Source organism: Fusibacter sp. JL298sf-3, from assembly GCF_053842995.1.
Map to the genome: position 1 here is coordinate 3,512,072 of NZ_CM132608.1, position 230,686 is coordinate 3,742,757.

Annotated in this window: 212 protein-coding genes, 1 tRNA gene, 7 pseudogenes and 2 other annotated features (2 of these 222 cut by a window edge); of the genes and pseudogenes, 182 read left to right on the forward strand and 38 right to left on the reverse strand. The window is 44.7% G+C overall.

All coding sequences use genetic code 11. From position 1 onward, the window contains the following. Together ACR6HW_RS16700 and ACR6HW_RS16705 are read left to right on the forward strand one after the other, a co-directional pair. On the forward strand, positions 1 to 75 hold the final stretch of the coding sequence (locus ACR6HW_RS16700; RefSeq protein WP_455728816.1) for a SoxR reducing system RseC family protein. The gene continues 348 nt to the left of window position 1, outside the view; only the last 75 of its 423 coding nucleotides appear in the window; its start codon lies off the left edge, out of view; its stop codon occupies positions 73 to 75. A gap of 136 nt (positions 76 to 211) precedes the next feature. Then, positions 212 to 2,101 carry a heavy metal translocating P-type ATPase gene (locus ACR6HW_RS16705; RefSeq protein ID WP_455728817.1) on the forward strand — a complete coding sequence of 630 codons (1,890 nt, stop codon included), beginning with the start codon at positions 212 to 214 and terminating at the stop codon, positions 2,099 to 2,101. Between the two features lie 169 nt (positions 2,102 to 2,270). Here ACR6HW_RS16705 and ACR6HW_RS16710 read toward each other — a convergent pair whose 3' ends face one another. Beyond that, positions 2,271 to 3,590: an IS1380 family transposase gene (locus tag ACR6HW_RS16710; protein WP_455727928.1), complete on the reverse strand. Its 1,320-nt coding sequence runs from the start codon at positions 3,588 to 3,590 to the stop codon at positions 2,271 to 2,273. A gap of 159 nt (positions 3,591 to 3,749) precedes the next feature. On the opposite strand from ACR6HW_RS16710, the gene ACR6HW_RS16715 reads away from it, so the two are divergent. The 15 genes from ACR6HW_RS16715 to ACR6HW_RS16785 all read left to right on the forward strand — a co-directional run bounded on the left by ACR6HW_RS16715 (position 3,750) and on the right by ACR6HW_RS16785 (position 15,839). Next, positions 3,750 to 4,349 (forward strand): HAD-IC family P-type ATPase, encoded by a 600-nt coding sequence (locus tag ACR6HW_RS16715; protein WP_455728818.1) that lies wholly within the window; start codon positions 3,750 to 3,752, stop codon positions 4,347 to 4,349. A gap of 161 nt (positions 4,350 to 4,510) precedes the next feature. Then, the gene (locus tag ACR6HW_RS16720) at positions 4,511 to 6,196 is read left to right on the forward strand and encodes a methyl-accepting chemotaxis protein (protein ID WP_455728819.1); all 1,686 of its coding nucleotides are present in this window, start codon (positions 4,511 to 4,513) and stop codon (positions 6,194 to 6,196) included. A 25-nt stretch (positions 6,197 to 6,221) separates the two neighbouring features. Further along, on the forward strand, positions 6,222 to 7,364 hold the full coding sequence (locus tag ACR6HW_RS16725; RefSeq protein WP_455728820.1) for an HD-GYP domain-containing protein: 1,143 nt from the start codon (positions 6,222 to 6,224) through the stop codon (positions 7,362 to 7,364). A 228-nt stretch (positions 7,365 to 7,592) separates the two neighbouring features. Continuing rightward, the gene (gene lgt, locus ACR6HW_RS16730) at positions 7,593 to 8,456 is read left to right on the forward strand and encodes a prolipoprotein diacylglyceryl transferase (protein ID WP_455728821.1); all 864 of its coding nucleotides are present in this window, start codon (positions 7,593 to 7,595) and stop codon (positions 8,454 to 8,456) included. Between the two features lie 18 nt (positions 8,457 to 8,474). After that, entirely contained in the window at positions 8,475 to 8,738 is a 264-nt protein-coding gene (locus ACR6HW_RS16735; protein ID WP_455728822.1) for a hypothetical protein, read from the forward strand. Positions 8,739 to 8,741: 3 nt separating this feature from the next. Continuing rightward, positions 8,742 to 9,854, forward strand: coding sequence for a hypothetical protein (locus ACR6HW_RS16740; RefSeq protein ID WP_455728823.1), 1,113 nt, complete (start codon positions 8,742 to 8,744; stop codon positions 9,852 to 9,854). A gap of 9 nt (positions 9,855 to 9,863) precedes the next feature. Further along, on the forward strand, positions 9,864 to 10,253 hold the full coding sequence (locus ACR6HW_RS16745; protein WP_455728824.1) for a NusG domain II-containing protein: 390 nt from the start codon (positions 9,864 to 9,866) through the stop codon (positions 10,251 to 10,253). 206 nt (positions 10,254 to 10,459) lie between these two features. Beyond that, on the forward strand, positions 10,460 to 10,639 hold the full coding sequence (locus tag ACR6HW_RS16750) for an SHOCT domain-containing protein (RefSeq protein ID WP_455728825.1): 180 nt from the start codon (positions 10,460 to 10,462) through the stop codon (positions 10,637 to 10,639). A 29-nt stretch (positions 10,640 to 10,668) separates the two neighbouring features. Next, a complete protein-coding gene (locus tag ACR6HW_RS16755) occupies positions 10,669 to 10,911 on the forward strand; it encodes an SHOCT domain-containing protein (RefSeq protein WP_079590588.1) in 243 nt (80 codons plus the stop codon). Between the two features lie 6 nt (positions 10,912 to 10,917). Beyond that, positions 10,918 to 11,697, forward strand: a complete 780-nt coding sequence (locus tag ACR6HW_RS16760; RefSeq protein WP_455728826.1) for a hypothetical protein — start codon at positions 10,918 to 10,920, stop codon at positions 11,695 to 11,697. A gap of 35 nt (positions 11,698 to 11,732) precedes the next feature. Further along, a complete protein-coding gene (locus ACR6HW_RS16765; protein ID WP_455728827.1) occupies positions 11,733 to 12,416 on the forward strand; it encodes a response regulator transcription factor in 684 nt (227 codons plus the stop codon). Continuing rightward, positions 12,416 to 13,801 (forward strand): sensor histidine kinase, encoded by a 1,386-nt coding sequence (locus tag ACR6HW_RS16770; protein ID WP_455728828.1) that lies wholly within the window; start codon positions 12,416 to 12,418, stop codon positions 13,799 to 13,801. Before ACR6HW_RS16765 ends, ACR6HW_RS16770 begins: the two co-directional genes overlap by 1 nt. Further along, complete coding sequence (locus tag ACR6HW_RS16775; protein ID WP_455728829.1) at positions 13,791 to 14,369, forward strand: Fe-S-containing protein; 579 nt, start codon at positions 13,791 to 13,793, stop codon at positions 14,367 to 14,369. Before ACR6HW_RS16770 ends, ACR6HW_RS16775 begins: the two co-directional genes overlap by 11 nt. Further along, positions 14,369 to 15,643 carry an urease accessory protein UreH domain-containing protein gene (locus tag ACR6HW_RS16780; RefSeq protein ID WP_455728830.1) on the forward strand — a complete coding sequence of 425 codons (1,275 nt, stop codon included), beginning with the start codon at positions 14,369 to 14,371 and terminating at the stop codon, positions 15,641 to 15,643. Before ACR6HW_RS16775 ends, ACR6HW_RS16780 begins: the two co-directional genes overlap by 1 nt. Before the next feature lie 49 nt (positions 15,644 to 15,692). Beyond that, positions 15,693 to 15,839 (forward strand): LDCC motif putative metal-binding protein, encoded by a 147-nt coding sequence (locus ACR6HW_RS16785; RefSeq protein WP_455728831.1) that lies wholly within the window; start codon positions 15,693 to 15,695, stop codon positions 15,837 to 15,839. Between the two features lie 52 nt (positions 15,840 to 15,891). Here the strand turns inward: ACR6HW_RS16785 and ACR6HW_RS16790 are convergent, their stop codons facing one another. Together ACR6HW_RS16790 and ACR6HW_RS16795 are read right to left on the reverse strand one after the other, a co-directional pair. Beyond that, the gene (locus ACR6HW_RS16790; RefSeq protein ID WP_455728832.1) at positions 15,892 to 16,398 is read right to left on the reverse strand and encodes an ImmA/IrrE family metallo-endopeptidase; all 507 of its coding nucleotides are present in this window, start codon (positions 16,396 to 16,398) and stop codon (positions 15,892 to 15,894) included. Between the two features lie 39 nt (positions 16,399 to 16,437). Then, positions 16,438 to 16,845: a helix-turn-helix transcriptional regulator gene (locus tag ACR6HW_RS16795; protein WP_242951059.1), complete on the reverse strand. Its 408-nt coding sequence runs from the start codon at positions 16,843 to 16,845 to the stop codon at positions 16,438 to 16,440. Between the two features lie 181 nt (positions 16,846 to 17,026). Between ACR6HW_RS16795 and ACR6HW_RS16800 the strand changes: the two genes are divergently transcribed. From ACR6HW_RS16800 to ACR6HW_RS16820, 5 genes are all read left to right on the forward strand, one after another. Beyond that, the gene (locus ACR6HW_RS16800; protein WP_455728833.1) at positions 17,027 to 17,557 is read left to right on the forward strand and encodes a hypothetical protein; all 531 of its coding nucleotides are present in this window, start codon (positions 17,027 to 17,029) and stop codon (positions 17,555 to 17,557) included. Positions 17,558 to 17,861: 304 nt separating this feature from the next. Further along, the gene (locus ACR6HW_RS16805; RefSeq protein ID WP_455728834.1) at positions 17,862 to 18,299 is read left to right on the forward strand and encodes a sigma-70 RNA polymerase sigma factor region 4 domain-containing protein; all 438 of its coding nucleotides are present in this window, start codon (positions 17,862 to 17,864) and stop codon (positions 18,297 to 18,299) included. 507 nt (positions 18,300 to 18,806) lie between these two features. Next, the gene (locus ACR6HW_RS16810) at positions 18,807 to 21,062 is read left to right on the forward strand and encodes an ATP-dependent DNA helicase (protein ID WP_455728835.1); all 2,256 of its coding nucleotides are present in this window, start codon (positions 18,807 to 18,809) and stop codon (positions 21,060 to 21,062) included. Between the two features lie 24 nt (positions 21,063 to 21,086). Further along, on the forward strand, positions 21,087 to 21,230 hold the full coding sequence (locus ACR6HW_RS16815) for a hypothetical protein (protein WP_455728836.1): 144 nt from the start codon (positions 21,087 to 21,089) through the stop codon (positions 21,228 to 21,230). 191 nt (positions 21,231 to 21,421) lie between these two features. Then, complete coding sequence (locus ACR6HW_RS16820; RefSeq protein ID WP_455728837.1) at positions 21,422 to 23,182, forward strand: recombinase family protein; 1,761 nt, start codon at positions 21,422 to 21,424, stop codon at positions 23,180 to 23,182. Here the strand turns inward: ACR6HW_RS16820 and ACR6HW_RS16825 are convergent. Then, complete coding sequence (locus tag ACR6HW_RS16825) at positions 23,179 to 23,424, reverse strand: DUF4368 domain-containing protein (protein ID WP_455728838.1); 246 nt, start codon at positions 23,422 to 23,424, stop codon at positions 23,179 to 23,181. The genes ACR6HW_RS16820 and ACR6HW_RS16825 overlap by 4 nt on opposite strands. 118 nt (positions 23,425 to 23,542) lie before the next feature. Here ACR6HW_RS16825 and ACR6HW_RS16830 point away from each other — a divergent pair. From ACR6HW_RS16830 to ACR6HW_RS16860, 7 genes are all read left to right on the forward strand, one after another. Further along, a protein-coding gene (locus ACR6HW_RS16830; RefSeq protein WP_459251967.1) for an IS3 family transposase occupies positions 23,543 to 24,674 on the forward strand; the annotation gives its coding sequence in 2 pieces (ribosomal slippage) (positions 23,543 to 23,814 and positions 23,813 to 24,674; 1,134 coding nt in all). A gap of 151 nt (positions 24,675 to 24,825) precedes the next feature. Further along, the gene (locus ACR6HW_RS16835; RefSeq protein WP_455728840.1) at positions 24,826 to 26,649 is read left to right on the forward strand and encodes a hypothetical protein; all 1,824 of its coding nucleotides are present in this window, start codon (positions 24,826 to 24,828) and stop codon (positions 26,647 to 26,649) included. 115 nt (positions 26,650 to 26,764) lie between these two features. Beyond that, entirely contained in the window at positions 26,765 to 27,019 is a 255-nt protein-coding gene (locus ACR6HW_RS16840; RefSeq protein WP_455728841.1) for a hypothetical protein, read from the forward strand. A 464-nt stretch (positions 27,020 to 27,483) separates the two neighbouring features. Further along, positions 27,484 to 28,467, forward strand: a complete 984-nt coding sequence (locus ACR6HW_RS16845; RefSeq protein ID WP_455728842.1) for a prenyltransferase/squalene oxidase repeat-containing protein — start codon at positions 27,484 to 27,486, stop codon at positions 28,465 to 28,467. A 260-nt stretch (positions 28,468 to 28,727) separates the two neighbouring features. Continuing rightward, the gene (locus ACR6HW_RS16850) at positions 28,728 to 28,901 is read left to right on the forward strand and encodes a hypothetical protein (RefSeq protein ID WP_455728843.1); all 174 of its coding nucleotides are present in this window, start codon (positions 28,728 to 28,730) and stop codon (positions 28,899 to 28,901) included. After that, the gene (locus ACR6HW_RS16855) at positions 28,898 to 29,182 is read left to right on the forward strand and encodes a hypothetical protein (protein ID WP_455728844.1); all 285 of its coding nucleotides are present in this window, start codon (positions 28,898 to 28,900) and stop codon (positions 29,180 to 29,182) included. The genes ACR6HW_RS16850 and ACR6HW_RS16855 overlap by 4 nt, the downstream gene beginning before the upstream one ends. A gap of 66 nt (positions 29,183 to 29,248) precedes the next feature. Further along, positions 29,249 to 29,875: a hypothetical protein gene (locus ACR6HW_RS16860; protein ID WP_455728845.1), complete on the forward strand. Its 627-nt coding sequence runs from the start codon at positions 29,249 to 29,251 to the stop codon at positions 29,873 to 29,875. A gap of 57 nt (positions 29,876 to 29,932) precedes the next feature. On the opposite strand, the gene ACR6HW_RS16865 is transcribed toward ACR6HW_RS16860, so the two are convergent. From ACR6HW_RS16865 to ACR6HW_RS16875, 3 genes and pseudogenes are all read right to left on the reverse strand, one after another. Next, on the reverse strand, positions 29,933 to 30,964 hold the full coding sequence (locus ACR6HW_RS16865) for a recombinase family protein (protein ID WP_459251968.1): 1,032 nt from the start codon (positions 30,962 to 30,964) through the stop codon (positions 29,933 to 29,935). A 141-nt stretch (positions 30,965 to 31,105) separates the two neighbouring features. Further along, positions 31,106 to 31,831, reverse strand: a pseudogene (locus ACR6HW_RS16870) (IS3 family transposase); the annotation flags it as partial. 75 nt (positions 31,832 to 31,906) lie between these two features. Beyond that, positions 31,907 to 32,101, reverse strand: a pseudogene (locus tag ACR6HW_RS16875) (integrase core domain-containing protein); the annotation flags it as partial. A gap of 389 nt (positions 32,102 to 32,490) precedes the next feature. Between ACR6HW_RS16875 and ACR6HW_RS16880 the strand changes: the two are divergent. The 5 genes from ACR6HW_RS16880 (at position 32,491) to ACR6HW_RS16900 (ending at position 42,608) form a co-directional block, all read left to right on the forward strand. Next, positions 32,491 to 33,102, forward strand: coding sequence for a helix-turn-helix domain-containing protein (locus ACR6HW_RS16880; protein ID WP_455728846.1), 612 nt, complete (start codon positions 32,491 to 32,493; stop codon positions 33,100 to 33,102). Positions 33,103 to 33,372: 270 nt separating this feature from the next. Further along, positions 33,373 to 34,269 (forward strand): hypothetical protein, encoded by an 897-nt coding sequence (locus tag ACR6HW_RS16885; protein WP_455728847.1) that lies wholly within the window; start codon positions 33,373 to 33,375, stop codon positions 34,267 to 34,269. An 837-nt stretch (positions 34,270 to 35,106) separates the two neighbouring features. Then, positions 35,107 to 36,426 (forward strand): MFS transporter, encoded by a 1,320-nt coding sequence (locus tag ACR6HW_RS16890; protein ID WP_455728848.1) that lies wholly within the window; start codon positions 35,107 to 35,109, stop codon positions 36,424 to 36,426. A 500-nt stretch (positions 36,427 to 36,926) separates the two neighbouring features. Next, positions 36,927 to 38,129, forward strand: coding sequence for an MFS transporter (locus ACR6HW_RS16895; protein WP_455728849.1), 1,203 nt, complete (start codon positions 36,927 to 36,929; stop codon positions 38,127 to 38,129). A gap of 486 nt (positions 38,130 to 38,615) precedes the next feature. Continuing rightward, a complete protein-coding gene (locus tag ACR6HW_RS16900) occupies positions 38,616 to 42,608 on the forward strand; it encodes a Calx-beta domain-containing protein (RefSeq protein WP_455728850.1) in 3,993 nt (1,330 codons plus the stop codon). 99 nt (positions 42,609 to 42,707) lie between these two features. On the opposite strand, the gene ACR6HW_RS16905 is transcribed toward ACR6HW_RS16900, so the two are convergent. Both ACR6HW_RS16905 and ACR6HW_RS16910 read right to left on the reverse strand, forming a co-directional pair. Beyond that, complete coding sequence (locus tag ACR6HW_RS16905; protein ID WP_455728851.1) at positions 42,708 to 43,229, reverse strand: hypothetical protein; 522 nt, start codon at positions 43,227 to 43,229, stop codon at positions 42,708 to 42,710. Between the two features lie 59 nt (positions 43,230 to 43,288). Beyond that, on the reverse strand, positions 43,289 to 44,455 hold the full coding sequence (locus ACR6HW_RS16910) for a hypothetical protein (protein WP_455728852.1): 1,167 nt from the start codon (positions 44,453 to 44,455) through the stop codon (positions 43,289 to 43,291). Positions 44,456 to 44,884: 429 nt separating this feature from the next. On the opposite strand from ACR6HW_RS16910, the gene ACR6HW_RS16915 reads away from it, so the two are divergent. Next, positions 44,885 to 45,874: a helix-turn-helix domain-containing protein gene (locus tag ACR6HW_RS16915; RefSeq protein WP_455728853.1), complete on the forward strand. Its 990-nt coding sequence runs from the start codon at positions 44,885 to 44,887 to the stop codon at positions 45,872 to 45,874. A gap of 69 nt (positions 45,875 to 45,943) precedes the next feature. On the opposite strand, the gene ACR6HW_RS16920 is transcribed toward ACR6HW_RS16915, so the two are convergent. Continuing rightward, positions 45,944 to 46,435, reverse strand: coding sequence for a hypothetical protein (locus ACR6HW_RS16920; protein ID WP_455728854.1), 492 nt, complete (start codon positions 46,433 to 46,435; stop codon positions 45,944 to 45,946). A 265-nt stretch (positions 46,436 to 46,700) separates the two neighbouring features. Here ACR6HW_RS16920 and ACR6HW_RS16925 point away from each other — a divergent pair, with 265 nt between their 5' ends. The 4 genes from ACR6HW_RS16925 (at position 46,701) to ACR6HW_RS16940 (ending at position 51,811) form a co-directional block, all read left to right on the forward strand. Continuing rightward, a complete protein-coding gene (locus ACR6HW_RS16925; protein WP_455728855.1) occupies positions 46,701 to 47,351 on the forward strand; it encodes a hypothetical protein in 651 nt (216 codons plus the stop codon). Positions 47,352 to 47,468: 117 nt separating this feature from the next. After that, positions 47,469 to 47,969 (forward strand): hypothetical protein, encoded by a 501-nt coding sequence (locus tag ACR6HW_RS16930; protein WP_455728856.1) that lies wholly within the window; start codon positions 47,469 to 47,471, stop codon positions 47,967 to 47,969. A 615-nt stretch (positions 47,970 to 48,584) separates the two neighbouring features. Then, positions 48,585 to 49,838 (forward strand): argininosuccinate synthase, encoded by a 1,254-nt coding sequence (locus tag ACR6HW_RS16935; RefSeq protein WP_455728857.1) that lies wholly within the window; start codon positions 48,585 to 48,587, stop codon positions 49,836 to 49,838. A gap of 365 nt (positions 49,839 to 50,203) precedes the next feature. Then, positions 50,204 to 51,811 carry an amidohydrolase gene (locus tag ACR6HW_RS16940; protein ID WP_455728858.1) on the forward strand — a complete coding sequence of 536 codons (1,608 nt, stop codon included), beginning with the start codon at positions 50,204 to 50,206 and terminating at the stop codon, positions 51,809 to 51,811. A gap of 91 nt (positions 51,812 to 51,902) precedes the next feature. Here the strand turns inward: ACR6HW_RS16940 and ACR6HW_RS16945 are convergent, their stop codons facing one another. After that, positions 51,903 to 52,835 (reverse strand): AraC family transcriptional regulator, encoded by a 933-nt coding sequence (locus tag ACR6HW_RS16945; protein ID WP_455728859.1) that lies wholly within the window; start codon positions 52,833 to 52,835, stop codon positions 51,903 to 51,905. A gap of 129 nt (positions 52,836 to 52,964) precedes the next feature. Between ACR6HW_RS16945 and ACR6HW_RS16950 the strand changes: the two genes are divergently transcribed. The 8 genes from ACR6HW_RS16950 to ACR6HW_RS16985 all read left to right on the forward strand — a co-directional run bounded on the left by ACR6HW_RS16950 (position 52,965) and on the right by ACR6HW_RS16985 (position 64,471). After that, on the forward strand, positions 52,965 to 53,153 hold the full coding sequence (locus ACR6HW_RS16950) for a hypothetical protein (RefSeq protein WP_455728860.1): 189 nt from the start codon (positions 52,965 to 52,967) through the stop codon (positions 53,151 to 53,153). A 264-nt stretch (positions 53,154 to 53,417) separates the two neighbouring features. Then, a complete protein-coding gene (locus ACR6HW_RS16955) occupies positions 53,418 to 53,960 on the forward strand; it encodes a GNAT family N-acetyltransferase (protein WP_455728861.1) in 543 nt (180 codons plus the stop codon). A gap of 219 nt (positions 53,961 to 54,179) precedes the next feature. Beyond that, a complete protein-coding gene (locus tag ACR6HW_RS16960; RefSeq protein ID WP_455728862.1) occupies positions 54,180 to 54,593 on the forward strand; it encodes a hypothetical protein in 414 nt (137 codons plus the stop codon). Next, on the forward strand, positions 54,562 to 55,794 hold the full coding sequence (locus ACR6HW_RS16965; RefSeq protein WP_455728863.1) for an ABC transporter ATP-binding protein: 1,233 nt from the start codon (positions 54,562 to 54,564) through the stop codon (positions 55,792 to 55,794). Before ACR6HW_RS16960 ends, ACR6HW_RS16965 begins: the two co-directional genes overlap by 32 nt. Continuing rightward, complete coding sequence (locus tag ACR6HW_RS16970) at positions 55,784 to 57,565, forward strand: ABC transporter ATP-binding protein (protein WP_455728864.1); 1,782 nt, start codon at positions 55,784 to 55,786, stop codon at positions 57,563 to 57,565. Before ACR6HW_RS16965 ends, ACR6HW_RS16970 begins: the two co-directional genes overlap by 11 nt. 219 nt (positions 57,566 to 57,784) lie before the next feature. Then, entirely contained in the window at positions 57,785 to 60,892 is a 3,108-nt protein-coding gene (locus ACR6HW_RS16975; RefSeq protein WP_455728865.1) for an EAL domain-containing protein, read from the forward strand. Next, on the forward strand, positions 60,876 to 63,980 hold the full coding sequence (locus ACR6HW_RS16980) for an EAL domain-containing protein (RefSeq protein ID WP_455728866.1): 3,105 nt from the start codon (positions 60,876 to 60,878) through the stop codon (positions 63,978 to 63,980). Before ACR6HW_RS16975 ends, ACR6HW_RS16980 begins: the two co-directional genes overlap by 17 nt. Positions 63,981 to 64,126: 146 nt before the next feature. Further along, positions 64,127 to 64,471, forward strand: a complete 345-nt coding sequence (locus ACR6HW_RS16985; protein WP_455728867.1) for a zinc ribbon domain-containing protein YjdM — start codon at positions 64,127 to 64,129, stop codon at positions 64,469 to 64,471. 90 nt (positions 64,472 to 64,561) lie between these two features. Here ACR6HW_RS16985 and ACR6HW_RS16990 read toward each other — a convergent pair whose 3' ends face one another. Further along, positions 64,562 to 65,053 carry a DUF308 domain-containing protein gene (locus ACR6HW_RS16990; RefSeq protein ID WP_455728868.1) on the reverse strand — a complete coding sequence of 164 codons (492 nt, stop codon included), beginning with the start codon at positions 65,051 to 65,053 and terminating at the stop codon, positions 64,562 to 64,564. 557 nt (positions 65,054 to 65,610) lie between these two features. After that, positions 65,611 to 65,836, forward strand: a binding site (T-box leader). 60 nt (positions 65,837 to 65,896) lie between these two features. Between ACR6HW_RS16990 and thrS the strand changes: the two genes are divergently transcribed. Next, a complete protein-coding gene (gene thrS, locus ACR6HW_RS16995) occupies positions 65,897 to 67,822 on the forward strand; it encodes a threonine--tRNA ligase (RefSeq protein ID WP_455728869.1) in 1,926 nt (641 codons plus the stop codon). Positions 67,823 to 67,880: 58 nt separating this feature from the next. Here thrS and ACR6HW_RS17000 read toward each other — a convergent pair whose 3' ends face one another. Beyond that, positions 67,881 to 69,533, reverse strand: coding sequence for a hypothetical protein (locus ACR6HW_RS17000; protein WP_455728870.1), 1,653 nt, complete (start codon positions 69,531 to 69,533; stop codon positions 67,881 to 67,883). Between the two features lie 158 nt (positions 69,534 to 69,691). On the opposite strand from ACR6HW_RS17000, the gene ACR6HW_RS17005 reads away from it, so the two are divergent. From ACR6HW_RS17005 to ACR6HW_RS17020, 4 genes are all read left to right on the forward strand, one after another. Then, positions 69,692 to 70,075 carry a hypothetical protein gene (locus tag ACR6HW_RS17005; RefSeq protein WP_455728871.1) on the forward strand — a complete coding sequence of 128 codons (384 nt, stop codon included), beginning with the start codon at positions 69,692 to 69,694 and terminating at the stop codon, positions 70,073 to 70,075. 267 nt (positions 70,076 to 70,342) lie between these two features. Further along, entirely contained in the window at positions 70,343 to 71,752 is a 1,410-nt protein-coding gene (locus tag ACR6HW_RS17010; RefSeq protein WP_455728872.1) for an HsdM family class I SAM-dependent methyltransferase, read from the forward strand. After that, entirely contained in the window at positions 71,724 to 72,500 is a 777-nt protein-coding gene (locus ACR6HW_RS17015) for a DNA methyltransferase (protein ID WP_455728873.1), read from the forward strand. The genes ACR6HW_RS17010 and ACR6HW_RS17015 overlap by 29 nt, the downstream gene beginning before the upstream one ends. Positions 72,501 to 72,514: 14 nt before the next feature. Then, entirely contained in the window at positions 72,515 to 72,868 is a 354-nt protein-coding gene (locus ACR6HW_RS17020; RefSeq protein WP_455728874.1) for a hypothetical protein, read from the forward strand. A gap of 288 nt (positions 72,869 to 73,156) precedes the next feature. Here ACR6HW_RS17020 and ACR6HW_RS17025 read toward each other — a convergent pair whose 3' ends face one another. Continuing rightward, positions 73,157 to 74,461, reverse strand: a complete 1,305-nt coding sequence (locus ACR6HW_RS17025; RefSeq protein WP_455728875.1) for an IS110 family RNA-guided transposase — start codon at positions 74,459 to 74,461, stop codon at positions 73,157 to 73,159. A gap of 380 nt (positions 74,462 to 74,841) precedes the next feature. Between ACR6HW_RS17025 and ACR6HW_RS17030 the strand changes: the two genes are divergently transcribed. The 9 genes and pseudogenes from ACR6HW_RS17030 to ACR6HW_RS17070 all read left to right on the forward strand — a co-directional run. Beyond that, the gene (locus ACR6HW_RS17030) at positions 74,842 to 75,216 is read left to right on the forward strand and encodes a hypothetical protein (protein ID WP_455728876.1); all 375 of its coding nucleotides are present in this window, start codon (positions 74,842 to 74,844) and stop codon (positions 75,214 to 75,216) included. Positions 75,217 to 75,392: 176 nt separating this feature from the next. Then, the gene (locus ACR6HW_RS17035; RefSeq protein WP_455728877.1) at positions 75,393 to 75,875 is read left to right on the forward strand and encodes a hypothetical protein; all 483 of its coding nucleotides are present in this window, start codon (positions 75,393 to 75,395) and stop codon (positions 75,873 to 75,875) included. Between the two features lie 11 nt (positions 75,876 to 75,886). Then, entirely contained in the window at positions 75,887 to 76,777 is an 891-nt protein-coding gene (locus ACR6HW_RS17040; RefSeq protein ID WP_455728878.1) for a hypothetical protein, read from the forward strand. After that, complete coding sequence (locus ACR6HW_RS17045) at positions 76,767 to 77,264, forward strand: hypothetical protein (protein WP_455728879.1); 498 nt, start codon at positions 76,767 to 76,769, stop codon at positions 77,262 to 77,264. The genes ACR6HW_RS17040 and ACR6HW_RS17045 overlap by 11 nt, the downstream gene beginning before the upstream one ends. Positions 77,265 to 77,395: 131 nt before the next feature. Next, positions 77,396 to 77,761 (forward strand): hypothetical protein, encoded by a 366-nt coding sequence (locus tag ACR6HW_RS17050; RefSeq protein WP_455728880.1) that lies wholly within the window; start codon positions 77,396 to 77,398, stop codon positions 77,759 to 77,761. A 369-nt stretch (positions 77,762 to 78,130) separates the two neighbouring features. Then, the gene (locus ACR6HW_RS17055) at positions 78,131 to 79,408 is read left to right on the forward strand and encodes an IS630 family transposase (RefSeq protein WP_455728881.1); all 1,278 of its coding nucleotides are present in this window, start codon (positions 78,131 to 78,133) and stop codon (positions 79,406 to 79,408) included. 28 nt (positions 79,409 to 79,436) lie between these two features. Next, positions 79,437 to 79,664 carry a helix-turn-helix domain-containing protein gene (locus ACR6HW_RS17060; protein WP_455728882.1) on the forward strand — a complete coding sequence of 76 codons (228 nt, stop codon included), beginning with the start codon at positions 79,437 to 79,439 and terminating at the stop codon, positions 79,662 to 79,664. A 105-nt stretch (positions 79,665 to 79,769) separates the two neighbouring features. Further along, positions 79,770 to 81,197, forward strand: a complete 1,428-nt coding sequence (locus ACR6HW_RS17065) for an IS110 family RNA-guided transposase (protein WP_455728883.1) — start codon at positions 79,770 to 79,772, stop codon at positions 81,195 to 81,197. Positions 81,198 to 81,736: 539 nt separating this feature from the next. Beyond that, positions 81,737 to 82,403 (forward strand): annotated as a pseudogene (locus ACR6HW_RS17070) (IS630 family transposase); the annotation flags it as partial. A 360-nt stretch (positions 82,404 to 82,763) separates the two neighbouring features. On the opposite strand, the gene tnpC reads toward ACR6HW_RS17070, so the two are convergent. The 5 genes and pseudogenes from tnpC to ACR6HW_RS17095 form a co-directional block, all read right to left on the reverse strand. Next, on the reverse strand, positions 82,764 to 84,359 hold the full coding sequence (tnpC, locus tag ACR6HW_RS17075; protein ID WP_455728884.1) for an IS66 family transposase: 1,596 nt from the start codon (positions 84,357 to 84,359) through the stop codon (positions 82,764 to 82,766). Positions 84,360 to 84,592: 233 nt separating this feature from the next. Further along, positions 84,593 to 85,270 (reverse strand): annotated as a pseudogene (locus tag ACR6HW_RS17080) (IS1380 family transposase); the annotation flags it as partial. 62 nt (positions 85,271 to 85,332) lie between these two features. Continuing rightward, complete coding sequence (locus tag ACR6HW_RS17085; RefSeq protein WP_455730910.1) at positions 85,333 to 85,557, reverse strand: integrase core domain-containing protein; 225 nt, start codon at positions 85,555 to 85,557, stop codon at positions 85,333 to 85,335. 48 nt (positions 85,558 to 85,605) lie between these two features. Further along, entirely contained in the window at positions 85,606 to 86,238 is a 633-nt protein-coding gene (locus tag ACR6HW_RS17090) for an IS3 family transposase (protein WP_455730911.1), read from the reverse strand. Beyond that, positions 86,205 to 86,501, reverse strand: coding sequence for a transposase (locus ACR6HW_RS17095; protein ID WP_455728791.1), 297 nt, complete (start codon positions 86,499 to 86,501; stop codon positions 86,205 to 86,207). The genes ACR6HW_RS17090 and ACR6HW_RS17095 overlap by 34 nt, the downstream gene beginning before the upstream one ends. A 102-nt stretch (positions 86,502 to 86,603) precedes the next feature. Between ACR6HW_RS17095 and ACR6HW_RS17100 the strand changes: the two genes are divergently transcribed. The 10 genes from ACR6HW_RS17100 (at position 86,604) to ACR6HW_RS17145 (ending at position 96,761) form a co-directional block, all read left to right on the forward strand. Continuing rightward, positions 86,604 to 86,822: a hypothetical protein gene (locus ACR6HW_RS17100; protein WP_455728885.1), complete on the forward strand. Its 219-nt coding sequence runs from the start codon at positions 86,604 to 86,606 to the stop codon at positions 86,820 to 86,822. Between the two features lie 50 nt (positions 86,823 to 86,872). Then, positions 86,873 to 86,986, forward strand: a tRNA-OTHER gene (locus ACR6HW_RS17105). Positions 86,987 to 87,008: 22 nt separating this feature from the next. Next, complete coding sequence (locus ACR6HW_RS17110; protein WP_455728886.1) at positions 87,009 to 88,343, forward strand: DUF2828 family protein; 1,335 nt, start codon at positions 87,009 to 87,011, stop codon at positions 88,341 to 88,343. 224 nt (positions 88,344 to 88,567) lie between these two features. Continuing rightward, positions 88,568 to 89,800, forward strand: coding sequence for a hypothetical protein (locus tag ACR6HW_RS17115; RefSeq protein ID WP_455728887.1), 1,233 nt, complete (start codon positions 88,568 to 88,570; stop codon positions 89,798 to 89,800). A gap of 21 nt (positions 89,801 to 89,821) precedes the next feature. After that, positions 89,822 to 90,556, forward strand: coding sequence for a hypothetical protein (locus ACR6HW_RS17120; protein ID WP_455728888.1), 735 nt, complete (start codon positions 89,822 to 89,824; stop codon positions 90,554 to 90,556). 12 nt (positions 90,557 to 90,568) lie between these two features. Then, the gene (locus tag ACR6HW_RS17125) at positions 90,569 to 92,872 is read left to right on the forward strand and encodes an RCC1 domain-containing protein (RefSeq protein WP_455728889.1); all 2,304 of its coding nucleotides are present in this window, start codon (positions 90,569 to 90,571) and stop codon (positions 92,870 to 92,872) included. Positions 92,873 to 92,906: 34 nt separating this feature from the next. Continuing rightward, positions 92,907 to 94,010 carry a hypothetical protein gene (locus tag ACR6HW_RS17130; RefSeq protein WP_455728890.1) on the forward strand — a complete coding sequence of 368 codons (1,104 nt, stop codon included), beginning with the start codon at positions 92,907 to 92,909 and terminating at the stop codon, positions 94,008 to 94,010. A gap of 2 nt (positions 94,011 to 94,012) precedes the next feature. Beyond that, entirely contained in the window at positions 94,013 to 94,651 is a 639-nt protein-coding gene (locus ACR6HW_RS17135; protein ID WP_455728891.1) for a response regulator, read from the forward strand. Continuing rightward, complete coding sequence (locus ACR6HW_RS17140; RefSeq protein WP_455728892.1) at positions 94,648 to 96,363, forward strand: sensor histidine kinase; 1,716 nt, start codon at positions 94,648 to 94,650, stop codon at positions 96,361 to 96,363. The genes ACR6HW_RS17135 and ACR6HW_RS17140 overlap by 4 nt, the downstream gene beginning before the upstream one ends. A gap of 101 nt (positions 96,364 to 96,464) precedes the next feature. Then, positions 96,465 to 96,761, forward strand: a complete 297-nt coding sequence (locus ACR6HW_RS17145) for a hypothetical protein (protein ID WP_455728893.1) — start codon at positions 96,465 to 96,467, stop codon at positions 96,759 to 96,761. Between the two features lie 52 nt (positions 96,762 to 96,813). On the opposite strand, the gene ACR6HW_RS17150 is transcribed toward ACR6HW_RS17145, so the two are convergent. After that, positions 96,814 to 97,344 (reverse strand): hypothetical protein, encoded by a 531-nt coding sequence (locus ACR6HW_RS17150; RefSeq protein WP_455728894.1) that lies wholly within the window; start codon positions 97,342 to 97,344, stop codon positions 96,814 to 96,816. Between the two features lie 285 nt (positions 97,345 to 97,629). After that, complete coding sequence (locus ACR6HW_RS17155; RefSeq protein ID WP_455728895.1) at positions 97,630 to 98,217, reverse strand: flavodoxin family protein; 588 nt, start codon at positions 98,215 to 98,217, stop codon at positions 97,630 to 97,632. 90 nt (positions 98,218 to 98,307) lie between these two features. Here ACR6HW_RS17155 and ACR6HW_RS17160 point away from each other — a divergent pair, with 90 nt between their 5' ends. Both ACR6HW_RS17160 and ACR6HW_RS17165 read left to right on the forward strand, forming a co-directional pair. Beyond that, the gene (locus ACR6HW_RS17160; RefSeq protein WP_455728896.1) at positions 98,308 to 99,120 is read left to right on the forward strand and encodes a MerR family transcriptional regulator; all 813 of its coding nucleotides are present in this window, start codon (positions 98,308 to 98,310) and stop codon (positions 99,118 to 99,120) included. Positions 99,121 to 99,132: 12 nt separating this feature from the next. Continuing rightward, positions 99,133 to 100,356, forward strand: a complete 1,224-nt coding sequence (locus ACR6HW_RS17165; protein WP_455728897.1) for a winged helix-turn-helix domain-containing protein — start codon at positions 99,133 to 99,135, stop codon at positions 100,354 to 100,356. A 56-nt stretch (positions 100,357 to 100,412) separates the two neighbouring features. Here the strand turns inward: ACR6HW_RS17165 and ACR6HW_RS17170 are convergent, their stop codons facing one another. Beyond that, the gene (locus ACR6HW_RS17170) at positions 100,413 to 100,838 is read right to left on the reverse strand and encodes a DUF1801 domain-containing protein (RefSeq protein WP_455728898.1); all 426 of its coding nucleotides are present in this window, start codon (positions 100,836 to 100,838) and stop codon (positions 100,413 to 100,415) included. A gap of 156 nt (positions 100,839 to 100,994) precedes the next feature. On the opposite strand from ACR6HW_RS17170, the gene ACR6HW_RS17175 reads away from it, so the two are divergent. The 18 genes from ACR6HW_RS17175 (at position 100,995) to ACR6HW_RS17260 (ending at position 117,501) form a co-directional block, all read left to right on the forward strand. Then, entirely contained in the window at positions 100,995 to 101,432 is a 438-nt protein-coding gene (locus tag ACR6HW_RS17175; RefSeq protein WP_455728899.1) for a VOC family protein, read from the forward strand. Positions 101,433 to 101,661: 229 nt separating this feature from the next. Beyond that, on the forward strand, positions 101,662 to 103,263 hold the full coding sequence (locus ACR6HW_RS17180) for an ABC transporter substrate-binding protein (protein WP_455728900.1): 1,602 nt from the start codon (positions 101,662 to 101,664) through the stop codon (positions 103,261 to 103,263). Between the two features lie 22 nt (positions 103,264 to 103,285). Then, on the forward strand, positions 103,286 to 104,266 hold the full coding sequence (locus tag ACR6HW_RS17185) for an ABC transporter permease (RefSeq protein WP_455728901.1): 981 nt from the start codon (positions 103,286 to 103,288) through the stop codon (positions 104,264 to 104,266). Further along, entirely contained in the window at positions 104,250 to 105,071 is an 822-nt protein-coding gene (locus ACR6HW_RS17190; protein ID WP_455728902.1) for an ABC transporter permease, read from the forward strand. Before ACR6HW_RS17185 ends, ACR6HW_RS17190 begins: the two co-directional genes overlap by 17 nt. A 12-nt stretch (positions 105,072 to 105,083) precedes the next feature. Beyond that, the gene (locus ACR6HW_RS17195; RefSeq protein ID WP_455728903.1) at positions 105,084 to 106,010 is read left to right on the forward strand and encodes an ATP-binding cassette domain-containing protein; all 927 of its coding nucleotides are present in this window, start codon (positions 105,084 to 105,086) and stop codon (positions 106,008 to 106,010) included. Continuing rightward, complete coding sequence (locus ACR6HW_RS17200) at positions 105,997 to 106,593, forward strand: ABC transporter ATP-binding protein (RefSeq protein ID WP_455728904.1); 597 nt, start codon at positions 105,997 to 105,999, stop codon at positions 106,591 to 106,593. Before ACR6HW_RS17195 ends, ACR6HW_RS17200 begins: the two co-directional genes overlap by 14 nt. 207 nt (positions 106,594 to 106,800) lie before the next feature. After that, entirely contained in the window at positions 106,801 to 107,100 is a 300-nt protein-coding gene (locus tag ACR6HW_RS17205) for a metal-sensing transcriptional repressor (RefSeq protein ID WP_455728905.1), read from the forward strand. Positions 107,101 to 107,327: 227 nt separating this feature from the next. Next, the gene (locus tag ACR6HW_RS17210) at positions 107,328 to 108,800 is read left to right on the forward strand and encodes a S41 family peptidase (protein ID WP_455728906.1); all 1,473 of its coding nucleotides are present in this window, start codon (positions 107,328 to 107,330) and stop codon (positions 108,798 to 108,800) included. Between the two features lie 294 nt (positions 108,801 to 109,094). After that, positions 109,095 to 110,561, forward strand: a complete 1,467-nt coding sequence (locus ACR6HW_RS17215; RefSeq protein WP_455728907.1) for a S41 family peptidase — start codon at positions 109,095 to 109,097, stop codon at positions 110,559 to 110,561. Between the two features lie 143 nt (positions 110,562 to 110,704). Next, a complete protein-coding gene (locus ACR6HW_RS17220; protein ID WP_455728908.1) occupies positions 110,705 to 111,664 on the forward strand; it encodes an ATP-binding cassette domain-containing protein in 960 nt (319 codons plus the stop codon). Between the two features lie 5 nt (positions 111,665 to 111,669). Beyond that, the gene (locus tag ACR6HW_RS17225; RefSeq protein ID WP_455728909.1) at positions 111,670 to 112,443 is read left to right on the forward strand and encodes an ABC transporter permease; all 774 of its coding nucleotides are present in this window, start codon (positions 111,670 to 111,672) and stop codon (positions 112,441 to 112,443) included. Next, entirely contained in the window at positions 112,433 to 113,212 is a 780-nt protein-coding gene (locus ACR6HW_RS17230) for an ABC transporter permease (protein ID WP_455728910.1), read from the forward strand. Before ACR6HW_RS17225 ends, ACR6HW_RS17230 begins: the two co-directional genes overlap by 11 nt. Before the next feature lie 23 nt (positions 113,213 to 113,235). Next, the gene (locus ACR6HW_RS17235) at positions 113,236 to 114,219 is read left to right on the forward strand and encodes a phosphotransferase (RefSeq protein WP_455728911.1); all 984 of its coding nucleotides are present in this window, start codon (positions 113,236 to 113,238) and stop codon (positions 114,217 to 114,219) included. 47 nt (positions 114,220 to 114,266) lie between these two features. After that, positions 114,267 to 114,458 (forward strand): hypothetical protein, encoded by a 192-nt coding sequence (locus ACR6HW_RS17240; RefSeq protein ID WP_455728912.1) that lies wholly within the window; start codon positions 114,267 to 114,269, stop codon positions 114,456 to 114,458. Positions 114,459 to 114,730: 272 nt separating this feature from the next. Continuing rightward, complete coding sequence (locus ACR6HW_RS17245; RefSeq protein ID WP_455728913.1) at positions 114,731 to 115,729, forward strand: amidohydrolase family protein; 999 nt, start codon at positions 114,731 to 114,733, stop codon at positions 115,727 to 115,729. A gap of 13 nt (positions 115,730 to 115,742) precedes the next feature. Next, positions 115,743 to 116,141, forward strand: a complete 399-nt coding sequence (locus ACR6HW_RS17250; protein ID WP_455728914.1) for a hypothetical protein — start codon at positions 115,743 to 115,745, stop codon at positions 116,139 to 116,141. 263 nt (positions 116,142 to 116,404) lie between these two features. After that, the gene (locus ACR6HW_RS17255; RefSeq protein ID WP_455728915.1) at positions 116,405 to 117,235 is read left to right on the forward strand and encodes a hypothetical protein; all 831 of its coding nucleotides are present in this window, start codon (positions 116,405 to 116,407) and stop codon (positions 117,233 to 117,235) included. After that, positions 117,235 to 117,501 carry a hypothetical protein gene (locus ACR6HW_RS17260; protein WP_455728916.1) on the forward strand — a complete coding sequence of 89 codons (267 nt, stop codon included), beginning with the start codon at positions 117,235 to 117,237 and terminating at the stop codon, positions 117,499 to 117,501. Before ACR6HW_RS17255 ends, ACR6HW_RS17260 begins: the two co-directional genes overlap by 1 nt. 239 nt (positions 117,502 to 117,740) lie before the next feature. Here ACR6HW_RS17260 and ACR6HW_RS17265 read toward each other — a convergent pair whose 3' ends face one another. Beyond that, positions 117,741 to 118,154 (reverse strand): hypothetical protein, encoded by a 414-nt coding sequence (locus ACR6HW_RS17265; RefSeq protein WP_455728917.1) that lies wholly within the window; start codon positions 118,152 to 118,154, stop codon positions 117,741 to 117,743. 273 nt (positions 118,155 to 118,427) lie between these two features. Here ACR6HW_RS17265 and ACR6HW_RS17270 point away from each other — a divergent pair, with 273 nt between their 5' ends. From ACR6HW_RS17270 to ACR6HW_RS17290, 5 genes are all read left to right on the forward strand, one after another. After that, positions 118,428 to 119,639, forward strand: coding sequence for an aldo/keto reductase (locus ACR6HW_RS17270; protein ID WP_455728918.1), 1,212 nt, complete (start codon positions 118,428 to 118,430; stop codon positions 119,637 to 119,639). 40 nt (positions 119,640 to 119,679) lie between these two features. Further along, on the forward strand, positions 119,680 to 120,246 hold the full coding sequence (locus tag ACR6HW_RS17275) for a D-glycero-alpha-D-manno-heptose-1,7-bisphosphate 7-phosphatase (protein WP_455728919.1): 567 nt from the start codon (positions 119,680 to 119,682) through the stop codon (positions 120,244 to 120,246). Continuing rightward, on the forward strand, positions 120,243 to 121,103 hold the full coding sequence (locus ACR6HW_RS17280; RefSeq protein ID WP_455728920.1) for a helix-turn-helix domain-containing protein: 861 nt from the start codon (positions 120,243 to 120,245) through the stop codon (positions 121,101 to 121,103). The genes ACR6HW_RS17275 and ACR6HW_RS17280 overlap by 4 nt, the downstream gene beginning before the upstream one ends. Before the next feature lie 60 nt (positions 121,104 to 121,163). Then, positions 121,164 to 122,162 (forward strand): C45 family autoproteolytic acyltransferase/hydolase, encoded by a 999-nt coding sequence (locus tag ACR6HW_RS17285; RefSeq protein ID WP_455728921.1) that lies wholly within the window; start codon positions 121,164 to 121,166, stop codon positions 122,160 to 122,162. 64 nt (positions 122,163 to 122,226) lie between these two features. Next, on the forward strand, positions 122,227 to 122,592 hold the full coding sequence (locus ACR6HW_RS17290) for an RNA polymerase sigma factor (protein WP_455728922.1): 366 nt from the start codon (positions 122,227 to 122,229) through the stop codon (positions 122,590 to 122,592). Here ACR6HW_RS17290 and ACR6HW_RS17295 read toward each other — a convergent pair. Further along, positions 122,546 to 122,761 (reverse strand): helix-turn-helix domain-containing protein, encoded by a 216-nt coding sequence (locus ACR6HW_RS17295; protein WP_455728923.1) that lies wholly within the window; start codon positions 122,759 to 122,761, stop codon positions 122,546 to 122,548. The two genes, ACR6HW_RS17290 and ACR6HW_RS17295, sit on opposite strands and share 47 nt — an antisense overlap. 119 nt (positions 122,762 to 122,880) lie before the next feature. Here ACR6HW_RS17295 and ACR6HW_RS17300 point away from each other — a divergent pair, with 119 nt between their 5' ends. Beyond that, positions 122,881 to 123,597 (forward strand): hypothetical protein, encoded by a 717-nt coding sequence (locus tag ACR6HW_RS17300; RefSeq protein WP_455728924.1) that lies wholly within the window; start codon positions 122,881 to 122,883, stop codon positions 123,595 to 123,597. An 8-nt stretch (positions 123,598 to 123,605) separates the two neighbouring features. After that, on the forward strand, positions 123,606 to 123,728 hold the full coding sequence (locus ACR6HW_RS17305; protein WP_455728925.1) for a hypothetical protein: 123 nt from the start codon (positions 123,606 to 123,608) through the stop codon (positions 123,726 to 123,728). A gap of 167 nt (positions 123,729 to 123,895) precedes the next feature. Here ACR6HW_RS17305 and ACR6HW_RS17310 read toward each other — a convergent pair whose 3' ends face one another. Then, positions 123,896 to 125,221, reverse strand: coding sequence for an aminotransferase-like domain-containing protein (locus ACR6HW_RS17310; protein WP_455728926.1), 1,326 nt, complete (start codon positions 125,219 to 125,221; stop codon positions 123,896 to 123,898). A 105-nt stretch (positions 125,222 to 125,326) separates the two neighbouring features. Between ACR6HW_RS17310 and ACR6HW_RS17315 the strand changes: the two genes are divergently transcribed. The 4 genes from ACR6HW_RS17315 (at position 125,327) to ACR6HW_RS17330 (ending at position 129,549) form a co-directional block, all read left to right on the forward strand. Beyond that, the gene (locus ACR6HW_RS17315) at positions 125,327 to 126,229 is read left to right on the forward strand and encodes a DMT family transporter (RefSeq protein WP_455728927.1); all 903 of its coding nucleotides are present in this window, start codon (positions 125,327 to 125,329) and stop codon (positions 126,227 to 126,229) included. Between the two features lie 110 nt (positions 126,230 to 126,339). Further along, positions 126,340 to 127,410, forward strand: coding sequence for a hypothetical protein (locus ACR6HW_RS17320; protein ID WP_455728928.1), 1,071 nt, complete (start codon positions 126,340 to 126,342; stop codon positions 127,408 to 127,410). 202 nt (positions 127,411 to 127,612) lie between these two features. Then, positions 127,613 to 128,272: a YkgJ family cysteine cluster protein gene (locus ACR6HW_RS17325; RefSeq protein WP_455728929.1), complete on the forward strand. Its 660-nt coding sequence runs from the start codon at positions 127,613 to 127,615 to the stop codon at positions 128,270 to 128,272. 650 nt (positions 128,273 to 128,922) lie between these two features. After that, positions 128,923 to 129,549, forward strand: coding sequence for a type 1 glutamine amidotransferase family protein (locus ACR6HW_RS17330; protein WP_455728930.1), 627 nt, complete (start codon positions 128,923 to 128,925; stop codon positions 129,547 to 129,549). Positions 129,550 to 129,811: 262 nt separating this feature from the next. Here the strand turns inward: ACR6HW_RS17330 and ACR6HW_RS17335 are convergent, their stop codons facing one another. Then, the gene (locus ACR6HW_RS17335) at positions 129,812 to 130,246 is read right to left on the reverse strand and encodes an SRPBCC family protein (protein ID WP_455728931.1); all 435 of its coding nucleotides are present in this window, start codon (positions 130,244 to 130,246) and stop codon (positions 129,812 to 129,814) included. Between the two features lie 186 nt (positions 130,247 to 130,432). Here ACR6HW_RS17335 and ACR6HW_RS17340 point away from each other — a divergent pair. Further along, positions 130,433 to 130,808 (forward strand): annotated as a pseudogene (locus tag ACR6HW_RS17340) (class I SAM-dependent methyltransferase); the annotation flags it as partial. Between the two features lie 85 nt (positions 130,809 to 130,893). Here ACR6HW_RS17340 and ACR6HW_RS17345 read toward each other — a convergent pair. Both ACR6HW_RS17345 and ACR6HW_RS17350 read right to left on the reverse strand, forming a co-directional pair. Then, positions 130,894 to 131,535 carry a class I SAM-dependent methyltransferase gene (locus ACR6HW_RS17345; protein WP_455728932.1) on the reverse strand — a complete coding sequence of 214 codons (642 nt, stop codon included), beginning with the start codon at positions 131,533 to 131,535 and terminating at the stop codon, positions 130,894 to 130,896. 124 nt (positions 131,536 to 131,659) lie between these two features. After that, entirely contained in the window at positions 131,660 to 131,920 is a 261-nt protein-coding gene (locus ACR6HW_RS17350) for a hypothetical protein (RefSeq protein WP_455728933.1), read from the reverse strand. Between the two features lie 92 nt (positions 131,921 to 132,012). Here ACR6HW_RS17350 and ACR6HW_RS17355 point away from each other — a divergent pair, with 92 nt between their 5' ends. The 9 genes from ACR6HW_RS17355 to ACR6HW_RS17395 all read left to right on the forward strand — a co-directional run bounded on the left by ACR6HW_RS17355 (position 132,013) and on the right by ACR6HW_RS17395 (position 140,327). After that, entirely contained in the window at positions 132,013 to 132,597 is a 585-nt protein-coding gene (locus tag ACR6HW_RS17355; protein ID WP_455728934.1) for a DNA-3-methyladenine glycosylase, read from the forward strand. Between the two features lie 388 nt (positions 132,598 to 132,985). Then, positions 132,986 to 133,669: an AlkZ-related protein gene (locus tag ACR6HW_RS17360; protein WP_455728935.1), complete on the forward strand. Its 684-nt coding sequence runs from the start codon at positions 132,986 to 132,988 to the stop codon at positions 133,667 to 133,669. An 18-nt stretch (positions 133,670 to 133,687) separates the two neighbouring features. Next, positions 133,688 to 134,251 carry a nitroreductase family protein gene (locus tag ACR6HW_RS17365; RefSeq protein WP_455728936.1) on the forward strand — a complete coding sequence of 188 codons (564 nt, stop codon included), beginning with the start codon at positions 133,688 to 133,690 and terminating at the stop codon, positions 134,249 to 134,251. 138 nt (positions 134,252 to 134,389) lie between these two features. Continuing rightward, entirely contained in the window at positions 134,390 to 136,216 is a 1,827-nt protein-coding gene (gene ftsH / locus ACR6HW_RS17370) for an ATP-dependent zinc metalloprotease FtsH (RefSeq protein ID WP_455728937.1), read from the forward strand. Between the two features lie 72 nt (positions 136,217 to 136,288). Next, complete coding sequence (locus tag ACR6HW_RS17375) at positions 136,289 to 136,705, forward strand: HutP family protein (RefSeq protein WP_455728938.1); 417 nt, start codon at positions 136,289 to 136,291, stop codon at positions 136,703 to 136,705. Positions 136,706 to 136,988: 283 nt separating this feature from the next. Further along, positions 136,989 to 137,960, forward strand: coding sequence for an ABC transporter substrate-binding protein (locus tag ACR6HW_RS17380; RefSeq protein WP_455728939.1), 972 nt, complete (start codon positions 136,989 to 136,991; stop codon positions 137,958 to 137,960). After that, positions 137,953 to 138,831, forward strand: a complete 879-nt coding sequence (locus tag ACR6HW_RS17385) for an ABC transporter permease (RefSeq protein ID WP_455728940.1) — start codon at positions 137,953 to 137,955, stop codon at positions 138,829 to 138,831. Before ACR6HW_RS17380 ends, ACR6HW_RS17385 begins: the two co-directional genes overlap by 8 nt. Next, a complete protein-coding gene (locus ACR6HW_RS17390) occupies positions 138,797 to 139,603 on the forward strand; it encodes an ABC transporter ATP-binding protein (RefSeq protein WP_455728941.1) in 807 nt (268 codons plus the stop codon). Before ACR6HW_RS17385 ends, ACR6HW_RS17390 begins: the two co-directional genes overlap by 35 nt. 214 nt (positions 139,604 to 139,817) lie before the next feature. After that, positions 139,818 to 140,327, forward strand: coding sequence for a hypothetical protein (locus ACR6HW_RS17395; protein WP_455728942.1), 510 nt, complete (start codon positions 139,818 to 139,820; stop codon positions 140,325 to 140,327). A gap of 247 nt (positions 140,328 to 140,574) precedes the next feature. On the opposite strand, the gene ACR6HW_RS17400 is transcribed toward ACR6HW_RS17395, so the two are convergent. Beyond that, a complete protein-coding gene (locus ACR6HW_RS17400; protein WP_455728943.1) occupies positions 140,575 to 140,739 on the reverse strand; it encodes a transposase in 165 nt (54 codons plus the stop codon). A 755-nt stretch (positions 140,740 to 141,494) separates the two neighbouring features. Between ACR6HW_RS17400 and ACR6HW_RS17405 the strand changes: the two genes are divergently transcribed. Both ACR6HW_RS17405 and ACR6HW_RS17410 read left to right on the forward strand, forming a co-directional pair. Next, on the forward strand, positions 141,495 to 141,989 hold the full coding sequence (locus ACR6HW_RS17405) for a hypothetical protein (protein WP_455728944.1): 495 nt from the start codon (positions 141,495 to 141,497) through the stop codon (positions 141,987 to 141,989). Positions 141,990 to 142,368: 379 nt separating this feature from the next. Then, a complete protein-coding gene (locus ACR6HW_RS17410) occupies positions 142,369 to 142,878 on the forward strand; it encodes a hypothetical protein (RefSeq protein ID WP_455728945.1) in 510 nt (169 codons plus the stop codon). 43 nt (positions 142,879 to 142,921) lie between these two features. Here ACR6HW_RS17410 and ACR6HW_RS17415 read toward each other — a convergent pair. Further along, positions 142,922 to 143,080, reverse strand: a pseudogene (locus ACR6HW_RS17415) (IS3 family transposase); the annotation flags it as partial. A 350-nt stretch (positions 143,081 to 143,430) separates the two neighbouring features. On the opposite strand from ACR6HW_RS17415, the gene ACR6HW_RS17420 reads away from it, so the two are divergent. Further along, positions 143,431 to 144,102 (forward strand): hypothetical protein, encoded by a 672-nt coding sequence (locus ACR6HW_RS17420; RefSeq protein WP_455728946.1) that lies wholly within the window; start codon positions 143,431 to 143,433, stop codon positions 144,100 to 144,102. Positions 144,103 to 144,162: 60 nt separating this feature from the next. Here ACR6HW_RS17420 and ACR6HW_RS17425 read toward each other — a convergent pair whose 3' ends face one another. Further along, positions 144,163 to 147,597 carry a pyruvate carboxylase gene (locus tag ACR6HW_RS17425; protein WP_455728947.1) on the reverse strand — a complete coding sequence of 1,145 codons (3,435 nt, stop codon included), beginning with the start codon at positions 147,595 to 147,597 and terminating at the stop codon, positions 144,163 to 144,165. A 146-nt stretch (positions 147,598 to 147,743) separates the two neighbouring features. On the opposite strand from ACR6HW_RS17425, the gene ACR6HW_RS17430 reads away from it, so the two are divergent. The 8 genes from ACR6HW_RS17430 (at position 147,744) to ACR6HW_RS17465 (ending at position 156,901) form a co-directional block, all read left to right on the forward strand. Then, positions 147,744 to 149,039 carry a Na+/H+ antiporter family protein gene (locus ACR6HW_RS17430; protein ID WP_455728948.1) on the forward strand — a complete coding sequence of 432 codons (1,296 nt, stop codon included), beginning with the start codon at positions 147,744 to 147,746 and terminating at the stop codon, positions 149,037 to 149,039. A 334-nt stretch (positions 149,040 to 149,373) separates the two neighbouring features. Further along, on the forward strand, positions 149,374 to 150,330 hold the full coding sequence (locus ACR6HW_RS17435; protein ID WP_455728949.1) for an ABC transporter permease: 957 nt from the start codon (positions 149,374 to 149,376) through the stop codon (positions 150,328 to 150,330). Continuing rightward, the gene (locus tag ACR6HW_RS17440) at positions 150,320 to 151,117 is read left to right on the forward strand and encodes an ABC transporter permease (RefSeq protein ID WP_455728950.1); all 798 of its coding nucleotides are present in this window, start codon (positions 150,320 to 150,322) and stop codon (positions 151,115 to 151,117) included. The genes ACR6HW_RS17435 and ACR6HW_RS17440 overlap by 11 nt, the downstream gene beginning before the upstream one ends. Continuing rightward, positions 151,111 to 151,899, forward strand: a complete 789-nt coding sequence (locus tag ACR6HW_RS17445) for an ATP-binding cassette domain-containing protein (RefSeq protein ID WP_455728951.1) — start codon at positions 151,111 to 151,113, stop codon at positions 151,897 to 151,899. Before ACR6HW_RS17440 ends, ACR6HW_RS17445 begins: the two co-directional genes overlap by 7 nt. Next, positions 151,887 to 152,627 carry an ATP-binding cassette domain-containing protein gene (locus ACR6HW_RS17450; RefSeq protein ID WP_455728952.1) on the forward strand — a complete coding sequence of 247 codons (741 nt, stop codon included), beginning with the start codon at positions 151,887 to 151,889 and terminating at the stop codon, positions 152,625 to 152,627. Before ACR6HW_RS17445 ends, ACR6HW_RS17450 begins: the two co-directional genes overlap by 13 nt. Next, a complete protein-coding gene (locus tag ACR6HW_RS17455; protein WP_455728953.1) occupies positions 152,605 to 154,224 on the forward strand; it encodes an ABC transporter substrate-binding protein in 1,620 nt (539 codons plus the stop codon). The genes ACR6HW_RS17450 and ACR6HW_RS17455 overlap by 23 nt, the downstream gene beginning before the upstream one ends. Positions 154,225 to 154,305: 81 nt before the next feature. Beyond that, positions 154,306 to 155,916, forward strand: a complete 1,611-nt coding sequence (locus ACR6HW_RS17460; protein ID WP_455728954.1) for an ABC transporter substrate-binding protein — start codon at positions 154,306 to 154,308, stop codon at positions 155,914 to 155,916. Between the two features lie 22 nt (positions 155,917 to 155,938). Continuing rightward, positions 155,939 to 156,901 (forward strand): helix-turn-helix domain-containing protein, encoded by a 963-nt coding sequence (locus ACR6HW_RS17465; RefSeq protein ID WP_455728955.1) that lies wholly within the window; start codon positions 155,939 to 155,941, stop codon positions 156,899 to 156,901. Between the two features lie 91 nt (positions 156,902 to 156,992). On the opposite strand, the gene ACR6HW_RS17470 is transcribed toward ACR6HW_RS17465, so the two are convergent. Continuing rightward, the gene (locus ACR6HW_RS17470) at positions 156,993 to 157,376 is read right to left on the reverse strand and encodes a metal-dependent transcriptional regulator (RefSeq protein WP_455728956.1); all 384 of its coding nucleotides are present in this window, start codon (positions 157,374 to 157,376) and stop codon (positions 156,993 to 156,995) included. 286 nt (positions 157,377 to 157,662) lie between these two features. On the opposite strand from ACR6HW_RS17470, the gene ACR6HW_RS17475 reads away from it, so the two are divergent. The 23 genes from ACR6HW_RS17475 to ACR6HW_RS17585 all read left to right on the forward strand — a co-directional run bounded on the left by ACR6HW_RS17475 (position 157,663) and on the right by ACR6HW_RS17585 (position 192,067). Next, positions 157,663 to 159,033: a salicylate synthase gene (locus ACR6HW_RS17475; RefSeq protein WP_455728957.1), complete on the forward strand. Its 1,371-nt coding sequence runs from the start codon at positions 157,663 to 157,665 to the stop codon at positions 159,031 to 159,033. 18 nt (positions 159,034 to 159,051) lie between these two features. Beyond that, entirely contained in the window at positions 159,052 to 160,047 is a 996-nt protein-coding gene (gene aroF / locus ACR6HW_RS17480) for a 3-deoxy-7-phosphoheptulonate synthase (RefSeq protein ID WP_455728958.1), read from the forward strand. A 60-nt stretch (positions 160,048 to 160,107) separates the two neighbouring features. Continuing rightward, positions 160,108 to 160,848, forward strand: a complete 741-nt coding sequence (locus ACR6HW_RS17485) for a thioesterase II family protein (RefSeq protein WP_455728959.1) — start codon at positions 160,108 to 160,110, stop codon at positions 160,846 to 160,848. Continuing rightward, positions 160,841 to 161,542: a 4'-phosphopantetheinyl transferase family protein gene (locus tag ACR6HW_RS17490; RefSeq protein ID WP_455728960.1), complete on the forward strand. Its 702-nt coding sequence runs from the start codon at positions 160,841 to 160,843 to the stop codon at positions 161,540 to 161,542. Before ACR6HW_RS17485 ends, ACR6HW_RS17490 begins: the two co-directional genes overlap by 8 nt. Continuing rightward, positions 161,526 to 163,127 carry a (2,3-dihydroxybenzoyl)adenylate synthase gene (locus ACR6HW_RS17495; RefSeq protein WP_455728961.1) on the forward strand — a complete coding sequence of 534 codons (1,602 nt, stop codon included), beginning with the start codon at positions 161,526 to 161,528 and terminating at the stop codon, positions 163,125 to 163,127. Before ACR6HW_RS17490 ends, ACR6HW_RS17495 begins: the two co-directional genes overlap by 17 nt. Next, positions 163,102 to 170,382 (forward strand): amino acid adenylation domain-containing protein, encoded by a 7,281-nt coding sequence (locus ACR6HW_RS17500; protein WP_455728962.1) that lies wholly within the window; start codon positions 163,102 to 163,104, stop codon positions 170,380 to 170,382. Before ACR6HW_RS17495 ends, ACR6HW_RS17500 begins: the two co-directional genes overlap by 26 nt. 23 nt (positions 170,383 to 170,405) lie before the next feature. Continuing rightward, positions 170,406 to 172,532 (forward strand): Gfo/Idh/MocA family oxidoreductase, encoded by a 2,127-nt coding sequence (locus tag ACR6HW_RS17505; protein ID WP_455728963.1) that lies wholly within the window; start codon positions 170,406 to 170,408, stop codon positions 172,530 to 172,532. Further along, positions 172,525 to 173,256 carry a VOC family protein gene (locus ACR6HW_RS17510; RefSeq protein ID WP_455728964.1) on the forward strand — a complete coding sequence of 244 codons (732 nt, stop codon included), beginning with the start codon at positions 172,525 to 172,527 and terminating at the stop codon, positions 173,254 to 173,256. Before ACR6HW_RS17505 ends, ACR6HW_RS17510 begins: the two co-directional genes overlap by 8 nt. Further along, positions 173,253 to 177,443 (forward strand): non-ribosomal peptide synthetase, encoded by a 4,191-nt coding sequence (locus ACR6HW_RS17515; protein ID WP_455728965.1) that lies wholly within the window; start codon positions 173,253 to 173,255, stop codon positions 177,441 to 177,443. The genes ACR6HW_RS17510 and ACR6HW_RS17515 overlap by 4 nt, the downstream gene beginning before the upstream one ends. 13 nt (positions 177,444 to 177,456) lie before the next feature. Further along, positions 177,457 to 178,503, forward strand: a complete 1,047-nt coding sequence (locus ACR6HW_RS17520) for a saccharopine dehydrogenase NADP-binding domain-containing protein (RefSeq protein ID WP_455728966.1) — start codon at positions 177,457 to 177,459, stop codon at positions 178,501 to 178,503. A 36-nt stretch (positions 178,504 to 178,539) separates the two neighbouring features. Next, positions 178,540 to 179,472: a helix-turn-helix domain-containing protein gene (locus ACR6HW_RS17525; protein ID WP_455728967.1), complete on the forward strand. Its 933-nt coding sequence runs from the start codon at positions 178,540 to 178,542 to the stop codon at positions 179,470 to 179,472. Positions 179,473 to 179,514: 42 nt separating this feature from the next. Next, entirely contained in the window at positions 179,515 to 181,239 is a 1,725-nt protein-coding gene (locus tag ACR6HW_RS17530; RefSeq protein ID WP_455728968.1) for an ABC transporter ATP-binding protein, read from the forward strand. A 1-nt stretch (position 181,240) separates the two neighbouring features. Further along, positions 181,241 to 182,983, forward strand: coding sequence for an ABC transporter ATP-binding protein (locus tag ACR6HW_RS17535; protein ID WP_455728969.1), 1,743 nt, complete (start codon positions 181,241 to 181,243; stop codon positions 182,981 to 182,983). 171 nt (positions 182,984 to 183,154) lie between these two features. Next, entirely contained in the window at positions 183,155 to 183,658 is a 504-nt protein-coding gene (locus ACR6HW_RS17540; protein WP_455728970.1) for a hypothetical protein, read from the forward strand. A 651-nt stretch (positions 183,659 to 184,309) separates the two neighbouring features. Next, positions 184,310 to 185,266: a hypothetical protein gene (locus tag ACR6HW_RS17545; RefSeq protein ID WP_455728971.1), complete on the forward strand. Its 957-nt coding sequence runs from the start codon at positions 184,310 to 184,312 to the stop codon at positions 185,264 to 185,266. Positions 185,267 to 185,283: 17 nt separating this feature from the next. Then, complete coding sequence (locus ACR6HW_RS17550; RefSeq protein ID WP_455728972.1) at positions 185,284 to 185,454, forward strand: hypothetical protein; 171 nt, start codon at positions 185,284 to 185,286, stop codon at positions 185,452 to 185,454. 158 nt (positions 185,455 to 185,612) lie between these two features. Further along, a complete protein-coding gene (locus ACR6HW_RS17555; RefSeq protein WP_455728973.1) occupies positions 185,613 to 186,122 on the forward strand; it encodes a hypothetical protein in 510 nt (169 codons plus the stop codon). A 61-nt stretch (positions 186,123 to 186,183) separates the two neighbouring features. Then, the gene (locus tag ACR6HW_RS17560) at positions 186,184 to 186,912 is read left to right on the forward strand and encodes a nitroreductase family protein (RefSeq protein ID WP_455728974.1); all 729 of its coding nucleotides are present in this window, start codon (positions 186,184 to 186,186) and stop codon (positions 186,910 to 186,912) included. 18 nt (positions 186,913 to 186,930) lie between these two features. Beyond that, positions 186,931 to 187,293: a MerR family transcriptional regulator gene (locus ACR6HW_RS17565; RefSeq protein ID WP_455728975.1), complete on the forward strand. Its 363-nt coding sequence runs from the start codon at positions 186,931 to 186,933 to the stop codon at positions 187,291 to 187,293. Positions 187,294 to 187,368: 75 nt separating this feature from the next. Continuing rightward, positions 187,369 to 188,088: an SDR family oxidoreductase gene (locus ACR6HW_RS17570; RefSeq protein ID WP_455728976.1), complete on the forward strand. Its 720-nt coding sequence runs from the start codon at positions 187,369 to 187,371 to the stop codon at positions 188,086 to 188,088. Positions 188,089 to 189,098: 1,010 nt separating this feature from the next. Next, positions 189,099 to 190,598, forward strand: coding sequence for a M81 family metallopeptidase (locus ACR6HW_RS17575; RefSeq protein ID WP_455728977.1), 1,500 nt, complete (start codon positions 189,099 to 189,101; stop codon positions 190,596 to 190,598). 10 nt (positions 190,599 to 190,608) lie between these two features. After that, the gene (locus ACR6HW_RS17580) at positions 190,609 to 191,352 is read left to right on the forward strand and encodes a copper homeostasis protein CutC (protein ID WP_455728978.1); all 744 of its coding nucleotides are present in this window, start codon (positions 190,609 to 190,611) and stop codon (positions 191,350 to 191,352) included. Positions 191,353 to 191,569: 217 nt separating this feature from the next. Next, on the forward strand, positions 191,570 to 192,067 hold the full coding sequence (locus ACR6HW_RS17585) for a hypothetical protein (protein WP_455728979.1): 498 nt from the start codon (positions 191,570 to 191,572) through the stop codon (positions 192,065 to 192,067). A 351-nt stretch (positions 192,068 to 192,418) separates the two neighbouring features. On the opposite strand, the gene ACR6HW_RS17590 is transcribed toward ACR6HW_RS17585, so the two are convergent. From ACR6HW_RS17590 to ACR6HW_RS17600, 3 genes are read right to left on the reverse strand one after another with little or no spacing between them, the layout of a single operon-like run. Continuing rightward, on the reverse strand, positions 192,419 to 193,075 hold the full coding sequence (locus ACR6HW_RS17590) for an ABC transporter ATP-binding protein (protein ID WP_455728980.1): 657 nt from the start codon (positions 193,073 to 193,075) through the stop codon (positions 192,419 to 192,421). After that, entirely contained in the window at positions 193,072 to 194,322 is a 1,251-nt protein-coding gene (locus ACR6HW_RS17595) for a hypothetical protein (protein ID WP_455728981.1), read from the reverse strand. The genes ACR6HW_RS17590 and ACR6HW_RS17595 overlap by 4 nt, the downstream gene beginning before the upstream one ends. Next, positions 194,309 to 195,271 carry an ABC transporter permease gene (locus tag ACR6HW_RS17600; RefSeq protein ID WP_455728982.1) on the reverse strand — a complete coding sequence of 321 codons (963 nt, stop codon included), beginning with the start codon at positions 195,269 to 195,271 and terminating at the stop codon, positions 194,309 to 194,311. The genes ACR6HW_RS17595 and ACR6HW_RS17600 overlap by 14 nt, the downstream gene beginning before the upstream one ends. Before the next feature lie 1,322 nt (positions 195,272 to 196,593). Here ACR6HW_RS17600 and ACR6HW_RS17605 point away from each other — a divergent pair. After that, complete coding sequence (locus tag ACR6HW_RS17605; protein ID WP_455728983.1) at positions 196,594 to 197,913, forward strand: IS1380 family transposase; 1,320 nt, start codon at positions 196,594 to 196,596, stop codon at positions 197,911 to 197,913. A gap of 158 nt (positions 197,914 to 198,071) precedes the next feature. On the opposite strand, the gene ACR6HW_RS17610 is transcribed toward ACR6HW_RS17605, so the two are convergent. Next, positions 198,072 to 198,377, reverse strand: a complete 306-nt coding sequence (locus tag ACR6HW_RS17610) for a site-specific integrase (RefSeq protein WP_455728984.1) — start codon at positions 198,375 to 198,377, stop codon at positions 198,072 to 198,074. Between the two features lie 327 nt (positions 198,378 to 198,704). Between ACR6HW_RS17610 and ACR6HW_RS17615 the strand changes: the two genes are divergently transcribed. The 13 genes and pseudogenes from ACR6HW_RS17615 to ACR6HW_RS17675 all read left to right on the forward strand — a co-directional run bounded on the left by ACR6HW_RS17615 (position 198,705) and on the right by ACR6HW_RS17675 (position 206,796). Then, the gene (locus ACR6HW_RS17615) at positions 198,705 to 199,319 is read left to right on the forward strand and encodes a DUF488 domain-containing protein (RefSeq protein ID WP_455728985.1); all 615 of its coding nucleotides are present in this window, start codon (positions 198,705 to 198,707) and stop codon (positions 199,317 to 199,319) included. 13 nt (positions 199,320 to 199,332) lie between these two features. Continuing rightward, positions 199,333 to 199,776 carry a DUF488 domain-containing protein gene (locus ACR6HW_RS17620; RefSeq protein ID WP_455728986.1) on the forward strand — a complete coding sequence of 148 codons (444 nt, stop codon included), beginning with the start codon at positions 199,333 to 199,335 and terminating at the stop codon, positions 199,774 to 199,776. Between the two features lie 22 nt (positions 199,777 to 199,798). Then, a complete protein-coding gene (locus ACR6HW_RS17625) occupies positions 199,799 to 200,473 on the forward strand; it encodes a dual OB domain-containing protein (protein ID WP_455728987.1) in 675 nt (224 codons plus the stop codon). Between the two features lie 285 nt (positions 200,474 to 200,758). Further along, positions 200,759 to 200,956 (forward strand): helix-turn-helix domain-containing protein, encoded by a 198-nt coding sequence (locus ACR6HW_RS17630; RefSeq protein WP_455728988.1) that lies wholly within the window; start codon positions 200,759 to 200,761, stop codon positions 200,954 to 200,956. Between the two features lie 76 nt (positions 200,957 to 201,032). Further along, on the forward strand, positions 201,033 to 201,359 hold the full coding sequence (locus ACR6HW_RS17635) for a tyrosine-type recombinase/integrase (protein WP_455728989.1): 327 nt from the start codon (positions 201,033 to 201,035) through the stop codon (positions 201,357 to 201,359). A 20-nt stretch (positions 201,360 to 201,379) separates the two neighbouring features. Then, the gene (locus ACR6HW_RS17640) at positions 201,380 to 201,934 is read left to right on the forward strand and encodes a helix-turn-helix domain-containing protein (protein WP_455728033.1); all 555 of its coding nucleotides are present in this window, start codon (positions 201,380 to 201,382) and stop codon (positions 201,932 to 201,934) included. After that, the gene (locus ACR6HW_RS17645) at positions 201,904 to 202,560 is read left to right on the forward strand and encodes an IS630 family transposase (RefSeq protein WP_455728032.1); all 657 of its coding nucleotides are present in this window, start codon (positions 201,904 to 201,906) and stop codon (positions 202,558 to 202,560) included. Before ACR6HW_RS17640 ends, ACR6HW_RS17645 begins: the two co-directional genes overlap by 31 nt. A 32-nt stretch (positions 202,561 to 202,592) precedes the next feature. Next, positions 202,593 to 202,817 (forward strand): annotated as a pseudogene (locus ACR6HW_RS17650) (phage integrase SAM-like domain-containing protein); the annotation flags it as partial. 60 nt (positions 202,818 to 202,877) lie between these two features. Next, complete coding sequence (locus tag ACR6HW_RS17655) at positions 202,878 to 204,113, forward strand: IS256 family transposase (protein WP_455728990.1); 1,236 nt, start codon at positions 202,878 to 202,880, stop codon at positions 204,111 to 204,113. A 270-nt stretch (positions 204,114 to 204,383) separates the two neighbouring features. Further along, entirely contained in the window at positions 204,384 to 204,857 is a 474-nt protein-coding gene (locus ACR6HW_RS17660) for a GNAT family N-acetyltransferase (protein WP_455728991.1), read from the forward strand. Between the two features lie 322 nt (positions 204,858 to 205,179). After that, positions 205,180 to 205,494, forward strand: a complete 315-nt coding sequence (gene tnpA, locus ACR6HW_RS17665; protein ID WP_455728992.1) for an IS66 family insertion sequence element accessory protein TnpA — start codon at positions 205,180 to 205,182, stop codon at positions 205,492 to 205,494. Positions 205,495 to 205,647: 153 nt separating this feature from the next. Then, positions 205,648 to 206,184 (forward strand): zinc metalloprotease, encoded by a 537-nt coding sequence (locus tag ACR6HW_RS17670; RefSeq protein ID WP_455728993.1) that lies wholly within the window; start codon positions 205,648 to 205,650, stop codon positions 206,182 to 206,184. Positions 206,185 to 206,205: 21 nt separating this feature from the next. Beyond that, positions 206,206 to 206,796 (forward strand): hypothetical protein, encoded by a 591-nt coding sequence (locus ACR6HW_RS17675; RefSeq protein WP_455728994.1) that lies wholly within the window; start codon positions 206,206 to 206,208, stop codon positions 206,794 to 206,796. Positions 206,797 to 207,058: 262 nt separating this feature from the next. Here the strand turns inward: ACR6HW_RS17675 and trpB are convergent, their stop codons facing one another. Beyond that, entirely contained in the window at positions 207,059 to 208,237 is a 1,179-nt protein-coding gene (gene trpB / locus ACR6HW_RS17680; RefSeq protein ID WP_455728995.1) for a tryptophan synthase subunit beta, read from the reverse strand. Between the two features lie 167 nt (positions 208,238 to 208,404). Next, positions 208,405 to 208,630: a binding site (T-box leader), on the reverse strand. 404 nt (positions 208,631 to 209,034) lie between these two features. On the opposite strand from trpB, the gene ACR6HW_RS17685 reads away from it, so the two are divergent. Genes ACR6HW_RS17685 through ACR6HW_RS17695 form a run of 3 tightly spaced genes read left to right on the forward strand, consistent with a single transcriptional unit; the run spans position 209,035 to position 210,516 of the window. After that, positions 209,035 to 210,090: a Fic family protein gene (locus ACR6HW_RS17685; RefSeq protein WP_455728996.1), complete on the forward strand. Its 1,056-nt coding sequence runs from the start codon at positions 209,035 to 209,037 to the stop codon at positions 210,088 to 210,090. Between the two features lie 46 nt (positions 210,091 to 210,136). Then, complete coding sequence (locus ACR6HW_RS17690; protein WP_455728997.1) at positions 210,137 to 210,304, forward strand: hypothetical protein; 168 nt, start codon at positions 210,137 to 210,139, stop codon at positions 210,302 to 210,304. A gap of 35 nt (positions 210,305 to 210,339) precedes the next feature. Next, positions 210,340 to 210,516: a putative immunity protein gene (locus ACR6HW_RS17695; protein ID WP_455728998.1), complete on the forward strand. Its 177-nt coding sequence runs from the start codon at positions 210,340 to 210,342 to the stop codon at positions 210,514 to 210,516. Between the two features lie 199 nt (positions 210,517 to 210,715). Here the strand turns inward: ACR6HW_RS17695 and ychF are convergent, their stop codons facing one another. Beyond that, positions 210,716 to 211,807 carry a redox-regulated ATPase YchF gene (ychF, locus tag ACR6HW_RS17700; RefSeq protein ID WP_455728999.1) on the reverse strand — a complete coding sequence of 364 codons (1,092 nt, stop codon included), beginning with the start codon at positions 211,805 to 211,807 and terminating at the stop codon, positions 210,716 to 210,718. 144 nt (positions 211,808 to 211,951) lie between these two features. On the opposite strand from ychF, the gene yfmF reads away from it, so the two are divergent. The 19 genes from yfmF to ACR6HW_RS17795 all read left to right on the forward strand — a co-directional run. Further along, complete coding sequence (gene yfmF / locus ACR6HW_RS17705; protein ID WP_455729000.1) at positions 211,952 to 213,226, forward strand: EF-P 5-aminopentanol modification-associated protein YfmF; 1,275 nt, start codon at positions 211,952 to 211,954, stop codon at positions 213,224 to 213,226. Beyond that, a complete protein-coding gene (gene yfmH, locus ACR6HW_RS17710; RefSeq protein ID WP_455729001.1) occupies positions 213,227 to 214,513 on the forward strand; it encodes an EF-P 5-aminopentanol modification-associated protein YfmH in 1,287 nt (428 codons plus the stop codon). Position 214,514: 1 nt separating this feature from the next. Next, positions 214,515 to 215,264, forward strand: coding sequence for a prolipoprotein diacylglyceryl transferase (gene lgt / locus ACR6HW_RS17715; RefSeq protein WP_455729002.1), 750 nt, complete (start codon positions 214,515 to 214,517; stop codon positions 215,262 to 215,264). A 272-nt stretch (positions 215,265 to 215,536) separates the two neighbouring features. Then, positions 215,537 to 215,974, forward strand: a complete 438-nt coding sequence (gene mraZ, locus ACR6HW_RS17720; RefSeq protein WP_455729003.1) for a division/cell wall cluster transcriptional repressor MraZ — start codon at positions 215,537 to 215,539, stop codon at positions 215,972 to 215,974. An 11-nt stretch (positions 215,975 to 215,985) separates the two neighbouring features. Continuing rightward, complete coding sequence (rsmH, locus tag ACR6HW_RS17725; protein WP_455729004.1) at positions 215,986 to 216,918, forward strand: 16S rRNA (cytosine(1402)-N(4))-methyltransferase RsmH; 933 nt, start codon at positions 215,986 to 215,988, stop codon at positions 216,916 to 216,918. A 15-nt stretch (positions 216,919 to 216,933) separates the two neighbouring features. Beyond that, the gene (locus ACR6HW_RS17730) at positions 216,934 to 217,455 is read left to right on the forward strand and encodes a cell division protein FtsL (protein ID WP_455729005.1); all 522 of its coding nucleotides are present in this window, start codon (positions 216,934 to 216,936) and stop codon (positions 217,453 to 217,455) included. Between the two features lie 115 nt (positions 217,456 to 217,570). Further along, a complete protein-coding gene (locus ACR6HW_RS17735; protein WP_455729006.1) occupies positions 217,571 to 219,517 on the forward strand; it encodes a penicillin-binding transpeptidase domain-containing protein in 1,947 nt (648 codons plus the stop codon). 12 nt (positions 219,518 to 219,529) lie between these two features. Further along, positions 219,530 to 220,477, forward strand: coding sequence for a phospho-N-acetylmuramoyl-pentapeptide-transferase (gene mraY / locus ACR6HW_RS17740; protein ID WP_455729007.1), 948 nt, complete (start codon positions 219,530 to 219,532; stop codon positions 220,475 to 220,477). Positions 220,478 to 220,486: 9 nt separating this feature from the next. Then, positions 220,487 to 221,842 (forward strand): UDP-N-acetylmuramoyl-L-alanine--D-glutamate ligase, encoded by a 1,356-nt coding sequence (gene murD / locus ACR6HW_RS17745; RefSeq protein ID WP_455729008.1) that lies wholly within the window; start codon positions 220,487 to 220,489, stop codon positions 221,840 to 221,842. 2 nt (positions 221,843 to 221,844) lie between these two features. Next, positions 221,845 to 222,945, forward strand: a complete 1,101-nt coding sequence (gene ftsW / locus ACR6HW_RS17750) for a putative lipid II flippase FtsW (protein WP_455729009.1) — start codon at positions 221,845 to 221,847, stop codon at positions 222,943 to 222,945. Between the two features lies 1 nt (position 222,946). Continuing rightward, a complete protein-coding gene (gene murG, locus ACR6HW_RS17755; protein WP_455729010.1) occupies positions 222,947 to 224,062 on the forward strand; it encodes an undecaprenyldiphospho-muramoylpentapeptide beta-N-acetylglucosaminyltransferase in 1,116 nt (371 codons plus the stop codon). 12 nt (positions 224,063 to 224,074) lie between these two features. Beyond that, entirely contained in the window at positions 224,075 to 224,794 is a 720-nt protein-coding gene (locus ACR6HW_RS17760) for a cell division protein FtsQ/DivIB (protein ID WP_455729011.1), read from the forward strand. 2 nt (positions 224,795 to 224,796) lie between these two features. Then, positions 224,797 to 225,510, forward strand: a complete 714-nt coding sequence (locus ACR6HW_RS17765; RefSeq protein ID WP_455729012.1) for a DUF881 domain-containing protein — start codon at positions 224,797 to 224,799, stop codon at positions 225,508 to 225,510. 10 nt (positions 225,511 to 225,520) lie between these two features. Then, on the forward strand, positions 225,521 to 226,207 hold the full coding sequence (locus tag ACR6HW_RS17770; RefSeq protein WP_455729013.1) for a DUF881 domain-containing protein: 687 nt from the start codon (positions 225,521 to 225,523) through the stop codon (positions 226,205 to 226,207). Between the two features lie 15 nt (positions 226,208 to 226,222). Beyond that, the gene (locus tag ACR6HW_RS17775) at positions 226,223 to 226,612 is read left to right on the forward strand and encodes a small basic family protein (RefSeq protein ID WP_455729014.1); all 390 of its coding nucleotides are present in this window, start codon (positions 226,223 to 226,225) and stop codon (positions 226,610 to 226,612) included. Between the two features lie 174 nt (positions 226,613 to 226,786). After that, a complete protein-coding gene (ftsZ, locus tag ACR6HW_RS17780) occupies positions 226,787 to 227,875 on the forward strand; it encodes a cell division protein FtsZ (protein WP_455729015.1) in 1,089 nt (362 codons plus the stop codon). A 121-nt stretch (positions 227,876 to 227,996) separates the two neighbouring features. Then, positions 227,997 to 228,464 (forward strand): transcriptional regulator NrdR, encoded by a 468-nt coding sequence (gene nrdR / locus ACR6HW_RS17785; protein ID WP_455729016.1) that lies wholly within the window; start codon positions 227,997 to 227,999, stop codon positions 228,462 to 228,464. A 53-nt stretch (positions 228,465 to 228,517) separates the two neighbouring features. Continuing rightward, the gene (pgeF, locus tag ACR6HW_RS17790; RefSeq protein WP_455729017.1) at positions 228,518 to 229,354 is read left to right on the forward strand and encodes a peptidoglycan editing factor PgeF; all 837 of its coding nucleotides are present in this window, start codon (positions 228,518 to 228,520) and stop codon (positions 229,352 to 229,354) included. Between the two features lie 72 nt (positions 229,355 to 229,426). After that, positions 229,427 to 230,686 carry the 5' portion of a DUF512 domain-containing protein gene (locus ACR6HW_RS17795; protein ID WP_455729018.1) on the forward strand. 51 nt of this gene lie beyond the right edge of the window, so 1,260 of the gene's 1,311 nt are visible here — the first part of the coding sequence; it begins with the start codon at positions 229,427 to 229,429; its stop codon lies beyond the right edge, outside the window.

A 230,686-nucleotide genomic window follows, 5' to 3' on the forward strand; every position in this document is an offset into this window, starting at 1 on the left:
GTTTTTATAAGATTTTATGACCGTAAACGTCGCGAGGGAAAAGAACTGATATTTACCATGAAACGAAAAGTTTGAGTTTCTTTATATTAGAAAAAGTTAATGATACAATAGGAATATATAGAAGGGCAGAGTGGATTCTCATAGAGTTTTATCAGAAATGACATAGAAACGGTAAGAGAAATAGAAATAGTAGAATTAACGGAGGTGCGGTATGTATCAATGTCCAATGAAATGTGAAAAGAACAAGCTCTATCCTGACCCGGGTAAGTGCCCTGTTTGCGGTATGAACTTAATTCAGGTTGGGACTCAGGATAGTTCTGAACATCACCATGAAGAACATAAACATGAACACCACCACGAAGCACATAAACACGAACAACATCATACAACGCATGAACATCAACCAGAATCACATGAGCATTCACATCACCATCCTCATGCGGCTTGTGTTTGTGGAGAAGATGACTGTAGTGGTTCTTGTGTCACCAATTGTCAGTGTACTTTTTATGAAGCAGAGCTTGAAAAACCGACGTTTATTCCGCATTCTAAGGGACAAAAAGCTTATATCTGTCCAATGAGATGTGAAGGTGAAAAAACCTATGATCATCCTGGTGACTGCCCAATTTGTGGTATGCATATGACAGAAGTAATAAGCTTTGACAGTGCCGGGGACAAAGGTGATGATGAAGGCCTAAAAGCTTATAAAGAAATGAGAACAAGATTTATTTGGTCTACGGTGTTATCGTTACCGATACTTATTCTTGCTATGGGTGAAATGGTGCCAGGATTAAGTCAGATTATTTCAAATCTCTTTGATCGAAAGATAAATTTACTGATTCAGATGTTTTTGTCTATTCCGGTTGTCTTTTTCACCTCAGCATTTATCTATAAAAAGTGTTTTCTTAGTATTAAGAATAAGAATCCTAACATGTTCACGCTGATTGGAATCGGAACAGGAGCTGCTTGGTTATTCAGTGCGGTATCGACACTATTGCCAGGAATTTTTCCGGAATCGATTTTGGATATGCATGGATATCCGCCGGTATATTATGAAACAGCAACCGTCGTTTTGACTTTGGTTATATTAGGACAGATGCTGGAACTTTTAGCGCATTCTAAAACTAATTCTGCGATAAAGGAATTGCTGAACCTTGTGCCTGCTACGGCAATAGTTATCCGTGACGGTCAAGAAATCGAACTCTCTTTGGATGAAGTGGAAAAGGGTGATCTATTAAGGGTTAAACCAGGAGGAAAGATTCCGGTAGACGGTATCTTAAAAGAGGGAACAGGTACAGTAGATGAATCTATGATCTCAGGAGAACCGATTCCGTTAGACAAGATGGTTGGAGACAGGGTCATCGGTGGAACCATCAACAATAATGGTAGCTTTGTAATGGAAGCCGAAAGCATTGGCAGTGATACAGTATTAGCTAGAATTATAACGATGGTGAATGACGCTTCAAGATCAAAAGCACCGATTCAGAAAGTGGTTGATCAAATTGCTGTATACTTCGTCCCGGCTGTTCTTATTATTGCAGTACTCACATTGATTGTGTGGGGGACGATTTTCGATGATTGGAAACTTGGTATTGTCAATTCAATTGCTGTTTTGATTATTGCCTGTCCTTGTGCACTTGGTCTGGCTACACCGGTATCAATTATGGTGGGTTCAGGAAAAGGTGCCAAGCTTGGTGTTTTAATAAAGAATGCTAAAGCCATTGAGCAGATGAGAAAAGTCGATACAGTTCTCGTTGATAAAACAGGTACGTTGACCCTTGGCAAACCTAGTTTTCAAAAAAGTATGGGATTTGGGGATTATTTAGATGATGAGATTCTGAAGATTGCAGCTTCCTTAGACAGTAAAAGTGAACATCCGTTAGCCGCTGCTATTGTTAATGAAGCCAAAAATAAAAAGATAGAATTATATCAAACAGAGAATTTCCAATCCATATCCGGTAAGGGTGTTGTAGCCGATTTTGAAGGGCGTACATTCGGTATTGGAAATGATAAATTATTGGATTTCTTGAAGGTCAATGAACGGAACCATGAAGAAGAAGTCAAAAAACTTCAATTAACCGGTCAGACTGTTATGTATGCCTGAATTATTCATGAACCCATGATATCACCAAAAATCGAGCGGATTTAAGTTTTTGCGCTTCATAATGCTTATCATAGAAGACGTCTTCCTGTTTATCACCTAAAAATGGGCAGACTTATCCTGTGGACAATACTTTTCTCGATTTTCAGATTTCAAAGTTCATCAGTTACGTTTATTCCAACTGTGGAAGTCGACGGATGTTCTCAAGAATTTCATAGAACTCATTCTTGTATGGACAACTGCTACACAGTTTGAAATGAATATATCTTGCTGCTTTAACAACCTTTGATGCGATTTTGAGCAGCTTCAATCGAATGGTATCTATCAACATTTTCTTCATGCTTTTAGGTAATACCAATCGTTTAAAGTAATTAAATAGGTTGTATGCTAGGACATGGAGCAGTAGATGATTCGCATTAACGACTTTGTCCTTACTTGGCGTTGATGCAAAGTTGAAGCCACTTTTACCTTCTTTGATGAAGTTTTCCATGGTGCCTCGATGTCGATAGAACTTAATTAGTTCTTCAGGACTGAGATCCATGTTGGTCACAATAAAGGCATACTGATTGGTTAGCTGATTGTACGGTTTCTCGACCTTGACGATAACCCGTCTAGGATAGTCCCATTTACCGGCTTGGTACAAGAACTCATCATAACGGACCACATAATCAATCATGTTATCCTTTGTAGCTTCGGTTATTTCATCATCCAAATGTTTTGCGTGAGCATACAGTATTTTGTTTGCTTTCAAACGTATGGCATAGGATACACCATTGCTTTCACACTGTTTGTACAAGTCTGGTGTTGCAAAACCACTGTCTCCACGGAGGAACAGATGGACATCAGGGTACTTCGTAAAGTATTCATCTAATAAAGGTTGCATGAATTCGCAGACGCCTGTAGAACTATAGGCGGTACCATCTCGAAGCTCTGCTTTGAGAAGATCTCCAGTGAGTCCGTCATAGCAGAGTAAGGGGTGATATCCATGAGCTTGATAGTGGTAATTAAAGCCTTCGCCTTCCTGCTTGCCGTACGTGTTAAGTAGGGTTGAATCAAGATCAAGCAGAACTTGTTCTGGCATTTTAGTCCTGTAGGCCGATGATCTCATATGACGGATGATATCTTCAAACTGTTTGACTGTATCTCCATCCATACGGTTCCAGAACCTCGACAGTGTGGGTTGTGAGGCAAGAGCCTGTTTACCCAGAATACTTTTAAAGACAGGTTCATTGGTCAGTTCGTCTGCATCATTGTCATTAAAGTATCCAGCAAGGATTTGATAAATTAGCTGGGATAGATTTTGATGGTCTTTGTGTTTACGGAAGCTATCATTTTTGTCCGTTACAAACTGGCTGATGTGTTTATTGAAGCCAAACTTATGGGCGAATTCTTTTATGAGAAGCAGCCCCGAATCGGAGGATAAATCGCCTCCATTGAAATTTATTTTGATTTTACTATTGCTTTCGAGCTGAAGTGAACTTACACTAGACATGAAGAGTTTCTCCTTTGTTAGTTTGTGAGTGTGGTAACTTCATTTTAACAAAGTTGGAGCTCTTCTTCTATTTATTTAGGTTTCACTTGATAAGTGAAAAGCAAAAGTAGTCTAAAACACAGTAACTATGCGGTTTTGGGGAGTGTTTCGTGAACCGTCATGAATAATTCAGGGTATGTTATCGAATCAGATAAATTAATTGGTATTATAAGTGTTGGTGATCCTATTAAGGAGTCTACACCTAGAGCTATCAAAATACTGCATGATTTGGATGTGAAAATCATCATGTTAACAGGTGATAACGAAAATACAGCATCGGCTGTGGCTTCAGAGTTGGCTATCGATGACTATAAGGCATCCTGTTTGCCGGAAGATAAATTTGAAAAAGTAAAAGAACTTCAGAGAAAAGGAAGTTTTGTAGCTATGGCGGGTGACGGTATCAATGATTCTCCGGCAATCGCACAGGCACAAGTGGGGATTGCAATGGGTACCGGTACGGATATAGCTATGGAGAGTGCAGATATAACCTTGGTAAAAGGTGATTTAATAGGTATTGCCAGGGCTAAAGAGCTTAGTTTGCTGGTTATGAAGAATATAAAACAAAATCTGTTTTTTGCCTTTGTCTATAATGTCATCGGAATTCCGATTGCCGCTTTTGGGCTTTTGAATCCTGTTTTTGCTGGATTGGCAATGACATTCAGCTCTGTATCTGTCCTTTCTAATGCATTGAGAATTAGAAACCAAAAGATAGATATGTAATTGAAAATTATTTGATAAGCGTATAAATGGAAGCATCGGATTCTGTTGATACGTTTATTATTGGATATGATTTTTATTAGATTTGGACCTGCTAGTGCTAAAGTCTTACTTTTGACATATTTTTATAGTATTATATGATTAGTTTATTAAAGAGGAGCGGAATGATGACAGTAAAAGCAAAATTATATTTAGGGTATTTCAGCTTTGTAGTTATAATAGTTATTCTTGGTGTTTTTGGCTTAGTCAAGATGAATGAAATGAATCAGAATATGCAGACCATGTATGAGGTTGATGTTAAAGCAATCGATTATATAAAGTCAGCTCAATACAATTTTGCATTGGTTCAAAGAGCGGAGAAGAATATATTATTATCAAAAACAGAAGAAGAAAAGCAAGAACATTATATGCATTTTGAAAAACGATATAATGAAGATATTTACGGCAATCTAAGTACATTTGAGTCCATAAGCAATACGGATTTAAGTATGCTGATTCAAGAAATCAAGGAATTCCAAGAACTGCAAGCTCAAGCTATTGAAGAAAGCATAGCAGGAGATCAGAGTAAAGCGGTTGAACAATCATTAGGTATTATGGAACAAGCGGATTTAATTAATACGGAATTTGTAAATTTAGTGGATCAACAGATGGATGAAGTTGAACATCACTATAACATCAGTCTTTCAGAATATGAAACGACGAAAAAAATGGTCTTTATTGCCGTTTTATTAAGTGTATTGCTGAGTGTCCTTATTGGTTATATGATATCAAGATATATTAATAGGCAGCTGAACAAGGCATTGAATTTTTCGAATAATTTAGCACAGGGGATATTTAATAATCCGGTTACAGGTGGTAAAGCAGATGAATTTGGACATCTCTTCAGCAGCTTGAATAAAACATTAACAACGCTAATAGATATGATATCAGGAACAAAAAATATCTCATCAGATTTAGACCAAGATAGCGAACAATTGAATGCTATTGTTATCGAAATGAAGGAAACTTTGAATAGTATTAATGATGAAGTCAACGAACTTGTCAAACTAAATCAAGTGGTCGAGGATAAAGCGGAAAGCTCAAATGGTCGTATTGAAGTTATGTTGGAAGAAACGGCCTTGATTTCAGGAAATACAGAAGAAGCAAAAGCAACAGCAGGTATTTTGAAGAATAAATCAGAAGATTTAGATACAAGTCTTGCCATTGTAAGTGACAAGAATCAATATGTCAGCCATTCAATCAATGATGTTGTTGTATCAGTAGATGCTTTGAAACATGTAGCGGACAGTATTGGAAACATAACAACCATGATTAGAGGTATATCGAAGCAAACATCTTTATTGGCTTTGAATGCTAATATTGAAGCGGCTAGAGCAGGTGAAAGCGGTCGAGGATTTGCAGTAGTTGCTAATGAAATCAAGGACCTTGCAGAAGAATCTTCTGGTGCTACGGATGAAATAGACACTATGGTACGGGAAGTGCAAACAAATATCGAAAAGGTTGTTAGCAGAATTCAAGAAACCAATGATGAGATCAATAGCTCTCATAGTCAATTTGCAGATATGATGAATATCAGCAAAGAGTTGGCTGGTGAGGTGGATAAGGTTGTTGGAAACATCCTGTCAGTTAATGAACGAATTGAAGATTTTGTCAAATCCTCAAAGGAAATTGGCGTCAACTCAGAAGAAATTCTGAAGGCAGTTAAATCAAATCATCAGACGACAACAGAAATTCATATGGCCATAGAAAATCAGATGAATACCTTTGAGCATGTCGTTGATACATCAAACCAGCTCAAGAATAAATCAGTCATGCTGACGGAAAGTGTAGAGAAATTTGTTATAGAGTAAACCCAGTATATAGGAGAGCGCATAATTGATAAAAAATTACAGGAAAATCAGTATTGTAGCTTATTTGAATATTCTAATTATAGTTATACTTGAACTGCTTCATGGCAGGCTTATGGAGATTTCAGACTCATTGCTGTTCTTCGTATTGATGGTATACGCTGTGTTGAATGGATGGTATGTCCAGAGAGTTTTATTAAAGCAAAAGCGGTATGAAGTTGATTTGGCAGCTGAAAGAAATTTTTCAAACAATATATTAGAGACAACAATGACCGGTATTGTTGTTATATCAGATGAAATAGAATCAATAGAATACATCAATGAAGCAGCCCGTTCTATTTTTGCTTTGGACAAGGATCAAAAGGTGATACTAAAGAAGGTTTTCGGAGAAAATTATGATAGTATAAAAAAATTGTTAAGCACTCAGAAAGAAGGAAAGATACAAAGGAAGTTAAGCCTTGAATTACAAGGAAAGGATTTTATCAAGCATCTAGATATTGAATGTGTTGATTTTAAACATTCAAATAGTGAACGAAAATTCATGCTTAGTATCGAAGATGTAACAGAGTCTTATGAATTGAATGATAGGATTGAAAAACAATATCTTAATATGTTTAGAAGTTTTGTTAAGTTCATTGATGCCAAAGACACATACACTGGACTCCATTCTTCTAGTGTTACAGATTATGTGCAACGAATATTAGAGCAACTTGAAATAAGTGATGAAGAGAAACAAGATATTATAGTCGCAGCTAATCTGCATGATATAGGGAAAATTGGCGTGCCAGAATATATCTTAAACAAGCCGGGAAAGCTGACCGATGAAGAATTCCTTTTAATGAAAGACCATTCGACCATTGGAGAATCTCTTCTCAATGAGATAGAAGGATATGAGCATATATCAAATTTTATCCGTCATCATCATGAAAAATATAATGGAACCGGCTATCCGGATGGCCTAAAAGGGGAAGAAATTCCGCTTGGAAGTCGGATTATTGCAGTTGCTGACGCTTTTGATGCGATAACAACGGATAGAGTGTATCAAAGGAAGCGAACCGTCGAAGAAGCCCTTTCTATAATGACCGCAGTAAGTGGTAAACAATTTGATCCTTTCTTGGTGAAGGTGTTTATTGAGTCAATCATTCAAGACAATGCATTAGAAGCAGGTTAAACAAATTTCTTTTAAGAAATCAGAAAAACAGATATTAAGTCAAAAGAGCAGATAATGATGAATTATCTGCTTTTTTGGTTGGCTCAACTTTTTAATTTTACTATTAATTATCATGGACAACCATGACACTTTTATGATAAAGTACCTCTTTTTTCATGGTCATAATTCTGTCACAGTTGATTTGTAAAATTCATGTAAGTTATAAAAAATAAAAAGTGAGGTTAATGAATGAAGATATTATTTTCAGTGGGTCCTTTGAATATACATTTTTTTGGTCTTATGATTGCAATTGGTGTAATTGTTGCTATGACAATTATCATGTATGAAGCCAAACAGAAAGGTATGGATCAGGATAAAGTCAGTAATATTGTTATCTGGGGGATTTTAGGTATTTTTGTCGGTGCGCGTATAGGTTACGTCCTGTTTTACGATCTGCCTTACTACCTCGAAAATCCAATAAGAATCCTTATGATTGCAAATGGAGGTCTCTCTGTTCATGGAGGGATTGTCGGGGGCCTGGTTACAATGGGAATCATTACGGCAAAAAGTAATCGCTATACTTTTAGAGAGTTAGCGGATTTGTTTGCACCACCAATCATTCTGGCACAAGCTATCAGTAGAGTTGGTTGTGACGTTTATGGGAAGGTAATGGAGACTAGTAGATTTTGGACGCTGGAAGTAGGGTCTAGAGGGGTACATCCGGTTCAAATGTATGAGTTCCTTTTGAATTATGCATTTTTTGCCCTTCTCTGGATACTTAGAAAAGACCGCCGTCTAAAAGGAAAAATTTTTGGAATTTACCTGATGGGCTTTGCAGTTATAAGAAGTACTGTGGAATTGTTTAGAAATAATCCGGAAGTGTTTGCAGGAATTAGTGTTTCTCATCTGCTCAGCCTGTTTATATTTATTGTGGGCTTAATTTATCTTATTACAGCCAAGAATGACAAAGCAATGGTTGATATAAAGCAAGATGATATGGAAAGAGGTAACCATGACTATACTTTCAAGTCAATTGTCGGAACGCTCATTGCAGTTTTAGCTCTTATGGGCGCATCTGTTGTTGTTTTCTATTATGTACAATTGAATTTCTGATATAAAACAAGGAGAAGCATGAATAAAAAAGAAGAAAATGATGTTTATCAAATCGTAGAAGTTAATACGATGAATGGAAGTGAAGAAATAAATGATGAATCGGCACCACACAATCTTGGAGGCCATATGAAATGGATGATAGCATTGCATGTGTTACCTATTCTTATATTGGTTATTTTAAATTATTTACAAATTGAAGTCGGTAGAATCGGTCAATTTCTGATTTTTATGATTATGATACTCTCTCATATACCAATGATGTTTAGTCATAAAAAACAATAAATTTTGATTAAAGGAGAACTTGAAACAATGATAAATATAAACAAGAACAGGCCTAAGAATTTTAGACATTTTAATCCGTTTCTTGCAGGAGTGTTGGGAATTGCAGGTATGCTTCTATTTTATGTGACTGTCCTTAGCTTTTTTGAATCATTAAAATATGCTTATTCCCAAATGCTTGATCTGTGGTATTATATGGTGCCCTTGATTCTTGGTTTTGGAATACAGGTTGGATTGCATCAGTATATAAAGAACTGTACACAAGGTATGGAAAAAATGGTTAGAGGCAAAACGTTGGCAAGTGGTGCTGCCTCAGCAGGGTCTATGGTGATGTGCTGTGTGCATCATCTGGCAGAGATCTTAACGTTAGTTGGTCTGACAGCCTTTACCGGTTATCTGATTCAATATCAGAAGCAATTCCTTTTAATCAGTTTAGCAGTGAATATATTTTTTCTATTCAGGATTCTAGCAGTTATTACCAAACATAGATTATATAAGGACGGCAGTTTTTTTAGTCAGATGAAGCATTGGTCATTTGGGAGAATTTATTCTGTCTTATGGATAGTAGTTATTGCATTTACTATGATTCAAACTATGCCGGAGATATTGGCGAATAATACTGAGACCCCAACTGAAATACAAGAAGTCTCAGAAGAAAATGTGGATGACCAGGGACCGACAGTGGTCACAGATGAAAATGAAGAAATATCAGGAAATACGACCCAAGAGAGCTCAGAGCAGACTGAACACGATATTGAGATTACTTCGGATAGAAAAGTTGGTTTTGAGCAGGATGGTGTCACATATGATATCACATTCCTCCCGGAAATAAGCACAGAAGACGAATGGATATTCCAGGTTGCTCTTAATACACATTATGTGGACTTGGATCAATTGAATCTGGCGGAGTATCTTACTTTTATCGGTGCAATCACTTTGAAAGGGGAGGCTGATGGTATTACGGTGAAAAGGGAAGGTTCTGGTCATCATATATCCGATTACATATATGTGCCGAAAGAGATAACAGGTGTAAAGACTATAGATGTGTCAACCAAAGAAATCGAGATGATTTTCAGCCTTAATGAAAGTAGTAATAACCTGACTTGGCAACTTGAGTAGGTAAATGATATGGGTATTACAAAAGTGGATAAAGTTATTATTGCGGTTTTATTAGCTGTGTCAATCGGTGTGTTTATTCTAACAAATATTATTAATGGCGGGAACCGTGTTGCCTCAATTCTGATATTGAGAATAGATAGGGAAGAGACCAGATATGAACTGAATGATGTTGACAGCACAATAGATTTTGAATTTGGAAACGAGAAAGGGCGTCTTATTATAGATAATGGTAGAGTGAGTATGGAAAAAATGTCATTAGAGATTTGCCCTAGACAGATTTGTTCAAAAATCGGCTGGATTGAAAAAGCAGGAGAGGCTATTGTCTGTTTGCCGAATAGGATATCAGTTATCCTAGATGGTGGTAGTGAAGAAAGAGAAATCGACGCTTTAAGCTCTTGATGTGCCCGTAGTAGTAGCACGATAAAGCAGCAATGCAATCTCATATATAATAATAGAATATGATTTGAAGATAAAGAGCAGATAATTGCTCTTTTTTTATACCGTAAACTAGAAATAAAGTGTATTAGTCATAATTGCGTCATATTGTTATTAGATAATAGGTATATACAAAGGATATAGATATTGATCATAAGGAGGTCAAAGTTATGATGATTATATGGTTCGTAGTAATTGGTGTATTGATTTATTATCTTTTTTTTAGTAAGGATAATGGAAAAGTAAACTTTCCCGGAGGCAAATCACCAGAGGAACAACTTAAGGAACGATTTGTAAAGGGTGAAATTGATGAGAAAACATATCTTCAAATGAAAGAAACAATCAAATAAAATGATGAATGAAAGTAAGGTGAAAGCATATGATGCGAGGTTATAATTGGTTTAATGATGGTTTTTGTTCTTTTGGTTTTGGCAGTAATTTTAGTGTTTGGTATTATTTAATTCTGATTGGATTGGTTATCGCCGTTATTGGAATTATATCAATGAGAAGAAGGAAACACGAATCAGATGGTTCACTGGATGCATTAAAACGGATGTTTGTGAATGGTGACTTGTCAGAAGAGGAATATCTGAAGAGAAAAAGTGTTATAGAAAGGAAGTAGTAGAATATGAAGAATAAAAGTGTATGGATATTGGTATTAGGTATAATATTAATCAGCGCAGGTGTTGGTGGTTATGTATTTGCGCAGGAAGATACAAGCAGTACGGTTTATAACCGAATGAATGAATACAATGAAAACACAGAATTTATTAATAATGGATATTTTGAAATGGGATCTATGATGTCGGGCTTTTATCGCAATACTGGGACATCAACAAATGAAGATGTTTATCCGATTGATGAATTGACGGACGCAGTTGAGCAATATATATCTGGTTATGATACAGAACTTGTTGTTAGTGACATCTTCGTTTTTGCAGATAGTGAATACTATTACTCAATTATTGAAAAAGACACCGGAAAAGGTGCGTTGGAACTACTAGTTAATCCTTATACAAAAGCAATCTTCCCAGAATACGGTCCTAATATGATGTGGAATCTGAAATATGGAATGCATCAATCAGGTTATATGGGCCGTAGCATGATGGGCCGTGGTATGATGGGATATTATTACGATGAAGATGATGAATATTATAATAATGATTTCTCAGAAAAAAATGATTTAACCTATGAAGAAGCGTATAATAATGCTGTGGAGTATTTAGCAGACAATGGCTCTGAATTATCAGTTGGAGATGAATATCATGACTTTTATGGATATTATACTTTTCATGTAAACAAGAGTGGTGAAACGGTTGGTATGCTAAGTGTTAATGGATTTACCGGAACTGTATGGTATCATGATTGGCATGGTGAATTAGTAGACATCATTGAAGGACATGAATAAGAAAATTTATAAATTATGAAAAGAAGGTGGAACGAATGTATAAAATTTTAGTTGTAGAAGACGAATCAGAAATCAGCTCAATCGTTATAAAATATCTTCAAAAAAACGACTTTGAATGTTTTCTGGCAGAAAATGGATTGGAAGCACTTGAAACGTTTTCGAAACATTCGTTCCATCTTGTTATTTTAGATATTATGATGCCAGGAATTGATGGATTTGAAGTTTTACAGAGAATACGTGAAATATCAGAAGTACCTGTTATTATGCTGACGGCGAAGCAAGAAGAAGCGGATCGGTTAAAAGGTTTCAAAGAGGGTGCTGATGATTATGTAGTTAAGCCATTTAGCCCAAGAGAATTAGTGGAACGAGTAAAAGTCTTTATGAAAAGAATATACAATATCGGGGATGAAATCATCCTTACTTGTGGTGATTTTAGATTGTACACATCATCCATGAAATTGACTAAGCAAAAAGAAACCATAGATTTAACTTCCACTGAATTTAAGTTACTATATGCTTTGATTAGAAATATTAATCAGATTTTAACTAGAGAACAGTTGATTGAGTTAGCTTTTGGTGTTGGTTATGATGGTTTTGATCGAAATATTGACAGTTATATCAAACGCATTCGGCAAAAGATTGAAACTGATCCGAAAAACCCCCAATATTTGAAAACAAAGTATGGGCAGGGCTATGTGTTTGATGGAGGTGATCGTTAATGTCTCTGAGAAAAATATGGCTTTTGATTCTCATTGTTGTTTCTGTAACTGCTATTTCCGCAAATACAATTATATTAACTTTCTTAACAGACCGCTATTTTTCAGATTATCTGAATGAAAGTTATGAACTTCACGTCGGTCAGCTCACCGAGTATACAACTAAGGCATTATCATCAGAAGAAATTTCATACAGTCAGATGGCGATAGAATTGGAATCTCATATCAATGACCCCATTATTGAAATAAAACTTTATGATCCATCCGGTCAATTGATTATTGATGTTGGTGGTGAAAATTATATGACTTCATCGATGATGAATAATATGATGGGAGGACGGATGATGGACCAAGTCATGGATCTTTCATCTCAGGAAACACGACAAATTGAAATATCATCGGATAATCAAACATTAGGAATTATAAACATAACGATTCATAGCCTGGCAGAAAATTCTTTTATAGCAAGACGTTTCAAATCTGCTTTATTAATTAATAGTATGTTTGCCATTGGTATAGCTATCATAGCAGCTGTAATAATTGGTATGATTATTAGCAGGAAAATGAGCAAATCACTAAAAGAAACAGAAAAATTGGCTAGTGATATTCAGCTGGGGAAAGAGGTTAAACTTTTTCCTAGTGGTATAAAAGAAGTTAATGGTATCAGGGAAAGTCTCATGGAATTATATGCACGTTTAAGGATGAAACAGACCACTAGAAAATCATTAATTGATCAACTGGTGCATCAAACGAGGACTCCGTTGACAATTCTCCAAACACATTTGGAAGCAATAGAAGACGGTATAATTGAGGTTAATACCAATGAATTGAACGTTTGTCAGAATCAGATCAAGGATATAAAATCCATTATTTCCAATATGAGTTCGATGATAGACGCCGGTTCTGATATAGATGAACTTAAAATTGAGCGTTTTGAACTATATCCCTTATTGAGGCAGATTCAACAGGGACTGATGGCTCAGTTTAAAAAGAAACAAATACAATTAGAATTATTATCTGATGAAAAAATATGGATGAAAACAGATAAATATAAGCTAAGTCAATCTATTTATAATATAGTAACCAATGCTTATAAGTACACAGGTGAAGGAGGGATTGTTCGGATTAGTTATATATTGTCAAAGGGAATGCTGATTATAAAAATTCAAGACACAGGAATCGGTATAGCACATCATGAAGCTGATAAAGTGTTTGATGCGTATTATAGAAGTAGTATTACTTCAAATATTCAGGGAAATGGACTGGGACTTTATATAGTAAAAGAGAATATTGAAAGCATTAAAGGTAAAGTTACGCTTCAATCGCAACTCGATGTGGGAACGACATTTTCTATTGAATTACCTCAAGAAATAAGACATGAAAATTAAAATATTCTATAAATATTGTGTATTAAACATAGATTATGCGCATTTTGAAGGAGAAAACATGAAAGCAAGCTCAAAAAAAACTAAGATGAACAAGAAAACTATATTCATTATATCAGGAAGTATTCTGGCAGTGTTAGTACTTGCAATTTTAACTTTTACCACAGGTGGAACAAATACACCTGAAGCTGTTGAAGTGTCATCCGGTGGTGAACTCATCATCAACAAAGAAGATATCACAAAAACAGCTTCTTTTTACCCTTATGAATCAAATGGAACTTATATGGAGATTATTGCAGTTAGGGCCAATGACGATACTGTCAGGACGGCACTGAATACCTGCCAGGTATGTTATTCATCCGGCAGAGGTTATTATGAACAACTAGGGGATGTCCTTATATGCAATAATTGTGGTAATCAATTTACAATCGACCAGATCGAAAAAATCAAAGGTGGATGTAATCCAGTTCCGATTCTAGATGATATGAAGACTGAAAATGATGATCAAATTGCAATTAACGCAGAATCACTTGCTGCATTTGAGCCTCTTTTTGCAAATTGGAAAAGATAATGATGGAAACAAAGATCTTTGTTCAGGGGATGACCTGTGGTCACTGTGAAAAAAAGATAAAAATGGAACTTGAAAAACTGGATTCGATACAATCGGTGCAAGCAAATGCGTCAAAGAATCATGTAATTATAGTGCATGAACGCACTTTAGACGATTCTTTAATTGACGCTAGATTGAAAGCTATCGGATATTCGGTGGTTGAAAAAGATTCGTTTCGTAAACTCAAATTAGCCATTACGCTTTTATCTATGGTGATCTTGACTTATATGATACTAAGATATGGTAATAGTCTGAAATTCGATTTTTTACCAAATATCCGACAAAACATGGACTATGGTGCATTGTTTATTGTTGGTCTTCTAACATCTGTACACTGTATTGCAATGTGTGGCGGTGTTAATATCACTCAATGTAATAGATATAAGCATCTGAAACCATCATATCCAAGTTTACTTTACAATTTGGGCAGAGTGACCTCTTATACAATCCTTGGTGGCATTATTGGAGGGCTAGGATCAGTTTTAAGCTTTTCCGGTCAGTTACGAGGCTATGTCACCATTGCTGTAAGTGTTGCTATGATCCTAATGGCTGTTAAAATGCTCAAGATTTTTCAGTTTAACTTTCCGGCTTTTAGATTACCTGACTTCATAAGAAAACCGCTACTGAAACTCTCATCAAAGGGACCTTATTTTGTTGGACTGGCTAATGGGTTTATGCCATGTGGACCTTTGCAATCCATGCAACTCTATGCACTGGGTACAGGAAGTGTTATTAGGGGAGCATTATCAATGTTCTATTTTAGCATCGGTACGTTTCCGTTGATGTTTGCCCTGGGGTTTATCAGCTCATTGTTAGAACATCGCTTTTCAAAGCATATCATGAAGTTCAGTGGTCTACTTATTTTTATATTAGGACTTGCGATGTTTTCAAGAGGTGCCGCTCTTGCAGGGGTGATTATACCATTCCAATCAAACGGACCAGTGACAATATCAACACTTGTTACAGATGATCTTCAAGAGGTGAGCTTTGATTTACAGGCAAATGAATATGAGCCAATACAAGTTCAAGTTGGTATTCCGGTAAAACTGATTATCAACGCTGATGTAGAGAATATGAATGGTTGTAATAATCCACTAGCAATACCCTCTTTGGGGATAGAGCAGACCCTATATCCCGGTGAAAATGTTATAAACTTTACTCCTACTGAGAAAGGTAAGATTGCATATACTTGTTGGATGGGTATGATAACCAGTTATATTGATGTTGTTGAGTAACTATCAAAATTAAAGATTGGACCAGTGAGGAAAGAAAGGTGGAATGGTGATGTTGAATAAAATAAAACGTAAATGGAAAAAATTTCTTGAAACATTAGCTGATCAGAATAAGAGTACTTATGGAGAAGGCGGATTAAATTGCTGTGAGCTTAAATCGGTGACAGAAAATACTACAAAACGCGAAAATAACAGATAATAATATACAAAATGACAGCAGCAAATCATTAGGTTTAATGATTTGCTGCTGTCTATTTTAAAAAATCGCTTTTTAAATCTTGAGGTAGAATATACTTGAAGTTATTTGAATTAGTCATAGTCATAAGTTTAATTGCTAATAAATTCGGATCAGTTGCCAGAAACTTGGCGGTTTCATAGAAACTGTAATCTTGCCTAAATAGAGAAAGTATATCTTCGTCAGACAGCAATAATGATGAGGCGAACACATTTGCCTCATATTCCGGTTTACATGTCATATCATAAATGGCAAACTCTTGAAGCGCATGATTTTTTGAAAGATGCCTGTGAAGCTGATCATGTCCAAGTTCGTGGGCGCAGACTATTTTCTGTAATGGTTCAGAAATACCTTCATTGATGACGATAAACCGGTTATGCCCATCTCTTTTATAAAAGCCTTTCAGATTGCCAAGGTCCATAAAGAGAACATCGATATTCATATTACTGGCGATTTCAAAAGGGTCTCTAGTCGCATATCTTTTAATAAGTCGTGTTGAGCGTTCTATAATGTAATCGTTCAAATAATTCCCCCTTGCAGAGTTTCAAAGAAATTACTTTTCTTAGTCTCGATATTTTTTCGGAGTATATTTCTTGTTTTTTTCCTTCGACAACCAATATATTTCGGTGATGGCTTTGAAGACCTTATCTTGGTCATCTTCACTCAATTCTCCACCGGCAAAGAGTAGAGCTGTATCGTTAATAAACGATTCAGCCTTTTTTTTACCTCGATATCCATACTTTTCTTTTGCTTCTATTAAGAACGCATCGTTATCGGATAATAGATAATCAGTAGAAACACCAAATAATTCGCAGAGTTTCATAATTATGTCCTTCTTGGGCTGCCTTTCATCGTTTTCATAATAAGCAACAGTACGAACGGTAACACCTAATTCAGTGGCAAGATCAGGCTGGGTCATGTTACGTTCGCTTCGTAGAAGCTTAACTTTACTTCCTAATGTCATAGTCATAGTACACACCTCTTCTAAAAACATGAGTTATAAATTTTGTAAAATATCATAAATATTGACATGAACAAATGGTTCATGTATAATGAACAAACAGAACATGTGTTCGATTAAATGATAGCATGAAACATTGCAGTAAGTCAACAAAAACAGCAGAGAAATCAGTAAAAGAGGTGAGGTTTAAATGGGAAAGACAACGAACGGACTTGAGAGATTAATGAACTCTTTCAAGGTTTATGATGAGTTTGATGAAAAGGTATATCATGATGCTCATTTGCTTCTTGATATATACTCAGACGTCTTATGGGGCATGAACAATAGCTATACAAATATTGTTCGTGAGTGTAAAGAAATATATGGCAATTCTTCAATTATGGTATTGGATGTCATTACAGAATTTGGTTCGGATTTGAAAGCAAAGCTGCTGCATGAACAGCTTGAAGATACAGAAGCAAGTAAAGTGATTATAGAGATTATCAATGCAGCAATGTTCAAGTTGGTGACGTATCCAAACAAAGGCGAACGGTACTATGAAATATTGAAGACTACATATTTTTCGGAAAAGAAATACTCTGAGAATGAAATACTGGACATTTTGAAACTTTCAAGATCAACATATTTCAGGCAACGTAAAAAAGCTATTTCACTATTTGGTGTTATTTTATGGGGATACGTATTACCGGAGTTTATAAGCAATAACAGCGTGGGACAATAATGGGACTGAATTGATACTAAATAGAGACTGCTTTGGTACTGACATGGTATTGTCAATAGGGTATGATTGATATGCTGGAAGAAACAGGCATATTTTAACCTCTGTGTTCACGGAGGTTTTTAAATACCTTTTTCAGCTAAAAAATATAACGGCAAATTACAGGCTAGAAGTCATAACGACTCCTGGCCTTTTTTTATGCCCTTTTTTAGGAGGAAAAATGACATATACCAATTTTGTTTTTATCCGTGGTCCATAACTTTCTATTTTGAAATGAAAAAACTCATGACAAAATAGGAGGTTTCAAATGAATCATCAAAATAATCAAAATAAAGAATCAAGGAAGTATCTCATCCCGGTGGACGGAAAGTATTATGAAACAACAAAAGAAATCTATGAGGTCTATTATCAGATGGATCGAAGAGAGCGGTACTTAGAAGAAAGGGATATCAAAAAAGGCGTTAAAACATTCAGTGATATAAGTAGTGCAGCATACACTGCGGATGAAATCATTGGCGTTGCTGAGATTGACGTAAGCGAGGCGGCAATTACAAATATTTATATTGAAACAGTTCTTGAAGCAATATCTTACTTAGATGAAGAAGATCAATTGCTAATACAAGAGCTGTTTTTTTGTGGGAAAACGGAGCGTGAAGTCGCTAGTGATTTAGATATTTCCAAGACTGCACTTCATTTTAGAAAGAATCGAGCTCTTGAAAGAATAAGAAAACAATTAAATTTATAAAAAAGTTTTTAAAAATCATAGACCAGACCCCCTCATTTTTCGGCTTAAGAGTGAAGGGGTCTTTTTACATCCCTATGAACCTTGAAAAATAGTAAGAATACTTTTACTCATATCCAATATTTTAAGTACGTTACCTTGTGACTGAGAGGAAAGCAACGTAAGCGAATGCGCCAAGAAGGCTCAGCCTAAGCGATAACATTTGGCTTTGAATTATCTTGTGGTAAAGATAATTTGCGATGACTCACAAGGGGAAATTTGAACGATACTTCTGTCAAGTCCTAAGTATCCTATGGATGGCAGCCTGACAAAATGATCAGGAGAAAACCGCTTTTGCCTGGAAGCCAATGGCACTTGTGGATTCTATGAGGTTGATAACCGTTGACCGCTTAAAATATTTAACTAATTAATGATGGATTAGAAGACTTAACAGTAGAAACGTTTTTCAAAACAACCGTGTTTTGGTAAAGGTTCCTGCTGTTAAGTGAAATTAGAACAGAGGAGATAAACGTGGAGAATATACAATTGAATTATGAAACAAAAAATATAATTCATAAACTTATAGAAGAAAAACAAATACCGGCTGAATCATCTGGTGTTTTTAGCCTTAAAGATTGTATCTTGGTAGAAAATTTTACCGGTAAGAATTACACCTACAGAGTTGTTAATTTTGTTACAGGTGATCAGAAGTACTTGTTTTACAAGAAGCAGGCGATTGAAAAAGAAGAGTATTGCAACATGGTTGAAAGAATGACGAAGTTGGACTTCTACAATATGAAACGGGCTTCGGATGGATTTGAGATGATCGATGTGATCTTTAAAGAAATCTTTCCAAAGTACGGATTTACCGTGAGGCATGGTCAAGTGGATTTATCCAAGCATATGTACAAGAATCTTCGGGATGAAAGAATCGATTTAAGTGATGTAGCTGTTGGCTTGGGTAAAACCCATGCATATTTAGTGGCAGCAATCGTACAAGGCATTTTTTCAAAAACAAGATTTAAGTATAAGCAATCTCCGATTGTTATTACAACATCAAGTATTGAACTGCAACATGCCATTATCAATGAGTATATACCGGAAATATCCAAGATGCTGTTGGAAAATGGTATTATCGCAACGCCGATCTTATGTGTTTTGAGAAAGGGAAAGGAGAATTATTTGTGTCCGAACCGGTTGAGGGATTATTTCTACTCCCTTGATCCGGAACGAAAAAGGCCTCATGAATACAAGGGGTTACAGAAACTGATGAGAGATGATCTTATTGATCTTGGAGAAATTACTGGTATAAGTGGTTATGACAAAAGAAAAATCAATGTAAAAAGCAATCTTTGTTTCAATTGCAGTAATCGCAGGACGTGTGCATTTCAAGTGTTTATGAAACAGGCAAGAAAGAGTTCATATCATTTTCAGATTTGCAATCATAATTATTATCTGGCGGACGTATTGAAACGAAAAGACAATCGCAGGTCTCTGCTACCGAATTATAAGGCAGTTATTATTGATGAAGCACATAAACTGAGAGATGCAGCTAATCAAATGTATGGTACATCCATAAGCGAATATGAAATCAACCAGTTCATAAAAAAGGTAATGCCAAATCAATTGAAGGAAAAATGGCATAAGGACTTAAAAAATCTATGCTATGAAACTTTGGCATTTAACCAGCTTTTATTTGATGAACTGGTAAATCAGATACCGAAATACTTATTTAATGAAGAAACTGAAAAATTTGCAACACAGATTACTGTAAGAATAAAGTTGCAAATCGAAAAAATAATTTTCTGCTCACAAGAGATCAGAATGAAGATGAGCAGTGGCGACCCTCGGGTGATATCTGAAATAAGTCGCATCATTAAAAAGCTGAAGACATTTATTAATGAGGAAAGTATTTATTGGATGGAGAATCCAAAAGCAAAAGGGCAGCGCATCTTATCGTCGATTCCTGTGGATATCAGTAGTCAATTAGGCAGTGATTTGTGGAACAATGAACATGCAATGATATTGACATCAGGGACATTGGCTGTAGAAGGTCAATTTGATTATATGAAAAGACAAACCGGATTAGATCAGGTAGCTGATTGGAGAATTGAGGAACTGTATAAGTCAACGCCTTTTGATTTTAAGAAGAACTGCATGTTATATATTGCAGATAGTATGCCCTATCCCAAGCTTGACGATGAAAGATATATTACTGAAGTTGGAGAAGAAATCAAAAATTTGATTCTAGCATCAAATGGACATGCTTTGGTGTTGTTTACATCCTATAAGCCATTGCGAATGATGTATCAATATGTAAGAGAACAAACAGTAGATATCCCACTGTTTGTTATGAATAGGGGTAAAAGTGATGTTCTAGATAAATTCAAGCAAAGTGGCAATGGCGTTTTATTTGCTACAGGGAGCATGTGGGAAGGGGTTAATATTCCAGGAGATATATTATCCCATTTGATTATTGTGAAGTTGCCGTTTCCGGTACCTGATCCGGTGACTGAGTATGAAAGAGCTATGTATACTAATATGAATGATTACTTGGAAAAGGTACTTGTTCCAAACATGCTGATTAAATTGAGACAGGGCGTAGGTAGATTGATTCGTGGTGAGCGTGATACCGGTGTTATCTCTATCTTGGATACACGAGCTGGTAGAAACGGTAAATACCATCATGCAGTGGTTGGAGCTTTGCCAGAATGTCAAATGGCATCAGGCACAAAGGATATTAGACGATTTCTAATTGATAAAAAAGATGACACATTTTTTGAATAGATATCAAGCAGGAGGGAATTAGCAATGGATGAACGATTAAAATTCAGTGAACAAGTAGCAATGTTAAATCATTTGAAGAATAAAAGACTTATTACAACGACAGAATATGACAAGATCAAACTTTTCATCAAGAAGAAATATAAAATCGGGATTTATGCGGTGGAGTAACCTTGAGGTACAAAAATACGTAGATGTAGATCAAAATAAGTAAATATGTAAAAGGATTTGCCTTCTCAAATAAGATTGGACTTTGAGAAGGCTTTTTTGTTATACCAAAAAAATAAACGAAACATGGTCGGAAGAGATTTTAGATGATAAACTCGCACCAAACAATCAAATCAAGACAAGGAGGTCCTTCAATGGGAAAGGTTAAAGTTATTGAAGCAAGTAAACAATCAAGGAGACAAAGAAACAGTTTTATTGAAAATCAGTTAAGGGTTGCAGCGTATTGCCGGGTCAGTACTGATTCAGATGAACAGAAGCTGAGCTATCAATCTCAAGTGCTTCATTATAAACAACTGGTTGAAACCAAACCGGAATGGGAACTGGTCGACATTTATGCAGATGAAGCAATATCCGGAACACAAATCAATAAACGTGTAGATTTTCAACGAATGATTAATGATGCACTTGAAGGCAAAATTGATATGATCATTACAAAGTCAATATCTAGGTTTGCCAGGAATACATTGGACACATTAAAATATGTACGTTTATTAAAGGAAAAGAATGTGGCCATCATGTTTGAAAAGGAAAATATAAATACACTGACGATGAACGGTGAAATGCTTTTAGTAATTCTAAGTTCCTTAGCTCAACAGGAGAGTGAATCGATTTCTGCCAATGTTACCATGGGACTCAAGATGAAAATGAAGCGTGGTGAAATGGTCGGATACAATGGCTGTTTAGGATATGATTATGATCCAGAAACCAAGAGTATCTCCATTAATGAAGAAGAAGCTGATATTGTTCGATATATTTTCAGAAGGTATGTTGAGGGAGCTGGATGTTTTGTGATTGCCAAAGAGCTTTCCAATCTTGGTTATAAGACAAGACGTGGAAGTACTAAGTGGCATGAAAGTACAGTTCGAGGCATTGTTAAAAATGAAAAGTATAAAGGGGATTTGCTTCAAGGAAAAACATTTACAGTTGATCCCATTACTCACAGGCGTTTAGATAACATGGGTGAGAAAGAGCAGTTTTATGTTGAGAATAATCATGATGCGATTGTATCAGATGAAATGTTCGAAAGAGCCCAGGAAATTCTTAGAATGCGGAGTAAAAAACACAGTAAAAAGAACACTTCTAGAATGTACAGTCGCAAACATGCCTTTAGCAGTATGTGTACCTGTGGCTTTTGCGGTGGTACATATATAAGAAGGATTTGGCATCATGGAACAGATCATGAAAAGCCGGCATGGCAATGTGGGAAAGCTATTAAGGAAGGTCGAAAAACTTGCGGCCATTCAAAGGGGATTCATGAGAGTTTTCTTGAGGATGCTTTTCTGAACGCCTATAATAAAATTCAGGAGTTGAATGCAACAGACATCGAAGAGTTTTTTAGCAATATCGAAGAAGCATTAGATATTAATCACATAAGAGATGAAGTTAGTGAATTCTCAAAGAATATTAAAAAGCTAGAGAATAAATCACAAACACTTTTGGATATGCGATTGGAAGAAAAAATATCAGAAACAGATTATGATATGAAATATAAGGCGATTGAACAAGAAATTAAAGAACTGATGACTGAACGAAATGAGAGATACGAAGCACTTCAAGGGGAAGAGTCCATTACTAAACGTATTTCAATTTTTAGACAAGTTCTAGCTGAGGGGATAGAGATCAATGAATTTGACCGTGATATGCTAGACAGCTTGGTTGAAAAAATTGTAATCGGAGCAACAGATGAAAATGGAGAACCTAATCCTTACGTCATTACGTTTGTATTCAAAGCAGGAATGAAATTCAATGAGGAATTCTACGAGAAAGTTGCCAATTCTTCTGCTATAATTGAAGAAGAAAATTTGTCTACTTACGCAACAAACGAGAAGCAAGTAGCGTGTACCTACGCCCCTAACAAGGCATGTGGAGACATGTGTGTCGTTAGAAAAAATTAGATAACTTCTGCAAAAACGGGGGCAAACCTGTAATGAATTACAGGCTCCCCGCTTTCATGAACCTCTATCTTTTCGACTAGGAGGTTCAACATATCCTTGGTTAGAGTATCGAACTGTAGAAATTTCTCAAGCTCAGATTTAAGGAATGTTAAGTTATCTATATCATTGGAATTGTTGAGCGAGTCTTCGAGGCTCGCTTTTTCATTTTCTAGTTGTTGAGCTTTTGACATGTAATCACTCATACGTTCATCATAAAGCTCCTTGGTTATGTGACCAAGCGCAAATTTATCTAAAAAGCCATTTCGTATAATGGACCCAAGGAACTGACACAAAATCAAAAAAATAAGTTATAATGACACTATGAGTAAACGAAGAACATTTAACCCAGAGCAGAAAGCAAAAATTGTACTAGAACTACTTTCAGGGGAGCATACCATGGCAGAACTATCTGCTAAATATGATGTGCATGCAACCCAACTCCAAAGATGGAAGAAGGCGTTTCTAGAAAACGCAGGTGCCGCTTTCGATAAAAAGAATTCTAAAGAATCAACACAAGTCAAAGAACTAGAAGAAAAAGAAGAAGCCTTATTAAAAAAGATTGGTCAGTTAACAGTTGAAGTTGACTGGCTCAAAAAAAAATCTGGAATCAAGTAAAACACCTTCACAAAGAGCTTCTATGGTTGAATTTGATCTTAATGCGATTTCAATAAAGAGACAATGTGAGTTGCTCTGTGTTAACAGATCTCGTGTATATTATCGCCCCAAGGAAAAGGGGCCTGGTAACGCCTTTAAGTACCTGATTATAGGCTTAATCGATAAGATACATACCGATTATCCCTACTATGGTTCTAGGCGAATTACTAAGGAGTTAAACCGCATGGGTCACAAGGTTAATCGTAAAAGAATTCAACTATACCTGCGAGAAATGGGTGTCGTTATTTTCTATCCTGGACCGAATCTTAGTAAACGCAATAGAAAGCATAAAGTATATCCATATCTACTAAAAAATCTTAAGGTAGATTGTCGTAGTCAGGTTTGGTCCATTGATATAACTTATATTTCAATGCCTAAGGGACATATGTATTTATTCGCAATCATCGATTGGTATACAAGAGAAATCATTGACTATGAGCTATCTAATAGCCTTGATACTGGATTCATCATTAAGTGCTTAAAACGAGCATTTAAGACCCATAAACCTGAAATAATAAATTCAGATCAAGGGTCGCAATTCACAAGCAATGAGTACATTGCATTGCTGAAAAATGAAGATATAAAAATCAGTATGGACTCTGTTGGTAGAGCCACTGATAATGCAAGAATTGAACGCTTTTTTAGATCAATCAAACAAGAAAAATTATACATCTACGAGTACAACACCGTAAATGAATTACGTCTGTTAGTAGCAGAATATATAGAATTCTACAACTACAAAAGGATTCACCAAGCCTTGGATTATCAAACACCATATGAGTTTAGTATGGCTGCTTAACGTGCCTACAAATATTAAAAGAAAGGACTAACTTAATTTCTAGAAATTTGTGTCTTGACATTGGGGTTCATTATACTCCCATATGAGCAGTTTGTTGAAGAGTTCTTGAGTAACATTAGATTTAAGTTCGTTGATTAGGGGGAAATAGTTCATGCAAGATTTCTTTAGTGAGTATATATTAGAAGAGTTGAAAGAAGCTGGCGTAGATATTAATGATGAGAATTTTATTTTTAGTGATAAGTATCAGAAGTTTAAAAGCATGTATATTTTAATGCCTATAGAGATTGATGCTACAGTGGATTATTATGTAGAAAAGTACATTTTAAGTCAAGAGCAAGTAAATACTATGAAATCGGGTCTATTTGATATTAACACTAAAAGGGAGTTATCGAAAGAAGAGTTAAAAATATCGAGGTTGTACAAAGAGTTGAGTGATGAAGAGGATAAACGGAATGAATTAGATGAATCAAAAAATCAACACAGTACAAATATCGACTTCGAACAGAAAATTAAAGGTGCCAATAGTGGTATACAGACTAAGCTGAAGAAAAAGGTTGGATTTGATTTAGAAGACTTTGCATTAGAAAAATATGAACAACTTAAAATATTAAAGCTTCTATACAATTTTGAAAAAGTTGAAAAACTCAATATAACGAAGATGCTTGAAAATCCCTCTCTCGAAAATGTGTCAAATAGAATTATTGGTGTTGAATCAACAAATGGTGATATTACGGAACGACTCAAAAATGAAGTAATGAAAGAGTTAACCCCAGATTTTATAGGATTAGCGAAACAAGTCATAGTAGATATAGTTAAGGAATGGGAAGTTGAGATGCAAAATATAACCTCCCTATTTCTAATCGAAAAGAGTAGTAAATCAGAAAATGGTTTAGAGAAAATTAAATTATCATTAGACGATATTTTGGAGTTGATTCCAGATAAGCAGAGCATTACATATAAACATAGCTTATTCGAATCCTTCTATTTACTTATATTAACGCATGAGAACATAAGTCGACAGTTAGATTTGTTAAAAATCCATGAATATATTGATAGGAAATTTATAGGGGGTGATTTTCAGAAGAATAGATTTGCCTTCAACTACGAACAACTCATTAGTATATCTGAAGTTTCCGATTTCATAATGGAAAACACAGATGAACTGTGTAGGTGCATTTTAGGAAAAAACCATATATCATCTGATGACAGGAAAATTTTAATGAATCGTGTTCAATATTTAGATAGATTAATTGAGATAACACGAAATAATTCGAAGACTCGATTTACTAATGGCATAGATGTATTGTGGATTATTGCAGCACTTCAGGAGATACACCAAGCTATGCTAGATAGTGAGAGTTTTAGCCATAAGTTTTATAGACATAAAACCAACAGTGGTTCGCTAATGTCTAGGTTGAATCCAGCTTCAAAGAAAGAGGAGATTTATGAGCTACTTTGGACAAAAAAATTAAAACATAGATATGCACATAATCTGGGAATTTCTCATCAATATAAAATATTTAATGTAATTGAGGAAAAAGTAGATACAATAATAAAACTTATTTTAGAGACTCAAAATATTGAAGATATGGTTTCTCTTCACTACAACATTTTAAGTTGCTATAAAAGGTTACTTGGACAAGGGTGGATGGATAAGAGTATTGACCAACTAGTTCTTGATGTAAGAAAACTATGTGGTTATACAATTAGTGGTCAGAAGAAAGTGCTTGAGGCATTTATAAGTGAAGTTAAAGGAACGAATATCTTAGTGGGAGTAATTAAGAGAGTATCTGAGTTAGCTTTGGAATCTTGTGGACAGTTTAAAAGAGAGATAATTGAATTAGAAATTCATTATGACATTCTATCTCACAAAAGAACATTTTTTGTAGACGTTCATATCGATGGTTACAATAAAAAAATCACATTTACGAATTTTGTACTAAGTCATATTCAATCTAGTTATACTAAGAATTAGCTCAGGATGAAACAAACATTTTTTTATAATGGATTCCTTTATCGCATATCCTTATTATAAGACTATCCAAAGGCCTTTGGTAAGTCTATTACTAATAGTGATTAAGGAGGAATATATGTCAAAACAGGAACGAAACGAAAAGATTGTAGATATGATTAATGGTAAATTAGAGGAACTAGGCTTAGAAAATGATTTGTTTTTAGAACCTATTCCAAATACTTTCAAAAGACGTCCTAGATTTGGTGTCTATCAGGATGGTACAAAAAGATTTGCAGTTCAAATGTGGCAGTTAAACGAACTAGATGATATTGCATTAGACCGTGAAATAAATAAACGTATTAACTCTGCAAGAGAGCACTTCAAATTATAGTTTTAGGATATCGCCGCCAGTAACTACAACCAACACTCCACACATGTGGAGACGGTGGTATTGATGTCACGAAAATAAAGAAGTGTACTCGGAAAGGCTTGATATAAGCCTTTCCGGGCTTTTAGCGATAAATTTTTTAGTTAGAAAAAACATGATTTTTTGCTCTGTGGGAACTAGTCTAAGAAGGCCTTATGACCCCGTACAGAGTGGATTAGATGTCAAAGGGTCCGTACAGAGCAGAATGGATGTTTTTGTGGAATGGCGTGGTTGAAAGAGCAGGGTGGATGTAGATACTAAAATGTTTTTTGCGTAGCAGAAATACTGTAGTTATCTGAAATTTTAGGTCTAACGTGGGTCTACTTACGCATCTAGTGGCTTGATTGTTATTAAGACAAAATACAAGTCACAATAGTAATTTAAGACGAACTGGAGATTATTTATATTAGCGGAGGTTTAAACAAATCATGTATAAATTAACATACGAAAATTTTATGAAAGCCCGTCACTACATATATGCCAATTCCGATGATATTAATCGGGCATGGTTTCGTTATAATTTTGGAGAAAATGATACAAATGTCTTTATGGACGAGTTAGCTAAATATCAACATGAAAACGGCGGGTTCGGTAGATTGAATTACGAATTTGATTACCAAGGTCCGTGCTTAAAAAGCACCGAACACGCAATTGAATATATTGTTAATCTTAAGGAAAAGCCGCCTACCGATCATCCAGTTATTAAAAACATGATGAAGTATATATTAGAGCAGTATCACCCAGAGATTGGCAACTGGGGTGAGCCTGTAGTGCCAGAAGTAAATGACGGCGTTCATTGTCACCATGTAAGGTATAGAGGAATTGTTATAATACCAATAGAAAACGAAGATGAAAGAATTAAAAATTACGAAGCCAATGAAAAAGCGTGTTTTGCCGCTTTTGTCGCGCTTTATTCTGAGATTGTGCCAGAAGAATTGTACCAAGATATTATCAAATATCCAATAGAACATATTCTGCGCTACTGGGACAAAAACTCACCGGATTACAAAAAGGAAATTTTTGATGATGGTTCGCCATATGATTTTGATTATTTAGGAAGGTTTGTGTCTTGCTTGAAGGACAAAGATACAGCAAATAAACTGACTTCGATTCTATGCCAGAATCCTTCTGTTTTTATGGAGCTTGATTTTACAAAATCTCATAACCATTATGTCCATTTGCCTTGTGATGACATCAATTCGCCGGATAATATTGTATATCACGCAGTGAAGGATTTAGTAGACGATTCAATCACACATCGGATAAAACAGCAGAAGAATGACGGAAGATGGACTCAGGGTTGGTCAATGGGTGAAGATGAAGGATTTCGTAAGCTTCAAATTTTATACGATGCGAATTTCACTATGAAAATGTTAGCGAAATTCGGACGATTCAACAGAATTGATTTTTAAGATCATATTTCACAGAAATAACATAATGTACAGTTAGGATGCCTTGTATTCTTCTTTTACTGTAAACTACATAGGAGGAAATTAGGCAGAGGTGTTGATCTACGCGCATTGAGATGTTCTAAGCCCCAAAACATCAGATGTAAAAATTACCGTTCGCATTGTCCTGAAAAGATGGACAATGCACACCTGCGAATCTAAGAAAAGAGCTTTCTAAGCTTCTCGGCATCAGTAATTAGAAACGATTTGTGAGGAGGGTGAGAGTGGATTTTGTAAATGACTTTGATAAAATTATCATTGATGTATCCAGAATACTAGGAAAACCAATCGATAAAGAAAAATATGAGATAGTTGATCGAGGAATCCCGCATCAACCAAGAGGCTTACCAATACAGAAGATGGGTGTTTATACTTTTTGGTACGAAGGGAATTCTTGAAAATTGGAAAAGCCGGCCCTAGTAGTAACGCTAGGTTTTTAAGTCAGCATTATAATCCAAAATCAGCCCGGAGCACTTTAGCTGCATCTATCTTGGCGGATGAAAAGATGCAAAATAAGGGTATTAATGAGACTAATGTTGGCGATTGGATAAAAAAAAATTGCCGTAGGATAGATATATTGCTAGATGTCAACTTGGGAATATTCACTTTAGAGCTTATAGAAGCCGCGCTCCATTATAGATATGAGCCTATCTATGAAGGCTTTTCTGCACAAAGATAAACTCGCTAAATTTACATAGACTGTTGTAGCGTATCGCTAAAGATTGGATGAGAGGAGGATTTTGAAATGGCAATTGTACAAGATGCTTATAATCTAACAGATGATACTTTAGTGAAAGTGCTTACAGGAGAATATCGAAGAATTGGAAGCGTTATTCGATATGCGTCGGGCCCAAACAAAGGTCAAATAGTAAAACACCTCAAGCCTATCAAGATAGAGGCTGCCCAGCAGGCTCAGGGACTAGGTGTAAAAGCAATTCAGTTCGCAAAAAACAATAAGAAAGCGCTTATTATAGCAGGTGTAGGTACCGGTATAGCTTTTGTTAGTGGCGGCATTTACTATAAAGTAAAGAGTAGAGAGCCAGAAGTTGTAATGATGTTTAGAGAAGCACTGAAGATTTATATAAATGGTATCCGTGAAGGTAATCTTAACCCAGCCATGATAAATGATTTAATGACTTGTTTAGAAAATCTGAAAGAGCATAAAGACTATGAGAAAATTAGTGTTAAGCTTTCTACCGAAGATTTAGATGTACTCGTAAACCGAATTTTTGAGTACACAGAAAAACTGGCGAAAGACAATTCCATAGAGCTAACTGAAGAGGAAATTAATCCGCAAGTATCAGATGGTACAATTCTAAATCTTCAACGGTATCTCCAGGCGCAAAAGAGAATTTTTGAATCGGCAGCATAATTACAGTAATAGAACAAGGCACCCTACATCTAATTTTGTAGAGTGCCTCGTTTTTTTCTATTCTTCTATATCAACTGTCAGTCCAGATTTAAATTCTACAGCGAACTTGCCCTCGTGGATAGTGACCTTTTCAATCAACCTCCTTATCAGAGCCTCATCGTATTCGGTGATAGTGGTGGCCTGATCTTTGAGGAATGTACTCATCTCAGCGATCCGCTTCTTGATTTCATCCTTGCTAGCACTGTCCACTTGGACTTTTTGCTTTTCTTCTCTCAGGGTGTAAATCTCATCCGCAACATCCTCATAGTCAGATTTGGTGCTGGCGAGTTTTAAAAGTTCTGCTTGGAGTTCTTCTAACCGCTTTTCGATAATGGCTAGAGCTTGATTATTATCTTGGCTGATTACCGTTGCGATGTTGGTTTCAAGAATGGATAGGAAGGTGTCCTTCTCACCTAAGGTTTCATTTATGGCTCTGATAAGAATCTGCTCAATGCTATTCTCCTGAACTGTTCGAGCGTCGCAAAATAAGCCTGTGTTTTCAAGGCGGCTTACGCATCTCCAAACGATGGACTTCTTGCCACGGTTATTCCAGTGCACCCTTCGGAACACTTCACCGCAGGTGCCACAAACTATAATTTGAGAGAAGCAGTGGTTGCTGCTGTAAGTCCTCTTTTTACCATTTGGACTGGTGTGTACGATGCGCCTTCTGATTAGTTCATCCTGGACCTGCATGAAAATTTCACGCGGGATGATGGCTTCATGGCTATTTTCCACATAGTACTGGGGGACAAGGCCGTTGTTTTTAACTCTTTTTTTTGTGAGAAAGTCAACGGTGTAGGTCTTCTGAAGAAGTGCATCCCCGATGTATTTTTCATTCCTGAGGATTTGATTGATGTTGCTGGTGTGCCATTTATCTCGTCCGGCACCATTCTTGATGCCATCAGCCTCAAGTCCTCTGGCAATCTTTAGCATGCTGGCCCCTTCGAGGTACTCTCTATAGATGCGTTTTACAATCACAGCTTCTTCTGGAACAATAACCAGTTTCTTATTTTCATCCTTGGTGTAGCCTAGAAACCATTTGCAGTTCACTTGTATTTCACCTTGTTGGTATCGGTATTGAAGTCCAAGTTTTACATTTTGGCTGAGTGACTGACTCTCTTGCTGTGCAAGGGAATGGTCCTCTGTCAAGAAAAAGGACAACTTAAAAATAGATTTTCTTCAATATCTTGACTACCCAGCAAATTTGGCCTCATAATCGTATGGAGACATCATTTTACAATGACCATGGATTCTTGTTGTATTGTAAAAAGTATCGATGTACTCAAAAACCAAATCATGAGCATGCTTAATATGCTTAATAACAAATCTACTAAGCCATTCTCGCTTGATTAATGCATGAAACGACTCAATACAAGCGTTATCCCACGGATTGCCTTTTCTTGAGTAGCTCCTAATAAAGGCTTTCGCCGGTGTTTGTTCAAGATATGCCTTAGAAACAAATTGGCAGCCCCTATCGCTATGAATGACAATGGGTTGATCAATTTGTCTTTGTGCTTTTGCTTTTCCAATGGCGAGTAATACGCTCTCTGTTGATAAATTATCGGATAAATGCCAGCCTACAATTTTTCTGGCATATAGGTCCATTACCGAGGTAAGATATACAAATCCCTTTAACGTGTTGATATAGGTGATGTCTGTTACCCAGACTGAATTGGGTTTACTTGGATTAAATTCTCTTTTTAAAACATTCTTTAACTTTTCATCGAATTCTAGATCTATGGTTGTTCGAATATACGGGCTTACCCAAATGGCCTTTATGCCGTCTTCTCGCATGTAGTTGCCTACAGTTTTTTCTGCAATAACATGGCCCCTAGATATTAATTTCTCAGTGATCTTAGGTGCTCCGTATATTTGATGGGACTCATTATATATTTTAGTGATTTCTTGTTTGATTTTTTGTTTACGAACCTTTGGTCCTCTGTCAAGAAAAAGGACAACTTAAACGTAGAATATTTAACATTTTTTTGATTATTAACTGACGAATTCAAATTCATAGCCGTGAGGCGATATCATACCACAATGCGAATGTATTCTGGTGGTATTATAAAATATTACAATATAATGGAATGTCAGTTTGTGCGCATGATGAAGATCTTTAATGACATAACGGTTAAGCCATTCGCGCTTTATGAGTGCGTGGAAAGACTCAATTGGTGCATTGTCCCAAGGCGTACCTTTTGTGAATAACTATGATGGTTTAAGTAAACTCGACACAAACATTCATTCGTTTAAGGATGTAATCTTTGAATGAATCAAGTTTCTGCTGACAGCGCATTTCTGATCGTCTTTCGATCTCGTCCAGTAAGCGCTGCAATGTCTGTTATGGAAATCCTGTTTTCATGGTATTGTTTAATCATATAAAATTCCCCTTGTGTCGTCATTCGGTAGCTCCCTTTTTATATGAGCATACCGTTTATTGTGGGGAATTTTCAACCGTTGTTTACACTTACACGCCCGCAACTAACAGTTGCGTAAATTCAAAGTTTAGTTGATAGATATACCTGTAGCATACTGTTATACTGATTATATAAAACATCAGAAATAGGAGGCTTATTATGGGTATCGGGAATCGAATTTTTCAATTGAGGATTAACAATGGATTGACTCAGGAGCAACTAGCAGAAACTCTGAGGGTATCAAGACAATCTGTTTCAAAATGGGAAATGGAACAATCCATCCCAGAAACAGATAAAGTTATTGCGATGAGTAAGTTGTTTTCAGTAAGTACTGATGATATATTACTTGATAGTGATGAGATTAAAAAGCTTAAACCGCAACAATTACATTTAGGTTCGATTTATCTGATAGTGAGAGACTTTGAAAGAGCTGTTACCTTTTATGAAAAGTTGCTTTCAATGCCTGTTTCAACAAGAAATTGTGGAGATAAGTTTGCTGAATTCTTTTTTGATAATAAGTGTTTATCCTTGATGAATGAATCAAATCTAATTAATCATCATTATGAAGAAAGTGACTACAAATTTGTGCTTAATTTTTGGGTTGAGGATTTGAGGAAAGAATATAATCGATTAAAGAAACTCAATATAGGAAAAATGACGGAGATTAATAAAGTGCATGAAAAATACTACTATTTTCATATTTTTGATGAGGATCATAATGTTGTTGAAATTACAGGTGGTTATAATTGGCTAGAGGAGGATCAGCAGTGATTCAAGTCATATAGTATCAAACCTCTTCTAAGCATACATTTTTAAATAGAGTTGTAAAATGCTTGGGAAATATCCATTAGCGCAGTGGTATCCGGCTATTCGCCCTGTGGTGACGAAGTTTTGGAATGTTCCGCAGTGAATGGCTAAGACTAAGTGAAAGTGTTGCATTAGAAGGCGAACGAGCGTGAACCGTGGGGATGTTAGCGAACTCCTGCAACACACCTTGAAATTAACACTGCAGCACAAAAGAACAAAATAAAAGGAGATAATTTGACTGAAGAAAAAATATTACTACAACTTAAGCACTTTGCAAATGAGAATGGATTAGAAAATGTTGATCCAATAATACTGAATGAATCTGCAAATCTTGTTATCCATCTATATCCATATAACATAGTTGCGCGAATTGCATTATATGACTCAAATACATCTCACATGAAGGATGTCATGCAAAAAGAGATAGAGGTAGCAAATTACTTAGAAGAAAAAGGGATAGCTGTTGTATCTTCAAATAGCCAAATAATTGTTGAACCATTTGACTTAGGCGGACACTGGATGACATTGTGGAACTTTGTGAGAAAAGAAGAAAGAGAAAAATTAACTTCATTTGCAGCAATTCAATATGTTGAAAAACTTACAAATGCAATGAAAAGGTATGATGGTAAATTACCTATACTAGGTGTATGGAAAAGAGTACATGAATCTGCAAAAAACCTAAGTAAAAGTGATAACTCCCAGATACAAAGATTAGTAGAAAACTATAATACCCTTAACGAGGAGATAAGTAATATTGAAGTTGAGTCTCTGGTGCCTTCACATGGTGATTCTCATGTGAAGAACTTGTATCCAGCAAAAACGGATTGGCTATGGATGGACTTTGAAGATGCATCACTAATGCCGGAATACTGGGATTGGGCTTCGTTTCTTGCAAACATGGCTTTATTTAATGGATTAAATATTCCGATTGTGCAACAAGTTGTTGAAAACAAAGAAATTATTAAAAACAAAAATAAGTTTTTTACTGTTTTGAAAGCCCGCATTTTGATGTCGATTATAGGAAATCTCGATTTAGCACTTCAAGGATTAGGTGATCTTGAGTATGCTGAACTACAACTTGAAAATTATGAGAAATTGCTAAAACAAATCGATGATTACAACATTCAGTAAACATCACAGGAATACCGCCCAACAGTACATCAGTACAAGGTCCACAGACCGAGTCACTTCAGTGCATTAGGTATTCGACGACACACAACCATTGGCACCTAGTTGTAGTGCTAGATTGCATTGTAAATAGGCTCCCTGTATTTTACATTTCAGGAGGGGCAAATGACTGGTTACCTGCTCTTCAAAAACTGAACCAGTGTAAATGTTAGTACGATATGATAAAGTCAAAAAAAGAGAGTGTATTATGAAGAAGGAATTTAGAGAAGAGCAGGTCATAAAAGTGCTTAAAGCCCATGAGATTGCTCAAAAGGGATAATACTTCAGAACAACCTTTAAGTGTTTCACAAGTTCTTTAGAGGTAGAATTTTTCTTTTTCTTTGCCATTTTAGTGTAAGTGTCCATCTATGGTCTTTGGGAGTTGTTATTTGCGTAAAAGATACATGCTTGATAAACTAAAGGTGTACCACTGTGGGCAATAGTCTGGCTATGTCAAACGCCCATACATCGAAGTTTGAAGTTTTGACATTCTAATCAGTTGTTTCATACTTTTGATTTATCTGGTTTTATTGAATTTCAATGTTTATATGCAGTGCACAGGCGCTAAGTTTATGTACTTAAAATTAAAGCTGTGAAGTTAAAAAATCTATATTTCGCTTAGGAGGCTGTTTGTGTTCGTACGAATCAAATATGAGAGAACTGTAAATGATCTTGCTCCATTCGGAAGCAGCGGTGGCTGTTTGGAGCTTTTAAGATTAACCGCTAACTAAAAGATTCAATAGTCATTGTCTTGCTTTCTTTATATTGAAGTAATGCAAATTATTATAAAGGAGAATGACAATGAGCTTTATTGAGGCTATTTTTAAGTTAAGAAATTTCATTTTATTGTGGTTGGGGCAGTCTATCTCTTCGCTAGGAAGTTCTATGACGAGCTTTGCCATTACAATATGGGCATTTGAACGAACAGGGAGTGCACTTACGCTTTCGATATCTGGAATGCTTATTATGGCACCTAAAATGGTGCTCGGCGTTTTTGTTGGTCCATTAATTGACAAGATGAATAAAAAGGCCGTCATACTTATTTCTGACATAGGTGCTGGGGTATGTACACTAACATTGTTTCTGCTTTTAAGAGCGGATTCGCTTGAAATAGGGCATATATATAGCCTAAATTTGATTGGCAGTATTTTAGGGAGTTTTCAATATCCCGCCAATGATGTCGCCATAAGTTTGATTGTCCCCCAAAAATATTATATTAAAGCAAGTGGCATGCAATCCTTTTCAAGTGGCGTAGTTCAGATATTGGCACCGATTTTTGCTGCACTATTGTTGGGGTTTACTGACATGCGTGTTGTTATCCTGTTCGATTTTGCTTCGCTAGTTTTTGCTTGCTCAACACTTGCATTCTTTGTTAAAATACCTTTTTCTCAAAAAACAAAAGGGCAAAAATTTAATATGATGCACCATCTGTTTGAGTTGCGGAGCGGATTTTTGCTGATATGGGATTCAATCCTGCTAAAAAAGCTTTTGCTGTTTATGGCTTTAGTGAACCTTTTAGCTGGATTGACGTATTTTAACATACTTTCTCCCATGATTTTGGCTCGGTCGGGTTACAATGCAAAAGTATTGGGTTTTGTAAATGGGGCTATCGGGTTTGGAGGCATTGTCGGGGGATTTTTAATGATCTTTATGCCGACTATGAAAAGCAAGGTAAAGACAATGTTCTTATACGCAGGTCTATCTTTCTGTTTTGGTGATATTCTGTTTGCTTTGGGCAACTCAATGTGGGCATGGGGGCTTGCAGGATTTTTTTCGAGTGTTTTTATCCCCCCGTTGATTGCGAACGAAAGCTATTTCTGGCGCACTATAATTCCCATAGAAATGCAGGGGTGTGTATTTTCCTTCAAGTATGCGATGAAATCTGGCATGATTCCAGTGGGCATGCTTATTGGCGGCATTTTAGCTGATTGCGTTTTTGAACCCTTTATGGCGAGTGAATCAAATCATTTGTCATTTGTGTTTAATAGTGGTAAGGGCATGGGGATGGCTTTGATGTTTTTGATGACGGGGATTTTGGGCACAGCTCTCAGCATGATGGGATTTTTAAATCCCTCGTTATTAAAGGCTGAACAAGAAGCAGAAAATAAAACAACTGCATAGGAATTTTTGCACTAAACGTATCATACGATTCAACTAAATGAGCTAAAGGCAACCTTAATGGTTGCCTTTGTAATTTCACCGTTATACCACGTACGCCATCAAAAACTTCAACCGGCAACTGCGTAAAGTCGAAATGTACATTGCCACGGACGATTTGCTTTTAAAGAGACGCTTTCTCACCATCGTTAACAGCGCGAGAATAGACCGTATGTACTTGAAAACGAGGCAAACGCATCAATCCGTTGACCATTTATTTTGAGGGGCGATTTTAATCTTTCCCAGGGAATGGCGGAAAGAACTCGATGACACGACTCCAGACAAAAGTGACCACAAAGACCTGAAGACAATAGAAGTGTTGGTCAAAATTGACATAATTATATTTGTATAATATGATAAATATGCGTTATTGCTAGACGCATAGCCTCTAATAAAATCGCGAATATCATTCGGCTAAGAGGCTATATGTGAGTTTTGTTGTATGGTACTAGAAGGGGTGTCTAATGGAAGTGTTAAAAATAAAAAACTTCAGATACTATTTGGCTTCAAAAATAATATCTGAGGTTGGAAATGGGTTACATAGTACGGCAGTCATGCTGCTTTTATATAAGTTAACGCAATCGGCAACGAAAGTATCCGTCGCGATGATCATGTTTATGTTGCCTTATTTATTGTTTTCGGCATATGCAGGCGTTTTGTCAGATCGTAAATCGGCAAAAAGAATCATGATGATTTCAGACCTTGTAAGAGTACCTCTTGTATTAACTATTCCTTACATAACAAACTATTATTTTATATTGGTCGTAATATTTTTTCATTCAACTATTTCTTCTTTATACGCGCCTGCTGAATCGAGTTTATTGCCTAAGATTGTCGATAAACAGTCCTTATTGGGTGCGAATTCTCTGCTTTCTTTAAGTAGAAGTGTTCCGAATTTTATCTTGGGTGCATCTATTTCAGGTATATTGTTCCAAGCGTTTGGTGAAAATATAGCTTTCTATATGAACGCATTATCATTTTTCCTGTCGTTTGTATTGTTGTTGGGGATAAAAGGAGAACCAACAGCACCAACCATTGAGAGTAGTGAAAAAAAGGTTTTTGAGGGGTTTAAAGAGGGGCTGGATGCCATTAATGGCAACAGCTCAGCAAAACTGTTTATTGTGGTTATGCTTGTATTTGGTTTTACCAATAGTGCCATTAATCTCAATCTACTGGCTTTTACAAGTGAAGTCGTGAAAAGTAACGCGCTCTACGGATTTCTAATTGCTTCCAATGGCGTAGGTTCAATTGTGGGGGCAATCCTAATTAACAAGATGGCGAAGTTTGAAGCAACGAAGTTTTTAATCTTGTTGGTGTTTATTAGCGGTGTTGTCAATGCTGTATTTCCAGTGCTGAGTTATATGACGCTGTTTATGCTGGCATATGTCGTAATGGGGTTAATCGATGCCTCAATAAATATTATGATAAGAACTCACTTGCATAAAACGATTCCGGAGCAATTAATGGGAACGGTATTCGGCATGATTAATACCGTGACGAGTGTTACCCCTTTTGTATCTATGTTAATTAGCGGACTCGTTATCGATAGAATTGGGCCTATTCGAGTCTATTACATTGTAGGTATAATAAAAATACTTATGATTGTCCCGATTACTTACTATTTTATTGTTTCCAAAAAGAATTTGAAGACAAAGCAAGCCACATAGCAATCCAACGGGAGAAAGTGCGCGTACAGTCGTCGTGGCGCTTTTGGGATTAGAGATTTTTCAAATGACTGTGAGAAGGTGAATTTATACAGTTGAGTGTACCACAGCTTGTAACATTTACTTGTTCAATATCTATATATGATACAATCGCACTATAATATTACGCGTATAAAACATTAAAAGGCTGTAGAGAAATGGTTCAACAAAATCGAAGAGCTTGTTGTCAACTGTCAGAGCGTAGGTCGTAAAAGGCTATGAAGAGAATTGGGGTTATTGAGTTAACACCAGCATCTTCGTAAACGAATAGGTGGAAAAACATATCTGTCTCTGAACTGTTTAGACGGAAATGCCAAGTTTGACGCATTTATTATGGAAAATTTTATTAAGGGGTATGATTGTTGTAGTGTCTTGGGTATTAAATCTAAGAATCGTCTTATTAAAAGCAAACGATAGACATATAAACTATAAAATGTGGAGGTATGCTATATGAGAGGGGTTTACAGAAGAAAGCTGTCATTTGTAATGGTTTTAGTTGTTTTATTGGCGGGGGTGTCACCTATCCACTCTTTTGCTGGAACAAGTACACTTACCCCAGAAGCGGATAAAAGTTTTGATCCCTATGGGGGCGGTCTTAATGGTGCGGAGTTGTATGTGGGATCTGCCACCGGAGAATTTGGATTAGAGTGGATGAAATCGGCAATAAGGTTTGATACAAGTGGTATTACCGGGAGTATTACATCCGCAATCTTAAGGGTGTATATTTCAACAGTACAGAATGGTTCGAAGTTGGATTTATACGGTTCTAATGACGTTACATTTGATGAAACGAATGGCACTGCCGTCTCTCAAGATACGTCAATTACTATAGGGAGTATAACAATTAGTCCGTCAGATTTAAACACCTGGAAAGAAATAGACGTGACCAGCTATGTAAACTCAAAGTATCCTGGGGCGAGCAAAGTTTCATTTGTAATAGAAGGTGATATGAATAATGGAGACCGATATTTCTTTATTGACAGTAGTCAAGGAACAAATCCACCACAGCTGGTCATTGAAACAGGGAATCCGGGCACTTTACAATTCGATCCAAAGACAGCCAGTGTAGGCGAAAGTGCTGGTACAACCAACTTAACAGTCACCCGCACAGGCGGCAGTGACGGCGCTGTGACGGTAGACTATGCCGTAACGGGGGGAACGGCAACCGGTTCAGGGACCGATTATACACTGGCAAGTGGCACGCTGAACTTTGCAACTGGAGAGACGAGCAAGCAGATTAGCGTGTCTATAGCGGATGATGGAAGTTATGAATCAGATGAGACCGTAGAAGTGACTCTAAGCAACGCCACAGGCGGTGCAAGCCTCGGAGCGGACAAGATAGCGACCCTAACGATAACCGATAACGATGCGGTTCCAGGGACACTTCAGTTCAATCCAAAGACAGCCAGTGTAGGCGAAGGTGCCGGTACAACCAACTTAACAGTCACCCGCACAGGCGGCAGTGACGGCGCTGTGACGGTAGACTATGCCGTAACGGGGGGAACGGCAACCGGTTCAGGGACTGATTATACACTGGCAAGTGGCACGCTGAACTTTGCAACTGGAGAGACGAGTAAGACCATAAGCGTTTCTATAACCGATGACGGCACGACTGAATCGAATGAAACAGTAGAAGTGACCCTAAGCAACGCCACAGGTGGGGCGAGCCTCGGAGCGGACAAAGTAGCGACCCTAACGATAACCGATAACGATGCGGTTGCCGGGACGCTTCAGTTCAATCCAAAGACAGCCAGTGTAGGCGAAGGTGCCGGTACAACAAACTTAACAGTAACGCGCACAGGCGGCAGTGATGGTGCCATTACAGTGGACTATGCTGTAACAGGGGGAACGGCAACAGGAGCGGGGACAGACTATACATTGGCAAATGGCACCTTGAGTTTTGCAGATGGTGAAACAGGTAAGACCATAAGCATTTCCATAACAGATGATGGGGCCTATGAGGCCAGTGAAACAGTAGAAGTGACCCTAAGCAATGCCACAGGCGGTGCAAGCCTCGGAGCGGATAAAGTAGCGACTCTAACGATAACCGATAACGATGCGGTTGCCGGGACGCTTCAATTCAATCCAACGACAGCCGGTGTAAGCGAAGGTGCCGGAACGGCGAACTTAACAGTCACCCGCACAGGCGGCAGTGACGGCGCTGTGACAGTAGACTATGCCGTAACGGGAGGAACAGCAACCGGTTCAGGGAGTGATTATACATTGGCAAGTGGCACCCTGAGCTTTGCAGATAGTGAAACGAGTAAAACAATAACGGTTTCTATAGCCGATGATGGCACGACTGAATCGAATGAAACGGTAGAAGTGACCCTTAGCAACGCCACAGGCGGCGCAAGCCTCGGAGCGGATAAAGTAGCGACTTTGACAATAACTGATGACGATCCGGTTCCGGCCGCGACGGCAATAGCGAGCGCTGCAACGCTTACGCCTGTTGTAGGTGCGGATAATGCCATTACATTGACCGTAAAAAATAGCCTTGGAAATACCGACATAAGCTTTGATGGTGTTAAAAATGTGACCCTTTCAGGGGTGGTAGCGTCTCCGGTAGGGACATTCGGAACTTTTAACGGAACAACAATCGACAATAACGCTACAACAGTGGGACAGGTAGTGCCTGTGACGTTTGTCAATGGCGTGGCAACGGCCAATTTAAAACTTAACAAAGCAGGTGCGCAAACAATCGGTTTCAGCATTGAAACGGTAACGACACCGGACACAAATAAGTTGACCATTGCATCGGTTCCGGGAGTGGCAGAAACGATGGCAATCAGCCAAAATATCACGGCACCTACAAGCAACGGAGGATTATTTGCAAAACAGCCCATTATCGTGGTTAAAGATGCCTATGGCAATACAGCGTCAGGGGATAATACCACCGTGGTAACAGTGGCTAAAGAAGATACAGGTGCTTGGAATTTAACCGGAACAGCAACTGCGGTTGTCAATTCGGGTGTAGCCACCTTTACAAACCTTGGTGCAACAAGTTCTACCTTAGTGGATAATGTGCAGCTTGGGTTCACAGCCACGGGGTTAAATAAGGTAACAAGTGCAGCGGTGACATTACCTGCACCTGTGTCTTCAGGCGGAAGCCAAGAGAGCCCCTCTGAAAGTACCTCTGAAAGCACCTCACAGTCTAACCAAGAGGCGGCGACGGTTATAGTAAATGGCCGAGAACAGGATGCCGGAAAGAAAACAAAGTCGACAGAAAATGGAAAGTCGACTGTAACCATTGAAGTCGATAATCGATTTATTGAGCGTAAGATCAATGAAGCTGTTGAAAACAATACTTCAGGAACACCGAACACCCTACAGGTTCTTGTACCGGACGAGACATCTGAAGTCGCAAAAGTGGCATTACCAGGTGACATAGTTCGAAAACTCGAAGAGGAGACTTTTGTGGTGTCGGTAAAACGTCACTCTGTAGAATACGTTATAGCAGCAGAAGAATTCACAATCAATAAGGTTGCTGAGTCTATGGGAATTGAAGCAACGAAATTAGATGAAATCACTGTTGAAGTTAAGATTAGCAGGGTGGACGAAGCGCTGGTGAAGAAATACACTGAATCAGCTGAGGCCAATGGCGCAGAGGTTCAATTTCCGCCGACTTCATTTGAGGTAATCGCAAAGACGACAAAGACAGATGGTACAACTGAGGAAATAAGAAGCACTAAGTTTAACAATTATGTAGAACGCGTTATGGAAATTCCGGCAGGTGTTGATCCGAGTAAAATTACAACGGGGATTGTGTTTAACCCTGACGGAACATACAGCCACATTCCAACGGATGTTTACCAGAAAGACGGGAAATGGTACGCGAAATTAAATTCTCTAACGAACTCTGTATACTCAATTATTGGGAATCCTATTGTCATAAAATCTGTGGAGAATCATTGGTCTGAGGCCACAGTCAACGATATGGCATCGAGACTGGTCATCTTTGAACCGGAAAGTTTTAATCCGGATTTGGCCATCTCCAGAGGGGACTTTGCAGAGTATATTGTCAGAGCCTTGGGACTTTTTAGAGACAGTGCAACCGTTTTAAACGCGTTTACAGATGTCGACCCGACGGGTGAACGCGCGCTGGCGATACACATTGCCAATGATTATGGCATTATTAAAGGCTATCTTGATGGAAACTTTAGACCGGATGCGTTGATTACAAGAGAAGAAGCTATGGCCATGTATCAAAGGGCCATGACGGTTACAAAGTTAAGTGGGGACGATAAGAACCGCTACCTAATCTATAAGGATTTTTCAGAGGTGAACGGTTGGGCCACAGCGTATGTAAAGGAAGCGCTGGCCGCCCATGCTTTGGATGAAATTGCAGCGACAACGGTTTCACCAAAGAAACAGTTGACCCATGCAGAAGCTGCACAAATGATAAAAAATCTGCTGGTAGAATCCAATCTGATAAATGAGTGATGTAAACTGACAAACGAGAAAGGCCAACTCTACGATTTTACAGATCAATCCGCTATCCATGATAGCGGATTTTTCGTATTGATTGCCCTTTAAGACCACCTAATTGCCTAAAAATTCACTGTAGACGATGTTCAACTTTTCTCCCGCTTCGCTGACCACAAAATACTGTCCACTTGTGCTTAATCGATGTATTCGACCTTCTTCTTCACTTTTATCGGTGTAAGTCATATCAGAGAGCACAAACACAATTTTGGTACTTTCATACAATGTGACGATTTGCTGGAGTTCATTGACGAGTGCTGAATTCGTCTCATCGAGCATTAGCGCTTCAATCGTGTCATAGGTCTTTGAGTAGCCTATAACAATTCGTTTTGCCCCGTATCCTTCGTTGTAAGCCTCTATAGAAGATTTGTAAGCCTTTTTTTCATAATCTTCTTTAATGGCTTTGAGGCTGTCGTAATCGCCTGTAATTTCTGGTGCATAAAACAAATAGACAATTTCCTGATATTTGTCTTGAGGTTTTTGAGCTAAAACAAGCGCCCGTCCGTTTTTTGAGATAACATCTTCATGGAGGTTAAGTTCTACCGCATCGTCCTTTTTTAAGTAAAATAGTGTTAACACCAGTATGACTAAAGTTAAAATAATAAGAAAAGAATTTTTTCTATTCAGTGTCACTTTAATCACCTCCAAAGAAATTTGATGACAGCGAGTTCACCTTGTTCAACGTATGAAAGTATTGCGCCTTCTTTATCATACGAAACGGAGAAGCTTTCTTTTAATGTTTTGTCCACGGGGTGTACATAATAAGCCGCGTCTTCCATAGCGTAAAAGAATAAGCGGTCATCATTGTTGAAGGCGATTCGGTTGCCCTCATAAGTTCTAGAACTGCGTATATCGCGTCCGGATTCAATTTGTGGAACCACATGAACCGGGTTCAAACGCTCGAGTTCTTTCTTGGCAATAACACCAGACTTCACTAGAGGTCTGTCATAGTCGTATAGAGAGCCTAAGAAATAGTCTTCTGTCATATCTACGTGTAAATACACATTTTCACCTGTGCTGTAGGTTTCTATGTCCTTCAAAGTATGCATTGCGTTTTCAGCCGTATTTGACAGTTCAAATGCGACAACTCTGTTGTTTTTACTCTTCTCAACAGTTTCAAAGTTCGCGGTTAAAATTTGAACCAAAGCTGTATCTTGATAGCCACCGCTGTAGACGATCTTTTGACCAAACGTTTGACCATTTTGATCTACCGCATATGAAGTTTGAAGGCCACGATAGGATTGCCATGTTTCAATGTCATAGAACATGACATGACTTTGATAAATTGTGAAGACATTTTCCTCAAACATTTTAACTGTTGAGTTAACCAGCAAGTAATTGTCGAGTACCGTTATATATGGCATGGAGAAACAATCAAAGCTGTTTTTACCGATATTGGTAATAGGGACGATTTCGCCTTTTTCAAAGTTTATTTCACTTATAGCCACATACTGTTTTTCATCGTCAGAAACAAGTTCTGCTCTTACGATGTTGTCGTTAACAACATAATCCTTCCATATCGTATTTTTGTGAAGTGTACCCACTGTTGAAATTTCACCCTCTTTAAGTGAATACCTTATAAAAGCCTGCTCACTTGTAAAAAAGGCATACGCTTCTGTAGCGCCAATAGGCTCTATGGCATCGGTCGCAACATCAAGTCCTTTTAATTCAAAGTGTTGCTCTTTGATTTTTATCAGGTTTTCATCCCATGTCAACTCGATGTCGGCATTTCCCATGCTTGCCATAGTGGCGCTTGTAATCACTGCAAGCGCCACTATGGCAAGAACTATATATTTTTTCACCATAATAGAATCCCCATCACTCTTTTAAACAGCATAATCCGACCTCCTTAAATAAATATGTTAATTCACAAATCCAAACTTAAATGAGAACAAGATCTACCTTGAGATAAGATCGACTAAATCTAGTTTACCAACAATTAACAGAATATTCAATCGAAAATAAAATATACCACAGCTGTTCTAAATTGCCCTATGCCAGACGCATTTTTCAAAATAGAAAAAGCCTTTGACGCTTTTGCAAACCGATTGTCAAAAGTGTATAATGTTAAAAAAATGACAATCGTTAATTGAAAACCTCTCAGTCAGCAAGGGGAATGCCGATTAGCCGTCTGAACAAGAGTGTCATAAAAAAGGTCTCACCCTCTTGACTCTTCCTTTGGGGAAACCTTTATACTTAGTTTATACAAATAAATTAGAGAAAAGAGGTCGAACATGAGCAATTTAGTCAAAATTAGAGAAGTGTCGAGCAAATACGACATTACAGCGCGAACCCTTCGTTACTACGAAGACATGGGGCTTTTATCCAGTATACGAAGCGATGACTACGCTTACAGAATGTACGATGAAAAAGCTGTAAAGCGGCTCGAACAAATACTTATTTTACGCAAGTTGAACATTAGCATCAAAGACATTCAGCGGGTCTTCGATACCTCCGGTTCGGAAATTGTTTTAGAGGTATTGGGGAAAAAGGTAGACAAAATTGACGATGAAGTGGCACTTTTACACGAGTTAAAAGAAATCGTACTCGATTTTATTCGAGAAATCAGGCAGTCGAACTTCTCCAACAACTCAGATGTAAAACTGTTGTACAACAAGGCAAAGGAAATCGAAACACAGCTGGTAAACATCGACTACGTCGGAAAACCGTCTAATATCAACCGGTTAATTGAAATCACCGATCAGTTGGATAAAAAAGTCCCCGACATTATGGTGCTTAAACTCCCTAGTTTTAGAGCCGTAACCGTAGGTGAACAAACCTGGGACGACATGTTTAAGAGCGGGGGGTACATGTTTCAGCTGTGGCAACATGTGCATTTGTACAAACCGGTGATTTTCGACTGCTTCGACTTCTTGATATTTAGAGAGGACAAAGCAGAGTGGATATGTGCGGTACAGGATGGGGTAAAGGCTTCAGATGTCAGCCCTTTTGAGTTGTTTGATTTTCAGGGGGGGCTGTACGCCATGGCGGTCAGTATTGACGAAGACAATGAGAGCATTAGCAAAGTAGAGAGCAAAGTTCGACGTTGGATTGAAAGTACAAACTTTGAGTTTGACGAAGAGCGGGACGTCATGTTCAATATGCCTTACTTGTACGAAGACGGCAGAGACCCGGCTTATAGAGAAATCGAAAAAGGGCTTGGGTACAAACAGATGCAGCGGTATTTTCCGATTAAGCTGAAAAGCGATGGGCCACACAAGTAATTCGCTTTTCAGGAGGAGAGACAAGCCCCTTCTAGCTTGTGGAAGAAGGGGCCTCGTCTATAGGGCGTTTTAGTCTGCTGTGTTGTGAGCTTGTTCGTATTTGTAAATATTAAACTCAAACCAAGCCAAATTTGTCACAAAAGAAAAGGCGGTGGCCACCCACATGTCAAAGAGGAGTTGAATGCCTTTGTTGTTGGCAACAGGTGTGAACACATAGGCTTTATCCAGTAGAAATAGGGCAACAGTTATAAATAAGAGTGAAAAGACCATGGCTTCTATTAGATAGTGTAGGGTTCTTTCCTTAAAATCTCGCTTGTACAGAGGCGCTGTAGAGTCGGTAAACAGGCAGACGGGGAGATTGTATTCTTGGGTAATGATTCTGTGGGTAAAAATTGAAAAGGTCATAAGACAGAGCAACGCAATTTCAAATGTATAACTTTTAGGCGTGAAATGGTTCAGCGCTTTGTAAACAAGGCTACCGGTGGTAAAAATAAATGCGACATATGCGGCGACACTCAAGGTGTCTCCGGCGTTTTCAATGATTCGTTTGTTTGTGTTCATAAGTACTCGCTTTCTAATCTGTTAGGTTAGGACTGCATACGTTACGGGCAATTTTAAAGAGGGTGACAAATGATAGGCGCTATTGGGCGCGTATTGCGTACCACTTCTTAAAGTTGGAAAGCCCCTTCATATAAACATGTCTTTAGCGGTGCAAAAAGGGACAAAAAAAGTTGAAAGTTAACAAAAAATTTTCAAAAAAGAGATGGGAACGACAGCTTTGGCGTATAAAAGGTGTCAATAACTTATTTGGATTGGGGGAACCTCGGTGAATGAAACTAAGTGGTTAAAAGAAATAGCCGATAAGGCTGTCGATGTTGAACGGTACGCTCAGTATGGTATTGTAGAGGCTTCTTTTCGAGAGTGGGTTGTCGATAAGATGGTAAATCATCCTGAGATTATGGTGTACTACCATAGTTTTTACATCGTTTCCCGAGCCACCGCATATGCGCCGGAGTGCTTTTACACGTATTGGGAGGTTTTCGAGAAGCTTTTGAAGCACCCGAACTCGTATCACCGAGATTTCGGCCTAACGTTGATTGCCGATTTGATACCTGTGGACCATGAGAGGCGCTTTGAAAAGATAGAGGGGGCGTATCTGAGCCATGTTGACGATGAGAAATTTATGACGGCAGAATGTTGTGTGGCAAATTTAAAGAAAATTGTCGGGGGAGACGCTGTCTATTGTCAGCGGATTGTGTCGTTTTTATTGGAAAAAGGCTCTGAAACTCGACATTCAGAAAGGCAAAAAGCGCTATTGGACGGCAAAATAATCGACGTATTTGAGCTAGGGTACAGCCAATCGACAGATAAGGCGGCGATTGATCGATTTGTCGATCGGTGTCTTAACAGTCTGAGTCCGCAAACGCGGAAGCGTGCAAAAGCGTTTAAAAAAAATAGATGGCGCCAAAATGTTTAAAGCGGTCGCCATGTAATCAAAGGAGCAAATGATGATAGCAATTAGAGCTCTAACTGAGCCGGAGCGCTCATAGACAGTGGCGCGGGGATCAGTGTTGCGTCTTAAGGAGGTAGAGTGGTGGAAAGTGTATTAAACGCCAGAGAATTTGATTTTATTTCGAAAGAGGACAGACGTTTTATCCTCGATTTTACAAAGGCGATGTCTGCGCTGGGCTATGGCTGTGACAACAAAATAACCCCTGGGTACTGTTGGGGAAAGTACATGATTTTGTATAGAAAGCAACAAGTGAAAAGCGACAAAGTCTATGCGCGTATTTACATAAGAGACGACAATATCGTCTTGCGTCTTTACTTTAGCCGAATTGACCGCCACAGTGCTTACATAGAAAAAACGCCGGACTTCATTAAGTCGGTTTTTACAGGCGCTTATGGCGACTGTAAGAACTGCCACAATGAGAAAGACGGCAAGTGTTCATTTAGAAAAAGCTATACGCTGGAAAATCGGAAAATCGATAAATGCAATGGCGTGACTTTCGAGTTCTATCAGGTGACGGTTGAGAAATTATCGGATTTATTAGAACTTTTCAGTACCTTTTACCCCGTGAAAAAGAAACGTTAACTTAGAAGCATCAAAATTGAGGGTGTTAGGAGAAGCTTGTATTAAAACGGCTTTGAGTTCGCTACCGCGGGGAGGTGTATCGGTTTGGAAACGGTGCTGTTCTCAAATGAAATGCGTTTGTTTTCAAAAAAACATTGACTTATTATTCATCAAAATGTATAATTAATCAAAAATTATTGTTTAAATACGTTTGAGGGCATGAGAATACACAGGTGACGGTACAGCGAAGCGGGGATGGTGTGAGCCCGCGCGAAGTGAATGTGTTGAGAACTTTCCCGAGTAGCTCATAAGAACTTAGAGTAAGATGAGCCGGAAGTCCACCGTTATGAGGGCTAGGTATCGACACATGTCCGTACCGAATTTGAGTGAGCTGAAAAGCTAATTTGGGTGGTACCGCGGAGCAATTCGTCCCAAAGCGAAAAGGGTTGGTTTCGTCGGTAGCGCCTCAAAGCGCCTGAACACCAGTGGCTCACTTGTTGAACTGTTTGTGAAATGATCCTGTAGGGGGTCATTTTTTTTAGCTTAACAACAGGCGCTGAGTCCATAACGACAAACACCCTTGTAACTCTCAAATGCATAAACATGCAAAAGACGAATTGAAAGTGGAGGTTGAGGATGCGTAAAAAAGTCGTTTTGGCGTATTCAGGCGGGCTGGATACATCGGTCATTTTAAAGTGGTTGGAAGTAGAGATGGGCTACGACGTCATTGCCGTGTGCGTCGATGTGGGACAGGCGGACGCCTATGAGGCAGTCTGTCAAAAGGCGCTTCGCACAGGTGCTAAGAAAGCGTATTGTGTCGATGTAAAAGACACTTTTGTCAGAGAGTACTTGTACAAAGGCATTAAATCCGGTGCGCTTTACGAAGAAGATTATCTTCTCGGCACGGCGTATGCAAGACCGCTAATTGCCAAGGCACTGGTTGAAATCGCCAAACTTGAAGAAGCGGAGGCCATTGCGCACGGTGCCACGGGCAAGGGGAACGACCAAGTGCGTTTTGAAGCGGGTATTATGGCTCTGGCGCCAGAAATGAAGATCATCGCCCCATGGAGAACGTGGGGGCTGAAATCGCGTGAAGCGTGTATCGATTACGCAATGCAACACGGTATTCCCGTTCCGGTGACGAAGCAGGCCATATACTCGAGAGACGAGAACTTGTGGCACATCAGTCACGAAGGCGGCAACTTGGAAGACCCATGGTGCGCGCATACCGATGAGGTGTACAAATGGTGTGTCGCCCCTGAGAAAGCGCCCGATACAGCTGAAATCGTAACCTTGGAGTTTAGCCGAGGGGTACCGATTAAGTTAGACGGCAAACCGTATGCCCCTGTGGCGTTGGTACACAAGTTAAATACAATTGGCGGCAAGCACGGTGTCGGCATCATCGACGTGGTGGAAAATCGACTGGTGGGAATGAAATCTCGCGGCGTGTATGAAACGCCTGGTGGCACCATACTTTACACAGCGCATAAAGCTTTGGAAAAGCTGGTACTCGACCGTCAGACCATGGCTTACAAGAAGTTGGTCAGCGAAAAATACGCGCAGTTGGTGTACGACGGCATGTGGTTTTCCGTATTAAAAGAGGCGCTGGATGCATTTATTGATACCACACAGGAAAAAGTGAGCGGTGTGGTGCAACTAAAACTCTATAAAGGCAGTTGTACGGCCATTGCCTCAAGATCCGATTACACACTTTACTCAGAGGCACATGTCACCTTTGGAGAGGACGAAGTCTACAATCAGAGAGATGCTGAAGGCTTTATCAACTTGTTTGCTCTGCCGCTTAAACTCAATGCCTTGAAGAATGAAACCCCTGCAGGCACTTTAGGGGAAAAATTTTATTGCTGGGAAGAGGCGTCGATTGAAAGATAGCATAAAAATACAACGCTTTTGACGTCCGGTTATTTGGGCAACAGGGGCGTTTATATGGCGCATTCATCCACTGTCTGCCATAAAGGGCGTGTACAGCAGTCTGTCCGCGGCTTACATGTCAGCATTAACTGTAGAGTTGTCAGTGTCCAATGGCTTTACTGGCGTCAAAGCGCACGGGTTTCGCCGCTGCTGGGACACACTTTTTATACACGCCATTGATGGTTAGCGTTTCGTTCATAAGGGTCATACTTTGTTTACAGGTCTGTTAATGATTTCTGTGAGACGATGGTCTTTTAATCTGATAAAATAGAGGTATCATGGGTGCTCACACAGACTGTAGTACTCTTAAAAGGAGGAATGAGCTTATGAAAAAAGTATTCTTTAACGGCGACATCATCACAGTGGACGACAACCAAAAAACGGCGGAAGCCGTATTGATTGAAGACGGAATAATTATCGAGGTCGGTTTAAAAAAAGAGGTGTTTGAACACGTCGACGAGGAGACAGAGCAAGTTGACCTTGGTGGGCGCGTGCTGATGCCCGGTTTTATAGACCCGCATTCCCACTTTAACATGGTCGGGCTCATTGCCACTATGGTGGACATTTCACAACCGCCTGTGGGCGACGTCACTTCAATAGACCAGCTTGTTGAGCGGCTAAAAGAGGCTGAGGCCCAGTCGGTTTTAGTGGCCTTTGGTTACGACCACAATCTGTTGGACGAGAGACGGCATCCCAATAAGTTCGATTTAGACAAAGTGTCTACGACAATTCCGGTGATTGCCATTCACACTTCTTTGCACGTGTGTTCAGTGAACTCAAAAGCGCTGGAGGTTTTTGGTTACACCAGTGAAACCCCTGAAATCCCCGGTGGTAAAATTGAACGCATCCAAGGGACCATGGAGCCAACGGGCTACTTGGAAGAAATGGCCTTCCAGAGAGCGTTGATGAAAGTCGTCGAGATAGACGAAGAGATGATGCGGCAAATGCTTCTCAACGGACAGGAGATTTATATAAAAAACGGTATTACTGCCGCACAAGACGGCGCTTTGTCGGGGGCTAACTACGAGTTCTACAAACTGGCAGAAGCTGAAAATCTGTTGAAAATAGATGTGTTTGGTTACCCACTTATTATTGAAGACCAACGTTTTTACAGTGGTGAACTTCCGGAAAAAATTGGCGACGCCATCGGTCGGCTTAAACTCGCCGGCAGCAAAATCGTTCTCGACGGTTCCCCGCAGGCGAGAACCGCCTATATGAGCGCGCCGTACGAAGTCGTTGAACCCAGTGACGATCCAAGTTATTGCGCGTACCCTATTTACAAAGACGACCAAGTGGTTGTCGATGCACTTGTAAAGAGCATTCAAAACGGCTACCAGTGTTTGACGCACTGTAACGGCGACGCTTCGCTGGACCAGTTCTTGAGGTGCTACGATAAAGCGCTGAAAATTGCACAGCCGAAAGAAGAACTGCGGTTGCAAATCATCCACTGTCAGACGGCACGAGAAGACCAGCTGGATGCCCTTAAAAAAAGAGACGTCTATCCTTCGTTTTTTGCTTCACATGTGTTCTACTGGGGAGATGCACACCGCGCAAACTTTGGAGAGGCGCGTGCAAGTAAAATCTCCAATCAGGCGTATGCGCTGAAAATCGGTTTAAAGTTTACCGATCATGAAGATTCCCCAGTTGTTCCACCGATGCCGTTTAGAAGCATTTGGGCCTGTGTGAATCGGAAGACGCGAAGTGGTCACATCTTAGGCGAGGGGATTCCGGTGATGGAAGCGCTGAAAGCCCATACAGTCAATGCCGCTTATATGTACTTTGAAGAGGATCGGAGAGGTTGCATTAAGGTGGGGCACTTAGCGGATTTCATTATCGTCGATCAAAACATTCTCAAGATCGATCCGATGAAAATTGCAGATACGCAAGTTTTGGAGACGATAAAAGAAGGGGTAACCCTCTATAAAAAGTGGTAGCTGCTCGTAGGGGTTCTTGCATTTTTTATAAGACGTGACAACAAGCTGCTCAATGGTTGAATGAGCAGCTTGTTTGATGTTGTGAAAAGGGCTACAGTTGCCCCAGTGGTTCTACAGGCAGGTATATAGCCACAAGTTGCTTCCCGTCAGGAGTCTGAGGCGGCTCACTCACATAGACTTCAAAAGGCAATGCATCGCGGGGCTGACAAGCACTGCTTGGTAGCCACTCGCCGTACATATACTGCCAGGCCGCGGCGAAGTCGTCGCGTGTGAGTTCAAAATGTCCTACAGCGTACTTACCCGACAGGGACATCAGACCTATTTCACCGTTTACTTCTACCTTGTAAGTGTTGGGAACCGATAAACACAGGCTGGTTCTCAGTTGGTCTTCTTCTGTCATTTCAGGATTGTCATGATAGAGCGTCATCACTTTTGTTTTCCCGGGGACAAGGAGGTTTCGGCTGGCGGCGAAGTCATAGAGTTTTTTCATCATATTGGGCATAGCTGTCGCTAGCTTCTGATAGCTTCCCGTAAAGCGCAGATAGATGACTTGTAGGCTCTCAACCGTTAAGAGTTCTACTTTAGAGGCTTTTACTTTCATAGTATCCCATCCTTTCGATTTATTTGGTATACTATGAGTATAGGGCGTTTCATCGCGATTGGCTTTGCATTTCTTGCTGTATTGTTTTCTAAACTCAGTTGGACTTACCGCGTAATACTTTTTAAAAGAACGGGCATAACCCGCTGAGTCTGAGAAGCCAAAGTGATAAGCGATGTCTGTTACGGTAATCTCGGGACGATGGATGAGAAAGAAAGCAGAGCGCTCCATTTTAATTCGAGTGATGTATTGCAACAGTGTTTCTTGTGTAAGGGCACTGAATAGTCGGTGAAAATGGTATTTAGAGAATCCGGCGACATCAGACAATTCAGAGAGCGTCAACGCCCGTTGAAGGTTTTCTTCAATATAGTCTTGAACTTTGTGTATACGCTGTCGATACACCTCGCGGCTTTCTAGAGTTTTCATTTTGGCCCCTTTCCTTTTGATAAGCGTGTGACGCACTGGTGCCTTTATTGTATATGGAACTGAGGGAATTTGACAACCCTAACAGCGCAATAGGTGAAGTGGATGGGATGAAGTAGAGGAGGCGATAAAATGAAAAATCATAAAATGACAGCAGCTATTTTTTTGGTTTGTGCAGGTCTCAATGGTATCAGCGCCGCGATGTATGCAGCGACGTCTAGAATGTCAAATGCGGTCATCTACATTGGGCTCGCCGTGCTCTGCCTCGGTATGAGTATTTTGTTTTACACCTTTGGAAACCGCAATAAGAGCGAAAAGTAGGTACTACGAAAAATAAAGCAATCAGAAAGAGGTCGCTTTGGAAAAGAAAAAGGATTACAAAATAGCGGCGGCACTGTTTTTTATATTGGCGCTGCTCAACACGATAATCGCATGCATTATTTTTTCAGATTCACAGCGTTCAACGGGGCTCATCTTTACCTCCCTTTCCGTCTCGTTTCTTTGGCTTGGCGTCTCATTTTTAAAAAGAGAGAGGCGCGAGCAACAAAAACGTTAAAGATAACCGTGCACCAAATAGGGGGCGTTATGAGTAAGAAAATGAGGAAAACATGGACATTCGGGCACTATACAATGCGCCCGCTGGAACGCGCAGATGCCGATACCTACTACAAATGCGGCTTTGAAACGCCCGATGCCGAGGCCAATTATTACACGGGGACGACGGCGAGCTGCTCAAAAGAGCAAATCAGTGCCTATGTGGAGAAATGTGTGGAAGACCACACGCGCTACGATTTTATCATTTGCAGCGGTGAGGCCATCATCGGCGAAGTGGTGTTGAATGAAATCGAGGGGACCAGTGGGCACTATCGAATTTGTCTATTTGACAAGAAGCACTTTTCAAAGGGGATTGGCTATGAAGCCACCACTATAGTGTTGGCATTTGCTTTTGGTGACCTCGGCCTCGACGCGGTGACGCTCGAGGTGTTTCCGTTTAACGAGCGCGGCATTGGCCTCTATGGGAAATTGGGCTTTGAAGTGGTCGAGAAAATTGTCGATGAAGAAGCGCAACCGCCTTACAGAGACAGCCTTTTAATGTGCGTGACTAAGAAGCGGTTTGAAGAACACTAGAACTGAAGCGTCGTTTAAAAGCGACTAATGACGAGATGGGTTCTCTGATGAGAGCCGCTCGTCTTTTTTTGGATAATGGGTAAAGCTTAGCGACAAGATAAGGTTAAAAAAATCACAATAAACCGTTGATTGTATGCTTGAAAAGTGATAAAATGTAAATTCGTGGTCTTTTCACAGTTGACGTAGGCAATGTTTTAAAAAAAAGGGGGGGAGGCATCGGTGCGTTTAAAATTAAATAGATTAAAGGCGTCTAAAGAAGCGCAATTTAGCGCGTTTTTTAATGCAGTGGCGGGCATTGCTTTGGGGGTGCTGCCAGTTGCGGTGATAGGCGTGAGAAAAGTGATTATCGACGAAGGGGTTTTGCCGAAAGGGGCTGCTCAAACCGGTAAAGCTATGGGAGCACTTTGGGTGTACATAGGGATTCACGTGGTTCGGCATCTAATTGAAGTAGGGGTTTTGCACCGGAACAACCAATGGAAAGTGTTGCTAAAAGACCTTTACAACGAAAAGTATGTGGCTAAAATCACCAAACTCCCCTACGCGTTTTTAGAAAATCAAACGGTTTTAAATCTGATGAAAATTTGTCAGTGTAGGAGTTCTTATGAACCGGTGGCAATCGAAAAAGAGTTTTGATTTCTGGAAGCGCTACATCGAAAGAATGAAAAGGCCCAATTACATATCGTCAATTATGATTGACAAAGCTTACGCCCTTGAAAGAAAGCTCTTTGGCTCTGAACGGCTCATGAACGAAAAGTTTGGAGAGACGTTTGACAAGGCGCGACGGGACAACGAGCGCTACGGCTACGAAAGATTCCGATTGCAGATGTTGGTCGAGGCTCTCTCTTCACTTTATGCAGTCGCAGCATTCCTTGTACCCCTTCCTTTTTTAGTTCAGGGATCGTTGTCATTGGGGATGTATACTTCTCTCGCATTGGGGATTGTCGGGCTTATGGAGGCGTCCAAGAAACTGTTTGAAATCGTTTACGACTTACAAGATACCGCTAAGGTTATGGACAACTGGCGGACGTTTTTGAATTTGCAAGAAGTCGGTGAAGCGCCAAGGCGCTTTGATGTTGCCGATTTTGAAAGTCTTGAATTTCGGGATGTTTATTTCCAGTACCCCGAAAGGAAAGGCGCAGTGCTTAAAGGGGTGCAGTTTAAGATTGAAAAAGGCGTTCAATATGCCCTCGTCGGTGAAAACGGTTCAGGGAAATCCACTCTTATCAAGTTGTTGCTGGGCGTGTACACGCCCAGTAGCGGACAAATTCTCGTGAACGGTACAGATGTATCCGAACTTAGCCAGGCCGATCGACAGGCTCTTTTTTCTGCTGTTTTTCAGGACTACGCAAAGTACCCATTGTCTATACGGGAAAACATGTGCTTGGGAAGTGAGAAGGCCATTGAAGACGGTGCCCTTTACAACGTGGCGAAAAGCTTAAAACTAAACTCGAAAATCGAAGCGCTCAAAGAGGGGCTCGATACGAATTTAATGCCTCTTAAAAACAGCGGCGTGGATTTGTCAGGAGGCGAATGGCAAAAACTCGCTGCAAGTAGGGTGCTTTTATCGGATGCGCCGATGGTTATCTTGGACGAACCCAACGCGGCACTAGACCCTCTATCTGAAGTGGAAATGTACAAAACTTATCAGAAGATGTTGGTTGGCAAGACCTCGCTGTTTATTACCCATCGTCTGGGTGCGATTAAGTTTTCAGACGAGATACTGGTCTTAAAAGACGGCCGGATTGCGGAAATCGGGACACACGATGCGCTAATGGCATCAAAGGGTCATTACCATCAGCTCTATACGATGCAAAGGGGGTTTTATGACAAGTAGAACACAGGGGCACTCAAAAATCTATATGTTTAAAGAAGCCGTTAAAATAGGTAGAGACATCATGCTGTATGATTTTGTGCTCATGTTTGTCGTAGGCCTATTGGGTCATTTGGCACCTGTTGTCGGCGTCGTACTGAATAAAAAAGTGTTTTCTGTGGTGAGCACTATATATCAAAGCCGTCAATACGATCACGCTTTAAGTTGGTGGCTCCTTTGGTTTGGGCTCTATTTATTGGCAATGGGGTTTTACAAGACCTACTACCACCGTTTTTTCGTCCAGTTTAAATCTTTGCTCAGGTTTGAAAAGAGAATTAAGTGTGTGTTGCATAAAAAATGTTTTGCGCTTTCCAACGACGATTTTGAGCGTCCTCAGCTGTACACCTATGTGAAGCAAGCTCAAAACGCCAGTATTAACCTTTATCGACTTGTGGAAATCGCCATTCACGTGGTGTGTTTAAGTATTGGAAGCTTGGTCGTGACCTTGTACATAGCCTCTTTTAACATCTGGTTTATGGCGTTCATCCTCGTTTCCATTCTTCCGACAGTGGCGGAACGGGTTGTTGAAACGCGGTATATGCTTAAATTTTGGGGGGCTATTGCCCAACTTCAAAGAGAAGAAGAGGCCTATAGAGAGACCCTTATTGCTCCAGTTTTCTTTAAGGAAACACGCGTGTTAGGAGCGACGGCTTTTCTAAAGGGAAAGTGGCGAAACAGTTTGTTAGAGGTATTGAATCAAGAGCGGTTAATTGACAAGAAAACAGAGCGACTACGAGCTGTAACAGGCGTGATTAAGGTCTTAGGCAACAATTTTGGATTTGTTTTAGGGGCGTATCTGTACATGACTCACGCCATTTCGCTAGGGGCGTTTATGGCGAGTGTGGCGGCTTACGCAACATTAAACCGCAATTACACAGAGTTGTTTAATCTGTTTGCCTACTTCAATCAGTTTTCGACATTGGTTCAACCGTTTTTCGACTTTTTAAACACCCCCAACCGTCCGGTGCAGCCGGACACGCCCTACAGTTTTGACACCTCTATTGAACTGAGAGACGTTTCGTTTAAGTACCCGAGTTCAGAGACAAATGCACTGGAACAGCTGACCCTTAAAATAGAAAAAGGGGCGCATATCGCCATTGTCGGCGAAAATGGCGCGGGTAAATCGACGTTGGCAAATCTGATACTGGGCTTGTATCTGCCGCAATCGGGAGCGGTGCTGTACGATGGCAAGAGCATCTCCGGCGTTTCAGAGCACCGATTGTATGCGGATAAAACAGCGGTATTTCAAAAGTTCAATAAATACCATTTGTCGCTGGACGACAATGTTAGATTGGGCAGTCCGGGCTGTGAGTCAAACAGGGCGTGCGTAGAGGACCTATTACAGGATCTCTTTTGCAAGCACCCGAGTTTGTCCGGCACTTCACTGCTGGGGACGGCATTTGGTGGCGTCGAGCTCTCCGGTGGAGAGTGGCAAAAGATAGCGTCGGCCAGAGGACTCTACAAGCCGTTTGAGATGGCGATTTTAGACGAACCCACCAGCGCCATAGACCCTTTAAAAGAAAACGAGATGCACCGCGTTTATGAAGCGGCCATGTGTGGAAAAACGTCGATAATGATTACGCACCGCCTAGGCGCCATTAAGGGGAGCGATAGAGTTCTCGTCTTGGAGAAGGGGCGCATTATCGAAGACGGTGCTCACGAGATGCTGTTGAAAAAGAAGGGGCGTTACTACGAAATGTGGACGGCACAAGCCTGTCTCTACACAAGTGAGTAGAGCGTTCCACTTATTCGGTGGACGACATGATGTGAAAATAATCTTATAGATTAGAGATTTAATAGACCACTTTTTTGGTATAATAAAAAAGTAGAATGCGGGTTAAACTGGTTTTCAAACCGCATAGAGGTGTGTCGCCGATTTTTAGCTGTTCCGGAAAATGAAAAAAGGCTTTAAACGGCGGAAGACATGTTTTTTGTATTCAAATAGGAGTTTGTATTGAAAAATATACCACTAAATGAGATCTATTCACTATTGTTTTTTGCTGTTGCAAGCGCATACGCCATAATCGGCATCTACGTTCTCTCGCTCAACTATAAAAGCGCTTTAAACAGAGTGTTTTTTATATTGAACTTCACCTTAGGCATCTGGGCTTTTTCATACAGTTTGCTGAATACGGCGGCAACTTATGAAGAAGCTCTCTTTTGGAACAGATTGAGCGTTCTAGGCTGGGGGACAATGTACAGCTTTTTATTACACTATATCTTGTTGCTTACGAAGAACCGGTTTCTTAAAAGAAAGTGGGCGTACGCATTTATTTATGTGCCTGCACTTGTGAATGTCGTCGTATTTGGGCTAAACAGCGCCACGGCTCGTTGGGAATTTGAACTGTTGCAAACGCATGCGGGATGGGTCAACACATCGCCTAACAGCTTTTACGACTACTATTTTTACGGTTATTATCTGGTGTATTCAATTCTGACGTTGCTGTGTATCGGCACTTGGAAGAACGCGTCACAAGATAAAAAGGTCAAGAAAACGGCGGGGATCCTCAGTGCGTCTATTATTATCAGCATTCTGCTGGGGTCTGTATCCGATGTATTTCTCAGGCAATCACTTCAAGACATAAGACCTCAGTTAGGCATCGTTTTTGCGTTGATTCCGATTTTAGCGGTTCTTCATTCCGTTAAAAAGCACAGCACCATGGTGGAGCAGAAGAGGAAAGTCGAGTTCTTGTCTGTGAAAATCCTATTACAAGAAAAACGGGTAGCCTTTTACAAAGCGCTATCCTTTGTTTTCCTTTTGGGAAGTTTAGCGTACTTGATTTTAGACTATTTGATTTTTGACAAAGCACTTAGTGGAATATTAAAATTTGGCGGTTTTGTTTTGGCTTTAGGGTTAATCTTGTGGATTCTACCGCATCTAAAAATCAAAGAGCGCTCACAAGACATTTATATGGGACTGGCACTAGTTACCATAATGCCGGCTCTTTACTTACATTTTGGGCAATACGGCTACAACAGTGTTATCTGGACGGTGCCATTTTTCTTAATGATTTTAACGACTGTATTTAAGAATGAAAAGCTTTTGCTCATGGTATTTGCGTCGGCCATAATTGTCGAGTTCATAAGCATGGTTAGAAATGAGGTCTTTGTTACTACAATTGCAAGAGCCGATTATCAGCAGCGATTGGCCATCTATGTTTTAATTTCGGCTGTTATTTACTACATAAGCCATCTCTACCGCAACAGGTTGTATGAACACGAGCAACAAACGGCATTGCGAAAAGTGGTATCAAAAATTTCATCGGATTTTGTAAGTGTGACAGCTGACAACTTAGAGGCTAAGGTTGACGACATGCTTAGGACAAGTGGCGAATATTTTGAAGTGGATAGAGCCTATGTTTTTAGATTTAATGAAGACCTGTCGACAGTGGATGCCACAAATGAATGGCACAATGAGGCAACCTTACCGGTTAGTGTGCCCATCGGATCGCTGTCCGCAGTGTCTTTCCCTTGGTGGATGAAAGAACTTGAGCAAAACGGCAAGATTTATCTTGCAGACGTCGGTGCGCTTCCCAGTGAAGCGTCGGCAGAACGAGAAGTGTTGCTGCAGCGCGATGTGAAGTCGTTGATGTTGGTACCGGTTCTGAAAAATGGCAAGTTGCTTGGTTTTCTGGGGTTTGATACAGTTGTTAACAAAAAAAGGTGGACCATTGAACAGCAAGAAGTGCTTAAAATTATGGCAAACATTATATCGGATGCCATTACAAAGGTGGAGGCTGAAAAAAAGATAAACTATATGGCGTATTACGATGCGTTAACTGCTCTTCCCAATCGAACTTATTTTACTCGGGAGCTAGAGAAGAAGATTGAGCAAATGCATGGTGTGGAAACCCCTATAGGCATCTTGCTTATGGATATCGACGAGTTTAAGTCGATTAATGATACCATGGGACATGACTCCGGTGATCAACTACTTCTCGAGGTTTCAAAAAGGCTTTCACAAGTCGCAGGCGTCTCTGATACGGTGTGCAGATTCGGAGGCGACGAGTTTCTGGTGGTACTGCCTCACATGGGAACGTTGAGTCAGATAAGAAAAGCAATCGATCACATCGTCGGTGTGTTTGATGGTCCGATAGAAATTAAAGAGCAGAATTTTCATGTTACTGCCAGTTGTGGTGTAGCGGTCTACCCGTTTGACGGACATAACCCGGAAACATTGATTAAAAGTGCTGACTTGGCGATGTACGCGTCGAAAAACAATGGTAAAAATAGGGTTACTTTTTGTACCCCTCTTATGAAATCGGATGTAGGGGAACGCGTAGGGCTTTCCAACGATTTGTACAAAGCATTGGAAAACGACGAGTTGCTGTTGTACTATCAGCCACAGGTTAATATCGGAACGGGCAAACTCGTTGGTTTAGAAGCGTTAATTAGATGGCGTCACCCCGAGAGAGGGCTTCTTTCTCCAGGGGTGTTTATCCCCTTGGCTGAGCAAACCGGTTTGATTCACAGGATTGGAGAATGGGTTCTAAAACAGGCATGTATGCAAAATAAAGCTTGGCAGTTAAAGGGGTACTCGCCGGTGGTCGTGTCTGTAAATCTCTCGATTGAGCAATTCAGAGGGCAGGAGCTTGTGGAAGCGGTTTCAAGCGCATTGATTGAAAGTGCGTTGGCACCTCGATATTTAGAACTGGAGATTAAAGAGCGTATCGCTTTAAAAGAGTCGTCGTATGTTATAAGCATCTTACACCGATTAAAGGCGCTCGGGGTCACAGTTGCAATAGATGACTTCGGAACGGATTATTCTTCTCTCAGTCGGTTAAAAGAGCTGCCTATTGACAAACTCAAAGTGGCGATGGAATTTATACAAGGTATCGGCAAAGACGATAAAGACGAAGCGGTTACTGCGGTCATCATCGATTTGGCGGAGCGGTTGGATTTAAAAGTTGTCGCAGAGGGCGTAGAAGCTGAGGAACAGTTGGCGTTTTTAAAGAGACAGTTGTGTGACGACGCTCAAGGCTTTTATTTTCACCGTCCAATGCCGGTTGATGAAGTTGAGAAATTAATGCGAGGAAGTGATGTTCATGAGTGTTCAAGCTGATCAGTTTTCAATCCTGTTCTTTTTATTTACTGTTGTATACGGTGTTGTAGGAAGTTATGCCTATTCCTTAAACCCAGGGGCGCTCATAAACCGCATTTTCTCCTTTATTTGTCTCGCTCTTTGTGTGTGGGCATTTGCATTTGCAATGGGAAATGCCGCAGGTAGCTATGAGACATCACGCCTTTGGAGGCGTGTGGCTTCGCTTGGGTGGGGAACCGTTTACAGCTTTTTACTGCATTTTTTTCTATTGCTATCGGAGAAAAAAGCGCTATTAAGACATAAGGCAATCTATGTTTTAATCTACTTGCCTGCAGTGCTAAATGTTGTGTTGTTTGGGCTTTACAGCCCTATTGCAAACACGCAGTACCATTTGGTTCATCTGGAAACCGGTTGGATCAATGTGAATTCCGGCGGGTGGGGTGATTTGTTTTTCAATGCCTATTATCTCGTGTTTTCGCTTATTGGGTTAATTGCTGTATGGAATTGGAAAGGCCTGATCAAAGATTCCGGCAAGGAAAAGACGGCAATTATTATTAGCATCACCTTTTTTATGGGCATTGTTTTAGGAACGGCAACTGATGTGTTTGTCAATCGACATTTGAATTTCTACACGCCTCAGTTGGGTATCATTTTTGCTGCGATACCGATGTTAGGGGTGTTGTATGCCATAAAGACGCATAGTTTGATGACAAATTATCAGTTGACAGTGGTTAATGAAAAAGAAATACTCACCACCGACAACAGATTTAGGTTTTATACTTACTTGTCACATGCCATTATTTTTGGTAGCGTTATCAATTTAAGTCATTATTTTTACTATACCGTCAAAATTGAATCGGTTTTGTTTTTGAGTCTGTTTTTACTTTTCATTGGTTTGATTGTCAAAACCTTGCCGACTACATCGTTGCCGACTCACAGACAGGACACTTTGTTGTTTGTTACTTTGTCCATCTTGACAATTGGACTCTTAAGGCGATTTTTATTGGCGTATGGCAACAATATCGTCTGGTCGATACCCATTATTTTATTGCTCACGACGACAGTTTTCCGTAAAATCAAATTCTTTGTCATCGTGTTGTCGTTTACAATTCTTTTTCATCTTTGGTCGTGGCAAGTGGCACCGGTTGTAACAATCACTGTTGACAAGTTAGACTATATACTGCATATGGTTCTTTATCTGTTTGTCGCGATGCTGGTGTTTTACATTAATCAAATTTACGCGCAGAAGTTAGAATCCCATGAAAGACAAGCGGATTTACAAAAAAAAATATCGGAAATTTCGTCGGATTTTATCAGTGTTAGTATGGACAACTTAGACAATAAAATAGACACAATGCTCGAAAAAAGCGGTGCGTATTTAGGGGCAGACAGAGCCTATATCTTTAAGTATTTCGAAGCGTTGTCCATTGTAGAATGTACAAATGAATGGTGTTGCGCAGATGTCAAACCCGTTCGAAATACCATAGAACCGCAGGTAATCGCGTCATTTACTTGGTGGTTGAAAACCCTTAAATCAAAGGGTAAAGTCTATATTGAGGACACGGCCCTTCTTACTGATGAAGCGTCCGCCGAAAGAGCGTTTTTAACCCTTCACAACGTTAAGTCTTTAATATTAGTGCCGGTGTACAAACATCAAAAGTTGCTCGGTTTTTTAGGTTTCGATACGGTTAAAGGTAATAAAAGTTGGTCTCTTGAACAGCAGGAGGCACTTCAAATTATGGCGAATATTGTATCAGATGCGATTTCAAAAGTTGAGGCCGAAAAAAAAATTAACACAATGGCGTATCACGATGGGCTAACGCATCTTCCCAACCGAGCCTATTTTACTCGAGAACTGGATAAGAAATTAGAACGCCGAAGTGGCGGAGAAGAGCATATGGGCATATTGCTCATGGATTTAGACGATTTTAAGGCCATAAACGACACAGTGGGACATGATTCGGGAGATTTGCTGCTTATCGAGGTCGCCAGAAGGCTATCTCAAGTTGCGGACATCGTCTGTAGGTTTGGCGGCGACGAGTTTCTCGTGCTATTGCCTAGTATAGATGCACCGTATAAAATTAGAAAAATGGTCAGTGAGATAATCGATGTGTTCGATGCGCCGATAAAATTAAAGGCGCAAAGTTTTTATGTAACGGCCAGTTGCGGCGTCGCTATATATCCGCTGGATGGATACGATTCGGAGACCCTTATAAAAAGTGCTGATTTGGCTATGTATACGTCGAAAAATAAAGGTAAAAACAGCATCACTTTTTGCACCCCTGCTATGCGGGCGGCCGTTGAAGAAAAAGTGGCCCTCTCAAATGATCTGTACAAAGCGCTAGAAAACGATGAGTTGCTGTTGTATTATCAGCCACAAGTTGATCTTAAATCGAATGAAATTATTGGATTGGAAGCCCTAATCAGATGGTGTCATCCTCAGAGGGGGCTTGTTTCGCCGGGGTTGTTTATCCCATTAGCTGAGCAAACCGGTTTAATTCATGAGATTGGAGAATGGGTTTTAAGAACAGCGTGTAAGCAAAATAAAACGTGGCAATCTATGGGCTTTTCTCCTGTGGTAATGGCTGTCAATCTTTCGGTTGAACAGTTTAAGGAGCAACAACTCGTAGAACTGGTTTCTGATGTACTAGCGACGAGTGGGCTGGCGCCACGGTATTTAGAACTGGAGATCACCGAAAGTGCGGCCATAAAAGAGCCCATGTATATCATCGGGGTTCTGCATCGCTTAAAGGAACTTGGCGTGTCCCTTTCAATAGACGATTTCGGAACGGAGTATTCGTCACTTAGCCGATTAAAAGAGTTGCCGATAGATCGGTTGAAGATGGCGATGGAGTTTGTTCAAGGGATTGGTCGAGGAGGCGATGACGAAGCGATTGCAGCAGTAATAATTAATTTGACAAAGCGTTTGGGACTAAGGGTTATCGCAGAGGGCGTAGAAGATAAGCGGCAGTTGGATTTTTTAAAGGCGCAGCGTTGTGACGATGTACAGGGCTATTATTTCTATCGCCCCATGCCGGCAGAAGAAATTGAGCAAATTCTGCCGAGGCGCAGTGAAAACAGCGAGCAGCCTCCAACAGGTTTCGAATAGAAGTGAGTTAAAATAACTTTACACCGTATAGCGAGAAAATTGACCGCACTTCTGTTATAATGTTAAAGACACTGTGTCAACCTATACCGACGGCCGTTTCGCGGCCGAAGCGGTAGGGGGGTTACCAACAGATAAAGGAGCAAGAAATGAACAACTTACCAAATTGTCCGAAATGCAACTCAGAATACACTTACGAAGACGGTGTGCTTTTGGTCTGTCCTGAATGCGCTTATGAGTGGAATGCCTCTGCAACAGAAGAAGCGGCAGAAGCTGTGATAAAAGATGCCAATGGGAATGTGCTAAACGACGGCGATGCCGTCACCGTCATTCGGGATTTAAAAGTCAAGGGCAGTTCCTCGTCAATTAAAATAGGCACAAAAGTGAAAAACATCCGATTGGTACATGCGTCGAGCGACGGCCATGACATCGAATGTAAGATCGACGGGTTCGGCGCGATGAAACTAAAATCTGAAGTAGTGAAGAAAGCTTAGAGCCGCCTGTTCTCAAAGTGATTTTCCCAATAAAAAACCTCTTCTATATATGTGAAGAGGTTTTTTTATAGACTCTTATGACGCGTCGCCTTATTTTCTATTGCCGGAAAACAGGTACGACACGCCGTTGATAATGACGACGGCTGCCAGAATTTTTGCGAGTGTCGCTACTGCTGTCACCGGTCTGAACAACATGACAACGGCGAAACAAACCCCTAAGACGGCCAAGATGAGTTGCAAGATATGCCACTTGTTGCCGTCTTTGTTTCTAAGAACTGTGACGAGAAAGAAGACGGTGGCGGTTAAGAACGTAAAAATAAAAATCCATAAGATGACTGTTAATGATATAAAGGGCAGGGATAGGATGACGAAGCCGATAATAAAAGAAACCAAGATGTTCCCTATGGGAATCGGTTTGATTTTTTGAACGAGGCAAAAAACCAGCGTGGCAATAGAGCCCGCCAAGTGTACCAGCCCCAAATAGAGTGAGTAGGCAATAATGGTTTCTGCCGGATTGTTCCAGAGGTAAATGCCGAACACGGTGAAAAGCAACCCAATGACGATATGAAAGAATTTGGACATAAATTCTTCTCCTTTCCTCTACGTGCAGTAAGTAGTGATGGTGCATATATTACGTAATGTTAACATATAACCGGCGTGTTGTCAACAAAATAACCTATATATGGTAAAACATGTTATGTGAAGAATGCATTTTCAGATGTTTCATATATGACTTTGAAACACTTACCATTGCACTCGATCGCAAGGCAATAAAATACCGCCGTCTTTTTCGTTTTTTGTTAAAGAGAAAAAGTACGGCGGTAAAATGGCACCTTTATAAAAGGGGCCTGTATGATTTGATTCCAAGTATTCTGGCTTTGTTGGGTTTATCCAACGCGCTGCTTTTCCAAGGGGTTGTTTCGGATATCCCCTCTGAGAGCGGCGCCTTATGGGGTGAGAGAACCCTCCATGTGTTTGTTGCGACAGTGGTTTTTTTTATTGTTCAACTTGTGTTTAGGGCCTTAACCGATGCGTGCATACGGCGACTAGAGGGATAAAGTCCCTTTCAAATTTTGGATAAAAATCTGAAAATTCTCTTGACACCGTGCAAACAACGCGTTAGAATCTCTATTAAGTTAATAGTAGCGTTGAAGAAGAAAAGTAAGTTTGCGTGTATCATCTGAAGAGAGGATTTGACTTGGCTGAAATCGAGTTCATGATCTGCAAAGTGAAGACTGGCTTCTGAGTCTATTCGAGTAAGAGCAGTTGCTCTGAAAAAAATAGCGGTTGCACACGTTAAGTGTTATAAGAGAGTTCCGATTCGGAACTAATTTGGGTGGAACCGCGAGACAGCTCGTCCCATGATTTTAATCATGAGGAGGGGCTTTTTTTATACCCTAAAAACTTAGAGAGGAGGCAAAAAAAATGGCTCATGTAAATGTACGGTTAAAAGACGGCTCAACAAAAGAGGTGGTGAGAGGCACAACAGTCTATGAACTCGCTAAAGCCATTAGTGGTCGATTGGCAAAAGAAGCACTAGTGGCAGAAGTCGACGGTAAATTGGTCGATTTGTCGTATGCAATTACCGACGCCGTTCAAGTGACGTTACATAAGTTTGAAGATGCGCCGGGATGTGAGGCGTTCCGACACACTTCGGCCCATATTTTGGCACAGGCGGTAAAGCGGTTGTATCCCGAGACCCAACTCGCCATTGGTCCTGCTATTCAAGACGGATTTTATTACGATTTCGATTCAGAGCACGTGTTTACTGAGCAGGATTTTGCATTAATTGAACGTGAGATGCATGATATTGTAAAGGAAAACTTGAAGCTAGAACGGTTTGAGTTACCCCGCGACGAGGCGATTGCGTTTATGAAGCGGTCGGGAGAGCACTACAAAGTGGCGTTGATTGAAGCGCTACCAGAGGAGATACCGATTTCTTTTTATAGGCAAGGCACATTTGTGGACTTGTGCGCCGGCGTTCACCTGCCGTCCACTGGAGCTGTTAAAGCCTTTAAGGTACTCGGCGTCGCAGGTGCTTATTGGCGGGGAGAGGCTTCTCACAAGATGTTGCAGAGAATTTACGCCACTTCTTTTCCAAAGGCCGGACTGCTACAAGCCCATCTTACAAAGCTAGAGGAAGCTAAAAATCGCGACCACAGAAAGCTCGGCAAAGAGTTAAAATTGTTTGCAATGATGGAAGAGGGACCGGGATTTCCGTTTTTATTGCCCAAAGGGGTGATTTTAAAAAATCTTCTTTTAGACTACTGGCGGGAGGTGCACTTAAAAGCGGATTATGTTGAAGTGGAAACGCCAATGGTATTGAATCAATCGCTTTGGGAGACGTCGGGTCATTGGGATCACTACAAAGAGAACATGTACACCGTTTCAGTTGACGAGACGGACTACGCTATTAAGCCGATGAACTGCCCAGGCTGTATGCTGATTTACAAGGCGGAGCAGCGGTCTTATCGAGCCTTTCCACTTAGAATTGCAGAAATCGGCCGCGTACACCGACACGAACTTTCGGGGGCCTTACACGGCCTGATGCGCGTAAGAGCTTTTACTCAGGACGACGCACATATTTTTATGATGCCGGAGCAAATACAGGAGGAAATCGTCAACATTGTGCGCTTGCTAGATGAGGTCTACTCGACTTTTGGCTTTGAGTACCACGTGGAACTCTCCACGCGTCCAGAGGCGTCTATGGGGACTGACGAAGAGTGGTCGACAGCGGAAAATGCATTGTCAGGTGCTCTCGACGAACTGAATGTTTCGTATAAAATCAATGCAGGCGATGGCGCATTCTATGGGCCGAAAATCGATTTTCAGATTGAAGATTGTCTCGGCAGAAGGTGGCAGTGCGGCACCATTCAGCTGGATATGCAACTGCCCCGACGGTTTGACCTGTCGTATATTGGTCGCGACGGTGAGAAACACCGCCCAGTTGTTATTCACAGAGTCGTCTTTGGGTCTTTGGAACGCTTTATGGCCAATCTCATTGAAGAGTATGCCGGTAAATTTCCGACTTGGCTCGCGCCGGTTCAGGTTAAAGTCCTCTCCATCGGAGAGCATTTTCTCGCCTATAGCGAAGAAGTCTGCGAACTTCTCAAATCCAAAGGTATTCGGGTGGCACTCGACAATCGAAGTGAGAAAATCGGGTATAAAATTCGGGAAGCTCAGCTTGAAAAAGTGCCTTATATGCTAATCGTCGGTGAAAAAGAGGTAGTGTCCGAAAGCGTATCGGTGCGTTCAAGGGACTCAGGTGATCTAGGCGTGATGACTGTCGGTGCGCTGGGGGAACGACTGCTTGCGGAGATAGGTGCTAGAAGGGGGTTGGGTGAGGTGTGAGTTTAAGAGCAGAGACATTATTTTGCAGTGCTACTGCTCTTAAACTGCTTGCAAGCCCTTATAAATGGGTTACAATGGCATCTAGTTCATTTTGATGATGTTCTGATAGATGGACTCTAGAATGAGAATAAGCATTCTTTAACTCAAAGAGTTCTTGCTGCGATGGCGCGATGAAACTTCTGTTGTATCGCATGAGCCACCGCGTGATTTCGAACGTTATCTGATTATTTGTGACTGGGCGTTGAAGTGCAATAATTTTTAAGTAAGCTACGATGCTTGTCCATTTTGATGCGTAATGAAGGAGATAGGCAATATTCATATAAACGTGTGGCGCAAAATCATCTAGATCGATGAGTTCAAAGAGCTCAATTGCAATTTGCCGAACTTTAACAGGGGCAGACAACAGACGTGTAATTGTTTTAGATTCAACCTCGTCCTCTGAACATAAAAAGTCAATGACATCATCTTTTGATCTTTCTTTATCTAAACGATACAGAGTCGCTACTGCAAGAGTTCTGACAGCCCTTTCTTCATTGTTAAGAAAGGGTTTGATATACTCATAGTCTAAAGTGCTGCAGATATCAGTGAGACCTCGAAATGCGCGAGTGTTTAGACCATGTGCCTTGTATAGGTTCTCTTTATACAACCTCCAAAAGTCTATAGTAGGTTCAAGTTCACGGAGTTTGGTTCGGGCTAGTGCACGAACACTGGATACTTTATCGTAAATTAAGAGTTCGAGCTGGTTTGTAAAGAGACTTTGCTCGATGGTGTTTGAGGCGAGCTCTATGTAAGCAATTTTGCATGGAGCTGCTTTTGACCTTTTGAGAGTTTCTAAAGTTGTGGGGATGTCTATCGCGTCACAGTTCTGACGCGTGTATGCGATACACTTTTTTATAATCACGGGATCTTTAGAGTTTAGTCCGTGCTGTAGGATGGTGTTGAAGTTTGATGTGTCCTGAATGAGAACGTTAAAGAGACTTCTTCTTATTTTAAAATCAGTAGTCGTATGATATTTTAGAAGAAGCATTTTTCGATTTTTTAAATCCAGTAGTGCGGAATTAAGGTGTAATTGTAAATCTAAAAAATTCGATCGTTGCCAGTCTAGCAGGGAATCAAGTAGTGGGAGAACATCAAGTAAACGCTCCAATCCTTTAGAAGTACTTAACAGAAGTTTGATTCCTTTCAAGGCTTCTGCACGAACTTCTGGTACCCAATCGTTGAGTCGCAGTGCTATAAAAGCTGAACTTTGAGAGACTGTAGCGTTTTTTATTAGTCGTAGGGCCAGCTCTCTAAGATAGCCATTACCGCTGAGTGTGAGTAAACAAGTCAGTTCCTCGGCGTACTTGTTTTGCTTAATGCGTGATTGGAGAGTAGGAAAGGACAATCGGTCTAGCCTTAAGTCGAGGTCTATTCCAAAATAAGTGTTTCGAAAGATTTTATCTAAAGACTTTACGTCTTTATAGGTCAGGCTGGTTACAATCGTATGGATAATTGAGCCGGCTTTATCAGCGATTTCCTTGTCTCTATCTAAAGATACCGCCAGTAAAAAAGGACACAGTCTTATATTAAGATGACTTTCCAGTTCATCCAGTAAGAGCAAAATGACTTTTCGATTATTTTGAAATAGGGACCTCTCCCGCAGTTTGATTCCTATTTGTGAAATAAGTGACGTGCTTTCGGCATCTAAAGCTTTTTTGATTTCTACTTGCATTTTAATTTCCCTTTCTTAGTGTATACATTTGACTTAAAGGACTTTTATCTTCAGTATAGACGCTTATCTATAGGCAATCAACAATGGGTTGAAATGTGTAAAAATAATTTAATTGAAGACTGTATTCTATTTCAACAACACAAGTAAAAGGAGGCACAATGCCCATTAAAAAATACGACAAACCCAACAAGACCATCCAGTGCATTCGTCTGCTTAAAATACTTAAATCAAAACAATATGTCAAAAAAGCAGAAATCGCCTACTTGCTCGGAGAAGAGACCACCCGCAACATCAACAATTATAAAAACACCTTATACGATGCCGGCTATCCCATCGCCTACAAATCCGGGAAACACGGCGGGTATTACTTGGAGTTCGACGCCATGTTGCCGAGTATGAAGCCCAATGCATTGGAGCTTAAGGCATTGAGCACCGCTTACGAGTTCTTGCTCAAAGAGAGCCAAGTTCCCCATAAAAACGTTCTTCTCGACTATATCGGCAACGCGCTTTTAGAAAACATAAATGCTGATACCCCACAATAGCCTAAAATAGGACAATTGAGCAGGTGTATAGGCAATTTTGGTGTTTACTTGGTGTTTAAAGATAATAAAGGATAAGACATTTTATGAAACGAAAGTCAGTAGTACCAATGCTTTAAACAGTGTATCAATGTACTTGTTTTTGGTGTTTGTTTTTCATGATGATAGTTTAAATCCGTTGACATCACTAGTTTATTGGGGTACAATGAGAGCGGGCTGTTACGTCAATTTGTTGCCATTGATTTCGTTGAGGAAAGGAGATTTTAGTTGATGAATTTAGATAATTATTCAAAAATAAGTAAAGAATATGAAAAATCTCTAGACTCGGGTTTTAAAAAGGAAAATGGTATTTTTTATACTGATATTGAATTGTCCGAAAAAATTATTAGGTTTTTAAATATACCTACTAGTGCTACTGTTATAGACCCCTGTTGTGGCACTGGTAGTTTTTTAATTTCTGCAAAACGATTAGGGTACTCTTCGATTTATGGTGCAGACATAGATAAGAATGCTATTGTGATTGCAAAAAATAAATATGACATTGAAAATATAAGTATTATAAATACATTAGGCAATAGTGGTCAACAAACGTTGAAGCAATTTGGGTTAAAAGAACCCTTTGATTTTGTCATTGGTAATCCACCTTATGCTCCTATTGCTAAAGATATTGTTATTGATACTTCTGATTATTTATTTTTAAGAAATGTTAAAGACTCAGGAAGTAATTTATTTGTAGCCGCATTATTTAGATCATTTGAACTTGCAAAATCAAATGGAACGATTTCGTACATTGTACCTAAAAATTTGCTTCATGTGTCTTCATATGCTTTACTACGAAAAACTATTTTAAATGAAAAAAGAATCATTTCAATCATTGATATTGGTAGATATTTTAAAAGTGTTAGAGGTGAACAGATTATACTTATATTGGAAAACCGATTTTTGGAAAATAATAGTATTTCTATGTATAAATACGAAAACAATGAATTTATTAAAAAACTTGAAGTGTCTCAGAATTTTTATAAAGATGAAATTTTACTATTTGATAGTGAGGAAGATTTTAAAATTTACAAGGCATTAGAGGGAACTTATAAAAAATTTAGTGATATATGTACTGGCTATGTTGGAAGGGGAAAATCCAAAGAAAAAACTGCAATTGTAGGGAAAGAAATTCGGAAGTTTTCTTTCAAAAATACACCTGTTCCCATGAAAGGAAACAAAGTATTCATACAAAATATCTATAGTGCCGAAGCTGGCATTATTGCAAGTTTTGCAGGGGATTTAGAAGCGTCTGAAACAGTGACGGTTTTTACTGATGGTGATGAAAAAATGTGTCGTTATATGGTGGGGGTTCTTCATTCAAGGCTGTGTAACTACTATTTATTAAAGTTTTGTTTTAACAATTCAAGATTAACTATGCACACAGATGCAAAATACTTGAAAAAACTACCATTGATTATTGAGGACACTACTTTTTCTAAAATAATCAGCATTGTTAAAACTTTGGAAAGTGTTGAATACATGGGGGATTCATGGTTTGAAATGGTTGAATCTTTAAATGAATTGATATATGAAACGTATAAAATTGACAAAAAAGAACAAATTTACATTGATAATCAAATGAAAAACATACAATCTCAGAGGTGGAATAATGATAAACGAAGACAAGAAATGCAATAATCTAACTGGAAAAGAATGGTTGCAAAATTCTTTTAGTATATGGAGAGATTTAATAAAAACCAAGGAAGAAAAAGATTTAAAACACCCAGCGTCATACCCTGTTTCATTGTGCGAAAAGCTAATTAGAACATTCTCAAAAGATGGATGTTCTGTGCTAGACCCTTTTAATGGAACAGGATCAACTCTTGTTGCAGCACACAATCTTAATAGACCAGCAACAGGAATCGATTTGTCAGAAGAATTTTGCAATATTGCTTATCAACGAGTGGGTCATGATGATAATATTAACATTTTGAATGGGGATAGTTTTATAGAATTAGAAAAACTTGAAGAAAAATCTTTTGATTTATGTGTCACTTCGCCACCTTACTGGGACATTCTGAATATGAAGCGTAGTGTTGATGGTAAAGAAGCGGTAAATTATTCTGAAAAAGAAAATGATATGGGGAATATACCTAATTACAAAGAGTTTGTTGAAAGATTAGGTGAGCTTTTTGCAAAAGTTAATAGGGTATTAAAACCTGGAGCATACTGTTTGGTAAATGTAATGGATATTAGAAAAAAGAGTGAATTTTACCCATTGCACAGTGATTTAGCGACTGAATTGCAAAAACATGGATATATTTTTGATGACATTATTATTTGGGATAGGCAACAAGATTACAATAATATGCGTCCATTAGGATATCCATATAAATATAGAATTAATAAGGTTCATGAGTATATTTTGATTTTTATAAAAAAATAGGATGGTGTTTTTAGATGAGCAAAAACAATGATTTCTTAACTTTTTTAAAAGAAAATAATCAAGAAATATTTATTGATGTTGAAGGTAGACGGGATAAGATACAAAAATTTATAAGTAAATACAATGATAAGTACAACGAATCTATTGAAATTGGTGATGAAGGAATTTGCTTGCTAAGTGATACCGTAGATAAATGGAGTATTGAACTTAGAATTTACTTTAATGACTTAACACATATGCCAGATTATTGGAGGGAGAGGAAGTATAAAAATAAGAAATATCGTTCAGACGAATTTGGTTATAGATTAGATGATAACAAACTAATGTGGTTTCTTTTCGATGATGGATATCGATTGGGATATAACTAAATTTATTCGATAAAGTCATTTGGTGTCAAATACGATGAAGATACTATTATTGGGGATAGGCAGAAAGACTATAATAATATGCGCCCATTAAGGTATTCATATAAATATAGAATTAATAAGGTCGAGGGGTATGATTTGATTTTTATAAAAAATAGACCAGCTAATAAAAGACAATTGTTGAATTCAAGTTTTTTTGAGAAAATGATTCTAGAAAAAAAGGTATAATAAAGCTAACCATTTGAAAATCCTAACAATGGATTGCTTAAAAGGTTTTAGTTTGAATAATTATTACGCTACAAGTTTCAATGGTGTTTCTTTAGCTTGACGCCAAGTTTGATAATCTTCCGGGCTCCTTAAAGTAAAAGATTTTTCGTCACGGAGAACCGCAAAGATATAGTTTAAAAGTTTGTGCATAACGGCAACAAGCGCCACTTTCTTTTTCTTGTTTTCACATTTTTTATGGTAGTAGTCTCTAAGAATCGGATTGATGGCATCCCCCTTGCGGGTTGTCCTGATGGATGCTAGGGCAGCGGTGAATAGAACCCTTCTACCGAAACGTGTACCACGCTTTGAAATTTTGTTTCTATCGCCATTAAATTTGCCTGATTGGTTAACACTTGGGTCTATCCCGAAAAATGCTACAAAGGCTTTTGGAGAGTCAAACTTTGAAAAGTCACCAATCTCAGCAATAAGCGTTACCGCAGTAAGAAAACCAATACCGGGCATTTCTTCGAGAAGCTCGATGTAACGGCGTTCTTTATCCGGGAAATCTGAGCTGTGGATCATCGTTTTAAGCTGCTTGATGATACCGTCAAGTCTGTTTTGGAAACTTTCTATATTTTCCACATATGCCTTGATTTTAAGGCTTAGGATGTCAAATTCCATAGGCATAGACAGTGCATATTCAGTAATTTCAAGTAGTACTTCAACTTTTTTCATGGCCCAAGAAACAGTCTTGCGGCTGATTTTAGAAATCATTAAGGCTAATTCATTCGGATCCGCTTCTGAAAGAGACCTCGGAGATGGATATCTTTTAAGAATCTCTAAAGAAGCTTTACCAAAGGGGTTGCCAAAGACGTCTATATATCCTAGAAACAAAAGATATAGGTCTGTACAGAGCCGATTTTTCATCTCAGTGAGCATATCTGACATCGCATAATATTCACGACTCATCATGCGAAGCGCGAGAATTTGAGGCTCTGGGACAAGAGAGTACTTTACTTCTTGAAATTTTGCGAGTCTTGCGATAGATTCTGCATCTTTTGCATCATTTTTCACTTTTCTTAAGTCGAAATTCTTGGTAGAATGTACACATAGAGGATTAAGGACAAATCCTTTGAGGTCATTCGATCTCAGGAAAAAGAAGAGTGGTAAATGAAAGATACCCGTAGATTCTACGAAGTAGATGGGCTTTTGTTTTAACCGCTCTTCTTCTTTTTTGAGAATCTCAAGAAGTTTGTTGAAGCCTTTTGGATTGTGATCAATCCTGAATGGCTTACGAATAAGAGACCCACTTGGTTCAAGCATTGCAACCACAGAGAACTCTGAGGATACGTCGATTCCGACGACAAAATCATTAATAAATTTGGACAAAGTAACACAACCTTTCAGTTTTATGATGAATCAGAGCATCCACTAAATGAAGAACGCCAAATAACCTTGCATTTGAAACGGGTAACTCTAGATAGAGACCCAACCAGCCGGGATGCTTGGGTGAGCAGTAACCGAAGGTTACGACCAGCCTAAACATAGAATCGTCCTTGTGGAGTGACACGCTAATTTACGGATAAGTCTTCATAAAGAAGGATCCAGGAGGTACGCACATCTATCTCTCTGACAAAGAGATTATAGCACGATGTTTAGTAAAATCAAGGTAAGGTGTCTGTGATTCATCTGAACTATAGATTTGAAATTATCAAAGAACATTCGGGGTTGGGTTTTAACCCTATCTTTATCTTACAAGGAGGTGTTTTATGAAACTATCGTTCGGTGAAAGAAATTGGGTCATTTTTGACTCGGAATCAGATTTTTTTGTTAGTTTAGGCTTTTTAAGCAATAACAAGAGAGGTGTTTATATTTCAAGCGAAACTTCTTCAAATCGTTGGGGGGCTGAACTTAGAATTTGGATAGAGGATGCGACTAATATGCCTATTCCATTAGCTAATGCGGATAGTAAAGGTTTAAATTCATATGAGAGAAGAATTAATTGCAATGAGTATGTTCATTATATAGTTTCTAATTTTGGATTTAATGCTGGGAAATATCAAAATAGTAATTTTATTCGCAGTATAGTAGCCATCAATTTTCCAGTGTATTTACAAGATTTTGATTTTGGATATAACATATAAATTAATTTTATTAAGCTTTTATTCTAAAAACTGACATGATTTTATCTTCTTTATTATTTTAATGGGATATTCAAGATTTCAAGGGTATTCGAATGTTAAGATAACTCTATAAAAATGGTTTCAATAAAATTTGTTAACATATTTTGAGTTTTATAAAAAATACTAGGAGTTTATTTATGGTTACTTTAAGGGGGACATTAAGTAAAAGAGGTTATGGTTATAATAGTATTTTTGGTAGTAGAGCTGAAGACATTTATTTTAAGTCCACAGAAGACTTGTGTTTTTCTTTAGGATATATATTAAAAAAAGTTAGCCGAATAGATGCAGAGATACCAGAAGATAGAAATACTATTTTAAGTAATATAGTTCCCAACTATTCTATCACACAAGGGTTCACTTCTGGTGGAAATGATATGAAATGGGCACCACAATATAGAATTTATTTTCATTCGATAAATGCTATTCCTTTGCCACTTAGAAGAAGATTACAAAATGACAATCAAATGAGAATTACGGGTAGTTTGTTTGTTGAAGCGTGTATGTACATTGGTTTTAATCCAGGAAGCATACAAGATAGTGATTTAATTTTAGAGGTTATCAGAGAAGTTTTCAGTGATGATGAGCAACAGGCTTTTTTTGATGGATATAATGTAATGTGAGGTGAATTATTTTGAATATAGAAATGGCATACCTATTAGGTATGATTTGTGGAAATGGAGAAATACAAAGAACCACTTTAGACACAATCGTATCTATTGATATACCACATAAAAAATTACAAACGGATGAAATACATGATATTAAGCTTTATGTTAAAGCCAGTATTGCTGATATTAGAACAATTATTGAGCCTTTAGTAGGGGCGGGACTAAATTTTATTCAAAACAAATCTTCAACGGTATTATCGTTTACAAAACCTAACACAGATTACCTTGTTAGAGAAATAAACAGATTTATTGGAAATGCTGTTTCTCATAATGATATTAGGATACATGAAGATTTGTTTGAATGTACCTTTGATGAGCGAAAACAATTCATCAAAGGGTTTGCTGATGTGACTGGTTATATAAGAAGAAGCAATATGTATTTTAAAAAGTTTGAACATAGAGTGTATTTTGAAATACCACATAATTGGCAATTAGTAGTTGATATATGTAACTTGCTTAAATCAATTGATATTCCAGTACAAACTATAGATTGGGCACATCCTAATATGAGAGATGGAAACTTGAATGCTTATAATGCAGGAAAACCAAATTTTTGGAAAAAGGAACATCAAATAAAAATATGGGCAAATGAGTTCATACCTGTAGGATTTGGAATTATTCATAAGCAACAGGCTTTGGAGATGTTTTCAGAAGAACTTATTGCTGGCTATAAGAGTTTAAATAAAGATCCAAATGAAAAAACACATAAATATTATTGGGAGTCAAAAAGAAAATCAAAAAAAGTAAAACCCTTTCATCCTGGGGAAACTGATGAATTTATACCTATTGGAATCAGAGGGAAACACTTTGACTCGTGGTCTGGAATTGCTAAGGAATTAGGTTATGTCGAATAAAATTAATGTGAAGAGTGAATTTGAACTTTATCAGCCAATGCGTATATGGTTGCACCGTTACTTAGAGGATAAATATAAAGGCTTTGAAGTAATCACTATTGATGCACATTCAGAAAGACTAGATAGAACTTTAATGAAGCTAGATATTGTAAATGACCTAGCAACAGGTGTGGATATTCAGATAGATATATTAGGAGTAGCTCGAAAAAAAAATATTGTAAAATTGTTTTTTATAGAAGCTAAAAAAACAAATTTAACTTTAAGAGATTTAGGGCAACTATGGTCTTATTGCAAACTCATTAATCCAGAGGAAGCATTTTTAATGACTTCTGCTGAATTAGGTAGTTTGAATAAATTGCTAAATACATTTAGACGTGAAGATTTGCTTGATTTTGGTGATGGTAAATGCATAAAAAAAATGAAGGTAGCTTTATGGAATATAAGTACTAATTCACCAGATTTGACAAGTATTATACCGAAGTTGTGAAAATATAATATTTATGAAACACTTGCATGATATTAAAATTAAAATCAAAAAAAGATTATTAAAATGCAAAAATCTAAAACAGTATATGCAAATCAAAGTAAGAATATTATTTTGAGAAAATTGAGGTTAAAATGAAAATTGAAAAGCTATTAGAAGATATTGGACTTGAATTTAAAATTATAGATGAATTAAATGGGAGTAAGATTATTAAAGTTATTAATAAAATCCATATTTGCTTTATAAGTCGAAAAGGAAATCAATTTATTGTTGATAGAGATACTTTTGATTATTTGGATTTAAATATGTTACCTTATTGCTTATTACTTAATGATACAATTCAAAATAAATTTTACTATATTCCTTTAAATAAGGAAAATAATTGGGTTAAATCTTGCTTTGCATCTTGTGACAAAGAGGAAATATATCTCGGAAAGCAAGTTTTAAATCAGCAGATTGATTTTCAAGAATTAAGAGATAAATTGTGTAAATATAAATAAAATCAATTTATTTAAATACACGAGAATATGATTTTTAAAAATATTTAGATGTTATATATTGCAAAATATTACTATATAAGTTAAATTAAGATTTTATAGTAAAGATCCGATAACTAATAGGACGACAAACTATGTGAGGATGACTAAAATGAGTAGACGTAAACTATTGAGACCGGATTAAAAAGAAGAACTTCTTCAGGTAATGAAAAAAGCAAAAATAAGCCGTGAATATCGTCGAATACAAGCTATATACTTGTACGGGACCAGAGAGGTCACTAAAAAAATTGCTGAAATTACCTAGTATGAATAAAATCAATTAACACAACGTTTTGTATATGGTATAATACTCTTAGAAAAGAGGACTTTTATATGCCAAATAGAATTAAGCCAATACGTTTAACTGAAGAAGAAAAAATGGAATTAGAAAATGTTTTAAAACAGCCTACATTAGAAGCAAGAATGCATTGTCGAGCAAAAATTCTTTTATTAAAAAACGATTCTAAATCTAATGAGTTCATAGCAGACAAATTAGATGTATCAGTAGCTACAGTGAGATTATGCATAAAAAAATTCAAAGATGGTGGTGTCCAAGAGGCATTAGCTGATACTTCTGGTCGTGGTAGAAAAACCGAGATTACAGACGCAGATATTACTTGGATAATAGATCAAGCTTGTATAAAACCCAAAGATTTAGGTTATGAGTTAGAACTATGGTATCCGCAGGCTTTTAAGAGACATATTAACTCAAAAGCTGAAGAAGCTGGATATCCACGATTAGCTACTATATCTGAACCTAAGATTCGTACAATCCTTAAAGAAGCTAAGTTACGTCCCTTTACAGTCTCTTATTATTGCGAAAAAAGAGATCCAAAATTTGAAGAAAAAATGCACAATGTTTTAGTTGTTTATAAACAAGTTTCAATGCAGTTTGATGAAGATGGCAATCTAATTCCTTTCGAGGGTAAAGTCGTTCATACAATATCTTATGACGAAAAACCTGGCATGCAAGCGATAGAGTCAAAGGCGAAGGATTTGCCACCCATGCCAAATACACATAAGAATAGTACGGTAATGAGAGACTATGAATACATTAGACATGGTACGCTTTCTTTATTAGGTGGCATAGATTTGTTAACTGGTGAAGTGATTCCTTTGATAAGCAAAACACATAAAAGCTCAGATTTTGTGAATTTCTTAAAACGATTAGATAGCAAATATCCCAGTGGAGATAAAATACGTATAGTATTAGATAGTCACTCCGCACATACGTCAAAAGAAACACAAAGCTACTTAAATACAATACCAGGTAGATTTCAATTTGTATTTACTCCAACTCACGGCTCATGGCTCAATTTAGTTGAGGGCTTCTTTAGTAAGCTTACGAAGCAAATGCTTAAAGGCATTAGGGTATCAAGTTCTGAAGAATTAGAATTACGAATTTATAAATACATCGATGAAATAAACAAGGATCCAATACCTTATAAATGGTCCTACAAATTAGATGAAATTAACCTTGCTGATGAGAATATAGATGAAATTGTTTATGAAGTTGTCAATCTTAAAGCAGCAACCAAAGAAAACAAAAACAAACGTGCACCTGAACCTATTAAAAGAGGGCGTAAAAATAAAACTGAAACTAATAGTTAATTTGTTTGAACCATACTAGTTAACGCCTGTGACAATATATAGACTCTACACGAACTATAGAAGTCATGATCTTTCTTCAATCCCCGATGCACCAAGAGAAGGTAGACCCAGTCGATTGAGCTCTGAACAAAAAGCAGAATTGAAAGATATGATTTTAAATAAAACACCTACAGAAGTAGGATTTCCGGCGAACTTTAACTGGACAGCAAAACTTATTCAAGAATACATTTTAAGAGCATACAAGCTTCCTGTATAATTTAAATAGGTCAAGCGATTGACAAAGAAAAACACCTCAAGTAAATTTAGATTATTACTGACCAGGCAGTTAGTAAAAAATCAAAAAAAACGAGAGGTGTCTAATATGAATTCTAAAGGTAAAAAAGTTAAAAATCAAGTAGCTACATCAAACATCTTCAAGCATCGAGAAATTATATTGAGAACAGAGGCTATAAAAAATAATCTGAAAGCATCGACATGGCGTGAGTTGGAAACCCAGGGTAAGTTCGACAAAAATGAAAAACTGACTTTTATCAGTGATGACATGCTTATTCTAGGATGCGATATAGGCAGTGAAACACACTATTTAAGAGCTATTGATACTCGTGGGAGAGAACTTAGTAAATCGGCATTTTCTTTTAGCAATACACATGCTGGTTTTGAAAGTGCCAAAGAATGGGCAGTTGAGATAGCGACGGAGAATAGAAAAGAACAGATTGTAATGGGATTAGAACCAACGGGACACTACTGGCTTTGCCTAGCAACATGGATGATTTCTAATGGTATAAGCGTTGTTCAGGTTAATCCCCATGCAGTGAAGCAAACAAAAGAAATAGAGGATAATAGCCAGCGTAAGGATGATATCAAGGATCCTAAACTCATTGCAAATCTTGTTAAAGATGGTAACTTTGGCATGCCCTATCTTCCTGAAAAACTGTATGCAGACCTCAGACGTTTATCAATGTTTAGGGATCAACTGAATGAAGATAGGATTAGAACTCTCAATAGGCTTCACCGTGAGATGAAAATCTATTTTCCAGAGTATAAAGCCGCTTTGGGGAAGTTTGATGGCCCGTTCAGCTTATTGCTACTAAAAACAGCACCATTTCCAGATGACCTAGTTTTATTAGGCGCAGATAGCATAAGACAGATTTGGCATCATGCTAAGCTAAGGGGACGGGGCTATAGCAGAGCCGATGACATCTTGAAACATGCCTGTGCGAGTGTTGGTTTGAAAGAGGGTGTAAATGCCAGCAAAATGGCTGTAAAATGGTTTGTAGAAAGGATTATTGATCTAGACGAGCAACTTGCAGAGGTTGAGGATCAACTCAATCAAAAATGCATGGAAATCCCATATGCCAAGAACATCCTTGAAATATCAGGCATTGGAATCAATACACTGTCTGGAATACTAGCAGAGATGGGTGATCTATCGCGGTTTAGTGATGTAAAGGAGATACAGAAAATGAGTGGTTTAGCACTTGTGACGTGTAGCTCGGGTAAGCACAAAGGAAAAACCAAGAACAGTCATAGAGGGCGCAAACGGCTTAAATATTGGTTATTCCAAGCAGCTAGGTGTGTAGTGATCCATTCGGATGAATTCAAAGAGGTTCATGCGTACTATACCACAGGATCAGAAAATCCGCTTAAAAAGATGCAGTCGCTGATAGTCATTGCCTGTAAGGTGCTTCGAGTGATTTACACAATGCTTATAAAAGGCTCGGTGTATGACGCAAAGAAAATGAAAGCGGATATCAAGCGACCAAGTAAACTCCAAGTCGTTGCCGCATAAATAGAAACAAGAAAATAGTAAAATCAATCTAGGCCCGTGCTGGAATTCAGAAAATCTGGATTCGAGCAGGGTTCTGGAAAGCAATCCTATTCATGATGAAGTAGCCAAAGGTACTTTATCCGAAAAATGACTAACCGAGAGAATCAAGGTGTCGCGTCCACTGAATATCAGATCCTTGAAGATCAAGCGGGTCAGTAAAATCAAAATTAAACAAGAGCTGTAGCTGGCAGTAGTTTTCTCCTTAGGGCATGATCCTGAATACAAGCTTAGCCGGCACTCAGTGTATGAACAGGTGGGACGAAGGAAGTTGGGACATGATCCCCTTAGACACGGAAGGTTCACCATCATAGCTAAACAGGGGAAATATGGCCTTTATAGAGCGTTACAAGCGGATGCTTGTTAAGTTGTGCTCATTTTTAGCTATTCAGTACATGATATCATGACTGTTCTACACTTTTAGCTCTAGTTAATGAGGTAACTATTTAAAAAAAGCCTGTAAAATGAACAAGTTTAGGCTTGACAGTATAGGAAGGAAGGTGAGTTATTCTCACAAAGGTGTTACCTTAATATTAAAGAGCCTCAACTTGTCCTATACATGCCCAACCTATACTTTAGCTAAAGCAGATTCGGTCAAGCAAGAGGCCTTCCGCAAAGATTTTGATCGGGTAAAAAAACTGATAAATGAGCAAATACAGCATATATTATTTGAAGATGAGTCGATGATATGTGACTATCAAGCGATTGGAGCCACTTGGTTTGAGCGGGGGAAACAAAGGATCATTAAAACATTTGGCAAACATCGTGGTGTAAAACTGGTTGGCTGTCTTGATTACGAGAGCGGTGATATCTATTGTGAAGAACATGACACCTACAACGCACAAACCTTTCTCTATTTTTTAAAAAATGTACTCAAACGGTATTCGGGTAAAATCGTTATGATTCTTGATAATGCAAGAATACATCACGCGAAATTGATTCAGGCATTTTTACTTGAAAACATTGAGCGACTTGAACTGATGTTTCTACCGCCATATAGCCCAGAACTTAACTTGATTGAAGGCTTGTGGGGCTGGTTGAAAGATAAAGTCATCAACAATGTTTTCTACAACAAAACTTATGAGATTCGAAAAAATATTTCTGCTTTTTTAAAAGAAATTTCAAAACAACCCCCAGGTTATTATTGATTGCTTATGCGTTAAGTTGTAATGACTTAATTCAACTTATATAGCAGAAATTATAAAAGCTATATACTTTTTTATTATAGGAATATGAGGTTAAAATATTATGTTTATATTGATAGGGCGGGTCAAATCTCTGCAGACCTCTCCTTTCACGACCGCGTGCCCCCCTCGTGTAAAAAATCGCAAAATTGCATAGGGGGGATGCAAAAATCAAAAACAAGAGCCACATAGCCTTGTAAGCCTTGAAACCTAAAGGGGTTACGGGTTATGTGGCTATTTTTATTTCGTTTTAAAGGTAAGCGTAAAGTAGAGTACACATAGAAATCTGATGGCGAGACTAGTAAAATAAAAAAACCACCCAAGAGAATTGGCTGGCGTAAGATTTCTAGTCTTGTTTGTCCGCAGTTTTGCGGATCTCATCTGGTATAGATTCTGCCCATGGCAACAAAGCGTCCAAAGCTTTATCATCCTCAATATCGATATTTGGAAGCTGCTTGAATAAATAGGTTAAGTAGAAAAATGGATTGAGCTTATTGGCTTTGGCCGTTTCAATAATGGAATAACTCATCGCACTTGGCTGAGCACCTTTAGGCGATCTTGAGAACAAGTAATTTTTTCTCCCGATTACAAAAGGTTTAATGGCACGCTCTGCAAAATTGTTATCGACTGCAATATGTCCATCAAGCATGAAGTTCATGAGCTTATCCCATTGATTAAGGCAGTATTTAACAGCCTCTCCAAGCTTGCTCTTTGGAAGTGTGCAGCAATTTTGCTCTTCAAGCCATGACTTCCAAGCGCCAAGAACAGGTTTAACAGCCTCTTGCCGTTTTTTAAAACGTTCCTCTGGCGTTAAGTTCATATACTGCTTTTCATAATGGTATATCTGATTACAGAACCTAAGGCCTTCACTGGATTTAGTCCTCGAAAGCTCAGCACGTTCTGGAAGCGCCTTTAGGGTATCATTAAATTTACGACGTGCATGAGCCAGACATCCCACCTGCGTGACATTTTCGACCGCATTATAGCCACTATAGCCATCTGTTTGAAGATACTCTGAAAATCCTTTAAGAAACTTCTGTGGATTTTTCTGAGATCTAGAGGATTTATAATCGTATAAAAACATAGGGTGCATGGCACTTTTAGCTGACGCATAAAGCCACATGTAACCTTTTGAATTCTTCTTCTCATCAATGACTTTCAAAGGACTTTCATCGGCATGGATGACAAGCTCGTTTTTAAGAAAAACATGCATACGTTCATAAAGTGGCCTCAGCCAATTATTTGCGCCATACATTATCCAAGCGGCCATATTCTGTCTTGAAATATCGATGCCAAAGTTTTCAAAGGCCTTCTCCTGGCGGTATAGTGGCAAGTGCTGATTGTATTTGCGGTCCATAATAAAGGCAAGAAGAGACGGTGAAACCATGCTGCCTGGCATAAGGGACTTTGGCATAGGTGCTCTTACAATCGTCCCTTCAGTGCCCTCTTTATCACAGCATCTACAAGCATAAACCTGACGGATGTGGTGAACAACTTTAACCTGCGCTGGAATGATTTTAAGTTCTCTTCGAATCTCTGTCTTCATTTCGTGCAAAGTCCCTTCACAGTTTGGACAATTCATCTGATCTTCTGACAGTGTGTAATGTACTTCTTCAACAGGCAGGTCATTATAAGTTTTACGTGATTTTGAACGTCCATTCTTACGATTTTTAAGAATCACTTCCGTATGAGGTTTTTCGCTTTTTTGTGCAGACGCCTTTTCTGCCTCATTGAAAAAGCTAAGCTGTTCTGGATTTGTCTGTTCACTTGAAGCTGCGAATTTCTGGTGTTGATTTAGACGAAAAAGTTCTTCATAGTGAGTCACTTTTGCTTGTAAAGCTTCTATTTCTAGTACTTGCTTGGCAATGGTTTGCTCAAGTGTTTGAGTATTTTTGTCGCTTGATGAAGTTGTATGTGATGTCGCGTTCTTTATAGTTTTCATACGGTTATTATATCAAAATTTACGGCTCAAAAAAAGAGATAAATCTCAGAAAACATAAACCTGAATTATTCATGAACTCATGATATCACCAAAAATCGAGCGGATTTAAGTTTTTGCGCTTCATAATGCTTATCATAGAAGAAGTCTTGATGTTTATTATCTAAAAATGGGCAGACTTATCCTGTATACAGTACTTTTCTCGATTTTCAGATTTCAAAGTTCATCAGTTATGTTTATTCTAACTGTGGAAGTCGACGGATGTTCTCAAGAATTTCATAGAACTCATTCTTGTATGGACAACTGCTACACAGTTTGAAATGAATATATCTTGCTGCTTTAACAACCTTTGATGCGATTTTGAGCAGCTTCAATCGAATAGTATCTATCAACATTTTCTTCATGCTTTCAGGTAATACCAATCGTTTAAAGTAATTAAATAGGTCGTATGCTAGGACATGGAGCAGTAGATGATTTGCATTAACGACTTTGTCCTTACTTGGCGTTGATGCAAAGTTGAAGCCACTTTTACCTTCTTTAATGAAGTTTTCCATGGTGCCTCGATGTCGATAGAACTTAATCAGTTCTTCAGGACTGAGATTCCTATTGGTCACAATAAAGGCATACTGATTGGTTAGCTGAATGTACGGTTTCTCGACCTTGACGATAACCCGTCTAGGATAGTCCCATTTACCGGCCTGGTACAAGAACTCATCATAACGGACCACATAATCAATCATGTTATCCTTTGTAGCTTCGGTTATTTCATCATCCAAATGTTTTGCGTGAGCATACAGTATTTTGTTTGCTTTCAAGCGTATGGCATAGGATACACCATTGCTTACACACTGTTTGTACAAGTCCGGTGTTGCAAAACCACTGTCTCCACGGAGGAATAGATGGACATCCGGATATGGTCCTCTGTCAAGAAAAAGGACAACTTAAACGTAGAATCTTTAACCAATTTTTTTGATTATTAACTGACGAATTCAAGTTCATAGTCGTAAGGGGATATCATACCACAATGCAAATGTATTCTGGTGGTATTATAAAATGTCTCAATATAATGGAATATCAGTTTGTGTGCATGATGAAGATTTTTAATGATATATCGGTTAAGCCATTCACGCTTTATGAGTGCGTGGAAAGACTCAATTGGTGCATTGTCCCAAGGCGTACCTTTTTGTGAATAACTTCGGATATATTCTTTAGTCGGTGTTGCTTTCTTATAATCTTTGGATACAAATTGTCACCCTCTGTCACTATGAATAATCGTTGGTCTCTTTGATTTTCTAGAGGCTTTAGCGTTATTAATTGCAGATATGACACCCTCTGTTGTTAGTCTATCGGAAACATGCCACCCGATGATTTTTCGAGAATAAAGGTCCATTACAGACGTTAAATAAATAAAGCCCTTCAAAGTATAAACATAGGTGATAGCGGTTGTCCAGACGGCATTCGGTACTGCAGGACGAAATCGTCTATCCAGTATATTTTTAAGCTTGTTGTCAAAATCAGGATCAATGGTGGTTTGGGTGTATGGACGAACCCATATTGCCTTAATACCTTCATTGCGCATGTAATTCCCAACTGTTTTTTCAGCGATTTTTATGCCTTGCTCATTGAGTAATTTTGTAATCTTAGGTGCACCATAAATCTGATAAGAAGCATTATATATTTCTTTGATCTTTGTGGATACAGTTCTTTTGCGTAGTTTCGCGCGAGAGGCTTTTCGACTTTTAAAACTATAGTATCCAGATGTTGAAACGCCAAGATATTTGAGCACATTGTTAGCAGAAAAAGTGCGTTTCTTAGATTTTTCTTTGATGATTGGGTAAAGCGTTTCTGTTAATCGTTCAATATGCTCATTGCTTTTTTTAATATTTCGATTGCATCCTTTGCATCTCGAAGTTCTTTGCGCAGGCGTGCATTTTCTTTTTCAGCATCTGACGAAAAATTACCCGAACCTCTATGTTCAACAACACCTTCGTGATTTTTGGCATTCCTTATCCATGAACTGAGGGTTGATTTTCCGATTTTGAGTTCTTTTGCTACTTCTTCGCCTGTTTTTCCAGATGAATAGTAATAATTGACAGCATCTTGTTTAAACTCTTTCGAAAATTGCTTTTGATTTTTTGTTCCCATGAGTCTTCTCCTTTTGAATTGGGTTTATTATATCTTGTATTCTAAAAAGACTCAACATTAATTGTCCTATTTTTATACTAGCATCAGGCGTTTAAAAAAGAAATGGAAGGCATTTATTCCACCTCTGTAACACCAAAGACTTTGGACGAATCGCCCATGGCGTACAAGTCCATTGATGATATCTTAGAAAACATCGGCGATACGGTGACGGTAAAGGCTGTTCTAAAGCCCATCTACAACTTAAATCGCAATACTAAAAAGTTATTTAAGACGCATCCAAATCACCTTCCAAGTGAAACCGGCGTCTTGTCTTCAGGGTGACAGGGGGCGTCCTTGAAATTTGTAGGGCGGGCTGAACCTGCACCCTTTATGAATCGCGTAGTTCAGTGGTAGAACACTATAGAAAATGCGTCTTGTAAAAGACGCTGACAGCAATCATTCTATGGAGGTAGAGGCGCGAGTTCGATTCATGCCGCGATTCACCATTTGAGTAAGGAAGGAAAAAAGGTGTCATTTTTAGAAGCGTTAAAGAAAAACGACAATAGAACAAAGACGACAAACGGCGCAGGTGCGTTAAAATCCACCCATTCTGAACTGGTTGATTTGTTCGGGAGCATCGGTGCCATGAGGCATCGAAAAGCGATTGATATAGAAAATAAGTTTGCACAGGCATTTTCTGAAGACCGATTGCTTGCGATGAAACTGCTCTTTTACGCGCGAGATATTAGAGGTGGCCTCGGCGAACGCCGTACGGCGCGCATCGTGTACAAACATCTCGCGTGCCAGCATCCAATGGTTCTAAAGAAGAACTTGGAACAGATGAGTCATTGGGACGATTTGTGGGTACTGCTGGATACGGGGTTGTCCGATGCCGTTGTTGAAATCGTTCGAGAGCAACTGGAGGCGGATTTGGTATCGGAAGCCTCCTCGCTGCTGACCAAATGGCTGCCAAGCCACAACACATCATCCAAGACGACGCGGCGGTATGCAAAAATACTGATGCGCGGGTTGAACTGGGACGCCAAATCGTACCGTCAAACGCTGTCGGCGCTTCGGCGGAAAATCGATGTGTTGGAAGCCAAGATGTCCTCTCGGCAATTGGGCGACATTGTGTACAGTCAAGTGCCTGCAAATGCAATGCATGTCTACAGCAAAACCTTTTGCAGAAATGATGAAAAGCGTTTTAAAGCCTACATCGAATCGGTGAAAACCGGTGATGAAAAAGTGAACGCTTCTGTTTTGTATCCGTACAACATCACAGAAAAGATGCTTTACGATTCGGCGGCAAATTACGAACTGTTGGAACAGCAATGGTACAGCATGCCTGATTTCGTCGAGGGCCATGAGAAAAATGTGCTGGTAATGGCCGATGTATCTGGATCGATGACCGGTAGACCCATGGCGACGTCAATTGGATTGGCGCTGTATTTTGCAGAGCGTTCCAAAGGCGCATTTGCCAACCACTTTATGACTTTTAGCGCCAGTCCATCAGTTGTCCAAGTTACAGGCGAGACGCTTTACGAGAAAGTCAGATGTGTTTTAAGCAGTGACTGGGGCATGAACACCAACTTTGAAAGTGCCCTTGAGCTGATCCTTCGCACGGCTACTGATAACCGATTGCCGGCCTCTGACTTGCCCGAAGTACTCGCAGTGGTTTCCGATATGCAGTTTGACGGCAGTTTGCATGCACCTCGAAAGGGCTGGACTTTTTACAGCAAAATGAAAAGAAAGTACGCTGCCGCCGGCTACCGCATCCCTGAAATCGTCTTTTGGAATGTGAACAGTACTCTCGATGCTTTTCAGGCATCTATGGACTGTGAAGGGGTAAAAGTTGTGGCTTAAGAGGGCATGCGCCCAGCTGAATAGAAGCGCACAAAAGACGTTGTAGATGAAAATGCAACGTCTTTTTTGTTGTGCGTTTAGATGAAAGTCTCCTTAATTTGCCAATAGTCGTATAATGATGACGCTCGTCACCTAAGTGGTGACGGGCGTTTTGTTGCGGTTAACGTAGGTTTTGAATACAATTTTATCGAGGAGGTACACAAGATGAACAAAAAATACACGTTATGAAAAGGCTATGGCTCTATATAAGCCTAATAGCTGTTTTAAGTGGGTGCTCTACACTTGAAGGCGGGGATTACAAAGAGGAGCAGATGAAGACGCCAACAGGGTACTCGGAGTCTCAATCGATTCAAAATGCCATATCAACAGAGTTGTTTGGTGAATTTAAAGTCGATGAACTCATAGACAAGGAGGTGCATTCAAATGCCGACACCCGTGTAACAACCTACTACACAAAGGAGTCTTACGATGAGGTTGTGGCACATTTTGACGGTGCTCTTGGCAACAGTGAGGGGTATGATTTTCAGCGCTATCCAGGAGATACTCTGGCAATCCTCAAAGGTACTGTAAACGATGCCTTTGTGATGCTGACAATAGAAGCGCATGATGAGGGTCGAACATTCGTCGCTTATACTTACGAAGGACCTCTTACAGGAGAGACTATTGACCAAGCAGAATTAGAGCTCATCGAGGCAGATTTTCTCACGCGCGTCGAGGCACAAATTGACGCAACAGTTGGCAGCAGAGGGGTGGTCATCCAAGAAGAGATTGGTCAGTTGGATTGGAATGAGTGGGAAGAGGAGTGGGACGAGGTCTATTACCCCAAGCATTTGTCTGTGATGATTCAGGGCGTTACTCGTCATGTGGCGCCAGAGGTGTATTATGCAGTAGGCAACAAGTCTGTTCCCGAAAAGGTTGTTCTTACAGAACAGACTTGGGAGGCCTATTTTAGAAATTCAGACGCACATGTGGTATCACATTATGACGGTGAGACCTCTAGGAACTTTGTAAGTATATACAATTCAAAGACCAACGAGACCTTGATCGTTAGTGAAGATGGACAGCGCATTAAAGAAAAGGGAAATGCCTTACCCATAAGGCTATTGGAAATTGACTTTTTTCGAAATGTGGAGACACTTTCAGAACGCTTTCCGGTTTCAAGGGATTCGAAGTGTCCTTCCGTTAAGAGAACTTACATTGAAAAACAAGACGGTGCGCGTTTCCTCGTCGTTTCTTATTACACGCCAGATACAGAGGGGACTTACAACGCGACGAGCTTCACTTATGACTTTGACAACCGACTCATAATAGCTTATTTAAACTTCGGAACGGAGTACATTTACGGAACACGTTACCCTGAGGGGAAAATCGTTGAGTACCACGAGTCTTGGGAAGTAGTCGCTTTAAATGATACTTCTGAGATATCCGAGACATTATTTGACTTTAATGCGTATTAACATATGGGAAGGAGAAAAAATATGCGTAAAAAAGGGTGTGTCATAGGCTTGACAATTGTATTGATGTTGACTGCGTGTAGCAAAGTAGAAGAGGCCATTGTGCCTCAAGACCTGACAACAGACAGTACCGAGAAGAGTAGCGGCTTTCAGTCAAACTTAGAAAAACGCGCTCAACAAGAAGGGGTTTCCACTCAAGAGCTTCAAGAAACAATTGAAACACTTACTGTACTGACAGCTGAGCGCCATGGCGATACAGCTGAAGCGTATAAAGCAGCTCTAGCGGCCGATGGCAAGACGCCATTTGAAGTTTTTACAGCGGCTGCGGATCAGATGGGGGTAACCTTAAAAGCCTACCTGGAAGCCGAGCAGAATAAAGCACCGCTGTCCGAAGAAGATCGAGAAACGGTTCAGGGGATGAACGAAGCTACAAAAGCATTAGAAAATGCCTTTGACAGTAATACTGTAGAGGGGGGGCTAGATGAACTTTTGCGTTTTGAAGTTGAAGAAGTGCTACACTTTGAAGATACCAAAGCGACAAATGGCTTTTATGAGATCACTTATACAACAAGTGCCACGTTTGACGCAACATGTACGTATTTTTCTGAGTTGCTCGAAGGCTCCGAGTACTATATGGTTCAAGCGGTGCCGGGCGCTCAGTCGAAATTGTTTATGGGGACTTTAAATGGAGAGCTTCTAAATGTTATCATCGACAATGAAACGGATAAGACGGTAACACAAGTTGAAATTGCGTATTAAGAGGAGGGTGTAATGAAGAAAAAACTCATAGCTGTTTGTATAGCCATTTTGTTAGTGGGAATGGGTGGAAACAGTTTTGCACAAGGAGAAAGTGGTTCTGTGTTGAGCAGTTCTTATGGGAGCACTTATGTCGTCAAAGCTGATGGGACTCTGTGGGGTTCAGGCGTACAGTATACAGGCAATGGCAACGGGTATAAAGAAGAACAAGTTGCTTTTGTGAAAATACTCGAGGGTGTTCGAAGCGTCTCTAGTGGGGGGGCGCAGGCTAGAGTTGCTGTAAAAAAAGACGATACACTATGGGGCTGGGGAAGCCTAGAAGGTTATCCTGCAGGCGGAAACAAGCTTGATCCTACACTGCTCTATCCTACAAAATTAGCAATAGACGATGTCAAGCTGGCTTCAGTAAGCGACCGCTTTATTTTAGCTTTAAAAAACGAAGGGTCTCTATGGATTTGTGGCGATATGTACACGGGTGACGGTACGAATAAAAAAGCCTTGTCAAAAGTAGGTTTTGAAAAAGTAGCGGAAAATGTTATCGACATGTACGCAGACAATGAGACCGTTTTCTTCTTGAAAGATGACCATACACTTTGGGGTTATGGGGATACCAATTATGCACAGTTGGGAAACATGATTTCTGAAAAAGCAGATACATTGACCCCAATCAAAATACTAGACGATGTAAAATCGATTGCAACCAACTACGGTACAAGTGTCGTCGGCGCCATACGATTAGATAACAGCCTATACCTATGGGGAAGTGGTGGCTTTTATACGCAGTCGGAAGGCTGGATAGAAAACGCGGGTCGCCCATATAAGGTGATGGACAATGTCAGAACAGCTGCAGTTGATGCTGAAGCGGCATTAATCGTTAAAATGGACAACACGCTTTGGCGCTGGGGGGAGAGTTATGAAGGCGACAACGTCGCAGATGAGCGGATACCGTACAAGATAGCGGAAGATGTGCTTGATGTTACAATTGGCGAACGCCACAGCGCTGTTTTAAAGACCGATAGAACCTTATGGGTCATGGGTGGCGATTATAGAGGGGGGTTAGGGTACGAGGCGAACGAAACTTGGTATACCCCCTTGACACAAGTTTTAGATGGTGTACAGGATTCGCCGGATACATGGGCGCATAAAGAGGTTGAAAAGGCTATTGGTGCGCAACTTATACCCGAGGATATGCAAAGTCACTATACGAAGCCTATTACGAGGGAAGAGTTCTGCATCTTAGCCATAAGAATGATAGAAGTTAAAGCCGACATGAGTATAGAGGCCTATTTACAAGAAGTCGGCATTGAAAGTGCTCCAAAAGATACTTTTGAAGACTGCGATACAAAAGAAGTTTTGGCAGCGAAAGCACTTCAAATTGTAAAAGGAACATCGGAAACAACCTTTGAGCCCGAGATGTTGTTAAATCGTGAAATGGCAGCGGCATTTTTAACGCGAACGGCTCAAGCCTGTGGCAGAGAAGTGGTTTTAAGTACACCGAACTACGCAGATTTAGCGGACATATCGGCGTGGGCAAAAGCTTTCACAGGGTATGTATATGACATCGGCGTCCTGAAGGGAACATCAGGGAATAAGTTTGATCCAAAGGGTTCCTATCAAAGACAGCAGGCGTTTATGAGCATGTACCGCATATGGCAGGCGATTGACGCAGTTCAACCGGAAAACGTAGAGGCATCGATAGATGCCTCTACTTCACTAGATGGTATTTATCCACCCAATATAGGATGGGAAGACGACTACGACAGCATTGGGGAAGTTGCAGCGTATTTGTCCTATAAGCCTTATGCTGAAGCGTATATGGCCACTTACGTAGGCACCCATACGACGCAGGATGGGGTGGAAAAGCGCCAAAAAAACATATACTATAGAGCTGTAGAGGGGAATATCCAAATTAGAGAAGATATTTACAGCGAAGGGAGAATTGCATCTATCGGTATTTTTAACGCCACTGCGCATACGACTTTTATGAGAATGTATCAACATAGCAATTATGCCGAAACAGTTAATGGCAATTATTTAGAGTTTAAATTTTTAGAGCCCGATTACTTTAAGCAAATGCAAGTTGGGGGTAATTTTGACGCATGGTTTGAGGAGGATGGGGCAATTATTTATACATTACAAGTGCAAGACGACGGCGTTTTTATTGAGCAGTGGTTCTCAGCCACAAACAGAATGCCCGTGAGGTACAGAGCAGTCAGACATGTAGCAGGACACAAGACTGTATTGGCGTATGAACTCGTTGACTTAGATGAAAGTTATGACATACTGGACTTTATTATGGATGCGGAAAGAATAGAGTAGTAGGACTTTAAAAAGTCAGAAAATTACGATATGATTGAAAAGTGAAGTATGGTCAGAAGGCGTGATGGCAAGAGGGGGGCATATGGGAGATGGTAGGTATTACACATTGGATCAGTTTTTCAGTATTTTGCTGTTGACAATTTTGATTTCATTACTTGCTGTTCGTGTAATGACGGTTGTTTATAAAGTTAAGGCAAGAAAGCGTTGGGTGTGTTTGCTGGGAATGCTGTTAATGTTGGGGGCCTTCTCAATTTTTATTGAAAAAGTAGCGTTTAGCAGTCTCTTGCAAAAGACAAGTAGGGGTTTTAGTACGCTTTTTTTGTTGTGTTATGTGGGGGCCTGTGTCGGGGAATCCCTTAAAACGCAGCGAATGGCGCCGTGTTTTAAGGCGAAATTTTTTGAGAATGTGTACTTGTTCGCGACCACATTGATCTTTTGGCACCTCAATCGCGTCATCGGGGTTACCGCTCTCGCAGGTCATTTTTTTTGGCTCTCAAGTAAATCAGTTACCTACAGTGTGAGCGCTCATGTATTTGCCAAAGTGAAGAAATCGATTGTAGACTATGTTTTTATTATTGATAGCAAAGGCGCGGTTGTTTATAAAAACTCAGAAGCAGAGGCAGCACCGTACTTTAAACCTCTAAAAACGATTGACTGCAATTCTATCGAGCACATCTTTGTCGGTAAGGCAATAAAGAAAACGCTCTGCGAAAAAGAAGTCATATCTTTAGAAACGGATTCACCTGCTTACTTTCAATATAGCCAAAAGCCCATTTTTCATAAAGCCCAGAAGGTCGGCTATATTTTGACATTTGTTCCTGTGACCGAACTGATTGAACTGTTGCATGAATTAGAAGAAAAGAGAGCTGAACTTCGCGGCATTAACGAACAACTCACTGCCTACAAGGAACAGGTTTACGTAGCAGAACGGGAAAGAGAAATTCATACACTTCTTAAAGAAATTGCTGAAACCCAACACAAAACTATGCTTCAGCTTAAACAGCGTATAGAGGCATTGTCTATGGACGACCCAGAAGTTCGAGTTAAGATTAATCGGTTCAAGCAATTAGCAAAACGGGATTTAAGGGCTGTGAGAGAGGCTGTAACAGCCTATAGAAATTACTATGGAAGGGGATAAGCATGGTTAAGGTACTTATAGCAGATGATCAAGCGCTGTTGAGAAAGTCCCTAGGACAAATTATCAGTATCGATGATGACATTCAAGTTGTCGCCATGGCTTCAACGGGCGTCGAAGCTGTAGAAAAATGTAGTAAAATCTGTCCTGACATTGTGATGATGGACATTGAAATGCCTAAAATGAACGGTATTGATGCAATGCGAATCATTAAAGAGAAATACCCCAAAATAAAAGTAATCGTATTGACCACTTTTGATAATCGTGAAAACATCGTGGCGTCTTTTACTGCCAATGCAGACGGTTACATAACAAAAGATATCGGCCCAGAAGAACTGATACTCACCTTGAAGTGTGTTCTCAATGGATTGACTGTTATTCACCAAAGCGTAAAAGAAATTATGCTGGAAAAGTTTGAACGCGCAGCACAACAAAACATGCGGTGCGTAGCGCATTTAACTTCTGAAGAAGTGGAGATGATACGGCTAATTGTAAGTGGGTACAGCAATAAAGCCATTGGTGAACGGCTTAATTACACCGAGGGCACGATTAAAAATAAAATCAGCAAAATGTATGGCAAGTTAGGCGTTTCAGATCGTGTTCAGTTGGCAATCTTCGCCATAGAGAATGGCATAGAACAATGAACGATGTTCTTAGACAAGAAATCAGCACTATTTGTTGTGTTCATATGGTTGCAATTGTATTGGCACTTGTATTTATTATGATTTTTTATACCAAAGCCAGAAGGGATTATGCCTTAAACGCTTTTTTTGTTATGCAAGTGAGTATGATCGGTTGGATGATGTTTAAAATCTTTAAAACCGTAGCCCCAACCGTATATTCTAGATGGTGGTTTATTGTCGGGTATTATTTTTGTGCTTGTGTATTTGAGGTGGCTTTTTTAGAATTTGGTTTTGCTTATTACAAGCGTCGCCCGTTAAAGACGGCGATACGTTTGGTCGCTTACGGATGCGCCGCGATTCAGTTTTTAGTCGTTGCAACCAATCCCATACATCATTTGTTCTATAGAACCTATGATTTTTGGGGGGATAGCTTTGGACCTCTTTTTTACGTTCACACCGCATTGGTTTACAGTTTCATCTTTGCCGGATTTGTCTACGGCGGCTTGACTTTTGAGAAGCGCTTTAGAGGAGAGGCGCTTTGGTACAAGTTTTTAATAGCCTGTGCGATAGTTGTACCTGTGATTCTTAACTTTCTCTTTATTACGAAAGTTCTACACCGTTGGCTTTTTTCAATCGGTGTTTACGTCGTTTTTGACATTACCCCCATTGTGTTTGTTTTCTCGACACTGGTGTTCATTTACGCAACGTTTAAACACAATTTTATAGACCAATCACCTATTATGCGCCATGAAATTGTTCAAAAGTTGGATACGGCACTTTGTCTGATGAACTACACCTTTCAACCCATTTATTTCAACAGCAAGTTTGAACAGCTTGTCGAGAGCGATACGAATACCGTATTGACTCAGGCTATTGAAGCCAAAGGTCATCGAGTTGAGAACAACCAAGTCTTTGAATTGGAGATTGGAGAGGATGTTTTTCGTTGTACAATTAAGTCGATAGAAACACTCAAAGAGCGACAGTACTTGCTGGTCGTCAATCGCGTTACAGATTACCGAAATGCTGCAAAGACTCTTATGCTCGAGCAAGAATGTATACACTCGGCGAATAGGGTTTTAAGAGAAACCATAGACCAGTTAAAGGTGGCTTCTAAAATGAGTGCTAGAAACTTTGTTGCTAGAGAACTCCACGATATCATTGGGCATTCATTGGTTGTCACGATTAAATTGTTGGAAGTTGCCGATATCTATCTGCTTAAAAATGTGAAGCTTAGTCAAGACGCTCTTAATGATGCGGTGCTGTCTTTAGAGAATGGGGTACAAATGATGACCAATATTGTACAAGACAAATACGATTATACAGGTAATGCGCTAGAAGTTGAAATAAAAAAGTGTTTGTTTCGGCTGAAAGGTACAGGAATACAGACTCATTTTAACTTTAAAGGACGGCAGTTTCAGCTATCTGTGCAAAAGTACGATATTGTTTCTAAAGTCAGCATGGAACTTGTTACCAATGCGTTGAAACATGCCAACGCGAAAGAGCTCTTTTTGTCTGTTGTAATAGGTGAGAAAGTTATAGAAGTACTTGTTATGGACAATGGTGTTGGCTGCGAGCAACTCGTTCTTGGGAATGGCCTAAAGGGCATAAACGACAGGGTATTGCTGGTGGGGGGAGAAATGACATGTATGACAAACACTGACGAGGGCTTCGTCTGCAAAGTAACTATTCCAGGATTGAATGATACATCTGTCCATAATCAGTACGACAATTGATGACTCTGGCAGTGACACAATGACTTTAGCCTCTTCAATTTTAAGGTATTCTATAAATAGAATCAGTAGGTTGCTTTAAAATTATAAAAAGGAGGCTGGAATTGAAAGAAACAAACAAGTGGGGTTGCGCCCTAGGGTATCTGGTATTCTTTGTGCCGCTGTTGATGGATAGTGAGAACAGCGCCTATAGATTTCATGCCAACCAAGGGTTAATTGTATTGTTGCTGTTTATCGCTGTTAGTATCGTCGGGACATTTATCCCTGTTATCGGCTGGTTTTTAATACTCCCTTTTGGGACTGTGTTGACAGTGATATTATTTGTTATCGGCGTGGTTAATGCCTTAAATGGGCAAGAAAAAGAATTGCCCGTCGTCGGGCGTTATCGTTTGATTAAATAATGCCTATAAAAGACGTTGCAGATGAAAATGCAACGTCTTTTTTGTTGTGCGTTTAGATGTGGTCAGCGTGCCAAGTGCTCTCTTTGCCAAAGCCATAGAACACGGCATCCAGCTTCCAGTCGCCGTCGTTATTTTTGAGGACAAACTGCTGTTTGCAATCGATGCCTTTGCTGTAGTAAGCGGTGACGACGGCTTTTTTCGCACTTTTCATGGTGAAGTCGAGGGTGCAGCCGTCGTCGAGGTAGGCGTATCTGGCCGGATTGCCGAAGCTTGTGGCAAAACCGCGTCCCAGCAGTTTAGCCGTACATTTTTGTTTGGCTACCTCGCCGTAGCGCTCTTTGTATGTTTTCCAGAGCGCGTCGCTTCCGGGGGCCACTTGTGAAGCGGGAATCCCCGCGGCGTATTTGGCTTCGTCCAGTTCTCGGCTTCGCGTATACACGGAGTCTTCAATCGTACTGAGGGCTCTTAAAAATTTGAGAAGAGGCGGTACGATAACGGCTTGCATCGACTGATACTTTTCAGGGGTGTCGGTGCAGGCGATCGGGGGTGAAAAGCGCGGGTCATTATTTTCCATAGTCATCATGTTTAAACTCCTATAATGTCTTTAGTGGTCTTTAAACAGTTTAACACATGGACGCATTTTTCGGGGACGCCATAGACCATTTGGGACTGCAGTACCTTAAAAAAAAGGTGCTGAACCGACTTATAGCTCATCGACTCTGCATCATTGTCGTCAACAGTTTGCCTTGCACGGATACAGACGATCTGGCATTTTCAATTAAATCTCATCGAGACAGGACACCAGTCACCGGTTTCCTTTGACGGTCTATGGTTTTACAGGTGTGCATTAACTCAACCGCAGGGGCGCTCAACAGTTTAATAAAGTGTCTACTGCTCGAACCATTTGGTCGACAGTGGCGTTAACTGCAGGAGGCGACGCCGGACACCACGGCAAGACAAACGGACCGACACAGCGTGTTAACGCCGTTTGGCAAAACAAGTCGAACTGCGCCTTAATAAGATCGGTGTTTTCACTTTCCGGCCCCTGACAGGTTACCAAGAGCCCCGTAGGTTTACTGGCAATAAGCGAGTGAATGGTCATATCTCCCACTGCTTGGTCGGCACCGTCTATAAACTTAAACAGACTCACTTGTCTGTCCATAAAGAGTTTGAGCTGTCCCGAATAAGAATGTCCGTAGAGCGGTGTGCCGTAGAAGATAACATCTGCGGCAATCAAATGCTCTAAAAGGCCTCCGGCATCGTCGTCGATGACACATCCCGGTGTTGTGCGAGTTGATTGACAGGCTGAACAGCCTGTACAGCCGTGTAGCGTGTAGTCAGTTAGTCGATACAAATAAACGTCATGCCTTGGGGCCAGTGCTTTTCTAAAGGCCTCAAGTACGGTGTTGGTATTGCCCGCTTTTCTGGGGCTTCCTGAAATCATAACAATGTTCATAGCCATGCTCCTTTTGTGGTTGCGTATTGTATGTTGTCTGCAAAACCACTATAATCTATAGGGTAACCCGATAGTCAAGGGAGGGGTTTTATGAACGCAAAAAAAGAGTGGCTGACAACAGGTGCCTTTGCAAAACTTTGCGGTGTCAGCAAGCATACATTGTTCCATTACGACGCTATGGGGCTCTTTTCACCGCAGCGTGTCGACGAGAAAGGCTACCGCTACTATCATGTCCTTCAATACGACACGTTTCGCACCATCGCCCAATTGCAGACCACAGAGATGACACTACAAGAGGTGAAAGCCTATTTGGCTTGTCGGTCGCCTGAGAAACTGCACACGACATTGCTCGAAAGAGAGGCGGTTTTAGAAAAAAAGATCAACGCACTAAAAGCGGTACAAGCGGCAGTGCGCTCGACTCGACTTCAAATGGCCGAAGCGGTAACTATCGGTGGCGACATCGTGTGTCGAGAGGAAGCTGAAATGCCCCTCTGCCTTACTGACCCGTTGATGACGAGAGACGATGCAGAGATGACTGAGGCGTTTTCAGAGCTGGCAAAGGCATTTGACAACGGCGCATTTCAACAGCCTTCCGGTATGGTGACCCCCGTATCGGCGGTGCGTCACGGTGTAGCGACAGCGCCTGTGCGCTTTTTTATAGTGCCGGCTCCGGCGACAGAGGTGAAGACGAATTCTTACAAACCTTCAGGCACCTATCTCACAGCGTACCACATCGGCGACTACAGCGATTTAAAGGTTACGCGTCGTCGACTTATCGACTACGCCGATGCGCGTGGGTACACACTGGAAGCGTACTTTTACGAAGAGCGGATTGTCGGCGACTGGGCGGTGACAGAGGCGGCGCAGTATGTGCTTAAAGTGTCTGTAAAAATACGGAGATAAAGAGGGGGGCATATGTCTAAAATAACAGTTTCAAAAGAGCGCGCCAGAGCGTTTCTCGTACAGTATCACGGGTTGGCTTTTGACAAAGCGTACACAGGAGAAGACGCCGTAGAGTATTGGGTGAATCAAGTGGGGTGCGTGCAGTACGACCCGCTAGATGTCGTCGGCCGAAATCCCGATTTGGTGTTGCAATCGCGCATAGACGGCTATACCAAAGCGCAGCTCGAGCACTGTCTCTACCGTTCGCGCACATTGGTCGACGGTTGGGACAAGATGATGGCCATTTACCCGTCGAAAGACTGGCCGCATTACCGCCGCGTTAGAGCGGCGAGAACCGCAGAGAACCTCCGTATCCTATCTCATCGAGGCACACAGAGGGCGCTGGATTACTTGGCTGACGTCAAGGCAATCCTTGAAAACAGCGGCGCACAGTTGGCACGAGAAATAGAGATAGGCGGCGCATCCGACGGCGTATGGCAGTCCGGCAAATTCGCAAACGTGGCACTGGATCACTTGTTCCACATGGGAGCGCTCGGCGTTGCCAAAAAGAAGAACACCCAAAAAGTGTACGACATCATCGAGCGTCTATTGCCTCAATCGGTATTAGAAGCCGAAGACCCATTTGAAAGTGAAGACGCCTTCTACAAGTGGTACATCCTCAGGCGGATTGGCGGCATCGGCCTGTTGTGGCTCAGAAACGGCGGGGGCTGGTTGGGCCATTACGTATCCGATAAGAAACTGAGAACGCGCATTGTGGGCGAACTGGTAGCATCAGGCGCCCTGAAAGAAGTGTGGGTCGAAGGCATAGACGAGCCGTTTTACACACGTGCACAAGATCGTGTCCTGCTTGAAACCTGTCCAATAGATTGCGGGCAATCGGTGCGTTTTATGGCCCCTTTGGACAACCTGATTTGGGACAGAGGGCTGATTGAAAAGTTGTTTCATTTTAAGTACACATGGGAAGTCTATGTGCCGAAACACAAGCGACAATACGGCTACTACGTGTTACCGGTTTTAGAAGGCAACCGCTTTATCGGTCGTTTTGAACCGATTAAGCAACGGGGCGCTGAACCGCTTGCCATTGCCAATTGGTGGTGGGAAGACGGCGTTCAGCCGACCTCAGAGCGCCTCGAAGCCATTGAAAAGGCTTTTGAAGATTTTGCTCGCTATTTAGGCGCCGAAGGCGGTGTCGCCGCATGCATGGCAGTGGTGCGTCGTGCGACAATCAAGTCGTAGGCAGCGCACAAAAAAACCGCCGTTAAAAATCGGCGGTTCAGTATCGACGTTTCCGTCTAATATGTGAGGGATCGACCGTTCATCGCCTCGAAAGCATCTTGCACCAAGGTCTTCAACACATTTAAATCCACATCGTCGAGTTTGTTGATGTAGAGACAGCCTTTTCCCAACTTGTGTTTGCCCAGCTTTTTTAAGAGGGGCTCGTAGTTGGAAAAGCCGTTCATAATGTAGAGGGACAAACTGGCCTTACGAGGAGAGAAGCCGATGGCGGGCCAATCGCCAGCCTGTTTGCTACGCGTCGAAGTGTAGTGGTAACTGCCGTAGCCGACGATGCTGTCGCCCCACATCTTCGGTTCGAGGCCGGTGATTGCCTTCATCATGTTGTAAAGCGCCAGACCGTCAGTCCTTCTGCGGTCATTTTCAACTGCGTTGAGAAATGCCAGTACATCGGCGTCGTTGACTTGAGTTTTGAGTTCGGCCATGGGCACACATCCTTTCATAACATAACCAAGCACCTATTGTTTTTATACCAAAACACGAGACCTTCAATCGGCCAATTGATAAGTCAATTTTCGCTGGCATTTTTAATTAAATCTCAACGAGACAGTAACCTGGCAGATAAAGAAAGAGGTGATTTTATGCAACAAGCCATTGTTCACATCGCGCTCGTGGTAGACGATTACGACGAAGCCATTGCTTTTTACACGGGGAAGCTTAATTTTGAGCTTATAGAAGACACGTATCAGCCTGAACAAGACAAGCGCTGGGTCGTTGTATCGCCGCCGGGTTCTTCCGGGACGACGCTGCTCCTCGCTCGGGCGTCAGGTGCCGAACAGGCGACGGCTGTGGGCAACCAATCCGGCGGACGGGTCTTTTTGTTTCTCAATACCGATGATTTCTGGAGAGATTACAACGCAATGCTGGCAAAGGGCATTGAGTTTGTCAGACCGCCCAAGGCAGCCCCTTATGGCATGGTGGCCGTCTTTAAAGATTTGTACGGCAACTTGTGGGATTTGCTTCAGCTCGCCCCGGACCATCCGATTTCCAAAAGGCTGTCGTGGAACGCACCGGATTAAGCCCCCCTATTTTGGCAATGAGTGGGTATGTAGGGTAAGTGCTTCTAAAAAGCATTAGATAAAACGGATTCAGAAGCTCTTTTAGGAGATCAATATTTAGAGGGCATGAAAGTACACGTCGCTCTTATCCCCCCTAGTGGCTTGTGGCGCTTTCTTTTCCCCATTATAATAGTTATGAACTTATTTGAGCGTGTTGCACAAAGAAAATAAATTTAAGTTGGGGGAACATATGAAAAAGAGATTGGCATGGTTGTTGATTTTGATGATGACGCTTACCACAGTGGCTGCTTGTGGTGGGACAGAGGCGGACACCTTTACCAAGCGTCGAGAAAGAAAGGCCTCAAGCGAAGTGATAGTCGCTATTGGCAGCGAACCAGAAGCGGGCTTTGACTCAACCACTGGTGGACATGGGTCGATTACAAGACTGTTATTTTCAACGCTCTTTAGACGGGATAAGGCATTGGGCTGGGAAAATGACTTAGCCACCGGATACAGCATTTCAGAAGACAAATTAACTTGGGAAGTAACCGTTCGTGAAGATGCGGTATTTACAAATGGCATGCCTGTAACCGCAGAAGACGTGGCTTATACTTACCAAACTGCAAAAGACGCCGGCGCCGATATTGACCTAACGATGGTGGCATCTATTTCAGTTGTAAATCCAAACACTGTGGCTTTTAAATTGACCAGACCTTACTCGACCTTTATGGAGCGATTGGCCTACTTGGGTATTGTGCCGAAAGAGGCACATGGAGAAGGGTTTAAAGATGCCCCAATAGGCTCGGGCCCATTTGAATTTGTGCAATGGGATAAAGGGCAACAAGTGATTGTTAAAGCCAACGAAGATTACTATGGCGAAAAAGCCAAACTGAAAAAAATGACCTTGGTATTTTTAGAGCGTGATGTGGCTTACACGGCGATACAAAATGGCGATGTAGACGCGGCGCTTATAAATGGTATGTTGGCTAAACAGGCTGTGGAAGGAACGACAGTGCTGGATTTGCCAACCATTGAGTGCTACGGGGTGAATTTCCCAATGGTGCCGGCAGAAGGCAAGAAGGCAAAAGACGGTGCTCTAATGGGCAACGACGTCACCTCAGATTTAGCCATTAGACAAGCCTTAAATGTGGCAATGGACCGGAAGGCCATGGTAGAGGGCATCTTCTCAGGCTATGCAACGCCCTCTACAACAGGCCTTGAAAAAATGCCTTGGCTAAACCAAGACACCGTGTTGCCAGAAAATGCGTATGGGGACATAGAAAAAGCAAAAGAAATCCTTAAAACAGGTGGTTGGGTGGACTCAGACGGCGATGGCATCTTGGAGAAAGAGGGCCTAAAAGCATCGTTTAATCTCCTATACACCAGTGGTGCCAATAGACAGGAACTGGGGCTTGCATTCGCAGACACGGCCAAACAACTTGGTATTGAAGTTGCTTTGGAACTGGTTACATGGGATACGATTTTGCCGAAGATTCACACAAACGCGGTGCTTTACGGCTTTGGATCGGGCGACCCATCGGAACTTTACAATTTATACTATGGCGGAATTGCCGGTGGCGTGGTGCCATGGGACAACTCGGGCGTTTACAACAATCCAAAAGTTAATGCGGCCATCGATCAAGCCTTATCGGCAAAAGATGAAACTGAAGCGCTGCCTTACTGGCAAGCTTTACAGGCTTATACAAGTGCAAAAGCAGATGCACCTTATTGCTGGCTTGTGAACGCAAATCACGTGTACTTGTTGGCAGAGGATTTCAGTTTTGGGACGCCGCTGGTGCAACCTCATGGCGGACGTATCTTCGACAATGCCTACGAATGGGAATGGCAATAACTTTTGATTTAAGGAGGCTTTTTTGAAACGCATCGTTTTAAAAGCAGTGAAGTTTATCACATTACTTCTTTCCATTTCTCTATTGACCTTTTTTTTAATGGAAGCCTCGCCGCTTGACCCCGTAACCGCTTACGTGGGGGCAGACACGCGGGTGGGCGCCGAGCAAAGAGCGCTAATCGCTGAACAGTGGGGGTTGAATAAGCCCCCTATGGAGCGATTTTTTGCTTGGTTTAAAGCCATTGTTTCAGGAGATTGGGGAAGCAGTTTAATTTATAGACGCCCTGTACTCGAAGTCATCGGAGTGAAATTTAAAGCCTCTTTGCTCTTGATGTTATCGGCGTGGCTCTTATCGGGCATCATCGGTTTTGGGCTTGGGATTATAGCCGGGGTAAACGAGGGCAAATGGCTTGATCGAGGGATTCGTTATTATTGCCATCTGCTTATTGCCACACCTATATTTTGGCTTGGCATGGTGATGATTATTCTTTTTTCAGTGACCCTCAAGTGGTTCCCAGTGGCTTTAAGTGTCCCCATGGGCGTTTTGGCCGAGGACGTAGGACTTGGCGATAAACTGAGACATATGGTATTGCCTGCGCTTACACTTGGCGTTATGGGCATCTCGGGCGTTTGTTTACACACGAGGGAAAAGGTCATTGAGAGTCTAAAATCCCCTTATGTCCTCTACGCAAGGGCTCAGGGGAAGTCCGAAAGATACATTGTGTTCAATCATGTTGTGCGCAATGTGTTGCTTCCGGCGGTGACGCTACAATTTTTATCCTTTAGCGAACTCTTTGGAGGTGCGGTATTTGTGGAACAGGTCTTTTCCTATCCGGGGCTCGGCAAAGCTACCGTTGAAGCAGGACTTAGAGGCGATTTGCCGTTACTAATGGGGATTGTGATTTTGAGTTTGTGCTTTGTATTTGTAGGCAACAGCATAGCAGACGCCCTGTATTTGTATATTGATCCTAGGATTAAGGAGGCGACGTATGCAAATCGGGATTAGAGAAAAAACGGCATTTATCGTATTGAGTATAATGCTGATTTTAACTGCGGTTTTTGTCATGGGCAGCCAGATTACAGAAAACGACTATGCGGTGGCACTGGACGCCATTTTTAAAGCCCCTTCCAAGGCTCATCTCTTTGGGACCGATTGGATGGGCAGAGACATGCTGGCCAGAACCCTTAAAGGCTTGAGCCTCAGTATGAAAATAGGCTTCTTTTGTACCCTGAGTAGTGGCCTTATCGCTCTGGTGATGGGGGTGTTTTTACCCATGATGGGCAAAAAAGCGGACTTTTTCGTGGGCTGGTTGATAGACTTAGCACTTTCTGTTCCCCATACACTGGTGGTGATTTTAGTAGCCATTGCCATGGGGGGCGGTGCTAAAGGCATCTGGCTCGGGATTACATTGACTCACTGGACCGGTTTAACCCGCGTTATTCGTGCTGAAGTGAAACAACTGAACACCATGCCTTATACGAAAATTTCACGCAAGCTCGGTAAAAGCAAAAGCTACGTGGCGAGAAAGCATATCTTGCCACATGTCTTGCCGCAACTTTTTGTCGGAATGATTTTGGTGTTTCCACATGCCATTTTACATGAAGCGGCGGTGACCTTCTTAGGCTTTGGATTGCCCCCGCATGAGCCAGCCATTGGGGTTATTTTATCAGAAGCCATGAAATATTTAACCACGGGAAAATGGTGGCTTGCATTTTTCCCAGGACTTTCTTTGGTAGCGCTTTCTTTAATGGTAGATGGCATGTGTACCCATATTAAAAAGTGGATTTCACCTGAGACGGCTTATGAATAGAGGAGAGGAACGATGCGTACGGAAGTATTTAGAGTAGAAAATTTGCAAATTGCGTTTTCACAATATGAACGCGGATTCCGAAGAAAAGATATCGTGGCGGTGAGGGACTTATCAGTGAGCCTTTATGCCGGTGAAATTCTCTCTGTAGTGGGTGCCAGCGGTTCGGGAAAGAGCCTGCTGGCCCATGGCATCTTAAGTGTTTTGCCGAAAAATGCCAAACAATCGGGTCAGTTTTTTTATAGAGGTCACTCTTTAGAGCCTTCGAGCCTTAAGCAACTAAGAGGTAAAACCATTGCTTTAATTCCCCAGTCTGTGGAACATTTAGACCCTCTGATTCCCGTGTGGAAACAGGTGGCGAGGTCAAATAGCGGTGCCCCACTTAGTTTTGAAGCGGTGACGACCCTATTTGAAAAATATAATATGACAAAGGATGCCATGAGACTTTACCCCTTTCAGCTTTCGGGGGGCATGGCGCGCAAAGTGCTGCTCATGATGGCACTTTCGCAAGGGGCAGAAATTATTATAGCCGACGAACCCACACCCGGGCTTGATGAAAAGGCTCTTTTAGAGGTGCTAAATGATTTTAAAAGCCTTGCAAGGCAAGGGCATGCTGTCCTTTTGATTACGCATGACATCTTTTCTGCTGTGCAGATCTCAGATGAACTCGCTATGTTTCACGGCGGCGTGATTGTGGAACGCGCTAAAAAAGAAGCTTTTTTAAATGGGGGCGATGGCCTTGTCCATCCTTATACCAAAGCCCTTGTACGGGCCCTTCCAACTGAAGGCATGACCCATGTCAGCCCTTCGGTTTTTCCCGTGACTTTAAACGGGTGTGCTTTTCGCTCGCTTTGCCAAGAGCCGTGCGAAAAAGGACAGAGCTTTGAGCCACAGCTGAGGGCATATGCAAATGGGGAGGTGAGATGTCATGGCCATTCTTAAAGCGGAGGGGGTTTCATTTTATTATCAGAAAGAGAAACCTATTTTAGATAATATCCAATTCCAAGTAAAGAGTGGTGAAGTGGTAGGCATCACGGCACCAAGTGGAAGAGGAAAAACCACTCTAGGTAAAATTCTTGCAGGCTATGAAAAACCAAGTCGGGGTCAAGTGATTTTAGAAGGCGTCAATGTCCCCAAGGGCGAATTTTATCCAGTTCAACTGATTTATCAACACCCTGAAAAAGCCGTTAACCCTAAATGGAAGATGGAAAAAATGCTAAAAGAATCAGGTGAACCTTATGAAGACTTGCTAGAACCTCTGGGCATTGAAAGTGCTTGGCTCAAGCGCTGGCCCAGTGAGTTGTCAGGTGGGGAGCTCCAGCGATTTTGCGTTCTTAGGGCTCTGACGCCAAAGACCAAGTTTTTAATAGCCGACGAGATGACCACCATGCTCGATGCCATTACTCAGGCTCAAATCTGGCACGTCGTTTTGGCGTTTGCAAAGGCACACGATATGGGCCTTATAGTCATCAGCCATGATGACGCTTTACTTGAAAAGCTCTGTGATCGAATTGTTAAACTCTAAGATGTTTTTTGAAGTGTGGACAGCCGAGAGCATAAAAGCCTTTTATAGGGGCTTTTATTTTTGTAAGGTGTATACACTTAGTGAGCGTTTAGCTGTTTTCTCAATGTCTGTAACTATTGGTTTTTCAACTTTTAATCTAACTTTGACGAACATCTATGTTTTAGGTATACTAAGTTTGATAGCTTAGTAAAGAAAGTAGGCGAATACATGTGTAGTAAGAATCACGAACAGCCTCATTCACATGGGCATACGCATAAACAAACAAAGTCCGTTTTAAACCGCCTGTCGAGGGCGAGTGGACACCTTGACTCGGTAAAACGCATGGTGGAAGACGGCAGAGATTGCAGTGAGGTGTTGGTACAACTTTCAGCGGTGATTGCCGCTTTAAAAAATACCAGTAAGGTCATTTTAAAGGATCACATAGAAACGTGCATTGTAGATGCGGTAGAAACAGGGGATGAGACAGCTTTGGAAAGTTTAAATAAGGCCATTGACCAACTCTTGTAGACTTTTAAGCGTTGATGCGACCAAGTAGTTCAAGTTTTGCAATGAACACATACGGAACCCCTTTTAGCCATTGTGATAAACGGTTAAATGGGGTTGGTTTTACATAGGATAGTTTGAAACGGTTATTTTACTTTTATGCGTTTTGTTAATTTGTGCAAATAGGTGCTTTAAGCCGCATCTGTTCAGCGGCATTACTCTGACCAATTAAGTTGCGAGGTGGCTATACAATGTCGAGAAAAACTAAAATTTTAATTGGGTTCCTCGTGCTTTTCATGATTCCACTAGGTTACATAACTTATACGGGGAACTGGCAAATGGTGCGGTTCGTAGTTCAATACCCTGAACTGCTTCCTCTGAGAAGTGTTGATAAGCGTGCGCATGTCCCACGCAAATCGCCCTACGATTTATTACATACGCGTAAAGTGGTTGAAGACCTTCAGCAGCTAGAGAAAGATTTGCTTGAAGTTCACCCTGCAACGGTAGACGGATTTCCCACTGAGTTATCTACTGCTTTTGAAGAAGCGTATCAGATGGCCGAAGAAAATATGACCGTTCACGATTTTGGGACAATGACGTCCAAGCTGTTGGCGACTTTACATGATGCACACACGAGCATGGAAGCTCCCTATTACGGTTCAGAAACACTCCCTTTTCGCTTTAAGCAAATCGATGGGAAGTTTTACGTTGTCGATGGACTTGGAGCGCACACTGGTACAGAGATACTTTCAATAGGTGGTGTTGCCATGGAAACGCTTTATGAAAGCCATAGACGTGTAACGCCAAGTGAAAATAAGTACTGGCCTCTTGCTACTTTTGAAAACAGTCTTATAAAACTTGATCAAATTAAGTTCCATGGGGGAAAGGTTATTCGATTAGATTCTGGTAAATTAGCCACTAAAATAAAAGTTCAGCACAAGGAAGCTGTTTCTGAAATCCTCATTGAAGCTGACCCAACATTTAAATTGAAGTCGCCACATTATGATAAAAGTAACTATCAAAAGTCCCAATATGGAAGTTATGCATATTCTATTAACGAAGAAAAAAATTATACACACATTATCCTGTCGTCATTTGGGGAAGATGAAGATGTTCAACTGTTTTTTGATACCATGTTTGCGGAAATTAAAGAAAAAAATATTCGGCACATTATTGTAGATTTGAGAGGGAATAAAGGAGGATACATAAACATTGTTTATGACTTTTTAGCTTATATTAAAAATGAAAAAGAGCTTAGGAAGGGAGCCAATAATATCCGTTTTTCTGACCAGGCGTCGTCTCAAAGGGGATATGTTAAAAAGAACGGGTTAAGTTATGTTAATCTTGATTTATACCCAGCAGCAAAGATCGATGAGGCGTTGATTTTTGATGGAAAAGTGTACGTTATAGTGGATGGGCTGTCGTTCTCAGCGGCATGTAACTTAGCAACGATGGTTTCTGCAAACAATTTAGGGACAATCATTGGCACGCCAACTGGCGGGAGTCCAAAATGCTATGGTGATTCATTATCGTTTCAGCTTAAAAACAGCAAATTAACGTACACCATAGCTCGTGAAGAAGTAATCCCCCCTTATATGGTAGAAGTAGAGGTGGGTACGTTGTATCCGGATTATGTAGTTACCTACACGCTAGATGACCACTTGAAAAAAAGAGATTTGGAAATGGAGAAAGCGATAGAATTAATTGAGAAGAGTGGTTCATAGTAAAAATATTGAAAGTATCGGGCGTATTTATTGTATATCACAAACCTAATCAACCTATAACTAAGCTGAAGAGCAGCGGGAGATATACGTCGGATTTTGCATATTAAAGGGCTTTAAGCTTAATTGCGCTTATCTTTAGAGTGTAAAGAGAGCACAAAGTCAGGTTGTGGGTGTCAAGGAGGATTCGGATAGTAGAATACTTTATATGCGATTGACCAGTCTATCTCCCGTACCACCTCAGTTGACGAATCATTTATTAAGGAGACAATACCACAGATAAGAGGTGTCTATACAATGTCGAGAAAAACTAAAATTTTAATTGGGTTCCTCGTGCTTTTCATGATTCCACTAAGTTACATAACTTATACGGGGAACTGGCAAATGGTGCGGTTCGTGGTTCAATACCCTGAACTGCTTCCATTGAGAAGTGTTGATAAGCGTACGCATGTCCCACGCAAATCGCCCTACGATTTATTACATACGCGTAAAGTGGTTGAAGACCTTCAGCAGCTAGAGAAAGATTTGCTTGAAGTTCACCCCGCAACGGTAGACGGATTTCCCACTGAGTTATCTACTGCTTTTGAAGAAGCGTATCAGATGGCCGAAGAAAATATGACCGTTCACGATTTTGGGACAATGACATCTAAGCTGTTGGCGACTTTACATGATGCGCACACGAGCATGGAAGCGCCCTATTACGGTTCAGAAACACTCCCTTTTCGCTTTAAGCAAATCAATGGGAAGTTTTACGTTGTCGATGGACTTGGAGCGCACACCGGTACAGAGATACTTTCAATAGGTGGTATTGCCATGGAAACGCTTTATGAAAGCCATAGACGTGTAACGCCAAGTGAAAATAAGTACTGGCCTCTTGCTACTTTTGAAAACAGTCTTATTAAACTTGATCAAATTAAGTTCCACGGGGGAAAGGTTATTCAGTTAGATTCTGGTAAATTGGCCACTCAAGTAAAAGTTCAACACAAGGAAGCTGTTTCTGAAATCTTTATTGAAGCTGACCCAACATTTAAATTGAAGTCGCCACGTTATGATGAAAACAACTACCAAAAGTCACAATACGGAAGCTACGCATACTCTATTAATGAAGAAAAAAATTATACACACATTATCCTGTCGTCATTTGGGGAAGATGAAGATGTTCAACTTTTTTTTGATACCATGTTTGCGGAAATTAAAGAAAAAAATATTGGGCACATTATTGTAGATTTGAGAGGGAACACAGGTGGCACTTCAGAAGTAAGTGATAGATTTTTAGCCTATATTAAAAATGAAAAAGAACTTAGGAGGGGGGCTTTTACCATTCGTTTTTCTGAACAGGCATCGTCTCGAAGAGGATATATTAAAAAGAATGGTTCAAGGAAAGTTAATAGTGCTTTATTTCTAATACCAAAGGTCAACAAGAATTCGATTTATGAAGGTAAACTCTATGTTTTGGTAGATGGATTGACATTCTCAACAGCAACCGACTTAGCAGTTATCCTTTCTGATCACAATTTGGGGCCAACCATTGGCACGCCAACTGGCGGGAGTCCAAAATGCTATGGTGATTCATTATCGTTTCAGCTTAAAAACAGTAAGAAAATTTACACCATATCACACAAAATCTTCGAAAACGCCAATCGTGTAGAGGTAGGTACGTTATATCCGGATTATGTAGTTACCTACACGCTAGATGACCACTTGAAAAAAAGAGATCTGGAAATGGAGAAAGCGATAGAATTAATTGAAAAGAGCGGTTCATAGTAAAAATATGACAACTGAGGCGTTAGGCTTTGATGGCGGGCTCCAAGATACAATTTGGACTGTGGATTTTTGAGAATATTCTGGACAAATGGTCGTTAGTCCTTTAAAATAAATATTCAAAGCCATAAGTTTATGAGGTGACTATGCAGATAACCCTTGAAGACATACATAAAACCTATACCGTCAACCGTTCCCTGTTTAAAAAGAACAGCGTCCAAAAATTGGCGTTAAATGGCGTTACTCTCAATATCGATTCAGGTGAGTGCGTCGGTTTAATAGGCCTTAACGGCGCAGGGAAGTCCACACTTATTAAAATTCTCAGTGGTGTATTGACACCGACACAGGGCGCGGTGATGATTGACGGCAGCCCTTTGTCGCTTGGAGACAACACCTACAAACAGTCTATTGGCGTGTTGTTTGGCCACCGTGGACAGCTGTGGGCAGATTTGTCTATTATGGACAGCTACAAAATTTTAAGGCAAATCTACCAAGTGCCCAAGGCCGTTTTCGACCGGCGTCTCAAAACGTATATTGAACGTTTTAAACTGGCCGACCTGCTTTCTATTCCGCTGAGAAAGCTCAGTCTCGGTCAGCGGATGAAATGTGAAATCGTCGGTAGTTTGTTGCACGAACCCAGACTCCTACTCCTCGACGAAGCCACATTGGGGCTCGACCTTTTTACACGCGATTTAATTCTCAGAGAGATTGAGGCCATTCAGCGAGAAACGCAGATGACACTGATTTTTACCTCTCACAACATGAACGATATCGAGCGCACTTGTCGGCGACTTGTGGTGCTCGATCAGGGGCAGATTATTTACGACGGACATTTGGACGCCTTAGTTCGGCAATACGCCAATCACTACACACTGAGGATAGAGTGTCGAGAGCCTCTGTCGGAAGAGACCTTACAATCGGTGTTTCCCGAACACATTGTAACCACTCAGCGCCCCCAAATAGTGGCGTTTACGCTATCGGAAGAAGCGGCCTATCAGGTGGGGGATACCTTAGATAAAATGAAACGCATCGCCACCATTGAGCGCTTTTCACTTGAGCCGGTGCCCTTTGAAACCGTTATTAAAAACATTTATGGGGATCGGTGATGTGTATGGCGCTTAGAAAAGTGTGGCTTTTAGCCGGGATTAAAATTCAATATTTCGACAAGAGGATTCTCATTGACGCTTTGCTGAAAGCGTTGGTGCAATTTGGCCTCGTGTACTATTTTTGGCGGGCAGTCTTTTCAAATACGCCTGTTGTTGCGGGACGTGATTTTGATACCTTCGTCGTCTATCTCGTATTGAGCTTATACGTGCAGTTGCTCATTAGTTACCCCAACATTCACTTTATAGGGCGGGACATCAAGAGCGGCGCTGTTGTCAATGCACTGGTGCGACCGATGGATTACGGCGTTCAGGTACTTTATAAAAACGTCGGTATTGCCTGTGTGAACGCGCTCCTCTATGGGCCATTAGTTGTTTTGTTTATCGCCCTTCAGAACAAAGGCGATGTGCTTGGGGCCACTGCTTTTATTGTTTTAGCCATACTGGGGGTGCTGACCGCTATTCAGTTTGACTGTCTCATGGGGTATTTGACTTTTTGGACAGAGAACAGTTGGGGCATTGCGCTTTTAAAAAGCGGGTTGTTTATGTTTTTTACAGGGCGGCTGTTCCCAGTAGATATGTTGGGGGCATTCGCCTATAAAGTTGTTCGCTACAGCCCGTTTCCAGGGATGGTTTTCACCCCTGTGAATGTGTTTCTCAACGGCGGGGAAGGCTTTCTTGAAGGCGTCATTATCCAATGCTTTTGGCTGGCGGTATTAACTTTTGCGGCCAAAGGCGTATTTTACAAAGCGCAAAAGGATGTGAGTCTCAATGGTGGCTAAACTCAAACTTATCGGCGTCTTTTTAACGATGAATGTCAAGAAACTCACTGCTTACAAAGGCGATTTTCTTATAGGATTGGTGGTGAGCCTAGTCAATGTGGCGCTGGACCTGATGTTTTTTAAGGTGGTTTACGCATATGTGGACACCATCGACGGCTGGACGCAGAGCAGTCTCATCTTTTTGTACGGGGTGGTGACCGTTAACCTCGCCCTTTACCAGCTGCTTTACGGCAACTTGAGAAGCCTCAAAGGCTACTTGTTTTCAGGCGAGATGGAACGCATGATGTGGCAACCGCAGGCACCGCTCTTTACCATACGCTTTCGCGATTTTTCAGTGGCGCCTTTAAACAAACTCTTGGTGGGGTGTGGGCTCCTTATCGTCTATGGGAACAGCACCGTCGGGTGGCAAGAAGTCGCAACGGCGTTCCTGTTGTCGGCTGTGGGCATTTCGGCGTTGTCTTCGTTGATGACCTTGGCCAGTGCGGTGCTCTTTTACACGCATTATCTGTACACCCCCTACGACAGCCTCTCAGAAGTACTCAAATACATTCACTACCCGTTTTCTATCTTCCCGGAAGTGCTGTCAAAGGTGTTGACTTGGGTCTTTCCATTTGCCTATCTCGGCTATTTGCCCGCAAAGGCCGCTCTGTTTTCTGAGCACAATAGAATGGTGTTGGTGTATGGCATTGGCATGGCGTTAGTTTTAAAGGGGCTTGCGACTTATGCGTTCAACCGCGCTTTAATGCGGTATGAAGGCAGTAACCAGTAATCAAATTGTAAGGAGATCGTGGCATGGAGCGAATGCGAAAAGCGCTTAAGCGGCATTATGATTTGGAAGTTTGCGAAATACTCCCACTAGAACACGGGTTGTGGGAAGAGAGTTTTAAAGTTCAAACAGGGAATACCGCGTACTACGTCAAGCGCTTTTGGCGGAAGCATCGGCTGGCGACGCGCTACGAGGAGATGCAGCGGGGGGTGGCACTCGGCGAAACCTTGAGACAAAGCGGTTTTCCGGTGCCCAAGCTGATTTATACCAAAGACGGCAGTTGCTTCGCACACTTTGAAGGAGAAGTCTATCAAGTCAACGCGTGGGTTACAGGCACGACCTATCACCCGGGGACGTTGCCACCTGAAGGTGCTAGAGCCATGGGGGCTTTGCTGGCGACATTTCACAGTCGACAGCCGATTGCCGGTACTACTGAACTCCGCGTTCCTACCGTGAAAGAATCACTTGAGGGCTGTATGGCCGTGCGCCTGAAATACGAAGGTCAAGTCGGTAAATTTCCGGCGTATGCCCGTGAGATTCTCGACGCATCGGTGCAATTGCTTGGCAACTTGCCGAAGACCTATGGCCAAGGCGAACAGCTGCTGGTACGCACTGGCACAGTATTCAACTCTTTCTGGGTTGAACAGGTTCTGTTCGATGACGACTTGGCGGTGGTAGCCCTCGTCGACTGGACAGATGGCGCCGGTAGAACGGATGCACTGGTACGAGACATCGACACAGCGGTTTATGTCTCGGCATTTGGTGTCGATGAGACGGTTCAATTCCTAAGAGGTTACCAGTCGGTGTTGCCGCTTCTCGAAAGCGAGTGGCGTGCCTTGAAACTTTTATTGGGCTATCGACAACTTGGGAAAACTTGGGTCTACGAAGCGTGGTTGGCAAAGACCAACCGCCGTATGGCGCATTGGGAAACCATAGCCGCAAGGTGGCTGTCGGAGACGCCAAAGCGTTTTAAGCACAGTGAGTTAATCGACGCGGCGCAGTGTTTATAGCGTTCTGATGTCGACTTATCTGACGGATTGACAGTGAGGAGGGAACGATGATTGTTTGGGTAAATGGGGCTTTCGGCTCCGGTAAAACGACTTGTGCTTATGAACTGAAGCGGCGACTGCCGGAGGCCTTTGTTTTCGACCCTGAAAACGTCGGGTTCTTTTTAAGGCGCAATATGCCAAAAGTACTGCATAAAGACGACTTTCAAGACCACGAACAGTGGCGTACCGAGCCGGCCTGACGTTGAGCACAGATCGGCGCACTCAATTTAAGAAATTGCTGGGCCGACTAGGTGTCAGCATTCGACATATGCGATAAAGAGCGAAACCGTTCCAAAGGGGACGGTTCTTTTGTGCACGAAAACACTATTATTTACCAAAAATAGAAATTCGAAAATGTGCTCTAGCATATTACGCCTCTTGACAAAGGGATGTGAATTCATTATAATACGACTAACAGTCATATGACCTAGTGGTCACATTTGCGTGTTAACCATCTATTGAGGAGGAAGTAATGCACAAATATTTGAAACCTGGCACAGATCAGCTGGCGTTTGACGGTCCTTTAAAAGTAATCGATTGTCACTGCCATTTAAGTGCGGCGCTGCCGGCGCGTGATAAAACGACAGAGGCAAGTGCCCCCCCTACTTACCCGACGGTGCCGTCAGCGGCCCATCGAGATTTCACAGTCCCCTATTGGCATGATCCCGACTTTCTAAAGTGGAAGTATAGCGGTTTCGGCGCACTGTTTCGCTTCGCTACAGAGGGGATAAGGATTTACAAAGACATTATGAGAAGCGGCTCAATTGAAAATGCTTTGGCGTATCAAAAGGCCAACTACGTGGTTCGCAGTGTGGTGTTGCCCATTAGTACAGCAAAGTGCGACTGCTCACCGGAAGCCCTCGATATTGCCAAACGGTACCCGGGAGATTTTATTCCCTTTTGTTCAGTACACCCGGGAGACAGTGAGGCGCTTTCAAAATTTGAGCGCTATGTCACGGAAGGTGCCCGCGGGATGAAGCTCAAGATGACAGGGGCGGATATCGACCGACATTTCGATGTACTGGTGAAGATGCTCACTCGGGCGGCGGCACTAGAATTGCCGGTATTGTTTCACACAGGTGCTATAGATGTTGAAGCTTACGGCATCAAGGGCAAAGTAGCAGAGTTGCTGACGTCGACTAAGGTATCGTGTTTTGAGAAGCTGTTGGCGGCGGCACCTGAGAACCTAAAGTTTATTTTTGGGCACAGTGGCATACACGAGTACGAACGCGTTGCGGCGCTCCTAGAGCAATACCCCGCTACTTATGCAGAGCTGTCGTGTCAAAGTGAAAGTAGTATCAGGGCCTTAATTGAGAAGGTGGGGGCGCATCGCTTGCTCTTTGGATCCGATTGGCCCGCTTTGCCGCCGGCTGTTACGTTGGCCAATGTGTTGGCGGCTACAGAAGGTGATGAGGAAGCGCGAAAGCAAATTGTATACGACAACGCAGCGGCGTTGTTCGGTCTCGACTAACGAAGGAGGACATATGAATTATTTCAGTGTGGTGTGTTTTATTTGGGCGGCAATTGGTATCGGTTCGAGAATTGTAATGGGCATTATGGGGGAGCGGTGGAAAACTTGGGAGCTTAACAGCGCTTACGCTCAAAAGCGTCCTAAAGCCATACTCATTATTGCCGTGCTCTGTTTGGGACTTGTGGGCGTCACGTGGTACCGCGTCTTTAAGACCGATGTGCCGTACAGTTGGGTTATCGCCGCTTTGGTGTCGTTGACAACGGTGAAAGTCTGGCACTTGCTGTTTAACTACGACGGATTTCGTCGATTTGCGTCGGAGACGCTGAACGACAAGTCGAAAATGCTGAGACTGAATATCGGTGTGGTTGTCTACTCGGCACTTTTAATAGGTATGGGCATTTGGCTGTATTAAGCCTTAGGGTTATGAACGGCGGCCACTAGTGTCCTGTAGCGTTCATAATTAAAAAAACTACTCATCTACTCTGCATCATTGCGGCGTTAAAATCTCTCAACAATGTCCCGCATTGTCGTCGATATTTTGCCTTGCACTGATACAGACTATCTGGCATTTTTAATTAAATCTCAACGCTACAGGCCACTAGAGCTTCTGTTGTCCCAAACTTAAAGAATCCTCCGGTATATGGTACAATAGAACCAGATGTTAGGAGGGTGCCTATGAAAAAAATAGGGGTCATTTTAATAAGTTTTCTGTTTCTGATGAGTGGCAGTGTTGCTTTTTCCGACGCAGGGCCAAAACCTTCTTTGGTGATTGAAATTGAAGGGGTGACTGGGGAGACGTGTCTGGTGGATTTGCTAATTGAGTCTAAGACGCGTGGAACGATGACGCCGTGGGAGACTTACGACGGGGTGCATCAGGCGCATTACGAGCTGATTAAGGCGTTTGATGAAGATGGCTGGATTGCGGCGCAAGCCAACGGTCTTATGCCGATTAGCGGTTACCCTGAAGTAGCCATTGAGAGCGGTTCTGCTCGAGCGGTGTTTACCTACCGCGTGCCGGATGTGTTTAAAATTCTTTTGGTGCAGGACGATGGAACGGTTGTGGTGTCTGATGTCGTCGAGAAGCGCGCTTTTGACAGTGTCGTTGTTTTCGACGTTCAGACCGGCAAAGCACAGGAGAAATCCGTTATTGGTTTAACACTGTGGATGCTGCTGCGCATGTTTGTGATTACCCTTGTGTTGGAAGGGGCGGTGTTCTGGGCGTTTGGCTTCCGTTCAAAGGCAGATGGGATCGTCTTTCTAAAAGTCAATGCGTTCACTCAGGTGCTGTTGGCACTGGCCATTTCGTGGTCGACCTATACGCTGGGCATGTTGTTGGCGTTGTTTGCATTTGCCCTGGGGGAAGTGTTTGTTTTTGTCGTCGAGCCCATACTGTTCGCCCGCTATCTAAACGATCACAGCAGAGGGCGCCGCGTGGCGTTTGCGCTGGTCGCCAATGCCGTGAGCGCCGTTCTGGGTACTTATCTATTTCTTAAAGTGGGGGCGTGATGAAGAAATACGCTGAATGGATGCGGATTGGCGCATGGCTATTAATGATGATCGGTGCGATTTCGAGGTTGTCAAAGTATCGAGGTTTTGAAGACGGATTGACTTACGGGATTTTGTTGCATGGTGCAGCACTTGTGGTGCATAATTGGCGGCAAAAAGGTTTTGGGTACAGGGCGTTTGAGTTGCTAATGACCTGGGGGGGGACTCACTTGTATTCAACAGGGGCTAAGCTTATGGCTCTAATGTCCTACAGCGTTCACAATTAAAAGAACGGCTTATCTGCGCCGCCGTATTGTCGTCGATTGCTTGGATGGTAACGCTCAAAGAGACAGGGCCTTCAATAGATGCTAAAAATAATTGAGTACAAAACAATTGTGTGCAACCATACACTTGTAGCTGAGCATCCCTTTGATTTTTTGTACAAAAAACACCCCTTTGGCAAAGGGGCGTTCCAAGAGTTTTTCAAAATAAGCTTACGCGATTCGATGTGTTTAACCGACGGTCTTTATGACGTCGGTTGTTTCTTTTTGTAAGCGATTAACCAAATTGCCACAAAAATGCCTCCCATAAGCGCGGCGAACCAACCGATTGAAAGGTTAAAAAGTGCATTGATGCCGAACAGTGGCGCATAGACAGCTACAAAGAGCAGTGAAAGACCGTCGCGTATACCGCTGATTAAAAAGGACATGTTGTCGACGGCGTGAAAGATTGCTATTAAAAGGCTGAGCAGGCCCAAAATCGGCAGGGCGCGTTTGATGATTTTGTGTTGACTGTTTTTGTAGAGAAAGTATGCGAGTGCGAGAAAATAGAGGTTGGATACGACGATGCCGGCAGTGGAAAAATCTCCGTCGGGGTATTTCAGTGTGACGAAAAAATTTAACGCGAAACCGAGCACATACAGAACAATAACAAATGGCATGTGGGCCTCCTTTAGAACGGAATCTTAATATAGTTGAATCTTACGCTGTTTGGAGAAAGATGTCAAGCGCCGCCGACGAATAGGTATTGACAGCAGATGCTTTAAAAAAGTACCATAGAATTGGTGTAGTGGGAAAGTTTTAACAAGAAACGACTCGACCCCTACGTGTAATAGTACCATAAGAAAAACTCGACAACTAAGCACTGTAACTGTTTTTTGAGCGTTTGACAGATGGTACATAGTAAAAGGATTGGACAACAAAGGGGTATAAGGATGCAATACAGAAAATTGACAGAGGGCGGTGAGGCCCTTTCTGCACTGGGGTACGGTTGTCTCAGATTTCCGACAAAAAACGGAAAAATCGATGAGGCGACAGCCATGCGTCAAATGCTCTACGCGTTTGAAAACGGGGTCAACTATTACGACACGGCTTACACGTACCACAGCGGCAAAAGCGAAGTTGTACTGGGCAAGTTCATTGAGGCACACGGCATACGGGAACAGGTGTACATCGCTGACAAACTCCCGACGTTTTTCGTGACCAAGGCCGAGCAGATACCGAAGTATTTTGACACACAGCTCGAACGCCTCAGAACATCGTACATCGACTACTACTTGATGCACATGCTCGACAGCATGGCCTCGTGGCAACAGCTAAAAGCCTTTGGGATTCTAGAGTTTATTGAAGCGAAAAAGGCCAGTGGCGCCATACGGCATATCGGATTTTCGTTTCACGGTAGGCCGGAGGCCTTTATCGAGATTTTAGAAGATTACAATTGGGATTTTTGCCAGATTCAATTTAATTATCTGGACGAAAACCATCAAGCGGGGTTGGCGGGTTTAAAGCGGGCACACGAACTGGGCATTGGCGTCGTTGTAATGGAACCGCTGCGCGGCGGCAGTTTGGCGGCGATGGCTCCTGATAAAGTGAGGGCGCGGTTCGACGCCTACAGCGAAAAGCGCACGCCGGCAGATTGGGGGCTGAGATGGATTTGGCATCATGAAGAAGTCGGCGTCGTGCTCAGCGGTATGAATGTAGACGCTCATATTGAAGAAAACATGCGCGTGGCGGCCTTGGCGACGCCGGGGTGTTTATCTCCGGAAGAACTGGCTGTTGTGGACGATGTCAAAGCGCTCTACAGAAAGCTGATGCAGGTGCCTTGCACCGGATGCAATTACTGTATGCCTTGTCCTTTTGGCGTGGACATTCCCGCGACGTTTAGCGATTACAACAGCAAGTACTTCTTCGGCGGCAGAATGGCGCAGATGCAGTACATCGGTAGATGTGCGGGGTTTTTAGGCGAGCGCAAGTCCGGCGCCGACCAGTGTACCGAGTGCGGCAAATGCGAGCGGCATTGCCCGCAGCATATAGAAATACGCAAGCAACTGAAAGCGGCGCACAAGGCGCTGGACAACAAGTGGTTGCGTTACCCGTTGACAGTGATAAAACCCTTTTTAAAACGCGGCAAACGCAGTAAGAATTAGTCGCGCTGACAAGGTGCGAACTTATGAAAGTGAGGGCGTTATGCAAAAGGCTTTGTTTTTAGATTTACAGGGCACCCTAGGCGGGGATTTTTTAGGGGATGCGCGCGATTTTGAGTTTTACCCCTATACACTGGAAGCGCTAAAGCGCGCACAGACAGAGGGGTACCTGCTTTTTATCGTCACGAATCAAAGTCGCATTGCCAAGGGGTTTTTAACTTGGGAAACCTACTTGACACACGAAGCGCGCATTGTAAAGGCTTTTGACGATGCTGGCATCGCTTTAAGGGGCTTTTACTGTTGTCCCCATGCAAAGGGGAGTTGTCGGTGTAAAAAACCGAAACCCGGGCTTATTGAGCGCGCGTTGCGCGACTACCCGATTGATCTTTCAAAGAGCTATGTCATCGGCGATATGGGGATTAGCGATATGCGCCTCGCTCAAGCCGTTGGCACCGGAAGCATCTTAGTGCTCACTGGTGGCGGGGCGAGCAGTTGGACGACCTATCGCCACACGTGGGCGGATATGACCCCCGATTATGTGGCCGAAAATATTAAAGACGCTGTCGATTGGCTGACTGAGTCAGTCGGTAGAGAGGAGGGGGAACTTTGACCTATCAACACGACGTGCTGCGCGTCATCAATTACATAGAAGCGCATTTGTTCGAGACGACTGTATACGAGGCGCTGTTTGAAGAAGTATTTCTCTCAAAGTACCATTTTCACCGTATTTTTTACGCACAGACGGGGTACACTCTTGCCGACTACATACGGCGCAGGCGCTTTACAGTGATAGCCGAGCGTCTTGTTGCGCGTAGAGAGAAGATTATAGACATCGCTTTGACGTGTGGGTACACTGCACACGAGACGTTTACACGTGCTTTCAAGGCGTATTTTGGCGTGACGCCAAGCGCCTACCGCAAAGCGCCGATACGCAATCGACTGTTGGCGGTGGCGGCGCCGGATATGGCACAGTTGACGCAAGTCCACTGTGCGCCGCCGACATTTGAAACCTGTGACCGACAGGTGCTGAAAGGGGTACGAGGGTCGGTATCTCTGGACACCATGCAGGTCGAGCCCTATTGGGAAACGGTTCTGAGCTACCTCCGAGAGAACGCCGTTCGGCCTCAGACCCTTTATCTGTACATGGTGTGGCCACCTGAGACCACTTGCGATTCGCGTAAAATCGATTTTGATACGGCGCAGGCGGTCTTTATAGGCGGCGTGTTCGATGCGCCGGAAGGGGCGCTGGACACGCTGGTATTGCCGGCGCAACACTACGCTTGTTTCAAGCTTATAGGTGGACGCGAGCAACTGCACGCCCTCTACGCGCACATTTATTTTTCGTGGTTTAAAAAAGCTCCCTACGCGTTGGAAGAAAGTGCTGTTATCGAGCGTTACAGTGCCGATTTCTCTTTTGAAAACCAAACGGGGACTTTGGAAATCCTAGTGCCGATAAAGCCGCAATAGATGTCAAGATTTTGCCGACTCAGTTTGATAAACTGCCTCTATAGACAAAAGGAGGTCGAGATGTACAAACCGAGATTTAAAGGTAAGCACCATGAAATGGGGTACCGCTACGGCGCCCTGTTGAAGAAGCACCACGTGGATTTAACGCCGCTGTTGGCAGCGGATAAAGAGCGCCTCGCCATGGGAAAAGCATCCCTCGAATTGTGTGCGGACATTTACCCCGAAATTGTGGCGGAGATCGAGGGCATGGCAAAGGGGCTGGAAGTGGACCCGCTGGCCTTTGGAACTTTTTTGATTACAGCAGGCGCCTACGCCTTCGACGTCGGGTGTACGACGTTTGCTTACCGCACAGGTGAGGCGGTTCACTTCGTGAGAAACCACGATATGTTTGTCAATTTAAAAAAGACCACTGAGAGCGCGTTGTACACCCCTGAAAACGGGTACGCCTTTCTCGGGCACGGCGACGGGCTAATTGGCAAAGAAGATGGTCTCAATGCCCACGGCTTGGCAGTGGGGATGACTTTTGCGGCACCGAAGTCGGTGGCACCGGGACTCAATTTCTTAATGATGGTGCGCATGCTCCTTGAAAAGTGCCGCACAGTTGACGAGGCGCTCGACTTGCTTGCGCGGACGCCGACGATGACATCGCACACGCTGGTGCTGGCCGATCCCACCGGTGCACTGGCCGCAGTAGAGATGGCGCCGGGGCGAATGGCGGTGAGGACACCTGAAGAAGGGACGGACTTTATCGTAGCCACCAATCACTTTGTAGACCCGGAGATGGTGGCGTACGACAATCGGCCCAATCCCAATTGGTACGGCACATTAGACCGATACGACACGGTTGTCCGCGCGCTCACAGAGGAAATACCGTACACAGAAGCACTTGGTCTAGACATTGCCTCAGGGCGCCATGGGTTTCTGTGTCAATACAAACGTCACTTGAAGTTCGATACCCTGTGGTCGGTGAGCTATCATTTAAATACGCTGTCGGTTAAACGGGCCGAGGGCAATCCCATGCGGGCGAGATACCGAGCGGACAATCGCTTAAAAGGTTAGTTTGCTAGGCGGCTTTTCCTCTGTGAAGGGCCGCTTTTAAAGAAAAAAGAAAGCGGGGAATGGTATGTCTGAAGAGAAAGTGAGTGCTCAGTTCAACACCTATTTAAAGCGGTCACTGGTTGGCGCGCGTAAGAATTACCTGAGGCGCCATTGGCGCGCGGCAGAGGACATTCCTGTCGACCCGCTGGAAATCGATGTGGCAATGCCGTCGTTTGAAGACGGCTTACTGGACAGTTTGGCGTTTGCCCATGAGCAAAAGGCGCTAGATGCGACGTGTTACAATGTACTGAACGCCTATTACATACTGGGGTATACCGACGTTGAAATCGGCAGGGTACTTGGCATTACCAAACAGGCCGCTTACAAGAGGCGGCAAAAGGCGCTCAGTCTGTATTCGGCTTATGTGGCTCAAAGGCGTTCAAGCACTTGATGAATTGAATTTTGAGCTCAGAGTACAGGTCTTCGCTAAAACAGCCGTCGATAAAAGAGAGTTTTCTCAACAAAGGGTGATAAGCGGAAAGAAGCGATGCCAGTGCCTCCGGTGACTGAGCGTCTTTGTAGGCCAGAAGTTCTCGGTACAAGGCGTCATTAGAAAACATAAAACCTCCTATTTTTAACCATTAAATTTTATCACCTTGGTTGACTTTTTACAATATCGGTTTGGTTAATAGAGTGAGATGCACATTTACACAGGAGGTATGGAACAGGAGGTATGGAAATGAAAAAAATAACAGCACTGATACTTATGACGGCTTTACTTTGTACACTGTTTGCCGGTTCGGCATTTGCATCGTCTTATGAGCAGCTGACAGAGAGCCAGAAAACAGCGTTGATCGAAGCGGGCTACCCTTCCAATTACAAAGGCTCTATGCAAAAATGGTACGAAGTGATTCAAGATGAACTGGATCCTTTTTCTTACGGTTCGTTCACCCATTACGGCGTCTTTGTAAACTTCGTCGGTTCAATGCAAAACACCAGCGACCCGAACACATTATCGGATTTTGAATACGTGGCGCGCGCTGCATTTGACGAAGTGGCCAATGAGTCGGGTAGCAGAATTACTTCTTTAGAGGGTGTTTGGGACTGTTTGACCAACAGAGTAGCCAACTACAACAGCGTCTGGAGCGACTACAGAGAAGCCGGAGAAAAGTGGGGGCTGAACTCAATTAATCCGAACTATTCCGAGTACTGGAAAAGCATCAATGTGAGAAAACCCATTGAAAGTGCCTCATTCAGTTTAGAGGCAAGACAAGCACTCGTCAAAAGCTACGCCATTGCGTTTGACAAGTTCCAGATGGGTGCCAATCCGGTATCCAACCCGCACTACAAACTCACCAGCATGCCGGACAACTACACGTTCTTCGACAAGAGCAAGTTGACGAACTCTATTAAATACGGTGTGTTTTGGTTCCATAGACACGAAGACAAAATGTAGTCGATTTCGTGCATCTCACAACCACTGAAAAAAACCGTCGCAACGGTAGTGTCTGCGGCGGTTTTTTCATGGCGGGAGCTGCTGTTTACGCACTGGCAACAGGTATCGGCAAGTTAATTCGAAGACCGTAAATGGAGGCTAACCCATAGGGTACACATTAAATTGGACAAAGAGACGTGGCGCCCTGACAGAGCGCATCCGGTGCCCATCGTCAAACAAATCTACGATTATATCGTCTCTAAAATAGCGAGTGGGGCATGGTTATTGAGCTGACAGTGGAGAGGCGATAACGCACTTTTTAAAGCAAGCTCTCAAGCGTTTCGACGATTCTCTCCACCCCCTCTGTAATACGAGATGGCGCCGTGTTAAAGACATCGAGTTTAATGCGGTGCTTGTTTTGTATCGGGGGGTAACAATTTCGCGTCAAATCTTCCACGAGAACTTCTCGCCTTTTAAGGGCCTGCACCAACGCCGTCGCCGTCACCGTTTCGGGTAAAGTCATAACAGTCTTGGCGCCTTTTAGTGGGGTGTTCGGCAACAAATGACGTGCACCTGTTGCAACAAAGGCGTTTTCGAGGGCGGCTGTTTTGGCCGTATACTGGTCTTGAAGCTTTTTGATGTGTCTTTGAAACATGCCGTTTTGAATGTAGAGCGTCAAGGCGGCTTGAGAAAACATCGAGCTGTCAATATCGTTAAAATGTTTGTGCTGTACAAAGGTTTCTCTCAGGGCCTCCGGCAAAACAGCAAAGCCGACGCGTAACCCGGGAAACATAATCTTAGAGAAACTCTTTAAGTAGATGACGCGCTGTTCGGTGTCGTAATAGTGCAGAGGGTCCACCGTGCGTTCGGTTTCAAAATCCGCTAGATAGTCGTCTTCCACGATGTAGACGCCGTATTGAGCTGCCAAAGCCACCAGCTTTTTCTTTTGTTCACGTGTGTACGAGACCCCTAAAGGGTTGTGAATGCGCGGCATACAGTAGAAGAATTTAATGGTGCCCGTTTGAAATAGGGCTTCTAGCCGATTGAAGTCAATACCTGATTCCGTGCGCTCAATAGTGGCCACGGGAACCTTCATAACGTCGAGCATTTCGATGAGGAGATGGTAGCCGGGGTTTTCAATTAAGGCGGTTTTAGGCGCACCTGGAAAAGGCATTTGACAGAGCAGCGACAGCGCTTGCTGTACACCTGAGACGACGACAATGGCCTCCGGTTTGCAAAAAACCTGATAATGGGTAAGCAACTGTCGCGCTTCATCAATTAAATCGGGAAGTCCCTGAGGCGTCCCATAGGTGAAAAGCGCCGTCTTGTAAGTGTCTACAGCTTTGTTTAAGCAGAGCTTGAAATCGTCGTAAGGGTAGTGGGCCCAATGCGGCGATGTGTTGATAAAATCAATGGCAGTTGTAGGTGGCGCTTTAGGCGCCTCTGTTTTTTGAACGACGTAATAACCGCTTTTTGGCACGGCGTACACGAGATGCCGTTCCACGAGCAACTCGAGCGCTTTGATAACCGTACTTTTGCTGCAACTGTATGTTTGAGCGAGCTTTCGAATGCTGTCCAGTTGCGCAGTGGTGCCGTTTTCAATCTCTCGTTCCAGTGATGCGGCAATGCGTTTGTACTTTTCCATGTGGCACCTCCTGTACCGGTACAGATGAGTGGGGTTTTTATTGTATCAAACGGCCTTAGTGTTTACAATAAAAACATCACACCGTCGTAAAAGAGGAGGGGAAGTATGAACAAAAGAACAAAGGCCATTGGAGCCGTTACCTTACAAGCGATAATCATCGGACTGTCTCTGTTTTTTGTCAAAACAGCACTGACCTATGCAGACACTGAGATAGTGCTCGCCCATCGATTTACAGTTGCCGCCGCATGTACCATCGGGTTCAGGTCCAAACTGGGTTTTAAAGATTGGTTGCGTTTGGTGCCATTGAGTGCGGCGTACCCCATCTTATTTTTTGCCCTACAGACAGCCGGCCTTCAGTACGTCACATCGTCAGAAGCGGGGGTTGTCATTGCACTGGCGCCGATTGCAACTGCCCTCGTGGCATGGGTCGTACTAAAGGAGCGCCTAACTTGGGCGCAAGGGGCGATGATGGCGCTTTCTGTTGCAGGCGTCGTCGGCATCAACGTTTTCAGCGGTGCGGCACTGGGGGGTGAAAGCTTACAAGGCATCCTCCTGTTGCTCCTTTCAGTAGTGGCCATCGCGATCTACAACGTCTATTTGAAAAAAATCGCCGGTCGTTATTCAGTCAAGACCATTGTCTTCGCCATGAGCTGGACCGCCTTTGCCGTGTTTAACGGACTTGCACTGAGTCGGCATCTCATCGATGGGACGATAGAAGCATTTGTGGCGCCGTTACAGTCTGTAACGTACGTATCATCAATACTCTATCTCGGCGTGCTGTCGTCGCTTTTAACAGCGATGCTGAGCGCTTACGCCTTGAGAGTTATAGAAGCGGGAACCGTGGGGTTGTTCAATAACGTGTCCACGGTGGTGACGCTTCTCGCAGGCGCTCTGCTGCTCAATGAACCTTTGGAAATTTACCACCTCGTCGGGGTGACGATGATTGTAACGGGCACTGTGGCCTATACGCTGCTGAAAAAACGCACATCGGTTGTTAAGAATTGTTAAAATTTATGTGAAAGTGTAAGATTTTGACGCCTCCGTACGTTTTTATAGAGAGAACGCGATACATCGCGCTTCTAACGACTCTATTACCAATAGTGATTTAAGGAGGCAGCATGATGAAGAAATTATGGATTGGTTTATGCATCACCGCACTGTTGACGACGCCATTTGCAGGGTTTGCAGGTGAAGAGACTGCGCCGACACCGGATGCTTTGACGGCGTATTTTAACGAGAAGGGCATTGAAACTGAGGCGCTGTCGGCGTTTGAAACACAGGCACTTGAGAGCCTTAAATGGCAGGCGGAATCCTACGGTTTTACAGATGTTCAAGTGGCCCAATACTTAGAGGGGCTGAAAGCGCCTGATGAAGCGGTTACTGAGACCCAAGCGACCGGCGATTTTGATTTGGGTGAAGTGGGCCTGTCGCCAGCTGCAATCGGCACGCGTTCGTACACCGGCGGGTATGGTTCGAAAGTTGAAGCCAACGATCAGACGGGCACGTATTGGCTCGTTAAGAGCGAAGCGGGTTACGATGAAGCCACCGCGTTTGCCACTTTGCCGACTATCCGAAACATGGCGTCTTCAGACCGTGCGTACATGTTTTTTGCCGTCAACACCAACCCGTCTTCTATTGTCGGGGACTACGGCGTGGTCTACAAACCTGGTGATGGTTGGAGGCCATTTACCAACACAGGCGTCTGGAACCCATCGAAAGGTGATAAAGGTGGATACGATGTAAGTTGGGACAATGGCGATTTACTGGGGAGCACGATTAACCGCGTATACTTACACGTCGAGATTACCAACACGTCTTCTGTGGACAAAGTGACACTGAGGGTACTCAATGCAGACAATTTCAGCGACGTGCTTTGGACGAAGACTGTAAGCTTTTCAGGGAACCCGATTAACAGCCGCTTGAGCAATGTCAACATCTACAGAGAAATTACTATGGCTCAAAACAACAGCGGCACTTTAAACAGCAACACCGGCAGCTGGTTTGAGAATGCGATTTTCGCCAACGCCCACCTCTACAATTCAGGTGGTTACTACAAGTGGGGAACGTCTCAGACGGACGACGCTTTTATTAAGGCGCCAACGGCTTCTAAGCTGGGAACAGTTCAAGTGAACAGCTACGATAAGTGGCATGGTGAGAGCGTCAGCATACGTTATAATGTACCGAATTAAGTGTTGTCGCCTGTGTTCCGTACACCAAGGCCTTACTTAGCATGAAAACTCTGCGCCTCTGCACACGCTTCTGCTGTGCAGGGGGGCTTTTTTATTGTATACTTTAAGCTGAACGCATAAGTGCGGCCTCCATCCTCCTGTTTTATGGGGGATTGCTTGTCGGCGGCTCTTATGAAATTTTGAGAAAGTGCAGGTAAGGGGGATGAAAACAGTGGCGGATTTAAACGCTTTGTCAGATGGCAAGCTGTACGATATAAACGATAGGGTCGAGGCGGACGCCGGCGGTTGTGAGGGCTGTAGCGCTTGTTGCCACGATGTTGGCGATTTGTTTGCGTTGACACCTTACGACGTGTTTGTGATGAAACGTCATTTAAAGACGTCGTTCGATGCGTTGTTGGGCGATGTCCTCGTCCTCGGCGGCCAAGGCAAGGTACGATTGCCCCATTTGGCAATGCGTGGCGCCGACAAGCGGTGCGCGTTCTTAGACGGCGACGGGCGCTGCAGCATACACGCGAGCAGGCCGAATGTCTGCAAGTTGTTCCCGCTTGGCCGGGTGTATACGGATGACGACATCCGGTATTTTTTGCAGGTAGATGCCTGTACGAAGTCAACCCTCGGCAAGGTCGAGGTGAAAGCGTGGATTGGCATTGAGAACTATGAAGCGAACAAGGCGTTTTTGCTTATGTGGCACCAGTTGCTGAAGGCCTTTGAGTTTAGGATGAAGTTCGTGCGGGAAGCAGAGACCATCGACGCTTTGAACGGCGTGCTACACGATGCGTTCTACCGCCTTTCTGGCGACGATTTTTACGGCGCGGTTGCACAGGTTCTACCGGCGACTAAAGAGCGTTTGGGAATTCTTTAAAGGGGGGACGGTTCTTTTGTGCCAGAATCCACTAAAATTTAACATTTTCGCGCAGTGAGGCGGCCTGTAACTGTTGGAATAGGGGGAGAGGTCTCTCGCTGTGTCGATGCGTTTCAATGGGGTGATGGCGGACGGCCGCCGGGTGAAAGGTTGCCCGCCATCGTCGCGTTACGGAAAGCGACAGGGGATAGACGCCTTGATAGGATAGCATTCTGTAGGTGCAGAGGCATTACAGTATTGCGAATAACGTCACAAAAGAACCGTCCCCCCTGGCACACACTTTATCGCTCAATAAAAGGGGGACGGTTCTTTTGTGCCAGAATCCACTAAAATTTAACATTTTCGTGCAGTGAGGCGGCCTGTAACCATTGGAATAGGTGGACAGGTCTTTCGCTGTGTCGGTGCGTTTCAATGGGGTGATGGCGGACGGCCGCCGGGTGAAAGGTTGCCCGCCATCGTCGCGTTACGGAAAGCGACAGGGGATAGACGCCTTGATAGGAAACGCTCTGTAGGTGCAGAGGCATTACAGTATCGCGAATAACGTCACAAAAGAACCGTCCCCCCTGGCACACATTGATATCTGACTGACACAAGGTGTCAGTCAGGCCGTGTTACAATGGGATAAACCATTTAAAAAAGGAGTGTAACACATGAAAAGAACCGTTTACCTTTATGTATGCAATACCATGGCTGACTGGGAAGTGAGTTATCTTACAGCGGAACTGTACTCAAAACGTTACTTTAAAAAAGACGCCCCTGAAGTGCAACTGGTGACTGTGGCCTCCACAGAAACACCCATCCGCACCATGGGCGGCTTAACCGTCGTGCCGGACATCACAGTAACAGACTGTGCGCCGGTAGAAGGCGACGTCTTGGTGCTCCCCGGCGGCGATACGTGGTTGACACCTGAGCACGACGCCATAATGGCACTAGTGAAAGGGCGCGGTCCCGGAACAACTGTAGCTGCAATCTGTGGAGCGACAATGCGCCTGGCAGAAGAAGGGGTGCTGAACAGCATTGACCATACGAGCAACGACAAAGCATTTCTAAAAGCAGTATGTCCCGCTTATCGGGGAGAAGCCCACTATCGACAAGAACCTGCGGTTACAGACGGCGGGGTAATTACCGCTTCCGGGATAGCGCCTTTGGCGTTTACCGTGCACCTTCTACAGCTGTTAGAAGTGTTCTCTAAAGAGGCTTTAGAAGCGTGGTACGCCCTCTACAAGACGGGCAGTCCCGAACACTTTTACACCTTGATGGCTGCCGTACAGGCATAAAATGGCGCGAACTGGACATGCAGAAAGGGCAAAGGGGTTTGTAAAAGAGCCTCAAAGCTTGTCCGTGTAAAGTGTGCCATTTTTGCATATCCTATTTAGAGTAAAAGCCAGTCGATGGTCGTCGACTGGCTTTTATTAATCCATAAGCGTTGAGTTCGTAAAAGGGTTTTTGATGTACCGAAGCGTATTGAGTGTTGAGTGATAGAGAGGACGGAGCGAACAAAACACAGTGGCAAAAACGCCATTGACAGAAGCGTCGTTTTCAGTGCTCGCAATAGGCTTTGAAAGCCTCTAAAGTGGCCGTCGTCTGTTTCTTAAACATACGAGGCATAAAAAGACCGATGAGTTTCATTACGAGCGATTGCATCTCAAACGTCTGATGTGAAGTATAGCGCGTTCGATTTTCCCCAAGCGATTCAAAACAATCCTCCGAGAAGTTGCGTACCCCTTTCACAGTGTAGAGTGCTGAAAAACAATGTGGACAATCGTTTTTTAGAATCGTTTCCGTCATTGTCATCGTCTGTTTACCTGTGCTGAAAACCAGCTCCGACTGCGTTCCGACTTCAAAACCGTTGCCCTTTAGACAGGTCATCGATTTTAGACCTACTTGCCAACGATAGCGCCCTTCTAAGTCTGAAAAATGCTCAATCACCACGTCCAGTGGCTGATTGATGTCAATAGAAACAGTGTATTGCATTATCATCACCTCATACAAAAGGTTACCCTAAGTGAAGTGTGGCAACGCAGATTTTGACCGAGCATGTTATAATTTAAAGCAAAGTATGTGACGAGGGAGGCTTACAAATGAAAAATAAATACGACGACGCTGTTTTTTTTGAAAAGTACAGTGCAATGCCGCGATCTGTAGAAGGATTGGCTGGTGCTGGCACTTCATTATTTGCCGTCTTTTAAGGAGATTGCCCAGCGCATCTATCGGGCGCTCAACATCGACGGGACGTTTGTGTTCTCAGTGGAGCACCCGACGTTTACAGCGTATGGACCGCAGTATTGCACATTTTCCGGTGGATAGGTATTTTGAAGAAGGGGTGCGTGAAGCCAACTTCTTGGGTGAGGGCGTGGTCAAGTACCACCGCACACTGACCACGTACTTGCAGACACTGTTAGAGGCGGGGGTTGAGATTACAGGGGTTGTAGAACCGCAACCACCTGCACATTTACTCGACACCGTCGAAGGGATGCGCGATGAATTGAGGCGGCCGATGATGCTCATAGTTTCAGCGCGAAAAAACAGGCGTTAAGCACTGGACAAAGGCGCCGCCCCAGGGGCCTGCAGTTTAAATAAAAATAGCGCCAGACGGCGCTATTGTGGGGACAATCTCGAGGTTATTTTTTACAGGCCTCCACGACGATGGCCTTCATCGTATCGCCGACGAGGACATTAGAACACACTTCAAAGCCGGTATCAGTAACCATTGTCTCGGCACTTGCCTGTGTGAGCATATAGCTGTGCGGTGACGGCAGACCGTAGGCGTCGACATAGCGTTTTTGTAGCCCTTCAATATGTTCCTGAGACAGCGTCTCCACTGTAAAGCTGACGACGATTAGGCGTCCACCGGGTTTTAATACGCGGTGGCATTCGTTCAGCGCCTTCTCAGGTTCAGGAATGATGTGGAGCAAATTGGCCATAAACACCGTGTCGTAAGTCGAGGGCTCGAAAGATAAATCAAAACAGTTTTCCTTTTGAAAACGTATGTTGCTGTAGTTGGCTAGACGCGCCGGCAAGGTGGCCAGCATTTCGTCTGAATAGTCTGTGGCGACGATGGCGTCGGCCTTGTTACAGAGCATTTTGGTGTACGTGCCGTTGCCGCACCCCAGTTCCAATAGGTGACCCAGATCTGAAAACGTCTCCAAATAGGTGCCGAGTTTATCGAAGTTGTCCTTTCCGACAACATAGGTGTTTTTTTCTTCAAAATCGGCTGCAAAGCGCGACCAATACGTTTCTTTTTCGTACAATGATGATGACATAGCGGCCTCCTAGTAAAAATGATAATTAGTTTCAATAAGATTATACGGCAAGTCGCTACCATTGTAAAGGACTGGGAATCATTCGTGTAGGTTTTTTAACAATTAGCGCCATAGATTAAGGCGGCTAATCTAATAACTGAACCGTGTTGAGGATGATGACGAGCGCGAGCAACGCGTAGACAATGAACCTTTCTGCTCTGTGAAGTTTCTTGACGCTTAGACGTACCGATAGAGCAAAGACGGCGCCGAAGACGAGGGCGTTCACAATGGAAAGAACGTGGTAGAGCTTTCCGCCGGAGAGGATGAGTTGCTGGAAGAGGACACTGACCATTATCAGTGCCAGCAAGAGTATTCGAATGCTTTTAAGCTGTACAGGTGTTTTCATGCTAGGGCCTCCTTTAAAATTGATGTCTTCAACAGTTTAATACATCGGCGGTGAAGTTGCCACCTATTTATAATAAGAGAAGAGGGGATGAGATGAAGAAACTCGATAAAACATTTTACAACCGAGATACTGTAACCGTTGCACGGGAACTGCTCGGAAAGCTCATTGTACGCCAATGGGGCGATGGGCTTATAGCAGGCCGCATCGTCGAGACAGAGGCCTATTTAGGCATTGAAGACAAGGCGTCGCATGTTTACGGCGGCAGGCGAACTGAGCGGGTGGAGGTGATATACGGGCCCCCGGGTCGCGCCTACGTGTTTACGATTTACGGGATACACAACTGCTTCAATGTGGTAACTCGGGAAGTCGAGGTCCCAGAGGCAGTGCTGATTAGGGCTATTGAGCCTGTTACAGGTCTCGATGTAATGGCGCAAAATCGCTTTGGCAAGAAGTTTTCAGAACTGACTAAACGTCAGTGTAAGCAGATTGGCGACGGTCCGGGAAAACTCTGTCGTGCACTGGCCATTGATCGAACACACAACGGCGCCGATCTTACGGAGGACGCTTTGTTTCTCGCAGACGACGGGTGGCGGGAAATGCAGATAGTCGTTTCAAAGCGTATTGGCATCGATTACGCAGGAGAAGCCGCAGCGTATCCATTGCGCTTTAATCTTTAAGGGACGGTTCTTTTGTGCCAGAATCCACTAAAATTTTACAGTCGACACGTGATTAAGCGCCCTGAAACCGTTGATATATGCGACAAGAAGTTTTGTTCCATCTCAGAGGTTTTACAGACGAAAGGTAAAAGAGTCGCCGCGTGAAAAGTCGCGTGGCAGATGTGCATGCTCCAATGTGTTGAGAAGTAGACCTATTGGTAGAACGGCGCTGTGGAAGACGAGGGGGGCGACAAGTTGCACTTGGTGGCACAAAAGAACCGTCCCCATGGGCATGAGACAAGCTGTTAACGCTGTATCGGCGGTTTTTGCGCGCGTTTTGACCCTGCTGGAACGAAACATGCTATAATAAACACACGAAAACTCAAACGAAGGGGAGGGCATCGCATTTATGAAAGCAATCAACGACTTTAATGATTTTTGCGTCGCCATGCGCACTATGGGGTTTAGCTTAAGTGGCGACAACGCAGAGGGGCTGTTTGCTGTGGCGCAGCATTACGCACCGCATATTGTGGCACATACCGGTGACGCGGCGCACGATCCGTGGGCGTGGCGCATTCGGGCCATTACAGAAACAGACGACATCGCCTACGGCAAGGTGTTTTTGAAAAAAGCCGGTTGGGTGACGCGTTCATGGCTTTCTGATTTCGTCTGTGTCCGGCGCGGCGGCCAATCGATGGAAGCGCTGTACGCTACGGGCCATATTGACCGCATGGAAAAGGCAGTGTACGACAGCATTGTCGAAAAAGGACACTTGCCGTTGACCGACATGGTGCTCGCCATGGGCAAAACGCAGAAAAAGGCCATTGAAAAGGCGCTGGTCGCTCTACAAATGCGCTTTTTCATCACTGTTTACGGTGAGACGCGCAAAATTTCTGCCAAGGGCGAACCCTACGGCTGGCCGGTTGCAGTGTATTGTACATTGGAGGAGAAGTTCGGTGGAGAAATTACGGAAGTTGCGGCTCAGATGCGGCCGGAAGCCGCCTACGAACGCATTGAAGCCCATATCAGGACGCTCAATCCACAGGCGGACGCTCGAAAAATCAAAGCTTTTATCAAACCATACACCTTTTAAACAAAGGGGGACACAGCAATGGACGTATTAGAAGGGATACAGGCGCGGCGTAGCATCCGCGCTTTTAAAGACACACCAGTGTCTGAAAGGGATATCGCCGCATTGTTAAAAGCGGCGACATCCGCACCGACGGCCGCCAATGCACAGCCGTGGGAGTTTGTCGTTATAGATGCCCCAGAAATGCTGGGTCAGCTTCGGTCAAAATTACTCTTTGCACGGAGTCGTGCGCCGCTGGCTATTGTGGTTTGCGGTAACCAAAAACTCGCTTTTAAAGGACCGGGGAGAGAAATGTGGGTGCAAGACTGCAGCGCGGCGACACAGAATATGCTTTTGGCGGCGACGGCGCTTGGCCTCGGCAGTCTTTGGATTGGCGTTTATCCATTGGCTGAGGTCGTGACTCAAGTTCAGCACTTGCTGGACATGCCGGAGTATGTGGTGCCGCTCAATATTGTGTATTTCGGTCATCCCGACGAGGATAAACCGCCGCGAACGCGATTTAATGAAAAGCGCGTTTACCACAACCGGTACGACAAAACGCGTAAACATCGGAAAAAAGATAAACCCAAAACAGGCCATTATTAGAACGATTTATACTTATGAAAAATTTAATGAGTAAAAAAGTCACATCGACACAAATTGTTACAAAAAAGAAACAATTCACTTTTCATCTGTCGGCAACCTTGGTAAAATAAGAGTATCTCAAATAAAGGAGGGGTACAAGTGGCGAATCAACCCAATGATAAAAAGAATAAAAACGTCAAAAGTGCGTTGTCGTACTACGGTACAGTTTTCCTCATTATCATTTTATTCAACTGGCTCGTGGCACCGTTGCTATTTTCACCGCGCGTGGTGACGACGACATACTCTCAGTTTCTCGAAGATTTAAAAGCGGGACAGATTACAGAAGTTCAGTTGTCCGACGACGAGATCGTCTACATCGTTACTGAAGATGAGAAAAAACAGTATTTTAAAACCGGTGTGGTGGACAATCCGGCGCTCCCGGAGATGCTGTATGAAAAAGGCGTGACGTTTACCGCGGTGATTCCGGAGCCGCCAAATGTCTTCCTGAGCATATTGCTCACATGGTGCTTGCCGATTTTATTTTTCTGGGGCATCTGGAAACTGATGACGCGTAGCATGAAGAACCGCATGGGGGCACAGGGGCTCAACATCAGCGGTCAAAACTCTGCAAAAGTGTATAAGCCGGACAGTCAAAAGAAAACTTTTGACGATGTCGCAGGACAAGAAGAAGGGAAGGAGTCCCTCAAGGAAATCATCGATTATCTCGGCAATCCGACGAAATACGAAGCCATTGGAGCGGAATGTCCCAAGGGCGTACTGCTCGTGGGGCCTCCGGGAACCGGCAAGACATTGCTCGCCAAGGCCGTTGCAGGTGAAGCCGGCGTTCCGTTTTTCTCCATTTCGGGCTCGGAGTTCGTCGAGATGTTTGTGGGTCGAGGGGCCGCCAAAGTTCGCGAACTCTTCGATCAAGCGTCTAAACAGGCGCCGTGTATCGTCTTTATCGACGAAATAGACACCATTGGCAAGAAGCGCGACAACGCCATGACCACCAACGATGAGCGCGAGCAGACGCTGAACCAGTTGTTGACGGAAATGGACGGTTTTAGCGGCAACCGAGGCGTCGTCATATTGGCGGCGACCAACCGACCGGAAGTGCTGGATGCGGCACTCTTGAGACCGGGGCGATTCGACCGACAGGTACCGGTGGAATTGCCGGACTTAGAGGGGCGACGCGCCATCTTAAAAGTCCATCTCAAACGCGTGAAGGCCGACGACTCCATAGACGACTCCCTCGTGGCGCGGATGACCGCCGGAGCTTCCGGCGCACAGATTGCCAACATCGTCAACGAAGCGGCGTTGAGAGCTGTTCGGTTTAACCACGCTGTGGTGACGGGCGACGACTTGATTGAATCCATTGAAGTGGTTATCGCTGGACATCAAAAGAAAAATGCCATTTTATCCGATGAAGAAAAGCGCATTGTCTCTTACCACGAAATCGGTCACGCACTTGTGGCCGCCATGCAATCGGGATCGGCCCCGGTGGAAAAAATCACGATTGTACCGAGAACCTCCGGTGCACTGGGCTATACGATGCAGGTTGAACAGGGGGAAAAATCCCTGTACACCAAAGGGGATGCCGTTCAGAAAATCGAAGTGCTTTGCGGCGGACGTGCGGCAGAGGAGGTGGTGTTCGGTCAAATCACCACCGGTGCCTCCAACGATATCGAGCGCGCCACTCAAATTGCACGCCGGATGATTACGCAATACGGTATGTCCGACACCTTTGGTATGATGGCGCTTGAAACTGCCGGCAATCAGTATTTGGGCGGTGGCAGCAGTTTGATGTGCTCGCCTGAGACGAGCAAACAAATTGACGACGAGGTTCGCGATCTCATTAAGGGCGCCTACCAAAGCGCCAAGCAGATGCTCTTGGATCAGCGGGAAAAACTCGACGAACTCGCTGCGTACCTGCTTGAAAAGGAGACGATTACCGGAAAAGAATTTATGGAAATTCTCAAGCGGTAGCCTGCCACAGCCCATCAGAAGGCGTTGCCCTTTACAGGCATTTGCTATACAATACTACTGTGAGGAGGCATTATGACGAATCAAAGTTCTGAAGTGGCAAAAGTCGCTATAAAAATGGCGTTGACCACCCGCGAAGAAGAAAGTGCGGTCAGTCGCGGCTATATGAAAGACGGGTACAAAACCGCCGCTGTCGACATCGGCGGACAGCTGCCGGGGATTACCCCCAAAATTATTGAACGGGCACTGGTTGCGGCGAAGCGCAACGGCGTCATCGAAGACAAACACGCCCACGACGGCGCGGTTATCGGCGCCGTACGAGAAGCGCTGAGTCAGATTGCCCTAAAGACCCACGGACTCAACGCCGGTGGGAAGGTGGGCATCGCCCGAAAAGGGGAGCACATCAGCGTTGCGATATTTATGAGCATCGGCCTGTTGCATCTCAATGAGGTGGTCATCGGCTTTGGCCACCGCTCGCTGGCAGACGAATAAAATAAGAACCGAAAAAGCCCTGCAGCCTAGCTGTGGGGCTTTTTCGCGTCAATGTCTTTTCAGCTTTCTGAAAATAAAGGCTTGACAAAAGGCGGCAAGCCTTTTAATATAAATGCCATAGTATTTGTAGAATAGTAGAAGTGTAGGTGCCCGAAAGGGCGGTATATGAAGTAAGGTAGCATAGGAGTATAGAATCGGCACTGTTTTAGGCAGGGTTGTTTTTGTCGTACGCACCGTATTTCATAGGGTGTTTTTTTATTTTTTTGACTAGGAGGACAGTAGTATGGCAGGAAAAGCAAAATGGATTATGGTAGCGGTGGCCGTTGTGCTCATCGGCAGCGTTTGGGCGTTGCGCGCGACGCGCACTGAAGAGGTGACAACCATCGGTATTTTACAGTTTATAGAGCATCCGGCACTGGATGCGGCGAAGGAAGGCTTTGTAGAAGCGCTGGAGGCATCGGATGTGAAAGGCGATGTGGTATTTCTCGAAAAGAATGCGCAGGGCGATATGGCCACGGCGCAAATGATTGCCGCGTCTTTTGAGAGCAAAGGGGTGGACCTTATCTACGCCATTGCCACGCCGGCGGCACAGGCGGCGTACAACGCCACAGACACCATTCCGATTCTCATATCGGCGGTGACGGACCCACAGGCGGCGGGGCTGGTGACGTCGAACGAGCGGCCGGAGACCAATGTCACGGGGACGAGTGATGCGGCGCCTTTGAAGGAACAGTTGGCGCTGCTTGAGACGTTGGTGCCTAAAGCCAAACGCATCGGCTTTCTCTACAACACCGGCGAGCAGAACGCCACTGTACAACTCGAACAGCTGAAAGCGGCGACGGCACTGGAAGTGGTGCCCATGGGGGTGACTTCTCTAACAGAGCTGGAGCAAGGGCTCGAACAGCTGTTGACGAAGGTCGATGTGCTCTATACCCCTGCGGACAACCTCGTGGCCTCGGGCATTCATCTCATCGCCGATAGGGCTTTGAAACAGGGTGTAGCGATTCTCGGCGCTGAGCCGGCGCATGTGGAAGCCGGGGCACTGGCCACAGTGGGGGTGGACTATAGAGCGCTTGGGCGGCAGACCGGCGCCATGGCTCTGCGAATTTTAGACGGCACCCCAGTGGCGACCACACCGGTAGAAACAGCAGACGCCCCGCAGACCGTCATCAATCTGGATACGGCAGAGGCACTGGACATCACTGTTCCCGACGCCCTTTCAGAGAGTCGATTTCTAGGAGGTGACCATGAGTAGCTTAGTGCTTTCAACGCTCTCACAGGGGCTGATCTTTTTTATCGCGGCGCTTGGCGTCAGCATCACCTTTCGCATTTTGGACTTTCCGGATTTGTCGGTGGACGGGACTTTTGCCCTCGGCGGTGCTGTAACCGCCTTGGCGCTTCAGCAAGCGGTGCCTGCGCCACTTGCGGTACTGGTGGCAGTTGCCGCAGGCGCCTGTATGGGGCTTGTCACCGGCGCACTGCACGTGAAATTGAAGATGACGCCGATTCTTTCGGGAATTGTCGTTCTCATCGGTCTCTATTCCATCAACTTGAGAATTATGGGGAGCAGCAATGTGCATTTCTTCAGCATGCAGCCACTCTTTCAGAAGATGACGCCGATGGAGACACTGGGGGTTCTCGTCGCAGTGGCGTGGGGGGCTAAGAGCCTTTACGACCGCTTTTTCGTCACAGAGCTCGGGTATGTGCTCAAGGCTACCGGTCAGAATCCCGTCTTGGTCACGGGGCTCGGCGCTGATACGGGACGCCTCAAACTTTTGGGTCTGGCGATTTCAAACGGCACAGTGGCTCTTGCAGGAAGTCTGTTCGCACAGTATCAAGGGTTTGCAGACGTGGGCATGGGAACGGGAATGCTGGTTTCCGGCATCGTCGCCGTGGTTCTCGGCGAACTCGTGTTGCGCAGACGCAAGGGACATCTCTTTATCCTCGTGGGAGCGGTGCTTTATAGAGGGCTTATTGCCGTTGCGCTGTCACTTGGCGTACAGGCGTCGGACATGAAACTTTTAACCGCCCTGCTCATGGTGGGGGTTCTGTCATGGGACAGCGCTTTTTTAAAGAAAGGGAGGCCAGCGGATGCTGCACATCGAACACCTGTCGAAGACATTTAACACCGGTGAAAAACCGCTTTACAACGACCTGAGTCTAACTGTCGACGGCGGCAGTTTTGTCGCCGTCATCGGCGGCAACGGCGCCGGCAAGAGCACGCTGTTTAAATGCGTTGCCAACGAAGTGCCCTATGACGCGGGACACGTCACCTTAAACGGCGTCCTGCTCACCGGCTTACCAGCGCATATGGCGGCACAGCGCATTGCCGTTGTGCGCCAAGACCCGACCCTTGGCACTGTGGGAACGATGAGCGTTTTTGAAAATCTGTCGCTTGCGGCGAGAAAAGGGCGCCGAATGGGGCTGAGAAAATGCCTTGTGTCTTCCAAACGCACTTTTTTCAAGGAGCGGCTCGAAGCCTTCGGCGTCGGCCTCGAAACAAAACTCGACGTTCCGGCGTCGGCGCTTTCCGGCGGTCAGCGGCAGGTACTCAATCTGCTGATGGCCACGCTTGTTACACCGGACCTCTTGCTTTTAGATGAACACACAGCGGCGCTGGACCCTAAGACGGCGACTAAGGTCATGGCGGAGACGGCGCGTCTGGTAGCTGAAAACCATTTGACCTGTGTGATGATTACCCACGACCTCGCAGATGCGGCGCGCTATGGGACGCGTCTGTTGATGTTTGACAGCGGCACTGTGGCACTGGATATTTCAGGCGAAGAAAAAGCGCGGTTAACCGCCGACGATTTGGTACAGCTTTTTCACAGCGAAACGGCTGTTGAAATGCCGAAGGCGTGTCAACGGTTGCTGGAGCGGTGTAAAAGTGCTTGTTAGAACGTTTTTTTCAATTGTACAAAGGGTGTCGGCTTGCCGGCGCCCTTTTTTAGAGCGCGTCTTTTACGTGTGAAAAAACATTTTAATCGGCGGTAAATTTATGCTATAATTAATTTAAGGTAACTTTACTTAATTACCAATTACATAAAGTGTGGGCTGTTTTGCCCGATTGGTGTATTCAATGGCTAAGTTTTACTGGAGAGGGGAGGAACTATTGTTTACTGTTAATGGTATGATTAACTTGGTGCTGTGCTTCGTTATCGGCATCCCTTTTTGGTTTCTGTTGACGCTTGTTCACGAAATGGGGCATGGCCTCGTCGCCGTCATCGGAGGCGGCAAACCGCAACTGTACCTGTATAGGGGGGATTTAAAATCGCATTTGAAAGAAGCGGATACGACGAAGAGAATCACAGTTTGTCACTACATTTACCCAAGAGGGCTATGTCATCCTAATTTTAATGGCATTCCCAATAAGGGGTTCTTATTTTGGGTGGCGTTCAATGCTGGTGGCGTCATAGCAGAACTACTTGTGATGGGTTTGGTGACACTGCTGGCTCTACGCTATTGGGGCTATTTGCCTGAAGTGGTGAAGCTCTTTTTAGCGCTGGGGGCTTCAGGTTGTGTAGCGGCATTGACGCCGCATAAAACTAGCGAGGGGCTCGATTCCGACGGAAAAACTTTAATGGCCTTGTTTCAAAGACGTTTTAGCAAATCAAATGGATAAATTTTAAAAGGACGTCGCCATATAGGGTGATATCCTTTTAACGTTGTTCCCGATACCTTCTAAAAATTAGCCTGAATTATTCATGACCCTATGATATTACCAAAGGTCGAGCTGATTTAAGTTTTAGTGCTTCATAATGCTTATCATAGAAAAAGTTTTCCTATTTATCATCCAAAAGTGGGTAGACTTGTCCTGTAGACAGTACTTTTCTCGATGTTCAGATTTCAAAGTTCATCAGCTACGTTTATTACAACTGTGGAAGTCGACGAATGTTCTCAAGAATTTCATAGAACTCATTCTTGTATTGACAACTGCTACACAGTTTGAAATGAATATATCTTGCTGCTTTAACAATCTTCGATGCGATTTTAAGCAGCTTCAATCGAATAGTATCTATCAGCATCTTCTTCATGCTTTCAGATAATACCAATCGTTTAAAGCAATTAAATAGATTGTATGCTAGGCATTGAGCAATAGATGATTTGCATTAACTACTTTCTTGGTACAAGAACTCATCATAACAGACCACATAATCTATCATGTTATCCTTTTCAGCTTCAGCTATTTCAAATGTTTTGCGTGAGCATACAGTGTTTTGCTGTCTTTTAAGCGTATGGCATAGAATACACCATTGGTTTCTAAAAGTCTAGTGTTGTAAAACCACTGTCTCCACGGAGGAACAGATGGTCATCTGGATACTTTGAAAAGTATTCATCCAATAAAGGTTGCATGAATTCGACAACTCCTGTCGAACTATAGGCGGTACCCTGGGCTAATGCCACTAAACAAATTTGAGAAGACGGTGCATTAGAAAGGAATCAAAATTTAGAAAAATATATTAATCTAAAAACACTATTTACAAAGTATTAAGATGGTGGTATTATTGGTTAAATGTAACCTAAATAAATTACTAAAAGTTTTTTATAAAAAAATACATATGATTCGTTGAATAGTTCTATATATAAACAATAAAAGTTAGTGAACTTCACCATAGTGTACTCTATCGTTGAGACTTAACAATGCTAGATTTTCGTATCTGTGAAAGATAAATATCGATGACAATTCTGGCTAGTGTTGAGACAATACAATCTTAATGAGACTGAGAAGATGGATGGCTCTTCATTTGCGAACTAGAACAGTGGCTTTGTATAAAATAAGGGGGCGTTGATGTCTGTGTTCAATAGATTACTGGATATTGTTTTTTTATATATTGTGAGCATCCCATTTGTGTTTATTTTGGTTCTTATTCATGAAATAGGGCATGCGGTAGTCGTGCTAATTGGTGGCGGAAAGCCTCAAATATTTTTGTATAGAGGGCGTTTCAAAGCTTGCCCAAGAAGTGAAAAATCCAACAAAAAAATTACGATTTGCAACTTCATCTATCCAGGAGGTCGTTGTGAACATAATTTTAAAAACTTCTCAGAAAAAAGCTTGTTTTTTTGGCTCGCATTTTGTGCCGCAGGTGCTATTGCACAACTAATTGTGATGGGAGTGGTAGGGGGATTATCCATTTGGTATTGGGGATACTTACCGAATCTAATCAAACTCTTTTTGGGTATTGGTAGTCTCGGTGTTGTATCTTCTTTGATACCACATCGAATTTTAGACTCAGATAGTGATGGGAAACTGATACTGGATTTGATTCAAAGAACTCTTAGATAAAAAAATTACAGATAAAGAAACGGGCTAAAATGAGCAAAAATGAAGTTATGGCAGTTTTGAAATGACAAAAATAGGCGATGCAGATGCATCACCATTTGGGGGTACATCTTCTAAATGGCGGCAGTGGTAGCCCTGGGTGTAGTGGGTGCACTCCGCCTCTTCGTCAAGTAGCGACAATATTTTGATTTAACGTGTTTAAATGTAACGGAAACTCAAATGGTAGTTAATAACTAAAAAGTACTCTTAATAAGGGTTCTTTGAATAACCAATTGTACTAAAGCGTTTATTTAAATCACATTGATATCTAGATGGAAGAATGATGGAAAACACATATTAGACATGGTGAAAAGTAAAACCCAAAGGTAGATTGGAGCAAAAAATGGCGTATGATAAAATTAGTATTATTAATATGGTTTTGTGTTATATTGTATCAATCCCTTTTTGGATTTTATTTACACTGGTTTATGAGATGGCACATGCTGGAATGGCTTTAATTGGTGGTGGAAATCCAAGAATATATCTATTCAAAGGTTGTTTAAAAAATTATCTAGATGATGTAAATCTAGAAAAAAGGGTTATTGTATCACATTATGTTTACCCTTCTAGCTATTGTCAACCAAACTTTCAGTCGAATTTTAATAAGAGTACTGTATTTGATGTTGCATATTATGTGAGTGGCATTGTAGGAGTGGTAATTGTAATGGGAAGTACAGCCTTAGTATCTTTTTGGTATTGGGGGTATCTACCGGAAATTGTGAAACTCTTTCTTAGTGTAGGAGGAGTTAAGCTAATACTAGCTTTAATTCCTCGGCAGACTAAAGAAGGTGTCGATACAGATGGGAACAATTTATTAAAGTTGTTTCGCCAAAACTTTAAGAAAAAACTTTGAAGGCTATGTGTTCTGAAAATAAAGCTGGAATGTCAACACTTTGTTAGACAGTTTTATTAAGATGTAAAAATGTGTAATCTACTGGCATCATGTAGCCCAGCGATGCATGTAACCAATGATTGTTATACCAGTAAACATACTCGAATAATTCGATTTTCAAATGATTAATTGAATCAAAAGCTTCTTGATAAATAAATTCTTTTTGAAAGTTTTGAAGGTCGCTTCTGTAACTGCATTATCATAAAGGCATTCTTTTTGACTTAATGAACGCTTGATTGACGCAAACGCCTCATAAAGGAGACGGACATCCTTGTTAGGATCAACGCTGAACCCGACTATTTCCCGATTAAAAAGATCCTGCATCAGACAAACATAATTCCATTTTCCATTGACGCGAGCGTACTTTAATTATCGACTACAACTTCAAGATTATCACGTCCATTATAATCCTCCCCACACAAATTGTTAAATTAAAAATAAATTTTAGAACACCTTAAAAAAGGGTAACTACCAAAGTACAACAACTGTTGATACAGAAAAGGTGGTGACTAAATGCCCTACACATTTAAAGAAGTTGAGCGCGAGGCGTTGACGCGCGTTTTGGCATTGCAGGAAGAAGTTTACGAAGCGTTGCCGGACCGGACGGTGTTCGTCAGAGATACCGAAGAGGAAATGAGAAAGGGCCTGTCAGAAGGCGGCATCGTACTGGGCGTATGGACGTCAGAGGGCGAACTGGCAGGCTACCGATATGTCAGCTATCCCGGAAGGCATGTGCGCAATCTGGGGTACGACTTGGGATTTGAGGGGGCAAAACTGGAAGATGCCCTTCAACTGGAATCCACCGTCATTGCACCGGCGCATAGAGGGCAGGGGCTGCAGAAGGCGACATTTGAAATGCTCGTTAAATCGCATCTCATCCGCCGGCCGTCGTGTTTTGTGTGTACCATAGCGCCTAAGAACATTGGGAGCCTTAAAAACATGATGCGGGCGGGGCTCGTCATCAAAGCACTTAAGCACAAGTATGCCAGTGAGACAGCGCCGGAAGGGGTCTTGCGCTTTATTTTGTACGGCGACGTTCCGCTGAAAGCTGTTCCCAAAGCGGATGACCGAGTCGTTTGGGTGCCGCTAGAAGCGACAGAGCAGCATATGAAGCAGCTGCACAAAGGCCTAGCCGGTGTTTATTGGTCGGATAAAGGCCCGAAAATCGGATACCGTTCTTTATAAGAAGTAAAAAGCCGACAAGTGTCAAAGGACTTGTTGGCTTTTTCAATGGAACGGCGCGTGTTAAACCGTTTGTTCAAATGTGATGAGGCATTCGCCGTTTTCAACCAGTTGGCCTTCTTTGACGTGGACGGCAGCCACAGTGCCCGAGAGCTTTGCGACGACGTCGGTCTCCATTTTCATGGCTTCAACCACGAGGAGCTGGGTGCCCTCCATCACGGCATCGCCGGCTTTCACAAGGCATTTTACCACTTTCCCCGGTATAGAGGCGCCCACTTCAAAGGGGTTATCGGGATCGGCAAAATGTTTTTCTGCGGCTTTTCGAGCCGAAGAGGCATAGGTGGTGTCTTGAATAAAGATGTCTCGACGGTTGCCGTTCACTTCAAAAGTCAGGCGGACGTCGCCGTCCGGGCGGCGCTTGCCGATTTCCACCAATTTGATGACGAGCTTGTTGCCGGTGGCCACTGGGACTTCACAGACCTCGCCTTCGTACATGCCGTGGAAGAAGACGTCGGACCCCATTTCAGAGAAGTCGCCTCGTGTGAGACAGTTGTCCAGATACGCTTCGTAAACTTTAGGGTAGAGGGCAAAACTCAGCGCTTCAGCTGTAGAAAACGGCCGTCCGTACTTGACTTCCAGCGTTTTGGAAATAGCGTCGAGGTCTTCGTCGGGGAGCGTTTCGCCGGGCCGTCCGGTAATCGGCGTTGCACCTTTTAAGACGATGCGCTGGAGAGCTTCCGGAAAACCGCCGTCCGGTTGTCCCATCATGCCGCTGAAGTAGGCGACTACAGAATCCGGAAAAGCCAAATCGGCGCCTTTTTCTAGGAGATTTTCAGGGGTGAGATCGTTTTGCACCATAAAAATCGCCATGTCGCCCACAGCTTTTGACGACGGCGTGACCTTTACAATATCGCCGAACAGGACGTTGACCTGTTTGAACATCTCTTTGACGTCATCGAATCGGTGACCGAGGCCAAAGCTCTCCACTTGTGGCTTGAGGTTGGAATACTGACCGCCCGGTATCTCATAGCGGTAAATTTCCGCTGAAGTGGTCTTGAGGTCCGATTCGAACTCGGCGTATACCGGCCGCACTGCTTGCCAGTAGTTGCTGATTTTCTGTAGGTTGCCGAGGTTGAGCCCCGTGTCGCGTTCGGTGCGTTCAAGGGCGGCGACGACGGCGTTGAGAGACGGCTGGGCCGTTAAGCCCGACAGGCTGGCGACGGCAGTATCCACCACGTCGACACCGGCTTCTGCCGCCATGAGAATCGTCGCGACGCCGTTGCCGGTGGTATCGTGTGTGTGGAGGTGGATGGGCATGTCCACATGCGCCTTGAGTGCTTTTACGAGTTTAAAGGCGGCGTAGGGTTTCAACAGCGCCGACATGTCCTTGATGGCCAGTATATGGGCGCCGGTCTTTTCAAGTTGCTTGGCTTTTTCGACGTAGTAGTTCAAAGCGTATTTGTCGCGGGTTTCGTCTAAAATATCCCCTGTATAGCACAGACAGGCTTCGGCGATTTTACCGGTGGCCAAAACCTCTTCAATGGCAACCGTCATGCCCTTTTCCCAGTTGAGGGCGTCAAAGACCCTAAAGACGTCGATGCCCTTTGCCGCCGCCTCTCGAATAAAGCTTTTGACGACGTTGTCCGGATAGTTTTTATACCCGACGGCGTTGGCGCCGCGTATGAGCATTTGAAGCAGGACGTTGGGCACGCGTTTTCGAATCGCCGAGAGACGGTCCCAAGGGGATTCGTTTAAGAAGCGGTAGGCGACGTCAAAAGTAGCGCCGCCCCACATTTCCATGGAAAACAGCTCTGGTGCCAGTGCCGCCGTGGCTCCTGCAATGCGCTTCATATCCACGGTGCGCATGCGGGTGGCAAGAAGCGATTGCTGGGCGTCGCGCATGGTGGTGTCGGTAATGAGCAGCCGATTTTCAGACTTGAGCCAGTGGGCGACCCCTGCTGGGCCCAGTTCGTCGAGCAGCGCTTTGGTGCCGTGTGCCGTCGGGGCAAACGCAGGCACAGGTGGGATGTCGAACTCTTTTTTAACCCCTTTGGTGCTGTTGACGACGATGTCGCCGATGTACGCGAGGACTTTGGCTTCCACATCGGGCTCTGGGGCAATTTGAAGCAACTCCGGATGTGAAGCGATAAACCCCGTGTCGCAGTGGCCTTCGTGGAACGTCGGGTGATTGAGGACGTTGAGTAAAAAAGCGATGTTGGTTTTAACCCCTGTGATTTTCATTTCACTTAAAGCGCGGTGGGATTTTCTGATGGCATCTTGCCAACTTCGGCCGTGTGCGGTGACTTTCACGAGCAAGCTGTCGTAGTAGGGGCTGATGACGGCGCCGGTGAAGCCGTTGCCGCCGTCGAGGCGAACGCCGAAGCCCGAACCGGAGCGGTAGACGTCGATGCGCCCTGTATCCGGTGCAAATTGGTTGTTCGGATCTTCCGTGGTGACGCGGCACTGAATGGCAAAGCCCCTTGGGACGACGTCGGCCTGTGTTTTGATGCCGATGCAGTCGTCGCCAAGTGCCGCCCCTTCGGCGATGAGCAACTGGCTTTGAACGATGTCGATGCCGGTGGTCATTTCTGTAACCGTGTGCTCCACCTGTATGCGAGGATTCATCTCAATAAAGTAGTGGGCGCCGCTGCCGTCGACGAGGAATTCGCAGGTGCCTGCACTTCGGTAGCGCACTTTTTCGGCAATTTTTAGGGCGTCTGAGCAAATGGTTGACCGCTGTTCTGCCGTCAGTGTAAACGCCGGCGTGTACTCGACGACCTTTTGGTGGCGGCGCTGAATAGAGCAGTCGCGTTCGTAGAGGTGGACGAGGTTGCCGTAGGTATCGCCCAGCACCTGCACTTCAATATGTTTCGGGCTGTCGAGGTATTTTTCAACAAAAACGTCTTTCACGCCGAAAGCTTTGAGCGCTTCATTTTGAGCGGCGATAAAGGCGCCGGCCAGTTTGTCAGGGGATTCGACGATGCGCATACCGCGACCACCGCCGCCGGCAGAGGCCTTGAGGATAACCGGATAGCCGCAGACTTCAGCGGCTGAACGGGCTTCGTCGGCAGTTGTCACCGGTGCCTGAGTGCCGGGAATCACCGGCACGCCCACGGACATGGCGACGTGTTTGGATTTGATTTTATCGCCCAGTGCAGTCATCATTTCGTGTGTCGGTCCGATAAAGGCGATACCCGCTTCTTCACATTTGCGTGCAAAAGTCGGGCTCTCCGATAGGAAACCGTAGCCGGGATGGATGGCGTCGACGCCTTTTTTTAGAGCGAGGTGAATAATCTCGTCTGCATTTAGATAGGCTTCAACGGGAGATTGACCTTTCCCGACCAAGTACGATTCATCGGCTTTGGTGCGAAAAAGGGCGTTTTTGTCTTGTTCTGAGTAGATGGCAACAGTACGCATGCCCAGTTCATGACACGCGCGAAAAATTCGTATGGCGATTTCACCTCTGTTGGCCACCAATACGCGTTTAAAACGTTTCATAGTTTGCCTCCAAAATTTTTTTATAACTACTTTACCACAAATGTTAAGAAGATGTCACCCTTTTGTTTATAAAATTCTTTAAAAACATTGACAAATATTAAACAACTGTAATATAATACTCGAAAACCCTAAAGGGGAGGGACTCTATGAATCCAGTTATTTTGTCAGTTATTGTTATGACACTTTTGTGCCTGTTTAAAGTAAATGTCCTCATAGCGCTGCTGGTGGCGGCGCTGGTTGCAGGCGTTGTGGCGGGGATGCCACTTGGGGATACAATGAATGTGCTCATTGACGGTATGGGGGGCAATGCCAACACGGCGCTCAGCTATATTTTACTCGGGGCTTTGGCCGCTGCGCTCCACCAAACCGGCATTGCGAAAATCTTGTGTCACCACTTGACGCGCATCATCAAGGGGCGTGCCACATGGCTCATCTTGTTACTTGCCGGCGTCGCCTGTTTGTCTCAAAACGCAATTCCGGTACATATTGCCTTTATTCCGATTCTCATTCCACCGCTCCTTGCGACGATGAATGAGCTGCACATTGATAGGCGCGCAGTGGCTTCGGCACTGACCTTTGGCCTCAAGATGCCGTATATCGCCATTCCGGCGGGGTTCGGTCTGATCTTCCAAGGCATTATCGCCGATGAGATGACCGCCAACGGCATGACGGTCGACGCCGCAAATGTCTGGAAGTCTTTGTGGATTCCCGGCGTCGCCATGATTGTAGGGCTTCTCTTCGCCGTCTTCGTGTCTTACAGGAAGCCGAGAACCTACGAAACCGTCGAGGTAGCGGCAGAAGTGGCTGAAGATGAGTTGAAAATGAAGCGCAAGCACTGGGTGGCGCTCGTGGGTGCACTCTGCGCATTAATCGTACAAGTTTCGCCGATTAAATCGTTGCACATCGGCGCGTTACTCGGTCTCGGCATTATGATTCTCGGCGGTGCGCTACCGTTAAAGCGCCTCGATGAAATGGTTCAGGACGGTATTAAAATGATGGGCTTTGTCGCCTTTGTTATGTTGGTAGCTGCCGGTTACGGCGCAGTTATCCGAGCGACCGGCGGTGTGGAGAGCCTCGTTGCCGGCACGGCGGATTGGCTTGGCGGCAGCCGGCTGATGGGGGCTACTGTGATGATTTTACTGGGGCTATTAATCACCATGGGCATCGGAACGTCATTCGGCACCATTCCAATTATAGCGGCGATTTACGTGCCACTTGCAGCGGCACTGGGCTTTAGCGTCGAGGCGACGATACTGTTGATTGGTACAGCGGCGGCACTGGGAGATGCGGGATCGCCTGCGTCGGACAGTACGCTGGGGCCGACGGCCGGTCTCAACGCCGACGGTCAGCACGACCACATTTGGGACACCTGTGTACCGACGTTCTTACATTATAATATCCCACTGATTCTTTTCGGCATTGCCGGCGCGATGCTGTTGTAAGAGGAGAGAAGACACCGTTTTTCAAACGGTGTCTTTTTACGACAACAGTTGATGCGCCAAAAGCGTATGAAATGTTTTGTTCAAATAAGGTAAAATATGGCCTGCCAAAAAGGCCCGTTGTGTGTGAAATGGCCGATTGTGCAAACAGAGTGTAAAACGACCAAAAGGAGTCGACGACCAAACGGGCTCTTGTGGTCTTTTTGGAGTGGTTAGGTGTAGAGGAGTTTGTTATATTATTGTTTGTATATGCGAATTGCGCGTATTTTTTTAGACAAAGGGTTAGTTTAAGCTAACCGCTGTCTGATCGACTTTACATTTTAAAGGAGGGGATTTTGTGACGAGAAGGCAAAGGCGCTTGCCAAGTTATCTCATTGAAGTGGCCGTTACCTTAGTGGTCGTCACCTTTCTCTCATTTCTGCTCATGCGTTTGGCGCCTATTGATCCGGCGACAGCGTACGCGCGACGGCTGAACCCCAACGCGTCGCCGACGTACATTGAGAGCGTTAGAGAAGAAATGGGACTGGACAAACCGCTGTTGGTACAATATGGGCTCTGGGTGGGCCGCGCCTTTCAATTGGACTTCGGCGAGTCCTTGGTAACGGGAGACAGCGCCCTTTACAAGGTCTTGGCCGTCTTGCCGACGACGTTGGCCGTGGTATCGCTCTCAGCTGTTTTTCAAGCGATAGGTACGGTGTTCGTCGGGAGCGTGCGCTATTTTTTAAGAGATTCTATAGGAGAGCGCATCGTCGACGCGCTGTGTATCGTCGTCATATCGATACCGATTTTTTACTTGGCTTCTTCTTGGATCGACGTCTTTGCAGTGAAGATGGGGGTGATGGCGGTGGCGGGCAACGCAGGCGTCCTCAAGTATTTTCCGGCGGCACTTTGTATGTCGGTATACGGCAGTGCGTTTTACGGCAAACTCTTGTCCAAAGACATCAGCCATCAGATGCAGGAAGACTACGCCTTTTACGCCCGTTGCAGAGGCCTTAAAGAAGGGTACATTCTCCTGCATCACGCGTTGCCTAAAGCGGTGATGGGGCTGATTCCGAGTTTTCTTCAATCGATAGGTCTCAGTTTTACTGCAGCTGCCATTGTCGAACGCATCTTCTCGTTGCCGGGCATTGGCAACATCGTTATCGAAGGCGTTTTAAACAGGGATTCGCCGGTGGTACACGTGTCGATTCTCTTTATGGCACTGGCACTGGTCATCTGTAACATTTTATCGGATTTGATTCGGACAGCTCTAGTGACCACCGGCAAAAGAAAGGTGGCACTCAATGAGACCTAAGAAACGGTTTTTTCAACTCATCATACCGATAATGATTATTGTTTTCTTCGCCGTCGGGTTTCTGTTTGCACCCCATAATCCGGCCACGACGAATCTTATGCACAAGCTGGAAGAGCCGAGTGCAGACTACCCCTTGGGGACAGATGCGTTAGGGCGGTGCGTGTTGTCTCGCTTGCTGTACGCCGGTAAAACCACGCTGGGGATCGTGCTCATTGGCTCTGTTGTCGTTTTTTTCGTCGGTACGTTTCTCGGCCTGTTGCTCGGCGGTGGGTCGGCGGGGCACAACCCCATTGTCGACGGTTTTCTCAACGCGGTGACGGCTTTGCCACCGGTGGCGTATTTAATTGTCTTTATCGGCGCATGGGGCAACGGCATTACCACGGTAATGATTGCCGTCGTCGGCTCTTTGGTACTCCGGTTGATCAAACTGGTTAAAGCAAAAACGGAACTGGAGATGGAAAAGGCTTATGTGCGCTGCGCAATCTGCAGTGGGGCATCGACGCCTAAAGTGCTGTTCCGGCATATTTTGCCGAACATCGTCCTGAGCATTGTCCACTTTATCATCTTGTCGTGTGCCGACATGGTCGCTGTCATCTCTGCTTTTTCTTTTATCGGATTGGGACTGGGAGACAACGCCATCGACTGGGGGCGCATGATTGTCTCGGCGCGGTCGGTGATGTTGACGCGTCCTGCACTGATGCTGATGCCGGTGGCCTGTGTCTTTGTCTCGGCACTGTGCTTTAATCTCATGGGACAAGCGCTGGAAGAAGAGGTGGCCGCATGTTGACAATTCAGCAACTGGAAGTCAGCGCTAAAAAGGGCAAAAAACTGCTCAACGGCGTGGACATCGATATTCCCTTTGGGGGCGTTGTGGGACTTACCGGCGCCAGTGGTGCCGGTAAGACGACGTTGATTAAAAGTGTGATGGGCATGCTCGACAGAGGCTGTGGCGTAACCGCCGGCGCCGTCGTTTTGGATGAGGCGAACCTTACGGCACTTGACGACAGGCAGCGTAGAGCACTGTGTGGCACGACGCTGGGGTACATACCGCAAAACCCCATGACGGCCTTTGACGACCGCGTGACGGTGGGCAAGCAAATGGCGGAGACGTTTCGGTTAAAGCTCGGCGACGACAAGTCGTCGGCCTATAAGCGTGCGGCCTCTTGCTTAGAAGCGGTCAACTTAAAAGACACTCGGCGCGTGTTGCATGCAAAGCCCGGTGAGTTGTCCGGCGGCATGTTGCAGCGCGTGTGCGTTGCGCTGATTGTCGGGTTAAAGCCGCGGTATGTTTTGGCAGATGAACCCACGGCAGCTCTGGATGCCGACAATGTGGCGGAGTTGCTCAAACTGCTCAAACGACAGACGGCGCATTCGGGCATTCTGTTTATTTCACACGATGTGGAGGCGTTGACGACACTTTGTGAAACGGTCTACGTTCTCGACGGCGGTGCAGTTGTAGAGACCGGCGATATGGAAACACTGCTTACTCAACCGCGCCACTTGTGGACAAAGGCTTTTTCGCAGGCACATTCCAAATTTGAAAAGGAGGCATGGACATGGAAGGGATAGCAATTCAGGACGCCGTTGTGCGTTACCCGCTAGATAAAAAGTCTCATTTTACAGCGCTTGACGGCGTCACAATGACGTGGGAAAAAGGCAGCTGTGTCGCAGTGGTGGGCGAAAGCGGTTCCGGAAAGAGTACCATGGCCCGCCTTTTGCTCGGCTTGGAGCGACCGCATAGCGGAAGCGTCGTCGTCGACGGCGAAGACGCCGGCAATTGGTCGTCTCGGCGATGGTTGCGCGAACGCCGCCGAATACAAGGGGTCTTTCAAGACGCCTCCGGCACGCTGAATCCGGCGCTGTCGGTGTATAGAAATTTAGAAGAGGGGTTGCGCAACCTCACTGACCTCGACAAAGTTGCACGACGCGAGCGCATCTTGACGCTCATGACGGCGACTGGCATGTCACACGACTTACTTAAAGTGCCGACGCGTCGACTTTCAGGTGGAGAACAACGCCGACTGTCGCTGCTGAGGGCTCTGGTGGTGCAGCCGGATTACCTCGTCCTCGACGAAGTCACCAGTGGGCTTGATCTCATATCGAAAAACGCGGTGCTCGACGTTCTGGAGGCGTACAACAGCGCTTACGGCTGCGCGTATTTGTTTATTACACACGATCGATGCAGTGCCTACCGCATTGCCGATCGCCTATTGGAAGTGAAACAGGGGAAAATATATAGAGAAGGCTTTAAAGAGCCGGAAAGGATACCGTTATATGAAAAGATCGCGAATTTTTAAAGGGATAACTGTGGCACTGTGTCTTTCACTGGTGCTGATTTCTGCTGTCGCCTGCGGCAAGCAGTCTGAGGCTGAAACTGAAGAACCGGTACAAGCGGCAGGAGAGCATACGTTGACGATGGCCATTGGCGGCGAACTGACAAATTTCTACCCGATTAATATGAACTCAGAGAACGCACCGGTCAACCGACAAGTGTACGAGTCTCTGCTCGATTACGACAACGGTGAAATCAAGCCGGGTCTCGTGCGGGAATGGTCATTTGACGAGACGGGTACCGAGCTGACCTTTAAACTGCAAGAAGGCGTCACCTTCCACGACGGTACGGCGTTTAATGCAGAAACGTGCAAGCAAAATCTCGAATACTACAAAGCGGGGCCTAACGGCGGCTTTTTGAAGGGGTACACGGCAATTGAATCCATCGACATCGTCGATGAACTCACACTGGTTATCCACTACCCGAACGCCTACTACGCGTACCTGTACAGCTTCACTGAACCGGATGTCTACACGATGGTGTCTCCGGCGGTTATCGAAGCGGGGAACTACGATTCGATGAAGGGTGTCGTAGGGACGGGACCGTATAAGTTTGACGAACGGGTTCAGGGCGAGTACACCCGCCTCGTTCGCAACGATGCCTATTGGGGCGAAAAACCTCAATTTGATGCCATTGTGGCAAAGTATATCCCGGAGGCCTCTTCTCGATTACAAGCGCTTCAAACCGGTGAAATCGATATGATTTACGGCGGTTTCCTCTTGTCTTGGGAAGACTACAAACAGGCGCTTACGCTGCCGAATGTAAAAGGGCAAGTGAGTGACGTCGGTTCGAGAACGCGAAATATGGTGCTTAACGCGTCTTCTGAGAAACTGGGCGATTTAAAAGTGCGCGAGGCCATTGCCTACGCTGTCAACAAAGAAGAATTGGCAGCTGGGCTTACAGACGGCAACGAGAGCGTCGCGGAGACGTTGTTTGCAGAAGGCGTACCGTTTACGGATGTTCAAACGGCCGTTAAACGCTCTTATGACCTAGAAAAGGCAAATGCGCTTCTCGACGAAGCGGGCTGGATGCTTGACGACAAGACGGGTATTAGAGAGAAGGACGGTGTACCGCTTGAGCTCTCGATGATTTTTGAACAGGAGGTCGCGCTGAACCCGGGGATTGCAACGGTACTGAAAAGCCAGTTGGCGCAGTGCGGCATCGATGTGCAAATCAACGGCATGGAGCAAATGCAGTGGTGGCAAGCCTCAGTAGAGGGCAATTTTGACCTCTGCCTGTGGTATGTCCCGTTGCCTCAAGAGTCGCCATACGGTTACTTCAATCCGATTTTAGACGAACAAGTGGCCGCTGCCGCATCGACACGCGGGTTGCCGGACGGCGATGCGTTTAGAGAAGCCATTCGCAAGACGACGGTGACAGACGATCCGGCGGAAATCGAAGAACTGATGACGCTTTTAATCAACTACAGCAACGACAACGTTATCGACATTCCGTTGACTTACTCGAGAGATATGATTGTGTTTAAAAACGACCGCTTTGAAAGCTACGATTTTTACGGCATACCGCGTTACTTTGAGGCGTCTGGACTTAAGATGAAGTAATACAGAGGGCCGGCGCGACATCGGCTAGTGGGTGTCGCGAAGGGCCTTGTGACTAAGCAAACGGGAAAGGAGACTGTTTGTATGAAGAAGCGCCTCGTTTTTAAAAGCGTAGCTTGCACAATGCGTCTAGTGGTGCTTTTGCTAGTGGTTGTCGCTTGTGGCAACGACTTTGAGCGCGAAAGCAGCACTTCTGCTGTAAGTGAGAAAACGCTCACAATTGCAGTTGGCGGCGAGTTGACGAATTTTTATCCGTTGAATATGAACGTGGAAAATGCCCCGCTCAACCGACAAGTCTATGAGTCCTTGCTTTATTACGACCGAGGTGAAATCAAACCGGGTCTCGTGCGCGAATGGTCTTTTGACGGTACGGGGACTGAACTGACCTTTAAGCTGCAAGAAGGCGTCACTTTCCACGACGGCATGCCCTTTAACGCAGAAACGTGTAAACAAAATCTCGAGTATTACAAAGAGGGCCCTAACGGCGGCTTTTTAAAGGGGTATACAGCTATTCAGTCCATTGATGTCATAGACGAATACACACTTGTCATCCATTATCCGACCCCTTACTACGCTTACCTGCTCAATTTTACGAAACCGGATGTCTACACCATGGTGTCGCCGGCGGTTATCGAAGCGGGGAACTACGATTCGATGAAGGCCGTCGTGGGGACGGGGCCTTATAAGTTTGACGAACGAGTGGAAGGCGCCTACACGCGCCTCGTGCGCAATGACGCCTATTGGGGCGATGCACCGCAGTTTGACGCTATTGTTGCCAAGTATATTCCCGAGAGTTCTTCACGATTACAAGCCCTTCAAACGGGTGAAGTCGACGCGATTTACGGTGAACTCTTCTTGTCTTGGGAAGATTACAGTCAGGCGCTCACACTGTCAGAGGTAAAAGGACAGGTATGCGAAGTCGGTTCGAGAACCCGGAATATGGTGCTCAACGCGTCTTCTGAAAAACTGAGTGATTTGAAAGTCCGTGAGGCGGTGGCTTATGCCGTGAATAAAGAGGCCCTCGCTATGGGGCTGACAGATGGGCATGAAGAAGTGGCAGACAGGCTCTTTCCCAAAGCAACGCCCTTTTGCGATGTTGAAATCGACCAACTGCGCACATACGATTTAGACAAAGCCAATACGCTACTGGATGAAGCGGGCTGGAGACGCAATCCCAGTACCGGTATTAGGGAAAAAGAGGGGGAGCCCCTTGAGTTCTCGATGATTTACGAGCTTGAAAATGCACTGAATGCGGACATTGCCACGGTGATAAAAAGTCAATTGGCTCAATGCGGCATCGATGTTCAGTTAAACGGTATGGAACAGATGCAGTGGTGGCAGGCGGCTGTAGAGGGGCGTTTCGATGGTTGCCTCTGGTACACGCCGGTGCCTCAGGAACCTTCGGGGCATTTTATCCCGATTTTAGACGAACAAGTGGCCGCTGCGGCATCGACACGCGGGCTGCCGGATGGCGATGCGTTTAGAGAAGCCATTCGCAAGACGACGGCGACAGACGATCCGAAAGTAATCCAAGCGTTGATGACGTACTTACTCAACTACAGCAACGACAACGTTATCGATATTCCGCTCACTTACTCTAAAGATATGATTGTGTACAGAAGTTCTTTTATTGAAGGCTATACTTTTTACGGTACGCCTCGATTTTTTGAAGCTTCTGGGTTAAAATTGAAATAAACGCATCAAAGGGAGTGATCGGATGTTCTTAGAAAAAAAGCACGACTTGGGTCCCGGAGTTCAATTGGCACACTGCGATGCCGCACACCGTGTTTACCGAATAACCGACGACAGCGGCGATGGGGCGATGACGTGTTACCCCATTGCCGACGGCGTCCTGGCGTTTTACAACGATTTTCATATGAAGGGGTGCTCGGCACACCTTAAGACGCCTGGAGAAATGCTCACCATCGACTACTGCCGAGAGGGGGTTATCGAATGGGAACTGGACAACCACAAATGTCTGTATCTGCAAGCGGGGGACGTGTACATCAACACCAACGGCCCCGTGTGCAGTGGGTTCCACTTTCCCTTGAACCACTACCATGGGGTAACGCTGGTTCTGGAACTGGATCGGCGCAAAGTGTTGTCCATTCCCGGTCTCGATACGGCTATTGACTTGAGTCGCATCAAAGAAAAGTATTGTCCCGATGGCACGCCGTTTTTAATGCGTGCAGACGAGAGCGCCATCGGGCGCGTACTTTCGGGATTCTATACCATGCCGAAGTCTCTGCGGACGACTTGTCTAAAACTGACTGCTGTGGAATTGCTCCTTTATTTAAGCGCGGCCGATGTGACGCCGGTTTCTGAGGAGCGGCCGTACTTTCATAAAGAACAGGTGGGGAAGGTAAAGGCGATTCAAAAACTGATTACCGGACAATTGGAGACGCATTACACCCTCGAAAAGCTTTCGGAGATGTTCGATATGCCGCTGACCAGTATGAAGCGCACTTTTAAAGGCGTCTATGGAAAGTCCATTGGGAGCTACCTGCGCGCCTACAGAATGAACACCGCCGCCGTACTGCTCAAGCAAACGGAAGACAGCGTCTCCGTCATCGCCGGGCGCATGGGGTACGACAACGCCAGCAAATTTGCAGCGGCGTTTCGCAGTGTGTTCGGCGTGACACCGGCTGTCTACCGCAAGAGCGACAACTACGACGTCTAATGGGCGACGGCTTGTGACTCTGACCGCAAAAAACGCCCTATGCATGGCATATGGCGTCTTTACATAACCCTTTGCAGCGCAGAGGCGGTGTCTAATCGTCTCCAAGTTGTAGGGCCTCAATATAGTGTTTGATTTTTTCAAAACTGTCTCCTGAGATGACGTGTTCGATTTTACACGCCTCGTCGTCGGCGACGGCCTCTTCAATGCCCGCTTTTATCAGGCAGTTTTTAAAAAATTCATGTTTTTCATAAGTTCTCAGTGCGATGATTTCGCCCTTGGCAGTTAGACTTATACCGCCCTGTGTGTCGATATCGATTAGCGCGTCTTCCTTCAGCCGCTTCATAGCGTTGCTCACGGAAGGCTTGCTGAGCTCGAGAAACTTAGCGATTTCTATAGCTTTAACGCTGTCGTTTTCCCTGCGCATTCTGTATATCGCTTCGAGGTAGTTTTCCGTGGCATCTACAATATTGTGCATCGTACAATCCCTTCTCATTTTTCATCGGTTAACCTGCGGTTGCGTCATCTGAGGAAGACCTCTGGTATCAACCGCTCAATGGAGACTTTGCCCTATTATACCACACAGTCGACGAATAGTTGACTAAATTTCAAAATTGTATTGGATATAATTGAATAAAAGTATTATAAAATAACTGTAACACAGGGACTATATGGTATTGTAAAACAAAAAACGCTGTGTTATAATCCGAGTTAGTTATAGCTAACTATTATTTTTTTAACCATAGGTTCTTAGGAGGTTGTGCATGAAACACGTATCTCATTTTTTAAAATCGACGCTGCCGACAGAGGGGCGTCGCGAGGTCATAAAATGGTCTCAGAAGACAGAACACTTACATGAAATCGGTGCAGAACTCTGTGCCTCAGGGGGATTTGACAGCTATGTGCTTTATGAAAACGGCGGCGAAATCGCTTTGGGACTGGGGTGTTGTGTGGCGGTAGACGTCTACGCCGACCGCATTGAACTCAAAGGGGGGACAGGTGAAACGACGGTGCCTGTGAAGGCGCTGACAGCCGACCTCGAATCGATTTTTAAAGCGTTTCCCAATGACGATTGGCGGGTTTTCGGTACAGCCAATTTCGCATTGTCGTACCATACCCACGGGGTTGTAGAGCACGGGGAGCCCCAGCGATTGATGCATCTCAGACTGCCCCTCGCAGAAGTGCGGCTGTCGCCCCATCAGGCGGCTGTAGCCGCGTATAACCCGCAGACCTTCCACCGGCTAAAGGCGCTTATTGAAGCGTACCGTCCGTACGATGCGGCCTTTTACGAAGGCCTCAACCGAGTCGGTGCCGTGGATTTAAACGGCGATAACGCCGAGAGCTACAAAGAAAAAGTGGCACAGGCGGTGGGGGAGATTCACCGAGACGTCTATCAAAAAGTGATTCTTTCGAGAAAACTGTGCCTCGACAAGCGTTTAGATATGCCTAAAAGTTACTTGTTGGGCAGACGTCACAACACGCCGGCACGTGCATACCTCGCCAGTATCGACGGTCTCGAAGTCCTCGGCTACAGCCCTGAAACCGTCGCCGAGGTCGACGCCGAGCGGTGGACGTATACGTTTCCACTGGCGGGCACGCGATCTATGGGCACCGATGCGGCAGAAATGAACGCGCTTCGGGCGGAACTGGTGAGAGACCCCAAGGAAATTGCGGAACACGCCGTTTCGGTAAAACTGGCTTTTGAAGAGTTAGAGGGCGTTTGTACGCCGGACTCGGTTTCAGTGGTGCGCTTTATGGACGTATTGGAACGGGGGACGGTGCAGCATTTGGCATCGCGCCTCAAAGGTGCCATTGCGCCGGCTAAAAACCAGTGGGATGCCTTTACGGCGCTCTTTCCGGCAGTTACCGCATCGGGGATTCCCAAGCGGTCGTGTCTCGAAGCCATCGCCGCTCTTGAAACAGACCCGAGGGAATTGTACAGTGGGAGCGTGCTCACCTATGACGCCAATGGCGTTTTAGACGCGGCATTGGTACTGCGTTCGGCTTATCAAAACGAAACGACGTCTTGGATAAGAGCAGGTGCCGGCATCGTCGCCTTATCCGATCCCGAACGCGAGTTGGAAGAAACCAAGGAGAAATTGAGCTGCGTGTCCCAATACCTCGTAGCCAAATGACGATAGGAGCGTATGCGTATGTTTTTTAAAATCAATCACGAAACCACATTAGACGCAGTTAACACGTATTTTGCTGAAATCAATATCCCGGTGACACATCGTCGATGCGACGAGGGCGCTATGGTTTATCTAGAAGAGGGGACATTTCCGCCTGACGCTGTTGCAGCTGTCGCCGAGAAATACGCACTGGAACCCGTACACGTCGAGCACGGCGTCTTGACGAGTAAAAAGTACCGAGAAAAGACGACGGTGTCCGTGGGGCGCTGTGTCATCGGTGGCGCGCATCCGGTTTTTATAGCGGGGCCCTGTGCCGTCGAGTCCGAAAGCCAGCTGATGACCACTGCCAAAGCGCTGAAGGCTTCAGGGGTGGACATCTTGCGCGGCGGTGCCTTTAAGCCGAGGACTTCGCCATACTCTTTCCAAGGGTTGGGACGCCGCGGCATCGAGTTGCTGTGCGAGGCTAAAAAAGCCTACGACATGCCGATTATTTCGGAGATTGTGGACATTAGGGACCTCGACTTGTTTTTAGACAGCGTCGACATCGTTCAAGTGGGGGCGCGCAATATGCAGAATATGGCGCTTTTAAAAGAACTCGGCCGGACGCAAAAGCCCATCTTTCTCAAACGGGGGATGTCGGCGACCATCAAAGAATGGTTGCTGTGTGCCGAGTACATTTTGCATCAGGGCAACGAAAACGTGATATTGTGCGAGCGCGGGATACGCACCTTTGAGCCGTACACGCGCAACACCATGGACATTTCTGCCATCGCCCTGTTGAAAACCCTATCCCATCTGCCGGTAATAGCCGACCCCAGCCACGCGACGGGGATACGGCAACTGATTGAGCCCATGACCTTGGCGTCACTAGCCGCAGGGGCAGACGGCGTGATGATTGAAGCACACTGTGACCCCGACAACGCCCTTAGCGACGGGGGACAGTCGATTCTACCGGAAGCCATGCAACACATTATCGAAGCATCGCACCATGTGAGCAATAAAATAACTATAGGTTGAGAATGATAATTACTACAGGCCATTCTTTAGAGAAGCGGCCTACGACATGTGAGGGAGCGTATGAACAACCGATATTTTGTAAGTACATACCCGCCGGAGCGCCAAAAGCGCGCGCAGCTGTTTTCGTTTCCATACGCCGGCGGCGGATGTGCGGTATTTAAAAAGTGGCAATCTTATTTTCAAGACATCGAAGTGCTGTCGGCACAGTATCCGGGGCGTGAAAATCGAATGGGTGAAGCGCCGATCGACTGTTTTGAAGTGTTGCTGGAAGAGACCTTTGACGCGCTGCAAGGCGCTGTGTGTGCGGACGTCCCCTATTACCTGTTCGGACACAGTCTCGGCACCAAACTGGCCTACGAACTGGCGCTGCTGGCGGAGAAGCGCGGCCTGAAACCGCCTGAGGGGTTAATTCTCTCAGCGGGTAAGGCCCCTTGTTATGGGGAAAATGCCCCTATTCACCACCTTGAAGAAGACGCGTTTGTCGATGCCATCGGGCGTTTTTCTGGAACGCCGAAAGAAATTTTAGAAAATCGCGATTTGATGCGGGTATTTTTGCCCATGCTCAGAGCGGATTTTACAGTGGATGAAACCTATGTGCGTCAAACGGTGGAGAAGTTGAACTGTCCGATTCTGGGGCTAATGGGTACAGAGGACACCGAACTGACCCTAGACGAACTCGTCAAATGGCAAGACTATTCCACAGGCGCCTTTGGATACAAAATGGTCAAAGGGGCGCACCTGTTTGTCAACACGCACTACGACGACGTCATCGCCCATATACAGGCGTTTATCCATGATTAGCGTCGTGGGGGTTGCGTCTATAGACGCCGTCTGCCCCACTGATGTATGGGAGCGGGTTTCAGAGGGGGCAGCAGTCGTCTTTAAAGCGCAGCCAGACGCCGCTTTTGCCCCGCTCACTTACCTCAGCGCCAAAGAAGTGCAGCAGTACGGCGCGTACCGCCGTCCTGAGGACAGGGCCAACTACTGTTGTGCCCACAGCATCGTCAACAAAGTCTTTGCCCATTGGCTCAACTGCGCCGTCGAGGCACTACCGCTGACGTTCGGCCCCCATAGGAAGCCACATATGGCCACGGGCACCGGCGTATCGTACAACCTCTCACACGGGGGTCGATGTGTTCTCGTGGCATTTTACAAAGGTGCCGTCGGGGTAGACGTCGAGTACGTCGACGCCGCCTTCGACTGCGACGCCGTGTCAAGTGAAGCCTTTACACCCGCTGAACAGAGGTGTTTCAAAGGCGATAGACAGGCGTTTTACCGCCTGTGGGTGGCCAAAGAAGCCTATTTGAAGTGCTTGGGCACTGGGCTCTACCGATCGATGACAGATGTCGAGGCCGCCGTGGAAACGGGGACCGGCATCGTACTGACCGATAAAGCAAGACGCCACTTTGCAGGCGTCAACGTGTTTTCACCTTATCCAAACTACATCGCAGCACTTTACCTAGAGGAGGAACAAACATATGAACACAGCCATTAAAGAACAACTGGAAACTTATTACGACGCCTGCGTTTGGGAGCCGCTCACTCTTGGCGCGGCACTGGAAAAGTGGAGCGTCGATTACAAAGATGCCGTCGCCGTAGTCGACGGCGATAGAATGTGGACCTATGAAGCCCTAAACCGCGAAGTCGACGCTTTGGCCGGCGGTTTCCGGTCGAAGGGCTACCAAAAGGGCGATAGAATCGTACTGCAGATGCCGACAAGTCAGGCTTTTGTTGCGGTTGCATTTGCCCTTTTTAAAATTGGCGTCGTGCCGGTAATGGCGTTGCCTGCGCACCGACACAACGAAATCGGCGGCATCCTTAAAAACTCAGGGGCTAAGGGCTATGTCATCGCCGACCGCTACTTGGGGTTTGACTACCGGCAAATGGCCAGAGAGATTTTGGCGCCTCTCGATTCTAAGCCCGCGGTAATTGTCGCAGGTGACGCCGAAGAGTTCGAGACGCTGGCAAGTTACAAAAGCGCCGCGCCGCTGTCAGATGCCGCCGCTGTGGATTATCGAGAAGTGGCGATGTTGTTGCTGTCCGGTGGCACCACAGGAGTGCCAAAACTGATTCCGAGGCGCCACACAGACTACCTCTACGTGGCGCGTAAGTCCGGTGAGCGCAGTGGGTTAAACGCAGAGAGCGTCTACCTCGTGGCACTGCCCGTCGCCCACAACTTCCCCCTAGGTTGTCCGGGCATCGTGGGCGCTTTCACCTTCGGCGGCAAAGTGGTCATGTGTTCCACCACCAGTCCAGACGAACTGTTGCCGCTTATTGAAGAAGAAGGGGTGACCCATACGGGAATGGTGCCTGCAGTGGCCAGCATGTGTCTGGAGTTTTTAGAGATGGACGACTACGATCTCTCGTCACTTGAAGTCCTTCAAATCGGCGGCTCGGTTCTCGACCCCGTCCTCGCTGAAAAAATAGCCCATGGGTTCGGCTGTACGCTCCAGCAGATTTTCGGCACTGCTGAAGGGTTGATTTGCTGTACGGCGCTAGACGACCCCGATGAGGTGCTCTACCATACGCAGGGCAAACCGATTTCGGAACACGACGACATCAAAATCGTCGATGGTGACGGTTCGGAGGTACCGGAAGGCGCCTATGGCGAGCTCCTCATTAGAGGGCCGTACACCATTTACGGCTACGAGGCTTCCGATGTGCCGTGTGTCAACGAGGCGTGGTACTACAAAACCGGCGACAAGGCGCGCCGCCGCCCCGACGGCAACTATCAAGTCGTAGGGCGATTGAAGGAGATGATCAACAGGGCCGGTGAAAAAATCATGCCGTCTGAACTGGAAGAACTTTTGATGCAACATCCGGCGATTGAAGAAGTACAAGTGGTTGGCGTCCCGGACACCGCGCTGGGCGAGCGCATCTGCGTCTTTGTTTTAGAAGGCGGAGAGATGCTCTCACTTTCAGAAGTGCGCCAGTATCTAATGGCGCAAGCCGTCGCGGCGTTTAAACTGCCTGACGAGGTGGTCTACATCCCTGTATGGCCGCTGACCAGCGTAGGTAAAATCGATAAAAAAGCGTTAAAGGGGAGGGTGACAGATGATCGATCAGAAGACGCAAGATGAAGCCATGGCTTTTGTTAAAAGCGAGTTGATGCACTTGTTGAAGTGCACGACACTGGACGAGGAAGCGCACTTAATTGAAGCGGGAATGAGCTCGATTATGGTCATGCGCCTCGCCAACAAGTTGAGAAAATTCGGCATTAAAATTGCCTTTGCAAAACTCATAGAAAATCCCACATTGTCGGGGTGGCGCGCTTGTGTGGCCGACGCCGAAATGAAAGGGGCTCCGAAAAAGCGCCCAACGGCACAGGCACCGGGTCCTTTTGAACTCACCGATGTGCAAATGGCTTACTGGGTCGGCCGAGGCGACGACCAACCGCTTGGCGGGGTGGGGTGTCACGCGTATTTAGAACTGGACGGTTCAGAGGTGGATCCCACGCGCCTAAAAGGCGCTTGGCAAAGGGTTCAGGCGCATCATCCCATGCTTAGAGCACGGTTTTTAGAGGGTGGCAAGCAAGAGATTATGCCCGCCCCTTACCGAGAGGACATCGACGTGTACGACTTTAGAACGGCCACACAAGAAGCGGTAAGGGCCTCGCTGGAGGCACTGCGCGAGCAGCTCTCCCACCGCAGACTCAAGGTGGAAGTGGGCGAGGTGGCCGGTGTGGCGCTGGCATTGCTGCCAAATGGCGCTACGCGTTTGTTCTTCGACGTCGACTTGCTCGTCGCCGACGTCATGAGCCTCAGCTTGTTGATTCAGGACTTGGCCAAGGCGTATCGCGGCGAATCCCTAGGGCCGGTGCAAACGACCACCTTCCGAACCGTGGTGGAAGCGGCTGCAAAGGAACCTGTGGACGACGCCGAAGCGTACTGGCGGGCCAAGTTGCCGAGCTTGCCGCACGAGGCGCCGGGGCTGCCCCTTAAAAGAGCACCGGAAGCCCTTGAGGCGACGCGGTTCAGCAGGCGGAAACACGTCGTATCCCCCGAAGCGTGGTCGGCCATCGGTCAAAAGGCGGCAGGTTACCGCGTGACGCCGTCTATGGTATTGCTTACGTGTTATGCTCTAGTGCTCGAACGTTGGTGCAATCAAGACACTTTGCTCATCAACATGCCGCTGTTCAATCGAGATGCAGACGACCCACAACTTCAGCACATGGTAGCGGATTTTACGAATCTCCTCCTCGTCGACTTCAAACGGGCGAGAGATGAGCGCTTTGTGGACACTGTGGCACGGGTACACAAAACTTTTCTGCAGAACGCCGCACACAGTGCGTATTCCGGCGTTCGCGTTCAGCGGGATTTGTTTAAAGCCATGGGCGCGTCGGGATTTGCCGCGCCGCTGGTCTTCGCCTGTAACATCGACTACCCGCTGGAGACGCCGGCGTCTGAAGCTGTGTTCGGCCCTATTGGCTACATGGTCTCTCAGACCCCTCAAGTGTGGCTGGATTTTCAGACCTATGTGAAAGACGGCGCACTGAGTCTCTGTTGGGATGCCGTCGACGCACTTTTCCCCGAGGGGCTTATTGACGACATGTTCGACGCACTGGTGACACTGGTGACGCAACTCGCCGTTTCCGACCACTGGGAGATCGTCTTCGACGTGTTGCCTGCGGCGCAAGCGGCCCGCCATGAGAAAGCGCTTGCAGACTGCTTGCCTTTGCGCACCCCTGAGGCACGTCTCCACGACGGCTTTGTCAAGTGTGCGTTGACCACCCCAGACGCTGTGGCGGTAACAGATGGCGTCACGGGTGAGACCATCACCTATGCCACTCTTTATCGCAAAGCGCTGGCCATTGCCGGCACTTTGGTCAAACGCGGCGTGTCGCGTGGACACTATGTCGGCGTGACACTTCCCAGAGGGGTTAAACAAGTGGAAGCCCTTCTCGGCGTCCTCTTTTCAGGAGCGGCCTATGTGCCCATTGGCACCGGACAACCTGCCGACAGACGGGCGAAAATCGTCGACCAAATCGGCATCGACTACGTGCTGACGGATTCGGCGACTTGTGACACCGTCGCCTTTAGTGCGAAACCGGTGCGCATAGACGCCCTTGACGGCGCGCCGCTGGAGGCCCCGGTGACCACACAGCCGGCGGATACCGCCTACGTCATTATGACGTCGGGGAGCACCGGCGTGCCCAAGGGCGTTGAGATGTGTCATAGTAGCGCTGTCAACACCTTAAACGACCTCAACGCCAAATATGGGGTCACCGAAAACGATGCCGTGCTCATGGTTTCTGCAATAGATTTCGACCTGTCGGTGTACGACCTCTTCGGCGTACTGGCTAAGGGCGGCAACGTCGTGCTCTTAACTGAAGAAACTTACAAAGACCCGAGACAATGGCTTAAGTGTATCGACCGCTACCGCATCACCCTGTGGAACTCGGTGCCGATTTTGTTCGATATGCTCGTCACCATGGCGGAAGGGGAAGAACGGTCACTGCCGCTGCGCGTCGTCATGCTCTCAGGGGATTGGATTGCCCTCGACTTGCCGGGCCGCTTTTACAAGCGGGCGCCTGAAGATGCCGTGGTGGTGGCCATGGGCGGTGCAACAGAAGCCGCCATTTGGTCCAATTATTTGGAAGTGCCGAAAGTCGTGCCGTCGCACTGGCCCTCAATCCCATACGGCTACCCACTGGACAACCAACTGTACCGCGTCGTGGACGATTTGGACAGACTGTGCCCGGACCTCGTGCCGGGCGAACTCTGGATTGGCGGCGTAGGCGTGGCCAAAGGTTATCGAGGCGACAGCGCCCTCAGCGCGAAAAAGTTTGTCACCGATGTCGTGCCTTGGTACAAAACCGGCGATATGGGACGATTTTGGCGAGATGGCATCCTCGAATTTCTGGGGCGGAAAGACAACCAAGTGAAAATCAAAGGGCACCGCATTGAACTGGGAGAAATCGAAGAGGCTCTTCAAGCTGTAGACGGTGTGAAGAGCGCCGTTGTAGAAGCCGTAGGCGCCGGTGCCGCCGACAAACGTCTGGTCGCCTATGTGGAAGTTCCCGGCGGCGTCTCCGCAAGAGCTGTGACACCGACTCCAATCCCCGCTTTACAAGGGGCGACAGACGCGTTTGAACGCGCAGTGGACACCGCGTGTTCGGCATTTCTGCTAGAGGTGTTCAGAGCACACGGCCTCTTTACAGACGCCGCTGTGTACGCGGAAGAAGCGGTGATGGCCAAGATGGCAGTTGCCGCTTCCAAAGTCCCGGTGGTGACACTTTGGCTGAAACGGCTCGTTGAACAAGGGGTGCTCCAGTGGCGTGACGGTTACCAACGGAACTCTGAGCCCGTCGGCGAGACGCATCCTGAAATTTCAAGTGTCCTCAAAAGGCTCAGACCGCATGTGTCTGAAATCCTGTGTGGGACGCGTCAAGCGGCGACGGTATTTTACGACGACACCCTGCAATTGACTCCTAGCGAGTTGATGCAACACTTGCCGGGGGCGGCAGAAAGGCGCCGTGCATTTGTCGCGCAGATTCAAGGGGTAATGCGGCAACTGGGACGGGGTGCCCGTGTGCTGGAACTGGGCACACGAGATGTGGCGTTAACTGCCGAACTCTCAGAAATAGCGGCGTCAGAGGGCATTGAGCACGTCTATGGCGATACGTCGGTGTATTTTGAGGCACCACTACAGACGCTGTCAAAACCGCCGCACTTTGAAGTGCTCGCACCGACATCAGCACCGGCAGCTCACAGACACCGATACGACTGTATTGTGGCAGTGGATTGTTTGCATCGCTCTATAAATCTCCATGAGGCGTTTAAAGGGCTCTCAGACTACCTGAAACCCGGTGGCTGTGTCATCGGCGGCGAGTGGCCCGACCGACCGCTGATCCAAGCGGCCACTGTGGCGTTGCTTGAAGACGGTTTTATCGGCATTGAAGACGGGCGAAAAGCTGAGGGACGGGTTATGCCGTCGCCGGAAGACCTCGAAGCGGCTTTGCGCTCGGCGGCGTTTCACCGCATCCAAATGGAAACGAGCAACGGCGTTCGCTTTTTCGCAGCACGTGGCGCCGCGGCGTCGCCGGTAACGGTGGCCACGTTGGAAGCGCAGGTGGCTCGTCAACTGCCGGTATACATGATGCCCGCTGCCTTTTACTTGATGGAGCGCTTTCCCATAACCGCCAACGGCAAGCTCGACCGCAAAGCGCTGTCGACTGTCTCGGCGAGAGCGGGGTCCAAACCAAAGACCCAAGAGGCGCTGACCCCGACAGAAGCACGTGTCAAGGCGCTGTGGGCCGCCGTCTTTAAAGTGGACGACATCGGCGCCGATGCCAATTATTTCGCCCTCGGCGGCGACTCCCTCGTGGCGACGCGACTTCTGTCGGCCATTGAAGAGACTTTTGGCGTCAAAATCGGCATCGGTGCTGTTTTTGAAAAGCCGGTTCTCCGGGACTTCGCCGCGGCTCTCGACGCGAAATGCGCTGAGGGCGCGCCTATAGAAGCGGCTGTAACTTTGAAGCGCGATGCGGCAAACGCCTACGAGCCGTTTCCGCTCACTGATGTTCAGTACGCCTATTGGATCGGCAGAAGCGGCCTCTACGAGTTGGGTGGGGTATCGACACACTGCTATTTTGAACTGGAAACAGAAGAGGTGCTCCCTGAAGTTTTGGAAGCCGCTTGGAACCGCTTGATTGCCCATCACGACATGATGCGCGCAGTTATTCTTCCCACCGGAACGCAAAAGATTTTAAAAGAGGTGCCGGCTTACAAAATAGCCCACACCGATTTAAGCGATTTGTCTGTAGCAGAGGCGGAAACAGCGCTAATGGCCATCCGCGATAAAATGTCACATCAGGTAATCGACGTGTCCACTTGGCCGATTTTCGATATAAAGTGGTCGCAGCTGTCCGGCGGAAAGGGGCGCCTGCACATCAGCTTTGACAACATCGTTTTCGACGGGTGGAGCATGTTCCACTTGTTGAAACAGTGGCAGACGGTTTACCTCGATTTCAAGACGCCTTTAAAAGTACCTGAAATCGGTTTCAGAGACTATGTCCTCGGCCTAGAGGCCCTCAAGCAGTCGGAAGCCTATGAGCGCCATCGCCTGTACTGGTGCAACCGACTGGACACGTTGCCGTCTGCGCCGAAACTGCCGGTGGAAGAAGTGACGGCAAAACAGACCTTTACAAGGCGTTCGGCCGCATTTACCCCTCGGGAGTGGCAGGCGCTTGTAGCCGGTGCAAAGGCGCATCAGCTGACGCCGGCGGCACTGCTGATTGCCGTGTATGCCGAAGCCTTGCGCGCCTACAGTTCAGACGAGGCCTTTACGCTGAATCTGACGCGGTTTGACAGAGTGCCCCTGCATCCCGATGTAGACGCACTTATAGGAGATTTTACGTCGTTGACCTTACTCGAGGCGACTCCCGGCGCCGCCGTCAGCCTTGCAGAGCGCGCCGCAAGACTTCAAAAGCAGTTGACTGAAGACCTCGAACACGCACTTTACAGTGCCGTTGAAGTACAGCGCGCATTGCGCAGGCGGTCAGAAGGCAGTGGCGCCGTTATGCCCATTGTGTTCACCAGCGGTTTGGGCATCGACCAGTGGACCGACGGCAAGTGGCCCGGCAAACTGGTGTACAACATCTCTCAAACCCCACAAGTGTGGATCGACTGCCAAGTGGTCGAGCAAAACAGCGGGCTCTTGGTGTCTTGGGACGCCGTGGACGCGTTGTTCCCAGAAGGGCTGGTGGAAGAGATGTTTCAGGCGATGATTGCGGCACTGAAAACCCTTGCAAACGCAGAGAGGGCACTGGATGCCCCTGCATCAGAACTCTTGCCGAAAGGGGCGCGTAAAGCAGCTGAACCGGTGCCTGAAACGGTAGAAACGCTTTCAGTTGACGTCGATGGGACGCGCTACTTGTTTGCAGAAGTGCAGGGCGACCCTTGCTGTGAATCCCTTGCGGCATCGTCCTCAGGGGAACATGGAGACAATGCCGCAGACGGGCTGTGTGCCGCTGTGATGGCGGCAGTTCTGAACATTGAGAGCGCGTCGACAGTTACCCGTGAGACACTCTTGGAACAACGGGGTATTTTGCCGGCTTACCACAGTCTCGTGGACAAATGGCTGACGCACTTGACGCGATGTGGCGTTTTAGAAGTGCAAGGCGCACGGTACGTGGCCACCGACAAAGACATCGCCAGTTGCAGCGTCCCTGAAGAACTTGTAGCGCAGTTGTTTGAAACAGTGCCGGCGGCTAAAGCACTGCTTACTGGGGCCAAGACAGCGGCGGAAGTTCTCGCCGACGGCAGCTTTAAAGTAACGCCTGAAGCGCTGGCCGTCTACGACGCCCATAGAGAGCCATTTGCAGAGGCGCTGACACAAGCCGTGGGTTCGGCGTTGGCGCATCAACCGACACCGGTCTGTCTCGAACTGGGGACGCGGCTCGGTGCCCCGACGGCTTCGTTGTTGCCCCTAGTGCCAAAGGGCGGTCGCTACGTCTACGCAGACGGCGCCGTCACCCATTTGGAAACGGCGACAAAACGCTTTGGTACCGCAGAGGCCTTTGAGACGCTGCTATTCGATTTGAGCAGCGAATCGGTGTTGACCGATGCCCTTGAGGCAACGGCAGATGTCGTCGTCTCAGAGAACGCCCTACACCGTGCGCGCGATCTCGACAGAACTTTAGACAATTTAAGCCGTTTGATAAAACCCGGTGGACAGTTGATTTTCAGGGAGTTCACCGAAGACAGCCCACTGCTGTACACCTCAGTAGCGCTTCTTGAAGAGGGCTACAGCCAGTTGGCCGACGCACGGCGCCAAACGGGGAACCCGCTGTTGCGTCTGGATCAGTGGCGCGCCGCATTGGCGCGAAACGGTTTCAAGGTGCTGCGCACCTACGCCCCGGAAGAGGCGGGGGCCGTCCTCGTGGTGGCACAGTGCACAGAAGCGTTTGCCCACAGGCGCAAGGCGTTAGAACGTACTTTAAAAGCACAGCACCCCGAGGTCATCGTCTTGAACCGATTGCCGCGCTGTGTAGAGGGCTCGGTAGATGTGGAGAGACTGCGCAATGCAGTGCCTAGACGCATTGCGACGACTCCGCCACAGACGGCATCGCCTGCACCGGAAACGCTTATGGCTCAAATAGAAAGCGTTTGGTGCGAAGTACTGGGCGGTGTACCGGTGGGTCGACAAGACAACTTTTTCAAAAGTGGTGGCGACTCTCTAAAAGCCGTCAAATTGATGAACGGTCTCAAACAGCGCCACGGCATCGACATGCAGTTAAACTGGCTCTTTGAAGCACCTACTATTGAGGCACTTGCGCGGCGAATGGCCGAGGTCTGTGCTGAAGACGCTACCACTGATGAAGGTGAACTGTAACGCTACAGTAGAAAGGGGGACATGTGATCGACCAGAAGAAAAGAGTGCTGGTTTGCGGCACGCGATTTGGACAGTTTTATATAGAAGCTTTAAAGCGTTTAAACACCGGTTATGAGATTGTCGGTCTCTTGGCTTCCGGTAGTGCGCGCACCCAACGGTGCGCCGCCTATTATGGGCTACCGGTGTACACCGACGTATCGGCGCTGCCGGAAGGCATCGATCTCGCCTGCGTCGTGGTCAAGTCCGAAGTACTCGGCGGACAGGGCACCCAAATAGCTAAGGCGTTGATGGCGCGCGGCATCGACGTCTTAATGGAGCAACCGCTCCACCAGAGCGAACTGGCCGCTTGTGCCAAGTGCGCTCAGCAAAGTGGGGTGTCGTTCTCAGTAGGCAATCTCTACGCACAGCTGCCGTCGACGGCGCACTTTATAGAAAACGCAAAGATATTATCGGCGACGCAACCGATTTTGTACGTCAACGTCGATTTTGCGACACAGGTGTCGTACCCGGTTGTCACTTTGCTCGAGCGCCTCTTGCCGACCCTTAGGCCGTGGATTTCGGCGGAGGCGTCGGGGCAGGCGGCGCCGTTTCAAAATCTCTCGGCCACCGTAGGCGGGATACAAGTCAATTTTAGAGCACACAATGAAGTGGATAAGCTCGATGGCGACGGCTATTTGCATCTGCTGTACCGCATCGTCGTAGGCTTTCCCTCCGGGCGGTTGGTACTGGAAGACGCCAACGGCCCGGTGGTATGGCGCCCGAGAATGCACATCCCCGACGGCCCCTTGATGCCTGCAGAGCTGTCTGCCGTGTCAGAGGGCAGTGTGGTGGAGGCGCACTGGCAGCCGCTCACCGACATAGGTGATGCGACGTACTGTACGGTTTTTAAAGCGCACTGGCCCGCCGCCATCGCCGAGGACATTGTACAGGCCTGCAGCCGTTCTGCCGCGGAAAGAAAACAGGCGCTGCAGAAGTGGTTGCTCTGCAGTCAGCGCTGGCACACGCTAATGGATGCGCTGGGGTACCCTGGAATTGTGGAAAAGAGCCCTTATGCGTACACATCGCCAAAGGTGCTTAAACGGTATGCCGCCACAGAACAGGAGGGGGATATAACCGCCGCTATGCGCGCTCTAGATGCCGCTTGTTACACCACCATGTGTTTTGTATTGGCCAAGCATTTAGCGGTTGAAGAGGGGGCTGTGACCCGTGCGGCACTTTTAAAGGCGTTGCCCCATAACCCGTCATTTGCCCCGGTGATTCACCGGTGGTTTTCAGAGCTCGTAAAAGCGGGGTATCTGATTGAAACCCCAAGCGGTCTCCGGTTTCTAGGGGCCTCATCCACCGAGTCGGCATTTGATGCGGCGTGGGCGCGAGCGCGCAGCCTTTGGACACCGGCGGCAGGTGCCAACGACGTCCTCGATTACTTTTATCAAAACGCTGTGGAGCTGGAGTGCATACTCACAGGAGAGGTCTCGGCGACCCATTTGCTGTTTCCTCAAGGAGACGACCGCGTGGCGCAGGCGCTCTATTCAGAAACGGCCATTGCGCGTCGGCTCAACGACACCGTAGCGGCGGTTATTTCGGAAAAAGCCGGCGACGCCCTCTATCGGGTCATGGAAATTGGCGGCGGCACTGCGGCGACCACCCGCGTCGTCCTCCCCAAAGTGCGGGAGCAAGCTGTGGCGTACCATTTTACAGATATCTCGGATTTCTTCGTCAACAAGGCGCGCGGCACTTTTAAGGCAGTCCCTCAAATGACCTTTGACAAGTTCGATGTAGACGCCGTGGACACCCCAGTGGGCACACCGGTGGACGCTATCGTGGCTGTAGGGGTTTTAAACAACGCCAAGCACCTTGAAAAAACCCTGCACTGGCTCAATAAAAAGCTCGAAGTCGGCGGGCACCTCATCGTCGTCGAAGCGGTCGGCGAATCCATGCCCATGCTTATTTCGCAGGCGTTTATGATGAGCGCCGCCGAGGACGGTCGTGACACAGACAATGTGACCTTTAGAACGCTGGCCAAATGGTTGGAAGCGGCGGAGACATCGGGCTTTGAACTGGAGCAGTTGACGCCTTCGGCTGACGATCCGTTGGCGGTGTACAATCAAAAACTGTTTGTTTGGAAAAAGAAGGGAGGCGCCGGTGTTTAAAGTGAGTCATATTTTATGGCGCGTCGACAATATTAAAGAAGCGGTGGACGCGTTTAGAGCCAAAGGGTTTCAAGTGGACTGGGCGCGCGATCCCAAGATTTCGTTAAACGCGCTCATCTGGTTTGAATCCGGCCCATTTATCGAGTTGATACAGATGAAAGCGCCTATGCGCGTATTTGGCGGCCCCCTTAGAGTATTTTACGGCAAGGGTATGAGCCGGCGTTGGCGCAAGTGGTGTGTCGGCCCTGAAGGCCTTTGTGATTTCGCCGTAGAACCGATAGCGGCTGACGCGGCGCGCCCTGAGAACATCGACGCGGCAAGACAGTGGGTAGCTGAGCGCGGCCTAGGTGCCTCCAAGGCGATTCAAGGGAAGCGCACGCCGCCCGATGGTACGCAAGTCCGGTTTGCATTCTTCGCACCGGACGCCGCGGCTCTGCCATTTGTCGTCTCGGCGTACAGTCTGCCGCAGAAGCCTTCACAAATTGTGCACGCCAACGGCGCGACAGCTATTGGCGGCTTCACTTACAGCGCGCCGCCTGACGCGGTGGCGCACTTGAAAACGCTCATTGAAGCCGATACGGCACTGGAAGTCGTTTGTGAAAACGGCGTAGAAGGGCAGTTAAAGGCGCTCATTTTTCGAGGACTCGACGACGCGCTTTGCAGTGAGAGGCTGCACGGCGTACAACTCAACACCGACAGATTACAGGGAGAGAGAAAACGATGACAATAGAAGCTTTATGCGAGCAATTTGAAGCACAGGGCATTGTGCTTTGGCAAGAAGCGGGGCGCCTATACTATAAGAAGGCGACCGGCAAGCTGACTGAAGCGGAAAAAGCTCAAATAACCGAACAAAAACCGGCGATTATCGCGCATTTGGCGCAGGTGGAAAACGCCGATACCTTTGAACTCACCCCAATCCAATCGGCGTATTTGTTAGGGCGCCGCACGTCGTTTGCCTATGGCGGCGTCGCTTCTCACGTGTATATGGAGCTGGCCTATGACACGCCGCTTGCGCCTGAACGGGTAAAGGAAGCGTGGACGGCGCTTGTACAGGCGCACCACATGCTCAGAGCTGTGGTGTTGCCCGAAGGGGTTCAAAAAGTGCTGACCACTGTACCGGCACTGGAAGTCTTTTATTCTGAGTCGGCGTCGGCGCGTGAGGCCCTTCGAACGACGTGGGGACACAAGGTGTACGATACGGAACAGTGGCCACTGTTCGACGTCGGCGTGACACAGGTGGACGGGCAGTGCCTTTTGCACGTGTCTTTTGATTTTCTCATTGCCGACTGGGCCAGTATTTGGCAGTTGGTAGAGGCCTTTGAGCGGTTCTACTTTGACGGTGAGAAGCCTGTTGCGCCGTCGATGACGTTTAAGCGCTATTTGGCTTTAGAAAAGCGCGAGCGTTTCGGCGAGACGTATTTGAGGGATCGGGCGTACTGGACAGCTCGGCTGGACGATTTGCCGGAAGCGCCGAAATTGCCTGTCTCCGGAGAGGGCGGCCGCTTTTATCGGCTGGCTGAAAAACTCTCTCAAGACCAGTGGCAACAGCTGAAGGCGCTGGCAAGTCAGGCCGGTGTTACGCCGACGGCACTGGTGCTCACTGTTTTTTCAGCGGCCATTGAACGCTGGAGTGAAAACAAGGCGTTTACACTCAACCTTACGTTGCTCAACCGCAAAGAGACGGCGGTGGGGCTCGTCGGCGACTTTACAAGTGTGAACCTACTCGCTGTGGATCGCAGCGTCGTTCAACCGTTGGCCGAAGAGGTGCGCCGTGTCAACAGTCGACTCTTTGAAGATTTGGCACACAACAGCTTTTCAGGTGTAGATGTCTTGCGGGCGCTGAGAAAGAGGCGTCAGCGCTCGGATTTGATTTTTCCCATCGTCTTTACCAGCGCCATCGGCCTCGTGGATTTGAGTGGTATGCGCGGCACTGTCACGGCAAACGGCATCAGCCAAACGCCGCAGGCGTTCCTCGACTGCCAAGTGATGGACGTGGACGACGCGCTGTACATCAACTGGGATGTGCGTTCAGGTATTTTTGAAGACGGCGTTGCAGAAGGCCTTTTTGAAGTGTTTACTCAGGGGCTCGTGGACTTGACGACGGCACCCGATCTTTCAAAGCCCTTTGTTCCGCCACTGCCAAAGGCACAGCAGGCGCTTAGGGCGTCAGTAAACAGCACGGAGATGCCACTGGAGCGCACGACGTTGCAGCAGCGTTTTTTAAAGACCCTTTACACCTGTCCCGACAAAGTCGCTGTTATCGGCGAAGACGGCGAGAGCACCTATGCGGCACTTTATGAAAACGCCGTGCGCTTTGCACAGGCGTTAAAAGCCGAGGGCTGTGGCGCAGGCGATCTCGTAGCCGTGAAGGTGCCGAAATCTGTGGTACAAATCGAAGCGGTACTGGGCGTTTTGCTCATCGGTGCGGCCTTTGTGCCCATTGACACGGCACAGCCGGCGTCGCGGGTTCAAACGATTTTGGCGCAAGGCGCTATGCGGTTTCTCATCGGCAGTGGGGACGACAGCTGTCCCGGAGGCTGTGTCATCGACTGTGCCGAGGCATTAAAACGCCCGTACACAACGATGGAAGTGGCACCGGGAGCGCCAGACGATACGGCGTATGTGATTTTCACATCGGGGTCAACAGGTGTGCCCAAAGGGGTGGTTATCCAACACGCCGCCGTTGTGAACACGCTCGTCGATGTCAATCGACGTTTCGGTATTACTGAAGACGCTGTGGTTTTGGGCATTTCACAGTTGCACTTCGATCTTGCGATATACGATATTTTTGGCCTGTTTGACGTCGGGGGGACTTTGGTTCTGCCGTGGAACAGCCGTGCAAAAGACCCGTCTCACTGGGCGGCACTTATGGCGGCACACGGGGTCACTGTTTGGAACACCGTGCCTGCGCTAATGCAGATGCTGGTGACTTACTTAGAACTGCCGCACACCGATGTCGCCGGCTTGTGTCTCAAAGCGGTGTTTTTATCCGGCGACTGGATTCCAACCGATTTGCCGGGGCGCATTGTCGCGTGTTTAGCTGCGCCGACAGTGGTGGCCATGGGCGGTGCCACTGAGGCGAGTATTTGGTCCAACTACCATCTGTGCGAACCGGAAGATGCCAAACGGCGCAGTGTGCCCTACGGCGTGCCCCTTGCCAATCAACGCTTTCATATTTTAGACGCGCATTTGCAGCCGTGTCCCAATTGGGTTCGGGGCGAACTTCACATCGCCGGCACCGGTCTCGCCGCGGGCTATTTAAACGATGCTGAAAAAACTTCGGCACAGTTTATCACTGTGGGTGACCGCCTGTACAAAACAGGGGATTACGGCCGTTATTTGCCCAGTGGTGAAATTGAGTTTATGGGGCGCAAGGATACACAGGTGAAAATCGGTGGGTACCGCGTGGAACTGGGTGAAATTGAATCGGTTTTAAAAGCGCACACGGCTGTATCCGATGTCGCAGTTGCTGTCGTGTCAGTAGGGGCCGAAAAACGTCTGTTTGCCGCAGTGACACTGTGCGAACCGCTGGACGATGCGTCGGTGCTGAAGACTTGGGCCGAGAAAGGGTTGCCGAGGTATATGGTGCCCCATCAGATGCGCGTCGTAGACGCCTTGCCCTTGACGGCCAATGGGAAAGTCGATCGACGGGCGCTTGAACAGCTCTACACGTCCACCGCTCCTGAAAGCACCGAATCACCGGTTACGGAAGACGCCGATTATGCACTGTTAGAAACCCTTGTAAAAGAAGCCCTTCGCACACCGCACCTCGGTGCCCATCAAAATTTCTACGACCTCGGTGCCGATTCACTTATTATGGCGCAAATCGCAGGAAAAGTGCGCGAAGCCTTTCCGGAAGCTACTTTTGACGAAGTGTTGCGCCAACTGTTAAATTACCCGACGCTTAAAGCGCTTTACGATTTTGCCGTAGAGAAGCGCCTGCCAACAGTCGATAGCGAACAAGCTGCCGACGACGCGGGATTTGGCGTCTACCACACTTTCGGCACCGACGACGGCAGCCCTGTAAAAGTGATTTTTCACGCGGGCATCGGCACCTTGAACTGTTTCCGTTACTTTATTGACGCCATAGAGGCCGAGGGGACCGGCGCTGTTATTGCCATTAGCGTCAAGTCGGCAGAGGCTTACTGCAGTGTGGCACCTGAGGCTCTAATAGAAACCATTGCCGACGATTACGCTGAGCAATTGGCCGCGACAGGACATCAAAAGATGCAGCTCATCGGCTACTGTCTAGGTGGGCTGATTGCCGTGGAAACGGCGCGTCGGCTCATAGAAAAAGGCGTCGACGTCGTCGACCTCGCCATTGTCGACAGCCATCCGGTGCTCACGACAGTTGCCGATCCATTGGCACTGGAAGCGATTTTCCTCCCGAATTTTTTCGTCACTTTAGATGCCGTGACAGGTGAAGCGTCGTACGATGAGCTGATGTCGGCGCTGGTGTCGGTTTACGAGCGTCACGACGGCACCTTGCCAGAAGGTGCTCTAGACGCGCTCTCCGATATGCCGGAACACCACTTGGCGCATGCGACGTTCTCGGCACTTCGGGAAATGCCGAAGGCAGAGCGGTTCCGCAAATACGCCGCTGTTATTGAGGCGCAAACCGGTCAGGAAGTGCCTGTGGAGATGCTGGAAAGCTCTTTTAGAATCTACTTGCGGAGTTTTCAATCGGCGCATTTCTTCCCCGAGTTTTACAGCGGCGACATCCGCTTTTTTATGGCGAAAGAAGCCACAGAATTTATGATAGCCGACAACGTACAGACGTTGAGTTACTGGGAAGACCTGTGCCTCGGTCATTTTGAAGTGACGGAAGTGGCGGGGAATCACATTACTTGTATTGAACACCCGGCACATGCGCAGACACTGTTAAAAGCGTTGACACTGCCGAACGATTAGAAAGGAAGAAGCGATGACTTTAGGTATTATCGGTGCCACCGGCCGTGTGGGACGCGGTACTTTAGCGCATGTACCACCGCACTTCGAGGTGCTGTTGGGCGGCAGAAATCCAGAGGCGCTGAAGACGAGCGGCAAATGCTTAAAAGGGCGCTATGAAGCGGTGCCGCTGGATGTTTACGACGCCGAGGGACTGGCGGCCTTTTGTAAGCGATGCGATGTGGTCGTCCACGCGGCGGCTCCCGCCGCCGATATCGGCTGTCGCGTTTTAGACGCTTGCATTGAAGCGGAATGCAGTTACATCGACCCCATGGGGACGCAAGCGGTTTGCAAGGCGGCGAGGGCTCAAGACAAAATTGTCGCGCTTACTGCCGTCGGTGCTTATCCGGGACTCAGCGAGTTTCTCATAGGCGATGCCGTTCGGCGGGTCGAAGGGCGTGCAGTGGCTGTAGACGGCTACTTTCAAGGGGATGGCGCCTTCTCGAAAAAGGCCACAGCAGACATTGTGGCCGATATGAAAAGCGGCACCGGCATGGCGTTTTATCAGTATACAGACGGTGAGGCGGTACCGTTTAATCCGGCGCCGAAAGGGGGGCAGCCCGAGGGGCGCTGTGCGTATCCGGTGGTCAATGACAGCTTTTTGGCCGTCTGCCGGAGACACGGCTTCAACCGCGGCACTTTTTACAACTGTTTTTTAAATTCGGAACTGATGAACACTTTTTTTGAAGTGGCCATTGCTATGAAACACGACGCCGCCATGACGACAGAACGGGCGACAGAGCGCCTTTACGCAACGTATAGGACGCACGCCTCAGAGGTGCCGATGACGCAGTACATTTATTATGTGACGACAGCAGACGGCAGATGTGAAAAAACAGTGTACCGATTCCATATGGATTGGAATGTATTAACGGGACAAGTTTGCGCCATTTTAGCCGGTGTCGCTGCTTCGGGCACACTGGCGACAGGCGGTTGTGATTTCGGTACACTGGACGATGTGCCCGAGGTGGTGGCGGCACTTGAGAGCAGCGGGGCGCTCACGTGTACGCAAACAGCACTGTAACCGGTGTGGGGAGGTTTAAGTTTTGTGAGGTGAGGTATGGACAGATTGAAGGCTACAGGTGACATTTACGCCGTTGAAAATGAAACGGGCAGCGGTACCATGACGCGGTACCAAGTGCTACCCGGTGTCGACATTTATTACAACGCATTTGAGATGCGCAAGTGTTCAGCGCGCCATAATGCCGCTGAAAACGGCTTGTGCATCCACCACTGTAAGAGCGGGCGCATTGAGTGGCCGGCAGATGAAGAAACGTTTCTGTACTTATCGTCAGGCGATTTGGCAGTGGGACAAAACACAGGGACAGACAGTTTTTTCCCCATGGGTATTTTCGAAGGCATCACCATTGACATTGAAGTCGATGCGACTACGGCCACTGCGGTGACACCGTTTGCCATTGACTTAGAGGCGCTTGTGAGACGCTTTGAAACATCGGCTATTTTCAGATGTGACGCCGGTGTCGAACACATCTTTTTGGAGCTCTACCATATACCTGAGAAGACTTCTCAAGAGATGCGCGCGGCATACGTCAAGTTAAAGGTGCTGGAACTCCTGCTCTATTTGTCGATGTGCGACGGCGGAGGCACTTCGTGTGAACGCATGTACTTTTACAAGGATAAGGTGGAAAAAGTCAAATCGGTGGCCGCCTATATGATGGCCACACCTGAGAGGCACTATACCATAAGCGAGTTGGCAGAGCACTTTCGACTGTCGGCATCGACGCTGAAGGTCTATTTTAAAGGGGTCTACGGAACCGGCGTCTTCGCCTTTATGCAAGGGTATCGCATGGACATTGCCGCGAGGCGCCTCATTGAAACCGACGACAGCGTTACAGAGATCGCCGGCCTCGTGGGGTATACCAATGTGAGCAAGTTTGCGTCGACGTTTAAAAAGCATAAGGGGTACACCCCGAAAGCGTACCGTAAAATAAAAAACCAATTGGAGCTAAAAAAGGCGGCAGAGAGTAGATGACACCAGAGGAAACCGCCATAATGAAAAGCGGAGGTGTAACCAATGATTGAAGTATCTAAAAAGGACGTCGCACTGGCCATTGTTATGTTGCTCGCCAGTGTGTTGCTGGGCATCGTCCCCTTTGTCCTCTCTTATCAACTCATCGTTCCGCTGATTACCGGCGGCGCGTTGAGTTTTCAGTTTGTGGCGGTTCGAACGTTGGGCGTGCTGCTTTGTTTGACACTGCAGCCGGCGCTTTACGGCGCGGGCTTAGACCGTTCTCATACGGCGGCGTACACGGCGCTAATGCATTTGAGAATTGCCCTTCAGCGCCGATTGGAGCAGTTGCCTTTAGGCGTTATACAGGAAAAGGGCAACGGGCGGATTAAAAAACTCCTCGTCGACGATGTGGACAGTATGGAGCTGTTGCTCGCCCATTCGCTCCCCGAGGGCGTCGCCAACCTCATGGTGCCGGTGGCCGTCTACACAGCCATGTTTTGGGTGGATTGGCGCTTGGCGCTTATGTCCTTGGCGTCTTTGCCCATCAGCCTAATCGCCATGGCGATTATGTACGGCGTGGGGACGCGTCAAATGGACGCGTACTACCAGTCGGCTCAAACGATGAACAACACCATTATCGAATACATCAACGGTATGGAAGTGGTGCGCGTGTTCAACAAAGACGGCGAGTCCTACGCGCGTTTTAAGGACCATGTGTACGCGTACAGGGATTATACGCTCAAATGGTACAAGGCGTGTTGGCCTTGGATGTCGATTTTTAACAGCGTGCTGCCGTGTACCATTGTCCTGACCCTACCCCTTGGCGCGTGGTCTGTCTTAAAAGGCTTCTCGACGCTGCCCGATTTTATACTGGTGATTTGTCTGTCGCTGAGCATCGGTCCGGCACTATTAAAAGTGATGTCATTTCTGCCGGTGCTCCCTCAACTGAAATACAAACTGGGGGCACTGGAAGCCGTGCTGGAAGCGCCACCGCTGAAACAGTCGCCGCGGGATTTCGAGGGCGTGGATTACACGGTGGTCTTTGAAAACGTCGGTTTTGCGTATGAGGACGTCGCTGTGTTGGAGCGCGTGAACATCACTGCAAAAGCCGGGGAGAAAACGGCACTCGTAGGAGAATCCGGTTCCGGCAAGAGCACCTTGGCCAAACTCCTCGTGCACTATTACGACGTATTAGAGGGGCGAATAACCATTGGCGGACAGGACATCGCCGACATGTCTTTAGAGGCGCTCAATCGTCAAATCGCCTTTGTGGCACAGGAGCAGTACCTGTTCAATATGACGCTGATGGAGAACATTCGCGTCGGTAAACCGGAAGCTACTGACGACGAGGTGCGAGAGGCGGCTGAAAAGGCACAGTGCCTGTCGTTTATCGAGGCACTGCCACACGGTTTTCAGACCTTGGCAGGAGAGGCGGGCAAACAGCTCTCAGGCGGTCAGCGCCAGCGGATAGCGCTCGCCAGAGCCATTTTAAAAGACGCGCCTATTGTGGTGCTGGATGAGGCCACGGCCTTTGTCGACCCCGAAAACGAAGAAAAAATCGAGCAGGCATTAAACGCTTTGGTGGCCGGCAAGACTTTGATTGTCATCGCCCATCGGTTGTCGTCGATTCAAAATGCGGACAATATCTGCGTGATGCAAAGCGGCGCCGTGGCGGCACAGGGAACACATGACGCACTTTTGGCGTCTTGTCCCGAATACGTCAAATTGTGGCGCGCATACACCGGGAGCACCCAGTGGCGCGTGGAGTTGGAAAAGGAGTGCGGCTGATATGTTGAAGTTGTTACAGAGAATATTAAACCTGTCGGGACGACATAAGAAGCGCATACAAGGGGCTTTTGTCTGCGCGTTCTTCGAATCGATTTTGGCCAAGCTCCCCATCGGTCTGGCATTTTACGTGTTGGGGCGCTTTTATTACGGCACACTAACGCCGCGCACCTGTCTTTATGTGGGCGTCGGTCTCTCTACAGGGGTGGTGCTACAGGCGTTTTTACATTACTTAAGCAACAGGCTTCAGAGCGCCGCCGGTTATTTGATGTTTGCAGATGCCCGTATGACCTTGGGCGATCATCTGCGAAAACTCCCCATGGGGTATTTCACATCGGGGAACATCGGAAAAATCAGTTCTGTGCTCAGCACCGACATGGTGTTTATTGAAGAAGTGGCCATGAGCACCGTGGCCAATATGATGGGGCACTGTCTTTCGGCGGCGCTGTTGACCTTTTTTATGTTCGTTTTGGACTGGCGTCTAGGTCTCGTGGCACTTCTCTTCGCCTTGGGGTCGACGCGTATTGCTCAGCGGATGAACGCTCAGTCACTGAAAGAGTCGGCGGTACGTCAGGAACAAAGCGAGCGCCTTACAGACGCCGTGCTCTCCTATGTACAGGGGATTGGCATTATCAAGAGTTACAACATGCTCGGCGAGGCATCGGCAGAACTCACCGATAACTTTAAGGCCTCAAAAGAGATTTCTATAGCGTTTGAGAAGAAGACGACCCTGTGGACTGTGGGATTAAAAGCCCTTTACGGCGTGGGCACAGCGCTTGTGTTCGGCCTTTCGGTATGGCTCCAACGAAACGGTGCGCTGTCACTGCCTTACTTATTGGGGGTCTTACTGTTTGTCTTCGACCTGTTCGGCCCGTTGAAAGCCCTCTATGGCGAGGCAACGCGTCTGACAGTGATGGATGCTGCACTGGATCGCATAGAAGCGGTGATGAACGAGCCGGAACTGCCGGATAGAGGCACTCAGCGCATACCGGCGCCTTCTGAGCGCGTTCCCGAGGTGGCTTTTGAAGGCGTTCACTTCGCTTATGAATCAAAAAACGTGCTCCACGACATCGACTTTCACATCCAGCGCCATTCGATGTTGGCCCTCGTAGGGGCTTCCGGTTCCGGAAAGTCCACTGTGGCCAATTTGTTGGCGCGATTTTGGGATGTGAAGTCGGGGGCTGTTCGCATTCGAGGTGTCGATGTGCGCGATGTGCCGCTTTCAGAACTTATGGCACACATCAGCATGGTGTTCCAGCGGGTCTATCTGTTTAAGGACACCCTCTATGACAACATCGCCATGGGCAACCCCAACGCAACCCCTGAAATGGTTTACGAAGCGGCTAAAAAAGCGCGCTGTTACGAGTTTATCTCGGCGCTGCCCGACGGTTTTCAGACTGTGGTAGGAGAAGGGGGCGCCACCCTTTCAGGCGGCGAAAAACAGCGGGTTTCCATCGCGCGGTCGATTTTAAAGGACGCCCCTATTGTCATATTAGATGAGGCCACTGCCAGCATCGACAGCGACAACGAGCGTTATATTCAAGAGGCCATTAGCGCCTTAGTAGAGGGCAAGACCCTTTTGGTAATTGCTCACAAACTCAACACCATTCAAAACGCGGACGCCATTGCAGTTTTAAAAGACGGCGCTATTGAAGAACTGGGTACTCACGAGGCACTTATGGCACACAGCGGCGTCTACGCCGACTTTGTAAAGCGCCTCCACAAGAAAACACAGTGGGCCGTTTAGAGTTTTTAATTTGATGACATAGCGTTTTATCAGAAATTCAGTTTTGACTTGGCCTTTTTCTATGTGAACAGTTTATTTTGGAGTCTGATGGTCTGTGGTGTGTTAAAGGCGGTTAAACAGGTCAATAACCTAAAATAGCGCCGTTTATGCCGATTTTGAAAGCAGGTTTGCGTGATTAAAAAGAATGCGATTTCATGGAAACAACGCATAAAAGAACTGATTGTGGATTATATTTTTGTGCTCATATACTTATGCCTATTGCTGGTGCTGGGATTGGGTTTGTATTTTTTCGTTTTCAAAGGTTTACCACCATTTAATGAAGTTCAATTTCAACTATTTGTTACAGTGACGTCTGTGTTGCCTGTGGTTTTACTGTTCTCCTACTTAGATTATAGAAAGGGGAGTTTTGGAAAGCAGAAAGCGGGCTTAAAACTGTGCTATGTCAACAAGAACTTCACTTCAAGTGTCGTAAGAAATGTGGTTAAGTTCCTACCGTGGCAGCTAGGTCACATCGGTACAATACGTGGTTTTTACACCGGTTTCGATGGCATTGCAACTTTTTTTTCAATGAGTGGCATCGCACTGGCTCTGTGCCTTTTGGGAATGGTTTTTTTAAGGAAAGACAAACGACATTTAGGCGAGATTCTTGCGAGAACGCAGGTTCAGAAGGTCTAAAGCCGAGGCATAGTCTGCATGAAGTCGTAACTTTTCCGCGCAGTTGCCATAGCGTGTTGTCAATCACCGGTTCCTTTGAGGGCCGGTGATTTTTCTATGTCTAGCTTTTCACTTCATGACATTCTGATCGAAGGAAGTCTGGCTTCACTAAAAGCGGTTAAAGCGTTTTGGAGAGGAGCTTTTTCTAAAACACTTTAAAAAATAAATATTAAAAAAAAGTAAATTATGTCCCTTTTTTTGCTTCTCAAGACATTGTATTAGTAAGAGGGGTTGGTAGTAGTATGCAATTACATTTATTTAAGACATATGCCAGGGCAGAAGGCTGAGTACGATATTTATCACATTAGATGTTTATGAAAGAAACGAAAACACATCTACAGCTGAATTTTAAATTTTGAAAAGTGGAATAAATCACAAGAAAGTGATTTTAATAGCTATATTGTGTGCAGGGTGGATGTTATGAAAAGTTCTTTTGAATAACTCGATGTTGATATGAGTTGGCGAAGCTGAAAGTCTCTGAAGTATTGTAATTGCTTAAATCAATTTATTGTAGAAAGGAGGGGCGGTGCCAAGGTAGTGGATTCCAAACTCTTTTAAACTTGCTGGGAATACAGTTTAGCAAAAAAATATGGATTAGGGAGGTTCACTTTTATGAAAAAAGTAATTCATGTGGTTCTAGTTATAGTAATGATTTGTTGCATGTCCTTAGCTAATTTCGCTGCTGAAAACGAGGTGCCTTTAACTTTACAAAAGGGTCGTGCATCTGTTTTGGACAAAGCCTCACGGCTACTTGATGGGCTTTCGACGACACAAGTCATTGTAGCAACTGAAAAAGAAATGATTGAAAAAATGATTGTGGATAATATCCTCACAAAAGACGAGTTAAATCAGCAGTTGGCAGACCTTGCATCTGAGCCTGTTGTAGTTCTTGAAAATCGTGGATACAATGATGAACAAATAGATGTTATTAAAAGTTATGAAGGAAATGAAGATGCTTTTGAACATGTCTTCCCTTCCGCATCGATGACAAGAACTGCAAGCTCTGGTGCTGAAGTAACTTTCCGTTATGGGCTTGCTGGTGATAATGACCAAAAATCCATCACTATTGCGTACGATATGAAATGGTCAAGTTGCCCTTTCTTCACTTTCACCGATAGCTTCGGTATTGGATGGATTGCTGCAGACTCCCAGTCACATGAAGTCATCACGAAGACAGATAGCACCATGGCTCAAGTCAATTATTATGATCCTGAAACAGATGTACAAGCCGGTTTTCATAGAAACGTTGAAATGGATCAAAGTGAAAACGGTGTCGTTATAGGTATTCCAGTTATAGGAAGTGCAAAAGGTAACTATGGAAAACATATTGGTGGTGTTACACAAATTAGCACACAGTCTGATTCATACAACATCGAAACAATTCACCTTTTCGTTGCTTACGCTCATACGACGATTGCATTATCAGTTGATTTAGAGGCTGTCTTAGAGTGGAACAAGGTCTCTGGAGCGATAAGTTTTATTCCACGTCCTAGGCAAGATATAATCGCTCAGGGAGACCACACTTTTAGGTATGACAGCGAAGGTGAAATTATCGCAGAAAAACTGTGAATTTTGGAGGTGTAGATGTGATTGATGCTTTAATTATTGTCGTTACACTAGCAGCCTTTCTATTTCCGGTGTTTTCGATTAACGCCATTCGCTCCGAGAGCAATGAAACTGCAGATAAGTTCAAATGGCTGGCGGGTTTGTGTTTCGCGGTCATCGTATGTTTTCTTTTTATGATGCTCAATCGATGATTCCCGCAACCCCATTCCAAAAGTTGTTAAAAAGCTGTGAAAAACGGCTGTCAATCGCCGGTTCCTTTGAGAGCCGGTGATTTTTCTATGTCCGTCAGGCGTTGTCGTGGAAGTAGCGGCGTGGTAAACTGTAAGAAAACGGATATGAAGGAGGACGCATGAGCTTAAACACCTTAGTGTTAAAATTGTCCAAATGGACGACTTGGCAACTGATAGTCGCAGGGGTTGCAGTCCTTATGGCACTTTTCTTTATTGGGGAAAGTGCGTTACAAATTTGGGCGACAGAAGCGTTGGTTGCCGCTGGCGGAGAGACCGGTACCGTGCTTTGGTCAGGTCGAACGCTCTTTAGGGCTTGTGTTGAGACGTTGTTGTTTCAAACAGCGGTGTTTTACCTGTACTTTGCATTAGTCGATGTACCGAAGACCGCAGTGAAATGGCCGGTATTGATTGTAGCATTAATTTACGCATTTTGGTTTGGCAGCGGCCATGTGGCAAAGGCTGTTTTCTTCATGGGGATCGGTGGCGTTCTCGCAGTGATTTACGCCAGTTTTTACATCAGTGCCCGCAAAGCCACGTGTTTCACGTATTTTGTCAATGGGCTCGTCACCATTTTACTGCCGATTCAGATGACGGCATGTGCCCGTTTAGTTCATAGCCTATCCTTTTAAAATTGTTGTTGATATTAATTTTATAATCGATTATCCTCTACGTAACAAAGGAGGACGAGAGATGTATCAAATGATTTTTAAAAGGAAGTCTTTCAGGCGATTTGACAACCGATTGCTCTTAGATGCGCAGGCACTTGCCGATATACGAGAAAAGTTGGATGAACTGACGCCTTTAGTAGACGGGATACGCGTGGTGTACCGCCTTGTGCCCGTTTCGGTGACCACATGTAAGCGCGGTGCGTACGCTTTGTTGGTGTACAGTGAAATAGCGCCGTTCTATCTGGAAAACGTCGGGTATTTGGTCGAACAGCTGGACTTGTGGTTGGCTTCAAAAGACATCGGTGCGTGCTGGTACGGCATGGGCAAACCCGATGTGCAGACTTACGACGGGCTCGACCACGTCATTATGCTGGCTATTGGCAAGGCAGCGCCAGAGGCGTTTCGAAAAGACTACACAAAGGCAAAGCGTCAACCAGTGGCGGCGTTTTGGACAGGGGCGCCAATGGCCGGGGTAACCGACTGTGTTCGCTATGCGCCCAGTGCCTGCAACACCCAGCCGTGGCGCGTTGTGTCAGAAAAAGAGGGATTGCGCGTCTTCCGCGCTACCGGCAGTCGATGCCTCATTCCCAAGGACAAAGTCCCTTTTTACAACCGCATCGATATGGGGATTTTTCTCTACTTTATGACGTGTGCGCTCACCCACGAAGGGCATCGGTACGAGCGGACACTTAAACTGGGCGAAGCGCGTCCGGACGGATGTGTGGCGCTGGCTTATTTCAAATGGGTTTAATGTGTGAAAGGCGTTACAATGGGTTACACCATAAAGGAAGTTGGCGAAAAGATGGGGCTTTCCCCACATGCCATTCGGTATTATGAAAAACAAGGCTTAATACCGCCGGTTGCAAGAGATGCGGCGGGTAACCGTGTGTTTGACGAAAAAGACTTGTCGTGGCTGGACACAGTGCTCTGCCTCAAGAAGACACATATGCCCATAGCGGCTATACGCCAAATTGTGGCGTTGAGTGCAAGTGGTGACGAAACGATGACACGGCGTAAGCAGCTGCTCCTGGAACATCGGCAGGAGATAATGCGTCAGATGGAACAGCTGGAAGAAAGTCTGCAAAAAGTCGACCGCAAAATCGCCTATTACGACGGCGCGGCCTCGTGTTAAAATAAACGCTTGACTTAGAGTACACTCTAAGGTTTAGAATCTAATCAACTTATAGATTTTAATGGAGTGTATTGTATGAAAAAACTGATTGTGATTACAGGAGCGAGTTCAGGTTTCGGCGAAGAGATGGCCTTGCAATTTTCAAAGCTAGGACATCCCCTGTTGCTCTTAGCCCGCCGTGCAGAAAAAATGTCGGCGCTGAGTCTGCCGAACACAGTGTGCCGTTCGGTGGATGTGACAGATCTCGATGCAATGCGTTCAGCTGTTCAGGAGGCTGAAGCGCTCTACGGCAAGGTCGATTGCCTGATTAACAACGCCGGCATTATGTTGCTAGGACATTTGGCCAATCAAGTGCCTGACGAATGGAGCCGGCTATTCGATGTTAATGTAAAAGGGCTTTTAAACGGCGTCCACCTCGTGTTAAACGATATGATGACACGTCGAACCGGAACCATTATCAACATCAGCTCTATTGCCGGGCGTAAAACGTTTCCCAACCACGCGGCCTACTGCGGCACCAAATTTGCGGTTCACGCCATTTCTGAAAACCTACGCGAAGAAGTGGCGCCGCACAATGTTCGCGTCATTACCATTGCACCTGGGGCGGCTGATACTGAGCTCTTGAGCCATACGACGTCACAGGCGATACAGGCCGATTACCGCGCGTGGACCGAGGCCATTGGCGGTGCGATGCACGCTACTGATGTCGCCAATGCCGTGGTCTACGCATACAGTCAACCACAACACCTGTGCATACGTGAAATCGTCTTGGCGCAAACGGGTCAAGGGGCCTAAAATAGCGCTGAACAGCATCGCTATAATGAAGTTTTTTAAAAGAGTTGTCTTCGTAAAGCAGGACAACTCTTTTTTGTGGCAAGAAGGGACGGTTCTTTTGTGTCGCCAGATGATTGATAAGGTATTGTATGCGTTGGAATTACAGGTTTTTTGTTTCGGTAAGATGAACCGTCCTTCAAATTGAATTTATGCCAATCGTGCAACTATCGAAACGGTGCTCCAAGTAGTATGTACAACAAGGCTCTGCTATTGCAATGGGTAAGACCACTTCTTTGTAGTTCATGATGAGGGATTTTGCCGTTTCGCGACTTAAAGGGACGGTTCTTTTGTGCCCACTTGGGGGGGTGAAGGACGATAACCTGTTGAAAACACAGCCTTTTCATTGGTAGTGCGTACGTAAAGTTGTGTCCGTCATAAAACATGCTCCATTGCGTTTGAGAAGTGTTTTCAAGTATTGGATAGATAAGGAATGTAGTATTTGCAGCAAGTGCGTGTCTCACTAAGTTGTAGGATGTGGTAAAATTTAGTAAAATCTGGCACAAAAGAACCGTCCCTCAAATCACATCGTGCAACTATCGAAACGGTGCTCCAAGTAGGATGTACAACAAAGCTCTGCTATTGCAATGGGTAAGCCCACTTCTTTGTAGTTCATGATGAGTGATTTTGCCGTTTCGCGACTTAAAGGGACGGTTCTTTTGTGCCCACTTGGGGATGTGAAGGACGATAACCTTTTGAAAACACAGCCTTTTCATTGGTAGTGTGTACGTAAAGTTGTATCCGTCATAAAACATGCTCCGTTGCGTTTGGGAAGTGTTTTCAAGTGTTGGATAGGTAAGGAATGTAGCATTTGCAGCAAGTGCGTGTCTCACTAAGTTGTAGGATGTGGTAAAATTTAGTGAAATCTGGCACAAAAGAACCGTCCCCCCCTCTTTTGCATTGACTAGGCAAAATGCGAAGGCGTATAATGAAGTTAATTATTTGTTACCTGCTGAAGATAAGAGAGGTCAATTATGAAGAAGAGAGTTTTAGTCGCCGGGATGCATCACGAATCCAACTCGTTTAACCCCATTGTGACCAAGCGGGAAGATTTTAACGTCTTGTATGGCGATGCCATTGTGACGCAGATGAAAGAAAACGATTCCCTGTCGGGTTTGATTGCCACTTTGTTAGACAGAGGCTATGAGGTCATCCCCGTGGTCACTGCTTACGCCGTTCCCAATGGGGAGGTCGACCACAGGTTTTACACGCAACTTAGAGAGGCTATTGTAAAGGGCGCAGAAGTGGCACATGAGGAAGCGCCCCTCGACGCCATTGCGCTGTCGCTCCACGGCTCTATGCGCGTGAAAGGGGTTGGAGAGGCGGAAGGCCCACTCTTGGAAGAACTGAGGTCGAAGTTCCCCGGTGTGCCCATTTTTTCGTCGCTGGACATGCACGCGACAATGACTGTGAAAATGCATCAAAACTGCGATGGGTTTGTCGGTTACAAATGTGCCCCCCATACGGACTGCACTGAGACAGGCGCACATGCCGCGCAACTGGTTATCGAGACTTTGGAAAACGGCGTCATTCCCAGAAGCGCGTGGGTCAAAGTACCTATTGTGATAGCAGGAGAGAAGTCGTCGACAGATGTGCAGCCGATGATTGACCTCGTGGAAGCGCTCAGAGCGTGCGAGGGGCAAGAGGCGATTTTGGCGGCGTCGTATTTGATGGGTTACCCTTGGGCGGACAATGAAGACAGTGCTGTCGGCGTATACGTGGTGTCTAAGAACGACGCGGCGCTTGCCGAAAGGGAAGCCATTAGGCTGGCGGAACTCATTTGGTCAAAGCGGGAAGCCTTTTGTTTCCATACGGAGACTTATGGCGAAGCAGAAGCGCTGGACGTCGCTTTTGAAGCGGTGGCGGATTCGAAACTTCCCATCTACCTTTCAGATTCAGGGGACAACCCCACTGCCGGCGCCTCTTCTGATTGTACGGGATTTCTCAAACGCCTAATGGCTGATCCGAGAACTGACGCGTTAAAAGCACCGGTGCTCTACGGTGGGATTTACGACCCTGAGGCGACGCTACAGTGTAAAGGCCGTGTGGGCGAAGTGGTGACGCTGACGTTTGGCGCCGCTTTTGATAAAACCGCATCGACGCCAATTACAGCGACGGGAACTGTGAAAGCGTATCTTGAAAACTGGACGAGACTGGGGATGTTACAGGGCGATTTGGCACTTTTCAACAGCGGTGGGGTAGACATCGTCCTCGCCCAAACCCACGTCGGCTACATTGTGCCGGAACTCTTTTCAGATTTGGGTGTCGACCCGAGCACTGTGGAGATCGTGGTGTGTAAACTCGGGTACCTTACAGCCCATCACAAAGCGGTTGCAGGACGCAGTATTATGGCGTTGACTGCTGGGAATACCAATGAGGATTTGACGACACTGCCCTACTGTAAGGTAAAGAGACCGCTCTATCCTTTGGATGACGATTTTGATTACAGCGCAAAAGCGCATTTGATTAAATAGGAGTAAGTGTATGATTCTCGAAGTTTGTGTGGACAGCCTCGACTCGATGCTGACGGCAAAGTCGGCTGGTGCCGATAGGATAGAACTCTGTTCTGCTCTAAACATCGGCGGGCTCACGCCGAGTCGCGGGCTTATGGAAATGGCGAGAGCGGTAGACGGTATGGAAATTTTCGTGATGATTCGACCGCGTTCAGGGGATTTTTTATACAGTGAAAACGACTTTGAAGTGATGCGAAAGGACATTAAAACGGTTGTGGCCATGGGCTTTGACGGCATCGTCACCGGTGTGCTTAGGAGCGACGGGACTATTGACACGGAGCGTCTGAGGGTGCTCGCCGAAGACGCCAAACCGCTTAAAACGGTTTTACACCGGGCTTTTGATGACGCCAAAGCCCCTGAGAAGCAAGTGCCTGAACTGATTGAAATGGGTATTTGTCGTATTTTGACTTCCGGGCAACGGCGAAGTGCGCCTGAAGGGGCCGATTACCTTGCTGCTTTACAAGCGACCTATGGTGCGGAGATAACGATTATGCCGGGAGGCGGTGTGAATGCGGGCAATATTGAAGCGCTTTACGCGCAGACGGGGTGCACGCATTACCATTTGTCGGGCAAGGTGACTGTCGACAGCGGGATGATGTACAGGGATTACACGGAACGCATGGGGACGCCAATGAGTGAGAGGGCTCTGGAAAAAGCGGATTACGAGCTGATTTCTAGTGCCCGTGGCGTGCTCGATCGACTGAAGGGCTTTTAGTGCGTGAAACATCAAATGCATTTCTTTCTCAGAAAGTAGCAACCTTTTTTGAATTCTAATCGTCTATTGTTTAAATAAATATATTTTAAGAGGGGTCATTCGAGTACACGTGAAAAATTTTTTTTAAAAAGTTGTCTTTAAAGTGTAAGATTTGCCCCCTTTAAATCGTTTATATATAGAGTAGATAATTTAGTGAGAGGGAGAGGGCAATACGGAAATGAGATTGACGAAGAAAGATGCTGTGGCGGCGTGCTGTGTTTTATTATTGGGGTTGTTTTTGACATTGACTTATTTTTGCAGTAAGACGCCGTTTCAATACTTGCAATCAAAAGATGGGGAGACGAAAGCAGTTGAACCGCTCTATGAGACGGTGCTGGAAGATGGGAATCGTGCCATTTTCTTTTTCAACGCTCACGGCAAAGTGTCGTTGGCGGTACTGAGGAAAACGCTTTTGTCGTACAAACTGCTCCACGTGGGCGATGAAGTCCCGGTTATTGGAACGGAAGAAGTGGTGTATCAGCACACGGCTTATAAAGACAAGGGGACGTACCGATGGATTGATTGGGGCGTCGTGCGCAAGGCGTCGATTGAAAAGGTCTTGATTCAAAATGAGGAAGCGACGATTATGCCGATAAAGCCGTACGCTTTTCGCATCTGCTATTTAACAGGTGAGGGTACGCCAAGTCGAATGCCAAGTCGCGTTGCCGCTAAGTGAAAACGAATGAAAAGCCTCACTTACAATTTGTGTGTAAGTGAGGCTTTTTTGTGGTTAGCGCACGCCGGAGAATGATGAAGTGGTTTTGGTCTCCACATTGTACGCGTAGGACTCCGTTAATAGACGGGTATTTGCCCATTCTCCGGGACCGTAATACGATTTTGCGACATAGTCATTGACGACACAACAGCCTTCACCCCCTTGGGTACCAGTGTCGGCCCAAGAGTACCCGTTCCCATATTGTCTATCAGTGTCTCTAGCTGTTTTTCCCATCCATTCAAACCGAGCTCGGGAATGTCAGCAAAGCAATTAATGTGTAAGTAAGCGTTTTCTTCATGTTATTCTCTCCTTTCAAGTTCTTGGTATAGAGCCGTCTTGTATTTCAATGACTTTATTACAACAATCCAATAGATTTAGATTGTGTGTAACCATTAAAACTGCGCAACCTTTTGCCGCTTGATCTTTTAAAATATGCATGATTTGAGCTTCTGTTTGGACATCTACGGAACCGGAGGGTTCGTCTGCGAGGAGTACTGTAGGTTCAGATACCAGTGTTCGGGCGATGGCCACGCGCTGTCTTTCGCCACCAGATAAATGCTTACACGGTTCGTTGCATCGGGCGTCAAGCCCCAGTTCACTAATAACTTTTAAGGTGCGTTTTTCAATTTCCGCTTTAGTAAAATTTCTGTAGTAAAGTGGTACGGCGACGTTGTCGTAGACGGTTCGGTTGTTGAGCAAGTAAGGCATTTGCGTAATATAGCCGACAGTGTTTTTACGTAGGGCGTCGCGCGCTTTGACCGACAGGGCGGTTGCCTCGAGACCTTCTATCAACAAAGTGCCGCTTGAGGGGGTATCCAGTAAACCGATGATGTTGAGAAGTGTGGTTTTACCACAGCCGCTTCTGCCAATAAGCGCTGTAAAGGCGCCCTTTGACACTTCAAAAGTAATGTCTTTGAGAATGGTGCCTGTATTTTTGTAGGTTTTTACTATGTGCTTGCATTGAATCATAAGGTGTCTCCTTTGAGGTAATCGGATAAAACCAGTTTTTTACGCGTGATAAATTCTATAGCAATGTAGGCGATTACAACATTTGCCAAAAGTGTGAAAACGGCAGTTGCGGCAAGTGTTGATTTTAATAGGAGTGCTGCAAAACTGAGAAAAGTTACCCCTATTGCCAATACGCGTTTTAGGAAATAGTTGCGTATTTCTTTAAAGAACGCGTGGGTGGAAGCGCCGCACAGAATCTGAAGAGCCAAACTGTACTTGCGGTCTTCGAGATACTGAACTATTGAAAAGGCCATGCCGACGATGCTGAACACATACGAGAGCAACAGCAACAGAGCAAAGATAGACATCAGTGTTTCAAAGCCGATGTAAAACGTTGAAAGGTCAAATTTTCTAACTCCTTCCAGCACGTAGAGCCCTTCTAAACTCAGTGGGCGTGCAATGCGGTCTACTTCTGTTTGTACTGTGGCAGCTTCTAGAGTCGAGGCGAAGAGGCCGTTGTTTTTTTGCAGGTACTTGGTGTACAGGACGCCTCTTCTAAAGTTGCCCTCTAGGTCAAAACTGGGAAAGATGAGTGCAGTGCTGAGGTCTTCTGCGTAGGGTCCCGCCCCTTTGTACAGATGTGCGCTTGATTCTAATAAGCCGATGACTTCGACGTCGTAGTATTGGTTGATGATTTCAACTTTGAAACGGTCGCCTATCTTAAACGTTTCTCCATAAGCTTCCCCAAGTAAAACGGGAACAGTTTGAGTTTCGTCGACGGTGAAATCGGCTGTTTCAAATGAACGTCCTTTTGACACTTCGATTTGAAAATAGGCCATGGCATCTTCTGAGAGATGATAAGCGCGTACTGGTCGATATGAAACTTGTCGACCGTCGATCTCTAAAGTGGCATCCGGCCATAGGTGGTCGTACAAGTAGCCTTCGACACAAGATTCCGGTATGTTGCTGACGGTAGATAGGTCGATGTACACAGGTTGTCCAATGACTTCAAGATAAGTGATGGGTCCGGCTATTTCGTGGAGTTTTTCATTGAACTTTTTTAGGCGCATAACACCGCTGGGGTCGGCATATAAGGCGGCTTCTTTTTCGCCGGTGAGCCAGTCTGTAAGCGAGTACAAAGTTTCTTGAGTGAGTTTTTGTGCATGGTGACTGTGACTTTTTACTGTGGTGAGGAGCAGACTTAGAACAAGTGATAGTGTGAACGCAAAACAGAGTTGCAGTATCCAAAAGTTTTTATAAACCTTCATACGTCGACCTCTCAAATGAATGAAGAGAACGCGAGAGTCCTCTAATGTGTATGATTGCCAACAAGTTTGCCAGTATCGCCGCCGAGGCGAAAATCACGGCGTATAGGCCTTTAAGTTGCCACAGTGCTAATAGAATGAAGAAAAGAGTCAACCACTTTGTGTGGTGCAGGTACTCTCTAATTAGATGGTGCGGAAATCTGTCGCTGAGTCCCATCAAGTAAAAGGCGACGCTGTCCTTTGATTTGCGGCGAACCATAGCAAAGAGAAAGTAGGAGAACAACACTGTGAAGAAAGCCAAAACAGAGAGTCCCAGTGTACGAATGGGCAGCGTCGTTCCCCAAACTTCAAAGAGCGTCTTCGGACGCACCCATTTATCTTTTAGGTCAAAAGAGGCGCTTTCGGGTGGTTGATTTGTTTCGATAATGCCTTTGGGCGTATCCCATACCTCCCCCTTTTTTAAGGCATACCAAATGACATAATCCATTGATGTGGGCTGTTTCACCCCGGTAATCCCTATTATCTGATAAGGTTTTTCGTGAATGAAGAGTGTATCACCTAACTTTTTATTCAGTTCGTCGGCTACGTACTGTCCAATGACGGCGACATCTGTAGGTGCGTCGTAGTCGTCTTCAGTAAAAAAGCGCCCTTCGATAAGTGGTGGTGCTTCTGTCGCGCCTTTTACAATAACGGCTTTCATGTTAGCATCTTCTGATACAAGAAAGTAGACCGCGGCATTGTCGAATGCCTTATAGAATTCGGACTCTGAACCACTAAAGGAGAAGGCGCGCGCCTCTTCTGAGAGAAAGCCGTCGTTGAGCCGCGTCATGTATTCGGCGTGTTGAAGATAGAAACAGATGCTCAGTACGACGCATAACAACGCACTGTATGAGGCGATGACGGCGATGTCATAGGGTGTTTTAACAATTTTAGTTCGGTGTTTTTTTGGCATGTTGTGTGACCTCCGGACATGTGGTTATAGGATCTATTGCGATGTTCCCTATTATAAGAACGTATGAAACGATAAAATCTTACAGTGAAGTTGAAAAAGTTGTATGATTTTAGGTCATCTTAATTGGTGCAAAATATACATAAACGGTAAAATCCCCACTTACAAAAGTATAAGCGGGGATTTTGGTGTGGGAAATCGACACCGTATCGGTGTGATTGATTGAGTTGGGGGCGGTTTTGCCGCCGATTGATGCGTGTAAAGGCTTGTGCCCTTTTTGGGGGTGTTTAGCAGTTTTTTGGAGTTGTCGTATGGAAAGTAAATTGATGTTTTTTGTCGCCTTTACATGTGCTTCTACTTATAGAACGTATGAGACGCCCAAAATCTTACACTTATTTTGAAACTTTTTTTATTTTTTTTGAAAAATGATTGAAGTGGTGGGGGCGTCCGTTGGAAAATCGTTTAAAAAGTTTGTAAGAGAGGGGCGGTTTTAGTGTTAGGTGAGGTAATCATGCTCCACTCGTTTAAAGTGTCTGTGGTTTATAAAATTGATGAATTGAAATTCTGTTGTGGGCGCAAGTAGGAAGAAAATACAGGACGAAGCTGGCGTAGAGGACAGTTGGAATGACGAAGCTGAGTACAGGGGCTTCGTTTTGAGGTTGAGAGTTGCGTTCTTGTGATGGTGCCTTGGCAGCTGAGGTGTTGTGGTGAGTGTTGAGTTGAGAGGTTAGAAATAGAAAATAGATTTTTATGATTGGGCACAGGTTGTTCTGGAAAATGAAGATGACTAATGTGCTGAAAAGGCGTTGGCTGATGAACTTAAATATATCTAAGATGATTTTATTTGATGTATGTGATGTTAGGGAGGAGTAACTACTTATGTTTTGCGTGAAAATGATGTGTTTTGATAGTGGTTATCGATTTCGATTTGTAAGGACTTTGGTACTAGAAAAAAGATGTTGTAAAATAGGAAAATGGTGGTGACTTTGGGTGGGGGATTTGGTAGAATGGAAGGTGTGTGGGGGGAAAAAGATTCAGCACATACGCTTATTAGGTAAAAGCCAATATATATTAGTCTAAACTATCAGTAACTCGTAGTTTGTGAGCCAATCTTCGAGTTTTACCTGTAAAAAGAGATAAATAATGATAAGCCTGAATTATTCATGACGGTTCACGAAACGCTCCCCAAAACCGCATAGTTACTGTATTTTAGATTAATTTTACTTTTCACTTATCAAGTGAAACCTAAATAAGATAGAAGAAGAGCTCCAACTTTGTTAAAATGAAGTTACCACACTAAAAAATCAACAAAGGAGAAACTCTTCATGTCTAGTGTAAGTTCACTTCAGCTCGAAAGCAATAGTAAAATCAAAATAAATTTCAATGGAGGCGATTTATCCTCCGATTCGGGGCTGCTTCTCATAAAAGAATTCGCCCATAAGTTTGGCTTCAATAAACACATCAGCCAGTTTGTAACGGACAAAAATGATAGCTTCCGTAAACACAAAGACCATCAAAATCTATCCCAGCTAATTTATCAAATCCTTGCTGGATACTTTAATGACAATGATGCAGACGAACTGACCAATGAACCTGTCTTTAAAAGTATTCTGGGTAAACAGGCTCTTGCCTCACAACCCACACTGTCGAGGTTCTGGAACCGTATGGATGGAGATACAGTCAAACAGTTTGAAGATATCATCCGTCATATGAGATCATCGGCCTACAGGACTAAAATGCCAGAACAAGTTCTGCTTGATCTTGATTCAACCCTACTTAACACGTACGGCAAGCAGGAAGGCGAAGGCTTTAATTACCACTATCAAGCTCATGGATATCACCCCTTACTCTGCTATGACGGACTCACTGGAGATCTTCTCAAAGCAGAGCTTCGAGATGGTACCGCCTATAGTTCTACAGGCGTCTGCGAATTCATGCAACCTTTATTAGATGAATACTTTACGAAGTACCCTGATGTCCATCTGTTCCTCCGTGGAGACAGTGGTTTTGCAACACCAGACTTGTACAAACAGTGTGAAAGCAATGGTGTATCCTATGCCATACGTTTGAAAGCAAACAAAATACTGTATGCTCACGCAAAACATTTGGATGATGAAATAACCGAAGCTACAAAGGATAACATGATTGATTATGTGGTCCGTTATGATGAGTTCTTGTACCAAGCCGGTAAATGGGACTATCCTAGACGGGTTATCGTCAAGGTCGAGAAACCGTACAATCAGCTAACCAATCAGTATGCCTTTATTGTGACCAACATGGATCTCAGTCCTGAAGAACTCATTAAGTTCTATCGAAATCGAGGCACCATGGAAAACTTTATCAAAGAAGGTAAAAGTGGCTTCAACTTTGCATCAACGCCAAGTAAGGACAAAGTCGTTAATGCAAATCATCTACTGCTCCATGTCCTAGCATACAACCTATTTAATTACTTTAAACGATTGGTATTACCTAAAAGCATGAAGAAAATGTTGATAGATACTATTCGATTGAAGCTGCTCAAAATCGCATCAAAGGTTGTTAAAGCAGCAAGATATATTCATTTCAAACTGTGTAGCAGTTGTCCATACAAGAATGAGTTCTATGAAATTCTTGAGAACATCCGTCGACTTCCACAGTTGGAATAAACGTAACTGATGAACTTTGAAATCTGAAAATCGAGAAAAGTATTGTCCACAGGATAAGTCTGCCCATTTTTAGGTGATAAACAGGAAGACGTCTTCTATGATAAGCATTATGAAGCGCAAAAACTTAAATCCGCTCGATTTTTGGTGATATCATGGGTTCATGAATAATTCAGGTTTATTTTTATAATACTATTGCTCTGCAAAAAAATAAAATATTCTTTTACTGAAGCGATACGATTGTTTATAGTGTTTGCCTTTAATCCTCTAGTTAACATGTAGGTTCGCCAGTCTTGTAAATCCATCAATATTACTTTTTCAGGAATAAATTCTTCATCAAATGTTTCAATGTAATAGTTAATAAAATTCATAACATTAAGGGTATAAGTTTTTAGTGTTCCATCCGATTTATCTTGTCTTTTTAAGTATTCGACAAAATCGTTTATATAAAATCCTTTTTCATTCATAAAAATTCCTCCTTAAAATAATCATAAGAATTGTATCCAATGTAAAGGGAAATTTTCAAGTGATATTGGAGTACATATCAGTAGTGCAATATTCGTAAAAATACCACAAAAACATTTTGTTCCGAATTTTTTGACTCTTAATTTGGATTTTAGGGACTTCTTTAGCTGATTGCTTCGTTTTATAAAAATATTGATTCGGAGACAAACATCTATTTGTTACCAATGTTTTCTGGAAAAAAGAAAAATTTAGGAGTATAATATGATTGTAAGTATAGAATTTGTTAATATTTATTTTTAGATGATATTTTTAGTTATAAAGAAGGGATAATGATGAATACATTATATACAATAGGACATTCAAATTTAACTACAAAGAATTTCCTTGAATTATTAAGAAAATATGAAATTAATTGCATTATAGACGTTAGAAGCACTCCATATTCAAAATTTACTCCACAGTTTAATGAAATTGAATTAAAGCATTTTCTTAATCAAAATGGTGTTTATTATATAGGTATGGGTAAAGAATTTGGAGCTAGGAGAAATAATAAAAAATTATACACCATAGATGGAATTTTAGATTTTGAAAAAGTAAAAAAGGATGAAGATTTTGCTGAAGGAGTCAATCGTATAAAAAATGGTGTAAAAAAAGGATATAATATAGCGTTTATGTGTACCGAAAAAAATGCAATTGATTGTCATAGGAATATTCTTGTTGCTAAGTACTTTTATGATTTAGGGTATAATATAAAAAATATTAATCATAATGGAGAGTATACATCACAAGAGGGGATAGACATCATGTTATTAGATATGTATTTTCCAAGGAGAAATGAAATCTCATTGTTTGACAGTGAAAATTTACCAGATGAAGAGTTGCTTAAAGAAGCATACAAAAAAAGAAATAAGGATATTGGATATAGTATTAATAATGAAGAATAGGGAATGGTGAAATATGAGATTATATACAATTGGTTTTACTAAGAAATCTGCAAAAGAATTTTTTGAATTATTGAAAAAGAATAATGTTAGAACACTTCTTGATATACGACTTAATAACTCTTCCCAACTTGCAGGATTTACGAAAGGTAGAGATTTAGAATATTTTTTAATGGAAATTACAGGAACAAAATATATACATGATATTGATTTTAGTCCTACTAAAGAAATATTAAATGGTTATAAAAAGAAGACAATTACTTGGGCAGAATATGAGAAGTCATTTCATAAGTTAATTTTAAAGAGAAATATAAAAGACAAAGCTAATAATTATTTTAACGGCAATTTAGAAGGGGTATGCTTACTTTGTAGTGAGGCAACTCCTGAAAATTGCCATAGAAGGTTAATTGCAGAATACTTAAAAAGTAGTTTTGAGAATGTAGAAATTATTCATCTATAGTTAAAAAACAGGGGGGACAATCATGAAAAAAAAATTTGCACTATTAGCAAAATCACCAAAATGTAAAAACTTATGTATAGCTGGAGTAGATTTAGAGACACAAGACTTTATACGTATTGTTTCACAAGAAGAAGATATAGAATATGCTGTCAGACATGAGGATGCCATGTATGATGAAAGAACACCAATACAATTACATGATATAATTAAATGTGAATGTGTTAGTAAAGATAATAATACTTATCAACCAGAAAATTATATAAATGATGACCAATATTACTGGGCAAATGGCGGAGAATTTGATTTAAGCAATTTATTAAACATGAATATATTAGATAGAGAAGAATATATTTTTTATAATACTTCTAGGGCGTTGGCACCAAGTGAAATTGATAATATTAAAGCAGAAGAAAGATATTCTTTAATGTTAATTAAGCCACAAGAAGCATATATTTCAGTACAGGATAATCCTTGGAATGAATGGGGACACAAAAAAATAAGGATGAATATAAAATATAAAGATAGATGGTATTATAATATTTCTGTTACTGACACTAAAATTACAAATAAATACGATAATTATAATATCAATGAATATAAGTTAGAGCAAGATGTCATATTATTCATAAGTTTAGGAGAACTACATAAAGAAACAAATAAGCATTATAAGCTGGTTACAAACTGTATATTTGTGTAAAAATTAAACTAAAAAATTGCTTAAAAGCTATTGATTGTGAACTGGGGTTCGCAATTAGTAGCTTTTTTATTGTACAAAAACTTTTACAATAAAATTTCTTCAAATCCAGAAAGGCAAAAAACGTGTGTTATGCTTAAAAATAGAGAGGAAGAAAAACCTCTGTAAATCATTATTTTACATAAATTACAAATTAATTCAAATGGCCATTTGAACTTGAAATTTAACAAAATCAATTTATAAGATGAAGAAAATATGGAATTGAGCATAAAAAGGGAGGAATTCAATATGAACATAAATAGAAAAGAGAAAGCAACTTATAGTGTAGCCGAAGTAGCAAAAATACTAGGAATCGGGAAGAGTTTAGCTTATGAATTAGCACATGCTGGACAATTACCAGTATTAAAATTGGGGAATAGAATGGTTGTCCCGAAAGTAGCATTAGAAAAGATGCTAACAGATGTAGAATATGGTAACGCAATATAATCAGGGCTGAAGGAGGAGATTAATATGGCTAAAAGAAAAATAAACGGTGAAGGCACAATTTACCCTAGAAAAATTAATGGAAAAGAAGATGGGACATTGGATTGGCCAGATAACTATTGGAAGAAATCCTAATACGGGTAAATTAATAAGAAAATCTGTATATGGGAAAACGCAGGGTGAGGTTTCCAAGGAGTTAACTAGAATAAGAATGGAATTATATATGGGTGCATATGATAAAGATACAGATACAACTTTAGGAGCATGGATGGTAGAGTGGCTGGAAGTTTATAAGAAAAACACTTTAAAATCAGGAACCTATAATAGTTATTATATTAATATTCATAATCACATAATTCCTCAAATAGGGAAAATAAAACTAGTGTATAGACACGATGAAAATTGAAACAATTCATAAACTTTGATATGATAGTCTTTGATGATAAAATATTACTATCGGAGGTTATCCCTATGGCGCGTCCAAAGAAAAATAAAATATTGTTAACAGACATTGAGTTAAAACAACTAAAAGCTCTTCTAAAGAAGAAAAATACAACCCAAACCATCTGCAATCGTTGCCGAATTTTAATTGATCTTGATGAAAACCACTTACCTGCTCTAACATATGAACAATGTGTTCAGCGGCAAAATGTAAGTCGAGCGACTATCGCAAAAATGGTAAAACTATATGCTTCTGGCGGTATTGACTCAGCGCTTGCTACGCACCGAAATATCAATTCTGATAATGCACGCCGCAAAGTAGATGGAAGAGTTGAAGCACATATTATTGAGCTTGCATGTGGTCCCGTTCCAGAAGGTCATAGCCGCTGGACGATCCGTTTATTAGAAGAACATATGAGAATTGAATTTGATGAGTCGATCAGCCGAGAAGCAATCCGAAGATCATTAAAAAAAACAGGCTTCGACCTCACCGCTCCGACTATTGGTGTTTGCCAAGAAAAAGAGATCCCGAATTCATAGCGTGTTTAGAAGATATTCTTGATGTCTATGAACTGCCCTATAATCCAAACCTTCCAGTCGTTTGTATGGATGAGAAACCCTACCAATTACTTGGTGAGGCACGCGATTCATGGGCAATGCGACCTGGCGATCACAAAAAAGTGGATTCTGAATATGTTCGAAAAGGTACTTGTAGTATATTTTCATTTGTGGAACCGCTTGGAGGCAAACACCATGTCAGTGTTAGAACACAACGTACAGCTATAGACTGGGCACAAGAAATCAAATATCTTGTGGATGAATTTTATGCTCATAATGAAAAAATCATTCTTGTCATGGATAATCTCAATACACATAAACCATCGTCATTATATAAAGCGTTTCCACCAGCAGAAGCCAGAAGAATACTAAAGAAACTCGAAATTCACTATACACCAAAACATGGCAGTTGGCTGAATATTGCTGAGATAGAACTTAATGTTATGACCCGACAATGCTTATCACGAAGAATCGAAAATATCGATTTACTTCGCAAAGAACTTTTTGCTTGGGAAAGTAAGAAGAACAACAGCTATGCAAAAATCAACTGGCAGTTTAGAACAAAGGATGCAAGGATAAAACTGGCATCACTTTATCCTGAAATATAGAGAGGACAGGCTAATTATAGTTCGTTAATGAACGTGTCTGTACACTAGCAGAGTTAAAACCTCATAATATACAAAAATTTTATAATTATTTGCAACGAAGTGGAAATAAAAGAACTGGAGAAGGTTTAACAGGGAAAACTATAAGAAGAATACATGTTATAGTTCATGCAGCTCTAGATGAAGCGGTAAGACAGGAGTTAATAAATAAAAATGTAAGTAGTCTTGTTAATCTTCCTAAGCAAAATGAGATGGTGTAAGATATTTTGTGTAAAGTGAAAAATCAGTTATAGTTCACTTAGACAAAATGGAGGTCCGAAATGGCAAAAAGAAAAAGAAATCCAGCCCCCAAAGAATTAATGGAATATTTGTTTCAGAACTATGAGCTAAAGAATGCATTGGATGTTCAAGAAGCACTAAAAGATATGTTCTCTGAAACGCTTGAAACAATGCTAAATGCAGAACTTGACGAACACCTAGGCTACTCAAAAAGTGAAAATAATATAGAGCATACATCAAATAGACGTAATGGAAAAAGTGCTAAAACGGTAAAAAGCCAATTAGGACAATTTGATCTAAATATCCCAAGAGATCGTGAAGCTTCTTTTGAGCCTCAGGTGGTTCAAAAACATCAAAAGGACATTTCAGGGATAGAAGAGAAAATCCTTTCAATGTATGCAAAAGGCCAATCACAGCGTGATATTTCAGCAACGATTGAGGACATCTATGGCTTTGAAGTCAGCCATGAAACAGTTTCAAAGGTGACCGATAAAATCGTTCCATTAGTACAAGAGTTTAGAAATAAGCCTTTAAAGAAATTCTCCCCTTTTGTATTCGTAGACGCTATGTATACGCCAGTTAAAACAGCCTCTGGTACAGGGCAAAAGGCGCTGTACAACATCATTGGCATTGATATAGAGGGCAAGAAAGACGTACTTGGGTTTTGGCTTTCAGAAGAAGAAAGCAGCCGCCATTGGCTTCAAATCCTTGAGGAAATAAAACAACGTGGCGTTGAAGATATCTTGTTTATCTCTCTAGATGGTCTAACAGGGCTTGAAAAGGCTATCAAAGGCGTTTTCCCCAATACCATAACACAAAGATGCATTGTTCATCTTATGCGCAATTCTACACGTTATATCGCACGAAAAAAGTGGTCTGAATTCGCTAAAGATATAAAGGCCGTTTACAAAGCAGTGAGCTTAGATGAAGCAATAATGCTGTTTGAAGCATTTGAGGTAAAATGGTCAGAATCTGCAGCAGCAGTGGCTGTTTGGCGTAACAATTGGGACGCTGTAGAGCGCTTATTTGAGTACCCTAGTGAGATAAGAAAAATTATATACACCACCAATACGATTGAAAGTTATCATAATCAGCTTAGAAAGGTTACGGATCGCAAAGGTGCTTTTCCTAATGAAATGGCTCTATACAAGTTGGTTTACTTAAGAACCATGGATATAAAGCAATCGTGGACTCGTCCTGTCCCAAATTGGGGTCAAGTCATGAATCAATTAGAGATCCTTTTTTCTGACAGAATCGCTGCTCACTTAAAATTTTAAATCAAACTTTACACAAAATTCTTGACAGGTCCTTTCACGATAAGTGAAAAGTAAAATTAATCTAAAATACAGTAACTATGCGGTTTTGGGGAGTGTTTTGTGAACCGTCATGAATAATTCAGGATTAGATTATCTGTATGACAAAAAAGTTGCTGATTTAAATATGCTAGATGGTTGAAAAAGTTTTATATAAGGAAAACATTTCAAAAGCATTGAGAACCCATATCGAGCAATAAGGCTTTGAAAAATGTAATCGCAAGGAGCATTCCAATGAAAGTCAATCTGAGAAGTGGTACAAAAAATGATTTAATAAGAATGGTTGAGATTTATAATGACGCCAATCTATTGTTTGACGAAGCGTATAGATCCTTAGGAAACGAGTCGACATTTTCTGATATAATTGAAAAAGATAACGTAGTGATAGGCGCAATTGAAGATGTTGATATTGCATTTGTTTCTTATAATATTGTCGATAATGTTGTTTTGATTTCAGGACTATATGTTATTTGTGAGTATCAGCGTAAAGGGATAGGAAGATGCTTGATGGATGACGTACTAAAATCGTTAAGCAATGTCGATTACGTAATTTTGAAAGCTTTAAAGCTAGCAACTTGGGCAATTTTATTTTATAGTAAGTATGGATTTATAAACGTTGATAATGTGAGTTTAGAGGTGAGAGATTATATTTTAAACTATATCAAACGGTCAAATCACTCGGAAGTCATGGTGTTGAAAACATTATGATAAAAATTTATCATGTATTGTTCGTACAATTTTTCCTTTTATTTGAGGATGATAGGCGCGACTTGGAACAGGCGCAATAACTGGCGCTTAAAACGCCCATAAAACAGCCCCTTCAGCAGCTTGATGACACAGGCTTTTGAGGGGGCATTTTAATCAACTTTTTTATTCATGTACCGTGTCGTTCACAACTAGAAGAACAGCTCATCTAGTCCACCTCATTGCGGCGTTAAAGTCTCTCGACTAAGGTAAGCGTCAAACAGAAGGCACATATTCAAACAGAACAGTCTCTGCTAAAATCATCTTAGAAATGAGGTGAATCCCAATGAAACGTGAAGCGAATAAAGCGGAGTGGCATGGTCTAATCAATGAGCAAAAGTCAAGTGGCCAGACTCAAGCTCAGTGGTGCGCGGAAAACGCTATTAACACTCATAATTTTAGGTACTGGAAAAGCCGCCTGAACTCTGAACGTGACAAAGTACCTAAAAGTAGTTTCGGGTTCGTGTCCTTAAAGCCATCTCTAATAGTATTTCAGCTTATTTTTCATTTTACACAAAATATCTTACACCATCCGACACACTTCAAAATTAAATTAATGGGTTGCCTATTTTCATTACACACCTTCATATACTATTTTTGAGTGATTTTAAAAAACATCTTAAAAATTTTAAAAAAGTGTAAGAAAACAAGTGGTTGGTTCGTTCTTATTATAGAAAAATCTTTTGGTAAGTAAAAGTAAACAAGGTGATTTAGTTAGTAAATGGTTTAAAAAAAGGGAAGGAGGCTCTTAATTTTGAAGGAGAAAAATCGAAAAAGACTGGCTGGTGTATTTATGTTTTGTCTATTGACGACACTTTTTACGTCACTTGCCTACACTGCTCAATACATTTATTATGGGGGAGGGTTGCTGAATCCATCTGTTGAAGTAGAAGATCGTTTATCTTATGATATCTATGACCAATGTGTGAATACCTGGAACTCTACGTCCACACCTGTGAATATTACAACAGTTCCAGGGTCTGGGCACAGCTATATTATTTCTGGTCAGTGGGACGATGTTTGGTACGGTATGTACACTCCCAAAGACAGACAATACGTCTTTACAGGTCGTGCAGGTAAGTTTAAAATTGAGCTGAATAGAAGTACCCTGGTTAACAAGAGTGATACATTTCGTTCAAGTGTCCTGGTTCACGAACTAGGTCACGCATTTTGCTTAGACGATAACCCATCGTCGGGTGATGCTTCGATTATGAATTATACGCGTAATAGAGATTATTTGACTTGGCCTACATCAGATGACATTGCTGGTGTTAACAATGCATACAATTAATAGAGATTGGAGGTACAAACCATGACCCTCAAAAAAATCTTCCCCATCCTTATCGCCGCACTTGCCGTCACGGCAGTTATTGTAGGAAGTAAAATCCTACTGCCCAAACCCATGTTTCAAGGCGACTATCCCTATTATCCCGACGTTCAAAGTCTTAAAGAAGCCGCAGACGTCATCGTCGTTGGCGAAGTCGTAAAGGCCCGAAAGGTCAAACAGCTTATGGTGGATAGAACCGCCAACAAAAAAGACAAAGAGACCACCCCATACACCTTGTCAGAACTGAAAGTTCTGGAAGTCATCAAAGGCGATGTCAGCGTAGGGGATATTATAACCGTAAAGCAACTTGGCGACTACAAAAAACACCCTGAAAAAACACTGTACGATGTGGATGGCTATTTAAAAACGCAGCAAAAGCAATTAGCCTTTCTAGTTGCCTACGCAGAGTCCCCTTATTCGGCAGTAAATCCGGCTCAGGGAATCGTAGAAGTTAAGCCGGACGGCACCCTTTATACCGCCAGCCCATACAGCTTGTTCGGTTACAAAGATGAGGCAGAAAAAGGTGGGAGCGATACCTTAAAAGACGCCATCATGAAAATCAAACAGGCGCAGTAACCAGCCCATAAAACGCCCATAAAATAGCCCCTTCAGCAGCTTGACGACACAGGCTTTTGAGGGGGCATTTTAATCAACCTTTTTATTCGTGTACCGTGTCGTTCACAACTAGAAGAACAGCTCATCTAGTCCGCCTCATTGCGGTGTTAAAGTCTTTCGACTAAGTCCCAGATTGTCGAGAGATTTTTTACTGTGAAGGGATACAGACAATCGGGCATTTTGACGAACGCTCAACGAGACCGTACACCAGTGGCAACACACCTTACAAAATGCGTTGTTCTTTCATCCGGTAGAGATCCTTATCACCGCGTCCCGAGAGGTTCACCACGACGACAGCGTCTTGGGGCAGTGTCTTAGCGTACGACATGGCGTAGGCCACTGCGTGAGCGCTTTCAATAGCCGGTATAATGCCTTCCAGCCGCGATAGCGCCTTAAATGCCGCCACGGCCTCATCGTCGGTTACCGTCACGTAGTCTGCCCGTCCACTGTCTTTTAAATAGGCGTGCTCTGGTCCAACACCGGGGTAGTCGAGACCTGCGGCAATGGAGTGAACGGGGAGCGGCTCGCCGTCTGCGTCTTGAAGAGTGTAACATTTGAACCCGTGAATAATGCCCGGAGTGCCCTTTGTCAGCGTCGCCGCATGTTGTGAAGTATCGAGACCGAGACCGGCGGGCTCCACGCCGATCATTTGCACCTCAGTGTCCTCCATAAAGGCGTCAAAGAGGCCAATGGCGTTGCTGCCGCCACCGACACAGGCGATGAGGCAGTCCGGAAGTCGGCCTTCCTTCTCGAGAACCTGAGCACGGGCTTCACAGCCGATGACCTTTTGAAACTCTCGAACCATCAGCGGGTAGGGGTGGGGACCCACAGCGGAGCCCAGCAGGTAAAACGTATCTTCGTAAGATGCGGCGTACGCGGCAAGCGCCTCGTCAACGGCGTCCTTAAGTGTTCGTTCGCCCCCAGTGGCAGGGATCACCTCGGCACCGAGAAGACGCATTTTAAAGACGTTCAGTTCTTGACGCGCCATATCGGCCTCGCCCATATACACCGTGCACGACATGCCGAAGAGCGCGCACACCGTCGCCGTGGCCACACCGTGTTGCCCCGCACCAGTCTCTGCAATAATCTTTTTCTTGCCCATGCGCTTGGCCAGTAGGACTTGACCGATGGTGTTGTTGATTTTATGCGCACCAGTAAAATTCAAATCTTCGCGTTTGAGGTACAATTTTGCCCCGCCGACCTCTGCCGTCAGATTGGCCGCATAGTAGAGCGGGTTCTCCCTGCCAATGTACTCGCGCTGGTAATAGGCGAGTTCCGCCTTGAACGCTGGGTCCTGATAAAATTTTAAAAACTGTTCTTCCAACTCTTTAAGGGGTGCGTTCAGCATCTCGGGAACATAACTGCCGCCATAAGCGCCAAATTGACCGTTTACATTTCTCATTATCTTTGCCTCCTAATCGTCGTCATCGTTTAACAAAGTGCATTTGCCAGCACCTTGACCAGATGAACGTCATCAGAATGAAAGAGGGCTTTACTCAGTTAGCTACGCTGAACACGCAATGGGCGACGCTTGATTTAGACGTCAAAAAACCCTCTAAGCCATACGGCCTAGAGGGCGAATTATCGCGGTACCACCTCTTGTTGGAATCGTCATTCCGTCTCATTCAGATACATTCATATCTTATCTCTGTAACGGGAGAACCCGGGTTGCCTACTGTTAATTCAGCGCCCACTCATGAGCCCATTCGCCTCGCTGCCACATACTGAACTCCCACCAACCTTCAGCTCGCTTAAATGCTTTCACCAGGGTACTCTTCTCAATCGACGTTTTACTTATACAAGTTAGATGTCATTATACAGAGTGCCGGCGAACTTGTCAAGGCCCAAACTCAAAAACAGCCCACCCCACACATCAGATGATTTTGAGCACTAAAAAAGAGACGCACAGCGCACGCCTCTTAAAAGCGCTTGTTAAAGGTGCATCATTCACGGCACCTATTTTGCTTAGCGGTTGTGGTGTCGTAAAACTTTTGAAGAAAGTAATTTTGAATGATTAGTCTTCAAGTAATGAAGTCGGAATAATAGAGTTCTGCTCTGACTCAATTCTCTTTCAGCCTATACGGATAGGTATGAATTCGCTCGTATAGGCGCTATGGATAATTTTAAACGGCATACTATTTGTTTATTCTGCATATTACATGGTATAATATATGCAGAATAGAATAAAGGAGGTGCAGAATGAGAGTATTTAATTATGCCAACATTGATGAGAAATTATTTGATAAGGAAATTATTAGATTGCTGACGGAGCTTCATGAGTTTCGTGGCAAGCAAGAATTGTATATGGAATCCTATCCTGATGTTTTAGAAGCTATGGTTAGAGTTGCAAAAATTCAGAGCACGGGAGCATCTAATAGAATCGAAGGCATCTCTACCAGTGATAAAAGATTAGATGAATTGGTTGAAGAAAAAACAGAACCTAAAAACAGAAACGAAGAAGAAATTGCTGGATATAGAGAAGTATTAAATACAATTCATGAGAATTATGATTACATTGTTCCGAGAGCTAATGTCATTCTACAACTGCATCGAGATTTGTATAGGTACAATTCAGGAGGTGCAGGGGGACACTTTAAGAACACAGACAATATCATAGAAGAAAAGAATGCATTTGGTGAAAAAAAAGTTCGATTTGTACCAGTAGCTGCACACTTAACAAAAGATACAATGGAAGAAATGTGTAATCGATTTGTTGAGACCATAAATAAAAAAGATGTTGATGCATTAATAGCGATCCCAGTCTTTATTCTTGATTTTTTATGTGTGCATCCTTTCAACGATGGGAATGGTAGAATGAGCAGATTGCTTACGCTACTTCTTTTGTATCAAAACATGTATATAGTTGGAAAGTATATTAGTTTGGAAATGTTAATAGAAAAGACCAAGGACAGCTACTATGAAACATTAAGAGTAAGCTCTATAGGATGGCATGAGAACTTAAATGACTACAAGCCTTTTGTAAAGTACTATCTGGGTATTTTATTAGGCGCATACAAAGAGTTTTCTTCGCGGGTTGAAACTTTAAGGAATCAAGGGTTGTCAAAATCAGAGCGTGTAAAACATGTTTTTGAAACGAAAATAGGCAAAATAAGTAAATCTGACATTTCGAAGTTATGTCCTGATATTAGTGTGACTACAATTGAAAAGGCATTGTCTGAACTGTTGAAAGAGGGTTTTATTACCAAAGTAGGAGGTGGTAGAAGTACCGCCTATATAAAGAGGGACAAACTTTAAGCGATAGAATGTCAATAGATAAATAGGCAGTAGAATTGGAGCGCAAATGGTTACGAAACCAAAAATAAAAATAATGGATAATTCAGTGATCAGAAAAGAAATAGAGGATTTGTACGAAAAAACAAACCAAATTCTTTTAGCAAAAGGGTCATTATCTATGGCGAAGCCTATTCTTGAAATCCTTGGTATCACTTATAAAACTATAGACGAATAGCGAGGACGACGGAGAATGAAACACACAAAATCGCTTTGAGAGTTGTTGGACAAGCCATTGGGAGCGGACATATGCGTGAACACTCTATGGTAGCGTCTGATGATGCTATAAAAGTCATAGGTTTGGTGTATGAAAATAACATGGATAAGATTTCTCAAGAAAGAATGTGGCAACTGGAAGAACTTATTAGAATCGTTAACAGCAATACTTAGCGTTCTTACTAAATTGAAAGTTAGAAGGACGTCAACATCTCAATAAATGATCTGGCAAATGTAGCGAGCGCACTCACACAGAATTCATTCTGTTGCCCCCCAAAAAAAAAAAACAGTACACGACAAATAAACAACCCACCAAACTGTTAAAATTACAGCCTAGTGGGTTTTGTTATGCTCTAAATATGAGTGTTACAATTTACACATTAAATCTAAACAAAATCACATCGCCATCGGTCACCACATACTCCTTGCCCTCGAGGCGCACCTTGCCGGCTTCCTTAGCAGCCGCCATCGTACCGTGTGCCTTGAGCGCATCAAAAGCAATCGTCTCCGCGCGGATAAAGCCGCGTTCAATATCCGAGTGAATCTTGCCGCCGGCAGCAGGGGCCTTCGTCCCTTTCTTAATCGTCCAAGCTCTAACTTCCTGCGGGCCCGCCGTCAAGAAACTGATAAGGTTCAACAGCGAGTAGCTCGATTTAATCAACTGGTCGAGACCCGACTCATTGAGGCCGAGTTCACTTAAAAACGCCTGACGGTCTTCGTCGTCGAGTTCGGCAATTTCCTGCTCGATTTTACCGCATACCACGATAACCTCGGCATTTTCCGTTTCGGCAAACGCACGCACTTCCTTCACAAAAGCGTTTTCCTCATCGGCGGCAATATCGTCCTCAGACACATTGGCACAGTAGATAATCGGCTTAAACGACAAGAGGTTCAGCGACTTGACAAACTCGAATTCATCGTCGTCGAGATCCATCGTACGCGCAGACAGCCCTTCGTCTAAAACGTCCTTGATGCGCTTCAGCATTTCCAGCTCTACCAGAGCGCCCTTATCGGCTTTAGCCGCCTTCATCGTCTTGGCGATGCGGCGTTCCAGCATCTCGGCATCAGAGAGAATCAACTCGAGGTTAATCGTCTCAATATCGCTCTTAGGGCCGATTTTGCCGTCTACGTGTACCACATTTTCGTCCTCAAAACATCTGACCACGTGAACAATAGCCGCCACCTCTCGGATATGGCTCAAGAACTGATTGCCCAGGCCCTCGCCCTTAGACGCCCCGCGAACGAGACCGGCAATGTCGTAAAACTCAATCGCCGTCGGCACAATCTTCTTCGACGCGTACATCTCTTGAAGCACATTTAATCTCTCATCGGGAACGGCGACCACGCCGACATTGGGTTCTATAGTACAAAACGGATAGTTTGCGCTTTCAGCACCGGCTTTCGTAATCGCGTTGAAAAGCGTACTCTTTCCTACATTGGGTAAACCTACAATACCTAATTTCATGGGAAACCTTCTTTCATTCGTATTCATCATCATATTATAAAGGATTAACAGAACAAAGTAAATAAGTTATAATGATGTAGTCGGAAATTTAAAAGGGGAACAGAACCGCCGAAAGGCCGTTCTTACACATAAAGGAGAACGATTATGATAGACGCTCTGAAAAAGCTGACACTGCAAAACGGGGTGCAGCTGCACCTGCTGAAGTCGGAAAAGTTTAAAACCGTGCTCTTCGGCGTATACCTTCAGCGGCCGTTAAAAGCCGATGAAGCGGCGAAAAACGCCGTTATCGCCAGAGTCATCGAAAAGTGCAACGCACAGTACCCGACCCTCAAGCAGATGAACCATAAACTCGAATCGCTCTACGGGTCGTTGCTCGTTTCAGACGTACACAAATACGGCGAAAAACAGATGATACAAGTTAAAATGCAGATGCCCAGCGATGTCTTTATAGAAGACGAGACCCTAATGGACGAAGGCGTCCGCTTTCTCAGCGCCGCCATTAACGACCCACTCGTCGAAGACGGCGGTCTCAGCCCGCACTATGTCGACGCGGAAAAGAAGGGACTTATCAACGAGTACAAAACCCGCATTGAAGACAAGCAGACGTGGGCGCTGGGACGGTGCATCGAGACCATGTGTGCAGACGAGCCCTACGCCATACATGAAATCGGCTCGGAAGAGAGTCTCGAAGCCGTAGAGCCCAAAAGCTTGCTCGAACACTATAAGAAACTCCTCGAAGAAGCGCCGATGGACATTATCGTCATCGGCAACTACGACGTCGATGCCATGGCGGAGCGCTTTAAAACGCATTTTAAAGTCGCCGGAACCGACCGCACGTATCCGCCGAGAGAGCAAGTGGTGTTCCCTCAAAAGCCCGTGGCTTTTTACGAAGAAAAGCACCCGTTAAAACAAGGGCGCCTCGTCATGGGTTACCGCATGAACATCCCTTATGAAGACGCGCTTTATGTGCCTGCACTGGTGGCGAACATCGTCCTCGGCAGCGGGGGAAGCAGTAAGCTGTTTCGCGACGTCAGAGAAAAAGAGGGGCTGTGTTACAGCATCTTTGCAAGACCGGATAAATTCAAATCGATTATGCTCATCTATGCCGGCGTAGACGTCAGTCAGTTCGACAAAGCGCAGGCGATGATCGAGGCAAAAGTCGAAGAACTGAAAAACGGCGAAGTTACCGAAGCGGAACTCGCCATTGCCAAACAGTCGCTGTTCAGTTCGCTCCAGTCCATGTCGGACTTCCCGAACTCGTACATCAACTTCTACTACGGCCAGTACCTCACAGGGGGGACGGTCGACCTCGACGCCTACGGCGCGCGCCTGGAGCGCATTACTGTGGCGGACATCACCGAGGCGGCAAAACATTTCAATCTTGAACAAGTGGTTAGACTCAATAAAACGGAGGCGTAAATGACAGCGGAAAAAATGATACAAAGCAAACGGTTGGGCGAGCACCTGTATGTCAAGCAACTGGCGTCGGGACTGACGGTATACGTCATGCCAAAGCGCCATTTTGCCAAAAAATACGTGTACTTCGCCGTGCCTTACGGCGGTTTTACCTCGACTTTTGAAGCGGGGGGACACACTTACGAGATGCCGAAGGGCATGGCGCATTTTCTGGAACATCAGATTTTTGAAAATCCCGAAAATCCGACGTTTCAGCAATTTGAGAAAATAGGTGCCAACGTCAACGCATTTACCAGTTATCAGATGACCGCCTACCATTTTGAAACCGTAGGGGACATCGAACAACCGCTGGAAATCCTAATGGACATGGTGCTGCATGCGCGCATTGACGAGCGCAGCGTCGCCAAAGAAAAGAAAGTCATCGTCCAAGAGATACAGATGTACGACGACGACCCGTATTTTGAAGTCGGTCAATTGGTGCGTCAGCACATGTACCACGCACATCCCATAAAAGACGACATCGCAGGGACTGTGGCGTCGGTGGAAGAAACGACTTTGGAACAACTGAAAATGTGTTATAATACATTTTATACACCGCACAACATGTCGCTGTTCGTCTACGGCGACGTCGACAGGGCGCGGGTTTACGAACTGGCAGAGCACTTTCAGACCAAAGGGTTTTTAGAGAAAAACGGCAAAGCGACGGCGCTACTGCCGGAAGAACCCTATGCGGTTAAAACCAAACAGATTGACATCGTCAGGCGCGTCGGACAGGACAAAGTCCTGCTCGGCTTTAAGGCGCGGCCAATAGCGGACAGCCTCGTGAAAATGAAGCGACTGGCTGCCATCCGAATGGCCAACAGCATGATGTTCGGCGACAGCAGTCACTTCTTTGAGACGGTGTACAACGCGGGATTGATACATGAACCGGTGGACTTTGACGTCCAGTCGGGCAAGGGGTTTGCACACTGTATCATAGGCGCCGACACCGACGAGACACTGGCGCTTGAAGAGGCCGTACTGAGCACTATTGCGCAGTACAAAGTCAGCGGATTTTCAGACGACGACTTTCAGCGCATGAAGAAAAAGCTCATCGGCCGGTTTATATTTTCCTTTAATTCACTGCAGTCCGTTGCGGGCAATGTGACGTTTAACAAAATGCGTGGGGACGATTTGTTTAAACAACTTGAAGCATACAACACATTAACACTTGAAGACTTGAAAGAAGCGCTCCACTGGTTTTACGATGAACAGAACTACACGAGGGCGCGTCTATTGAAGGAGGCTTAATTTGAACAGATACGCATTTGAAATATTTGGCGTGGGCATCGCTTGGTACGCGATTTTCATCGGCGCGTCGATGATTTTAGCGACGTTTATTCTCGTCAAGCTCGGCAAGAAGTACGGGTACAAAGAAGGGGACATCTTCGATCTGGTCAACGTGGTCATCCCCTGTGCCATTATCGGCGCACGGTTGTACTACGTGGCGTTTGAGTGGGACTACTACAGTCAGGACTTGTCTAAGATCATCGCCTTTAGAGAAGGGGGCCTCGCCATACACGGTGGGATTATCGGTGGCCTTATCGGCGGCTACATCGTCTGTAAAGTCAAGAAACTCAACTTCGGCGATTTGGCCGACATGGTGGCGATGCCGCTGATTTTGGGACAGGCCATCGGCAGATGGGGCAACTTCGTCAACGGCGAAGCCCACGGCGGTCCGACGGATTTGCCTTGGGGCATTGTGGTAGACGGCATCAAAGTGCACCCGACGTTTCTCTACGAATCCCTTTGGAACCTCGTGGTCTTCGGCATTTTGGTCGCGACGTTTAAAAAGCGCAAGTTTTACGGCGAACACTTTGTCAAGTATTTGATACTGTACTCAATCGGCAGGTTCTTTATCGAAGGCATGCGCACAGACAGTTTGATGTTCTTCGGTCTCAGAATTGCGCAAATCGTCAGCCTCGTGTCTATTATTGCAGGCGTTCTCTTTATCGCCGTGGCGCGCAAGAAGGGCTGGTTTGCTATAAAACAAGAAAAATAGGCCTTAAGGCCTAGAATCGCATGGCAAGAGAACGACTAAAAAAACCGAACACAAGATATAGTGTTTTAAAAAGTCAACTATCTACATGTAGTGTTGAAAATACAGTTTTCCGATGCTGTTAACGCTAACGGAAAAGGCTAAAAGCGTGTAATTCCTAGGAAGGACACGCTTTTTTTATTGCATTTATTTAAAAAAAAGTTTAAAATAGTACCATGCAGTGGTATAAAGTGTCATGAAGTGGGATAAAAGACCATAGGCGATAGGTGGCTGATATGTTTACAGGTGAGCACAAACACAATGTAGATGCGAAAAATAGACTCAGCATCCCTGCGAAGTTCAGAGAAAAGCTGGGCAGCAGCTTCTATATTACCAAGGGGCTCGACCACTGTCTCTTTGTTTTTTCTGAAGAAGAGTGGGGCGTGTTTGTCTCAAAACTGAAAGCACTGCCGCTTTCCAACCAAACTGCAAGAGCGTTTGCAAGGACGTTTTTTTCCGGGGCGACAGAAGTCGAACTGGACAAACAGGGGCGTATTGTACTTCCGCAAAACCTTAGAACGCACGCTTTTATTGAAAAAGAAGTGTACGTCAACGGCGCCGGCGCCAGAGTGGAAATCTGGGATGCGGCGAAGTGGGAGGCTTACAACACAATGATGACCGGGGATATGGACGCCCTTGCCAAAGATATGGAATCGCTGGGCATCAGTTTTTAAAGGAGTAGCAAATGACATTTAAGCACGTCAGTGTTTTACTAGAAGAATGTTTAGAAGGTCTTAATATAAAGCCGGACGGCGTGTATGTCGACGGGACGATGGGCGGTGCAGGCCATACGGGCGAGATATTGAAGCGCGTGCCCGAAGGGCTGGTTATCGGCATCGACCAAGATACCGATGCCATAGCGGCGGCGACGAACCGACTGGAGGCCATCGGTGGCAACTATAAAATTGCACACAGCAACTTTTCGGGAATCAAAGCGGTTTTAAGGGACTTAGAAGTGCCTAAAATAGATGGTTTACTGCTCGATCTCGGCGTTTCCTCTTATCAGCTTGACAAAGCTGAGCGCGGTTTTTCTTATATGCACAATGGCGAACTGGATATGCGGATGGATCGCGACAGCGATTTCTCAGCCTACGATGTCGTCAACACGTATTCGAAAGAAGAACTGACAGACATCATTCGCCGATACGGTGAAGAAAAATGGGCGGCGCGCATTGCCGACTTTATTGTGAAAGGCAGAGCGGAAAAGCCTCTGAAAACCACCTATGAGCTGGTAGACGTCATTAAAGCGGCGATTCCGGCAAAGGCTCGAAAAGACGGGCCGCATCCGGCAAAGCGTACTTTTCAGGCCATACGCATAGAGGTCAACGCAGAGCTGAAGATTATAGAGGCGACTGTTAGAGACGCCGTAGACTGTTTAAACAGCGGCGGCAGAGTGGCGATAATCACGTTTCACTCGCTGGAAGACCGCATTGTTAAAGAAACGTTTAGAGACCTTGCCAAAGGCTGCATTTGCCCGCCGGAGTTTCCCGTGTGCATCTGCGACAACAAGCCCAAGGGCAAAGTTATTACGCGAAAACCGATTCTCCCAAGTGAAGCGGAACTGGAGGTCAATCCGAGATCCAGAAGCGCCAAGCTGAGGGTGTTCGAAAAACTATAGAAAAGGAGGTGTCCCATGTCTCAAGCGGCAAGACAGTACGATTGGGATGAACAGGATTTAAAGCAGTTCAACCAAAGTCAGACAGAAAAGATCATATCTATTCGCAAAGAGCGTTTGGCACGGGAACAGGTTAAGCGAGCCAACAGAAGCAAAATCAAAATGCATCTGTGTACACTAACCATTGTACTCGCATTCGCCTTTGTAGTGGGACACGTCATTTATCAGAATTCCATCATCAACGAAGCAAAATACGATATCTTTAATTTAAAATCAGAAATCAAAACATTGACGGCTAAGACCGAAGAACTTCAAGTCAAGATAGAGGAACAGACGGACCTCAGCACCATCGAGCAGATTGCGACTGAGAAATTAGGCATGCAGTACCCGACGAAGGAACAGACAGTCTATATTGACGAACAGTACCGCTATACGGTGAAAGAAATACCGGAGAGCGCGCCTGTCGCAGCACTTGAAGAAACAAAGTCTTCCGGCATCGCCGGCATCATCGGCGCCATTGTTTCTGGATTGTTTGACTAATAAACCTGCATTCAGCAGGTTTTTTTCATATAAGCACCCGTTAAAAAAGATTCACTCGTTCTTTTAAACCAAATGGGTTATAATAGTCTCTGTACTGAAAATCGTGGAGGTTTTTATGTTGAAGTTGAGAAACAGAGTCGTGGTTTTGTTTGTATTGCTCTGTGTGATGATGTCGGCAATGGTGGTGCGGCTCGGGTATATCCACATTATCTGGGCAGACGAACTCGCCGAACACGCTAAAAAGCAGCAGAACAAGGCAATTCCCATAAGGGCCAAGCGCGGAGACATCGTCGACCGAAACGGCAACAAACTGGCGTTTAGCGTCAGTACGTACACCGTGTGGGCGCATACAAAAGAAATCACTTTGCCACAGGAAACCGCTGAGCTCTTGGCGGCGACCATTGACGTGGACGCAACAGAAGTTGCGACTAAAATAAAAGAAAAGAAAACCAGCATCGTCAAAGTGGCGTCTGGTATTACCAAAACAGACGCCGACCTCGTTCGAGGCAAGGGCATCCGAGGCCTGTCCATAGAAGAAGAGACAAAGCGCATCTACCCGTACGGCGATTTGGCAGCTCATGTCATCGGGAACGTCTACGCCGACCAAAACGGCTTTTTGGGTCTAGAGTTCTTCTACAACGATATGTTGAGCGGCGTGCCTGGTGTCAACTACGTCACCACAGATGTCTACGGCCGTCAGCTGGCGCACGGTACTGAAGAAACCGTCCCACCGACCAACGGCACCGACTTGATGCTGACCATCGACAACACCATACAGTATTTTGTCGAGCAGCGGCTCAAAGAGGCGGCAGAAGTCTACGAACCCAAATCGGCGAGCGCCATCATTATGGATCCGAGAAACGGCGAAATCGTCGCCATGGCGTCTTACCCGTCGTTTAATCTCAACGACATCAGAACGCCGCGCGAAGGGGACGAGGCCGCATGGGAAAAGCTCACAGTGGACGAGCGCTCAGAGTACCTCAACAACATGTGGCGGAACCACATGATCAGCGACATCTACGAACCGGGTTCCGTCATGAAAGTTTTAACGGCGGCTATTGCCATAGAAGAAGGGCTCGTCGGCGTAAACGACCGCTTTTTCTGCAACGGCTACAAAGTCGTCGACGGCGTGAAGCTCAAGTGTTCCAGCTACGATAGAGGGGGGCATGGCGACCAGAACTTTATGGAGGCCTTTGCCAACTCCTGTAACCCGGCGTTTATAGAAATCGCCCAAAAAATCGGCCCTGAGACGTACTACGCTTATTACGACAAACTCGGAATTCCCGGAAAGACCGGCATCGATTTGCCGTCTGAAGGGGCAGGATTGCTCATTGATAAAGACGCCATCACCAACGTCGACTTCGCCACCATGTCCTATGGGCACGGGACGAGTTTGACCATGGTACAAGTGGCCAACTTGGTGTCCACGCTGGTGCACAACGGGGACATCATCGCACCGCATGTGGTGAAAGGGTATTACAAAGACGGCGCACCGCTGAGCACGTATCAGCCACAAGTTGTGAAAAGTGTCTTCTCTGGGGAGACCGTCAAATTGATTCGCACCTTTATGACGGCGGCAGTGGACAAAAGTTACAAACGCACCGTTAAAGTGCCGGGGCTCTCAGTAGGCGGCAAGACAGGGACCAGCACGAAAATCGTCGACGGAAAGTACAACAACGAGTACGTCATCGCTTCCTTTGCAGGGGCTTTTCCAATGGAAGACCCCGAATACGTTATCTACGTCACTGTGGACGAACCGAAAAAAGATTATTTTGGCTCTATTGTCGCCGCACCAATTGGCAGAAGTATTATCGACGATATTCTCAGGTACAAAAACATCGTGCCGGAGGTTTCCGATATAAAAACCGTTAAAGTACCGGATTTAAAAGGGCTGTCGCTGAAAGAAGCGGTGGCAAAACTCGAAGCGCTCGGCTTGAACTACGCCACAGACCCATTGATTGTGGAAGAGGGCGTCGCCTACAACGTTATCGACCAATATCCGAAGGCCGATATTGCCGTCGACAAGGGCACGAGCATCATTTTATCATTAGAAGAAGAATAAAGGGGAAGTTTTATGCAGTTAATTGCCGTATTTTTTGTCGTCAGTTTGTTATCGAGCCTGTTTTTAGGGCCTGTTGTCATACCGCGTTTAAGAAAGCTCAAAGTGGGGCAGAGCATACGAGAAGAGGGACCCAGCGCCCACCTCGCCAAAGGCGGTACGCCGATTATGGGCGGTTTTATCTTTGTTATCGCTTTTTTGGCGCCCATTTGCTTGACGCTGAATTTCGATCATTACGCGTTGATGCTCGTCGTCGCCGCCACACTGGGATACGGCGCCATCGGCTTTTCAGACGACTACATCAAAGTGGTTAAGAAGCACAACCTCGGTCTCAAGGCCAAACAAAAGTTTTTAATGCAGTTTGCCGTTAGCGCCGTCTTCGTCGCCTTGCTTTCCCGCCTGTCCACGGAAGTGTATATTCCCTTTGTGGAAGCGCCAGTGGATCTAGGGCTCTTGTTCTACCCGGTGATGTTTTTTATACTCGTCGGCGTGGACAACGCAGTGAACCTTACAGACGGCCTCGACGGCCTCGCCGCCAGTGTGACCATCTTTGTGGCACTGGGGTACGCACTCATTGCCTATATGCAGGAAAATACAGTGCTCGTCGCGGCAAATGTCGGGATGATCGGCGCCCTTATCGGCTATCTCAAATACAACTGGCATCCGGCCAAAGTCTTTATGGGAGATACGGGGTCGCTGGCGCTTGGCGGGTATGTGGTCATGATGGCCTGCGTTCTCCGGATTCCGTTTTACCTGCCGATTATCGGCTTCGTCTACTTTGTCGAAACCCTCTCCGTCATTATTCAAGTGGCGGTGTACAAGCGCACGAAAAAGCGCGTCTTTAAAATGGCGCCGCTTCACCACCACTTTGAACTGTGTGGATGGCGAGAAAAGAAAGTAGTTATCACATTTAGTGCCGTGACGCTTTTGCTCAGCATGGTGACGGTTTGGCTCTACAGTTAGGAGGACAGTGTGACATTAGAAAATAAACGCGTATTGGTCGTCGGCCTCGCAAGGTCCGGCGTCGCGGCGCTTAAAGTGCTAAAAGAAAAAGGGGCTTATGTTATCGCAAACGATTCAAAAGACGCAGAGGCACTGGGCGACATCTACGATGAGATCACCCTATACGCCGACGCGTTGCTTCTCGGGGAAGTGCCGACGGCGTGGCAGGACATCGACCTCGTGGTTCTCAGCCCGGGGGTGCCGACGGATTTGCCGTTTTTAAGAGAAGCTGCGCTTCAAGGCGTGTCCGTTATCGGCGAGGTTGAGTTGGCGTACCGATTGTCCACCGGTCGTTTTATAGGCATTACAGGAACCAACGGCAAAACCACCACAACGGCATTGGCCGGCGAGATCTTCAAGCGGGCTTCTGATGCGGTTGAGGTGGTGGGCAACATCGGCTTACCGGTGATTAGCAGAGTGACTGAAGTGCCTGAAGGTACTACATTTGTCACAGAACTCAGCAGTTTTCAGCTGGAAAGTGTCGAATCGTTCAGACCCGATGTGGCGGCGATTCTCAATATAACGCCGGATCATTTAAACCGGCACAAAACCATGACGGCTTATCAAAAAGCCAAATGCCAAATCTTTAAAAACCAACGGGTGAACGATGTGCTCGTTCTCAACTACGATGACGAACGCTGTTTGGAAATCGCCAAGACGGCGCCGTCGCGCATTCGATTTTTCAGCCGAAAAGAAGCGCTGGAAAACGGCGCCTTTATAGAAGGTGGGCAGCTCGTCTTGCGCGATGGAGAAAAGACCTACGCGCTCTGTGCGGTAGACGAACTGAACATCGTCGGCGAACACAACGTGGAAAACGCACTGGCTGCGGCGCTTATCGCTTACAGCGCCGGGATAGAAATCACGCATATTCGCGCCGGTCTCAAGGCGTTTAAAGGGGTCAGACACCGATTTGAGTACGTGGGCACCGTCGACGACCGCGTCTTTTACAACGATTCAAAAGCCACCAATCCGGACGCGGCGATTTGCGCCGTCAAAGCGACGCCAAAACGCACACATCTCATAGCAGGTGGTATGGATAAGGGCAGCAATTTCAGCACGTGGATACAAATGTTCGACGGAAAAATCAAGTCCCTAGTGGTGTTGGGCGAGACCAAGCACACCATAAAAGAAACGGCGGAAAAACTGGGCTTTGATGCGGTTTACCTCGTGGACGATATGGCGGGCGCCGTCCAGAAGGCCTATGAGCTTTCGGCACCGGGCGATACCATTCTGTTGTCGCCGGCGTGTGCAAGTTGGGACATGTACAAGGACTTTGAAGCGCGCGGCGACGATTTCGTCCATTGCGTCGAAGCACTGAGAGGCTAGCGATGAAAGCCGGCAGGATTGATTACGGGATTTTAATACTGACGCTGCTCCTCGTGTCCTTTGGGATTCTCATGGTGTTCAGTTCCAGCTACTACGCGGCACTTGACCTTATGCAAAACAAGATGCACTTTTTCGTGAGGGAAGTGCGTTGGGTGGCGGCGGGCATTGTGGTGATGCTCATCGCCTCGATGTTCCCCTATTGGTGGTATAAAAAACTGGCGGTGCCGCTGTTTGTCGTCAGCTTGGTTCTGCTGGTTTACGTTATTTTTAGGGGCACGGCCATCAAAGGCGCCAGTCGGTGGATTTACATCAACGGTCAGGGGTTTATGCCCGCCGAAATTTCCAAAGTGGCCTCTATTTTATTTTTCGCCTATGCGCTGGAAAAGAACCGAGACAGACTGAACAAACTCGGTGTTTTGGCGGTGTATTTCACCTTGATTGCGGTGCAATTTTTGTTAATTATGAAACAGCCCAACATGAGTACGGCGACGATTATCGTGGGCATTACAGCTGTGATGCTCTTTGTGGCGGGGCTGCAATGGCGCTATGTCTTCGGCGCACTTATAGGGGGGACGGGGGTTTTCTGGATTTTTGTCAAAAGCGAGGCCTACCGAATGCGGCGCTGGCTGTCGTTTATGGACCCCTTTGCCTACAAAACCGATGAGTCGTGGCAGGTCATCCAGTCGCTTTACGCACTGGGAAGCGGCGGCATCACCGGCGTCGGTGTCGGCTTGAGTACGCAGAACAAACTCTACATCCCGGAGCCGCAAAACGACTTTATTTTGGCGACTATTGGCGAAGAACTCGGTCTCATCGGCATGATCGGCCTGTTAATCGTCTTTTTGCTTTTGATATACAGATGTGTTAAAATCGCTCTAAACGCGCCGGATACCTTTAGTTTGCTCGTCGCCAGTGGCATTATCGCCATGGTGAGTTTGCAGACGCTAATGAATTACGCCGTTGCCACTTCGTCAATGCCGGCAACTGGCGTGACGTTGCCGTTTATCAGTTACGGCGGCACGAGTCTCATTATCCTCATGGGCGTTATGGGCATTATGCTCAATATTTCTAAATACACGATAAAGAACGAAGATGGAGATTAAGATGAAAGTACTGTTGACAGGTGGCGGCACCGGCGGGCACATATACCCGGCGCTCGCAATTGCAGAACGCTTGAAAAAAGAAAAAGGCAAGATGGCACTGCTGTACGTGGGGTCGAAAGACACGATGGAAAAGGATATCGTGCCGGCTAAGGGGCTGGACTACCGCGCTATTGATACGGCGCCTCTAAATAAGAAACTTAGTCTCAAAGTCTTTTCGAGTTTGATTCAAAACATCAAAGGCTTTTTCCAAATACGCAAGATTCTCAAAGAATTTGCGCCGGATGTCGTGGTGGGCACCGGCGGGTATATATCGGGAACCGTGGTTTTTGCCGCTGCACTCAAGGGCATTCCCACGTGTATACACGAGCAAAACGCCATTCCCGGAATGACGAACAAGTGGTTGAGCAAAGTGTGCGATTCTGTGATGCTGACGTTTAACGAGGCGGCGGCGCACTTTGGCAAACCGGAAAAGATGCTCTACACGGGGCTGCCCGTCCTGTCGGCGTTTTTCGACGCAGACAAACAGGCATCCAGAAAGAAACTGGGCATTTCGGAAGAGGTGTTTATGGTGCTCTCCGTAGGGGGGAGCAACGGCGCCCTTCACTTAAACGACTATTTGATTAACGCCTATTCGAAAATGGCGCCGGAAGACGACATGGTGTTTTACCATGTGACGGGTAAGCGCTACTATCCCTATGTCAAAGCGCATATAGAAAAGGGCGAGTGGCAGTGTGGTGCCAATACGACGGTACTGGATTACATCGACGACATGCCGGCGTATCTGGCGGCGGCGGACCTCGTCATCTCTAGAGCCGGTGCTTCCACACTTAACGAAATTATCGCTTCGGCGACGCCGTCGGTGATTATTCCGTCGCCAAATGTCGCCAACAACCACCAGTTTCACAACGCCAAAGTCATTGACAAATACGGTATGGGCGTCGTTATAGAGGAAAAGGATCTCTCTAATGAACTGATTGTCCACACCATTCAGGACCTTCATAAGTCGCCTTCAAAGCTTGAAATTATGCAGGAGAACTGCCACAGAATGGATATGCGGCAGTCGATAGAAGCCATTGCCCAAAACGTCGTCACACTGGGCAAACGCAAGAAAAAATAACAGAGGTGACCGATGCTTAAGTTTTTAAAAAGACTCATTCTCTTCGCGTGTATTGTGGCGCTGGGGTACGGCGCCTACGTGGTGTACACGCAGACCACTTTGTTTAAAATAACGAGCATCACTTTTACAGCACACGAAACCATGGATCTCAAAACGATTGAACAGTATGCTCAACTGAAGAAAGGGAACTACTACTTGACGGTCAACGCCGGTCTCATAGAAGAGAAATTGAGGGCGCATCCCTATGTTCAGGCCGTGGAAGTGAAAAAGACATTTCCCAACAAGGTACATCTCGACATCGCCTACAGGACGCACGATTTCAATCTGTACTATTCCGACATCGTTTTGTCGCTGGACGAACACCTCGTCGTCTTGGGGGTTTTGGACGAACCCAAAGACGGGTATACAGTGGAGGGCTTTTCGTTTGACAGCTATTCGGTGGGGATGCCGGTTCAAGTTGAGAAGCGCTACGTCCTGGAAAACATCGTCATGCTAATCGACCTGATGGAAGCGAGCAAGGTGGAGGCGGATAAGACGATTTTGTACAAGGACGACTCCATCGTCGTCACCATTGGCGAGATGAAAGTGCGGTTTGGCATCGGCGACAATCTCGAAAACAAGTACAATGCCTTTATCAACATCTTTGAAGCGCTGAAGCGCGACGGCATTACCAGTGGCACCATCGATGTCAGTAGCGATGGTCTGCCTGTGTTTAGACCGTTTGGAGAGTGATTATGATTAAAAAAGACTATTGGTGGATTGGCATCGCCTCTATTGTTCTAGGCGTGCTCATCGCCTTTCAGATGAAATTTGTACAGAGGACTTATCTCGACGGACAGACGCCTTCTCAAAAGACTGCGGCGCTGGTGACAGAACTCGGTGCCGTTAAGGCGGACCGAGAAGCGCTTCAGGAAGAACTGGATCACCTTAAGATGCAGTTGGATGAAATACAAGTATCTGCGTCTGAAGAGAGCATTATCGTCAAAAACCTCACTGATGAACTCAACCGGTACAAAGTCTTTGCCGGTATGACCAAAGTCGAGGGCGGCGGGGTACTCCTCAGTGTGGACAACCCGCCGGTGGACTTAAACCTCAGTCTCGAAAAGAACATCGCCTACGATTACAAGTTGCTCCTCGAAGTGATGAACGAGCTCAATTCGGCCGGGGCAGAGGCAATCAGTATCAATGAACAGCGCTTTGTGAACAGTTCAGAAGTGCGCCTCGCTGGCAATCAAGTCAATGTCAACGGTGTGCCGCTGTCACCGCCTTTTATCATCAAGGCCATCGGCGACGCGAAAACGTTAGAAGGGGCTCTAAACCTCCGGTTCGGCGTCGTGCAAACGGTGCGCGAACAGGGGTACTACATCGAGATGAAACAGGTGGACACACTGGAAATTCCCGCTTTTAACGGCAGCGTTAAAATGAGGTATGCCACACCGGTCAAGTAGGGGGAGACCTATGACAAAGAAACAGACCCAGACCGTGCTCGGCCTTTTGCTCGGGCTGTTTGTCGCCCTTCAAGTGAAAGCCGTCAATTCCGGTCAAAAATACCTTTCTATGAAAGATATGTACGCCTTGAGTGCAGAACTGGAGAGCACCAAGCGCGAACTCGAACAGTTGACGGAAAAGAAAGCGGATTTAACCGACGAAATCAGCGCCTACACCACGGCTAAAGAAGATGAGCGCGTGGACTACGAACAGTTCTTAAAGGACGAAATCCAATGGCTGAAAGCGGCTTCCGGCTTTGAACCCCTAGCGGGTCCCGGTGTGGTCGTCATCGTACAAGACGGCTCCCGAGCGCTTTCGGAGTTCGAGGACCCCAACAATTTAATCGTTCACGATTTGGACATTCGCTCAATGGTGGACGACCTCAGAAATGCCGGAGCGGAGGCGATTGCCATTAACGGCGAGCGGATTTTGTTCAACAAGACCAAAATCGTCTGCACGGGGCCGACGATTCAGATTAACGACAAGGCGTTTGCGCCGCCTTATGTGATTCAGGCCATTGGCGACAAAGACTTTTTAAGTGCTGCAGTCAATGCGCCGGGAAGCTTTGGTGACGACCTTAGAAAATGGGGCGTCTTCGTCGAAGTAAACACATCGGTGCACGTGGAAATTCCCGCTTATGAAGCGTCTATATTTTAAAGAGGAAGTGACTGTATGATTATTGCGATTCTCGGCATTGCCGTGGGCATTCTACTGGGCCTATACTTGCCTTTTGAACTGTCCACCATTTCATCGCTCTACCTTTCTGTAGGGCTTTTAGCGGCAATAGATTCCATTATCGGCGCGTTGAAGGCGACACTTCAAGACCGTTTCGATCCGGTGATCTTTATCAGCGGTTTCGTCGTCAACGCATTGCTCGCCATAGGCCTGTCGTATTTGGGCGATAAACTGGGGGTACCCATCTATTACGCGGCGATTTTTGTATTCGGTACGCGCCTGTTTAACAACATCGGGAGCATACGCCATTACACCATCGACCGATACCGTCAGAGACATTTGCACGAAAATGACACAAAAAAAGGTGAAAATCCGCAAAAAAAATGACTTTTCCTAAAAAAAATATTCCAAAATAATAGAAAAAAGTATATACTATATCTAGTAGAATTAGTGCTAGAATCAACAATACATGTTGCGAAATAGAGAAGCTATTACAGACAAATGCGTTGCGAACAGAAGATATTTCACCTGAAGCAAAATTTCGGGATAAGGAGGATTTAAATGTTAGAATTTGATGTTGCTGTAGAAGAATTTGCCCAGCTTAAAGTTATAGGTGTTGGGGGAGGCGGTAACAATGCTGTTAACCGTATGATTAAATCCAATTTAACAGGCGTCCAGTTTATAGCGCTCAATACAGATAAGCAGGCGCTTTACAGCTCTGCTGCAGAATACAAGTTGCAAATTGGCGAGAAGTTGACCAGAGGTCTCGGTGCCGGTGCCAATCCCGAAGTAGGTAAAAAAGCTGCTGAAGAGAGCAGAGACGACATCTTTCAGGCGTTGCAAGGCGCCGATATGGTGTTTATCACTGCCGGCATGGGCGGCGGTACGGGAACCGGTGCGGCACCTGTTGTGGCCGAAGTGGCGAAGGAAATGGGCATCTTGACAGTGGGTGTCGTGACCAAGCCGTTTTCATTTGAAGGCAAACGCCGTATGAAGCATGCCGAAGAGGGCATTGAAGAACTGAAAAAACGCGTGGATACGCTGATTACGATTCCAAACGACCGACTTCTCGAAATCGTGGAGAAGCGGACGTCTATTTTGGATGCGTTTACAATTGCCGACGACGTCCTCAGACAAGGGGTTCAAGGGATTTCCAACACCATTACGGAAACGGGTCTCATCAATGTGGACTTCGCCGACGTCAAGACGATTATGTTCGAACAGGGACTGGCGCACATGGGCATCGGCGCATCGAGCGGCGATGACAGAGCGATTGAAGCGACCAATCAGGCCATCCACAGTCCGCTTCTCGAAACGTCTATCAGAGGTTCAAAGGGGATTCTCCTCAATATCCGCGGCGGCAAATCGCTGGGGATGATGGAGATTCAACAAGCGGCTGACCTCGTCTACCAAGAGGCGGATCCAGAGGCGAACATCATTATGGGTGCGGTAATCGACGAGTCCCTTAAGGACGAAATCACCGTTACCGTTATCGCAACGGGCTTTGAATCCTACAAAGGGGAAATTCAAACGCCTGAAGAAAAGAAAGCGGTTAAGCCTGAAGAAAAACAAGCTGTTCAGCAAGTGGAAGCAGAGCAAATTGAAGAAGAGACGTTTGACATCCCGACGTTTTTGAGAAAGAAGAGATAGAGGCACTCGTGTTCTGTAGCGTTGAGATTTAATTAGATGAGCCGTTTTTTTAATGATGAACGCTACTACAGGACACTGGGGTTAAAGGTCACCCTATGAGCTCGCAAAGAGAGGTGAAGAGATGAAGTGTCCATATTGTAGCAGTCTCGAGTCGAAAGTTGTCGATTCGAGACCCACAGATGATGGTCATGTCATAAGACGAAGAAGAGAATGTATTATCTGCAAGCAACGCTTCACCACTTATGAAAAGGTGGAAGAAGTGCCGATTATTATCGTGAAAAAAGATGGCAATCGCGAGTCTTATAACCGCATGAAGATCTTAAACGGCATTATCAGGGCCTGTGAAAAACGCCCGGTGTCTATGGAGCAAATGGAAAAGCTCATCGATAAAATAGAAACACGGCTTCACAGCTCTATGGAAAAGGAAATACAGTCCGAGTGGATTGGCGAGTTGGTCATGGCCGGGCTCAAAGATTTGGACGAAGTCGCTTACGTCAGGTTTGCATCGGTGTACCGACAGTTCAAAGACATCAACACGTTTATTACAGAGTTGACGAAACTCTTAAATGAAAAATCACAAGAATCGTAAATCCAGGTGAGATTTTCTTTCCTGGATTCTTTTATAGGGAAAAGAGGTGTCCAGTGAATCAGTTTAAAGCCTTTTTAGAACACGGCGTTCCCCACGCGATGACCACGCGTCTCGGTGGGGTGAGCACCGGGTACTTCGGTGAAATGAACACGGGCTTTTTTGGAGAAGACCGCTACGAAACCGTTCTTGAAAACATGCGCCGCGTGGTGGACGCTTTAGGGCATCCCATTGCGGCGATTTTTGCAACGGTACAGGTGCACGGCACGCGTATCGCCTGTGTCGACGATAAGGCGCTCTGGGAGACGTACAAGCAGTTTCCCACACAGGGGACGGCACTTGACGGTATCGCGCTCTATGCCATCCCAGCGTGTGACGGCATGGTGACCACACGTGACGACGTCCTTTTAATGACGTTTTATGCCGATTGCGTCCCACTTATCGCTTACGATGTGAAAACAGGTGCTGTGGGAAACATGCACGCAGGTTGGCGCGGTACTGCAAACAAGGCGGCGGTGAAGTTGGTTGAACGCCTCACAGAACTCTACGGGACAGCGCCGAAGGACCTGCAGGTGGCTATTGGCCAAAGTGCCGGACCCTGCTGTTACGAAGTCGATCAAAAGGTCTACGAAGCCTTTTCAGTGCACTATGCACAGACGGCGCTGGACGCCGTGTTTAAGGCCGGTGCGCCGGGGCATTACGACTTAGATCTCAAATGGGCGCATCGCCTGTGCTTTTTAGAAGCCGGCGTGCCGGAAAAAGCCATCGACATCGAGCCGGACTGTACGATTTGTACGCAATCCGACGGCGTCTACCGTTACCATTCCCACAGGCGCAGCGGTGGAAAACGCGGTTCGATGAGCGCTTTTATCGGAACGGCGATTCACCGGTAAAAAAACGTTGCCAATTCGCCTGAACTGTAATATAATTGTGCATTGGTGAGAAAGATTAGAAAGGGTTCCAACATGAATCGAATCGTAAAAGTAGACGCGGGGTCCATCGCGGAAGAAATGGACATCGAAGTGGGCGACGAACTGTTGACCATCAACGAACGTCCCGTCGTCGACATCATCGACTACATGTATTTGACGCAGGACGATTACATTGTACTTGAAATCAAAAAGCCCTCAGGGGAACTGTGGGCCATTGAAATAGAAAAAGAGTTCGACGAAAATGTCGGCTTGACGTTTGAAAACCCCATTATGGACTGTGCCAAGAGTTGTTCCAACAAGTGTGTCTTCTGTTTTATCGATCAGCTGCCGCCGGGGATGCGGCCGTCGCTTTATTTTAAAGACGACGATTCGAGGTTGTCGTTTTTACAGGGGAACTTTGTGACGTTGACCAATCTAAAAGAAGCGGATATCGAGCGTATTATCGATTACCGCATCAGCCCCATTAACGTGTCGGTACACACCACCGATCCGACGCTGAGAAAAAAGATGCTGAACAACCGCTTCGCCGACCAAATTATGCCGAGGCTCAAGCGCCTAACAGAGAGCGGTATCACTGTAAACGCCCAAATTGTATTGTGTCCCGGCTATAACGACGGCGTCGCACTGGAGAGAACGCTCGATGATTTGCTGGCCCTCTATCCGGGGTTGAACAGCGTTGCCGTGGTGCCTATTGGGAAGACGAAGTTTCGAAAGGGCTTGGTAGACGTGCCGTCGGTATCCGGTATTTGTGCAAAAGACACCATCGCCCGAGTATCGGCATTTCAAGCGCGAGCGCTTCAAGAAGTGGGGACGCGTTTTGTATTTGCCGCAGATGAGTTCTATCTCAAAGCCGGCGAACCGTTTCCGGAAGACGCCGCTTACGAAGGGTACCTGCAGTTTGAAGACGGCATCGGTATGATTAGGCGCCTACAGACGCAATTTGAAGCAGCCCTCAAAGGGGCGAAGCAAACACCTTCTGTAAAGCGCGTTTCCATTGTCACAGGGGTTTCGGCGCACGGCGCCATGTGTGAAATGGTCGAGGGATTTGTCGCCGTTTATCCGGAAGTTGCCGTGGACGTCCACTGTGTGGTCAACGATTTCTTCGGCGAAGAGATTACAGTGGTCGGCTTGTTGACGGGAAGAGATATTAAGAAGACGATACTGCACGACGCCTCTGAGGCCGTGTTGCTTTCAGAAGCTGTCTTTAGAGCCGACGATGTGGTGTTGCTCGACGATGTGACGCGCGAAGAACTCGAGCGCCATTTCAACAGACCGGTTGTCAAAGTGAAAAAT

What these genes read in the sequence shown, in the direction of transcription:
- ACR6HW_RS16705 (WP_455728817.1), top strand. Translation starts at nt 212, where the DNA reads ATGTATCAATGTCCAATGAAATGTGAAAAGAACAAGCTCTATCCTGAC.
- ACR6HW_RS16710 (WP_455727928.1), bottom strand. Translation starts at nt 3,590, where the DNA reads ATGTCTAGTGTAAGTTCACTTCAGCTCGAAAGCAATAGTAAAATCAAA.
- ACR6HW_RS16715 (WP_455728818.1), top strand. Translation starts at nt 3,750, where the DNA reads ATGAATAATTCAGGGTATGTTATCGAATCAGATAAATTAATTGGTATT.
- ACR6HW_RS16720 (WP_455728819.1), top strand. Translation starts at nt 4,511, where the DNA reads ATGATGACAGTAAAAGCAAAATTATATTTAGGGTATTTCAGCTTTGTA.
- lgt (WP_455728821.1), top strand. Translation starts at nt 7,593, where the DNA reads ATGAAGATATTATTTTCAGTGGGTCCTTTGAATATACATTTTTTTGGT.
- ACR6HW_RS16735 (WP_455728822.1), top strand. Translation starts at nt 8,475, where the DNA reads ATGAATAAAAAAGAAGAAAATGATGTTTATCAAATCGTAGAAGTTAAT.
- ACR6HW_RS16745 (WP_455728824.1), top strand. Translation starts at nt 9,864, where the DNA reads ATGGGTATTACAAAAGTGGATAAAGTTATTATTGCGGTTTTATTAGCT.
- ACR6HW_RS16750 (WP_455728825.1), top strand. Translation starts at nt 10,460, where the DNA reads ATGATGATTATATGGTTCGTAGTAATTGGTGTATTGATTTATTATCTT.
- ACR6HW_RS16755 (WP_079590588.1), top strand. Translation starts at nt 10,669, where the DNA reads ATGATGCGAGGTTATAATTGGTTTAATGATGGTTTTTGTTCTTTTGGT.
- ACR6HW_RS16760 (WP_455728826.1), top strand. Translation starts at nt 10,918, where the DNA reads ATGAAGAATAAAAGTGTATGGATATTGGTATTAGGTATAATATTAATC.
- ACR6HW_RS16765 (WP_455728827.1), top strand. Translation starts at nt 11,733, where the DNA reads ATGTATAAAATTTTAGTTGTAGAAGACGAATCAGAAATCAGCTCAATC.
- ACR6HW_RS16770 (WP_455728828.1), top strand. Translation starts at nt 12,416, where the DNA reads ATGTCTCTGAGAAAAATATGGCTTTTGATTCTCATTGTTGTTTCTGTA.
- ACR6HW_RS16775 (WP_455728829.1), top strand. Translation starts at nt 13,791, where the DNA reads ATGAAAATTAAAATATTCTATAAATATTGTGTATTAAACATAGATTAT.
- ACR6HW_RS16780 (WP_455728830.1), top strand. Translation starts at nt 14,369, where the DNA reads ATGATGGAAACAAAGATCTTTGTTCAGGGGATGACCTGTGGTCACTGT.
- ACR6HW_RS16785 (WP_455728831.1), top strand. Translation starts at nt 15,693, where the DNA reads ATGTTGAATAAAATAAAACGTAAATGGAAAAAATTTCTTGAAACATTA.
- ACR6HW_RS16795 (WP_242951059.1), bottom strand. Translation starts at nt 16,845, where the DNA reads ATGACTATGACATTAGGAAGTAAAGTTAAGCTTCTACGAAGCGAACGT.
- ACR6HW_RS16800 (WP_455728833.1), top strand. Translation starts at nt 17,027, where the DNA reads ATGGGAAAGACAACGAACGGACTTGAGAGATTAATGAACTCTTTCAAG.
- ACR6HW_RS16805 (WP_455728834.1), top strand. Translation starts at nt 17,862, where the DNA reads ATGAATCATCAAAATAATCAAAATAAAGAATCAAGGAAGTATCTCATC.
- ACR6HW_RS16815 (WP_455728836.1), top strand. Translation starts at nt 21,087, where the DNA reads ATGGATGAACGATTAAAATTCAGTGAACAAGTAGCAATGTTAAATCAT.
- ACR6HW_RS16820 (WP_455728837.1), top strand. Translation starts at nt 21,422, where the DNA reads ATGGGAAAGGTTAAAGTTATTGAAGCAAGTAAACAATCAAGGAGACAA.
- ACR6HW_RS16825 (WP_455728838.1), bottom strand. Translation starts at nt 23,424, where the DNA reads ATGAGTGATTACATGTCAAAAGCTCAACAACTAGAAAATGAAAAAGCG.
- ACR6HW_RS16835 (WP_455728840.1), top strand. Translation starts at nt 24,826, where the DNA reads ATGCAAGATTTCTTTAGTGAGTATATATTAGAAGAGTTGAAAGAAGCT.
- ACR6HW_RS16840 (WP_455728841.1), top strand. Translation starts at nt 26,765, where the DNA reads ATGTCAAAACAGGAACGAAACGAAAAGATTGTAGATATGATTAATGGT.
- ACR6HW_RS16845 (WP_455728842.1), top strand. Translation starts at nt 27,484, where the DNA reads ATGTATAAATTAACATACGAAAATTTTATGAAAGCCCGTCACTACATA.
- ACR6HW_RS16860 (WP_455728845.1), top strand. Translation starts at nt 29,249, where the DNA reads ATGGCAATTGTACAAGATGCTTATAATCTAACAGATGATACTTTAGTG.
- ACR6HW_RS16880 (WP_455728846.1), top strand. Translation starts at nt 32,491, where the DNA reads ATGGGTATCGGGAATCGAATTTTTCAATTGAGGATTAACAATGGATTG.
- ACR6HW_RS16890 (WP_455728848.1), top strand. Translation starts at nt 35,107, where the DNA reads ATGAGCTTTATTGAGGCTATTTTTAAGTTAAGAAATTTCATTTTATTG.
- ACR6HW_RS16895 (WP_455728849.1), top strand. Translation starts at nt 36,927, where the DNA reads ATGGAAGTGTTAAAAATAAAAAACTTCAGATACTATTTGGCTTCAAAA.
- ACR6HW_RS16900 (WP_455728850.1), top strand. Translation starts at nt 38,616, where the DNA reads ATGAGAGGGGTTTACAGAAGAAAGCTGTCATTTGTAATGGTTTTAGTT.
- ACR6HW_RS16910 (WP_455728852.1), bottom strand. Translation starts at nt 44,455, where the DNA reads ATGGTGAAAAAATATATAGTTCTTGCCATAGTGGCGCTTGCAGTGATT.
- ACR6HW_RS16915 (WP_455728853.1), top strand. Translation starts at nt 44,885, where the DNA reads ATGAGCAATTTAGTCAAAATTAGAGAAGTGTCGAGCAAATACGACATT.
- ACR6HW_RS16920 (WP_455728854.1), bottom strand. Translation starts at nt 46,435, where the DNA reads ATGAACACAAACAAACGAATCATTGAAAACGCCGGAGACACCTTGAGT.
- ACR6HW_RS16935 (WP_455728857.1), top strand. Translation starts at nt 48,585, where the DNA reads ATGCGTAAAAAAGTCGTTTTGGCGTATTCAGGCGGGCTGGATACATCG.
- ACR6HW_RS16940 (WP_455728858.1), top strand. Translation starts at nt 50,204, where the DNA reads ATGAAAAAAGTATTCTTTAACGGCGACATCATCACAGTGGACGACAAC.
- ACR6HW_RS16945 (WP_455728859.1), bottom strand. Translation starts at nt 52,835, where the DNA reads ATGAAAACTCTAGAAAGCCGCGAGGTGTATCGACAGCGTATACACAAA.
- ACR6HW_RS16950 (WP_455728860.1), top strand. Translation starts at nt 52,965, where the DNA reads ATGAAAAATCATAAAATGACAGCAGCTATTTTTTTGGTTTGTGCAGGT.
- ACR6HW_RS16955 (WP_455728861.1), top strand. Translation starts at nt 53,418, where the DNA reads ATGAGTAAGAAAATGAGGAAAACATGGACATTCGGGCACTATACAATG.
- ACR6HW_RS16965 (WP_455728863.1), top strand. Translation starts at nt 54,562, where the DNA reads ATGAACCGGTGGCAATCGAAAAAGAGTTTTGATTTCTGGAAGCGCTAC.
- ACR6HW_RS16970 (WP_455728864.1), top strand. Translation starts at nt 55,784, where the DNA reads ATGACAAGTAGAACACAGGGGCACTCAAAAATCTATATGTTTAAAGAA.
- ACR6HW_RS16980 (WP_455728866.1), top strand. Translation starts at nt 60,876, where the DNA reads ATGAGTGTTCAAGCTGATCAGTTTTCAATCCTGTTCTTTTTATTTACT.
- ACR6HW_RS16985 (WP_455728867.1), top strand. Translation starts at nt 64,127, where the DNA reads ATGAACAACTTACCAAATTGTCCGAAATGCAACTCAGAATACACTTAC.
- ACR6HW_RS16990 (WP_455728868.1), bottom strand. Translation starts at nt 65,053, where the DNA reads ATGTCCAAATTCTTTCATATCGTCATTGGGTTGCTTTTCACCGTGTTC.
- thrS (WP_455728869.1), top strand. Translation starts at nt 65,897, where the DNA reads ATGGCTCATGTAAATGTACGGTTAAAAGACGGCTCAACAAAAGAGGTG.
- ACR6HW_RS17000 (WP_455728870.1), bottom strand. Translation starts at nt 69,533, where the DNA reads ATGCAAGTAGAAATCAAAAAAGCTTTAGATGCCGAAAGCACGTCACTT.
- ACR6HW_RS17005 (WP_455728871.1), top strand. Translation starts at nt 69,692, where the DNA reads ATGCCCATTAAAAAATACGACAAACCCAACAAGACCATCCAGTGCATT.
- ACR6HW_RS17010 (WP_455728872.1), top strand. Translation starts at nt 70,343, where the DNA reads ATGAATTTAGATAATTATTCAAAAATAAGTAAAGAATATGAAAAATCT.
- ACR6HW_RS17015 (WP_455728873.1), top strand. Translation starts at nt 71,724, where the DNA reads ATGATAAACGAAGACAAGAAATGCAATAATCTAACTGGAAAAGAATGG.
- ACR6HW_RS17020 (WP_455728874.1), top strand. Translation starts at nt 72,515, where the DNA reads ATGAGCAAAAACAATGATTTCTTAACTTTTTTAAAAGAAAATAATCAA.
- ACR6HW_RS17030 (WP_455728876.1), top strand. Translation starts at nt 74,842, where the DNA reads ATGAAACTATCGTTCGGTGAAAGAAATTGGGTCATTTTTGACTCGGAA.
- ACR6HW_RS17035 (WP_455728877.1), top strand. Translation starts at nt 75,393, where the DNA reads ATGGTTACTTTAAGGGGGACATTAAGTAAAAGAGGTTATGGTTATAAT.
- ACR6HW_RS17045 (WP_455728879.1), top strand. Translation starts at nt 76,767, where the DNA reads ATGTCGAATAAAATTAATGTGAAGAGTGAATTTGAACTTTATCAGCCA.
- ACR6HW_RS17050 (WP_455728880.1), top strand. Translation starts at nt 77,396, where the DNA reads ATGAAAATTGAAAAGCTATTAGAAGATATTGGACTTGAATTTAAAATT.
- ACR6HW_RS17055 (WP_455728881.1), top strand. Translation starts at nt 78,131, where the DNA reads ATGCCAAATAGAATTAAGCCAATACGTTTAACTGAAGAAGAAAAAATG.
- ACR6HW_RS17065 (WP_455728883.1), top strand. Translation starts at nt 79,770, where the DNA reads ATGAATTCTAAAGGTAAAAAAGTTAAAAATCAAGTAGCTACATCAAAC.
- tnpC (WP_455728884.1), bottom strand. Translation starts at nt 84,359, where the DNA reads ATGAAAACTATAAAGAACGCGACATCACATACAACTTCATCAAGCGAC.
- ACR6HW_RS17095 (WP_455728791.1), bottom strand. Translation starts at nt 86,501, where the DNA reads ATGGGAACAAAAAATCAAAAGCAATTTTCGAAAGAGTTTAAACAAGAT.
- ACR6HW_RS17100 (WP_455728885.1), top strand. Translation starts at nt 86,604, where the DNA reads ATGGAAGGCATTTATTCCACCTCTGTAACACCAAAGACTTTGGACGAA.
- ACR6HW_RS17115 (WP_455728887.1), top strand. Translation starts at nt 88,568, where the DNA reads ATGAAAAGGCTATGGCTCTATATAAGCCTAATAGCTGTTTTAAGTGGG.
- ACR6HW_RS17120 (WP_455728888.1), top strand. Translation starts at nt 89,822, where the DNA reads ATGCGTAAAAAAGGGTGTGTCATAGGCTTGACAATTGTATTGATGTTG.
- ACR6HW_RS17125 (WP_455728889.1), top strand. Translation starts at nt 90,569, where the DNA reads ATGAAGAAAAAACTCATAGCTGTTTGTATAGCCATTTTGTTAGTGGGA.
- ACR6HW_RS17135 (WP_455728891.1), top strand. Translation starts at nt 94,013, where the DNA reads ATGGTTAAGGTACTTATAGCAGATGATCAAGCGCTGTTGAGAAAGTCC.
- ACR6HW_RS17140 (WP_455728892.1), top strand. Translation starts at nt 94,648, where the DNA reads ATGAACGATGTTCTTAGACAAGAAATCAGCACTATTTGTTGTGTTCAT.
- ACR6HW_RS17150 (WP_455728894.1), bottom strand. Translation starts at nt 97,344, where the DNA reads ATGATGACTATGGAAAATAATGACCCGCGCTTTTCACCCCCGATCGCC.
- ACR6HW_RS17155 (WP_455728895.1), bottom strand. Translation starts at nt 98,217, where the DNA reads ATGAACATTGTTATGATTTCAGGAAGCCCCAGAAAAGCGGGCAATACC.
- ACR6HW_RS17160 (WP_455728896.1), top strand. Translation starts at nt 98,308, where the DNA reads ATGAACGCAAAAAAAGAGTGGCTGACAACAGGTGCCTTTGCAAAACTT.
- ACR6HW_RS17165 (WP_455728897.1), top strand. Translation starts at nt 99,133, where the DNA reads ATGTCTAAAATAACAGTTTCAAAAGAGCGCGCCAGAGCGTTTCTCGTA.
- ACR6HW_RS17170 (WP_455728898.1), bottom strand. Translation starts at nt 100,838, where the DNA reads ATGGCCGAACTCAAAACTCAAGTCAACGACGCCGATGTACTGGCATTT.
- ACR6HW_RS17175 (WP_455728899.1), top strand. Translation starts at nt 100,995, where the DNA reads ATGCAACAAGCCATTGTTCACATCGCGCTCGTGGTAGACGATTACGAC.
- ACR6HW_RS17180 (WP_455728900.1), top strand. Translation starts at nt 101,662, where the DNA reads ATGAAAAAGAGATTGGCATGGTTGTTGATTTTGATGATGACGCTTACC.
- ACR6HW_RS17190 (WP_455728902.1), top strand. Translation starts at nt 104,250, where the DNA reads ATGCAAATCGGGATTAGAGAAAAAACGGCATTTATCGTATTGAGTATA.
- ACR6HW_RS17195 (WP_455728903.1), top strand. Translation starts at nt 105,084, where the DNA reads ATGCGTACGGAAGTATTTAGAGTAGAAAATTTGCAAATTGCGTTTTCA.
- ACR6HW_RS17200 (WP_455728904.1), top strand. Translation starts at nt 105,997, where the DNA reads ATGGCCATTCTTAAAGCGGAGGGGGTTTCATTTTATTATCAGAAAGAG.
- ACR6HW_RS17205 (WP_455728905.1), top strand. Translation starts at nt 106,801, where the DNA reads ATGTGTAGTAAGAATCACGAACAGCCTCATTCACATGGGCATACGCAT.
- ACR6HW_RS17210 (WP_455728906.1), top strand. Translation starts at nt 107,328, where the DNA reads ATGTCGAGAAAAACTAAAATTTTAATTGGGTTCCTCGTGCTTTTCATG.
- ACR6HW_RS17215 (WP_455728907.1), top strand. Translation starts at nt 109,095, where the DNA reads ATGTCGAGAAAAACTAAAATTTTAATTGGGTTCCTCGTGCTTTTCATG.
- ACR6HW_RS17220 (WP_455728908.1), top strand. Translation starts at nt 110,705, where the DNA reads ATGCAGATAACCCTTGAAGACATACATAAAACCTATACCGTCAACCGT.
- ACR6HW_RS17225 (WP_455728909.1), top strand. Translation starts at nt 111,670, where the DNA reads ATGGCGCTTAGAAAAGTGTGGCTTTTAGCCGGGATTAAAATTCAATAT.
- ACR6HW_RS17230 (WP_455728910.1), top strand. Translation starts at nt 112,433, where the DNA reads ATGGTGGCTAAACTCAAACTTATCGGCGTCTTTTTAACGATGAATGTC.
- ACR6HW_RS17235 (WP_455728911.1), top strand. Translation starts at nt 113,236, where the DNA reads ATGGAGCGAATGCGAAAAGCGCTTAAGCGGCATTATGATTTGGAAGTT.
- ACR6HW_RS17240 (WP_455728912.1), top strand. Translation starts at nt 114,267, where the DNA reads ATGATTGTTTGGGTAAATGGGGCTTTCGGCTCCGGTAAAACGACTTGT.
- ACR6HW_RS17245 (WP_455728913.1), top strand. Translation starts at nt 114,731, where the DNA reads ATGCACAAATATTTGAAACCTGGCACAGATCAGCTGGCGTTTGACGGT.
- ACR6HW_RS17250 (WP_455728914.1), top strand. Translation starts at nt 115,743, where the DNA reads ATGAATTATTTCAGTGTGGTGTGTTTTATTTGGGCGGCAATTGGTATC.
- ACR6HW_RS17255 (WP_455728915.1), top strand. Translation starts at nt 116,405, where the DNA reads ATGAAAAAAATAGGGGTCATTTTAATAAGTTTTCTGTTTCTGATGAGT.
- ACR6HW_RS17260 (WP_455728916.1), top strand. Translation starts at nt 117,235, where the DNA reads ATGAAGAAATACGCTGAATGGATGCGGATTGGCGCATGGCTATTAATG.
- ACR6HW_RS17265 (WP_455728917.1), bottom strand. Translation starts at nt 118,154, where the DNA reads ATGCCATTTGTTATTGTTCTGTATGTGCTCGGTTTCGCGTTAAATTTT.
- ACR6HW_RS17270 (WP_455728918.1), top strand. Translation starts at nt 118,428, where the DNA reads ATGCAATACAGAAAATTGACAGAGGGCGGTGAGGCCCTTTCTGCACTG.
- ACR6HW_RS17275 (WP_455728919.1), top strand. Translation starts at nt 119,680, where the DNA reads ATGCAAAAGGCTTTGTTTTTAGATTTACAGGGCACCCTAGGCGGGGAT.
- ACR6HW_RS17285 (WP_455728921.1), top strand. Translation starts at nt 121,164, where the DNA reads ATGTACAAACCGAGATTTAAAGGTAAGCACCATGAAATGGGGTACCGC.
- ACR6HW_RS17290 (WP_455728922.1), top strand. Translation starts at nt 122,227, where the DNA reads ATGTCTGAAGAGAAAGTGAGTGCTCAGTTCAACACCTATTTAAAGCGG.
- ACR6HW_RS17295 (WP_455728923.1), bottom strand. Translation starts at nt 122,761, where the DNA reads ATGTTTTCTAATGACGCCTTGTACCGAGAACTTCTGGCCTACAAAGAC.
- ACR6HW_RS17300 (WP_455728924.1), top strand. Translation starts at nt 122,881, where the DNA reads ATGAAAAAAATAACAGCACTGATACTTATGACGGCTTTACTTTGTACA.
- ACR6HW_RS17310 (WP_455728926.1), bottom strand. Translation starts at nt 125,221, where the DNA reads ATGGAAAAGTACAAACGCATTGCCGCATCACTGGAACGAGAGATTGAA.
- ACR6HW_RS17315 (WP_455728927.1), top strand. Translation starts at nt 125,327, where the DNA reads ATGAACAAAAGAACAAAGGCCATTGGAGCCGTTACCTTACAAGCGATA.
- ACR6HW_RS17320 (WP_455728928.1), top strand. Translation starts at nt 126,340, where the DNA reads ATGATGAAGAAATTATGGATTGGTTTATGCATCACCGCACTGTTGACG.
- ACR6HW_RS17325 (WP_455728929.1), top strand. Translation starts at nt 127,613, where the DNA reads ATGAAAACAGTGGCGGATTTAAACGCTTTGTCAGATGGCAAGCTGTAC.
- ACR6HW_RS17330 (WP_455728930.1), top strand. Translation starts at nt 128,923, where the DNA reads ATGAAAAGAACCGTTTACCTTTATGTATGCAATACCATGGCTGACTGG.
- ACR6HW_RS17335 (WP_455728931.1), bottom strand. Translation starts at nt 130,246, where the DNA reads ATGCAATACACTGTTTCTATTGACATCAATCAGCCACTGGACGTGGTG.
- ACR6HW_RS17345 (WP_455728932.1), bottom strand. Translation starts at nt 131,535, where the DNA reads ATGTCATCATCATTGTACGAAAAAGAAACGTATTGGTCGCGCTTTGCA.
- ACR6HW_RS17350 (WP_455728933.1), bottom strand. Translation starts at nt 131,920, where the DNA reads ATGAAAACACCTGTACAGCTTAAAAGCATTCGAATACTCTTGCTGGCA.
- ACR6HW_RS17355 (WP_455728934.1), top strand. Translation starts at nt 132,013, where the DNA reads ATGAAGAAACTCGATAAAACATTTTACAACCGAGATACTGTAACCGTT.
- ACR6HW_RS17360 (WP_455728935.1), top strand. Translation starts at nt 132,986, where the DNA reads ATGAAAGCAATCAACGACTTTAATGATTTTTGCGTCGCCATGCGCACT.
- ACR6HW_RS17365 (WP_455728936.1), top strand. Translation starts at nt 133,688, where the DNA reads ATGGACGTATTAGAAGGGATACAGGCGCGGCGTAGCATCCGCGCTTTT.
- ACR6HW_RS17375 (WP_455728938.1), top strand. Translation starts at nt 136,289, where the DNA reads ATGACGAATCAAAGTTCTGAAGTGGCAAAAGTCGCTATAAAAATGGCG.
- ACR6HW_RS17380 (WP_455728939.1), top strand. Translation starts at nt 136,989, where the DNA reads ATGGCAGGAAAAGCAAAATGGATTATGGTAGCGGTGGCCGTTGTGCTC.
- ACR6HW_RS17385 (WP_455728940.1), top strand. Translation starts at nt 137,953, where the DNA reads ATGAGTAGCTTAGTGCTTTCAACGCTCTCACAGGGGCTGATCTTTTTT.
- ACR6HW_RS17390 (WP_455728941.1), top strand. Translation starts at nt 138,797, where the DNA reads ATGCTGCACATCGAACACCTGTCGAAGACATTTAACACCGGTGAAAAA.
- ACR6HW_RS17400 (WP_455728943.1), bottom strand. Translation starts at nt 140,739, where the DNA reads ATGAAGAAGATGCTGATAGATACTATTCGATTGAAGCTGCTTAAAATC.
- ACR6HW_RS17405 (WP_455728944.1), top strand. Translation starts at nt 141,495, where the DNA reads ATGTCTGTGTTCAATAGATTACTGGATATTGTTTTTTTATATATTGTG.
- ACR6HW_RS17410 (WP_455728945.1), top strand. Translation starts at nt 142,369, where the DNA reads ATGGCGTATGATAAAATTAGTATTATTAATATGGTTTTGTGTTATATT.
- ACR6HW_RS17420 (WP_455728946.1), top strand. Translation starts at nt 143,431, where the DNA reads ATGCCCTACACATTTAAAGAAGTTGAGCGCGAGGCGTTGACGCGCGTT.
- ACR6HW_RS17425 (WP_455728947.1), bottom strand. Translation starts at nt 147,597, where the DNA reads ATGAAACGTTTTAAACGCGTATTGGTGGCCAACAGAGGTGAAATCGCC.
- ACR6HW_RS17430 (WP_455728948.1), top strand. Translation starts at nt 147,744, where the DNA reads ATGAATCCAGTTATTTTGTCAGTTATTGTTATGACACTTTTGTGCCTG.
- ACR6HW_RS17440 (WP_455728950.1), top strand. Translation starts at nt 150,320, where the DNA reads ATGAGACCTAAGAAACGGTTTTTTCAACTCATCATACCGATAATGATT.
- ACR6HW_RS17445 (WP_455728951.1), top strand. Translation starts at nt 151,111, where the DNA reads ATGTTGACAATTCAGCAACTGGAAGTCAGCGCTAAAAAGGGCAAAAAA.
- ACR6HW_RS17450 (WP_455728952.1), top strand. Translation starts at nt 151,887, where the DNA reads ATGGAAGGGATAGCAATTCAGGACGCCGTTGTGCGTTACCCGCTAGAT.
- ACR6HW_RS17455 (WP_455728953.1), top strand. Translation starts at nt 152,605, where the DNA reads ATGAAAAGATCGCGAATTTTTAAAGGGATAACTGTGGCACTGTGTCTT.
- ACR6HW_RS17460 (WP_455728954.1), top strand. Translation starts at nt 154,306, where the DNA reads ATGAAGAAGCGCCTCGTTTTTAAAAGCGTAGCTTGCACAATGCGTCTA.
- ACR6HW_RS17465 (WP_455728955.1), top strand. Translation starts at nt 155,939, where the DNA reads ATGTTCTTAGAAAAAAAGCACGACTTGGGTCCCGGAGTTCAATTGGCA.
- ACR6HW_RS17470 (WP_455728956.1), bottom strand. Translation starts at nt 157,376, where the DNA reads ATGCACAATATTGTAGATGCCACGGAAAACTACCTCGAAGCGATATAC.
- ACR6HW_RS17475 (WP_455728957.1), top strand. Translation starts at nt 157,663, where the DNA reads ATGAAACACGTATCTCATTTTTTAAAATCGACGCTGCCGACAGAGGGG.
- aroF (WP_455728958.1), top strand. Translation starts at nt 159,052, where the DNA reads ATGTTTTTTAAAATCAATCACGAAACCACATTAGACGCAGTTAACACG.
- ACR6HW_RS17485 (WP_455728959.1), top strand. Translation starts at nt 160,108, where the DNA reads ATGAACAACCGATATTTTGTAAGTACATACCCGCCGGAGCGCCAAAAG.
- ACR6HW_RS17490 (WP_455728960.1), top strand. Translation starts at nt 160,841, where the DNA reads ATGATTAGCGTCGTGGGGGTTGCGTCTATAGACGCCGTCTGCCCCACT.
- ACR6HW_RS17495 (WP_455728961.1), top strand. Translation starts at nt 161,526, where the DNA reads ATGAACACAGCCATTAAAGAACAACTGGAAACTTATTACGACGCCTGC.
- ACR6HW_RS17500 (WP_455728962.1), top strand. Translation starts at nt 163,102, where the DNA reads ATGATCGATCAGAAGACGCAAGATGAAGCCATGGCTTTTGTTAAAAGC.
- ACR6HW_RS17515 (WP_455728965.1), top strand. Translation starts at nt 173,253, where the DNA reads ATGACAATAGAAGCTTTATGCGAGCAATTTGAAGCACAGGGCATTGTG.
- ACR6HW_RS17520 (WP_455728966.1), top strand. Translation starts at nt 177,457, where the DNA reads ATGACTTTAGGTATTATCGGTGCCACCGGCCGTGTGGGACGCGGTACT.
- ACR6HW_RS17525 (WP_455728967.1), top strand. Translation starts at nt 178,540, where the DNA reads ATGGACAGATTGAAGGCTACAGGTGACATTTACGCCGTTGAAAATGAA.
- ACR6HW_RS17530 (WP_455728968.1), top strand. Translation starts at nt 179,515, where the DNA reads ATGATTGAAGTATCTAAAAAGGACGTCGCACTGGCCATTGTTATGTTG.
- ACR6HW_RS17535 (WP_455728969.1), top strand. Translation starts at nt 181,241, where the DNA reads ATGTTGAAGTTGTTACAGAGAATATTAAACCTGTCGGGACGACATAAG.
- ACR6HW_RS17545 (WP_455728971.1), top strand. Translation starts at nt 184,310, where the DNA reads ATGAAAAAAGTAATTCATGTGGTTCTAGTTATAGTAATGATTTGTTGC.
- ACR6HW_RS17555 (WP_455728973.1), top strand. Translation starts at nt 185,613, where the DNA reads ATGAGCTTAAACACCTTAGTGTTAAAATTGTCCAAATGGACGACTTGG.
- ACR6HW_RS17560 (WP_455728974.1), top strand. Translation starts at nt 186,184, where the DNA reads ATGTATCAAATGATTTTTAAAAGGAAGTCTTTCAGGCGATTTGACAAC.
- ACR6HW_RS17565 (WP_455728975.1), top strand. Translation starts at nt 186,931, where the DNA reads ATGGGTTACACCATAAAGGAAGTTGGCGAAAAGATGGGGCTTTCCCCA.
- ACR6HW_RS17570 (WP_455728976.1), top strand. Translation starts at nt 187,369, where the DNA reads ATGAAAAAACTGATTGTGATTACAGGAGCGAGTTCAGGTTTCGGCGAA.
- ACR6HW_RS17575 (WP_455728977.1), top strand. Translation starts at nt 189,099, where the DNA reads ATGAAGAAGAGAGTTTTAGTCGCCGGGATGCATCACGAATCCAACTCG.
- ACR6HW_RS17580 (WP_455728978.1), top strand. Translation starts at nt 190,609, where the DNA reads ATGATTCTCGAAGTTTGTGTGGACAGCCTCGACTCGATGCTGACGGCA.
- ACR6HW_RS17585 (WP_455728979.1), top strand. Translation starts at nt 191,570, where the DNA reads ATGAGATTGACGAAGAAAGATGCTGTGGCGGCGTGCTGTGTTTTATTA.
- ACR6HW_RS17590 (WP_455728980.1), bottom strand. Translation starts at nt 193,075, where the DNA reads ATGATTCAATGCAAGCACATAGTAAAAACCTACAAAAATACAGGCACC.
- ACR6HW_RS17595 (WP_455728981.1), bottom strand. Translation starts at nt 194,322, where the DNA reads ATGAAGGTTTATAAAAACTTTTGGATACTGCAACTCTGTTTTGCGTTC.
- ACR6HW_RS17600 (WP_455728982.1), bottom strand. Translation starts at nt 195,271, where the DNA reads ATGCCAAAAAAACACCGAACTAAAATTGTTAAAACACCCTATGACATC.
- ACR6HW_RS17605 (WP_455728983.1), top strand. Translation starts at nt 196,594, where the DNA reads ATGTCTAGTGTAAGTTCACTTCAGCTCGAAAGCAATAGTAAAATCAAA.
- ACR6HW_RS17610 (WP_455728984.1), bottom strand. Translation starts at nt 198,377, where the DNA reads ATGAATGAAAAAGGATTTTATATAAACGATTTTGTCGAATACTTAAAA.
- ACR6HW_RS17615 (WP_455728985.1), top strand. Translation starts at nt 198,705, where the DNA reads ATGATGAATACATTATATACAATAGGACATTCAAATTTAACTACAAAG.
- ACR6HW_RS17620 (WP_455728986.1), top strand. Translation starts at nt 199,333, where the DNA reads ATGAGATTATATACAATTGGTTTTACTAAGAAATCTGCAAAAGAATTT.
- ACR6HW_RS17625 (WP_455728987.1), top strand. Translation starts at nt 199,799, where the DNA reads ATGAAAAAAAAATTTGCACTATTAGCAAAATCACCAAAATGTAAAAAC.
- ACR6HW_RS17630 (WP_455728988.1), top strand. Translation starts at nt 200,759, where the DNA reads ATGAACATAAATAGAAAAGAGAAAGCAACTTATAGTGTAGCCGAAGTA.
- ACR6HW_RS17635 (WP_455728989.1), top strand. Translation starts at nt 201,033, where the DNA reads ATGGAAAAGAAGATGGGACATTGGATTGGCCAGATAACTATTGGAAGA.
- ACR6HW_RS17640 (WP_455728033.1), top strand. Translation starts at nt 201,380, where the DNA reads ATGATAGTCTTTGATGATAAAATATTACTATCGGAGGTTATCCCTATG.
- ACR6HW_RS17655 (WP_455728990.1), top strand. Translation starts at nt 202,878, where the DNA reads ATGGCAAAAAGAAAAAGAAATCCAGCCCCCAAAGAATTAATGGAATAT.
- ACR6HW_RS17660 (WP_455728991.1), top strand. Translation starts at nt 204,384, where the DNA reads ATGAAAGTCAATCTGAGAAGTGGTACAAAAAATGATTTAATAAGAATG.
- tnpA (WP_455728992.1), top strand. Translation starts at nt 205,180, where the DNA reads ATGAAACGTGAAGCGAATAAAGCGGAGTGGCATGGTCTAATCAATGAG.
- ACR6HW_RS17675 (WP_455728994.1), top strand. Translation starts at nt 206,206, where the DNA reads ATGACCCTCAAAAAAATCTTCCCCATCCTTATCGCCGCACTTGCCGTC.
- trpB (WP_455728995.1), bottom strand. Translation starts at nt 208,237, where the DNA reads ATGAGAAATGTAAACGGTCAATTTGGCGCTTATGGCGGCAGTTATGTT.
- ACR6HW_RS17685 (WP_455728996.1), top strand. Translation starts at nt 209,035, where the DNA reads ATGAGAGTATTTAATTATGCCAACATTGATGAGAAATTATTTGATAAG.
- ACR6HW_RS17690 (WP_455728997.1), top strand. Translation starts at nt 210,137, where the DNA reads ATGGTTACGAAACCAAAAATAAAAATAATGGATAATTCAGTGATCAGA.
- ychF (WP_455728999.1), bottom strand. Translation starts at nt 211,807, where the DNA reads ATGAAATTAGGTATTGTAGGTTTACCCAATGTAGGAAAGAGTACGCTT.
- yfmF (WP_455729000.1), top strand. Translation starts at nt 211,952, where the DNA reads ATGATAGACGCTCTGAAAAAGCTGACACTGCAAAACGGGGTGCAGCTG.
- yfmH (WP_455729001.1), top strand. Translation starts at nt 213,227, where the DNA reads ATGACAGCGGAAAAAATGATACAAAGCAAACGGTTGGGCGAGCACCTG.
- mraZ (WP_455729003.1), top strand. Translation starts at nt 215,537, where the DNA reads ATGTTTACAGGTGAGCACAAACACAATGTAGATGCGAAAAATAGACTC.
- rsmH (WP_455729004.1), top strand. Translation starts at nt 215,986, where the DNA reads ATGACATTTAAGCACGTCAGTGTTTTACTAGAAGAATGTTTAGAAGGT.
- ACR6HW_RS17730 (WP_455729005.1), top strand. Translation starts at nt 216,934, where the DNA reads ATGTCTCAAGCGGCAAGACAGTACGATTGGGATGAACAGGATTTAAAG.
- ACR6HW_RS17735 (WP_455729006.1), top strand. Translation starts at nt 217,571, where the DNA reads ATGTTGAAGTTGAGAAACAGAGTCGTGGTTTTGTTTGTATTGCTCTGT.
- mraY (WP_455729007.1), top strand. Translation starts at nt 219,530, where the DNA reads ATGCAGTTAATTGCCGTATTTTTTGTCGTCAGTTTGTTATCGAGCCTG.
- ftsW (WP_455729009.1), top strand. Translation starts at nt 221,845, where the DNA reads ATGAAAGCCGGCAGGATTGATTACGGGATTTTAATACTGACGCTGCTC.
- murG (WP_455729010.1), top strand. Translation starts at nt 222,947, where the DNA reads ATGAAAGTACTGTTGACAGGTGGCGGCACCGGCGGGCACATATACCCG.
- ACR6HW_RS17760 (WP_455729011.1), top strand. Translation starts at nt 224,075, where the DNA reads ATGCTTAAGTTTTTAAAAAGACTCATTCTCTTCGCGTGTATTGTGGCG.
- ACR6HW_RS17765 (WP_455729012.1), top strand. Translation starts at nt 224,797, where the DNA reads ATGATTAAAAAAGACTATTGGTGGATTGGCATCGCCTCTATTGTTCTA.
- ACR6HW_RS17770 (WP_455729013.1), top strand. Translation starts at nt 225,521, where the DNA reads ATGACAAAGAAACAGACCCAGACCGTGCTCGGCCTTTTGCTCGGGCTG.
- ACR6HW_RS17775 (WP_455729014.1), top strand. Translation starts at nt 226,223, where the DNA reads ATGATTATTGCGATTCTCGGCATTGCCGTGGGCATTCTACTGGGCCTA.
- ftsZ (WP_455729015.1), top strand. Translation starts at nt 226,787, where the DNA reads ATGTTAGAATTTGATGTTGCTGTAGAAGAATTTGCCCAGCTTAAAGTT.
- nrdR (WP_455729016.1), top strand. Translation starts at nt 227,997, where the DNA reads ATGAAGTGTCCATATTGTAGCAGTCTCGAGTCGAAAGTTGTCGATTCG.